General features: G+C 72.3%; 206 protein-coding genes and 12 pseudogenes (2 of these 218 only partly in view). 108 read left to right on the top strand and 110 right to left on the bottom strand.

What is annotated here, in order from left to right; translation table 11 throughout:
- From RFN52_RS36460 to RFN52_RS36450, 3 genes are all read right to left on the bottom strand, one after another.
- On the bottom strand, nt 1-167 hold the beginning of the coding sequence (locus RFN52_RS36460) for a potassium channel family protein (RefSeq protein WP_311241142.1). 583 nt of this gene lie to the left of the window's left edge; 167 of the gene's 750 nt are visible here — the first part of the coding sequence; its start codon is at nt 165-167; its stop codon lies off the left edge, out of view.
- 113 nt (nt 168-280) lie between these two features.
- Entirely contained in the window at nt 281-2,680 is a 2,400-nt protein-coding gene (locus RFN52_RS36455; RefSeq protein WP_184853135.1) for a glycoside hydrolase family 65 protein, read from the bottom strand.
- A 58-nt stretch (nt 2,681-2,738) separates the two neighbouring features.
- On the bottom strand, nt 2,739-3,614 hold the full coding sequence (locus tag RFN52_RS36450) for a universal stress protein (protein ID WP_184853133.1): 876 nt from the start codon (nt 3,612-3,614) through the stop codon (nt 2,739-2,741).
- A gap of 264 nt (nt 3,615-3,878) precedes the next feature.
- On the opposite strand from RFN52_RS36450, the gene RFN52_RS36445 reads away from it, so the two are divergent.
- Both RFN52_RS36445 and RFN52_RS36440 read left to right on the top strand, forming a co-directional pair.
- Nucleotides 3,879-4,334 (top strand): Crp/Fnr family transcriptional regulator, encoded by a 456-nt coding sequence (locus RFN52_RS36445; RefSeq protein ID WP_374050229.1) that lies wholly within the window; start codon nt 3,879-3,881, stop codon nt 4,332-4,334.
- A 24-nt stretch (nt 4,335-4,358) separates the two neighbouring features.
- Complete coding sequence (locus RFN52_RS36440; protein ID WP_184853131.1) at nt 4,359-5,036, top strand: CBS domain-containing protein; 678 nt, start codon at nt 4,359-4,361, stop codon at nt 5,034-5,036.
- 52 nt (nt 5,037-5,088) lie between these two features.
- Here RFN52_RS36440 and RFN52_RS36435 read toward each other — a convergent pair whose 3' ends face one another.
- On the bottom strand, nt 5,089-6,081 hold the full coding sequence (locus tag RFN52_RS36435) for an Acg family FMN-binding oxidoreductase (protein WP_311241141.1): 993 nt from the start codon (nt 6,079-6,081) through the stop codon (nt 5,089-5,091).
- Nucleotides 6,082-6,138: 57 nt separating this feature from the next.
- Nucleotides 6,139-7,065 (bottom strand): pyridoxamine 5'-phosphate oxidase family protein, encoded by a 927-nt coding sequence (locus tag RFN52_RS36430; protein ID WP_184853129.1) that lies wholly within the window; start codon nt 7,063-7,065, stop codon nt 6,139-6,141.
- A gap of 135 nt (nt 7,066-7,200) precedes the next feature.
- On the opposite strand from RFN52_RS36430, the pseudogene RFN52_RS36425 reads away from it, so the two are divergent.
- Nucleotides 7,201-7,512, top strand: a pseudogene (locus tag RFN52_RS36425) (CBS domain-containing protein); the annotation flags it as partial.
- Nucleotides 7,513-7,631: 119 nt separating this feature from the next.
- Here RFN52_RS36425 and RFN52_RS36420 read toward each other — a convergent pair.
- From RFN52_RS36420 to RFN52_RS36405, 4 genes are all read right to left on the bottom strand, one after another.
- The gene (locus RFN52_RS36420; RefSeq protein WP_184853127.1) at nt 7,632-7,919 is read right to left on the bottom strand and encodes a DUF1876 domain-containing protein; all 288 of its coding nucleotides are present in this window, start codon (nt 7,917-7,919) and stop codon (nt 7,632-7,634) included.
- Between the two features lie 34 nt (nt 7,920-7,953).
- Nucleotides 7,954-9,306 (bottom strand): nicotinate phosphoribosyltransferase, encoded by a 1,353-nt coding sequence (locus RFN52_RS36415; protein ID WP_184853125.1) that lies wholly within the window; start codon nt 9,304-9,306, stop codon nt 7,954-7,956.
- A gap of 37 nt (nt 9,307-9,343) precedes the next feature.
- Nucleotides 9,344-9,949 carry an Rv1733c family protein gene (locus RFN52_RS36410; RefSeq protein ID WP_184853123.1) on the bottom strand — a complete coding sequence of 202 codons (606 nt, stop codon included), beginning with the start codon at nt 9,947-9,949 and terminating at the stop codon, nt 9,344-9,346.
- A 160-nt stretch (nt 9,950-10,109) separates the two neighbouring features.
- A complete protein-coding gene (locus RFN52_RS36405; protein ID WP_184853121.1) occupies nt 10,110-10,931 on the bottom strand; it encodes a universal stress protein in 822 nt (273 codons plus the stop codon).
- 212 nt (nt 10,932-11,143) lie between these two features.
- On the opposite strand from RFN52_RS36405, the gene RFN52_RS36400 reads away from it, so the two are divergent.
- Together RFN52_RS36400 and RFN52_RS36395 are read left to right on the top strand one after the other, a co-directional pair.
- Nucleotides 11,144-12,007, top strand: a complete 864-nt coding sequence (locus RFN52_RS36400; protein WP_184853119.1) for a universal stress protein — start codon at nt 11,144-11,146, stop codon at nt 12,005-12,007.
- 103 nt (nt 12,008-12,110) lie between these two features.
- The gene (locus RFN52_RS36395) at nt 12,111-13,586 is read left to right on the top strand and encodes a bifunctional aminoglycoside phosphotransferase/ATP-binding protein (protein ID WP_184854170.1); all 1,476 of its coding nucleotides are present in this window, start codon (nt 12,111-12,113) and stop codon (nt 13,584-13,586) included.
- 390 nt (nt 13,587-13,976) lie between these two features.
- Here the strand turns inward: RFN52_RS36395 and RFN52_RS36390 are convergent, their stop codons facing one another.
- Nucleotides 13,977-14,840, bottom strand: coding sequence for a universal stress protein (locus tag RFN52_RS36390; RefSeq protein ID WP_184853117.1), 864 nt, complete (start codon nt 14,838-14,840; stop codon nt 13,977-13,979).
- Between the two features lie 755 nt (nt 14,841-15,595).
- On the opposite strand from RFN52_RS36390, the pseudogene RFN52_RS36385 reads away from it, so the two are divergent.
- Nucleotides 15,596-15,760, top strand: a pseudogene (locus RFN52_RS36385) (universal stress protein); the annotation flags it as partial.
- Nucleotides 15,761-15,810: 50 nt separating this feature from the next.
- On the opposite strand, the gene RFN52_RS36380 reads toward RFN52_RS36385, so the two are convergent.
- Both RFN52_RS36380 and RFN52_RS36375 read right to left on the bottom strand, forming a co-directional pair.
- A complete protein-coding gene (locus tag RFN52_RS36380) occupies nt 15,811-15,954 on the bottom strand; it encodes a universal stress protein (RefSeq protein WP_374050196.1) in 144 nt (47 codons plus the stop codon).
- A gap of 128 nt (nt 15,955-16,082) precedes the next feature.
- The gene (locus RFN52_RS36375; protein ID WP_184853114.1) at nt 16,083-16,964 is read right to left on the bottom strand and encodes a universal stress protein; all 882 of its coding nucleotides are present in this window, start codon (nt 16,962-16,964) and stop codon (nt 16,083-16,085) included.
- A 265-nt stretch (nt 16,965-17,229) separates the two neighbouring features.
- On the opposite strand from RFN52_RS36375, the pseudogene RFN52_RS40310 reads away from it, so the two are divergent.
- Nucleotides 17,230-17,364, top strand: a pseudogene (locus tag RFN52_RS40310) (cation:proton antiporter regulatory subunit); the annotation flags it as partial.
- Here the strand turns inward: RFN52_RS40310 and RFN52_RS36370 are convergent.
- Nucleotides 17,308-17,532, bottom strand: coding sequence for a hypothetical protein (locus RFN52_RS36370; RefSeq protein WP_311241139.1), 225 nt, complete (start codon nt 17,530-17,532; stop codon nt 17,308-17,310). The pseudogene RFN52_RS40310 and the gene RFN52_RS36370 overlap by 57 nt on opposite strands.
- A gap of 31 nt (nt 17,533-17,563) precedes the next feature.
- On the opposite strand from RFN52_RS36370, the gene RFN52_RS36365 reads away from it, so the two are divergent.
- Nucleotides 17,564-17,761 (top strand): hypothetical protein, encoded by a 198-nt coding sequence (locus RFN52_RS36365; protein WP_229855983.1) that lies wholly within the window; start codon nt 17,564-17,566, stop codon nt 17,759-17,761.
- Here RFN52_RS36365 and RFN52_RS36360 read toward each other — a convergent pair.
- The 5 genes from RFN52_RS36360 to RFN52_RS36340 all read right to left on the bottom strand — a co-directional run bounded on the left by RFN52_RS36360 (nt 17,755) and on the right by RFN52_RS36340 (nt 24,160).
- Nucleotides 17,755-18,642 (bottom strand): universal stress protein, encoded by an 888-nt coding sequence (locus tag RFN52_RS36360; RefSeq protein ID WP_184854169.1) that lies wholly within the window; start codon nt 18,640-18,642, stop codon nt 17,755-17,757. The genes RFN52_RS36365 and RFN52_RS36360 overlap by 7 nt on opposite strands.
- Nucleotides 18,643-18,875: 233 nt before the next feature.
- On the bottom strand, nt 18,876-19,868 hold the full coding sequence (locus RFN52_RS36355; RefSeq protein ID WP_184853112.1) for an Acg family FMN-binding oxidoreductase: 993 nt from the start codon (nt 19,866-19,868) through the stop codon (nt 18,876-18,878).
- A gap of 112 nt (nt 19,869-19,980) precedes the next feature.
- The gene (pflA, locus tag RFN52_RS36350) at nt 19,981-20,745 is read right to left on the bottom strand and encodes a pyruvate formate-lyase-activating protein (protein ID WP_184853110.1); all 765 of its coding nucleotides are present in this window, start codon (nt 20,743-20,745) and stop codon (nt 19,981-19,983) included.
- Nucleotides 20,742-23,000 (bottom strand): formate C-acetyltransferase, encoded by a 2,259-nt coding sequence (gene pflB, locus RFN52_RS36345; RefSeq protein ID WP_184853108.1) that lies wholly within the window; start codon nt 22,998-23,000, stop codon nt 20,742-20,744. The genes pflA and pflB overlap by 4 nt, the downstream gene beginning before the upstream one ends.
- Before the next feature lie 227 nt (nt 23,001-23,227).
- The gene (locus tag RFN52_RS36340; protein WP_184853107.1) at nt 23,228-24,160 is read right to left on the bottom strand and encodes a universal stress protein; all 933 of its coding nucleotides are present in this window, start codon (nt 24,158-24,160) and stop codon (nt 23,228-23,230) included.
- Nucleotides 24,161-24,414: 254 nt separating this feature from the next.
- On the opposite strand from RFN52_RS36340, the gene ppdK reads away from it, so the two are divergent.
- The 4 genes from ppdK to adhE all read left to right on the top strand — a co-directional run bounded on the left by ppdK (nt 24,415) and on the right by adhE (nt 31,242).
- Nucleotides 24,415-27,111: a pyruvate, phosphate dikinase gene (gene ppdK / locus RFN52_RS36335; RefSeq protein ID WP_184853105.1), complete on the top strand. Its 2,697-nt coding sequence runs from the start codon at nt 24,415-24,417 to the stop codon at nt 27,109-27,111.
- A 144-nt stretch (nt 27,112-27,255) separates the two neighbouring features.
- A complete protein-coding gene (locus RFN52_RS36330) occupies nt 27,256-27,639 on the top strand; it encodes a hypothetical protein (protein WP_184853103.1) in 384 nt (127 codons plus the stop codon).
- A gap of 78 nt (nt 27,640-27,717) precedes the next feature.
- Complete coding sequence (locus RFN52_RS36325; protein WP_184853102.1) at nt 27,718-28,350, top strand: CBS domain-containing protein; 633 nt, start codon at nt 27,718-27,720, stop codon at nt 28,348-28,350.
- Nucleotides 28,351-28,587: 237 nt separating this feature from the next.
- Complete coding sequence (adhE, locus tag RFN52_RS36320; protein ID WP_184853100.1) at nt 28,588-31,242, top strand: bifunctional acetaldehyde-CoA/alcohol dehydrogenase; 2,655 nt, start codon at nt 28,588-28,590, stop codon at nt 31,240-31,242.
- 280 nt (nt 31,243-31,522) lie between these two features.
- On the opposite strand, the gene RFN52_RS36315 is transcribed toward adhE, so the two are convergent.
- Complete coding sequence (locus RFN52_RS36315; protein ID WP_311241138.1) at nt 31,523-32,419, bottom strand: universal stress protein; 897 nt, start codon at nt 32,417-32,419, stop codon at nt 31,523-31,525.
- Nucleotides 32,420-32,653: 234 nt separating this feature from the next.
- On the opposite strand from RFN52_RS36315, the gene RFN52_RS36310 reads away from it, so the two are divergent.
- Nucleotides 32,654-33,022: an STAS domain-containing protein gene (locus tag RFN52_RS36310; RefSeq protein WP_311241137.1), complete on the top strand. Its 369-nt coding sequence runs from the start codon at nt 32,654-32,656 to the stop codon at nt 33,020-33,022.
- Nucleotides 33,023-33,073: 51 nt separating this feature from the next.
- Here RFN52_RS36310 and RFN52_RS36305 read toward each other — a convergent pair whose 3' ends face one another.
- The 3 genes from RFN52_RS36305 to RFN52_RS36295 form a co-directional block, all read right to left on the bottom strand.
- On the bottom strand, nt 33,074-33,970 hold the full coding sequence (locus tag RFN52_RS36305) for a universal stress protein (RefSeq protein ID WP_184853096.1): 897 nt from the start codon (nt 33,968-33,970) through the stop codon (nt 33,074-33,076).
- Nucleotides 33,971-34,046: 76 nt separating this feature from the next.
- Nucleotides 34,047-34,541 carry a flavodoxin domain-containing protein gene (locus RFN52_RS36300; RefSeq protein WP_184853094.1) on the bottom strand — a complete coding sequence of 165 codons (495 nt, stop codon included), beginning with the start codon at nt 34,539-34,541 and terminating at the stop codon, nt 34,047-34,049.
- A gap of 182 nt (nt 34,542-34,723) precedes the next feature.
- Entirely contained in the window at nt 34,724-37,417 is a 2,694-nt protein-coding gene (locus RFN52_RS36295; RefSeq protein ID WP_184853093.1) for a bifunctional acetate--CoA ligase family protein/GNAT family N-acetyltransferase, read from the bottom strand.
- A gap of 276 nt (nt 37,418-37,693) precedes the next feature.
- On the opposite strand from RFN52_RS36295, the pseudogene RFN52_RS40195 reads away from it, so the two are divergent.
- A pseudogene (locus tag RFN52_RS40195) lies at nt 37,694-37,851 on the top strand (polyphosphate kinase 2); the annotation flags it as partial.
- Nucleotides 37,852-37,890: 39 nt separating this feature from the next.
- Here the strand turns inward: RFN52_RS40195 and RFN52_RS36285 are convergent.
- From RFN52_RS36285 to RFN52_RS36240, 10 genes and pseudogenes are all read right to left on the bottom strand, one after another.
- Nucleotides 37,891-38,760 carry a universal stress protein gene (locus tag RFN52_RS36285; protein WP_184854167.1) on the bottom strand — a complete coding sequence of 290 codons (870 nt, stop codon included), beginning with the start codon at nt 38,758-38,760 and terminating at the stop codon, nt 37,891-37,893.
- Nucleotides 38,761-38,765: 5 nt separating this feature from the next.
- A complete protein-coding gene (adhP, locus tag RFN52_RS36280; RefSeq protein WP_184853091.1) occupies nt 38,766-39,788 on the bottom strand; it encodes an alcohol dehydrogenase AdhP in 1,023 nt (340 codons plus the stop codon).
- A 21-nt stretch (nt 39,789-39,809) separates the two neighbouring features.
- Nucleotides 39,810-40,715: a universal stress protein gene (locus RFN52_RS36275; RefSeq protein ID WP_184853089.1), complete on the bottom strand. Its 906-nt coding sequence runs from the start codon at nt 40,713-40,715 to the stop codon at nt 39,810-39,812.
- Between the two features lie 155 nt (nt 40,716-40,870).
- Nucleotides 40,871-41,500 carry a DoxX family membrane protein gene (locus RFN52_RS36270; protein WP_184854166.1) on the bottom strand — a complete coding sequence of 210 codons (630 nt, stop codon included), beginning with the start codon at nt 41,498-41,500 and terminating at the stop codon, nt 40,871-40,873.
- Nucleotides 41,501-41,872: 372 nt separating this feature from the next.
- Nucleotides 41,873-42,511, bottom strand: a pseudogene (locus RFN52_RS40270) (pyridoxamine 5'-phosphate oxidase family protein); the annotation flags it as partial.
- 189 nt (nt 42,512-42,700) lie between these two features.
- A complete protein-coding gene (locus RFN52_RS36260) occupies nt 42,701-44,443 on the bottom strand; it encodes a sensor histidine kinase (protein WP_184853088.1) in 1,743 nt (580 codons plus the stop codon).
- 119 nt (nt 44,444-44,562) lie between these two features.
- Complete coding sequence (gap, locus tag RFN52_RS36255) at nt 44,563-45,591, bottom strand: type I glyceraldehyde-3-phosphate dehydrogenase (RefSeq protein WP_184853086.1); 1,029 nt, start codon at nt 45,589-45,591, stop codon at nt 44,563-44,565.
- A 184-nt stretch (nt 45,592-45,775) separates the two neighbouring features.
- Entirely contained in the window at nt 45,776-46,468 is a 693-nt protein-coding gene (locus tag RFN52_RS36250; protein WP_184853084.1) for a response regulator, read from the bottom strand.
- Between the two features lie 201 nt (nt 46,469-46,669).
- Nucleotides 46,670-47,110 (bottom strand): pyridoxamine 5'-phosphate oxidase family protein, encoded by a 441-nt coding sequence (locus RFN52_RS36245; protein ID WP_184853083.1) that lies wholly within the window; start codon nt 47,108-47,110, stop codon nt 46,670-46,672.
- Nucleotides 47,111-47,349: 239 nt separating this feature from the next.
- Nucleotides 47,350-47,550 (bottom strand): respiratory nitrate reductase subunit gamma, encoded by a 201-nt coding sequence (locus RFN52_RS36240; protein ID WP_184853081.1) that lies wholly within the window; start codon nt 47,548-47,550, stop codon nt 47,350-47,352.
- A 176-nt stretch (nt 47,551-47,726) separates the two neighbouring features.
- On the opposite strand from RFN52_RS36240, the gene RFN52_RS36235 reads away from it, so the two are divergent.
- Nucleotides 47,727-48,143: a pyridoxamine 5'-phosphate oxidase family protein gene (locus tag RFN52_RS36235; RefSeq protein WP_184853079.1), complete on the top strand. Its 417-nt coding sequence runs from the start codon at nt 47,727-47,729 to the stop codon at nt 48,141-48,143.
- Between the two features lie 224 nt (nt 48,144-48,367).
- Here the strand turns inward: RFN52_RS36235 and RFN52_RS36230 are convergent, their stop codons facing one another.
- Entirely contained in the window at nt 48,368-49,291 is a 924-nt protein-coding gene (locus RFN52_RS36230; RefSeq protein WP_184853077.1) for a carbamate kinase, read from the bottom strand.
- Nucleotides 49,292-49,692: 401 nt separating this feature from the next.
- Here RFN52_RS36230 and RFN52_RS36225 point away from each other — a divergent pair, with 401 nt between their 5' ends.
- The 3 genes and pseudogenes from RFN52_RS36225 to RFN52_RS36215 form a co-directional block, all read left to right on the top strand.
- Entirely contained in the window at nt 49,693-50,157 is a 465-nt protein-coding gene (locus RFN52_RS36225) for a cyclic nucleotide-binding domain-containing protein (protein ID WP_184853075.1), read from the top strand.
- A 43-nt stretch (nt 50,158-50,200) separates the two neighbouring features.
- On the top strand, nt 50,201-50,875 hold the full coding sequence (locus RFN52_RS36220) for a CBS domain-containing protein (protein WP_184854165.1): 675 nt from the start codon (nt 50,201-50,203) through the stop codon (nt 50,873-50,875).
- A 44-nt stretch (nt 50,876-50,919) separates the two neighbouring features.
- Nucleotides 50,920-51,273: pseudogene (locus RFN52_RS36215) on the top strand (polyphosphate kinase 2 family protein); the annotation flags it as partial.
- On the opposite strand, the pseudogene RFN52_RS36210 reads toward RFN52_RS36215, so the two are convergent.
- Nucleotides 51,273-52,087: pseudogene (locus tag RFN52_RS36210) on the bottom strand (universal stress protein); the annotation flags it as partial. The pseudogenes RFN52_RS36215 and RFN52_RS36210 sit on opposite strands and share 1 nt — an antisense overlap.
- 54 nt (nt 52,088-52,141) lie before the next feature.
- Complete coding sequence (locus RFN52_RS36205; protein ID WP_184853074.1) at nt 52,142-52,999, bottom strand: universal stress protein; 858 nt, start codon at nt 52,997-52,999, stop codon at nt 52,142-52,144.
- Between the two features lie 184 nt (nt 53,000-53,183).
- On the opposite strand from RFN52_RS36205, the gene RFN52_RS36200 reads away from it, so the two are divergent.
- The 3 genes from RFN52_RS36200 (at nt 53,184) to RFN52_RS36190 (ending at nt 58,127) form a co-directional block, all read left to right on the top strand.
- A complete protein-coding gene (locus tag RFN52_RS36200) occupies nt 53,184-54,917 on the top strand; it encodes a SulP family inorganic anion transporter (protein ID WP_184853072.1) in 1,734 nt (577 codons plus the stop codon).
- A gap of 301 nt (nt 54,918-55,218) precedes the next feature.
- On the top strand, nt 55,219-56,433 hold the full coding sequence (locus RFN52_RS36195; RefSeq protein ID WP_184853070.1) for a globin domain-containing protein: 1,215 nt from the start codon (nt 55,219-55,221) through the stop codon (nt 56,431-56,433).
- Nucleotides 56,434-56,555: 122 nt separating this feature from the next.
- The gene (locus RFN52_RS36190) at nt 56,556-58,127 is read left to right on the top strand and encodes an oleate hydratase (protein ID WP_184853069.1); all 1,572 of its coding nucleotides are present in this window, start codon (nt 56,556-56,558) and stop codon (nt 58,125-58,127) included.
- Here RFN52_RS36190 and RFN52_RS36185 read toward each other — a convergent pair.
- Nucleotides 58,064-58,504, bottom strand: a complete 441-nt coding sequence (locus RFN52_RS36185) for a hypothetical protein (protein ID WP_184853067.1) — start codon at nt 58,502-58,504, stop codon at nt 58,064-58,066. The genes RFN52_RS36190 and RFN52_RS36185 overlap by 64 nt on opposite strands.
- Before the next feature lie 231 nt (nt 58,505-58,735).
- Nucleotides 58,736-59,701, bottom strand: a complete 966-nt coding sequence (locus RFN52_RS36180; RefSeq protein ID WP_184853065.1) for a pirin family protein — start codon at nt 59,699-59,701, stop codon at nt 58,736-58,738.
- A 113-nt stretch (nt 59,702-59,814) separates the two neighbouring features.
- Between RFN52_RS36180 and RFN52_RS36175 the strand changes: the two genes are divergently transcribed.
- The 3 genes from RFN52_RS36175 (at nt 59,815) to RFN52_RS36165 (ending at nt 61,175) form a co-directional block, all read left to right on the top strand.
- On the top strand, nt 59,815-60,297 hold the full coding sequence (locus tag RFN52_RS36175) for a MarR family winged helix-turn-helix transcriptional regulator (protein ID WP_184853063.1): 483 nt from the start codon (nt 59,815-59,817) through the stop codon (nt 60,295-60,297).
- Nucleotides 60,294-60,740, top strand: a complete 447-nt coding sequence (locus RFN52_RS36170) for a winged helix DNA-binding protein (protein ID WP_184853061.1) — start codon at nt 60,294-60,296, stop codon at nt 60,738-60,740. Before RFN52_RS36175 ends, RFN52_RS36170 begins: the two co-directional genes overlap by 4 nt.
- 75 nt (nt 60,741-60,815) lie before the next feature.
- A complete protein-coding gene (locus RFN52_RS36165) occupies nt 60,816-61,175 on the top strand; it encodes a tetratricopeptide repeat protein (RefSeq protein ID WP_184853059.1) in 360 nt (119 codons plus the stop codon).
- Between the two features lie 65 nt (nt 61,176-61,240).
- Here RFN52_RS36165 and RFN52_RS36160 read toward each other — a convergent pair whose 3' ends face one another.
- The gene (locus tag RFN52_RS36160) at nt 61,241-62,644 is read right to left on the bottom strand and encodes a PepSY-associated TM helix domain-containing protein (RefSeq protein ID WP_184853057.1); all 1,404 of its coding nucleotides are present in this window, start codon (nt 62,642-62,644) and stop codon (nt 61,241-61,243) included.
- A 153-nt stretch (nt 62,645-62,797) separates the two neighbouring features.
- Here RFN52_RS36160 and RFN52_RS36155 point away from each other — a divergent pair, with 153 nt between their 5' ends.
- Together RFN52_RS36155 and RFN52_RS36150 are read left to right on the top strand one after the other, a co-directional pair.
- Nucleotides 62,798-63,442 carry a peptide deformylase gene (locus RFN52_RS36155; protein ID WP_184853055.1) on the top strand — a complete coding sequence of 215 codons (645 nt, stop codon included), beginning with the start codon at nt 62,798-62,800 and terminating at the stop codon, nt 63,440-63,442.
- A gap of 47 nt (nt 63,443-63,489) precedes the next feature.
- A pseudogene (locus RFN52_RS36150) lies at nt 63,490-64,017 on the top strand (ATP-binding cassette domain-containing protein); the annotation flags it as partial.
- Nucleotides 64,018-64,062: 45 nt separating this feature from the next.
- Here RFN52_RS36150 and RFN52_RS36145 read toward each other — a convergent pair.
- Nucleotides 64,063-65,493 (bottom strand): dihydrolipoyl dehydrogenase family protein, encoded by a 1,431-nt coding sequence (locus RFN52_RS36145; RefSeq protein WP_184853053.1) that lies wholly within the window; start codon nt 65,491-65,493, stop codon nt 64,063-64,065.
- Nucleotides 65,494-65,612: 119 nt separating this feature from the next.
- Here RFN52_RS36145 and trxA point away from each other — a divergent pair, with 119 nt between their 5' ends.
- Nucleotides 65,613-65,999, top strand: a complete 387-nt coding sequence (trxA, locus tag RFN52_RS36140) for a thioredoxin (protein ID WP_062930599.1) — start codon at nt 65,613-65,615, stop codon at nt 65,997-65,999.
- Between the two features lie 36 nt (nt 66,000-66,035).
- Here the strand turns inward: trxA and RFN52_RS36135 are convergent, their stop codons facing one another.
- The 3 genes from RFN52_RS36135 to RFN52_RS36125 form a co-directional block, all read right to left on the bottom strand.
- Nucleotides 66,036-67,472, bottom strand: a complete 1,437-nt coding sequence (locus tag RFN52_RS36135; protein WP_184854164.1) for a benzaldehyde dehydrogenase — start codon at nt 67,470-67,472, stop codon at nt 66,036-66,038.
- 226 nt (nt 67,473-67,698) lie between these two features.
- Nucleotides 67,699-68,748 carry a LacI family DNA-binding transcriptional regulator gene (locus tag RFN52_RS36130; protein WP_374050193.1) on the bottom strand — a complete coding sequence of 350 codons (1,050 nt, stop codon included), beginning with the start codon at nt 68,746-68,748 and terminating at the stop codon, nt 67,699-67,701.
- 82 nt (nt 68,749-68,830) lie between these two features.
- On the bottom strand, nt 68,831-69,499 hold the full coding sequence (locus tag RFN52_RS36125; RefSeq protein ID WP_184853049.1) for a TetR/AcrR family transcriptional regulator: 669 nt from the start codon (nt 69,497-69,499) through the stop codon (nt 68,831-68,833).
- A 128-nt stretch (nt 69,500-69,627) separates the two neighbouring features.
- Between RFN52_RS36125 and RFN52_RS36120 the strand changes: the two genes are divergently transcribed.
- Complete coding sequence (locus tag RFN52_RS36120) at nt 69,628-70,191, top strand: NAD(P)H-dependent oxidoreductase (protein ID WP_184853047.1); 564 nt, start codon at nt 69,628-69,630, stop codon at nt 70,189-70,191.
- 126 nt (nt 70,192-70,317) lie between these two features.
- Here the strand turns inward: RFN52_RS36120 and RFN52_RS36115 are convergent, their stop codons facing one another.
- The gene (locus RFN52_RS36115) at nt 70,318-71,223 is read right to left on the bottom strand and encodes a LysR family transcriptional regulator (protein ID WP_184853045.1); all 906 of its coding nucleotides are present in this window, start codon (nt 71,221-71,223) and stop codon (nt 70,318-70,320) included.
- 115 nt (nt 71,224-71,338) lie between these two features.
- Here RFN52_RS36115 and RFN52_RS36110 point away from each other — a divergent pair, with 115 nt between their 5' ends.
- Nucleotides 71,339-71,554: a hypothetical protein gene (locus RFN52_RS36110; RefSeq protein WP_184853043.1), complete on the top strand. Its 216-nt coding sequence runs from the start codon at nt 71,339-71,341 to the stop codon at nt 71,552-71,554.
- A gap of 56 nt (nt 71,555-71,610) precedes the next feature.
- Here the strand turns inward: RFN52_RS36110 and RFN52_RS36105 are convergent, their stop codons facing one another.
- The 3 genes from RFN52_RS36105 to RFN52_RS36095 form a co-directional block, all read right to left on the bottom strand.
- The gene (locus tag RFN52_RS36105) at nt 71,611-72,543 is read right to left on the bottom strand and encodes a hypothetical protein (protein WP_184853041.1); all 933 of its coding nucleotides are present in this window, start codon (nt 72,541-72,543) and stop codon (nt 71,611-71,613) included.
- Nucleotides 72,540-74,204 carry a serine/threonine-protein kinase gene (locus RFN52_RS36100; RefSeq protein WP_184853038.1) on the bottom strand — a complete coding sequence of 555 codons (1,665 nt, stop codon included), beginning with the start codon at nt 74,202-74,204 and terminating at the stop codon, nt 72,540-72,542. Before RFN52_RS36100 ends, RFN52_RS36105 begins: the two co-directional genes overlap by 4 nt.
- Before the next feature lie 227 nt (nt 74,205-74,431).
- Nucleotides 74,432-76,924, bottom strand: coding sequence for a SpoIIE family protein phosphatase (locus tag RFN52_RS36095; protein ID WP_184853035.1), 2,493 nt, complete (start codon nt 76,922-76,924; stop codon nt 74,432-74,434).
- A gap of 378 nt (nt 76,925-77,302) precedes the next feature.
- On the opposite strand from RFN52_RS36095, the gene RFN52_RS36090 reads away from it, so the two are divergent.
- The 4 genes and pseudogenes from RFN52_RS36090 to RFN52_RS36080 all read left to right on the top strand — a co-directional run bounded on the left by RFN52_RS36090 (nt 77,303) and on the right by RFN52_RS36080 (nt 81,192).
- Nucleotides 77,303-78,274: an alpha/beta hydrolase gene (locus RFN52_RS36090; protein ID WP_184853032.1), complete on the top strand. Its 972-nt coding sequence runs from the start codon at nt 77,303-77,305 to the stop codon at nt 78,272-78,274.
- A gap of 79 nt (nt 78,275-78,353) precedes the next feature.
- Nucleotides 78,354-79,034, top strand: a pseudogene (locus RFN52_RS40180) (PucR family transcriptional regulator); the annotation flags it as partial.
- Nucleotides 79,035-79,205: 171 nt separating this feature from the next.
- Nucleotides 79,206-79,892, top strand: coding sequence for a PucR family transcriptional regulator (locus RFN52_RS40175; protein ID WP_374050228.1), 687 nt, complete (start codon nt 79,206-79,208; stop codon nt 79,890-79,892).
- A 109-nt stretch (nt 79,893-80,001) separates the two neighbouring features.
- Complete coding sequence (locus RFN52_RS36080) at nt 80,002-81,192, top strand: CaiB/BaiF CoA transferase family protein (RefSeq protein WP_184853026.1); 1,191 nt, start codon at nt 80,002-80,004, stop codon at nt 81,190-81,192.
- 19 nt (nt 81,193-81,211) lie between these two features.
- Here the strand turns inward: RFN52_RS36080 and RFN52_RS36075 are convergent, their stop codons facing one another.
- From RFN52_RS36075 to RFN52_RS36065, 3 genes are all read right to left on the bottom strand, one after another.
- The gene (locus RFN52_RS36075; protein ID WP_184853023.1) at nt 81,212-82,195 is read right to left on the bottom strand and encodes a TerC family protein; all 984 of its coding nucleotides are present in this window, start codon (nt 82,193-82,195) and stop codon (nt 81,212-81,214) included.
- 85 nt (nt 82,196-82,280) lie between these two features.
- On the bottom strand, nt 82,281-82,925 hold the full coding sequence (locus RFN52_RS36070) for a phosphoribosyltransferase (RefSeq protein ID WP_184853020.1): 645 nt from the start codon (nt 82,923-82,925) through the stop codon (nt 82,281-82,283).
- A gap of 93 nt (nt 82,926-83,018) precedes the next feature.
- Nucleotides 83,019-83,678: a dienelactone hydrolase family protein gene (locus tag RFN52_RS36065; RefSeq protein ID WP_184853019.1), complete on the bottom strand. Its 660-nt coding sequence runs from the start codon at nt 83,676-83,678 to the stop codon at nt 83,019-83,021.
- 118 nt (nt 83,679-83,796) lie between these two features.
- Here RFN52_RS36065 and RFN52_RS36060 point away from each other — a divergent pair, with 118 nt between their 5' ends.
- The 4 genes from RFN52_RS36060 to RFN52_RS36045 are packed head-to-tail and all read left to right on the top strand — an operon-like array spanning nt 83,797 to nt 87,042.
- On the top strand, nt 83,797-84,813 hold the full coding sequence (locus RFN52_RS36060; protein WP_311241135.1) for a GlxA family transcriptional regulator: 1,017 nt from the start codon (nt 83,797-83,799) through the stop codon (nt 84,811-84,813).
- A complete protein-coding gene (locus RFN52_RS36055; protein ID WP_184853016.1) occupies nt 84,810-85,412 on the top strand; it encodes a DJ-1/PfpI family protein in 603 nt (200 codons plus the stop codon). The genes RFN52_RS36060 and RFN52_RS36055 overlap by 4 nt, the downstream gene beginning before the upstream one ends.
- 56 nt (nt 85,413-85,468) lie before the next feature.
- The gene (locus RFN52_RS36050) at nt 85,469-85,924 is read left to right on the top strand and encodes an archease (RefSeq protein WP_184853013.1); all 456 of its coding nucleotides are present in this window, start codon (nt 85,469-85,471) and stop codon (nt 85,922-85,924) included.
- Between the two features lie 14 nt (nt 85,925-85,938).
- Nucleotides 85,939-87,042, top strand: a complete 1,104-nt coding sequence (locus tag RFN52_RS36045) for a CapA family protein (RefSeq protein ID WP_184853010.1) — start codon at nt 85,939-85,941, stop codon at nt 87,040-87,042.
- A gap of 19 nt (nt 87,043-87,061) precedes the next feature.
- Here RFN52_RS36045 and RFN52_RS36040 read toward each other — a convergent pair whose 3' ends face one another.
- On the bottom strand, nt 87,062-88,081 hold the full coding sequence (locus RFN52_RS36040; RefSeq protein WP_184853007.1) for a sigma-70 family RNA polymerase sigma factor: 1,020 nt from the start codon (nt 88,079-88,081) through the stop codon (nt 87,062-87,064).
- 104 nt (nt 88,082-88,185) lie between these two features.
- Between RFN52_RS36040 and RFN52_RS36035 the strand changes: the two genes are divergently transcribed.
- Together RFN52_RS36035 and RFN52_RS36030 are read left to right on the top strand one after the other, a co-directional pair.
- A complete protein-coding gene (locus RFN52_RS36035; RefSeq protein ID WP_184853004.1) occupies nt 88,186-88,638 on the top strand; it encodes a YbhB/YbcL family Raf kinase inhibitor-like protein in 453 nt (150 codons plus the stop codon).
- A 138-nt stretch (nt 88,639-88,776) separates the two neighbouring features.
- Nucleotides 88,777-90,036: an MFS transporter gene (locus RFN52_RS36030; protein ID WP_184853002.1), complete on the top strand. Its 1,260-nt coding sequence runs from the start codon at nt 88,777-88,779 to the stop codon at nt 90,034-90,036.
- A 16-nt stretch (nt 90,037-90,052) separates the two neighbouring features.
- On the opposite strand, the gene RFN52_RS36025 is transcribed toward RFN52_RS36030, so the two are convergent.
- Entirely contained in the window at nt 90,053-90,481 is a 429-nt protein-coding gene (locus RFN52_RS36025) for a VOC family protein (protein ID WP_184852999.1), read from the bottom strand.
- Nucleotides 90,482-90,803: 322 nt separating this feature from the next.
- On the opposite strand from RFN52_RS36025, the gene RFN52_RS36020 reads away from it, so the two are divergent.
- Nucleotides 90,804-91,988, top strand: coding sequence for a hypothetical protein (locus RFN52_RS36020; protein WP_184852996.1), 1,185 nt, complete (start codon nt 90,804-90,806; stop codon nt 91,986-91,988).
- 63 nt (nt 91,989-92,051) lie between these two features.
- Here RFN52_RS36020 and RFN52_RS36015 read toward each other — a convergent pair whose 3' ends face one another.
- The 3 genes from RFN52_RS36015 to RFN52_RS36005 all read right to left on the bottom strand — a co-directional run bounded on the left by RFN52_RS36015 (nt 92,052) and on the right by RFN52_RS36005 (nt 95,525).
- On the bottom strand, nt 92,052-93,608 hold the full coding sequence (locus tag RFN52_RS36015; RefSeq protein WP_184852991.1) for a serine/threonine-protein kinase: 1,557 nt from the start codon (nt 93,606-93,608) through the stop codon (nt 92,052-92,054).
- A complete protein-coding gene (locus RFN52_RS36010) occupies nt 93,605-94,402 on the bottom strand; it encodes a serine/threonine protein kinase (RefSeq protein WP_184852989.1) in 798 nt (265 codons plus the stop codon). Before RFN52_RS36010 ends, RFN52_RS36015 begins: the two co-directional genes overlap by 4 nt.
- Before the next feature lie 205 nt (nt 94,403-94,607).
- Nucleotides 94,608-95,525, bottom strand: coding sequence for an SCO2400 family protein (locus tag RFN52_RS36005; RefSeq protein WP_184852986.1), 918 nt, complete (start codon nt 95,523-95,525; stop codon nt 94,608-94,610).
- A gap of 347 nt (nt 95,526-95,872) precedes the next feature.
- On the opposite strand from RFN52_RS36005, the gene RFN52_RS36000 reads away from it, so the two are divergent.
- Nucleotides 95,873-96,322 (top strand): spore-associated protein, encoded by a 450-nt coding sequence (locus RFN52_RS36000; RefSeq protein WP_184852983.1) that lies wholly within the window; start codon nt 95,873-95,875, stop codon nt 96,320-96,322.
- Nucleotides 96,323-96,498: 176 nt separating this feature from the next.
- Nucleotides 96,499-98,259, top strand: coding sequence for a hydroxysqualene dehydroxylase (locus RFN52_RS35995; RefSeq protein WP_184852980.1), 1,761 nt, complete (start codon nt 96,499-96,501; stop codon nt 98,257-98,259).
- 16 nt (nt 98,260-98,275) lie between these two features.
- Here RFN52_RS35995 and RFN52_RS35990 read toward each other — a convergent pair whose 3' ends face one another.
- Nucleotides 98,276-99,664 (bottom strand): glycoside hydrolase family 43 protein, encoded by a 1,389-nt coding sequence (locus RFN52_RS35990; RefSeq protein WP_184852977.1) that lies wholly within the window; start codon nt 99,662-99,664, stop codon nt 98,276-98,278.
- A 299-nt stretch (nt 99,665-99,963) separates the two neighbouring features.
- Between RFN52_RS35990 and RFN52_RS35985 the strand changes: the two genes are divergently transcribed.
- From RFN52_RS35985 to RFN52_RS35970, 4 genes are all read left to right on the top strand, one after another.
- Entirely contained in the window at nt 99,964-101,391 is a 1,428-nt protein-coding gene (locus tag RFN52_RS35985; RefSeq protein WP_184852974.1) for an amidase, read from the top strand.
- A 19-nt stretch (nt 101,392-101,410) separates the two neighbouring features.
- Entirely contained in the window at nt 101,411-101,629 is a 219-nt protein-coding gene (locus RFN52_RS35980; protein ID WP_229855994.1) for an NfeD C-terminal domain-containing protein, read from the top strand.
- Nucleotides 101,630-101,763: 134 nt separating this feature from the next.
- A complete protein-coding gene (locus tag RFN52_RS35975; protein WP_184854163.1) occupies nt 101,764-103,233 on the top strand; it encodes an SPFH domain-containing protein in 1,470 nt (489 codons plus the stop codon).
- A 43-nt stretch (nt 103,234-103,276) separates the two neighbouring features.
- Complete coding sequence (locus RFN52_RS35970; protein ID WP_184852971.1) at nt 103,277-103,723, top strand: type II toxin-antitoxin system PemK/MazF family toxin; 447 nt, start codon at nt 103,277-103,279, stop codon at nt 103,721-103,723.
- Here RFN52_RS35970 and RFN52_RS35965 read toward each other — a convergent pair.
- Complete coding sequence (locus RFN52_RS35965) at nt 103,708-103,884, bottom strand: hypothetical protein (protein ID WP_184852968.1); 177 nt, start codon at nt 103,882-103,884, stop codon at nt 103,708-103,710. The genes RFN52_RS35970 and RFN52_RS35965 overlap by 16 nt on opposite strands.
- 178 nt (nt 103,885-104,062) lie before the next feature.
- Nucleotides 104,063-104,908: a TIGR02452 family protein gene (locus tag RFN52_RS35960; protein WP_184852965.1), complete on the bottom strand. Its 846-nt coding sequence runs from the start codon at nt 104,906-104,908 to the stop codon at nt 104,063-104,065.
- A 291-nt stretch (nt 104,909-105,199) separates the two neighbouring features.
- Here RFN52_RS35960 and egtA point away from each other — a divergent pair, with 291 nt between their 5' ends.
- From egtA to RFN52_RS35935, 5 genes are all read left to right on the top strand, one after another.
- A complete protein-coding gene (gene egtA / locus RFN52_RS35955) occupies nt 105,200-106,501 on the top strand; it encodes an ergothioneine biosynthesis glutamate--cysteine ligase EgtA (RefSeq protein ID WP_184852961.1) in 1,302 nt (433 codons plus the stop codon).
- Nucleotides 106,498-107,835, top strand: coding sequence for an ergothioneine biosynthesis protein EgtB (egtB, locus tag RFN52_RS35950; protein ID WP_184852958.1), 1,338 nt, complete (start codon nt 106,498-106,500; stop codon nt 107,833-107,835). Before egtA ends, egtB begins: the two co-directional genes overlap by 4 nt.
- Nucleotides 107,835-108,629 (top strand): ergothioneine biosynthesis protein EgtC, encoded by a 795-nt coding sequence (gene egtC, locus RFN52_RS35945; protein ID WP_184852955.1) that lies wholly within the window; start codon nt 107,835-107,837, stop codon nt 108,627-108,629. The genes egtB and egtC overlap by 1 nt, the downstream gene beginning before the upstream one ends.
- Complete coding sequence (gene egtD, locus RFN52_RS35940; protein ID WP_184852952.1) at nt 108,626-109,588, top strand: L-histidine N(alpha)-methyltransferase; 963 nt, start codon at nt 108,626-108,628, stop codon at nt 109,586-109,588. Before egtC ends, egtD begins: the two co-directional genes overlap by 4 nt.
- A 128-nt stretch (nt 109,589-109,716) precedes the next feature.
- On the top strand, nt 109,717-109,932 hold the full coding sequence (locus tag RFN52_RS35935; RefSeq protein WP_033307910.1) for a dodecin: 216 nt from the start codon (nt 109,717-109,719) through the stop codon (nt 109,930-109,932).
- A 3-nt stretch (nt 109,933-109,935) separates the two neighbouring features.
- Here RFN52_RS35935 and RFN52_RS35930 read toward each other — a convergent pair whose 3' ends face one another.
- Nucleotides 109,936-110,466: a phosphatase domain-containing protein gene (locus RFN52_RS35930; RefSeq protein WP_184852949.1), complete on the bottom strand. Its 531-nt coding sequence runs from the start codon at nt 110,464-110,466 to the stop codon at nt 109,936-109,938.
- 316 nt (nt 110,467-110,782) lie between these two features.
- Between RFN52_RS35930 and RFN52_RS35925 the strand changes: the two genes are divergently transcribed.
- The 3 genes from RFN52_RS35925 (at nt 110,783) to rpmF (ending at nt 113,093) form a co-directional block, all read left to right on the top strand.
- Nucleotides 110,783-111,229 carry a DUF485 domain-containing protein gene (locus RFN52_RS35925; protein ID WP_184852946.1) on the top strand — a complete coding sequence of 149 codons (447 nt, stop codon included), beginning with the start codon at nt 110,783-110,785 and terminating at the stop codon, nt 111,227-111,229.
- Nucleotides 111,223-112,818, top strand: a complete 1,596-nt coding sequence (locus RFN52_RS35920) for a sodium/solute symporter (protein ID WP_184852942.1) — start codon at nt 111,223-111,225, stop codon at nt 112,816-112,818. The genes RFN52_RS35925 and RFN52_RS35920 overlap by 7 nt, the downstream gene beginning before the upstream one ends.
- Before the next feature lie 104 nt (nt 112,819-112,922).
- A complete protein-coding gene (gene rpmF / locus RFN52_RS35915; RefSeq protein ID WP_107454198.1) occupies nt 112,923-113,093 on the top strand; it encodes a 50S ribosomal protein L32 in 171 nt (56 codons plus the stop codon).
- Here rpmF and RFN52_RS35910 read toward each other — a convergent pair.
- Complete coding sequence (locus RFN52_RS35910) at nt 113,076-113,819, bottom strand: nucleotidyltransferase domain-containing protein (protein ID WP_268254220.1); 744 nt, start codon at nt 113,817-113,819, stop codon at nt 113,076-113,078. The two genes, rpmF and RFN52_RS35910, sit on opposite strands and share 18 nt — an antisense overlap.
- Before the next feature lie 97 nt (nt 113,820-113,916).
- Between RFN52_RS35910 and RFN52_RS35905 the strand changes: the two genes are divergently transcribed.
- Nucleotides 113,917-114,903, top strand: coding sequence for an LLM class flavin-dependent oxidoreductase (locus RFN52_RS35905; protein ID WP_184852936.1), 987 nt, complete (start codon nt 113,917-113,919; stop codon nt 114,901-114,903).
- Nucleotides 114,904-114,914: 11 nt separating this feature from the next.
- A complete protein-coding gene (locus tag RFN52_RS35900) occupies nt 114,915-117,260 on the top strand; it encodes an ATP-binding cassette domain-containing protein (protein ID WP_184852933.1) in 2,346 nt (781 codons plus the stop codon).
- A gap of 756 nt (nt 117,261-118,016) precedes the next feature.
- On the opposite strand, the gene RFN52_RS35895 is transcribed toward RFN52_RS35900, so the two are convergent.
- Together RFN52_RS35895 and RFN52_RS35890 are read right to left on the bottom strand one after the other, a co-directional pair.
- Complete coding sequence (locus RFN52_RS35895) at nt 118,017-118,832, bottom strand: lysophospholipid acyltransferase family protein (RefSeq protein ID WP_184852930.1); 816 nt, start codon at nt 118,830-118,832, stop codon at nt 118,017-118,019.
- Entirely contained in the window at nt 118,832-119,599 is a 768-nt protein-coding gene (locus RFN52_RS35890) for a GNAT family N-acetyltransferase (protein ID WP_184852927.1), read from the bottom strand. The genes RFN52_RS35895 and RFN52_RS35890 overlap by 1 nt, the downstream gene beginning before the upstream one ends.
- A gap of 220 nt (nt 119,600-119,819) precedes the next feature.
- Between RFN52_RS35890 and RFN52_RS35885 the strand changes: the two genes are divergently transcribed.
- The 8 genes from RFN52_RS35885 to RFN52_RS35850 are packed head-to-tail and all read left to right on the top strand — an operon-like array spanning nt 119,820 to nt 123,386.
- The gene (locus RFN52_RS35885; protein WP_184852923.1) at nt 119,820-120,143 is read left to right on the top strand and encodes a gas vesicle protein GvpO; all 324 of its coding nucleotides are present in this window, start codon (nt 119,820-119,822) and stop codon (nt 120,141-120,143) included.
- Nucleotides 120,144-120,180: 37 nt separating this feature from the next.
- On the top strand, nt 120,181-120,639 hold the full coding sequence (locus tag RFN52_RS35880; RefSeq protein ID WP_184852920.1) for a gas vesicle structural protein GvpA: 459 nt from the start codon (nt 120,181-120,183) through the stop codon (nt 120,637-120,639).
- Complete coding sequence (locus tag RFN52_RS35875; protein WP_184852918.1) at nt 120,636-121,403, top strand: GvpL/GvpF family gas vesicle protein; 768 nt, start codon at nt 120,636-120,638, stop codon at nt 121,401-121,403. The genes RFN52_RS35880 and RFN52_RS35875 overlap by 4 nt, the downstream gene beginning before the upstream one ends.
- 4 nt (nt 121,404-121,407) lie before the next feature.
- Complete coding sequence (locus RFN52_RS35870) at nt 121,408-121,671, top strand: gas vesicle protein GvpG (RefSeq protein ID WP_184852915.1); 264 nt, start codon at nt 121,408-121,410, stop codon at nt 121,669-121,671.
- The gene (locus RFN52_RS35865) at nt 121,668-122,012 is read left to right on the top strand and encodes a gas vesicle protein (RefSeq protein ID WP_184852912.1); all 345 of its coding nucleotides are present in this window, start codon (nt 121,668-121,670) and stop codon (nt 122,010-122,012) included. Before RFN52_RS35870 ends, RFN52_RS35865 begins: the two co-directional genes overlap by 4 nt.
- The gene (locus RFN52_RS35860; RefSeq protein WP_184852909.1) at nt 122,009-122,851 is read left to right on the top strand and encodes a GvpL/GvpF family gas vesicle protein; all 843 of its coding nucleotides are present in this window, start codon (nt 122,009-122,011) and stop codon (nt 122,849-122,851) included. Before RFN52_RS35865 ends, RFN52_RS35860 begins: the two co-directional genes overlap by 4 nt.
- On the top strand, nt 122,848-123,096 hold the full coding sequence (locus RFN52_RS35855) for a gas vesicle protein (protein ID WP_184852906.1): 249 nt from the start codon (nt 122,848-122,850) through the stop codon (nt 123,094-123,096). Before RFN52_RS35860 ends, RFN52_RS35855 begins: the two co-directional genes overlap by 4 nt.
- Complete coding sequence (locus tag RFN52_RS35850; protein ID WP_107454186.1) at nt 123,093-123,386, top strand: gas vesicle protein K; 294 nt, start codon at nt 123,093-123,095, stop codon at nt 123,384-123,386. Before RFN52_RS35855 ends, RFN52_RS35850 begins: the two co-directional genes overlap by 4 nt.
- Nucleotides 123,387-123,540: 154 nt before the next feature.
- Here RFN52_RS35850 and RFN52_RS35845 read toward each other — a convergent pair whose 3' ends face one another.
- Genes RFN52_RS35845 through RFN52_RS35835 form a run of 3 tightly spaced genes read right to left on the bottom strand, consistent with a single transcriptional unit; the run spans nt 123,541 to nt 126,940 of the window.
- Nucleotides 123,541-124,287 carry a succinate dehydrogenase/fumarate reductase iron-sulfur subunit gene (locus RFN52_RS35845; protein WP_184852903.1) on the bottom strand — a complete coding sequence of 249 codons (747 nt, stop codon included), beginning with the start codon at nt 124,285-124,287 and terminating at the stop codon, nt 123,541-123,543.
- Nucleotides 124,284-126,233, bottom strand: coding sequence for a fumarate reductase/succinate dehydrogenase flavoprotein subunit (locus RFN52_RS35840; protein ID WP_184852900.1), 1,950 nt, complete (start codon nt 126,231-126,233; stop codon nt 124,284-124,286). Before RFN52_RS35840 ends, RFN52_RS35845 begins: the two co-directional genes overlap by 4 nt.
- 2 nt (nt 126,234-126,235) lie before the next feature.
- Nucleotides 126,236-126,940 carry a succinate dehydrogenase gene (locus tag RFN52_RS35835; protein WP_184852897.1) on the bottom strand — a complete coding sequence of 235 codons (705 nt, stop codon included), beginning with the start codon at nt 126,938-126,940 and terminating at the stop codon, nt 126,236-126,238.
- 82 nt (nt 126,941-127,022) lie between these two features.
- On the opposite strand from RFN52_RS35835, the gene RFN52_RS35830 reads away from it, so the two are divergent.
- On the top strand, nt 127,023-127,907 hold the full coding sequence (locus RFN52_RS35830; protein WP_184852894.1) for a LysR family transcriptional regulator: 885 nt from the start codon (nt 127,023-127,025) through the stop codon (nt 127,905-127,907).
- An 85-nt stretch (nt 127,908-127,992) separates the two neighbouring features.
- Here the strand turns inward: RFN52_RS35830 and RFN52_RS35825 are convergent, their stop codons facing one another.
- Nucleotides 127,993-128,598, bottom strand: a complete 606-nt coding sequence (locus RFN52_RS35825) for a peroxiredoxin-like family protein (protein WP_373308415.1) — start codon at nt 128,596-128,598, stop codon at nt 127,993-127,995.
- 97 nt (nt 128,599-128,695) lie between these two features.
- Here RFN52_RS35825 and RFN52_RS35820 point away from each other — a divergent pair, with 97 nt between their 5' ends.
- A complete protein-coding gene (locus RFN52_RS35820) occupies nt 128,696-129,310 on the top strand; it encodes a TetR/AcrR family transcriptional regulator (RefSeq protein WP_184852891.1) in 615 nt (204 codons plus the stop codon).
- 27 nt (nt 129,311-129,337) lie between these two features.
- On the opposite strand, the gene RFN52_RS35815 is transcribed toward RFN52_RS35820, so the two are convergent.
- From RFN52_RS35815 to RFN52_RS35800, 4 genes are all read right to left on the bottom strand, one after another.
- Nucleotides 129,338-131,482, bottom strand: coding sequence for a putative bifunctional diguanylate cyclase/phosphodiesterase (locus tag RFN52_RS35815; protein WP_184852887.1), 2,145 nt, complete (start codon nt 131,480-131,482; stop codon nt 129,338-129,340).
- Complete coding sequence (locus RFN52_RS35810) at nt 131,479-132,291, bottom strand: SAM-dependent methyltransferase (RefSeq protein ID WP_184852884.1); 813 nt, start codon at nt 132,289-132,291, stop codon at nt 131,479-131,481. The genes RFN52_RS35815 and RFN52_RS35810 overlap by 4 nt, the downstream gene beginning before the upstream one ends.
- Nucleotides 132,292-132,624: 333 nt before the next feature.
- Nucleotides 132,625-133,611, bottom strand: a complete 987-nt coding sequence (locus RFN52_RS35805) for an SCO0930 family lipoprotein (RefSeq protein ID WP_184852881.1) — start codon at nt 133,609-133,611, stop codon at nt 132,625-132,627.
- Between the two features lie 292 nt (nt 133,612-133,903).
- Nucleotides 133,904-134,359: a hypothetical protein gene (locus tag RFN52_RS35800; RefSeq protein WP_184852878.1), complete on the bottom strand. Its 456-nt coding sequence runs from the start codon at nt 134,357-134,359 to the stop codon at nt 133,904-133,906.
- Between the two features lie 28 nt (nt 134,360-134,387).
- Between RFN52_RS35800 and RFN52_RS35795 the strand changes: the two genes are divergently transcribed.
- The 3 genes from RFN52_RS35795 (at nt 134,388) to RFN52_RS35785 (ending at nt 136,073) form a co-directional block, all read left to right on the top strand.
- Complete coding sequence (locus tag RFN52_RS35795; RefSeq protein ID WP_033308025.1) at nt 134,388-134,519, top strand: hypothetical protein; 132 nt, start codon at nt 134,388-134,390, stop codon at nt 134,517-134,519.
- 54 nt (nt 134,520-134,573) lie between these two features.
- On the top strand, nt 134,574-135,308 hold the full coding sequence (locus tag RFN52_RS35790) for a bestrophin-like domain (RefSeq protein WP_184854161.1): 735 nt from the start codon (nt 134,574-134,576) through the stop codon (nt 135,306-135,308).
- A 225-nt stretch (nt 135,309-135,533) separates the two neighbouring features.
- Nucleotides 135,534-136,073 (top strand): hypothetical protein, encoded by a 540-nt coding sequence (locus RFN52_RS35785; protein WP_184852875.1) that lies wholly within the window; start codon nt 135,534-135,536, stop codon nt 136,071-136,073.
- A 109-nt stretch (nt 136,074-136,182) separates the two neighbouring features.
- On the opposite strand, the gene RFN52_RS35780 is transcribed toward RFN52_RS35785, so the two are convergent.
- Nucleotides 136,183-136,701: a hypothetical protein gene (locus tag RFN52_RS35780; protein ID WP_184852872.1), complete on the bottom strand. Its 519-nt coding sequence runs from the start codon at nt 136,699-136,701 to the stop codon at nt 136,183-136,185.
- Nucleotides 136,702-137,052: 351 nt separating this feature from the next.
- On the opposite strand from RFN52_RS35780, the gene RFN52_RS35775 reads away from it, so the two are divergent.
- Nucleotides 137,053-137,721, top strand: a complete 669-nt coding sequence (locus RFN52_RS35775) for a class F sortase (protein ID WP_184852869.1) — start codon at nt 137,053-137,055, stop codon at nt 137,719-137,721.
- Nucleotides 137,722-137,759: 38 nt separating this feature from the next.
- On the opposite strand, the gene RFN52_RS35770 is transcribed toward RFN52_RS35775, so the two are convergent.
- Complete coding sequence (locus RFN52_RS35770) at nt 137,760-138,605, bottom strand: polysaccharide deacetylase family protein (RefSeq protein ID WP_184852866.1); 846 nt, start codon at nt 138,603-138,605, stop codon at nt 137,760-137,762.
- Between the two features lie 89 nt (nt 138,606-138,694).
- Nucleotides 138,695-141,937, bottom strand: coding sequence for a bifunctional lysylphosphatidylglycerol synthetase/lysine--tRNA ligase LysX (gene lysX / locus RFN52_RS35765; protein ID WP_311241253.1), 3,243 nt, complete (start codon nt 141,935-141,937; stop codon nt 138,695-138,697).
- 196 nt (nt 141,938-142,133) lie between these two features.
- On the opposite strand from lysX, the gene RFN52_RS35760 reads away from it, so the two are divergent.
- Nucleotides 142,134-142,595, top strand: coding sequence for a universal stress protein (locus tag RFN52_RS35760; RefSeq protein ID WP_184852860.1), 462 nt, complete (start codon nt 142,134-142,136; stop codon nt 142,593-142,595).
- A 123-nt stretch (nt 142,596-142,718) separates the two neighbouring features.
- Here the strand turns inward: RFN52_RS35760 and RFN52_RS35755 are convergent, their stop codons facing one another.
- Entirely contained in the window at nt 142,719-143,873 is a 1,155-nt protein-coding gene (locus RFN52_RS35755; protein ID WP_184852857.1) for a CapA family protein, read from the bottom strand.
- A gap of 221 nt (nt 143,874-144,094) precedes the next feature.
- On the opposite strand from RFN52_RS35755, the gene RFN52_RS35750 reads away from it, so the two are divergent.
- The 3 genes from RFN52_RS35750 to RFN52_RS35740 all read left to right on the top strand — a co-directional run bounded on the left by RFN52_RS35750 (nt 144,095) and on the right by RFN52_RS35740 (nt 146,114).
- The gene (locus RFN52_RS35750; RefSeq protein WP_033307886.1) at nt 144,095-144,640 is read left to right on the top strand and encodes a sigma-70 family RNA polymerase sigma factor; all 546 of its coding nucleotides are present in this window, start codon (nt 144,095-144,097) and stop codon (nt 144,638-144,640) included.
- A 153-nt stretch (nt 144,641-144,793) separates the two neighbouring features.
- On the top strand, nt 144,794-145,306 hold the full coding sequence (locus RFN52_RS35745) for a hypothetical protein (RefSeq protein ID WP_184852854.1): 513 nt from the start codon (nt 144,794-144,796) through the stop codon (nt 145,304-145,306).
- Between the two features lie 151 nt (nt 145,307-145,457).
- Nucleotides 145,458-146,114, top strand: a complete 657-nt coding sequence (locus tag RFN52_RS35740) for a zf-HC2 domain-containing protein (protein ID WP_184852851.1) — start codon at nt 145,458-145,460, stop codon at nt 146,112-146,114.
- Nucleotides 146,115-146,306: 192 nt separating this feature from the next.
- Here the strand turns inward: RFN52_RS35740 and RFN52_RS35735 are convergent, their stop codons facing one another.
- The 3 genes from RFN52_RS35735 to RFN52_RS35725 form a co-directional block, all read right to left on the bottom strand.
- Nucleotides 146,307-147,170: an Fpg/Nei family DNA glycosylase gene (locus RFN52_RS35735; protein WP_184852848.1), complete on the bottom strand. Its 864-nt coding sequence runs from the start codon at nt 147,168-147,170 to the stop codon at nt 146,307-146,309.
- Nucleotides 147,171-147,192: 22 nt separating this feature from the next.
- Nucleotides 147,193-149,280 (bottom strand): SpoIIE family protein phosphatase, encoded by a 2,088-nt coding sequence (locus RFN52_RS35730; RefSeq protein WP_184852846.1) that lies wholly within the window; start codon nt 149,278-149,280, stop codon nt 147,193-147,195.
- A gap of 81 nt (nt 149,281-149,361) precedes the next feature.
- The gene (locus RFN52_RS35725; RefSeq protein WP_184852843.1) at nt 149,362-150,513 is read right to left on the bottom strand and encodes a DUF6777 domain-containing protein; all 1,152 of its coding nucleotides are present in this window, start codon (nt 150,511-150,513) and stop codon (nt 149,362-149,364) included.
- Between the two features lie 138 nt (nt 150,514-150,651).
- On the opposite strand from RFN52_RS35725, the gene RFN52_RS35720 reads away from it, so the two are divergent.
- On the top strand, nt 150,652-152,073 hold the full coding sequence (locus tag RFN52_RS35720) for a lipase maturation factor family protein (protein WP_184852840.1): 1,422 nt from the start codon (nt 150,652-150,654) through the stop codon (nt 152,071-152,073).
- Between the two features lie 82 nt (nt 152,074-152,155).
- On the opposite strand, the gene RFN52_RS35715 is transcribed toward RFN52_RS35720, so the two are convergent.
- Genes RFN52_RS35715 through RFN52_RS35680 form a run of 8 tightly spaced genes read right to left on the bottom strand, consistent with a single transcriptional unit; the run spans nt 152,156 to nt 160,001 of the window.
- Nucleotides 152,156-152,989, bottom strand: a complete 834-nt coding sequence (locus RFN52_RS35715) for an amidohydrolase family protein (protein ID WP_184852837.1) — start codon at nt 152,987-152,989, stop codon at nt 152,156-152,158.
- Nucleotides 152,986-153,303, bottom strand: a complete 318-nt coding sequence (locus RFN52_RS35710; RefSeq protein ID WP_184852834.1) for an L-rhamnose mutarotase — start codon at nt 153,301-153,303, stop codon at nt 152,986-152,988. The genes RFN52_RS35715 and RFN52_RS35710 overlap by 4 nt, the downstream gene beginning before the upstream one ends.
- Nucleotides 153,300-154,295: an aldo/keto reductase gene (locus RFN52_RS35705; RefSeq protein ID WP_184852831.1), complete on the bottom strand. Its 996-nt coding sequence runs from the start codon at nt 154,293-154,295 to the stop codon at nt 153,300-153,302. Before RFN52_RS35705 ends, RFN52_RS35710 begins: the two co-directional genes overlap by 4 nt.
- Entirely contained in the window at nt 154,292-155,047 is a 756-nt protein-coding gene (locus tag RFN52_RS35700) for an SDR family NAD(P)-dependent oxidoreductase (protein ID WP_184852828.1), read from the bottom strand. Before RFN52_RS35700 ends, RFN52_RS35705 begins: the two co-directional genes overlap by 4 nt.
- The gene (locus tag RFN52_RS35695) at nt 155,044-156,384 is read right to left on the bottom strand and encodes an L-fuconate dehydratase (RefSeq protein ID WP_184852825.1); all 1,341 of its coding nucleotides are present in this window, start codon (nt 156,382-156,384) and stop codon (nt 155,044-155,046) included. The genes RFN52_RS35700 and RFN52_RS35695 overlap by 4 nt, the downstream gene beginning before the upstream one ends.
- 38 nt (nt 156,385-156,422) lie before the next feature.
- Nucleotides 156,423-157,448: an ABC transporter permease gene (locus RFN52_RS35690; RefSeq protein WP_184852822.1), complete on the bottom strand. Its 1,026-nt coding sequence runs from the start codon at nt 157,446-157,448 to the stop codon at nt 156,423-156,425.
- Entirely contained in the window at nt 157,441-158,931 is a 1,491-nt protein-coding gene (locus RFN52_RS35685) for a sugar ABC transporter ATP-binding protein (RefSeq protein WP_184852819.1), read from the bottom strand. Before RFN52_RS35685 ends, RFN52_RS35690 begins: the two co-directional genes overlap by 8 nt.
- Nucleotides 158,928-160,001: a sugar ABC transporter substrate-binding protein gene (locus tag RFN52_RS35680; RefSeq protein ID WP_184852816.1), complete on the bottom strand. Its 1,074-nt coding sequence runs from the start codon at nt 159,999-160,001 to the stop codon at nt 158,928-158,930. The genes RFN52_RS35685 and RFN52_RS35680 overlap by 4 nt, the downstream gene beginning before the upstream one ends.
- Before the next feature lie 167 nt (nt 160,002-160,168).
- Here RFN52_RS35680 and RFN52_RS35675 point away from each other — a divergent pair, with 167 nt between their 5' ends.
- Nucleotides 160,169-160,873 carry a FadR/GntR family transcriptional regulator gene (locus tag RFN52_RS35675; RefSeq protein ID WP_184852813.1) on the top strand — a complete coding sequence of 235 codons (705 nt, stop codon included), beginning with the start codon at nt 160,169-160,171 and terminating at the stop codon, nt 160,871-160,873.
- A gap of 28 nt (nt 160,874-160,901) precedes the next feature.
- Here the strand turns inward: RFN52_RS35675 and RFN52_RS35670 are convergent, their stop codons facing one another.
- Complete coding sequence (locus tag RFN52_RS35670; RefSeq protein ID WP_184852810.1) at nt 160,902-161,375, bottom strand: carboxymuconolactone decarboxylase family protein; 474 nt, start codon at nt 161,373-161,375, stop codon at nt 160,902-160,904.
- 227 nt (nt 161,376-161,602) lie between these two features.
- Here RFN52_RS35670 and RFN52_RS35665 point away from each other — a divergent pair, with 227 nt between their 5' ends.
- From RFN52_RS35665 to RFN52_RS35655, 3 genes are all read left to right on the top strand, one after another.
- A complete protein-coding gene (locus tag RFN52_RS35665; protein ID WP_184852807.1) occupies nt 161,603-162,661 on the top strand; it encodes an alpha/beta hydrolase family protein in 1,059 nt (352 codons plus the stop codon).
- Nucleotides 162,662-162,802: 141 nt separating this feature from the next.
- On the top strand, nt 162,803-164,143 hold the full coding sequence (locus tag RFN52_RS35660) for an amidase (RefSeq protein WP_184852805.1): 1,341 nt from the start codon (nt 162,803-162,805) through the stop codon (nt 164,141-164,143).
- Nucleotides 164,144-164,352: 209 nt separating this feature from the next.
- Nucleotides 164,353-164,766, top strand: coding sequence for a VOC family protein (locus RFN52_RS35655; protein ID WP_184852802.1), 414 nt, complete (start codon nt 164,353-164,355; stop codon nt 164,764-164,766).
- Nucleotides 164,767-164,785: 19 nt separating this feature from the next.
- Here RFN52_RS35655 and RFN52_RS35650 read toward each other — a convergent pair whose 3' ends face one another.
- The 7 genes from RFN52_RS35650 to RFN52_RS35620 form a co-directional block, all read right to left on the bottom strand.
- The gene (locus tag RFN52_RS35650; protein ID WP_184852799.1) at nt 164,786-165,268 is read right to left on the bottom strand and encodes a GNAT family N-acetyltransferase; all 483 of its coding nucleotides are present in this window, start codon (nt 165,266-165,268) and stop codon (nt 164,786-164,788) included.
- 54 nt (nt 165,269-165,322) lie between these two features.
- Nucleotides 165,323-165,496, bottom strand: a complete 174-nt coding sequence (locus RFN52_RS35645) for a hypothetical protein (RefSeq protein ID WP_184852796.1) — start codon at nt 165,494-165,496, stop codon at nt 165,323-165,325.
- A 399-nt stretch (nt 165,497-165,895) separates the two neighbouring features.
- Nucleotides 165,896-167,398, bottom strand: coding sequence for an SDR family NAD(P)-dependent oxidoreductase (locus RFN52_RS35640; RefSeq protein ID WP_184852793.1), 1,503 nt, complete (start codon nt 167,396-167,398; stop codon nt 165,896-165,898).
- Nucleotides 167,399-167,502: 104 nt separating this feature from the next.
- The gene (locus tag RFN52_RS35635) at nt 167,503-168,846 is read right to left on the bottom strand and encodes a wax ester/triacylglycerol synthase family O-acyltransferase (protein ID WP_184852790.1); all 1,344 of its coding nucleotides are present in this window, start codon (nt 168,844-168,846) and stop codon (nt 167,503-167,505) included.
- A 563-nt stretch (nt 168,847-169,409) separates the two neighbouring features.
- Nucleotides 169,410-170,630, bottom strand: coding sequence for a glucose-1-phosphate adenylyltransferase (glgC, locus tag RFN52_RS35630; protein ID WP_184852787.1), 1,221 nt, complete (start codon nt 170,628-170,630; stop codon nt 169,410-169,412).
- A gap of 51 nt (nt 170,631-170,681) precedes the next feature.
- Nucleotides 170,682-171,833 carry a glycogen synthase gene (gene glgA / locus RFN52_RS35625; RefSeq protein WP_184852786.1) on the bottom strand — a complete coding sequence of 384 codons (1,152 nt, stop codon included), beginning with the start codon at nt 171,831-171,833 and terminating at the stop codon, nt 170,682-170,684.
- Between the two features lie 39 nt (nt 171,834-171,872).
- The gene (locus tag RFN52_RS35620) at nt 171,873-172,610 is read right to left on the bottom strand and encodes a (2Fe-2S)-binding protein (protein WP_184854160.1); all 738 of its coding nucleotides are present in this window, start codon (nt 172,608-172,610) and stop codon (nt 171,873-171,875) included.
- 228 nt (nt 172,611-172,838) lie between these two features.
- Here RFN52_RS35620 and RFN52_RS40265 point away from each other — a divergent pair.
- Nucleotides 172,839-173,709: pseudogene (locus tag RFN52_RS40265) on the top strand (DMT family transporter); the annotation flags it as partial.
- Between the two features lie 711 nt (nt 173,710-174,420).
- Here the strand turns inward: RFN52_RS40265 and RFN52_RS40165 are convergent.
- Both RFN52_RS40165 and RFN52_RS40160 read right to left on the bottom strand, forming a co-directional pair.
- Nucleotides 174,421-175,191, bottom strand: a pseudogene (locus RFN52_RS40165) (M23 family metallopeptidase); the annotation flags it as partial.
- Nucleotides 175,192-175,368: 177 nt separating this feature from the next.
- Nucleotides 175,369-175,530, bottom strand: a pseudogene (locus RFN52_RS40160) (transglycosylase family protein); the annotation flags it as partial.
- Nucleotides 175,531-176,009: 479 nt separating this feature from the next.
- On the opposite strand from RFN52_RS40160, the gene gnd reads away from it, so the two are divergent.
- Nucleotides 176,010-177,449, top strand: coding sequence for an NADP-dependent phosphogluconate dehydrogenase (gene gnd, locus RFN52_RS35605; RefSeq protein WP_184852777.1), 1,440 nt, complete (start codon nt 176,010-176,012; stop codon nt 177,447-177,449).
- A gap of 572 nt (nt 177,450-178,021) precedes the next feature.
- On the opposite strand, the gene RFN52_RS35600 is transcribed toward gnd, so the two are convergent.
- The 3 genes from RFN52_RS35600 to RFN52_RS35590 form a co-directional block, all read right to left on the bottom strand.
- Nucleotides 178,022-178,366: a GNAT family N-acetyltransferase gene (locus tag RFN52_RS35600; RefSeq protein WP_184852774.1), complete on the bottom strand. Its 345-nt coding sequence runs from the start codon at nt 178,364-178,366 to the stop codon at nt 178,022-178,024.
- Between the two features lie 33 nt (nt 178,367-178,399).
- Nucleotides 178,400-178,819: an aspartate 1-decarboxylase gene (gene panD, locus RFN52_RS35595; protein ID WP_184852771.1), complete on the bottom strand. Its 420-nt coding sequence runs from the start codon at nt 178,817-178,819 to the stop codon at nt 178,400-178,402.
- Nucleotides 178,820-179,092: 273 nt separating this feature from the next.
- A complete protein-coding gene (locus tag RFN52_RS35590) occupies nt 179,093-180,310 on the bottom strand; it encodes an acyl-CoA dehydrogenase family protein (RefSeq protein ID WP_184852769.1) in 1,218 nt (405 codons plus the stop codon).
- Nucleotides 180,311-180,446: 136 nt separating this feature from the next.
- On the opposite strand from RFN52_RS35590, the gene RFN52_RS35585 reads away from it, so the two are divergent.
- From RFN52_RS35585 to RFN52_RS35555, 7 genes are all read left to right on the top strand, one after another.
- A complete protein-coding gene (locus RFN52_RS35585) occupies nt 180,447-181,283 on the top strand; it encodes an enoyl-CoA hydratase/isomerase family protein (RefSeq protein ID WP_184852766.1) in 837 nt (278 codons plus the stop codon).
- A 94-nt stretch (nt 181,284-181,377) separates the two neighbouring features.
- Nucleotides 181,378-182,010 carry a hypothetical protein gene (locus tag RFN52_RS35580; protein WP_311241134.1) on the top strand — a complete coding sequence of 211 codons (633 nt, stop codon included), beginning with the start codon at nt 181,378-181,380 and terminating at the stop codon, nt 182,008-182,010.
- Entirely contained in the window at nt 182,007-184,616 is a 2,610-nt protein-coding gene (locus RFN52_RS35575) for a putative PEP-binding protein (protein WP_184852764.1), read from the top strand. The genes RFN52_RS35580 and RFN52_RS35575 overlap by 4 nt, the downstream gene beginning before the upstream one ends.
- Nucleotides 184,613-185,731, top strand: a complete 1,119-nt coding sequence (locus RFN52_RS35570; RefSeq protein ID WP_184852761.1) for an acyl-CoA dehydrogenase family protein — start codon at nt 184,613-184,615, stop codon at nt 185,729-185,731. The genes RFN52_RS35575 and RFN52_RS35570 overlap by 4 nt, the downstream gene beginning before the upstream one ends.
- 18 nt (nt 185,732-185,749) lie before the next feature.
- On the top strand, nt 185,750-186,205 hold the full coding sequence (locus RFN52_RS35565) for a Zn-ribbon domain-containing OB-fold protein (RefSeq protein WP_184852758.1): 456 nt from the start codon (nt 185,750-185,752) through the stop codon (nt 186,203-186,205).
- Nucleotides 186,202-187,356, top strand: coding sequence for a thiolase family protein (locus tag RFN52_RS35560; protein ID WP_184852755.1), 1,155 nt, complete (start codon nt 186,202-186,204; stop codon nt 187,354-187,356). The genes RFN52_RS35565 and RFN52_RS35560 overlap by 4 nt, the downstream gene beginning before the upstream one ends.
- A gap of 17 nt (nt 187,357-187,373) precedes the next feature.
- Complete coding sequence (locus RFN52_RS35555; RefSeq protein ID WP_184852752.1) at nt 187,374-188,078, top strand: SDR family NAD(P)-dependent oxidoreductase; 705 nt, start codon at nt 187,374-187,376, stop codon at nt 188,076-188,078.
- Between the two features lie 6 nt (nt 188,079-188,084).
- Here the strand turns inward: RFN52_RS35555 and RFN52_RS35550 are convergent, their stop codons facing one another.
- Nucleotides 188,085-188,786 (bottom strand): TetR/AcrR family transcriptional regulator, encoded by a 702-nt coding sequence (locus tag RFN52_RS35550; RefSeq protein WP_184852749.1) that lies wholly within the window; start codon nt 188,784-188,786, stop codon nt 188,085-188,087.
- Between the two features lie 140 nt (nt 188,787-188,926).
- On the opposite strand from RFN52_RS35550, the gene RFN52_RS35545 reads away from it, so the two are divergent.
- Nucleotides 188,927-189,532 (top strand): TetR/AcrR family transcriptional regulator, encoded by a 606-nt coding sequence (locus RFN52_RS35545; protein ID WP_184852747.1) that lies wholly within the window; start codon nt 188,927-188,929, stop codon nt 189,530-189,532.
- 8 nt (nt 189,533-189,540) lie between these two features.
- Here RFN52_RS35545 and RFN52_RS35540 read toward each other — a convergent pair whose 3' ends face one another.
- From RFN52_RS35540 to RFN52_RS35525, 4 genes are all read right to left on the bottom strand, one after another.
- Nucleotides 189,541-190,977 (bottom strand): dihydrolipoamide acetyltransferase family protein, encoded by a 1,437-nt coding sequence (locus tag RFN52_RS35540; RefSeq protein WP_184852744.1) that lies wholly within the window; start codon nt 190,975-190,977, stop codon nt 189,541-189,543.
- Between the two features lie 5 nt (nt 190,978-190,982).
- Nucleotides 190,983-192,008 (bottom strand): alpha-ketoacid dehydrogenase subunit beta, encoded by a 1,026-nt coding sequence (locus RFN52_RS35535; RefSeq protein ID WP_184852741.1) that lies wholly within the window; start codon nt 192,006-192,008, stop codon nt 190,983-190,985.
- Nucleotides 192,009-192,013: 5 nt separating this feature from the next.
- On the bottom strand, nt 192,014-193,018 hold the full coding sequence (locus RFN52_RS35530; RefSeq protein WP_229856002.1) for a thiamine pyrophosphate-dependent dehydrogenase E1 component subunit alpha: 1,005 nt from the start codon (nt 193,016-193,018) through the stop codon (nt 192,014-192,016).
- Nucleotides 193,019-193,114: 96 nt separating this feature from the next.
- Complete coding sequence (locus RFN52_RS35525; protein ID WP_229856004.1) at nt 193,115-193,570, bottom strand: VOC family protein; 456 nt, start codon at nt 193,568-193,570, stop codon at nt 193,115-193,117.
- A 305-nt stretch (nt 193,571-193,875) separates the two neighbouring features.
- Between RFN52_RS35525 and RFN52_RS35520 the strand changes: the two genes are divergently transcribed.
- The 4 genes from RFN52_RS35520 to RFN52_RS35505 all read left to right on the top strand — a co-directional run bounded on the left by RFN52_RS35520 (nt 193,876) and on the right by RFN52_RS35505 (nt 198,014).
- Nucleotides 193,876-195,039: an aromatic ring-hydroxylating oxygenase subunit alpha gene (locus tag RFN52_RS35520; RefSeq protein ID WP_229856133.1), complete on the top strand. Its 1,164-nt coding sequence runs from the start codon at nt 193,876-193,878 to the stop codon at nt 195,037-195,039.
- Nucleotides 195,040-195,068: 29 nt separating this feature from the next.
- The gene (locus RFN52_RS35515) at nt 195,069-195,860 is read left to right on the top strand and encodes an SDR family NAD(P)-dependent oxidoreductase (RefSeq protein ID WP_184852736.1); all 792 of its coding nucleotides are present in this window, start codon (nt 195,069-195,071) and stop codon (nt 195,858-195,860) included.
- 31 nt (nt 195,861-195,891) lie between these two features.
- Nucleotides 195,892-197,628, top strand: a complete 1,737-nt coding sequence (locus RFN52_RS35510) for a PEP-utilizing enzyme (protein ID WP_184852734.1) — start codon at nt 195,892-195,894, stop codon at nt 197,626-197,628.
- Nucleotides 197,629-197,699: 71 nt separating this feature from the next.
- Nucleotides 197,700-198,014, top strand: a complete 315-nt coding sequence (locus tag RFN52_RS35505) for a putative quinol monooxygenase (RefSeq protein ID WP_184852731.1) — start codon at nt 197,700-197,702, stop codon at nt 198,012-198,014.
- A 37-nt stretch (nt 198,015-198,051) separates the two neighbouring features.
- Here RFN52_RS35505 and RFN52_RS35500 read toward each other — a convergent pair whose 3' ends face one another.
- From RFN52_RS35500 to RFN52_RS35485, 4 genes are read right to left on the bottom strand one after another with little or no spacing between them, the layout of a single operon-like run.
- Nucleotides 198,052-199,083 carry an NADP-dependent oxidoreductase gene (locus RFN52_RS35500; protein ID WP_184852729.1) on the bottom strand — a complete coding sequence of 344 codons (1,032 nt, stop codon included), beginning with the start codon at nt 199,081-199,083 and terminating at the stop codon, nt 198,052-198,054.
- Between the two features lie 4 nt (nt 199,084-199,087).
- The gene (locus RFN52_RS35495; RefSeq protein WP_184852727.1) at nt 199,088-199,303 is read right to left on the bottom strand and encodes a transposase; all 216 of its coding nucleotides are present in this window, start codon (nt 199,301-199,303) and stop codon (nt 199,088-199,090) included.
- 7 nt (nt 199,304-199,310) lie between these two features.
- Nucleotides 199,311-199,637: a 2Fe-2S iron-sulfur cluster-binding protein gene (locus RFN52_RS35490; protein ID WP_229856006.1), complete on the bottom strand. Its 327-nt coding sequence runs from the start codon at nt 199,635-199,637 to the stop codon at nt 199,311-199,313.
- On the bottom strand, nt 199,622-201,028 hold the full coding sequence (locus RFN52_RS35485) for an aromatic ring-hydroxylating oxygenase subunit alpha (RefSeq protein ID WP_311241133.1): 1,407 nt from the start codon (nt 201,026-201,028) through the stop codon (nt 199,622-199,624). The genes RFN52_RS35490 and RFN52_RS35485 overlap by 16 nt, the downstream gene beginning before the upstream one ends.
- 237 nt (nt 201,029-201,265) lie before the next feature.
- Between RFN52_RS35485 and RFN52_RS35480 the strand changes: the two genes are divergently transcribed.
- Genes RFN52_RS35480 through RFN52_RS35465 form a run of 4 tightly spaced genes read left to right on the top strand, consistent with a single transcriptional unit; the run spans nt 201,266 to nt 206,102 of the window.
- Complete coding sequence (locus RFN52_RS35480; protein WP_184852724.1) at nt 201,266-202,408, top strand: sugar ABC transporter substrate-binding protein; 1,143 nt, start codon at nt 201,266-201,268, stop codon at nt 202,406-202,408.
- Nucleotides 202,393-203,916 carry a sugar ABC transporter ATP-binding protein gene (locus RFN52_RS35475; protein WP_184852722.1) on the top strand — a complete coding sequence of 508 codons (1,524 nt, stop codon included), beginning with the start codon at nt 202,393-202,395 and terminating at the stop codon, nt 203,914-203,916. The genes RFN52_RS35480 and RFN52_RS35475 overlap by 16 nt, the downstream gene beginning before the upstream one ends.
- 27 nt (nt 203,917-203,943) lie before the next feature.
- Nucleotides 203,944-205,041, top strand: coding sequence for an ABC transporter permease (locus RFN52_RS35470; RefSeq protein ID WP_184852720.1), 1,098 nt, complete (start codon nt 203,944-203,946; stop codon nt 205,039-205,041).
- Nucleotides 205,041-206,102 carry an NAD(P)-dependent alcohol dehydrogenase gene (locus RFN52_RS35465; RefSeq protein ID WP_184854155.1) on the top strand — a complete coding sequence of 354 codons (1,062 nt, stop codon included), beginning with the start codon at nt 205,041-205,043 and terminating at the stop codon, nt 206,100-206,102. The genes RFN52_RS35470 and RFN52_RS35465 overlap by 1 nt, the downstream gene beginning before the upstream one ends.
- Here the strand turns inward: RFN52_RS35465 and RFN52_RS35460 are convergent.
- The 4 genes from RFN52_RS35460 to RFN52_RS35445 all read right to left on the bottom strand — a co-directional run bounded on the left by RFN52_RS35460 (nt 206,090) and on the right by RFN52_RS35445 (nt 209,817).
- Nucleotides 206,090-206,794: a DUF4328 domain-containing protein gene (locus tag RFN52_RS35460; RefSeq protein ID WP_229856009.1), complete on the bottom strand. Its 705-nt coding sequence runs from the start codon at nt 206,792-206,794 to the stop codon at nt 206,090-206,092. The genes RFN52_RS35465 and RFN52_RS35460 overlap by 13 nt on opposite strands.
- Nucleotides 206,795-206,964: 170 nt before the next feature.
- The gene (locus RFN52_RS35455; RefSeq protein WP_184852718.1) at nt 206,965-207,747 is read right to left on the bottom strand and encodes a ThuA domain-containing protein; all 783 of its coding nucleotides are present in this window, start codon (nt 207,745-207,747) and stop codon (nt 206,965-206,967) included.
- A gap of 3 nt (nt 207,748-207,750) precedes the next feature.
- Nucleotides 207,751-208,515: an SDR family NAD(P)-dependent oxidoreductase gene (locus RFN52_RS35450; protein WP_184852716.1), complete on the bottom strand. Its 765-nt coding sequence runs from the start codon at nt 208,513-208,515 to the stop codon at nt 207,751-207,753.
- Between the two features lie 60 nt (nt 208,516-208,575).
- Nucleotides 208,576-209,817, bottom strand: a complete 1,242-nt coding sequence (locus RFN52_RS35445) for an acyl-CoA dehydrogenase family protein (RefSeq protein WP_184852714.1) — start codon at nt 209,815-209,817, stop codon at nt 208,576-208,578.
- Nucleotides 209,818-210,013: 196 nt separating this feature from the next.
- Between RFN52_RS35445 and RFN52_RS35440 the strand changes: the two genes are divergently transcribed.
- From RFN52_RS35440 to RFN52_RS35390, 11 genes are all read left to right on the top strand, one after another.
- Nucleotides 210,014-211,552: an AMP-binding protein gene (locus tag RFN52_RS35440; RefSeq protein WP_184852712.1), complete on the top strand. Its 1,539-nt coding sequence runs from the start codon at nt 210,014-210,016 to the stop codon at nt 211,550-211,552.
- Nucleotides 211,553-211,579: 27 nt separating this feature from the next.
- Nucleotides 211,580-212,185: a histidine phosphatase family protein gene (locus tag RFN52_RS35435; RefSeq protein ID WP_184852710.1), complete on the top strand. Its 606-nt coding sequence runs from the start codon at nt 211,580-211,582 to the stop codon at nt 212,183-212,185.
- Nucleotides 212,186-212,213: 28 nt separating this feature from the next.
- Entirely contained in the window at nt 212,214-213,404 is a 1,191-nt protein-coding gene (locus RFN52_RS35430; protein ID WP_184852708.1) for an acetyl-CoA C-acyltransferase, read from the top strand.
- Nucleotides 213,405-213,422: 18 nt separating this feature from the next.
- Complete coding sequence (locus RFN52_RS35425; RefSeq protein ID WP_184852706.1) at nt 213,423-214,400, top strand: PDR/VanB family oxidoreductase; 978 nt, start codon at nt 213,423-213,425, stop codon at nt 214,398-214,400.
- 84 nt (nt 214,401-214,484) lie between these two features.
- A complete protein-coding gene (gene icmF / locus RFN52_RS35420) occupies nt 214,485-217,712 on the top strand; it encodes a fused isobutyryl-CoA mutase/GTPase IcmF (protein ID WP_184852704.1) in 3,228 nt (1,075 codons plus the stop codon).
- A gap of 60 nt (nt 217,713-217,772) precedes the next feature.
- Complete coding sequence (locus RFN52_RS35415) at nt 217,773-218,633, top strand: 3-hydroxybutyryl-CoA dehydrogenase (RefSeq protein ID WP_184852702.1); 861 nt, start codon at nt 217,773-217,775, stop codon at nt 218,631-218,633.
- 432 nt (nt 218,634-219,065) lie between these two features.
- Complete coding sequence (locus RFN52_RS35410; RefSeq protein WP_184852701.1) at nt 219,066-220,328, top strand: ATP-grasp domain-containing protein; 1,263 nt, start codon at nt 219,066-219,068, stop codon at nt 220,326-220,328.
- A gap of 16 nt (nt 220,329-220,344) precedes the next feature.
- Nucleotides 220,345-221,577 (top strand): lysine N(6)-hydroxylase/L-ornithine N(5)-oxygenase family protein, encoded by a 1,233-nt coding sequence (locus RFN52_RS35405; protein ID WP_184852698.1) that lies wholly within the window; start codon nt 220,345-220,347, stop codon nt 221,575-221,577.
- Nucleotides 221,574-221,951, top strand: a complete 378-nt coding sequence (locus RFN52_RS35400) for a cupin domain-containing protein (protein WP_184852695.1) — start codon at nt 221,574-221,576, stop codon at nt 221,949-221,951. The genes RFN52_RS35405 and RFN52_RS35400 overlap by 4 nt, the downstream gene beginning before the upstream one ends.
- Nucleotides 221,944-223,050, top strand: coding sequence for an NAD(P)/FAD-dependent oxidoreductase (locus RFN52_RS35395; protein WP_184852692.1), 1,107 nt, complete (start codon nt 221,944-221,946; stop codon nt 223,048-223,050). Before RFN52_RS35400 ends, RFN52_RS35395 begins: the two co-directional genes overlap by 8 nt.
- On the top strand, nt 223,047-224,459 hold the 5' portion of the coding sequence (locus RFN52_RS35390; RefSeq protein WP_184852689.1) for a class I tRNA ligase family protein. Its footprint extends 219 nt past the window's final position; only the first 1,413 of its 1,632 coding nucleotides appear in the window; it begins with the start codon at nt 223,047-223,049; the stop codon falls past the right edge of the window. Before RFN52_RS35395 ends, RFN52_RS35390 begins: the two co-directional genes overlap by 4 nt.

Below are 224,459 nucleotides of genomic sequence, written 5' to 3'. Positions count from 1 at the left end.
CCGACCACCCGCCTGCGCGCACGAAAGCGCCGGGCCAGTCGCCACAGCGCCGTCATGACGAGGCGGCTCAGGCCACCGTGCCGGGTGGGGTGCCAGAGGGTGTGGAACAGGTCCCGCAGAGTGATCACGACGAGTCCGGCACCGGCCAGCGAGACCAGCCACTTCATCCACGTCTCCCACGGCCCTCGTCGCCTGAAGCGGAACCCGCTTTCTCGGAGCCTATGGCCTGTGTGGTGGATCATGCGGCAGCCGCGGGACCCGGCACGCCCATGTGCGCTGATCAACTCGCCGGCAGGTCGAGCGTGCAGGTCTCCCCGGGCGCGACGGTCACTGCCCGGTCGGCCAGCACCACGCGGATCGGCGATTCCTCCGAGTCGGGCACACCGATCTCCAGCTGCCCTCTCCGGCGCCGTACGGCGACACCCCAGTGACCGCGGTAGCGCAGCGAGAATCCGTACTCGGACAGTGCCGGCAGGGGGACCGGGTCCAGCCACAGGGCGTCCTCGCGCGTCTCGAGTCCGGTCAGACCGCGCTGGACCAGGTCGAGGGTCCCGGCCATGGCCCCGAGATGGATGCCCTCGCCGGTCGTGCCGCCCTGGATATCGGCGATGTCCGCCTCCAGGGCCTCCTGGACGTACTTCCATGCCTCGGCTCGTCGTGCGCGGGCGAGAACCAGGCCGTGGACGAGCCCGCTGAGCGTGGAGCCGTGGCTGGTGCGCTGGAGGTAGTAGTCGACGGTCCGGCGCCAGACGTCGTCGTCCAGTTCGTACCCGAGGCGCCGGAACAGATCCCGCAGCTCGGCGGGCGAGAAGAGATAGCCGAGCATGAGGACGTCGGCCTGCTTGGACGCCTTGTAGCGGGTGACCGTGTCGCCCTCGGCCTCCAGGATCCGGTCCAGGCGCCGGATGCTGTCGTAGCGCGCCCGGTAGGCGTCCCAGTCCAGCTCGGCGAGGTCGCCGTAGCCCTCGAACTGGCTGATGACGCCTTGGTGGAACGGCACCCTCAACCGCCGGGACACCTCCTCCCACTTCGGGAGTTCGTCGCCGGCCAGCCGAACGCGTTCGAACAGTTCCTCGCGGCGCCAGGCGGGAAGGCGCCGCAGGAGGTCCAGGGCACGGGTGAGGACCCAGGCGGCGGTGACATTGGTGTACGTGTTGTCGTCCAGCCCCGGCGTGGTGGCCCCCGGGTAGCCGTCGTGGTATTCGTCGGGGCCGACGACGCCGCGGATGCGGAAGCGGCCTGTGCCGTCGTCGAAGTCGGCGAGGTCCGCCCAGAAGCGGGCGATCTGCAGCAGCATCTCCGCGCCCTTGGTGTGCAGGTACTCCGTGTCGCCGGTGGCCTCGCAGTACTGCCACACGTTGTAGGCGACTGCCGAGCCCACGTGGTGCTGAAGCCGGGAGTGGTCGGGCAGCCAGCGCCCCGAGTGCGGGTTGAGATGCCACACCTGAGTCTCCTCGCGGCCGTCGCTGCCGCTCTGCCACGGGTACATCGCCCCGGCCCGGCCGATGGCGGCGGCCGTCCGGCACGCTCGTGGGAGGCGTCGGTAGCGGTAGTTCAGCAGCGCCCGGGACACCTCCGGGAAGTGCAGGTTGAGATACGGCAGTACGAACAGTTCGTCCCAGAACACGTGGCCCCGGTACGCCTCACCGTGCAGGCCCCGGGCCGGCACTCCCACGTCCAGGTCCGCGGTGTGCGGCGAGAGCGTCTGCAGGACGTGGAAGAGGTGCAGGCGCAGGACGCGGCCGGCCCGGCCGGGCACCTGGATGTCCGCGCGCCGCCACAACCGCTCCCACGCGGCGACGTGGGAGTCCAGCAGCTCCGAGATGCCCCCCGCCGTGGACACTCGGTCGAGTGCGGCCTCGAGCGGGTCGCTGATCGCCGTGTCGCGGGAGGTGAACAGCGCCACTGTCTTCTCCACGTCGACGGGTCGGCCCGGAGCGATCGGGACCACCAAGCGGTGGACGGCACGGCGCCGGGCGGGACGCAGCTCCGAAGAGGCCGCGGACCGGCCGGCGACGACCGTCCGGGCCGCCATGGCTACACCGATGCCCGAGGCGCTGGTGCGGCAGCTCAGCCAGACCGTGTCGGGCTCCTGTGCCCCCGTCCGCACACGGGTCAGATGGCTCCCGTTGAGGGCGCGGTAGCGGTGCACATTGCCGTTGATCACGTCACCGTCGAGGCAGGACTGGATCTCGATCTCCCCCGACCAGTCCTCGGGCGTGAAGACCGTCCGCAGGGCCGCCAGGTGAGGGTCCCTCATGTGCACCAGGCGGGTCTGCCGGACGCCGAGCACGCCCACATCGTCGTCCCGGAAACGAAGCGTGCGGGTGAGCGTGGCCCGGCGCAGGTCCAGGACGTGCCGGTAGTCCAGTAGCGCGCTCGTGTCAGGAGAGAACCACGGGCACCACGCTCCCCCGGCGCGGCGCACACGGAACCGCAGAAGCAGCCAGTTCGGAAGATTGACCAGGTCCTCGTTCACCGCGTGCCGCCCCGCCACGGTCGACTCCAGGCGGTTGTAGCACCCGGCGACGTAGGTCCCCGGGTAGTGCACCAGGCCCGCCCGGCACTCGGGCGCCGCGCCACGCGTGGCGAAGTAGCCGTTGCCCAGCGTGCAGAGTGATTCACGCAACCGCTCGGCCGTAGGGTCGTAGCCCTCGTACTCCCATGTCCAGTCCGACAACCCGCGCCCTCCCCTCCTCGCTCGACGAGATGTGCAGGAGCGTGAGACGCCCGCCGGATCAGGCCCGCTGCGGGACGACGGCCACCGGGCACTCGGCGTGATGCAACAGGGCGTGGGCGACCCTGCCGAGTTGCAGACCGAAGTGACCGTGCCGCCTCAACGCGCCCACGACCACCAGGTCGGCCTCGGCCGAGGCATCCAGGAGGGCTTTGTGTGCGGGGCCTTCGACCGCTTGGCGATGCACATCGACCTGCGGATGATCCCGTACGGCGTCGCGCAGTGCGTCGGTGAGGAGCGCGGAGGCCCGTTCCTCGTGGGCACCGGCGGCGTCGTCCGCGACCAGGGGGTGGTCCACGTGCTCATGGGCGGGGCGGCGCCAGGCCCGTACCGCGTGCAGGGCGCTGCCGCGCGCCTCGGCCTCGCGGAAGGCGAACCGCACAGCGGCCGATCCCTCGGTCGAATCGCCGACGCCGACCATCACCTTGCCGAAGGTGCCCTGCTGGTTGCGCTCCCCGCCGCGGACCACGAAGACGGGGCACACCGCACGGGCGGCCACCGCGAGGCTGACCGACCCCAGCAGCAACCCGGCGACCTCGCCGCGCCCGCGCGAGCCCACGACCAGGGCGAAGGATTCATGAGCCGCGTGCAGGAGTGTGGACACGGCGTCGTCGGGCAGCACGTCGCTCGACACCTTCACCTGTGGGTTGCGCAGTTGGGCGCGTTCCGCGCAGGACGCCGCGATGTGCTCGGCCAGAACCTCTTCGGCCGGACGGTCGGTGCTGAAGGAGGGGCGGCGTGCCTCGTACCGCTCCCACAAAGAGGCGTGGACAAGCCGCAGAGACAGCCCGAGACGCGCCGCCTCGTCCACCGCCCAGTCCACGGCCTGCAGGCTGGAGTCCGATCCGTCGACACCCACGACCAGTGGGAGTTCCATGGTCACCATCACCTTCCTGCCCCGGGCGCTGCGGGAAGTTCCTGTCAATACCGTCGCACCGCCCTGGGCCCGTCGCGACACGTGGACCGACCCTTGGCAGGGGCAACCACGCCCAGGTTGCACTGCCCCGATTTGCGACGATCGTGGAGTCAGGTGGCCGAGAGAAGGAACGGGTGCCGCTCCTGCCATCTCTGCCACGGCCGTCTCGTCGGCCGGACAGGGCCCCACTCCGCGCCGAGGTCACGGTGAAGGGAGACGATCGTGGTGGTGAGGAGCGGCGCTTTCGGCGCCCTGACCAAGAAGCATCAGGAGCAGCTCATGTCGCTGGCTCGTGAAGTGTCGTTCGCGATCGACGAGCGCATCTTCAACGAGGGCGCCAAAGCCGACCGCTTCTGGATCATCCACACGGGCACCGTCGCTCTCGACGTCCATGTTCCCGGCCGCCGGGCAGCTGTCATCGAGACCCTCGGTGCCGGGGAACTACTGGGCTGGTCCTGGCTGGTCCCTCCCCATCACTGGCATTTGGGGGCCCAGGCCACCAGCCCGGTGCGCGCCTACGAGTTCGACGCGGCCGCGGTCAGTGAGCTGTGCGGGAAGGACCCGGAACTGAGGCAGGAACTGTTGGCCTATGTCGCCGCAGTGATCGCGGGGCGGCTCAGGTCCGCGCGGGTTCGGCTGCTCGACCTGTACGCGCCCTACGGCGCGGGCGAGGTGCCCTGACGAGGCGAGACGAGGTGGTTCGCGGTGCCCGAGACCCCGCACATCGTGAGCGATGTGATGACCCAGACGGTCGTGGCCGTGGGACGCGACGCGCCTTTCAAGGAGATCGTCCGGACCATGGAGCAGTGGAAGGTGAGTGCCATGCCGGTCCTGGAGGGTGAAGGGCGCGTCATCGGCGTGGTGTCCGAGGCCGACCTGCTGCCCAAGGAGGAGTTCCGCGACAGCGACCCGAACCTCTTCGAGCAGCGCCTGCGCCTGTCCGACGTCGCCAAGGCCGGGGGCGTGACGGCGGAGGACCTCATGAGCACCCCCGCTGTCACGGTCCACCCCGACGCCACCTTGGCCCAGGCCGCCAGGATCATGGCCGTCCGGCACGTCAAGCGGCTGCCCGTGGTCGACGAAGTGGGCATGCTCCAGGGCATCGTCAGCCGTGCCGATCTGCTGAAGGTCTTCCTCCGGTCGGACGAGGACATCGAGGAGGAGGTCCGCCGCACCGTGGTGTCCTACCTCTTCCCGGCCTTCAGCCACGCCATCCACGTGAACGTGCACGAGGGAATCGTCACCCTCCGCGGACACATCCGCGACACCTCGCTCATCTCGGTCGCCGTGCGCCTCGTGCGCGCCGTGGAGGGCGTCGTGGACGTCGAGCCGCAGCTCACCGGCCAGTCAGCCGGTCCGGACGGGCCCGAGGACGGTCAGTGACCCGTGTACCGGCCGCCGCCCGGCACCGACCGGCTGCGGTCCCTCGGGCAGGTCAGGGCCGGATGTCGAGGACCTCCGCCACTGGCCGGCGCGGCGTGCGGGGGCCTTTGGGGCCGTATCCCAGGCGCAGCAGCATCTGCGTGTAGCCCGTCCCGGTGACCGGATCACGCAGCGGCCAGCGCAGGTCCGTCCATTCGAGGGGCTGGGTGGCGAAGGAGCTGGACAGGCCCTCCAGGGTGGCCAGCAGCAGGACGCGTTCCATGGCCTGGCCGGCGCGCAGCCAGTCCTCCGGACGGTCGTGGCTCGTGCTGACCAGGGCTACCTGAGGGCTCTCTTCGAAGTCTGCGGCGTCCCGTCCCGCCACCTGCCGCGTGCCCGCGAAGTCCCGCATGGGAGCTTTGCCCCCGCGCTTGCGCGGCCCGAAGGCGTATTCCGGGACTCCGTCGTCGGTCATGTTCGCCGATGGAGCGTCGATACGGGTCCATTCGGCCAGGTCCTGGTCGCTGCCGCGGTCGGTGAGGTTGCGCGCCTCGGCTTCCCGGACCATCTCCAGCACCTCGTGCAGATGCCATGAGGTGGGGAACGTCAGCTCGGCTCCCTCACGCCGGGCGGCCTCGCTGAGCGCCTCCCGCACGGCATCGGGAATCTCCGTATCGTCGAACGGGAAGCGGCTGCTGTGCCGTTCGTGGATCGCCGGATACAGCGCGCCGAGGCCGTTCTCCCCGATTCCGGGTGCGGTCAGCCGCACGCTCGCGAGGAGCGCCGGATCGGACGGGTCGTGCAGCAGCCGGGTCTCCGGATGCCAGCCCTCGTGGGCCACGGCGACCCGCAGGTTCAGCAGGGCGGCGCCGCAGCCGATGTGAAGGCCGCGGGTACGGGGGTCGGAGCGGGGCATGGCACGCTCGAAGTCGGCGCGCATCTCGAACGTGCGGCTGCGCCGGACGTAGCGGAAGCGCCAGGGCTGTGCGTTGTGCATCGACGGGGCGGCGGCAGCGTCGTGGACCAGGTCCGTCAGGCGCTCGTCGGACGGTTCTTGTCCGCTCACCGGAGTCTCCTCTCGCGGATCAGCGGCAGGCCAGGAGGGGGCCGGTCCTGCGGTGGCTCACTCGTCGGCAGGAGTGATGCGCCGGCCCGAGAGGCTCGCGGGCCGGATCGACACCCACATCTCGCGTTCACCGCCTGCCCAGGGCGTGGTGTGCGCGCGTCGGGTGAGCCCGTGCACGGCGTCGGGCTCCGTGACGACGTGCGCCGGGCCGACTGCCAGCACACTCCAGCCTTGACTCATGGCCTCGTCCACATGGTCCACTTCGAAGGCGACTTCCTTCCCCACGGCCGCTGCCGGCACCGAGCCGGGCGCCGTCCGGAAAACGATCGCGTCGTCTACGACCTCGTAGTTGACCGGGACCACCGCCGGGCGACCGTCGGACGCCGGGAGCGCGATGCGCCCCACACCGTGCGTGGACAGCAGAGTGCGGCACTCCTGCGGGCTGAGATCCCTCAGCCGCGGGTGCAGGAGCGCCTGGCCTTGGCCGGGAGGCAGATCGATGCCACCCCCGCGCAGGGCAGCGACGGTGGTGCCCAGCGCGTCGGCCAGCCTGACGAGAGTGCCCAGACTCGGGTCGGCGGGCTGTTCCTCCAGGTACGCCAGGTAGTCGGGCGACATGCGGGCGCGGCCGGCCGTTTCTCCCCGGCTGAGCCCACTCCTGTGGCGTTCCGCGGCCACGCGCCGACCGATGTCGCCAGGGTTGGGAGTCCCGGTCGGCGGGGCTGCCGCGGAGACGGGCCCCGGGTCGACCGTGTCCGGCTGGGAAGCCCCCTGGGGAGTCCCGGGCTGCTGTCCGTGCTCGATGTGGCGGAGGTGCGCGTCGGGGCCGGGGAACACGAGCGTCACTTCATTCGTGTCCGACCAGCGCACGTCGTAGGGAGGTGTTCCGTCGTCGTGGTGGAGTCCGACGATCTCGCCGTCGCGCCTGGTGGCGCCGGTCGCCGGGCTTTCGATGACGAGTTGGTCGCCGAGGTGAGCTCGCATGATCGCCGCCCTCTCCTCAGAATGGGTGTTGTAACCAACGTGCCACGCGCGACAGGCCACCGCATGGGCCGACCGGTCCCCATCCGCAGTTGTGGGCCGAGATGACCGACTGTCACGTACCGGATGGGAGCCGACATGCGTCACCGAACGGTCGGGGAACTCATGACCCGGGACGTCGTCCGGGCGCGGCGTGACACGCCGTTCAAGGAGATCGCCAGGCTGCTGGCGGAGAACGACGTCACCGCCGTACCCGTCGTGGACGATCTGGACCGTCCCGCGGGTGTGGTGTCGGAGGCCGATCTGCTGCGCAAGAGCGCCGACCGGACCGACCCCTCCGGTCGAAGCCCGGTTCCACACCTCGAGGCATGGGAGCGGGCCAAGGCGGAGGGGGCCCGCGCCGAGGACCTGATGTCGGCTCCCGCGGTGTGCGCACGTCCGGAGTGGAACGGGTACTTGCCGGGCCCCGGACGTGTCCCGGTGACTGGCCCCGCAGCCGGCTCAGTGCGGTAGTCGACTGCCAGATGCGGCGGGTGCGCCGCGTGCCTTGGCTTGCTTGCCGGCGTCGGTCACAAGCGCCAGGCGACGGACGGACGGGTGCTCGGCCGGGACGCCCCCACGCCCTCGATGTCGCGCTCGGCGATGTCCAGCAGTTGCTGGGCGAGTTCTCGCATGGCCCGGCCCGCCGCCAGTTCGTCGCCGATCTCCGGCACGTTCGGGTCCGCCGGATGACGGTGCGCGGTTCCATGGCCGGTGAGCTCCGTGGTGCCGGTGTCCAGCACCACATGTGCCTTCGTCGCTCCCTCGTCATCCTCGAAAAGGCGGAGACGAACCTTCCATTCCACCGTATGTGACATCACTTTCCTCCTCACTGCGATCCGGATGCGGCCGTCATGGACTCGCAGGCCGTGCGTAGGGAGCCGACGTCTGTTCGTCGATGTGGCGCCGGACGCGGCGGGCGAGTGCGCTCAGGTGTTCGGAGGCCGTGGCGCGGGGCGCGACCGGGTTCCGTATCCGGCGGGCGGCCGGTGGCAGACCGGCCAGGTCGGCGGCGAGTCTCTCCCGGCAGGCGTCGAGCGTGGTCCTGCCGCCGGTGCGCTGCCCACCACGCATCACCGTCTCCAGCAGCGGGCTGCCGTCGCCGGGCGACTGCTCGTCGGCGAGACGGATCACGTCGGCGTATGCCGTGCGGCGGAACACCTGCTTGGGGCCGGGTGCGGTCGCTTTCGCCGACGACAGCTTCATCACCGGGCGCCCGTCGTACTCCACCATCTTGTACGCGGAGTCCAGGTACGGGGCGTCGGCCGAGACCCCGACCCGGGTCCCGACGGCGTAGGTGTCGATCGGCGCGCCGGAGCGGACCAGGTCGTCCACGGCGTACTCGTCGAGACCCCCGCTGGCGATGACCCGTACCTCGGGCAGGCCGACGCTGTCGAGGATGGAGCGTGCCCGGGCCGCCAGGGCACCGAGGTCGCCGCTGTCCAGCCGTACGGCCGAGCCGGGACCGCGGTCCAGGTCCCGCAGGACGCGCGCCGCGACGCGGACGCCCTCCTCGGTGTCGTAGGTGTCCACCAGCAACGTCACGGGGCCGGGGTGGCAGCGTGCGAACGCGCGGAACGCTTCTTCCTCCGTGGCGAACGCCTCAATGTAGGAGTGGGCCATCGTGCCGACGGCGGGGATGCCGAGAGCCGTGGCCGCGGCCACGTTGCTGGTGCCGGCGAAGCCGGCCATCGCACCGAGCCGGGCGGCCTGGAACCCGGCCTGCGGGCCGTGGGCGCGCCGCAGGGAGAAGTCCACGACCGGATGCCCGGCCGCCGCGAGCACACAACGCGCTGCCTTCGAGGCGATGGCCGTCTGGTGGCTGAGCTGGTTGAGCACGTACGTTTCGACCAATTGCGCCTGTGGAAGCGGCGCGGTCACCTCCAGCAGCGGCTCGCCCGCGAGCACGATCCGGCCCTCCGGCACGGCCCGCACGTCACCCGTGAACTCCAGGCCGAGCAGGGGCTGCAGATCCCGCGGCGGCCGGTGCAGCGCGGAAGCGAAGGCGTCGATGTCCTCGGGGCCCACTCGGAGACCGGACAGGTAGTCCAGGGCCGACTCCAGCCCCGCGGCGACCAGAAAGCCCCGTTCAGGAGGAAGGTCGCGGACGAAGAGGCTGAAGGTGGCCGGGCCGGTCATCCCCTCCCGCAGGTAGGACATGGCCATCGTCACCTCGTACAAATCGGTGGTCATCGCTTCGGACATCGACGTCGCCTCCTCGTGCACGTCCGGTCTCCGCCCGTCACCGGCGGAAGCGCTCGGACCACAGGGGCTCCACCAGGTCCCACTCGGTGTCCCAGTGCGCGTACCTTCTCCGGTCCAGCACGCGGCGCGTGCCTGCACGCGCCGCGAAGAAGCCGCCGACCACTCCGACCGCGGCCATGCCGCCCACGAACCAGCCGTTGGTCCTCGCAGTGAGCGTCGTCATCGGCGGGCTGGTGATGGTTCCCTGCCGGTCCAGCCACACCGGCACGGTGGCCCCCTCGGGCGTTCCCGACTTCACGAGGGTCGTTCCCGTCCGGACCTTGCCGTTGTCGTCGGTCCAGCGGACCTGCGCCTGTTGCTTCCCGTCCGTGGTGACGCCCTTGACGTTCGACGTCAGCCGGGCGGTGACCTCCTGCCGTTCCGCCGACTGGGCTTGCACGGTGCGCATCGACGACTCGTACGCCGTCAGCCCCGCGCTGAGCGCTGCCACCGGCAGTCCGAGGACCAGGATGAGCATCAGGAAGCGGCGGATCCAGGTTTCGATCCTGTCGGACGGACGGATCAAGGGGTTCGTCCCCTTCGGCGACGGTTCCCCTCGCGACGGAGATGGACCGGACGCATACGGCGAATCCTGTGCACTCATCAGTCGGCCTCCAGCAAGTCGCTGGTCCCGTTTCCCCACCGCTTGGTCCCACCGTCGGACAGCAGCGGACTTCGGTCACAGGGCCGAAGGTCCCTGTCGGGCCGGCTTCCGGCCTCGATGCGGCCGACCCATGGACGTGGTCCGTCCCTGCCGATCGCGGTCATATCCGGGGAACGACCGCGATCGGGCACGGCGCGTGATGCAGGAGCGCGTGGTTGGTCAGGCCCAGTTGCAGCCCCAGGTGCCCTTGTCGTCTGCGGGCGCCGACGACCAGCAGATCCGCCTCCGACGCGGCTTCCAGCAGTGCCTGGCGTGCCGGTCCCTCGATCACCCGTCGGCTCACCTGAGCGTCGTGGTATTGCTCCTCCGGGGTGCGCAGGGCGTCGTCGAGCACCTGCGCCGGCGACCGGCGGTGGGCTTCCAGGGCGTACCACGAAGGGGCCTGAGCTGGGGTGAGGGCACCCAACGGTGTGCTCCAGGCATGCACGGCGACCAGCCGGCAGCGCCGCACCTGGGCCTCGCGGAGGGCGAACTGCACGGCCGTACCGCTGCCCTCGCCCTCCTCGACACCTACGACCACACTTTCGAAGCGGTCATTCCGGTGCTCCGCCGCGCCGCGGACCACGACGACCGGGCAGTCCGAGCGTGCCGCTACGGCGAGGCTGACCGACCCCAGGAGCATCCCGGCGAGGTCTCCGAGCCCTCGGGAGCCGAGCACCAGCGCGAAGGCGTTGCGTCCCTTGTCGACCAGGGCGGAGGCCGCGTCGTCGTGCAGTACCTCGCTCGACAGCCGCACCGTGGGCGCTCCCTTGACGGCACGTTCCGAGGCGTGACCGATGACGTCGGACACCTCGTGATCCCGCGGCGCCGCGTGCAGGAGGTGGAGTGGCACTCCGTGCCGGACCGCCTCGTCGGCGGCCCAGTCCACCGCCTCCAGGCTCGCCTCGGACCCGTCGACGCCGACCACCAGGGGAATCGTCATCGCCCCTGCCTCCTCTCCGGCCGGCCCGCCTCCGGTCCCCTCCCTTGCGGGTGCACATGCGCCGCGGAAGGGATTGCGGTACTCCTCGAATGAGGAACGCGCCACGCTCGGCATGTCGGCCACATCCGAACAGTCCGGCAACATTCGAACAGTCCGGCGATCAGACTCGTCAGCCGCCATTTCCAGCTTGCTATGAGACGGAGGCCGCTGCCATGCAACCAGTCCTCACCGTGGGCCTCGACGGTTCACCCGAGAGCCTTGCGGCCGCCCGCTGGGCGGCCGACGAGGCCGAGAAGCGCAAGCTCACCCTGCGCCTGCTGCACGCGTGGCCGCAGCTGGCGCCGGAACCGGCCCGCGTCCCCTCCGAAGTCGATCAGAACTACTGGGCAAAGCGTCTCGTCCACACCGCACAGGCGGAGCTTCAGGCGCGCCATCCAGGCCTGTCCGTCATCGGGAGCCTGGTCGCCGAAGACGCCGAGAACGCTCTGGTGCAAGCGGCCTCGGAGTCCGAGGCGCTCGTGCTCGGTTCACGAGGGCTGGAGTCTGTCGCCAGTTACTTCCTTGGCGACGTCAGCATGCCGGTCGTGGCACGGGCCCAGCGACCGGTGGTGCTGGTCCGCGCCGGCACCGGGGAGGAGGGACCGGTCCCGGCACCCGGGAGCCGCGTGGTCGTGGCACTGAAGTTGCGCGATTCATCGGACAGTCTGCTGGACTTCGCCTTCCACACGGCTGCGGCCAGGGGCGTGCCTCTTCTGGCCGTCCACGGCCGAAGCGTGCCACTCCATGCCCGCGTGCCCTGGGGTGTGGACCACGACGTCACCGAGGAGATGAAGCGGGACGCCCAGAAGCACCTGAGCATGGCGCTCCGACCCTGGCGTGAAAAGTATCCGCAGGTGGACGTGGCCGACAGCATCCGTTTGGCAAGCCCGTCCAAGGCCGTCGTACAGGCTGCCGAAGGTGCCGTGCTGCTGGTCGTCGGCCGACGCGAACACCGTCTGGCGCCGCACCTGGGTCCCGTCGCCCAGGCCGCCATCCACCATGGGCGCTGCCCCGTCGCCGTCGTCCCTCATGACTGAGCCTGGCCGCAGCGAGACATCGGTTCGGTCGGTGTCGCCGGACGACCCGTCAGTGCCCCGCTCCGGTGCCCGGCACCCTGGCGAGCCGCTGGCGCGCGCGGAGGTGTGCGAGACGCACACCTCCGTCGTGTTCTTCGTCGGCGGCCACGCCTACAAGCTCAAGAAGCCGGTGGATCTGGGATTTCTCGACTACACCGCGCTGGCGTCCCGCCGAGCCGCGTGCGAACGCGAAGTCACTCTCAACCGCCGCTTCGCCCCCGACGTCTACCTGGGTCTGGGCGAGATCCGCAGCCCCGACGCGGAAGCTCCCGAACCGCTCGTGGTGATGCGCCGCATGCCCGCGGATCGCCGCCTCTCCCGACTTGTACGCGAAGGGGCCGCCGTCGACGACATCCTGCGGGGCCTCGCCCGGCAGGTCGCGACGTGGCACGCGGAGGCCCCCCGCGGCCTGGACGTGGACGAACAGGGCACGCGGGATGCGCTGTCGTCCCGTTGGGAGGCCAGTTTCGAGCAGGTCCGCGCGCTGGCCGCCGGCGGCTTCATGCCCGAAGGCGTTGCGGAGGTGGAGCGGCTTGTGCGCCGCTATCTTGCCGGGCGCGAGCGTTTGTTCGCCTCACGTATCGAGCAGGGGCGGGTGGTGGACGGTCACGGCGATCTGCTCGCCGAGGACGTCTTCAGCCTCGACGACGGTCCTCGCGTCCTGGACTGCCTGGAGTTCGACGACCACCTGCGCTACGTCGACGGTCTCGACGACGCCGCCTTCCTCGCCATGGACCTGGAACAGCTCGGCGCCCCGGAGGCCGCCGCGTACTTCCTCGCCCAGTACAGCGAGTACTCCGGCGACCCCGCACCCCCTTCCCTGTGGCACCACTACGTCGCCTACCGCGCGTTCGTCCGCGCCAAGGTCTCCCTGATCCAGGCACGCCAGGGCGCGCCGGACGCGGAGACGGCGTCACGACGGCTGGTCTCGACGACGCTGCGCCACCTGCGCACCTCCGCCGTGGGTCTGACGCTCGTCGGCGGGCTGCCGGGCAGCGGGAAATCCACACTCGCCGGAGCTCTGGCCGACCGGCTGGGGGTCACGCTGCTCAGCAGCGACCGCCTCCGCAAAGAGCTGGCGGGCATCCCCGCCGAGCAGCCTGCGGCCGCCGGCTACGGCGAGGGCCTGTACACCCCCGAGTGGACGGCCAGGACCTACGCCACCCTGCTCGACCGCGCTTCCGCCCTGCTGTCCTCCGGCGAGTCCGTCGTGCTGGACGCCACCTGGTCCCATGCGGGACAGCGCGAAGCGGCACTCCACACAGCCGAACGCACCAGCGCCGACCTGGTGGCCCTCCACTGCCACGTGCCGGGCGCCGTGACAACCGCCCGCCTGACCGCGCGCGCCTCCGGAATCTCCGACGCCGGCCTCGACATCGCCACCGCCATGGCGGCCAGGGAACCGCCATGGCCGGAGGCGGTCGCGGTCGATACCAGCGGCCCGCTGGACTCCGCGGTCGCCCGGGCGCTGACAGCCGTGCGCCCGTGGGGCTCCGGCCAGGCCCCGGTCTTCCGCCGCCCCTACATGGAGCCGGACTGACTGGGCGGGTGGACCCGCGCATATCCGGGACCGGCCACCGGCCGCCGGGCGCCACCAGATTCCGCGGGATGTTGCGCCGCCGACCCGGCCAGACTGACGGGCCGGTTCTCGCTGACCGGCGCAGCGGCAGCTCCATCCATGCGGTCATGAACACCGGCCGAACGACGAGACGACGGAGCCCGCCGTGCCGGCGGTCCAACGGGCTGATGATTCCGGGGCACATCGCCAACATCGGAGTGCACGGCAGGACTCCGTACGCGATGATCTCCACAGGGGCCTCCCTGTTCTGTGGGCCAGGTGCCCTTGCGGACCCGGTAGTCGTCGGACCAGCCGGGCCTGGGCGTAAGGACTCTGTCAGCACAACCCGGTGTGCCGTATGCCCAACAGCCCTCAAACACGCTCGGGCACCACAGCGACCGGACATGCGGCGTGGTGCAGCACCGTGTGGGCGACCCTGCCGAGTTGCAGTCCAAAGTGCCCCGGGTGGCGCCGTGCCCCCACGACCAGCAGCTCCGCACCCTGGGAGGCATCCAGGAGCACCTTCCGCGCGGAGCCTTCGGCCACGCGCTTGAGCAGTTCCACGTTCTCTGGGGCGTAGTGCAGCGCGGCTTCCAGCGTTTGCACCGCCCCCTCCTCATGCGCGTGCACCGGCCTTTCCCCGAGCAGCGAATGGTCGATGGCCTCGCTCGCCGGACGCCGCCAGACGCGTATGGCCTCCACAAGGGCGCCGCGTCGCTCTGCCTCCTCCAGAGCGAAGCGGACAGCGTTCGCGGTTGCCGCCTCCGCTCCGATACCCAGAACGATGCGACGGGGCGTCCCGCCCCCACCGTCGTGGCCGCCACGGACCACGATCACGGGGCAGTCGGCCCGTCCCGCTACGGTGAGGCTGACGGAACCGAGTAGCAGCTCGGCAACATCACCGCGACCGCGGGACCCCAGGACCAGCACGGATGCTTTACGTGCCTCACGCACCAGAACGGGCGTCGGCCCGTCCGGTATCACCTGGGTGGACACTTTCAGATCAGGTACCCGCTTCCGGGCACGTTCGTGTGCGGCCGCTACGAAGACACCATTGAGGATCTGCTCCGACCTGTCTCCTCCAGTGGCGAAGACGGCGCGTTCGTACCGCTCCCACAGCGAGGCGTACACCACCCGCAGCGGCAGCCCGCGCAGCGCCGCCTCATCGGCCGCCCAGTCCACCGCTCTCAGGCTCGACTCAGAGCCGTCCACGCCCACGATCACGGGAAGATCCATCGCTCTCACCGCCCTGCGCAAAGGCTGAAGAAAGGCTCGCCGAACGTCCGGGTCACCGCCCCCTTCATCATCCCCAACTCCTCACAGGTGTGTCAGTCGTGCGGAGCGGCAGCGCCGGGCGCGGCGGCATGACGGAGCACCGTATACATGACCTGGCCGAGGTGAAGGCCTACCGGACTGCTCGGCGCTGCGGCCACCTCGACGAGAAGGCACGGGCCACGGCTGGCGACTCTTGCCGCGGGCAGCAGGCGGATGAGCGTCTACGGGCGCAGTTCCAGCTCCACGCCCTGTACTGGCTCGGCCGCCCCGACGCGCGGCACTCGCGCTGCGCACCTGCACAGCCACCAAGTGCCGGCTTCACATGCTGTCCCTTGTCGGCCGTGGTCGCGGCCAGCTCGGTACAGCGGCGCCGTCCGGCTTTGCATGCGCGGCGGCGTGCGCTACGGCGAGCTCGGCGTTCTCCTACGGGCCGACCAGCCGACCCGGGACGCCGTGGAATGTCTCCAGCGGCGCCGGGCGGAAGGGGGTCTCCCCCGCGCGAACGGAGTTGACGGCCTGGGGAAGAACGGCGGATCGTGCGATCCCTCAGTCGCGTGAACGCGGCCCTGCCCACGCCCGCCGTCGTGACGGAACTCGTCTCCGACACCGGTGACCACGATCAGGGACGGCAGCCACGCTCCCGCTCCCCTGCTTCGGGCCGTGACCATAATGGCACTGCCCCTGGTCATGGGCGTCGCCGCTTGGTCCGCTCCCTCCGCCCGGCGCTGATCGAGGCCAGCCGCGAGTCACAGCTGGTCGTGGCCGGTGCCCGAGGTCGCGGCGGCTTCACGGGACTGCTGCTCGGCTCGGTCAGCCAGGCACTGCTGCACCACGCGCACTGCCCCGTCGCCGTAGTACGTGGCGGACAGCGGGAAAGCTGATGTGCCATGACCCTTGAGTGACGCCTGCGCGGCTGTCGACGCCGCAATACTCATGCGTGCTGCGGCACGACCGCAACAGGGCACTGGGCGTGGTGCAGGAGTGTGTGGGCCACCCGGCCGAGCTGGAGCCCGAAGTGGTCCTGCCGTCGCCACGCTCCGACGATCACGAGGTCGGCCGCGGCTGGGCGGGCCACCAGCACCTTACGGGCGGGCCCTCCACCGTCGTGCGGCGCACCCGCACGGGCGTGCGTCATCGGCTCTGGCGGCTTCCGACTCGGCGGGGCGTCAGGCGCGGCGGTGGTGTGGGCCTGCTGAGGCAGGGTCACTCCGCGCTGCGGACAACAGCGACCGGGCAATGGGCGTGGTGGAGCAGGGCCTGGCTGACGGAGCCGAGGAGCAGTCCCGTGAAGCCGCCGCGACCTCGGGCGCCTGTCACGACCAGTTGGGCGTCGTGGCTGGCGTCGATCAAGGCCGGACGGACCCGGGAGCGCACCAGGCGCCGCTCCACCGCGACCTGCGGATATACCTCCAGCCAGCGGGCCACCGCATCGTCCAGCAGGTGCTGCTCGGCTTCGCGCAGCCGCTCGGCATCCGCCACCACGGCCGTCAGCGGATCCCCGGGGCCCTCGTACGCCCGTTCGCTCCAGGTGTTCCACACGTGCAGCGCCGCCAGCGGTGCCTCGCGCAGTGCGGCCTCGGCGAACGCGAAACCGACCGCCTCCTCCCCCGCTTTGGAGCCGTCCACCGCCAGCAGCACGGGACCGGCGGGGTCCGGGCGCCCGCGCACCACCATGAGCGGGCAGTGGCCGTGGGCGGCCAGATGCACCGCGGTGGAGCCCAGCAGCAGCCCGGTGAAGCTGCTCAGCCCCCGGCTGCCGACCACCGCCAGTGCGGCGGTGCGCGACTCGATCTCCAGCACCGCGAGCGCCTCACCGGCCACGACGGACCGGGTCACCTCGATGCCCGGCGCGACGGCGTGCGCCCGTTGCTCGGCCCGGGCCAGTGCGCCCTCCACCATCGGCTCCAGACTGTGTCCGGCCGGGTTCCACGGTGGGGCACCCGACGGCAGGTGCGCGGAGGGGTGGCCGAAGGCGTGCACGACACGCAGCGGCGCCCCGCGCAGCCGCGCCTCACGGGCGGCGACATCGACCGCGTCAAGACTGGAGGCAGAGCCGTCCACCCCTACGATCACCGGATCAGTCACTGGTCTCTCCCGTCCATGACGCCGCCGACGTGCGGCCGTTCGGCTCCAGCCTCGGCGCAGTCCTCCACCCGGAACAGGGGCCATCGGGCCGTCTGAGGGGCCACTCGGCCCTGCCGACGCCGTCCCGAAGGTCGGGACACTGGCCGCCGGACCGTATGCACTGGACCGGGCACCGGCGGCGCGCCGTTGCTCGAGTGCCCGGTAACGCCTGCCGAATATCTCTCGACGGCGGGCGGCGACTACGGCCGCACCGGTATTCGGATTCATGGCTGAGCCCGGAGTGGGGCTTCGGTACGAGTTCGTCAACCACGAGGGCGACAGGGTCGGAGTCGTCGCCCAGCGCTCAGGGGACTTCGAGCCGGTGGTGTATCCCGGCGACGATCCCGACGAAGCCCGGTCGGTGCTCCGGCTCACCAGGGAGGAGGCCGACAGCGTCGCCGAGATCCTCGGCGCCCCGCGCAGCGCGGAGCGCTTCGCCGACCTGACCCGCGAGGTTCCGGGCCTGGGCGCCGAGCAGATCGAGGTGCGCCCCGGCAGCCCGTTCGCCGGCCGGGCGCTGGGGGGACACCCGGGCACGGACCCGTACGGGAGCTTCGATCGTGGCCGTGGTCCGCGGCGAGGACGTGATCGCCTCCCCCGGGCCGGACCAGACCCTGCGAGCCGGGGACGTCCTGGTGATGCTCCTGGCCGTCTGCGGACCCATCCTCACCCGTTTCGCCCCCACCCGCACCACAGCCCCGCTGCCCGCCACGGTCGCGGGGCCCGCTTCCGGACCCCACGACCGGCGCCCTCAGTGACGCTCCGTCGTGCCCCGTACCACCGCGACCGGGCAGTGCGCGTGGTGCAGGAGGGCCTGGCTGACCGACCCCAGGAGCAGCCCGGCGAAGCCGCCGCGTCCCCGTGCGCCGACCACCAGCAGCTGCGCGGACCGGCTCGCCTCGATCAGCGCCTCCCTCGTCCCGCCGTGCACCACCCGGTGTTCCACCACCACACCGGGGTGGCGCTCCTGACGGCCGGCGAGCGCCTCGGCGAGCAGCCGCTCCTCCTCCTCGGCCAGCGCTCCCGGGGGGTTCGCGTATGGCTCGGACGGATCCTGCGGGGCGGGCATCGGCGCATTCCACGTGGTCCAGGTGTGCAGCGCCACCAACGGCGCGTTCCGCAGGGCGGCCTCGGCGAAGGCGAAATCCACCGCCTTCTGCCCCGCGGCCGAGCCGTCGACGCCCAGCACGATCGGACCGTCGGCGTGCGGCTGCTCGCGCACGACGAGTACCGGACACCGGCCGTGCGCCGCCAGATGCACCGCCGTAGAGCCCACCAGCAGCCCGACGAACCCGCCCATGCCCCGTGACCCGACCACCACCAGCTCCGCGGCACGCGACTGCGCCTCGAGAACCGTCAACGGCTCACCGGTCACCACCACATGACCGACCTGGATGTCCGGCGCCACCGCCCGCGCCCGCTCGACCGCTTCGGTCACCAGGCCATCGGCCATGTTCCGCAGCCCGCCCTCCGGCGGCCCCATCGGCGACGGCCCCAACGGTACGTGCATCGCGGGCCAGACAAACGCGTGCACCACTCTCAGCCCCGCCCCGCGTGACCGCGCCTCCCTTGCGGCGACCTCCACTGCGGCAAGACTCGACGCCGAACCGTCCACGCCCACGACAACAAGACCACTCACCATGCCTCCTCATACAGATGGCGTTGAATGCCACCTCCAGGTTCACCCGGCCCACGCTCGGCTGGCTTTGGGCCGAGTGGCCGCCATGGGGGCCAACCGGCACTGGCCGGAACCTGGCGTGCGGGACTGTGACCCGTCCGGCCCCGAGGGCAGGGCCACATGGCCCTGGTGCACATGAGCGGGGTACACGCGGCAACGGCTGTCGAGCGCCCGTCGTGCGCCCCTGCACCTGGCTACGTGAATTCGAGGACATCCCGCACAGGCCGGCGCGGGGTGGCCGGGCCCCGCGGCCCGTAGCCGAGCCGGAGCACCATCTGCACCTGACCGATGCCCGATGCCGGGTCACGGGCCAGCAGGCGCAGCTCGCGGTCTTCCAGGGCGTGGGAGGTCAGGGAGGTGGCCAGGTCGGCCCGGGTGGCCTCAAGGAGGACGCGTTCGAGGGCCTGGCCCGCGCGCAGCCAGTCGGCGGGTCCCTCGCCGCGGGTGCTCAGCAGGGCCAGGTGCGGGGTGTACTCGAAGGCGGTGGTGCCGCGGTCGGCCACCGGCCGGCGTCCGGAGAAGTCCCGCACTGGAGCTTTGCCGTCGCGCCTGCGCGGGCCGAAGGCGTACTCGGGGACGCCGTCGACGGCGGTGTCCGCCTCTGCTCCGAGCCGGGTCCAGCGGACCAGGTCTCGGTCGGCGTCCGGGTCCATGATGTCGCGGCTCTCGGCGTCGCGGACCAGGTCGAGCACGGTCTCGGCATGCCAGGGGCCGGGGAAGGCCAGCGTCGCCCCCTCCCGCGCCGCCGCTTTCTGCAAGGTGGTCCGCACGTCCTCGGGGACGTCCTTCTCGGCGAAGGGATGGCGGCTGGTGTGCCGCTGCCGGATCGCCGGGTGCAGCCGCGCCAGCTCCTCGTCCCGCACGCCCCCGACCGGGCCGGGCAGACGTACGGCGGCGAGCAGCAGCGGGTCGTCCGGCTCGGGCAGCAGCGTCGTCTCCGGAGCGAGATCCGCGTGCGCCGCGGCGACGCGCAGGTTGAGCAGAGCTGCCCCGCACCCGATGTGCAGCGCCCGGTTGTCGGGATCGGACCGGGGCATGGCCCGCTCGGGATCGGCCCGCAGTTGCAGGACGCGCTCGCCGCTCAGGTGGCGAAAGCGCCACGGCTGCGCGTTGTGCATGGACGGCGCCGCCGTAGCCTCGGCCACCAGCGTGGCCACCGTCTTCTCGTCGAGTGGTCGCTCAGCCATGGCATCCTCCTCGCCGCCCCGGTCAGAGGCGGTCACAACACGGGTACCCCAGCGAGCCGATCGCCGGGGGGATCAGGGCCACAAGTGCAGACGGACGCCGGCATGAGTGTCATCAGTAAGCCGCCAGACCGTGCTCGCGGAACCGACCCCGCACCCGGTCCACCAGTGCGGCGTCCGGAACCGGGTTGTCCCGCAGGGGGAAGGGGATGCCCAGTGCCTCGTACTTGCCCGCGCCGAGCTTGTGGAACGGCAGGACGTCGACCCGTTCGACGTTGCCGAGGCCCGACAGGAAGCGGGCGAGTCCCTCTACGGCGCGTGGGTCGTCGGTCCAGCCGGGTACCAGGACGTACCGGATCCACGTCGGCACCCCGAGCCGGTCCAGGCGGGTGGCGAAGTTCAGAGTGGGTCCGAGGTCGCCGCCGGTCAGCTTCCGGTAGGTGCCGACATCGAAGGACTTGATGTCCAGCAGCACGAGGTCGGTGTCGGTCAGGAGTTCGTCGGTGGCTCGGGCGCCGAGGAAGCCGGAGGTGTCCAGGGCGGTGTGCAGTCCGGCCTCCTTGCAGCGACGCAGCACCGCCGCCGTGAAGGCGGGCTGGAGCAGCGGCTCGCCGCCGGTGATCGTCACGCCGCCTCCGGCCGTGGTGACGAAGGGGCGGAACTTCTCGATCTCGGCCATCACCTCGTCGACCGTGGCCTCCCGGCCGTCCCGCATGTGCCAGGTGTCGGGGTTGGCGCAGTACAGGCAGCGCAACGGACAACCGTTGACGAACAGGACGAACCGGGTCCCGGGACCGTCCACGCCGGTGGACAGGTCCCAGGAGTGGATCCGGCCGGTCGTCCGGCCGAGTCCCGTCGTACGGTCGGTCGCGGTGTTCACAGCGCTCCGTGGAAGGTACGGCTGATCACGTCGAGCTGCTGCTCGCGGGTCAGGCGGACGAAGTTGACGGCGTATCCGGAGACCCGGATGGTCAGCTCGGGGTACTTCTCCGGGTGTTCCATGGCGTCCTCCAGGACGGCCCGGTCCAGGACGTTGACGTTCATGTGGAAGCCGCCGGAGGCCATGTAGGCGTCGAGGATGCCGACCAGATGCGCGGCGCGCTCACCCGGGTGGTGGCCCAGCCCCTCGGGGGTGATCGTCGTGGTCAGCGAGATGCCGTCGCGGGCCTGCTCGTACGGGAGCTTGGCCACCGACAGCGCGGAGGCGGCCACCCCGTGCCGGTCACGGCCGTTCATCGGGTTGGCGCCGGGCGCGAAGGGCTGTCCGGCGCGGCGGCCGTCGGGAGTGTTGCCGGTGTGCTTGCCGTAGACGACGTTGGAGGTGATGGTCAGCACCGACTGGGTGTGCTCGGCGTCCCGGTAGGTGGGGTGCTTGCGCACCTTCGCCATGAACGACTCCACGAGGGCGACGGCGAGGGAGTCCGCTCGGTCGTCGTTGTTGCCGTACGCCGGGAACTCGCCCTCGGTCCGGAAGTCCACCGCCAGACCGTTCGCGTCGCGGAACACCTTCACCCTGGCGTGCTTCACGGCCGACAGGCTGTCGGCCGCGACGGAGAGGCCGGCGATGCCGCACGCCATGAAGCGGTGCACGGGGTGGTCGTGCAGGGCCATCTCGATGCGCTCGTAGGCGTACTTGTCGTGCATGTAGTGGATGACGTTGAGCGCGTTGACGTACGTCTCCGCCAGCCAGCCCAGCGTCCGGTCGTAGGCCGCCGACAGTTCGTCGTAGTCGAGGTACTCGCCGGTCAGCGGGGGCGTGGCGGGGGCGATCTGTTCGCCGGTCATCTCGTCCCGGCCGCCGTTGACGGCGTACAGGAGGGCCTTGGCCAGGTTGACCCTGGCTCCGAAGAACTGCATCTGCCTGCCGACCGCCATGGCGGAGACACAGCAGGCGATCGCGGTGTCGTCGCCGGTGCGCGGCCGCATCAGTTCGTCGGACTCGTACTGAACGGCGCTGGTGTCGATGGACACCTGCGCGCAGAACTCCTTGAAGCCGTCCGGCAGCCTCGGCGACCACAGCACGGTCAGGTTCGGCTCCGGTGCCGGGCCGAGGTTGTAGAGGGTCTGCAGGAAGCGGAAGGAGGTGCGGGTGACCAGAGGGCGGCCGTCGGTGCCGATGCCACCGATGGACTCCGTCACCCAGGTCGGGTCACCGGAGAACAGGGCGTCGTACTCGGGGGTGCGCAGGAACCGTACGATCCGCAGCTTGATCACGAAGTCGTCGACCAGCTCCTGGGCGCGCGTCTCGTCGGTGGTGCCCTCGTCGAGGTCTCGCTGGAGGTAGACGTCCAGGAACGTGGAGGTGCGGCCCAGCGACATCGCGGCGCCGTTCTGTTCCTTCACGGCGGCCAGATAGCCGAGGTAGAGCCACTGGACGGCCTCGTGCGCGGTGGTGGCCGGGCGGGTGACGTCGCAGCCGTAGGAAGCGGCCATCTCCGTCAGCTCGCCCAGTGCGCGGATCTGCTCGGCCAGTTCCTCACGGTCCCGGATGACGTCCGGGCTGGAGGGCCGCGCGTCCAGCAGGGCGCGTTCGGCCCGCTTGGCCGCGATGAGCCGGTCGGTGCCGTAGAGGGCCACGCGCCGGTAGTCGCCGATGATCCGGCCGCGGCCGTAGGCGTCCGGCAGGCCGGTGATGATCCCGGCCTTGCGGGCGGCGCGCATCTCGGGGGTGTAGGCGTCGAACACGCCGTCGTTATGGGTCTTACGGTAGGTGCCGAAGACCCTGGAGACGAAGGGGTCGGCCTCGTAGCCGTAGGCCCGCAGTCCGTTCTCCACCATGCGCAGGCCGCCGTTCGGCATGATGGCGCGCTTGAGCGGAGCGTCGGTCTGGAGGCCCACGATCAATTCGCGGTCCCGGTCGATCCAGCCGGGAGCGTGCGAGGTGATCGTGGAGGGGGTGGCGGTGTCGACGTCGTGGATGCCGCGGCGCCGCTCTTCGGGGAAGAGCGCGCTGACCTTCTCCCAGACGGCGCGCGTGCGGTCTGTTGGTCCGGCCAGGAAGGCCGCGTCGCCTTCGTAGGGCGTGTAGTTCGCCTGGATGAAGTCACGCACGTCGATGCGCTCACGCCACCTGGTCCCGGCGTACTGGCGCCAGGCGTCGGCGGTCCGGGGGCCGGCTGTCGCGGTCGCGGTCATCACAGGTCCTCTCCCTGGGCGGGCTTTCTCACTGCTCTTCTCGTTGTCGATGCTCGTCGTCCGCAGGGGCAGGGGGCAGTGCCGGACAGGGCACCGCACGGGTCCCGTCCGGCCCGGGCGGCCGGGACGTTCGGCCCACCCATACGCACTGCTGCGTCGATCAGGGCACGGAGCAGCAGAGCCGATGAGGCCCTGGGGCCGGGCGAGCCGGTCGACCGCGGGTGAGTTCAGACGTGCGGGACCACGACGACGGGGCAGGCGGCGTGGTGCAGGACGGCGTGGGCCACCGGACCGGTGTGGGCACCGAGCCGGCCCCCGCTCGTGCGGCGCCCCACCACGAGCAATCCGGCGTCGCGCGCGGCGTGCACCAGGACGGTGGCGGCCCGGCCCGCGGTCACCGTCTCGGTCACGGGGACGGTCGGATACTTCTCGCACCAGGGGCGCAGCGCCGCCACCACCGCGTGCTCCCCGGCCGCGAGCGCTTCCGGCCCGGCCACGGGGACCGACGGGACGGCCGGCGGTGTGACCAACGACGGATCGGAGGCGGATTGCGGCGGCGTCCGGAACGCGTGGACGACACGCAGGGCGGTGCCGCGCCGCCGGGCGGCGTCGAAGGCGAACTCGATCAGTTCGTCACACGGGTGCTGGACGTCCAGACCCAGGACGACCGCGCGATACGGCGTCTCGGGGATCTCCTCCGGTGCGACACCGTCCGCGGCAGGGAGGTGGTCGTCGGCTGCGCTCAGCCCCGCCCTCACCAGCACCACGGGCCGCGTCGACCGGGCCACCACGCGCTGGGACACGGATCCCATGACGAACCCGCTCACCCTGCCCATACCGGGTGATCCGAGGACCAGCAGCTCGGCCTCCGCGGCGGCGGCGACCAGGGCGGCGACCGGCGCGTCGCACACGAGGCGGTCGACGATCCGCAGCCCGGGGTGGGCCGCGCGGACGCTGTCGACGGCATCCCGGAGTGTCTGTTCGGCCCAGTCGTGCTCGGTACGGTCCATGGGCACGTACGGTGCGGGATGGGGGTGGCGGCGCCAGGCGTGTACGACAGCCAGCCCGGTGCCCCGGCGCGAGGCCTCGTGAGCCGCCCAGTGCGCGGCCGCCAGGCTCGCGGGTGATCCGTCGACTCCCACTACGACGTTGCAGAACATCGCGCGTCCCTCCCGGAGCCCGGACCCTCCGGTTCTCCTGACGGCTCCGAGCCTCCTCGCGCCGGAAGCGAACGCCCAGGGCCGCACAGCCCAGTACGCGGGCCCCTTCGGCCCCATCGAATGGCGGGCCCGCTTCCGGCGGCCCGGGCCGGGCCCATCGGCCCCCGGCCCGGGCCTGACGGCACCTCCCGCCGGCACGCTCGCCGTTCGACGCTGGAACTCGACAGGTCCCCACAGCTGAGGAGCACAGCGTCATGGCCCGTTACGTGTACGACTTCGCACAGGGCGGCCGTGACATGGCCGGCCTGCTCGGCGGCAAGGGTTCCAACCTGGCCGAGATGACCCGGCTCGGACTGCCCGTCCCTCCCGGGTTCGTCATCACCACCGAGGCCTGCCGGGCCTTCCTCGCCACCGGCGGCGAGCCCGAGGGCATGTGGCAGGAGGTCTCCGAGCACCTGACGACCGTCGAGACGGCCGCGGGCCGGCTGCTGGGGCAGCCGGCCGATCCGCTGCTGCTCTCCGTCCGCTCCGGGGCGCGTTTCTCCATGCCCGGCATGATGGAGACGATCCTCGACATCGGCCTGAACGACGACTCCGTGCTGGGCCTGGCCAAGGTCTCGGGAAGTGAACGCTTCGCCTGGGACTCCTACCGCCGGCTGATCCAGATGTTCGGCAGTACGGTCATGGGCGTCGACCCAGCCCTGTTCGAGCGCGCCATCGCCCTGCTCAAGGACCTGCGCGGCGCCCCGGACGACGTGCACCTGGACACCGCCGACCTCGCCCAGCTGGTCGAGACGTACAAGAACATCATCCACCTGGAGACCGGCGAGCACTTCCCGCAGTCCCCCGCCGAGCAGCTGCGCCGGGCGGTCCTGGCCGTCTTCCAGTCCTGGAACGGCGAGCGGGCGCGCCTGTACCGGCGGCGCGAGCACATCCCCGACGACCTTGGCACCGCCGTCACCGTGCAGTGCATGGTCTTCGGCAACCTCGGCCCCGACTCGGGAAGCGGCGTCGCGTTCACCCGCGACCCGGCCACCGGACGCCCCGGCCTGTACGGCGACTACCTGCCCAACGCGCAGGGCGAGGACGTCGTCGCCGGCATCCGCAACACCGTGCCCCTGGCCGAGCTGGGACGCCTGGACCCGCACTCGTACGCCCGGCTGTGCGAGCACATGCGGACCCTGGAGCGGCACTACCGGGACCTGTGCGACATCGAGTTCACGATCGAGCGCGGCAGGTTGTGGATGCTGCAGACCCGGGTCGGCAAACGGACCGCCGAGGCCGCCTTCGCCATCGCCGCCGAACTCGCCGACGAGGGACTCATCACCCCGGATGAGAGCCTGGCCCGGGTGAGCGGCGAGGGACTGGCCCGGCTGATGTTCCCGCGCTTCGACACCTCCGCGGTCGGTGACCCGCTCGCCCACGGCCTCCCGGCCTCACCCGGTGCCGCGGTCGGCGCGGCGGTCTTCGACTCCGCCGTAGCGGTACGGCGTGCCGCGGCCGGCGAGAACGTGGTCCTCGTCCGCCAGGAGACGACGCCCGACGACCTGCCCGGCATGATCGCCGCCCAGGCGGTGCTCACCAGCCGGGGCGGCAAGACCAGCCACGCTGCCGTGGTGGCGCGCGGCATGGGCAAGGTCTGCGTGTGCGGTGCCGAGGAACTCTCCGTCGACATCGAGGCCCGGCGCTTCACCGCCCCCGACGGCACCGTCGTCGAGGAAGGCACGGTGATCTCCGTGGACGGTTCCGCCGGCGCCGTGTACCCGGGGCCGGTGCCGCTGGTGGACTCGGCGGTCATGCGGTTCCTGGAATCGGGTGCCGGCGAAGAGGGATCGGCCAGCGCCGTCGACGCGGTGGCCCGCGCGCTGGCCCGGGCCGACACCGTGCGGCGGCTGGAGGTGCGGGCCAACGCCGACACCCCCGAGGACGCCGCCCGCGCGCGCCGGTTCGGTGCGCAGGGCATCGGGCTGTGCCGCACCGAGCACATGTTCCTCGGCGAGCGACGCAAGCTGGTCGAGGAGATGATCCTGGCCGGCACGGACGGCGCGCGCGACCGGGCCCTGGCGGCACTCCTGCCGCTCCAGCGGGAGGACTTCAGCGGCATCCTGGAAGCGATGGACGGCCTGCCGGTCACCATCCGCCTGCTGGACCCGCCGCTGCACGAGTTCCTGCCCGACCGCACGGAGCTCGCGGTGCGGATCGCCGCCGCCGAGGCGCGCGGCGACCTGCCGGCCGCGCACGACGTCGAACTGCTGAGCGCGGTGAACCGGATGCACGAGGAGAACCCCATGCTCGGACTGCGGGGCGTGCGCCTCGGCCTGGTCGTTCCCGGTCTGGTCGCCATGCAGGTAAGGGCCATCGGAGAGGCCGTCGCGGAACGCACACGGGCCGGCTGCAGCCCCCGGGCGGAGATCATGGTTCCGCTCGTCGGGGACGTCCGCGAACTGCGGATCGTCCGCGAGGAGGTGGAGCGGGTACTGGACGAGGTGTCCGCAGCGTCCGGCGTCCCCGTCAGCTGCCCCGTCGGGACCATGATCGAGCTGCCCCGGGCGGCGCTGACGGCGGACCGGATCGCCGCGGAGGCCGAGTTCTTCTCCTTCGGCACCAACGACCTGACCCAGACGACCTGGGGCTTCTCCCGCGACGACGTCGAGGCGGAGTTCTTCTCCGCCTACCTCGACAAGGGCGTCTTCCCCGTCTCCCCGTTCGAGACGCTCGACCGGGACGGGGTGGGCCGACTGGTCCGGATGGCCGTCGCCGAGGGCCGCGCCACCCGGCCGGACCTGAAGATCGGCGTGTGCGGCGAGCACGGCGGCGACCCCGACTCGGTGCACTTCTTCCACGCCGCCGGACTGGACTACGTCTCCTGCTCGCCGTTCCGAGTCCCGGTCGCCCGCCTGGAGGCCGGACGGGCCGCGCTGGAGGAGACCGACGTGAGCGACAGCCGGTGACGACCGGGACCCGGCGACAGCCAGTGGCCGGGACCCACGGCCCGTCTCCCGAGGCCGGCCGGCCCTGGGACCGGGGCGGCGCACGCAGCAGTCTTGAGGCGCGCCAGAAACGATCACTACGAACGATCACAAGGAGTGGAGCACATGACTGCCAAGGACATCGGCCACGAGGGCGGCACCGCCTCCGTACGCGTGCGGGCCGAGGGTGACGTGGACGAGGCGTCGCTCGCCTACCTCCGGGAGAAGGTCGGCGCCGTGCTGGACCGTCCCGGGCTTCCGCCCGTCAGCGGCGAGGTACGTGTCACCAGGGAGGCGGCCCACCACGTCGACCTTCCCTGGTCCGCCGGCGCCGAGATTCACGTCGGCGGCGACCTCGTCGTCGTGCACGCCCGTGAGGCGAGCGCCCGGGAACTCGCCGACCGGCTCCAGGACCGGTTGCGCAGCCGCACGGAACGCGCCGCGCACCGCCGGGATGCGGCCCGCAGGACCTCCACGCCACCGCCGTGGCGCGGTGGTCAGCAGCGCTAGGAACGCCGGGCGGCGTGGTGCGGAGGGGGTCGGCCGATTCCCTCCCGTCCGCGCTGAGCTGGTGAAGGAGGAACCACCGTGACATCCCACACCGTCGGTGAAGTGATGACCAGCGACGTCGTCCAGGCCTGCCGGACGACGCCGTTCAAGGAGGTCGTCCGACTGCTGGACCACCACCGGATCAGCGGGCTGCCCGTGGTCGACGACGACGACAAGGTGCTCGGCGTGGTCTCCGGGACCGACCTGGTACGCGACCAGGCGAACCGGGCGGGCCGGGACCCGGCCCGTGCCGTCACGGCGCAGGACCTGATGTCGGTACCGGCGATCACCGTGCACCCTGAGCAGTCCGTCCCGGACGCGGCACGGCTGATGGAGCGCCGTGGCGTCGAGCGGCTGCCCGTGGTGGACGAGGAGGACCGCCTCATCGGCATCGCCACCCGCCGCGACCTGCTCCGGGTCTTCCTGCGCACGGACGATGACATCCGCCGCCAGGTGACCGAGGAGGTCCTCGTCGGCGGCCTGGGGCTGCCACCCGACGCGGTCCGCGTCTCCGTCCGGGACGGCGTCGTCAAGCTCGACGGCCGCGTGGAACTGCGCAGTCAGGTCCCGGAGGCCGTCCACTCGGTGTGGCGGCTCGAAGGCGTCGTAGGAGTGGTGAACGGATTGACGTTCCTCGACGACGACTGTTCCGTGCCCAGTGTGCCCAGGTGACCGGGCCCCGGTGACGGATGGGTCGCGCGCCGGCGCCGAAGCCCGGCTGATGACGGGCCATCCGGCCCTGGCGGCCCGGGCCTGACGGTCTCGGACGGGGACCTTCGGCGCCTGGGACGGCGCCACGAAGCGCTGGACAGTGGAAACCGTGAGCGGTGCCCTTCACTCGCGGCGCGGCTCCCGCCCATCCGCCGCCGTACATCCACGGCGGCCCCTCGCAACGGAGGCGCACCCCCCATGACCCGACACGACGGCGGACCCACGGACCCGGCCACCACAGCCGCGCCGTCCGACACCACCATCGCCGTGGACCGTCTCGTGACGGCCGCGCTCAAGGCACTCGACGACTACGAGGCCCTCACCCAGGAGCAGGTCGACCACATCGTCAAGAAGGCGTCGGTCGCCGCCCTCGACCAGCACACCGCGCTGGCGCTGCTGGCGGTGGAGGAGACCGGGCGCGGCGTCTTCGAGGACAAGGCGGCCAAGAACATGTTCGCCTGCGAGCACGTCACGCACAGCATGGGCCCGATGAAGACCGTCGGGGTCATCGCCCGCGACGACATCGAGGACATGGTCGAGATCGCGGAACCCGTGGGCGTGGTGTGCGCGGTCACTCCCGTCACCAACCCGACCTCCACCACGATCTTCAAGGCGCTGATGGCACTGAAGACCCGCAACCCGGTCGTCTTCGCCTTCCACCCCTCCGCCCAGCGCTGCAGCGCCGAAGCGGCCCGGATCATACGCGCCGCCGCCGTCGCCGCCGGAGCACCCGAGCACTGCATCCAGTGGATCGAAACCCCGTCCGTCGAGGCGACCGGCACGCTCATGCGCCACCCGGGCGTCTCGCTGATCCTGGCCACCGGCGGCAACGCCATGGTCAAGGCCGCCTACTCGGCCGGCAAGCCCGCCCTGGGCGTTGGCGCGGGCAACGTCCCGGCGTACGTGCACAGGAGCGCCAAGCTGCGCCGCGCCGTCAACGACCTGGTGCTCTCCAAGTCGTTCGACAACGGCATGATCTGCGCCTCCGAGCAGGCCGTCATCCTGGACAGTGAGATCTACGACGCGGCCCTGACCGAGTTCCGCACGCTGCACGCCCACATGGCCACCACCGAGGAGAAGGCGAAGCTCGAAGCGTTCCTCTTCCCCACCGGCAGGGCGGAGGGCGGCGGTTGCGAGCCGAAGGTCAACTCGGCGGCCGTGGGGCAGAGTCCGTCGTGGATCGCCGAGCAGGCCGGGTTCACCGTTCCCGCCGGCACCTCGATCATCCTGGTCGAGGCCGAACGGGTGGGCGCGCACGAGCCGCTGACCCGCGAGAAGCTCTGCCCGGTCCTGGCCGTGCTGCGTGCCGAGGACGAGCGGCAGGGCTTCGACCTGGCCGCCGACATGGTGGCCTTCCACGGCCAGGGCCACAGCGCCGTCATCCACACCGAGGACCCCGCCCTCGCCGAGGCGTACGGCAGGCGGATGAAGACCGTACGGGTCATCGTCAACGCCCCGTCCTCGCAGGGAGCCATCGGCGGTATCTACAACGGACTGCTGCCGTCGCTCACGCTGGGCTGCGGATCCTGGGGCAGCACCTCCGTCTCCAACAACGTCTCCGCGGCCCAGCTGCTGAACGTCAAGCGAGTCGGCACACGCCGCAACAACCTCCAGTGGTTCAAGGTCCCGCCGAAGATCTACTTCGAGCCCCAGGCCATCCGCTACCTGACGTCGATGCCGGACGTGCACCGCGTCACCGTGGTCACCGACGCGACGATGACCCGGCTGGGCTTCGTCGACCGTGTCACGCGGGTGCTCCAGCGTCGCCGTGAGCCGGTGACCGTGCAGGTCATCGACAACGTCGAACCGGAGCCGAGCATCGACTCGGTGCGGCGCGGCGCCGCCCTCATGCGGGACTTCCGCCCCGACACGATCATCGCGCTCGGCGGCGGCTCACCCATGGACGCGGCCAAGGTCATGTGGCTGCTGTACGAACAGCAAGCCGCCGGCCGGGAAATGGACTTCGCGGACATGCGGCAGAAGTTCTCCGACATCCGCAAGCGAGCTTTCCGCTTCCCGACCCTGGGCGCGCTCGCCCGTCTGGTGTGCATCCCCACGACCTCCGGCACGGGCGCCGAGGTGACCCCGTTCGCGGTCATCTCCGACCCCGCCACCGGCAAGAAGTACCCGCTGGCCGATTACGCGCTCACCCCCAGCGTGGCGATCATCGACCCGCTGCTCACCACCGACCTGCCTCCGGCCCTGGCGGCCGACAGCGGCTTCGACGCGCTCACCCACGCCATCGAGGCATATGTCTCCGTGTACGCCAACGACTTCACCGACGGCCTCGCCCTGCACGCGATCCGGCTGATCTTCGAGCACATCGAAGCGGCCGTGAACGACCGCGAGGGCTCGGCTCAGGCCCGGGAGAAGATGCACAACGCCGGCACCATCGCGGGCATGGCCTTCGGCAACGCCTTCCTCGGCATCGTCCACGCCATGTCCCACACCCTCGGCGCCACCTTCCACGTCGCGCACGGCCGCACCAACGCCGTCCTGCTGCCGCACGTCATCCGCTACAACGGCACCGTCCCGACCAAGCTCACCGGCTGGCCCAAGTACGAGGACTACCGGGCCCCGGAACGCTTCCAGGACATCGCCCGCACCCTCGGCCTGCCCGCCGCGACCCCGCAGGAGGGCGTGGAGTCGCTTGCCGCGGCCGTGGAACGCCTGCGCGACGCCGTCGGCATCGAGCCGTCGTTCCGCCAACTCGGAGTCGACGAGCAGGCCTTCCTCGGCGCCCTGCCGCACCAGGCCCTCAACGCCTACGAGGACCAGTGCGCGCCCGCCAACCCGCGGATGCCCATGCTCGACGACATGCAGGAGCTCATGCGCGCGGCCTACTACGGCTGAACGCAACGGCGACGGGCAAGCACAAGCCGGCGGGGCCGGGGCCACAGTGGCCCCGGCCCCGCCGGATTCAGGGCATGGACAGGCGGAAAGGACCATCCGCTTCTCGCGGGTCCTGATTGCGCGGTGCGCGGTCACCGACCCCGCTTCTCCGCGCCTCTCTTTCAGGTCCTTTCCGCTGATTCCATGAAAGCAAGGGACGGACGACGTTACGAGGGCCGAGTGGGACCTGCGCGAGGTCCACCCGGCCCCTTTCACGCAGCGGGCGTGTCAGCCAGTGGCGTCAGTCGTGCGGAATCACCGCGACCGGCGGCACGGCGCGGTGAAGCACCACCCGGGTGACGGGTCCGGTCTGCGGACCGATCGGGGCGTGCCGGGACGCCCGCCCGACAACGAGCAGTTCGGCGTCACGGGACGCGTCGACCAGGTGGGATGCCGCCTGGCCGACCACGGTCTGCTCGGTCAGGGACACGTCCGGGAACTTGTCCTGCCACGGACGCAGCAGATCGGCCGGCGGCTGACGTGGAGTCATGGTCCTCCCCTCGGCAGGGTCGTCCACGCCCGGAAGGCCCGCCGCGGAGGTGTTCTCGCCCACCGGATCCCAGCTGTGGACGACCCGGAGGCCGGCACCGCGGCGTGCAGCGGCCTCGAAGGCGAACAGGAGGACGGAGTCGTCGGGCTGGTCCAAGTCCACGCCGACCACCACGTCACGGGCCGAAGCACCGTGGTCAGCACCCGCCGCGTCCAGGGTGGTGTCGGCACGTACCAGCACGACCGGCCGCTCGGCCCGGGCCACCACGGACCGGCCGACGGAACCGAGCAGGAATCCGGCGGCCCGGCCCAGGCCGCGCGAACCGAGTACCAGCATCCCGGCGTCCGCCGCGGCGGTCAGGAGAGCAGTCGCGGGATCCCCGGCGACCCGGTCGGCCGCGATCTGCAGCCCCGGGTGACGACGGATCAGCAACGCCTCCATGTCCGCCAGAAGGCGCGCGGACCCATACGGGTGCTGCGGCACGGCGGCCCCCGCCAGCGTCGCATACGGCTGGGGAGCCTGCTCCCAGGCGTGTACGAGACGCAGCGGAGCCCCGCGCATCAGCGCTTCGCGGGCGGCCCAGCCGGCCGCCATGACGCTCTCAGGACGGCCGTCGAAACCGACGAGGACGGGAGACATAGGGGACATGACAGTGGACCTCCTTGGGATGCCCTCACTCTGGTGATCCACGACCCGCGAGACGAGGGCCCAAGGTCCCGAAGACGGCGCCGACCGGCCGCCGTGCAGACGGCCGGCCCGCTCACCCGGTCCCTTGTGGGCCGGATGGCCCTGCTCCTTCACGCCCAAGGGGCCGCCCGGCCCTTCCGCCCGATGCGGCGTCTGGTCTTGGCTCTGCCCATGGCGCATACGCACACAGGCACCATGCCGAGCCACACGGAACGCACCGTCGGCGACACGACCGTCCTCGAGCTGCACGGCGAGATCGACATACGCACCGAACCCGCGCTGTCCGCGCGGCTCGACGCTCTGACCGCCGCTCCAGGCGCCGACCTGGTGGTGGACCTGCGTCCGATGTCCTTCATCGACTGCGCCGGACTGCGCGTGCTGTGCCGGGCACGCAACCGGGTCGAAGCCAGGCAGGGCCGACTGCGGCTGGTCACTGACAGTGCCGGCTTCCGGCGCATGCTGCGACACACGAACCTGACGGACGCCTTCGAGCTGCACGCGCGGCTGACAGACGCTCTGGGGTGCGCGGGTCCTGCGATGAGCGGCAGATCAGCCGGCTCGTGACGCGCGTGATCCGCGAGCACCTGCCCGGCGGGGCACGTGCCGAACGTGTCGTCAGTCGTGCGGCACCAGCGCAACAGGCCGGGCGACGTGATGGATCAGGGCATGGGCGACCGGGCCTGTGTGCGAGCCGACCGCGGCACGCCTCCGGCGGCGGCCCACCACCAGCAGGCCCGCTCCGCCCGCCGCACGGACGAGGACGTGGGCCGGGCGGCCCTCGTGCAGGTTCTCCTTGACGAGCACGGCGGGGAACTTCTGCCGCCACGGTTGCAGAAGTACCGCGAGCCGCTGTTCCGCCTCCTGCCGGATCCGGGCCCGTTCCCCGGCGTCCGCGCCGCCCAGACCGAGTGGTACGTGCCAGGCGTGCACGGCGCGCAGCGGCGCCCGTCGCAGTCCGGCGGCGTGGAACGCGAAGTCCAACACGTCGTCGCACGGTCCGCCGATGTCGACGGCGACCGCGACGTCACGGTATTCCGTGCGTGCCGACGGCTTCCCAGCGGTGTCCGGCAGGTGTTCGTCCTCCGCCTTCTCACCCGCCCGTACGAGGACGACCGGGCTCTCGGCGTGCGCCACGGTGGCCATGGCCACCGAACCGGCGACGAACCCGCCGACGCTGCTGAGCCCTTGGCTGCCGATGACCAGCAGTTCGGCGTTCTCCGCCTCGTCCAGCAACGCGGGGCCGGGCTGCCGGCGCACCTGTTCGGCGGCGACGTGCAGCTGCGGATATCGTTCGCTGATCTGGTCGACCGCGCCGCGCAGCACCAGGCGTGCGTGGTACTGCGGCGCGCGCAGCTCGGGCAGACTCGCCTCGGTGTCGTTCTCGGGCAGGCCTTCCCAGGCGTGCACGAGCCGGAGCGGCAGTCCTCGGCGCAGGGCTTCCCCGGCCGCCCAATGGGCTGCGGCGAGACTCTCCTGGGAGCCGTCCAGACCGGCCACGACTGGCCTCGACATGACCGTCACCTTCCTGTCTCACCCTTGTGTTCTTGTCACGTCCGGCTGATCGGCCCACCTGTACGGGCGGACTCGTTCAGAAGTGCGGTAAGACGGCCACGGGGCAGCCGACGTGGTGGATCACGGCGTGGGTGACGGGGCCGGTACGCGGGACGGTCGGTCGCTCGGCGGGCCGGTGACCGACGACCAGGAGTCCGGCTCCGGTCGCCGCTCTCAGAAGGGCGTTGGAGGCCTCCAGCTTGTCCATGGCGCGCCGTACGCCGGGCACGGGCGGGATGTCCCGCTCCGACGCCGAGGCATCGAGCGGCCCGCTGCTGAAGAACCACACCGGCCGACCGGCCAAGGACCTGCCGTGTCGCCGCACGAAGCGGCGGGCGTCCTTGTGCCAGCGCCCGGCGTACAGCCCGCCACCGACCACGACGGCGTCGTACGGCGACACACTCGTCGCGGACCGGGCTGGCAGCGCCTCGGCCGCGACCCCTTCCTTGCGCAGGACGGCGGCGACGGCTTCGGCGATCTCCGCGGTCGATCCGTTCGTTGTTCCGTAGGCGACCAGCACGTTGCTCGGCATGGTGGTTCGCCTCCTTACAGTCGTCGAGCCGGTGGGTGAGCTTGTCGACGACGTCGACCCCGCCGTCGATCTGCCGAGTCATGGCAAGGGCGATCCCGGTCTCGCTCTTGCCGGCCGGTCCTCCTCTTCGAGCACCGGCAGCCGCTCCGCATGTCGCCGGGCCACTTCATGCCGGTTCCTCCTCAGCGCAGTCGGCGCAGATAGGGGTCCTGGGGCCTGCGCGGCAGGAGACGTATCCGCGCGTCGAGCACGGTGACCTGGCCGGGTGTGGCGAGGACCGGGTTGAAGTCGGCCTCGGCGAGTTGCGGCAGGTCCTCCGCCATGCGGGACAGCCGCAGGAGAACCTGTTCCAGGCCTTCGAGGTCCACGGGTCCGTTGCCGCGCGCGCCGAACAGCAGGGGTGCGCAGCGCGGGGCGGTGATGAGGTCGTGCACGTCGTGGTCAGTGAGCGGGGCGAGGCGGGCGGCGTGATCGGCGAGCACCTCCGTGGCCGTCCCGCCGAGGCCGAACAGGACGAGCGGCCCGAAGACGTCGTCCTGGACGACTCCGGCGAACAACTCGGTGCCGCGTTCGGCGAGCGGCTGCACGACCACCCCGGTCATCAGCCCGGCGAACCGACTCTCCAAGTCCTGGTAGGCCGCACGGACCTGGTCCTCGCCCCGCAGGTCGAGGTGGACCGCGTGCTGCTCGCTCTTGTGCACCAGTCCGGGCCAGTGGGCCTTCATGACCACCCGGCCGTCGACACCGCCCAGCCGTTCGGCGGCGAGGACGGCGTCGCCCTCTGTGTCGGCCCATGCCCACGGCAGCTGGGGAATGTCGTAGCAGGCCAGCAGGTCTGCGCAGATGAGTGGGTCGAGCCAGCCACCGTCCGGATGCGCGGCGAGGTACGTCTCAGTGATCTGGCGGGCTCGGCCGGTGTCGACTCCGACGAGAGCCGGTACGGTGCCTGCCGGGCGGGCGAGCCAGGCAGCCCGGCGGGCGGCGTGGGCGAGGGCCCGTGCCGCCGCCTGGGGCTCGGCGTACGAGGGGATGGTGCCGCCGTCGGCGGCGGGCAGCAGGCTGACCGCCACGTCCTGCTCCAGGCGGACGAGGGCCACCGGCCGCGCCTGTCGTCCCGGTCCTGCGGTGAGGGCCCGGACCAGATCGTCACCCGTCGCCGCGGCGACCGCGGTGGGGACGAGGGCGAGCAGCACGGCGTCGATCCCCGGATACGCCATGAGCCGGTCGACGCACTCGCGCAGTTGGTCCTCCGATACGGCCGCGGTGGCGTCCACGGGATTGCCGACGGCCGCACCGGAAGGCAGCACGGCCAACAGGTCGACGACGAGTCCGGGAGTGAACTGCGGCAGGACGAGCCCCGCTTCGGCGCAGGCGTCGGCGGTCAGCACGCCCGCGCCGCCGGCGTTGGTGACGATGGCGACGCGGGTCCCGGCCGGGTGCGGCTGAGTGTGGAACAGGGCCGCGGTGGCGAGGAGTTCGCCGATCGAGTGGGTGGCGGTGATGCCGGCCTGGGTGAACAGGGCCTGCCGGGTCATGGTGCGGGTCGCGGCGGCCGCCGTGTGTGAGGCGGCCGCCCGTCGGCCCGCGTCGGTGCGGCCTGCGTCGACGGTGAGGACGGGCATGCGGCGGGTGACGCGCCGGGCGGTGCGGGAGAAGGCCCGCGGGTTGCCGAAGGACTCCAGGTGCAGCAGGACGAGGTCGGTGCGGCCGTCGCTCTCCCACCACTGGAGCATGTCGTTGCCGCTGACGTCGTACTTGTCGCCGAGGGAGGCGAACGTGGACACGCCGATGCCCAGGCGGGACAACCCGTCGAGCAGGGCGATGCCCACACCACCGGACTGCACGGCCACGCCCGCGCGGCCGGGTTTCGGGTGACCGGCGGCGAACGTCGCGTCCAGGCCCAGGTCCGGGTCGGTGTTGGAGATGCCGAGGCAGTTGGGGCCTACCAGGCGCATGCCGTGGGTGCGGCAGGCGGTCAGGAGCGCCTGCGCCTGGGTACCGTCGAGGTCTGCGGAAACGACCACGAGGGCCCGTACGCCCGCCTTGCCGCACTCCTCGGCGACGGTCGGGACCGCGGGAGCGGGCGCGGCGATCACCACGAGGTCGGGCGTCCTGGGCAGGGAGGTGATCGAGGGGTAGGAAGGCACGCCCAGGATGTTGGTGGCACTGGGGTTCACCGCGAACAGGCGCCCGGTGTAACCGCCGGCGTGCAGGTGGTGCAGCAGGGCGCGGCCGACCGAGCCGGGCTTGCGGCCGGCGCCGACGACGGCCACCGCCTTCGGCCGCAGCAGCGGTACGAGGCTGGCCACGTCGGCGGCCCGGCCTCGGGCCTCCACCGCCGTCAGATAGGCGTCGTCCTCGTCGAGGGCTATCGTGCAGCGCACCTCGGCGCCCTCGAAGCGTCGGGTCACATCCAGGCCGAGGTCGGTGAAGAGCCTGAGGACTTCGCGGTTCTCGCTCAGCGCGTCGGCGGTGAAGGTGGTGACGCCGTCCGACCGGGCCGCCGAGACCAGGTGTTCGACGAGCAGGGTGCCCACGCCCCGGTGGTGCAGCCCGTCGGCGACGGCGACGGAGATCTCGGCCGAGTCCCTGCCGCCGCCGGTGTCGTACTCGGCGAGGCCGATCACCTGGCCCTTCGTCTCGGCCAGCAGTGCCCGGTAGCCGGGCCGTGCCGACGCACAGGCTCGATCGGCGGCCGCGGTGGCGGAACGGCGGCTCGCCGCGAAGAACCTCAGGCGCAGGTTCTCCGGGGACATCTCCTCGTACAGCCCCTCCAGCTGATCGTGGTCGCCGGGCAGCACGGGACGGATGCACACGGTGGTCCCGTCCGTGAGCAGGGCGTGGACAGGGGGTCGGTTGAGCACGTCGTCCGTCATCGCGGATCTCCTCCAAGTCTCTCGACTCTTCGAGCATCCAGCGGTCCGCCGCGGGGACCCATGGGCTGTCCGGGACCGATCCGAGGGCCGGTCGGCCCCATCACCCCGTCACGCTCGTCGATTCGGTCGCCGCTCGCAGGGGCGCGCCTCCGGGTGCGCTGGTCTGTCGGCGGTCAGTACGGTGGCGCTCCGATGTTCCGCCTTGGGCGAGTACCCAGCGGTGGATGACCGGGTCACCGGTGAGGAGGCTGCAGGGCCTGCGAGAAGGCGGCGAAACTGCCACGCACGGCGTACGCGGCAGCACTCGTGCGTCTGCAGACGGAGCTGGTGAAACTGCGGGAGTGGGTGAAGGCGGAGAGCACGCGGCTGCTTGTCGTCGTGAGGGGTGGAGGCGGCGGGCAGTCGCCCTGCCGAAGCCGACCGAGCGCGAACGGCAGCGGGACCTCTCCGGCCACGCGGCGGGGCCTTTGACCTCACGCCCGCTCGGGTACGACCGCCACCGGACAGGCGGAGTGGTGCAGGACGGTGTGGGCGACGCGGCCGAGCTGGAGGCCGACGTGCCTTGGCTGTCGGCGCCGGGCGCCGACAACGAGGAGGTCTGCCTCGCGCGAGGCGGCGAGGAGCACCCTGCGAGCGGGGCCCTCGATCGTGCGCCGGTGCACCTCCATGTCCGCGGGAGTATCCTTCAGGGCCGCTTCCAGCACCTTGGCAGCCTGCTCCTCGTGCAGGCGCGTGGGCTCGCCCGCGAGCAGGGGGTGGTCGGTGGTCTCGTGCGCGGGACGGCGCCAGGCGCGGACGGCGTCCAGCGGCACCCCACGCCTCTTCGCCTCCTCGTAGGCGAAGTCGACAGCAGCCGTCGACGCGTCGCCGACTCCGAGGAGGATGCGGCCGCGCAGCCCAGTCCTGGCCTGGTTGTCGTGGTTGCCACGGATGACGATCACCGGGCAGGACGCGTGGGCTGCCACGGTCAGGCTGACGGAGCCGAGCAGCAGGTTGGCGATGCCGCCGCGGCCACGGTTGCCCAGGACCAGCGCGGAAGCGTTCCGTCCCTCGCGCACCAGCGCGTATTCGGGCTCCTCGGGGAGCACGTCGGTGGATATCCTCACGTCCGCGGCACGCCTGCGGGCGCGCCGCGCCGCGGTCCCGACGATGTCCTCGGCCATGCTCCGTCCGGACGGCTTGCCCAGGTCATGCGCGAGCGCGGCGCCTTCATACCGTTCCCACAGCGAGGCGTTCACCAACCGCAGAGGCACCCCGCGCAGGGCGGCCTCGTCGGCCGCCCAGTCCACGGCCCGCAGGCTCGGCTCGGATCCGTCGACGCCGGCGACGAGCGGAAGGTCCATGGTGCTCATGACAGTGCTCCCAGGTCGAAGACGATGCGGGCCTTGACCTGGCCGCGCAGCACCTCGTCGATGGAGTCGTTGACGGCGGCGAGCGGGCGGGTCTCGTAGACGACCTTCGTCCGGCCGGCAGCGTGGAGCTGGAAGACCTCGGCGAGGTCCTGCCGGGTGCCGACGATCGAGCCGATCACACTGGTGCCGTTCAGGACCGTGTCGAAGATCGGCACCTGGATCGTGCCGTGCGCGGGCAACGCCACCATCACCAGCTTGCCGCCCCGGCGCAGACCGGAGTTGACCGCCGTGAACGCGGCCTCGTTCACCGCGAGCGCGATCGCCGCGTGCGCACCGCCGTGGCGCTTCAGCACCGCTTCCACGTCGTCCTTGCGGGCGTCGATGACGAGATCGGCACCCAACTCGCGGGCGAGTCGCAGCTTGTCGTCGGTGACGTCGATCGCGGCGACGGTGGCCCCGGCGATCTTCGCGTACTGCACGGCCAGGTGTCCGAGGCCGCCGACGCCGGAGATCGCGACGAGCTGAGCGGGCCGGACGTCGGCGACCTTCAGCGCCTTGTACGTCGTCACGCCCGCGCAGGTCAGCGGGGCCGCGTCGAACGGGGTGACACCCTCAGGCACCAGCTGGGCGAAGTCGGCCCAGGCCAGCATCTTCTCGGCGTACCCCCCGTCGCAGCCGTATCCGGTGTTGACCTGCTGCTCGCACAGCGTCTCCCAGCCGGACAGGCAGTGCTCACACCGCCCGCAGGCCCGGCCCAGCCAGGGCACCGCGACCCGCTGCCCGACGGCCAGGTGGGTGACGCCCTCGCCGAGGGCCTCCACCAGACCCACGCCCTCGTGCCCGGGCACGAACGGCGGGTTCGGCTTGACCGGCCAGTCCCCGTGCGCGGCGTGGATATCGGTGTGGCACAGCCCGGACGCCTCGAGACGGATACGGATCTGGCCGGGGCCGGGCTCGGGGTCGGGGCGCTCCTCGATGACCAGCGGTTCACCGAAGGCCCGGACGACTGCTGCCTTCATGGTTGCTTCTCCTCAGGATGCTCAGTCGTGCGGGACGACGGCGACGGGCGCGGTGGCGTGGTGCAGGACGGCGTGCGTGACGGGGCCGATGTGGGCACCGAACGGGTTGCGGCGGACCCGGCGGCCGACGACGACGAGGGATGCCGTGCGGGAGGCGTCGATCAGGTGCAGGGCCGGGCTGCCGTAGCGGGACTCCTCCAGAACCTCGACGTCCGGGTACTTTTGCCGCCAGGGGCGCAGCACCTCCGCCAGGTCGGTGGCCTCGCTCCGGGCGAGCGTCTCGTGGAAGCCGGGGTCGGCGGACAGGCCGTAGGCGTAGTAGGGCGGCGGGTTCCAACCGTGGACGACCCGCAGGGACGTGGCGCGGCGCGCCGCCGCGTCCAAGGCGAACTCGATCAGTCCCTCATCGGGCCGGCCTGTGTCCATGCCGAGCACGACGGGCCGGTAAGGGGCCGCCGCCGACGGAATGCCGGTGGGGTCCATCTCGTGCTCGTCTGCGGCCTGCTCTCCCGCGCGCACCAGGACGACCGGCAGCTCGGCGTGCGCCAGGACCGCCTGGCCGACAGAGCCGACCAGGAACCCGCCTACCCCGCTCATGCCGCGTGACCCCAGGACCAGCAACGCGGACTCCTTCGCCGCCGAGCACAGCGCCTCGGCGGCGTGGCCGGAGCACTGCTCCGTGCTCACCTCGACGCCCGGGTGCCGCAACCGCAGACCCGCGGCCGCTTCGCGCGGGATCCGCTCGGTCCAGTGCTGGTGGGTCTCGGCACCGAGGAGCGGTGCCTGGGCCATGGGCTCCGGCACCGGCTGCCAGACATGGACGAGCTTGAGCGCCAGCCCGCGTAGCTTCGCTTCCCTGGCCGCCCACTCGGCGGCGGCCCGGCTCTCGGACGAGCCGTCGAGACCTACGGTGATCGTGCGGGACATGCTCTCAACCTCCAGAAGTGGAGCAAGGGATCCGATTCGAGGGTCGTGCGCGGGCGGCGGGCAGTGCAGGGGCCACTGGTCCCGGACCGGGACCCGACCGTCCCTCCCACTGCCCGGGCGGTGGGCCCGGTGGCGAGCCCACCGCATCCCCGCGTTCAGCGCAGCCAGCCGTTGTCGCGGACGAACGGGAGCCTGGCCCAGAGCCGGCCGGCCCCAAGGGTGTCGCCCGCGGAGACGGCAGCCAGGGCGATCAGGACGGCGGCGTAGACGAGGTGGTAGTCGGCGAAGGGGTTCGTCGACATGCTCGGCGAACCGTCCGAGAGGTGCTGGGCCGGTGGCCACTCCGCGACCCACATCAGCGCCATCATCACGGTCCCCGCCACCGCGGCCAGGCGCAGTCCGATCCCCGCGACCAGTGCCAGGCCGATGCCCAGCAGGCCGAGCATGAACAGCCAGTCCGCCCAGGCCGCGCCGGCCCACTCGTGGAACGTCGACTCCATCGGCCCGACGGACAGGGAGCCGAGGAACCCCTTCGTCGGCGATCCGCCGTCGATCCAGCCCTTGCCGGACGGGGTGGCGTAACCAAATCCGAACGTCTTGTCCAGGAAGGCCCACAGGAAGACGAAGCCCATGAGGAGGCGCACCGAACCGAAGACGTAGGCCCGCGCGGTGTGCGTGTCGTCGCGTGCCGACACGGCGGACCCGGGTGCGGTGGACGTCGGGTTCCTGCGGAACGACGGCAAGTGGAGACCCGCACTGCGGTGTGAGTGATCGTGCACGGCCATGACGGTGATCCCTTCGGGGATGGTCCGGTTGGTGCCTGACACCGTTCACTGTCCTGGGCGGCGCCGGTCCGCGCCGGAGGCCGAAGGTCCACGGCGGCGGGCTGAACGGCCCTGGGCCGGGGGGCCGTTCGGCGCGATATGACCAACCCGACGGGTCCCAAGGCGGCGGGCCGGCTGTCCGGCTCCGCCGCACTTGTGCCGCGAACCGGACAGCTGTGCCTGGTGCTGGGCGTGGCCCTGCGCGGCGGAGAGCCGCCACCGGGTTCAGGACACGCAGCTCTCAGCCGTGGGTGTGTCGCCCGCGGCCCGCCCCGTCGGGCCCGCCTGGCCGCTCTGCACGGCCCGCGAGGCGCTGAAGGCCGGGTGATCCGCTCACCGGTCCGCCGGCGTGATGCGACGCCTTGTCACGCGGACGGGCCGGATCATCACCCACAATGTGCGTCCTTCCCCCGGCCCGGATCGGTATGGGCCCGCGTGTCCAGTCGGCGCACCTCGTCGGGGTCTCTGACGGCCTCGGCCCGGCCGACCGCGAGAACGCTCCAGCCCTGGCTCATCGCATCGTCGATGTGGTCCACCTCGAAGGCGACCTCCGTGCCGACGGCCACGGCGGGAGCCGCGTCCGGCGAGGTGCGGAAGACAAGGGCGTCGTCGACCACCTCGTAGTAGACCGGGAGCATGGCCGGGCCATCAGGTGTGGTCACAGAAACGCGCCCACTCCGTGTGTGGGCAGCAAGGTGCGGTACTCCTCCTGGCTGAGTTCCCTCAGGCGGGGGTGCAGGAGGGCGTGTCCCTGCCCTGGTGGCAGATCCTGGTCACCGCCCCGCGGTTCGACGAGACGGGTGCCGAGGGCGTCGGCCAGTCGCGGCAGCGTCGCCGGACTGGGATCCGAAGGATGTTCCTCCAGGCAGGCGAGGTACTCCGGCGCCATGTGGGCGCGGCGAGCCGTTTCCTCCCGGCTGAGACCCTGTCGCCGACGGCGGCCGCCACGCGCCGCCCCACGTCCCCGGGTCTTGTCGCGGCGCTGCGGGGACGGCTCGCGTGCTCGGGTCCGTCGTCCCGCCTGACGCTGCAGCCTCCGTTTCCCTCGGTGGGTCCGCTCTTGGCTCGCCTTTCCAGGATCACGCCGGGCCGGGTCCCGCACCCCTGGGTGGCGTCCCGGCGTCCTTCCGCGCGGAGGCAGCACCTGGTGCCTCGCCATGATCACCCTTCCGAGGGGCCCTGTCCTTCCCTCACCGGGGCGTGCCACACCAGTCGCGTTCCGCCGCCGTCCCGGTCGGCGAGTTCCATGTCCCCGCCGAGCTTCCTGGCTCGCTCGGCCATGTTGGCGAGGCCGCTGCGGCGGCCCTCCTCGGGTACGCCCACACCGCTGTCGGTGACCGTGAGGCTTACCTCGTTGCCATCGGTCTCCAACACCACCTCGGCGCGGTCGGCGTGCGCGTGACGGGCGATATTGGTGAGGGACTCGGACAGCACGGCCACGATGTGGTCGGCGGTCTCCTTCGGGACATGGGTGTCGAGCAGTCCCTCCATGCGCACGCTGGGCGCGAAGCCCAGGACGGGAGCGGCCTCACCGACCACGCGTACCGCTCGGGCCCGCAGGCTGGGGGCCGCGTCGTCGTCGCGCGTGCGCAGGCCGAAGATCGTCGACCGAATGATCTTGATGGTTTCATCGAGGTCGTCAACAGCCCGCAGCACGCGCTCCGAGGCCTGCGCGTGCTCGATGAGGCGGCCGGCGCTCTGCAGGGTCATCCCGGTGGCGAACAGCCGCTGGATGGCCAGGTCGTGCAGGTCCCGGGCGATCCGGTCGCGATCTTCGAGAACAGCGATCTGTTCGGCGTCCTTACGGCGTTCGGCGAGTTCCATGGCGACCGCGGCCTGCGCGGCGAAGCCCTGCAGCGGCTCCATCTCCTTCTGGGTGAACTCATTCGCGCCCGCCTCACGCACCAGCAGCACGACCCCGCGTACGCCGTCCCCCGTCCCCACGGGCACGGCGACGGCCGGCCCCAGGCCGGAAAAACGCGGCGGCCCGGCCGAGATCCGGTCGTCCTGGGAGACGTCCGGGCTGGTCACCGGTACCACGTCGGCGAAGGCCCGCCCGATGAGGCTTCCCTCGACGGGCAGCACCAGCCCTCGGTGGGCCTCCGCCTGCCGGCCGATGGCCAGCTCCACGGTGAGCGTGTCGGTGTCTTTCATCGGCACCGCGACCACGGCGAGTGCGGCGCCGGTGATGTCGCGCGCTCGCTCGGCGATCAGCCGCAGTACCTCCGCCTGGTCGCCGCCGGACATCAGACTGTGGGTGATCTCCGCGTTCGCTTGCAGCCACCGTTCACGCAGCCGGGATTCCTCGTACAGACGGGCGTTGTCGATGGCGACGCCGGCGGCCACGGCGAGGGTGGACAGGACGGCCTCGTCCTCCTCGTCGAAATCGGTCCCGCCCCGCTTCTCGGTCAGGTACAGGTTGCCGAACACCTGGTCCCGGACCCGGATGGGAACGCCCAGGAACGTGTTCATCGGGGGATGGTGCGGCGGGAAACCATAGGAGGCCGGATGCTCGGAGAGCTTCGGCAGGCGCAGCGGCTCGGGGTGGCGGATGAGCTCGCCCAGGATGCCGTGACCCTCCGGGTAGTTCCCGATGCGAGCGATCTGGTCCTCACTGACGCCGACCGTGTGGAAGGCCGACAGCCGCTTGCCGTCCGGGCCGATCACGCCGAGTGCGCCGTACTGCGCGTCCACCAGTGCCGTCGCGGCCTCCACGATGCTGTACAGCGCCTGCTCCAGGTCCAGTTCCCGGCCGACCGACAGCACCGCTTCCAGCAGACTGTGCACCCGGTCCTGGGTTCCCCGGGCCGCGTCGATGCGGGCCTGCAACTCCTCCAGCAGCTCGTCCAGTCTGAGCTGGGGCAGCCGTACCTGGGCCTTCCGAGCCTCCTCGGAGCGTGACAACGTGATCCTCCAACCGTCCGCGCAGAGCCGACCGCCGTCCGCTCATCTGCCACGGTAGCGGTCGGCGCGCGAGGAGGACACGAGATCAGCCCTGCCAGGAGCGAGCACGCCCGCCCCGGTCAGGTGCGCGGCAACCTCGCGGCGACGTACTCCGTGAGGTCGAGCAGGCGGTTGGTGTACCCCCACTCGTTGTCGTACCAGCCGAAGACCTTCACCAGGTCGCCGTGGGCCTGGGTCAGCGGGGCGTCCAGGACGCACGAGGCGGGGTCTCCCACGACGTCGCGGGAGACGATCGGCGCGTCGGACACGCGCAGGATGCCCTTCAGCGGCCCGTCGGCGGCCTCCCGGAAGGCCACGTTGACCTCGTCGGCGGTCACCGGCCGGTCGAGCACCACGCTCAGGTCGGTCAGCGACCCGTCCTCGACGGGGACGCGTACGGCGATGCCGTCCAGGGTGCCGGACAGTTCCGGCAGGACGAGGCCGACCGCGCGGGCCGCACCGGTGCTGGTGGGGATGATGTTGACAGCGGCGCTGCGGCCCCGGCGCGGGTCCTTGTGCGGACCGTCGAGGACCACCTGGTCGTTGGTGTAGCCGTGGATGGTGGTCATCAGCCCCTTGACGAGGCCGAAGTGCTCGTCCAGCACCTTCACCATCGGGGCCACGCAGTTGGTCGTGCAGGAAGCGTTGGAAACCACGTGATGCAGGTCCGGGTCGTACGTTCCTTCATTGACGCCCATCACCACAGTGGCGTCGACGCCCTTCCCCGGAACCGACAGCAGCACCTTGCGCGCTCCCGCCTCCAGATGCAGGCCGGCCTGCTCGCGCGTGCGGAAGCGGCCGGTGGACTCGATGACGACGTCCACGCCGAAGTCGCCCCAGGCAAGGGCGCCGGGGTCGCGCTCCGCGGTGACGGCCACGCGGTGGCCGTCGACGGTCAGCGAACTGGCGTCGTGCTCGACGACGCGACCGAGGCGCCCATAGGTCGAGTCGTACGCCAGCAGATGGGCCAGCGCCTCCGGCGAGGTGAGATCGTTGACCGCCACCACCTCGATGGAAGTGCCGGCAGGATTCTCCGCGCGCTCCAGTGCGCAGCGCAGATAGCTGCGTCCGATGCGGCCGAAGCCGTTGATGCCCACGCGTACGGTCATGTCCCTCGTCCTCCCCGACGGGTTGGCGATACCCGGTGTCGTCCGGGCGCGATATCAGCCTTCCGCCGGCGGGTAGGGCGGTGCTTGGGCCCAAGGGGGGTGAACCGGGGGCCGTTCGGCCCTGCGCGGCGGCGGGCCGGGGCGGGAGGCGTCGGCAGCGCCTCGCCGCTCTCCCGGCTCCGCCTCAGCGTCCCTCGCCGCGCAGCCGGTCCTGCGCCTGAGTGGCGATGACCGCGGCCTGGATACGACGCTCCACGCCCAGCTTGGCCAGCAGGCGGGAGATGTGGTTCTTCACCGTCTTCTCCGCCAGATACAGCCGCTGGCCGATCTGCCGATTGGTCAGGCCCTCACCGATCAGGGCCAGGATCTCCCGCTCCCGCTCGGTCAGCCCCGGCAGGGCGTCCGGCTCTTCCTCCTGCTTCTGACCTCCCCGCAGCCTTGCCATCAGCTTGGTCGTGGCGCTCGGGTCCAGCAGCGACTGGCCGCCGGCCACGGTGCGCACCGCCGAGACCAGGTCCGAGCCCTGGATCTGCTTCAGGACGTACCCCGACGCACCTGCCATGATCGAGTCCAGCAGGGCCTCCTCGTCGTCGAACGAGGTCAGCATCAGACAGGCCAGCTGGGGCATGCTCGAGCGCAGTTCACGGCACACGGTCACGCCGTCGCCGTCGGGCAGGCGGACGTCGAGGACCGCGACATCGGGGCGCAGCGCGGGGACGCGCACCAGGGCCTGCTCGACCGTGGCGGCTTCGCCGACCACCGTGATGTCCGGCTCGTCGTTCAGCAAGTCGTGCACACCGCGCCGAACGACCTCGTGATCGTCCAGGAGGAAGACCCTGATGGGACCTCCGGTGCCGGCCTGCTCACTGTCCGCCATCGGTTACTCCTTGTGATGTCCTCTTCTGTTTCCACGGGAATCCTTCCCCGTCCGAGGGACTGGAGGCCAGGGCCAGTGGTCCCTGATTACCGGATTCCGCTCTCCGGATTCCCCACCTGGTGGATTTGCTACCACCGCCGGCGGCGTCGTGCAGGTTGTGCGGCGCGCTGGATCGCGGCGATGCAATCCGGAGAGAGTGGCTCAGGCATTGAGGTCCACCCCGTACAGGGTGCGTCCGCCGACGAGCTCGCGCCCGGTGACCAGTTCGGGCTCGATACGGACGAAGACTCCCTGCGGTGAGGGTGCCCAGGAGGCCGAAACGGTGCGGGCCAGGCGTTCGTGCTCGGCGGGGTCGGTCACCACGACGGCGGTGCCGGTGACGATGACGCTCCAGCCGGAGTGCCGGACCGCGTCGACGTCGTCGACCTCGAAGGCGACGACCGCGCCGTCGATCGCGCGGACGAGTTCCGAGGCCGCGGAAGCGCGCAGCACCACCGCGCCTTCGCCGTCCAGACCGAAGTTCACCGGCAAGACGGCGGGCAGGGCCTGGCGCGTGTAGACGATGCGGCCGACGGGCACCTTGGCCAGCCGCCGAAGGCACTCCTGCCGTCCGAGTTCGTGGAAACCGTCGTTGGTGTACATCAGCCGGCCCCGTCTCTCGCTTGGTACACGGTTCTGCGTCAGCCCATCCTGAGCCGGATGCGGACCGGGAATGAGGGGCCATCGGTCCCGGCCGTACCGGAGAACGACCCGTGTCACACCGCGATCGACGGGCCCGCACGTCCGGGAGCGGGTGCGCGTCCCGTCGGGGGCTTCACGCCGCCGGACAGGAACCGACAGATCCGCCCCCCTACCACGGACCGGATTCTGAGCCCGGCTGTTCATGACCCCACGCGGTCCCCACCACGGCGCGGGGAACGGGCGCCGAGTCGGGCGTCGCGACTGCGGTAGACGATGTAGGGGCGGGTGAGGCAGCCGAGCGGTGCGGTGAGCATGCGCACGAGCCGGGTGAACGGCCGGGCCGCGAACAGCAGGAGGGCGCTGATCGCGTGGAGTTGGAAGAGCACCGGGGCTTTGGTCATCACAGGGCCGGACCGGGCTGAAGGTAGAAGATGGAGCGGCACCACACTCCTCCGCGTACCGCCTTGTCTGCATGCGCACCCGCGGAACGACGGCTGCGATCGGCCTTCCTCGCGTCGTGTGGGGGTAGGGCCGGTCGGCCCTACCCCCACACGACGGCCGCGGGGACGATGGACTGATGTACCAGAACGACGCCTTTCGCGCACTCGACCGGCAGGAAAGCCTGCGCCTGCTCGCCAAGGTGCCGGTCGGCCGCGTGGTCTATACCAGGCAGGCATTGCCCGCGGTCCTCCCCGTCAACTTCTCCCTGGACACGGACAGCTCTGTCCTGCTGTGCACCTCGCCGGACTCGGACCTCGTAGGCGCCATCGACGGCGTCGTCGTCGCCTTCGAGGCGGACGAGTTCGACGCGGCAACCCGGTCCGGCTGGAGCGTGGTCGTCACCGGACGGGCCACCGTGGTGACCGACCCCGCGGAGCACGAGCGGCTGTCCCGGGACGGCCCCGCGTCCTGGATGCCCCTGGCAGGGGCCGCGTTCGTGCGGATCGAATCCCAGATGGTCACCGGCCGGGAGCTTCGCCCGCCGGGCCTGTGAGCAAGTGATCACGGCTTGAGCCAAAAGGGCCGGCGGCAGCCCGCCCCTGCGCAGGACCTCGGCGACGGCTCGGCGATCCGCGCCGTCGATCCGTTCGTTGTTCCATGGGCGACCAGCACGCTGCTGGGCATGACGGCTCGCCTCCTCGCCCCATGGGCAGGGCCGGGCAGGGCCATGGCACGGTGCCCTCCCCCACCATCGGCCCGACGCCTTTCGGCTGCATCTCAGCCCACGACCAGATCGGGGCGCACCAGCGTTCCCGATCTCCCGTAGAGGATCTCGTACGCCGCGTCCAGGGCACCGATCGCGGCCAGTCCCCCGGTGCGTTCGACGAACCGGGCGGCGGCCTCCGTCTTGGGGCCCATGGAGTCGGCGGGGAAACCTGCGCGGCGCAGGTCGTCGGGCGTGGCGTCGAGGACGGGCTGCGGGTCACGGGTGCCGTAGCCGGTGTAGACGCACGGGACGTCGGTGAGGATGAGCAGGAAGTCGGCCTTGAGTTCCTCGGCGAGCAGCGCGGCGGTGAGGTCCTTGTCGACGACCGCGTCCACTCCGTGCAGTGCGCCGGTGTCGCTGTCGGCGGTGACGGGTACGCCTCCGCCGCCGGCGCAGATGACGAGCGCTCCGCAGGTGAGCAGGTCGTGGATGGTCTCCGTCTCGACGATGCCCTCGGGCATGGGTGAGGCGACGACCTGGCGCCACCCGGTGGCGTCCTTGGCGATGTGCCATCCGTGCCTTCGCGCGAGGGTGCGGGCGACGTCCCGGGGGTACACCGGGCCGACGCGCTGTGCGGGTCGTGCGAAGGCCGGGTCGTCGGCCCGTACCAACGTGTGGGTGACGAGTGCGGCGACCTTGTGGCCGGCCAGCGTGTCGCGCAGGGCCCGGACCAGCAGTGAGCCGATCAGCCCCTGGGTCTGGGCACCCAGCAGGTCCAGCGGATAGGGGGTGGTCAGGACCGGGTCGGCCGCGCTCTCCATGGCGAGCAGGCCGATCTGCGGCTCGTTGCCATGGGTGATCACGATCTCGTGTTCGAGAGCGAGAGCGGCGACGGCGGTGGTCACCCGGTCGATGTTCGACTGCTGTACCGCGGCGTCGGGGCGGTCACCCCGGCGCAGCAGGGCGTTGCCGCCGAGGGCGATGACGATGCGCATGGCTTGAGTCCTCCAGAGGAGCCACGAGAAGGTGAAGGAGGCTGGTGCTTCGGGTTCGTGGCGGGCAGTGCGGGCCGGCGGCGCTGTGCCCGCAGGACGAGCGCGTCGCGCGCGGCGCTGAGCACGAAGCCGACCGCGGTGGACATCGCCAGGAGGACGGCGAACCGCCTCCAGAACTCCGGGGGCAGTGACGTATCCACCATGCCCATCCCCTTCCGTTTCCGTCGGGTTGGCTCTCGGATCCATGAAACCTCCGGGCCCGTCCGGGCACAGGGTGCCGAAGGGCCCGGACGAGGTACCGGGCGGCCCGGTCATGGGGCCGGGTGGCCCATGGCCCGGCACCGGGCACGGGGACACGCTGGGCATGGCAGGTTCTCGTACGCCCTGACTGGAGGCACTCCATGAACGCTCCCGCCACGGCCACCATGCTGCAGGGACTCCCCGCCGAGCACCGGCAGCGGCTGATGCGTTTCGCCCGGGAGGTGTCCTTCCCCCAGGGCACCCGCCTCTTCGAGGAAGGAGGCCGCGCCGACCGGTTCTGGATCATCCGCACCGGTTCGGTCGACCTCGACATGCGGGTCCCCGGCCGCCGCGCCGCCGTCATCGAGACCCTCCGGCCCAACGAACTCATCGGCTGGTCCTGGCTGTTCGCCCCGCACGCCTGGCACCTGGGCGCCGAGGCCACCAGCCCGGTACGCGCCTACGAGTTCGACGCCCCGACGATCCGCTCGATGTGCCAGGACGACCCCGCGCTCGGCGCGAGCGTCGCCCAGTGGGTGGGCGGTGTCCTCGCCCACCGCCTGCGCTCGGCCCGCACGCGGCTGCTCGACCTGTACGCCCCCTACGGCAGCGGCAGCCTCCTGTGACCGCGCCCACGACTCGGAGCACGACAGCTACCAGGGAGGGATGATGCACGGCAGCCCGCACATCGTCAGCGACGTGATGACCCACACCGTCGCCGCCATCGGCCGTAATGCCACCTTCAAGGAGATCGTGCGGATGATGCACGACTGGAAGGTCAGCGCCCTGCCCGTTCTGGAGGGTGAAGGCCGCGTCGTCGGGGTCGTGTCCGAGGCCGACCTGCTGCCCAAGGAGGAGTTCCGCGACAGCGACCCCGACCGGCGCACCCAGCTCCGGCGCCTGTCCGATCTCGCGAAGGCCGGAGCGGTGACCGCCGGGGAGCTGATGTCCTCTCCCGCCCTCACCGTCCAGGCCGACACGACGCTTGCCCAGGCCGCGCGGACCCTTGCGCGCGCCAGGGTCAAGCGGCTGCCGGTCGTCGACGAGCTGGGCATGCTGCAGGGCATCGTGAGCCGCGCCGACCTGCTGAAGGTGTTCCTGCGCGACGACGAGGACATCGCCGAGGAGGTCCGGCGGGAAGTGGTGTCGTACCTCTTCCCCGCGCCGGCATCGGCCGTACGCGTGGCGGTGCGGGAGGGAGTCGTGAAGCTCGGCGGCCGTATGCGGGACACCTCGCTGGTCCCGGTGGCTGCCCGCCTGATCCGTGCCGTCGAGGGGGTCGTGGACGTGGAGTTCGACCTCTCCGAGCACGCGCCCGCAGCGGCCAGGGGCACGCTGCAGTAGCGTGCTGTCCGGGTCCACCTGTATCGCCGGGTGCTGGAGGCGGCATGGCCGGCGAGAAGGCTGCGACGCTGCCGCGCAAGACCTACGAGAAGGAACTGCTGCGTCTGCAGACGGAGTTGGTGAAGCTGCAGGAGTGAGTGCGCGCGGAGGGCGCCCGCCTGGTCGTCGTCATCGAGGGACGGGACGCGGCCGGCAAGGGCGGCACCAGCAAACGGGTGGCCGAGCACCTCAACCCCCGCGTCCCCCGCATCGTGGCGCTGCCGAAGCCCACCGAGCGCGAGCGCACCCAGTGGTACTTCCAGCGGTACGCCGAGCATCTGCCCGCCGCCGGAGAGATCGTGCTGTTCGACCGCAGCTGGTACAACCGGGCGGGCGTGGAGCACGTCATGGGCTTCTGTTGGAGTCCGAAGGTCTGCTGCTGCCGCCGGGCCCCGACGACCAGCAGGTCGGCGGTGGCCGACGCCTCCAACAGAACCTTGCCTGGCGGCCCCTGCCCCTCGGCGGTGCGCCGGTGCACCTCCACGGACGGGTACTCTGCGGCCACCTCGTTCAGCGCGGCCTCCAGCGTCTCGGCGGCTCCCTGTTCGTGCTGGCGGGCCGGCTCGCCCGCGAGGAGGGGGTGGTCGGCGGTCTGGTGCGCGGGGCACCGCCAAGCCCGTACGGCCTCCAGTACGGCCCCACGTCGTTCCGCCTCCTCGAAGGCGAAGCGCACGGCCGCCGAACCGTGCGCCTCCTCGCCGACGCCGAGCAGGATGCGCCCGCGCGTCACCGGCTGTACCCGCTTGTCATGGCGGCCGCGCAGCACGATCACCGGGCAGGCGGCACAGGCGGCCACGGCCAGGCTGACGGAACCGAGCAGGAACTCGGCGATACCGCCGCGCCCCGGGACCCCAGGACGAGGGCGGAGGCGTGGGCCCCCTCCCGCACCAGTGCGTACTCCGGTTCCTCGGGCAGTACCTCGGTGGACACCTTCAGATCCGGTTTCCGGGTGCTCGCCCGCCGGGCGGCGCCGTCGACGATGCCGTCGGCGAGCACCGGCCCGGACGGCTCGCCGAGGTCCTCGGCCGGCGCGGCACCTTCGTACCGCTCCAACAGCGAGGCATGCACCAGCCGCAGCGGCACCCCGCGCAGGGCAGCCTCGTCCGCCGCCCAGTCGACGGCCCGCAGACTCGGCTCGGATCCGTCCACGCCCACGACCAGAAGGAGTTCCATGGTGCCGTGGTGCACCTCGTTCATGGTGGCTTCTCCTGAAGGGTCTCGGGTGCGTCAGTCGTGCGCGACGACGGCGACGGGCGCGGTGGCGTGGTGCAGCACGGCGTGCGTGACGGAGCCGATGTGGGCGCCGAGCGGGCTGCGGCGGGCCCGGCGGCCGACGACGACCAGGGACGCGTCGCGGGAGGCGCCGACCAGGTGGACGGCGGGACTGCCGGGACGGGACTCCTCGATGACCTCGACGGCCGGGTACTTCTCCTTCCAGTGGTGCAGCACCTCGGTCAGCGTGGCAGCGTCCTGCTTGCCCAGCGCGGCGTCGAGTTCGGGGTCGGCGGGCAGACCGTAGGCGAAGTACGGCGGCGGGTTCCAGACGTGGACGACCCGCAGCGGTGTGACGCGGCGGGCGGCCGCCTCGAAGGCGAAGGAGAGCAGCGTGTCGTCGGGGTGGTCGGTGTCGAGCCCGAGGACGACAGGCCCGCCGGTGGCCTTCTCGCCGGCACGGACCAGAACCACAGGCTGCTCGGTGTGCGCCAGGACGGCCTGGCCCACGGAGCCGACGAGGAATCCTCCGATGCCGCTCAGCCCTCGGGAGCCGAGGACAAGCAGCTCGGCGTCCTTCGCGGCCTCAGTCAGCACCTCGGCGGGCCGGCCGGAGACCTGTTCCAGCGACACGTCCAGTCCGGAGTGACGCACCTTGAGGTCCTCGACCACCTCGCGCGGCACACGCTCGCTCCACCGCTGCTGAGTCTCGCCGCCGAGGAACTGCGCCAGGGCGATGGGCGCGGGAACCGGCTCCCACACGTGGACGAGTCTGAGCGGCAGGAAGCGCCGCTTCGCCTCGCGGGCCGCCCACTCTGCCGCGGCACGGCTCTCAGCCGAGCCATCGAGACCTACGACGACACTGCGGATCATGTTCTGCCTCCTCGTCGGGGATTCGACTCCAGCGTGGTGGCGCGGGGACAGGTGGTGCAGGGGCCGCAGGTCCCGAGCCGGGGCCAGTAGGCCCTGGGGGCGGCGGCACGGAGTGGGCCGACAGGCCTCTTCGCGCGGTCCGTTGGCCACTGGATCCTTAAGGCCACTCGTCAGAAGGAGGATCATGTCCCGCAGTTCGGGAGACCGGGCTCCGCGACGGCAGGGGTGGCGCCGTCCGATGCCCGGGCTCGGCACCCTCCTCGGCTACCGGCGCTCGTGGCTGAGGGGCGACGTCGTGGCCGGGGTGACGGTGGCCGCGTACCTCGTGCCCCAGGTAATGGCCTACGCGGGCGTGGCCGGGCTGCCGCCGGTCGCCGGACTGTGGGCGATCCTGCCCGCGCTTGTCCTGTACGCCCTGCTCGGGTCCTCCCGCCTGCTCTCGGTCGGCCCGGAGTCGACGACCGCGCTGATGACGGCGACGGTGGTCGGTCCGCTCGCCGCCGGAGATCCGGCCCAGTACGCGACGCTGGCGGCCACGCTCGCGATCGCGGTGGGACTTCTGTGCGTGCTGGCCTGGGCGATGCGGCTCGGCTTCCTCGCGGATCTGCTGTCCCGGCCGGTGCTCATCGGGTACCTGACCGGCGTGGCGCTGATCATGATGGTGGATCAACTGCCCAAGCTGACCGGCGTCGACACGGCGGGTTCCACGTTCTTCCCGCAGCTGTGGTCCTTCGTCCGGAGCCTGGCGGACGCCCATCCCGCCACGGTCGTCTTCGCCTCCGTCGCGCTGGCGTTCCTCTTCGCCGTCGCCCGGTACGTCCGCGCCGTCCCCGGCCCCCTGCTGGTAGTGGTACTGGGTACCGCGGCCGTGGCAGCACTCGGGCTCGACGACCGGCACGGCATCAAGGTGATCGGTGACGTCCCGGCCGGACTGCCCGGGCTCGCCGTGCCGGACCTGACCGAGCTGCCGCACTTGGTAGTGCCCGCGCTGGGCGTCCTCCTCGTCGGCTACACCGACTTCATCCTCACCGCGCGCGCCTTCGCCGACCGGGACCAGAGCACGGACACGGACACGGACACGCTGGACACCAACCAGGAGTTCCTGGCCATGGGTGCCGTCAACGTCGGGGCGGGCATGGTGCACGGCTTCCCGGTCAGCAGCAGCGCCAGCCGCACCGCGCTCGCCTCCTCGGCAGGCGCCCGCAGCCAGGCGTACTCGCTCGTCGCCGCCGCGGCCGTCCTGGCGGTACTGCTCTTCCTCAGTCCGCTGCTGTCCCGCACCCCGAAGGCCGTACTGGGTGCCCTTGTGGTCTACGCGGCCGTCCGCATGATCGACCTGGCGGGCTTCCGGAGACTGGCGTCCTTCCGCCGTCGGGAACTGCTGCTGGCACTCGGCTGCCTCACCGGGGTCCTCGCCCTGGACATCCTGTACGGGGTACTGGTCGCCATAGGCCTGTCCGTGGCCGAGCTGCTCGCCAGGGTCGCCCGGCCGCACGACGCCGTCCTGGGACTGGTCCCCGGAGTCGCCGGCATGCACGACATCGACGACTACCCCAAGGCCCGCAGCATCCCCGGCCTGCTGGTCTACCGCTACGACTCCCCGCTGTTCTTCGCCAACGCGGAGGACTTCCGCCGCCGGGCCCTGGCCGCGGTCAACGAACAGACCGGCCCGGTCCGATGGTTCGTCCTCAACACCGAGGCCAACGTCGAGGTGGACATCACCGCCCTGGACGCCGTCGACGCACTCCGCCGCGAACTCACCGACCGCGGCATCGTCTTCGCCCTCGCCCGCGTCAAGCAGGACCTGCTGGACGACCTGACGGCGTACGGCCTCGCGGACACCGTCGGCCCCGAGCGGATCTTCCCCACCCTGCCGACGGCCGTAGCCGCGTACCGGGAGTGTCGCCGCGACCAGTAGGCCGCCCAGCGTTCCTTGTGCAGCCACCCACTGCTTGCGGAGTGCCCGCGAACGCCGTCGTCGTAGGACGCAGCTGACCGCGCCCGACTCGGCAGCGGACAGGGCCGACAGGAGGTCGTCCCCAGTCCATCCGGCCCGGTCCCGGCGGGACTCGTGGGGCAACCGTGCCTGAATCGATGGGGCCATTCGGCCCCTCTTCGCCCAGTACCGCCGAATGCGGTCCGGTGCCTGCTACACAGAAGACGGTCGCCCCTTCGTTACGGCGCCCATCCCACCTCACCCCGCTTGCCTGGGAGTCTTCATGCTGTCCGCAGAATCCGCCGCCGTGGTACGCGCCACCCTGCCCGCCGTGGCCGGAGCCCTCGACGAGATCACCACCCGCTTCTACGGCGCCATGTTCCGCGACCGGCCGGAGCTCCTCGACGGGATGTTCAACCGTGGCAACCAGGCAAGCGGTGCCCAGCGCCGCGCCCTGGCCGGTTCGATCGCCGCCTTCGCGACCAGGTTGCTGGAGCAACCGGACGTCCGGCCCGACGCCCTGCTGAGCCGTATCGCGCACAAGCACGCCGCGGTGGGGGTCACCGAGGACCAGTACACGATCGTGCACAAGTACCTGTTCGGCGCGATAGCCGAGGTACTCGGCGACGCGGTCACCCCCGAGGTGGCGGCCGCGTGGGACGAGGTGTACTGGCTGATGGCCGGCGCCCTGATCGCCCAGGAGGCCCGCCTCTACCAGGAGGCGGGCGTCGAGCCCGGGCACATCTGGCGGCAGTGGACGGTCGTCGAGCGCCGCAGCGAAACCGACGACGTGGTGTCCTTCCTGCTCCGCCCCTCCGACGGGCAGCCGGCACCGCAGGCGCGGGCGGGTCAGTACGTGAGCGTACGGGTGCTGATGGCCGACGGGGTGCACCAACTGCGCCAGTACAGCCTGTCGTCCGACCCGGGCGGGGACCTGCGGCGCATCACCGTCAAGCGGGTCGCAGGCACGTCCGGCGCGCCGGACGGCGAGGTCTCCAACCTGCTGCACGACCAGGTACGCGAGGGGGACGAACTGACGCTGTCGGCTCCCTTGGGGGATGTCTTCCTCGACGACCCGGCCGACGCCACCAGCCCGGTCGTCCTGGTCTCAGCGGGCATCGGCGGCACCCCCATGACCAGCATCCTGGCGCATCTCGCCGCCCTGGGCTCGACCCGGCCGGTGCTGGTGCTGCACGCCGACCGCTCCCCCGCCGGCCATGCCCTGCGCACCGAGACGGGGGAGCTGGTCGGGCAACTTCCGGGTGCCTGCGCGGTCTTCTGGTACGAACAGCCCGGCCCGGAGGAACCGGACACGCGCGAGGGGCTGATGAACCTCGACGGCATCGAACTGCCCGACGGCGGCACGGTGTTCCTGTGCGGGCCGCTGCCTTTCATGCGGGAGGTGCGCGGCCAGTTGCTGGCCGCGGGCGTCCCGGCGCGCAGCATCCGCTACGAGGTCTTCGGCCCCGACCTGTGGCTGCCCGGCCCGGCGGCCTGAACGACTGATGGGGCCGTCCGGACCAGGCGAGTGACCAACAGCCCACCGACGGCGCACGCAGGCACGGGAAACGCTGACACCGTGCGGTTCCCGAACAACGGGCCAGAACGAGGAGTTGTGTGATGGCGAAGGCATACCTGGTGGGCAGCGGCATGGCGGCACTCGCCGCGGCCACGTTCCTGATCCGCGACGGCGGATTCGACGGAGCGGACATCCACCTCTTCGAGGAGCAGCGGAACATCGGCGGCAGCCTGAACGCGGGCGGCACGGCCGACGCCGGCTACACCATGCGCGGCGGGCGGATGTTCGAGGCCGAGTACCGCTGCACGTACGACCTGTTGTCCGGCATCCCCTCGCTCGACGACCCCTCGGTATCCGTGACGCAGGAGATCCTCGCCGGGCACGAGGACTTCGCCTGGGACGACGTCGCACGGCTCGTGGACGGCGACGGAAAGATCGTCGACGTAAGCTCGATGGGTTTCTCCGAGCGCGACCGCCTGGACCTGGTCCGCTGCCTGGTGACACCCGAGGGACACCTGGACGGCAAGCGGATCACCGACTGCTTCACCGAGCACTTCTTCACCACGAACTTCTGGTTCCTGTGGTGCACCACGTTCGCCTTCCAGCCCTGGCACAGCGCCATCGAGTTCCGCCGCTACCTCAGGCGGTTCATCCACCTCGCCTCCGAGTTCTCCACCCTGTCCGGCATCCACCACACCCGCTACAACCAGTACGACTCCATCGTGCGCCCCCTGACCACCTGGCTCCACGAACGAGGCGTCACCGTCCACCCCCACTGCCACGTCACCGACCTCGGCTTCGCGCCGGGGCACCGGTCGACGACAGTCAAGCGCATCTACTTGACCCGGGACGGCCGTGACGAACAGATCGACGTGGCGCCCGGGGACCTGGTCCTGGTGACCAACGGCTCCATGACCGACTCGACCAGCCTCGGCTCCCACTTCGCCGCTCCGCCGCCCCCTCCCCGGAGCTCGGACGCCTGGCTGCTCTGGCACCGGCTGGCCAGGGGCCGCGACGACTTCGGCAATCCCGACGCCTTCGACAAGCACGTCAAGGAGTCCCGCTGGGAGTCGTTCACCGTCACCACCAAGGACCCCGCCTTCCTGGACGCGCTCGCGGAGTTCAGCGGCCGGGAGACCGGCCGGGGCGGGCTGATGACGTTCACCGACTCCAACTGGCTACTCACCATCGCCGCGGGCCTCCAGCCCGTGTACCGCGACCAGCCCGAGGACGTCTCCGTCTGGTGGGGCTACGGCCTGCGCCCCGGCCGCGCCGGCAACCACACGCCCAAGCCGATGACCATGTGCTCCGGCCGGGAGATCCTCGAAGAGGTCCTGCACCACCTGCCCTTCGACGATGGGGTGGCGGCACGTGTGCTGGAGAACTCCACCGTCGTGCCGTGCCTGATGCCGTACATCACCAGCCAGTTCCTGGCCCGCCGCCGCGACGACCGTCCTATGGCCGTACCCGAGGGCTCGGTCAACCTCGCCTTCATCGGCCAGTTCGCCGAGGTGCCCGACGACGTGGTCTTCACCGTCGAGTACTCCGTACGCACCGCCTGGACAGCCGTGGCCCAGCTCCTCGGCCTCGACAGAAAACCGCCCGCGGTCTACAAGGGCCACCACGATGCCCACGTACTGGCCGCCGCTCTGGAAACCATGCACCGCCGGTGACCGGGAGCGCGACCAGGGAGCCGTGGCCCCCGCGCGGATGCTTCGGCCCGCTCCAGGTACTCGTCCCGCGCCTCCGGGCGGCGGTCGGCGGCTTCGAGCAGCGCGCCGGTGAGGTTGTAGTGGATACGCCCGAGCAGGGCCGGATGGGCGTCGGGCGGGAGGGCGTCCAGGGCTTGGCCGTAGGCCTGTTCGGCCTGGGACATGTGCGACTCGTCGGACGCGGCCAGACGACTGTGCGCGAGTCCCTTGTTGGCCAGGGTGAACGCGTAGTCGACCGCGTCGCGTTCACGCGACCGGTGGCGCAGCGCCGCCTCGCACTCGGCGAGCGCGCGTCGGGCGCTGTCCAGCGGGTCCGTGAACCGGTCCAGCAGTGCCACCGCCAGATTGGTCCGCCCAGCAGGCCATCGCGGCCCAGACCTCGAACGGGGCGAGCACGAGGAAGATCCAGAAAGCCAGCCACTGGCGGGCGTGGGAACCGCCAGCCAGTACGTGCAGCAGTCCCAGAACGGCCACGTACGCCGTGACTACCTCGGTCGGGATGGACGCTTTCGGCGGATATCGGCGATCGCCTGCCGCGTGCCTTCTACCACTACCAGCGTTTCCGCAGGTCAGCGCACCCTCCCCCGCGGCTTCAACGCCACCGGCGGCAATTCCGGAGCGGGCAGCGGGGCACCGTCGTAGCCCTTCACCTCCCCGAACCGGGAGCCTTCCATCCAGTCCCGCCGCGCCTGCTCGATCTCCTCCTGCGACCGTCCGATCCAGTTCCAGAACATGATCAGTTCCTCCTCGAACGGCTCGCCGCCCAGGAGCATCAGATTCGCGTCCGACTCCGCCCGCAGGGGCAGTTCGCCGCGGCCGCAGCCGAGGTAGAGCATGGAGCCGGGGAGGACGGGAACGCCGTCGACATGGGCCTCGCCGGACATGGACAGGACGGCGTACTCGAAGTCCGGCTCCAGGGGGAGGCGTACGTCCGCGCCCCGGGTCAGGGCGAGGTCGGCGCCGACGATCGGGGTGTACGCCGTGCCGGGTGAGGTCGCGCCGTCGAGGTCGCCGAGGATCAGCGTGGCCGTGAGGCCGGGTGCGGTGACGACCGGCAGACCGGCGTGGTGCTCGAAGCGCGGCTCGGTGTGGCGGTGGCTGTCGGGGAGCGCGACCCAGAGCTGCGCGCCGTGCAGGAAGCGGGCGTGCGAGCGCGGGCTCTCCTCCGAGTGACTGATGGCGCGGCCGGAGGTCATCAGGCCGAGTTCGCGCGGGCGGATCGTCTGGAGGCTGCCGGTGGAGTCGCGGTGCAGCACCTCTCCCTCGTGCAGCCAGCTCACGGTCTGCAGACCCATGTGGGGGTGGGGCGGCACCTGCATACCGGGCTCGTCGGCGATGTCGTCGGGACCGTAGTGGTCGACGAAGCACCAGGCGCCGATCATCCGGCGGCCGAGGTTGGGCAGCAGCCGGCGGACCTCGCTGGACTCACCCAGCTTCACCCGGCGGGGGCTGAGGAGTTCACGCACCGGCTCCGCCACCACGAAGCCACGGCCACCGCACAGGGAGGGGGCCGCCTCGCGCTCAAGATTGCTCATGGCGCACAACCTAGTCCGGCGCGAGGGCGTGCGTCAGCGTCACGATCGGGCCGCGCCGCAGGCGTTCCGAAAAATAGCAGCCATGTACATAGTAGCCATGTACTGTATTCGCTATGAGCAACGGTACCGAAGGCGCGACGCCCGGCTTCCTGGTGTGGCGGCTGTCGATGAAATGGCGGGTCGCGGTCGACCGTGCGGTGGCCCCGCTGGGCCTCACCCACGCGCAGTACTCACTGGTCGCCTCGCTGTACGGCATGCAGCGCTCCGGCGAGCGGCCCAGCCAGCGCCGCCTCGCCGACCACACCGGACTGGAGCCGCTCTACGTGTCGAAACTGGCCCGGGCCCTGGAGAGCGCCGGGCTCCTGGAGCGCACCCGGGACCCGCGCGACCCGCGCGCGGTGCAGCTCGCCCTCACCGAGCAGGGCCGCGAGGTCACCCGGCGGGCGATCGAGGTCGTCCACGGACTCCTCCAGCAGCTCCTCGGCCCGCTCGGCGGCCTCGACAGCGCGCGCACACGGGAGTTCGCGCGCGAGCTGACGGCCCTGCTCGACGCACCTCTTGAACCCTTCAGCGAGAACGAGACGGAGCAGTCATGACCACCACCACGCCCCTCGTCGATCCCCGTGTCATCGCCTTGGCCCACTACGCCGGCCGCGCCCTCCTCCAGCACGTGCTGGACCGGCACGGCATGACCTTCGAGCAGTCCGTCACGCTCCGCCTCGCCGCGATCGCCGACGGCCCGGTCGGGCGCGAGCAGCTCGTCGACGGTGTCACCGAAGCGCTGAAGACCGACGCCGGGCAGGTGCACGGCGTGCTCGACGAGCTGATCGCCGCCCGGCTGCTGGCCCCGGCCGGAGAGGCGGAGGTACGGATCACGGATGCCGGGCGCGAGCTGTACGCCACGACCTCCGGCGAGACGGCACCCGTCACCGCGCGGATCTACGACGGCATACCGGCGGAGGATCTGGCCGTCACGGGCCGCGTACTCACGCTGATCACCGGGCGGGCCGGCACCGAACTGGCCGCCCTGACCCGCTGAGGCCTCTCCCCCTGACACCCGTCGGCGGAATACCGGACGGGCGGGCTCGGTTGTCGGCCTCGAAGGAGGCCCCGAGTGAACACCACGCAGGACACCACGTACTACGCCCACGGAACCCCGGCCGAGCGCTGGGAGCGCGCGCAGCTGTTCTTCGACGCCAAGGACTACGCCGCCGCCGCGCGCGTCCTGGTCGGGCTGGTCGAGGAGGTGCCCGAGCAGACCGGGCCCCGGCTGCTCCTGGCGCGCTCCTACTACCACTCCGCCCAACTGCACCGCGCCGAGGGCGAGTTGCGGACGATCATCGAGCGGGACCCCGTGGAGCACTACGCCCGGCTGATGCTCGGCCGCACCCTCCAGCGGCAGAACCGGAACGAGGAGGCGGAGTCGCACCTGCGGATCGCCTCGGCGCTCGCGGGTGACTTCGAGGAGCGCTGACCCGGGCCGTACCCGAAGGTGCCCGGCTCCGTGAGGAGCCGGGCATCCGTGCGCCGGGGGTGCCGCTACCCGGCCGGCGTTCCGTACGACCGCCGCCCCCGCCGGTGGGCGATCTCCCCCAGCAGGATGTCGACGGCGAGGAACGCGGCCAGCGGGATGCCGAACAGGGGAAGGAAGTACCCGAGGACGGCGATGCCCGCGAGCAGCGGTACCAGGATCTGCGGCGGGACATGCTGCCAGGCGCCGCGCGGGATCGGCCGGCCGAAGGCGCTGCCGCGGCCGCGCTGCCACCACATGCGGTAGCCCCAGACGATCAGCAGGATCAGGGACAGCGCGAGCAGCATCAGGGCGATCTGGTTGGCCAGGCCGAAGAGGACGCCGGTGTGCAGGTCGATGCCCCAGCGGGTGAGCTTCGCGAGCACCGGGTGGTCCTCGAAGCGCAGCACGTCGGCGACCTCGCCGCCGGCCGGGTCGATCGCGACGGCGTCCTGCTTCGTGGGCCAGCTGCGCTGCACCTGCTTGACGACGTACGCCGAGTTCGCGTCGGCGGGCGGCACGATCTCCACCGGGTCGCCCAGCCCTTCGGCCCGCGCCGCCGCCAGGACCTTGTCCAGGCCCACGCCGTGCGCGGCGTCGCCCGCCTGCCCGGCGGCGGAGTCGTGGCCGCCGTGCTCGCCGCCGGCCGCGGCCGACACCGACGGGGTGGCCTGGCCCAGTGAGGTCCGCAGCTCGTCGATGTGGGCCCCTGCGTACGCCGACCAGGTCAGACCGGTCGCCGAGAGGAAGAAGAACCCGGCCGCCGCCCACACGCCGACACTGCCGTGCAGTCCGAGGGTGCGCCGCCGCCCCTTGGTGCCCCGCACCTTGCGCAGGGCGCGGCGCCGGGAGAACCACAGCACCAGTCCGGCCGCCGAGATGATCCCCAGCCAGCTGGCCGCCAGCTCGCTGTACAGCCGCCCCGTCTCCCCCAGGTGCAGGTCCCGGTGGAACTCGTCGATCCAGGTGCGCAACGGCAGGGCGCCGGTCGAGCCGTACTGTTCGAGGGAGCCGCGCACCTTCGCGGTGTACGGGTCGACGAAAACGGCGAGCGTGTGGCCCTCGCCCACGCCCGGGACGCCGGACAGCATCACCCTGGTCGTCGCGTCGGCCTCCGGCGAGGGGCGTACGGCCGAGATCGTGCCCTCGGGGTGGGCCTTGCGGGCGGCGGCCACCTGTTCGCTGATCGGCAGTTTCCGCTCCCCGGCGGGGACGGTCATCTCGTGGTCGTACACGAGCTTCTCGGCCTGGAAGGAACCGGCGTACAGCAGGCCGGTGACGGCGGCGACGAGAAGGAACGGCGCCACCAGCACCCCGGCATAGAAGTGCAGGCGGAGGATCAGCGGGCGCAGCGGTGCCCAGTTGCTCTTCGACTGGGCCGGGGCGGCTGGTTGGGGGGCCTCGTCCGTGGTGGTCGAGGGAGCGGTGGTCATCGGCGGGCTTCTCCGGGTGGTGTCTTCTGGGCCGTTGCGTGTCGGCGGTGGCCGTCGCGGTGCAGTAGTCGGGGCGGCGGGGCGTTCAGTTCCCGGAGACCCCATGTGACGTGCATCACGCGGGGGTGGGGGGTGCCGTGCCATCCTGAGGCGATGGGAACTCCGGACGATCGCGCACCCCTGGCCGAACGGGTCGGGCAACTCCTCGACGAGGGGCTGCCGTTGACCATCGTCGCGGCCGGTGACCCGGTGCTGCGGCGCGGTGCCGAGCCGTTCGACGGCCAGCTGGAGCCCGCCCTGCTGGCCCGGTTCGTCGAGGCCCTGCGGATCACCATGCGTGCGGCGCCCGGAGTCGGTCTGGCGGCGCCGCAGGTGGGTGTGGAGCTCCGGATCGCCGTGATCGAGGATCCGGCGCCGGTGCCGGAGGAGGTGCGCCGCGTGCGCGGGCGGGTACCGCAGCCGTTCCGCGTCCTGGTCAATCCCTCCTACGAGCCCGTCGGTGCCAGGCGGGCCGCGTTCTTCGAGGGCTGCCTGAGCGTGCCCGGCTGGCAGGCGGTGGTGGCACGGCCCGCCGAGGTGCGGCTGACCGGGCAGGACGAGCACGGGCGGGCTCTGGACGAGGTGTTCTCCGGCTGGCCGGCCCGGATCGTGCAGCACGAGACGGACCACCTCGACGGCGTCCTGTACCTGGACCGCGCCGAGTCGCGTTCGCTGTCGTCCAACCAGGCGATGGCGGAGCGCTGGGCCCAGCCCACGCCGGAGGAGGCGGCGCGGGCACTGGGCTTCGAACTGCCGTAGCGAGCAGATCCGTCCGGCCGACATCCGGAGGCGTCCGTCGCGGTGCCTCGCCCTGCGGCCGGATCCCGCTCGGCGCGGTGAGCCTCACCAGGTCTTACGGCGGCCACGGCCGGCACGTCCTGCGGGGTGTCGACCTGGCCGTCGACCGGGGCAGCCGGGTGGTCGTGCTCGGTCCCAGCGGCGCCGGGAAGACCACTCTGCTGCGCCTCCTCGCCGGGCAGGACTCGCCCGACGGCGGCCGGGTGGTCCACGGGCACGGTCCGCGCCTGGGTTACTTCGCGCAGGAACACGACACCCTGGACCCGGAGTCGACGGTCCGCGAGCACCTGGCCGGTGCCGCCCCGCACCTCACCGACGGTGAGGTCTTGTTCACCGGCGGCGACACCGGCAAGCGCGTCGACGTCCTGTCCGGCGTGGGCACCTACCCGGGCACGACCGTCATGGTCACGCACGACGCGGGCGCCGTCGACGCGCTGCGCCCGGACCGGGTGCTGCTCCTGCCGGAGGCGGAGCAGGACCTGTGGGACGACTGGGACGACGCCCATCGTGCGCTGGTGGTGCCCGCGCACGCGTAGCGGATCCGTCGCCCCTGCCTCACCCCGGGCCCGGCGGACCGCGGGTCACGCGTCCCGGTACGCCTCCAGCAGCCGCAGCCACACCTCGCTGATCGTCGGGTACGACGGGACGGCGTGCCACAGGCGGCTGACCGGGACCTGGCCGGCGACCGCGATGGTCGCGGAGTGGATGAGTTCGCCGACGCCGGGACCCACGAAGGTGACGCCGCGCAGGATCTCGTCCTCGATGTCGACGACCATGCGGGCGCGGCCCTGGTAGCCGTCGGCGTACAGGCCGGCCCCGGAGACGGTGGACAGGTCCACGTCGACGGCCCTCACGCGGTGCCCCGCCTCTTTCGCCTCGGCCAGGGACAGGCCCACGGCCGCCGCCTCGGGGTCGGTGAAGACCACCTGCGGGACGGCCGTGTGGTCGGCGGTCGCGGCGTGGGCGCCCCAGGGCTCCGCCAGGAGGGTCTCCCCGGTGGCCCGCGCGGCGATGGCGGCGCCCGCGATGCGGGCCTGGTACTTGCCCTGGTGGGTGAGGAGGGCGCGGTGGTTCACGTCGCCGACCGCGTACAGCCAGTCGTGGCCGGTCACGCGGAGGCTGTCGTCGACCGGGAGCCAGGAGCCGGGGTCGAGGCCGATGGACTCCAGGCCGATGTCGTCGGTGCGCGGGGCGCGGCCGGTGGCGAAGAGGATCTCGTCGGCCTCGATGCGCTCGCCCGTGCCGGTGACGGCCACGACCGTCTCGTTCTCCCGGGTCACCGACTTCACCGAGGTGCCCGTACGGACGTCGGCTCCGGCCTCCTTGAGCGCATCGGCGATCAGTTCCCCGGCGAAGGGCTCCATCCTGGGGAGCAGGCCCTTGCCGCGGACCAGCAGGGTGACCTGCGAGCCGAGGGCCTGCCAGACGGTGGCCATCTCGGTCGCGACCACGCCGCCGCCGATCACGATCAGCCGGCCGGGCACGGTCCGGGAGCTGGTGGCCTCCCGGCTGGTCCACGGCTTGACGGCGTCGAGCCCGGGCAGGCCGGGCAGGGCGGCGCGGCTGCCGGTGCAGACGGCGACGGCGTGCCGGGCGGTCAGGACGCGCTCGCCGCCGTCGGGGCCGGTGACCGTCACCGTGCGCGGCCCCGTGAGACGGCCGTGGCCGCGGTGGAGGTCTGCGCCGATGGAGTCGAGCCAGCCGACCTGGCCGTCGTCCTTCCAGTTCGAGGTGTAGTAGTCCCGGTGGGCGAGGACCGCCGACGCGTCGAGGGGGCCCTGCACGGACTGGCGCAGGCCCGGCACGCGGCGGGCGTCCGCGCGGGCGATGACCGGCCGCAGCAGGGCCTTGCTGGGCATGCACGCCCAGTAGGAGCACTCGCCGCCGACGAGTTCGCTCTCCACGACCGCGGTGGTCAGTCCGGCGGCGCGGGTGCGGTCGGCGACGTTCTCCCCCACGGGCCCGGCCCCGAGCACCACGACGTCGTACGCGTTGGTTTCCGTTTCCGTCATGGGGTCAGTCTGGTGGGTGGTGTGCGCCCTGGCCACATGGGTAGGGGCGCGGAATACGTGTCCGGTCGGCCGTGTTGTGCCGACGGCTTGACCCCACACCAGGAAGAGGGATTTACGCCATGAGCAGCACCGTGGAGCTCACCAAGGAGAACTTCGACCAGACGGTCACGGACAACGAGTTCGTCCTGATCGACTTCTGGGCCGACTGGTGCGGGCCGTGCAAGCAGTTCGCCCCGGTGTACGAGAAGGCAGCCGGGGAGAACCCGGACCTGGTGTTCGGCAAGGTGGACACCGAGGCGCAGCCCGAGTTGGCCGCGGCCTTCGGTATCCAGTCCATCCCCACGCTGATGATCGTCCGTGACCAGGTGGCCGTGTTCGCCCAGCCCGGCGCCCTGCCCGAGGCCGCCCTGACGGACGTCATCGGGCAGGCCCGCAACCTCGACATGGACGAGGTGCGCAAGTCGATCGCCGAGCAGCAGGCCCAGGAAGGCCAGCAGGCGGGCTAGCGCACGGCGCGGCCCTGGATGGGCCGGCGGGCGCCCCTAGAAGGGGTACGGAGCCACGTCTCCGCGTACCGTCGTCCAGCGCAGTTCGGTGAAGGCCTCCAGGTTGGCCTCACCACCGAAGCGGGCGCCGGTGCCGGAGGCGGCGACTCCGCCGAAGGGCGCCACGGCCTCGTCGTTCACGGTCTGGTCGTTGATGTGGACGATGCCGGTCGGGATGCGCTCGGCGAGGTCCAGGCCGCGGGCCGGGTCCCTGGTGACGATGCCCAGGGACAGGCCGTACGGGCTCTGCGCGGCCAGGGCCGCCGCCTCGTCGGCGGTGGTGAAGGAGCGGACGGGCGCGACGGGGCCGAAGACCTCCTCCGTGTATGCGGGGGTGCGGTCGTCGACGTGGGCGAGGACCGTCGGCCGGTAGAAGAGCCTGTCGTGGGTGCCGCCGGCGACGACCTTGGCGCCCGCGCTCCTGCTGGCCTCGACCAGGCCGCTGATCTTGCCGAGCTGGCCCGAGTCGATGATCGGGCCCAGGTGGACCCGGTCCCGGTAGGGGTCGCCGACGGCGAGCGAGTCCGCCTTGGCGGCCAGCCGCTGCACGTACTCGTCGTAGAGGGACGCGTGCACCAGGTGGCGGCCGGTGGTCATGCAGATCTGGCCCTGGTGGAAGAACGAGCCCCAGGCGGCCGTGGAGATCACCGCGTCGAGGTCGGCGTCCTCCAGCACGATCATGGCGGAGTTTCCGCCCAGTTCCAGGTGGGCCCGCTTGAGGTGGCGTCCGGCGGCCTCGCCCACGGCCCGTCCGGCGGCGGTGGAGCCGGTGAAGGAGATGACCGGCACGCGTGGATCGGCGACCAGGGCCTGTCCGGCGTCCGGGCCGCCGGGGAGCACATGCAGGAGTTCCTCCGGCAGGCCGGCGGCCGCGAAGACCGCGGCGAGGGCCAGCCCTCCGCAGACGGCCGTGCGCGGGTCCGGCTTCAGCAGGACCGCGTTGCCCAGCGCCAGGGCCGGTGCGACGGAGCGGATGGACAGGATCAGGGGGGCGTTGAACGGCGCGATCACGCCCACCACACCGGCCGGGACGCGTCGGGTGTACGACAGGCGCGGCGCCTCGCTGGGCAGGACCTGGCCGGCCGGGCGGGAGGCGAGGGCGGCGGCCTCGTAGCACTCCTGGGCGGCCACGTGCAGTTCGAAGTCGGCCTTGCCGGGGACGGAACCAGATTCGCGGACGAGCCATTCCCGCAGTTCGTCGGCGTGCGCGGTGAACAGGTCACCCGCCTTGCGGAGCACGGCGGCACGGGCGAAGTGCGGGGTGCGTGCCCACTCCCGCTGGGCGTCGGCGGCCTTCCCGGCGGCGGCCCCGACGTCCTGCGGGGTGGCGAGGGTGAGGGGGCCGAGGGCCTGGCCGGTGGCGGGCTCGGTGACGGTGTACCCGGGCCCTGTGAGGCGGCGGGGCTGCCAGGTCCTGGTGTCGAGCAACGGCATGTCGGCTCTCCGATCGATCGTCACCGGCTGACGGGGTGGTCTGGACTCCCGTACGTGCGCGGCCGGTTCGGCGGTCACATGGCGGGACGCGCCGAGCGGGCGCAGCGGTGTGCCGCGGTCGCCCGGGAATGCGCCCCCGTTTTTGTTGAGCATGCAACATCCTAGCCGTGCCATGGCGCGAAAGGCGGGCCCCCGGTCACGCGTCGGCCCGGCGGATGCCGTGGCGTCAGCTCGATTCGCGGTGCAGCACCGTCGCCCCCAGCACCTTGTGCGTCTCGGGTTCGGTGGCGGGCCTGCGGACCGCACGGTCGACCAGTTCGGCGAGTTCACGGCCGCAGGGCAGCTCCAGACGGACCGTGCTCAGCCGGGGCCGCAGCAGCCGCCCGAGCATCAGGTCGTCGGCGCCGACCACGGCCGTCTCCTCGGGGATGCGGATGCCCTCGTCCAGCAGGGCCCGCATGAGCAGCATCGCGTACTCGTCGTTGTAGGTGAACACGGAGTCCAGGCCCAGGGTGCGCCAGCGGGCGGCGAGGCGCGCCGCGGCCTGTTCGTCGTAGGCGAGGGGCAGTTCGGTCACCGTGGCGTCCGTGCCGCGCACGGACTGGCGCACGCCGTCGAGGCGGGGCGCGGAGAACGCCTCCAGGCCGGGCTCCTGCGGGACGACGACGCCGATCCGCCGCCGGCCTCGGTCGTAGAGGTGGGCGCCCGCGCTGTGGCCGACGACGTCGTGGTCCATGAGCAGGGCGTGCGCGCCCTCGATGGTCTCGGGGCCGAGGGTGACCACGGCTCGCGCCCCCGAGCGCTTGAGCACCGCGACCCCGCGCGGACCGAGGCCGGAGCCCGGCACGAGCACGGCCACGGGCCGCAACTCGGCCCAGACGCGGGCCGCTTCGTCGCCGTGCGGGCCGCCGGTGCCGTGCTGCACGACCGTGTAGTCCAGGGCGGCGAGCGCGTTCTGGAGGTCGGTGAGGAACCGGCTGTAGAGCGGGCCGACGGGGAAGGTCGGCGCGGGGATCAGGACCATGCGGCTGTGCCCGGCGCGCAGACTGCGGGCCGCCGCGTGCGGTACGTAGCCGAGCTCCTTCGCCGCCTCGTGCACACGGCGGCGGGTGGGTTCGCTGATCCGTACGGCACTGGTGTTGTTGAGGACGTAGGAGACGGTCGCGCGCGAGACGCCGGCCAGGCGGGCCACATCGGCGCTCGTGGGCACGGAGCGCGACGGTGCGGGGGACGGGGGCGCGGGCGTTTTCGGTATCTGCACCATGACGTACGGCATCTTGGCAGAAGCCTCAATGCGCGCTTCCGGCGGGGGAGTTGTGAGGAAGCCGTGAGCGGTCACGGGGATCCGCGAGCGGACCTCAGCCGGTCGGGGCCGTACCTGTCACCCGGTCGACCAGGTCGGTCCACGCGTCCTCCAGGCGGGCCATGGGCAGACCGCACTGCTGGGTCAGGTGGTGTATCAGGGCCGGGTCGAGCTGACCCATCAGCGCGTGGGAGAGCAACTCGCAGTCGGCGTCCGGGACCGCCTGCCGCAGCAGCATGACGACGTGGTGACGCAGCACGCTGCGGGCCGGGTTGGTGAAGCGGCGGGAGGCGCACGGCTCGGCGGCCAGCTGGAGTTCCAGGTCCTCGGTCGACCGACGCAGCATCGCACAGCCGAACGCCCGCAGCCGCTCCACGGGCGGCGCTCCGGGCCCGAGCGGCGGCGGGCCGCCGAGGAAGGAGGCCTGGAACTTCTTCTCCGAATGATCGAGCAACGCCGTCAGGAGGCCGGTACGGTCGCCGAACCTGCGGAAGACCGTGCCCTTGCCGACACGGGCCTCGGCGGCCACCGCCTCCATCGTGACGGCCTCCGCGCCGCGCTCGGCCACCAGCCGTCCGGCGGCCTCCAGCAGCCGGGCGCGGTTGCGTGCGGCGTCGGCCCGCAGGCACGGCTCATCGCCCTCCAGGGCGGCCCCCAGCTGCACCAGCTCGGGGTGGGCGACGGGCTCCTGGGGCGCCGGAAGGGGGTGCGGGACGGCGGACATGAAGCCAGCGTAAAGCATCGGGAACAAAACTGGACCGTGGTCCGGTTAGGATGCTACAAAGTTAAACGGACCCCGGTCCGGATCTTCAGCAGTCTTTCCGAGCAGTGCCTCAGATGTGGGAGTACAGCATGTCCGTTCGTATCCTCGCCCTCGTCGGCAGCCTCCGCGCCGGTTCGCACAACCGCCAGCTCGCCGAGGCGGCCGTCAAGCTCGCCCCCGAAGGCGCCGAGGTGAACCTCTACGAGGGTCTTGCCGAGATCCCCTTCTACAACGAGGACATCGACGTGGAGGGCAGCGTCCCGGCCGCCGCCGCGCGGCTGCGTGAGGCCGCGAACGCCGCGGACGGCCTGATCCTCTTCACCCCCGAGTACAACGGCACCATCCCGGCCGTCCTGAAGAACGCCATCGACTGGCTGTCCCGCCCGTACGGCGCCGGTGCCCTCAGCGGCAAGCCGGTCGCCGTGGTCGGCACCGCGTTCGGCCAGTACGGCGGTGTCTGGGCCCACGACGAGACCCGCAAGTCCGTGGGCGTGGCCGGCGGCAAGGTCCTGGAGGACGTCAAGCTGTCCATCCCCGGCTCGGTCACCCGCTTCGCCGAGACCCACCCGTCGGACGACGCCGAGGTCGCCCAGCAGCTGACCGAGGTCATCGCCCGGCTGCACGGCGACGTCTCGGAGGCCGCCGCGGCCTGACCGTCCTCACCCGGTGCCCACGGAGGGGCCGTGGCCGGCAACGGCCCCGGCCCCTCCGCCATGCCCGAGGCGGGCCGCCGCGCAGGCGCCCGGCCGTTCAGGCGACCGTCATGGGCGCCACGGCGTTCAGGCGACCGTCATGGGCGCCGAGGCCCGTAGTTCCTCCAGTGCCGCCGCCACCGCCGGCCGGGCGTGTCCGCCGCCCCGGGTACAGGTCAGGAGCTTGCGGTGGGGATTGCCGGTGCACCGCACCCGGGCGATCGGCAGGTGCGGGGTCAGATGGGCCAGGCGCGGGATGAGGGCGACACCGAGCCGGTGGGCCACGAGGTGGGCGCTGACGTTCCAGTCGAGGGCGTGGTGGACGACTTCGGGGGTGAACCCGGCCGCGCCGCAGGCGGAGAGGACGTGCGGCCGGCAGGGGCTGTCCTCCACGGGCGCGATCCACGCCTCCCGCGCGGCCTCGGCGAGATCGACCCTGGCCCGCCCCGCCAGCCGGTGCCCCTCGGGTACGACCAGGTCGAACGGGTCGTCGAGCAGCGGCTGCTGGTCGAACCGCGCGTCGCTCAGCGGCGGGTTGTGCGGGGTCGCCTCGACGACGGCCAGGTCGGTGCCGCCCTCGAAGAGCAGGTCGAAACTCTCCGGAACGCCCGCCTCGGTGATCCGGACGGACAGCCGCGGATGCCGCTCCCCCAGCCGGGCCGCCATCGGCGCCAGCAGCACCGAGACGGCCACCGGGAAGCCGGTCACGCGCAGCACCCCGGAGGGCGCCCCGTGGTCGGCCCGCAGATCCAGCTCCGCCTGGTCCCAGCGGGCCTGGATGGCGTCGGCGTGCGCGAGCAGACTCTCGGCGGCCGGGGTGAGCCGCACCCCGCGCCCCTGTGGCTCCAGCAGGTCGACGCCCAGGTCCCGGGCGAGCTGCCGGACCTGCTGGGAGGCGGCGGACGGGGTGAAGTGCAGGGCGCGGGCGGCCGCGGTGACCGTGCCGTAGTGGGCTACCGCCCTCAGGACGTGGAGCCTGCGCAGGTCAATCATGAAGACCAGGCTTCACAGTGGCGTCCGCAAAGTCAACCTGGACGTGTACGGACCTGTGGCCGCACGCTGGCTGTGTCGCGACGGTCAGCCAGCCACGACGTACGAGGAGTCAGCCATGCCCAGCACCGACGCCACCGCCTGCCCGCACTGCGGCTGGCCGGACCGGGGCGAGCCGTTCCGGGTCCTGTCCCGGCACACCACCGCGACGGGTCACACGGAGTGGACGCGCTGCGGATGCGGCTCGCTGCAGGTCCGGGTCGCCGACGGCTGCGGCACGCGCGTCGTCTCGCGCAGCGGGCCGGCGGCCCGGTCGGGTGCGGCGAGCCGTTGAGCGCGGCACCGGGACTTCCCGAAGCCGCCCCGCGCCGCGACACCGGTCACGACCGGTCAGGGGCAGTCGTAGGCGAAGCCGGTGGTGGCCGTGCGCCCCGTCCCGGAGAGGATGCGCAGTTCGGCCCGTGCCGTGCGGTGCCCCGGGCCCTCGAAGGTCCAGCGCAGGTGGAGGCGGGCCTGCCGCTGGCCCCGGACCAGCTCTTCCTTCAGCACGCCCGAGGCGGTTCCGTCGCTCCGGATCCAGCGGTAGGACAGCGTGCCCGGGCGGCCGTTCGTGGTGACGAGGCCGACGAGGTCCGCGGTGCCGCCACACCCCAGGGCCGCCGGCCGGGCCGTGACCGTCACCGTGTTCACCCTCAAGGGCGGGCCGAGGCGCTGCCAGGCGAGGAACGCGAGGACGCAGACCAGGACCAGCGCGGGCAGGGCGTGCCGACGCAGCCGTCGGCCCCGGGGCGCCGGAGGCGGCGGTACGGCCGGGAGCGTCAGATGGGTGCGCTGCCGAGCCGCGGCGGTCACGCCCGGGCCGAATCGCAGCACGCTTCCCTCGACCCGGTCGGGGGGCACCGGCCGCGCCGGTCCCTGCTCCGCGGCCGGCGGCCCGACGGGGGTCTCGTCCGGTCCGGGTCGCTGGATCCAGTGGCTCGCGAGCACGGTGGCGCTGTATTCCGCGTCGTCCGGGCCGGGGCGGTCACTCGGGGCGGAGCGGGCCGCGCGGCCGTCGCCGGGGCCGTCGGCGGGGCTGTCGGCGGGGCTGTCGGCGGGGCCATCAGCAGGGTTGAGGACCCGGGTCCGCTCACCGGCGGGGCCGAGGACTCGTGTTTGCTCACCGGCGGGGCCGAGGACTCGTGTTTGCTCACCGGCGGGGCCGAGGACTCGTGTTTGCTCACCGGGGGGACCGAGGACCCGAGTCCCCTCACCGGCGGTGTCCAGCACCTCGGTCCGTTCGTCGGCCGGCGCAGGTGTGCGGCCGTCGTCGTGTGCGGTCATCGGAGGTCGCACCGCCTGGTCAGGAGTTCCTGCGAGGCGCCGCCGTCGGCGGCGGCGGGGGTCGTGGTGGCCTGCACCGTCCAGTAGCAGCCGAGGGTCTGGAAGGTGTGGTCGACGGAGAGCGTGTACTGGGTGGCCCCGCTGCGTTCGAAGGTCTGGGACGCGCCGTCCGGGGTGCCCGGCTGCCCCGCCGTGTTCCCCGTGAACCAGGAGACGGTGATGGAGACCGGGCCGGTGCCGTCCGTGGTGACGCCGAGGGTCGCCGTGGCGGTCGTGGGGCCCGTCTGCCGGAAGGCCGATACGGCGACGTCCTTGACGGCGGGACCGGCGGGACCGTCGGGCGGGGTCGCGGTGGTGGCCGTAGGCGTCGCCGGGGTGGCCGTCGCGCCGGGCGCGGCCGTCTCCTCGCCGCCGGGCGGGGTGGCCGGGGCCGGGGGCGTACCGGTTCCGGGGGCCGCGGGGTCCGAGACGGACGGGGTGGGGGACGGCGACGCGCCGTCCGACGCGCTGGGGGCGGCGGACGGGGACGGGGAGGACGTCGCGGAGGGGGAGGCGGAGGCGTTCGGCTCCGCGGCCGACCCGGCGCCGGTGGTGGCCAGGGCCTGCGCCGTCCGCTGCGCCGCGGTACCCGGGTCGTACGGCAGTCCGTACGTCAGGAGGGCTCCGAGGAGGACGGCGGCGGCGGACACGATCAGCCCGGGGCGGCCGGGCAGCCACGGGTGCGCCCGGCCGGGGTCCGGCGTCCGGCTCAGCACCGTCCGGGCGGTGTCCGTGGTGCTCCGGGGGGCGGTGCGGGCCGAGGGCAGGAGCAGCGGCAGCAGGGCCACCAGCGCGGCGAGCCTGCCCCGGCCCCGTTCCTCCCAGTCGGGGCCGTAGGCGGTGCCGGCGACCGCCTCCAGTTCGGTGACGAACGCCTCGGCCTGTACGGGCCGTTCCGCCGGGTCCTTGGCCAGACCGCGCCGCACGAGTTCCCGCACCGCCTCCGGTGCCTCTTCGGCGGGGACGGGCGCGTCGATGTGCCGCAGCGCGAGCTCCGCGAGGTTGTCGCCCGCGTACGGCTTGTGGCCCGTCAGGCACTCGAAGAAGGTGGCCGTGGCCGCGTACACGTCGGCGGCCGGGGAGGCGGGAGCGCCGGTCCACTGCTCGGGGGCCATGTAGGACGGGGTGCCCGCCACCCCCGCGCTGGTGCCCGCGTCGACCGCGATGCCGAAGTCGACCAGCTTGGAGGACCCGTCCGGCGCGACCAGGACGTTCTCCGGCTTGTAGTCGCGGTGCACGACGCCGACGCGGTGTGCGTCGGCCAGACCGAGCAGCGATCCCTTGAGGACGACGAGCGCGGCCTCGGGAGCGAGCGGGCCCTCCCTCCTGAGCAGCGTGCGCAGCGGGACGCCGTCGACCAGCTCCATCACGATGGCGGCGCCGTCCGGGCTCTCGACGTACTCGTACAAACCGGCGACATGGGGGCTCCCCAGCCCGCCGAGCAGCCGCGCCTCCGCCCGGAAGTCGTGCACGAAACCCGGCCGGGTGCGCAGAGACTCGCTGAGGTACTTCACGGCCACCGGCACGCCGGTCTCCTCGTGCACGGCGAGGACCACCCGCCCGCTCGCCCCTGCCCCGAGCTCCAGCGACTCGGTGTATCCGGGCACCGCCCATGTGTTCATTTCCAGTCCCCCCCAGGCGACCGCTCCCCAGCGGCCTGTCACGCTCGAACCCCCATCTTTCGGCCACCGCGGTCGCGTGGCCAGAAGTACGCGCGAGGCGTACCCGGACCGTGACAGAGTCCGCGCCCCGGGCGGTCGGCCGAGGCGATGCGCGGCAGACGCCGCTCCTGGAACGCGGGCGGCCACCCGCCCGCACGGCCCGCGGCCTTCATGAACGTGGTCCCGGCTCAGGGCCGGGGCCCGCTCCTTTCCGGGCCGGGCACACCGAGCAGAAGCAGCGTCACGTCGTCGTCAGAGGCGTCCACGTCCACGATCAGGGTCCTGATCAGGCGGTCCGCCGCCTGGTCGAGGATGCCGGGGTCGTCGACGGGAACGCCCTTCAACGCGTCCTCGACGGTGTGGGTCAGGACGTCGACCTGGGCCTCGATGTCGGTGCCGGGTCTTTCGACCAGCCCGTCGGTGTAGAGCACGAGAGCGCTGCCCGGCGGCAGCGGCATGGTCGCTTCCTGGAACGGCACCGCGTGTCCCGCGTCGTTGACGCCCAGCGGCACGCCGACCGGTGCCCCCAGCCGGCAGGCGGGCCCGTCGGGCGGCAGGGCGATGACGGGCAGGTGCCCGGCCGAGCACAGGGTGACCTCGTGCCTGCCCTGGTCCAGGACCAGGTAGACGCTGGTGACCAGTTGGTCCGCCAGATCGCCGACGAACGCGTCGAGGGCGCTCATCAGCCCGCTGGGTGTGGCGCCCGTGCGGGCCAGGGCGTGGGAGGCGGCGCGCAGCTGCCCCATGACGGCCGCGGCCTCCAGGCCCCGGCCCATCACATCGCCGATCAGGACGCCCGTACGGTGCTCGTCGAGCGGGATGACGTCGAACCAGTCGCCGCCGACTCCGGGGTCCTGGACGGACGCCAGGTACCGGTAGGCGCATGGCAGGTGCGCCAGGCGGGGCGGCTCCCCCATGAGGCTGTGCTGCAGGGTGTAGGCGATGTGCCGCTGCTGCTCGTAGCGCTCGGCTCGCTCGGCTTCCAGGCGTCTGCGCTCGGTGATGTCCCGGACGGTCAGGACCACGAGCTGCTCGGCCTGCAGGCTGCTGACGCTCACCTCGACGGGGAACTCGGAGCCGTCACCGCGCAGCCCGTACAGGTCCCGGTCAAGGACCGTCGGCTTCGGATCACGCAGGCGCAGGTAGGCACTGAGGAGAGCGTGATGCCGCCTGCGCCGGGCAGTCGGCACCAGCCCGACGACTTCGGTGCCGACGAGATCGGCCGGCGCTCGTCCGAACAGGCGTTTCACCTGCTGGTTCGCCATGACGACAGTGCCGTCGCCGTCCGTGATCAGGGTGGCGTCGGGAGCGGACTCCAGCAGCGCCAGGAACCGCCGGTGCGACCGCCGGACCTCGCGTTCGGCCGCTACGCGGTCGGTGATGTCGATGTACACGCCGCACAGCGCGTAGGGCGCGCCGGAGGCGTCGTTGAGCAGGAACCGGGTGGACAGGAACTCCCGCCTGCCTCCCGGCAGGGCGAAGGTCTTCTGCCGCTGCACGGGCCGGCCCTCCGTCAGCACGGCGAGGTCGGAGGCCCGCCCCTGACGTGAGAGGTCGGGCGGCAGGACGTCCTGGTCCCGGCGGCCCAGGACCTGCTCCCGGGACAGTTGCAGGGTCTGCTCGAACGTCGTGTTGACCGCCAGGAAGCGGCCCTCCAGGTCCTTGATGAACACCATCGCGGGCGTGTGCTCCATGAAGGCCTGCAGCAGATCGTTCTGACGCACCCGCCACTCGAGACGGGCGTGAGCCACCTCGACCCGACGGCCCACGGCCAGCGTCGTGAAGATCACTGCCGTGAACACGACCACGTGACCGAAGACGAGCAGGCCGGTCCCCAGCCGCTCCCCGAACAGCCCGGAGTCCTCGGCTGCCAGCACGGCCCAGCCCAGCAGCGGCGGCACGATCACGACGGTGACGAACAGCCATCGTCCCAGCGCGCCGGTCGTCCCCGCGTTCAGCAGCAGTGCCGCGGGACCCTCGCCCGGACGGGCCAGGAAGAGCGCCGTGCCCACCAGCACCAGAGCCACCGCGGTGTGCAGGGCCATGCCCGTGTAGGGCCCGAACTGCTCCAGTTCGGGCACCCCGTAGGCAGCCCCGTACAGCCGCAGCATGCCGAGCGCGCCGACGGCCAGGCCCAGGATCTGACTCACCCAGGCGGGGATCCGGGACGCTCCGGCGCACAGGGAGCCCGCCCCCGCTGCCATCAGCGCCGCGGCCGTGTTCGGCGCCATCCGCCCGGGCGACCCCGACCCCGTTCCCTGGTGGACGGTGTCGTCCGTGAAGAGCAACTCGTCGATCCCCAGGCCTGCCCCGATCGCATCCTCCGCGAGGGTGAACGCGCCGAGCAGGGCGACCAGGACCGCCGCCGCACGGGATACGGCGAGCGCGACGGGGCGGATCCGGCCGCGGGAGATCACGTACAGGGAAAAGCCGAGCGCGACGACGGCCACGGCGGTGTTGGCCTTCATGGCCACCGAGACGCCGGGCAGCACATCCTTCAGCGCATCGACCCCGAAGACCCAGCCGACCAGGCTCACCATGCCCAGCAGGCCGGCTGCCAGGGCCGCGGCCCCGGCCACCCGGCGGGCGGTGGCGAGAACGCGCGGGCGCACCGGCAGCCCGTCGGCCTGCTCCGGGCTGCGCACGCCGGGCGGCCCCGGCATCTGCTGGTCCCTCGTCACCGCATACTCATCCCTGCCGGATGAACACCAACCCGCATCAATCAGCCTAAGTAAGAGAAAAGGGTATAGCCGCCCTGGGTATCGGGCCCCGCGAGGCGCCGCCGCCGGCGGGCGGCGGCAGGCGGGGACAGGCGGCGGGCGAGGACAGGCGGCGGGCGGGGACAGGCGGCGGCTCCCGCCGTGCGGGGACCTCGGGCCGCTACGCTGACCGCCGAGCCGGCCGCAGGCGTGCCCCCTCACCGCGGTGCACCCCGCCCGTCCCCGTGGCGCCACCCGCCGAACGGCGGGCAGGTTCCGCCGCACGGCGGCGCCCGCGACCGGAGTCAGCGGGCCGACCATGGCTGCCCGAGCCGCCGCGACCTCGCGTGAGGAGACGCCATGACGCACCTACCGCCCCCGTTCGACCCTGAACTCGCCGCCGCCCTTGAGCTGATCAACGGCATGATCAGCCCGGGGCTGACCCTCGACGAGATCGCCGAGGTGCGCCAGGGCCCGGGCATTCAGATGCTGGCCGACCTGGACCTGACCATGGGCGGGACGTTCGAGGTGGAGGACCGGCAGGTGCCCGGGCCGCAGGGCGAGCCGGACATCTCGCTGCTGATCTGCCGCCCGGCCGCCGAGCCCGCCGGGCCGCGTCCCGTGATCTACCACGTGCACGGCGGTGGCATGGTCATCGGCACCAACCGGGTCGGGGTGGACGTCCCGCTGGCGTGGGCGCAGGCGCTGGACGCCGTCGTGGTGTCCGTGGAGTACCGGCTGGCGCCGGAGCACCCGCATCCCGCGCCGGTGGAGGACGTGTACGCCGGGCTGCTGTGGACCGCGGACCACGCCGCGGAGATCGGCGCCGACCCCGAGCGGATCGTCATCGCGGGCGCGAGCGCCGGCGGCGGGCTGTGCGCGGCCCTGGCCCTGCTCACCCGGGACCGCAAGGGGCCGCAGCCGATCGGGCAGGTGCTGATGTGCCCGATGCTCGACGACCGCAACGACACGCCTTCCACGTACCAGATGGCGGGCCTCGGGGTGTGGGACCGCACCGCGAACGAGACCGGCTGGACCGCGCTGCTGGGCTCGCGCCGCGGCGGGCCGGACGTACCGGCGTACGCGGCTCCGGCCCGCGCCGAGGATCTGACGGGGCTGCCCCCGGCCTTCCTCGACGTCGGCTCGGCGGAGACCTTCCGGGACGAGGTCGTCGCCTACGCGTCACGGATCTGGCAGGCCGGCGGGGTGGCCGAACTGCATGTGTGGCCGGGCGGCTTCCACGGTTTCGACGGGTTCGCGCCTCAGGCCGCGGTGTCGCAGGCGGCCCGCGGGGCGCAGATGGCCTGGCTGCGGAGGTTGCTGGGGGTGTGAGTGCCGGGGGCGGCGGGCCCCGGTGCGGCCGTCTGACGCCGACGGCCGCAAGAGCGGCCGCATACCGCACTATGGGCCTATGAAAGAGCTGGCCGGGCGGCTGACCGCCCTCGATCCGGATGCCGGTGCGGCGGTCCGGGTCATCGCCTACTTCGACCGCATGGCCGAGTCCAGGGCCGGGGTGGAGGCACTCGTGCGCGGTGCCGCGGTCCTGGCCGGCTGCCCGGCCCGGTTGGTGGACCCGGAGCGGCGCGTGCACGTCCGGGTGGAGGCCGACGGCACTCGGCGTGACACCGACGCCCCGCCGGACCCGGCCTGGCCGGCGGCGGTCTTGAGCCCGGGCGGCGCGGGGGTGCTGTGGCTGGAGCGGGGAGCGGACGGAGCCGAGTCCGGCGGCCTCGCGCCGACGGGGCAGGACGCGCACCAGGGCCCGGCCGCGCCCGTCACCTCCAGCGTCGTCGACGCCGTGATCCTCGAACGGGCCGCCGGTACGGTCCGGCTGGTTCTCGACCGCACCCGTGGGCGGGCCCCGGCAGACGACCCGGCCCTGGTCGAGACCCTCCTCGACGCCACGGCCCCCGAGCAGGCCCGCCTGCACGCCGCCCGCCGCCTCGGACTGGACCCCATGGCCCCGGCCCGGGCCCTCGCCCCGCTGAACGGCCGGCCACGGGTGATACCCGCCGACGCGGACACCACCCCACGCACGGGCCGAACGGCCCCGGAAGCCCCGGCCCGGCCACACACCGGCCCGACGAACCCGACAGCCCCACCACACCCCGCCACCGCGCACGGCACGACGACCACCGACACGACCAGCACCGCCGCCACCGCCACCAAGACCACCTCACCCACAGGCCGAACAGCCACAGAGACCCCCGCCCAGACCCACACCGCCCCAACGAACCCGGCCACCGCCCCACACCCCGCCACCGTGCGCAGCCCGGCGAGCACCGGCGCTCCGCCCCGGCCCGACCGCGCGGGCGGCGCGACGCCCTCGCGGCCCGACGGTCCCGCCCGCTCCGCCGACCCATCAGCGTCGGGACTCCGCGCCGGCGCGGGGACGCTCACCCCCGCAGCCCGCCCGACGGCCGCGCAGGCCGCTCCCGGTCCCGGGTCGGGACCGACCGCAGACCCGGCCGCCGCCGTCACCGGCCTGCGGCCCGCTCCCCCGGACCCGCGTCTCCCCGCCGGGCGTCTCGGCGTCGGACCCGCCGTTCCCGTGCTGGAGTTGCCCCGGTCCTGGGCCGAGGCCCGGACCGCGCTGCGGTTCACCGCCGAGGGCACGCCGCAGGATCCCGGGCCCCAGGTCGTGCACGCCGACGAGCTGGGCGGGATCGCCCTCCTCGCCGGTCTCGTCGCGCCGGGCTCCGAGCCGCCACCCGACGTCCGCGCCCTGGAGGCCGCCGCGGCGAACACCCCCTGGTTGCCGGCCACCTTGCACGCGGTCGCGTCGTCGGGGAGCCTGCGGGCGGCCGCCGCCGGGATCAACGTCCACCACTCCACACTCCAGGACCGGCTGACCCACGCCGAGCACCTGCTCGGCTGGCCGCTGCGCACCCCGCAGGGCCGGCTCCGGCTGCAACTGGCCCTGACGATGCGCCGGCTGGCCCGGCCGTGAACGCCGTACGCCCGACGTGATCCGGATCGCGCCTGCGGCCCGCCCGGCCACGCGTTCCCTGCGGCAGACTGTCCGAGCGCCCTCTCTACACGATCCGGGAGCTTGAGGCATGAGCGTGCAGCGGTATCCCCTGGCCGGGGTCACGGTCGTCAGTCTGGAGCAGGCCGTGGCGGCGCCCTACGCCACCCGTCAGCTCGCCGACCTCGGCGCCCGTGTGATCAAGGTGGAGCGGCCGGGCGGCGGCGACTTCGCCCGCCGCTACGACACCACGGTGCACGGCCACTCCAGCTACTTCGTCTGGCTCAACCGCTCCAAGGAGTCCCTCACCCTCGACCTGAAGGACCCCCGCGGCCACGAGATCCTGCACGACCTCCTCGACGGCGCCGACGTCTTCGTGCAGAACCTCGCCCCGGGCGCCGCCGCCCGCCTCGGACTGGACGCCGCCACCGTCACCGGCCGGCGCCCGAACCTGATCCCGTGCACGATCTCCGGCTACGGCACGACCGGCCCCTGGTCCGACCGCAAGGCCTACGACCTGCTCGTGCAGTGCCAGACCGGGCTGGTGTCGCTGACCGGGACCCCCGAGGGCACCGCCCGGACCGGGATCTCCGTCGCCGACATCGCCGCAGGGATGTACGCCTACAGCGGCGTCCTCACGGCCCTGTACACCCGCGCCACCACCGGCGAGGCGCACCCCGTGGAGGTGTCCCTGTTCGAGGCACTGGCGGAGTGGATGGGCCAGCCCGCGTACTACACCCGGCACGGCGGCACCCAGCCCCCGCGGCTCGGCACACAGCACGCCACCATCGCGCCGTACGGGACGTACACCGCCGCCGACGGACAGGAGGTGCTGTTCTCCATCCAGAACGAGCGGGAATGGGTGGCCCTGTGCGCCGAGTTCCTCGGCCGTCCGGAACTGGTGGACGATCCGCGGTTCGCCACCGGCTCCGACCGCGTCGCCCACCGCGAGGAGCTGAACGCCGTCGTCGCCGAGCGGTTCGCCCGCTCCGGCTCGGACGAGATCCTGAAGGACCTGGAGCGGATCGGCATCGCCTGCGCCGGGGTCAACGACGTCGCCGCCTTCCTGGACCACCCCGTGCTGGCCGCCCGTGGCCGCTGGAGCGAGGTCGAGGTGCCGGGCGCCACCGTGGAGGCGCTGCTCCCGCCCGCCGACCTCGCGGGCCTGCCCGCGCGCATGGACCCCGTGCCGGCCGTGGGTGAGCACACCGACGCGATCCTGACCGAACTGGGCCGCACCGCCGAGGAGGTGGCGGCCCTCCGCGCGGACGGCGTCGTCTGAGAGCCGGCCTAGGGCCGCCCTAGCTGGATTCAGCGGTCGGCCGCCGGTCCGCCTCCTCGGCCGCCTGCTTGCGCGAGGCGCGCAGGCTCGTGAACGTCGTCACCGCCAGGACCAGCACGATGAAGCTGAGCGAGAACGGGATGCCGATCTCGGGGACGGGGACACCCGACTCGTGCAGCGCGTGCAGCACCAGCTTCACGCCGATGAAGCCCAGGATGATCGACAGACCGTAGGAGAGGTGGACCAGCTTCTTCAGCAGGCCGCCGATGAGGAAGTACAGCTGGCGCAGGCCCATGAGGGCGAAGGCGTTCGCGGTGAACACGATGTACGGGTCCTGCGTCAGGCCGTAGATGGCGGGGATGGAGTCGAGGGCGAACAGCACGTCGGTGGAGCCGATCGCGAGCATCACGACCAGCATCGGCGTCATGATCCGCTTGCCGTTCTCGGTGATGAACAGCTTCGTGCCGTGGTAGCGGTCGGCCACGCCGAAGCGCTCCTCCGCCATCTTCAGCAGCTTGTTCTCCTGGTACTCCTCCTCGTGGTCCTGCGTGCGGGCGTCCTGGACCAGCTTCCAGGCCGTCCAGATCAGGAACGCCCCGAAGAGGTAGAAGACCCAGGAGAAGGTGGAGATGATCGCCGCGCCCGCCGCGATGAACACCGCCCGCAGCACCAGGGCCATCAGGACGCCGACCATCAGCACCCGCTGCTGGTACTGCGTGGGCACCGCGAACTTGCCCATGATCAGGACGAAGACGAAGAGGTTGTCGACGCTGAGCGACTTCTCGGTGATGTACCCGGCGAAGAACTCGCCCGTGGGCCCGCTCCCACCGAAGTACCACAGCCCCACGCCGAACAGCACGGCCAGGACGACCCACACCACCGTCCACGTCCCGGCTTCCCTGATCGACACGTCGTGCGGCTTGCGGCCGACGAAGAAGTCGACGGCGACGAGCACGCACAGGGCTGCCACGGTCAGCAGCCACACGGACAGCGAGACGTTCACTTGTTGCTCCTGATGCAGGTGTGGGGGAGGGACATCGTTGTCCGCTGTGGCTGATTTCCGCCATACCTGTCAGGTGAACATTCGGTCAAAGCTGCACGCGCAGCGCCTCCAGGACGTCCTGGTCCGTCAGTTGCCCGAAGTCCTCGTACCAGAGGCCCACGGCCATGAACGCGGCCGGCCGGTGCAGGCAGATCACCTCGTCCGCCTCGGCGCGCATCAGGTCGGCTCCCTCCGGGGAACAGACGGGCGCGGCCAGGAGCACCCGTGCGGGTGCCTGCCGGCGCACGAAGCGCAGTGCGGCGCGTGCCGTGGAGCCGGTCGCCAGGCCGTCGTCGACGACGATCACGGTCCGTCCGCGCAGGTCCGGGGCCGGACGGCCCTGCCGGTACAGCCGTTCGCGGCGCCGCAGTTCGGCGCGCTCCCGCTCGATGACGCCGGCGAGGGCGGCCTCCCCTATGCCGAGGTGGCGCAGGGCGTCCTCGTCGAGGAGCGGCACCTCGTCCCCGGCCATCGCGCCGACGCCGAGTTCCTCCTGGTGGGGAGCCCCGATCTTGCGTACGACGAGCACGTCGAGCGGGGCGCCGAGCGCGGCGGCGACCTCGCGCGCCACGGCGACGCCGCCGCGGGGCAGGGCGAGGACGAGGGGATCGGGCAGGTCCCCCTCGCGTTGCCGGGTCCGCAGGGTCGCGGCCAGTTCCTCACCGGCCTGCCGGCGATCACGGAACAGCATGACGGTCACCTCTGCTTCCCGCACGAAAGAGGGCCCTCGGCCGGTCCGGCTCCCGCGTACCCCCGCGTCCGCCGGACGATGCACGCCGGCCGGTCACCGGCCTTCGGTGATCTGTACCTGCTGATCGCACCACTGCCGGGCCGCCTCGGTGACCTCGTCGAGGGCGCCCGGTTCCTCGAACAGGTGGGTGGCGCCGGGCACCACGTGGAGGGTGGGCGGCGTGGGCAGCCGCCGTGCCGCCTCCTCGTTGAGCCGCAGCACGTGCGTGTCCCGGCCGCCCACGATCAGCAGCACGGGGGCCCGTACGGCGTTCAGGGCGTCACCCGCCAGGTCGGGCCGTCCGCCCCGTGAGACGACCGCCCGTACCCGGTCGGGCCGTCGCGCGGCGGCGACGAGGGCCGCACCCGCGCCGGTGCTGGCGCCGAACAGGACGACGGGCAGGCCCGAGGTGCCGGGTTCCCGCGCCAGCCAGTCGAGAGCGGCCACCAGCCGGTGGCCCAGCAGGGGGATGTCGAAGCGGAGTTCGGCAGTACGGGCGTCGAGCCGTTCCTCGTCCTCGGTGAGCAGGTCGATCAGCAGGGTGCCGAGCCCGGCGGTGCGCAGGCCGGCGGCGACCTCGCGGTTGCGGGGGCTGTGCCGGGAGCTGCCGCTGCCGTGCGCGAACAGCACGACCGCGCGGGCGTCCGGCGGCACGGTCAGATCGCCGGTGAGGACTGCGCGGCCCGCGGGCAGGGTGACCGTCCGGGAGATCATCGTCAGCCTCCTCTCCCCCGGTTCCCGGGGTACCCACGCCGCGGTGGACGTCCCATGGCGTGATCTGTGGGATGCGTGTCGTTGACGCCGTAGGGCGGGCCGGTGGAGCGTGAGGGGCGTGACCGATCGCCGTACCGTCTTCGTCGTCTTCGACGGTTTCCAGCCGCTCGACCTCACCGGACCGCACGAGGTGTTCCACAGTGCGGGCGGGTACACCTGCGACGTCGTGGCGCGGCGGGCGGGGCCGGTCCGGTCGGTGAGCGGGCTGCTCGTGCACGCCGGGCACGGCGTCGCGGACCTCGACCCGGCCGGGGCGGACACCCTGGTGGTGGTCGGCGGCCAGGGTGTCGACCGGGCGCGCGAGGACGCGGACCTGGTCGCGTGGGTGGCCGCCGCGGCGGCCGGTGCCCGGCGGGTGGCGTCGGTGTGCAGCGGGGTGTTCCTGCTGGCCGCCGCGGGGGTGCTGGACGGGCGGCGGGTCACCACGCACTGGGCCCGCGAGGAGCAGCTGGCCCGGGAGCATCCCGGGGTACGGGTGGACTGCGACCCGATCTTCGTCCGGGACGGGCGGGTGTGGACGTCGGCCGGGGTGACGGCCGGGATGGATCTGGCGCTCGCCCTGGTGGAGGATGACCTGGGCCGGGACATCGCGCACGAGGTGGCCCGCCGGCTGGTGCTGTTCCTGCGCCGGCCGGGCGGTCAGTCGCAGTTCAGTGTGGCGCTGTGGTCGCGGCAGCCGTCGACGGACCCGGTGCGGGCCGCGGTCACCGCGATCCACGCCGATCCGGGGGCCCGGCACGACATCGCGGGCCTCGCCGCGCGCGCCGGGCTGAGCCCGCGTCATCTGCAGCGCCGCTTCACCGCCGAGATGGGCGCGCCGCCTGCGGCGTACGTCGAGCGGGTGCGCGTCGAGGCGGCGCAGCGCGCGCTCACGGGCGGGGACGAGCCGGTGGAGGCCATCGCCCGCCGCTGTGGCTTCGCCACGGCCGAGACCCTGCGCCGCACCTTCCACCGCCGGCTCGGCGTGGCGCCGTCGGACTACCGCGCCCGGTTCCGCTCCACCGCGGGGCCCCATGAACCACCGGGCCCTTTCGGCCCCTTGCCGGATTACACAGAGGAAGGACGAACCGCATGACGACCTACGGCCTGCTGGTCTTCGAGGACGCCGAGGAGCTCGACTTCGTGGGGCCCTGGGAGGTCTTCACCGTCTCGGCCCGGCTCCGGGAAGCCGGCGACACGGCGGTGCTGGTCTGCGAGAACCCCGGGCCGGTGCGCTGCAACAAGGGCCTGCGTGTCCTGCCCGACCACACCTTCGACGACCATCCGCCGCTGGACGTGCTGCATGTGCCGGGCGGGCTGGGCGCGCGCGAGGGCCAGCTGCACAACCCGGTGGTGACCGACTGGATCGGGAAGACGGCACAGCGGGCGGCGTGGGTCCACGGCGTGTGCACCGGCACCTTCCTGCTGCATGCCGCCGGGCCCGCCCGGGGCCGCCGGGTGGCCACGCACTGGAGCCAGGAGGACACGCTGGAGGCGCGGGGGGACGTGACGGTGGTCCGGGACGTCCGCTACGTCGTGGACGGGAACCTGGTCACCAGCCAGGGCGTCTCGGCGGGGATCGACAGTGCGTTGTGGCTGGTCGGGCGGTTGCACGGCCGGGAGCACGCGCGGGCCGTACGGCGCTACATCCAGTACGACCCGGCGCCGCCCTACCTCGCGGACGAGCCCGTCTGATCCGCAACACGCGGGCGGGGCCGCATGGGAGGGCGAGCCTCGGGCAGGCGATGTTCATGGGCGGTGACACGAGCGACGGCGGGCAAGGGCGGCAGCCGGGTGAGTGCGGGCACCGGGCGGTGCCTCATCCGGGCGACATCCGGATCGAGGCGTGGGCGGCGTGCAGAGAGCACTGTCTGGCGGAGGCGGTCCTGGCGATGGTGGAGTGCTTCGCGGACGTCACCGGGGTGCGGCCCACGGCCGTGGACCGGGTGCGGCTGCCCGCGGCCAGCGACGACGACCTGCTCGCCGCGCTGCTGGACGAGGTCATCTTCCGGCTGGAGGCGTACGGTCAGGTGCCCGTGGACGTGGAGGCGGACGAGGCCGACGGCGGGCTGGACGTACGCCTGGCCGTCGCTGGCATCGCGGACGTGGAGATCACCGGGGCGGTTCCGGTGGCGGTGGCGTGGGACCGGCTGCGGATGAGGCCGGACCCGTACGGGTGGTCGTGTGCGGTGACGGTGGACGCCTGACCTACCGTGGAGGGATGGGCGGCGGCGTCGTGACGCTGTTCCTGTGCGGTGACGTGATGCTCGGGCGCGGCGTCGACCAGATCCTCCCGCATCCCGGCGATCCGGCACTGCGGGAGGCGTACGCCGAGGACGCCCGGGCCTACGTCCGGCTGGCGGAGTCGGCACACGGCCCGGTGCCGGCGCCCGTGGCCCCGTCGTGGCCGTGGGGCGAGGCGCTGCGGGTGCTGGACGAGGCCGCCCCGGACGCCCGGATCGTGAACCTGGAGACGGCGGTGACGGGCGGCGGCATGTTCGCGCCCGGCAAGGAGATCCACTACCGGATGCACCCGTCGAACATGCCGGCGCTGACCGTGGCCCGGCCCGACGTGACGGTCCTCGCCAACAACCACGTCCTGGACTTCGGCCGCCCGGGCCTGCTGGAGACCCTGGACGTGCTGGCCCGGGCGGGGCTTCGGACGGCGGGCGCGGGACGGAACGCCGGCGAGGCGTACGCACCCGCGGTGGTCCCGCTCCCGGGCGGCCGGCGGCTGCGGGTGTTCGCCCTCGGGGCGGACTCCAGCGGCGTCCCGGCCGGCTGGGCGGCGACCGCGGACCGGCCGGGTGTGGCGTACCTGCCCGGCTTCTCGGGGGCCGCCGCCGAGGCCGCGGTCCGGCGCCTCGGCGGGGCCGGTGGCCTCACCGTCGTCTCCGTGCACTGGGGATCGAACTGGGGGTACCGCGTCCCCCGGGAGCAGATCCGTTTCGCACACGCGCTGGTGGACGCCGGCGCCGACGTCGTCCACGGGCACTCCTCGCACCATCCCCGGCCGCTGGAGGTGTACCGGGGCCGGCTGATCCTCTACGGCTGCGGCGACTTCGTCGACGACTACGAGGGCATCTGCGGATACGAGGAGTACCGCGACGACCTGCGGCTCGCCTTCCTCGTGTCGGTCGACCCGGACAGCGGGCGGCTGGCCGGGCTGCGCATGGTGCCGTTCCGGGCGCGGCGGCTGCGGCTGGAGCCCGCGTCCGGGGAGGACCGTGCCTGGCTGCGCGCCACGCTGGACCGGATCAGCGGTGGGGTGGGGGTGAAGCAGGCGGCCGACGGTTCGCTGGTCCTCGCCGCGCCGGCCGCGTGACGCGGGAGCGCGTGGGACGTCAGCCCGCCCACGCCACCAGCCGTTCGCGGCTTTCCGGCTCCCGCAGCCGGGCGAGTGACTCCTTTTCCAGCTGACGCACCCGCTCGCGGGTCAGACCGACGCGCCGGGCGACCTCGCTGAGCGAGCGGGTGTGCCCGTCGTGCAGCCCGTAGCGCAGGCTGAGGATCATGGCCTCGCGGGGCGCGAGCGTGCCGACGGCCTCGCGGAGTTCCTCGGCGAGCGCCCGGAACTCGGCGACCTCCGGGGCCTGGAGCACCTCGGTGTCGGCGATGAGGTCGCCGACGACGGTCTCGCCCGACTCGTCCACCGGCGTGTCCAGGCTGACGGCGTCCCGCCCGACGTGGCGCAGCCATTCGATCCTGTCCTCGGCGAGGCCGCTCTCCCGGGCCACCTCCCCGACGCTCGGCTCACGCCCCAGGTCGAGGCGCAGCCGCCGCTCGATCTTGGCGATCTTCTGGAGCTGCTCCACGACGTGCATCGGAAGCCGGACGGAACGGGCGTGCGCCGCGAGGCCCCGCTCGATCGCCTGGCGGATCCACCAGGTCGCGTAGGTGGAGAACTTGAACCCCTTGGTGTGGTCGAACTTCTCCACGGCCCGGATCAGCCCCAGGTTGCCCTCCTGGATGACGTCCAGCAGGGGCAGGCCGCGGTGGGCGTGCCGCTTCGCCATCGACACCACCAGCCGGAGGTTGGCCCGGACCATGTGGTCCTTGGCCGCCTGTCCGTCCCGGACGGCCGCCTCCAGGTCCCGGCGTCCCCGCGCTGTGAGGTCGTGTTCCCCGGCGTCGGCCGCGTCCAGCAGCTCCAGCGCCCGCAGGCCGGTCTCCATCCGCCGGGCGAGCCGCACCTCGTCCTCCGCGGTGAGCAGCGGGGTCGCCGAGATCTGTGCGAGGTACTGGCCGAGGAGGTCCGGCTCCTCGTCGGGCTCGGGGATGCGGCTGCGCAGCCGGGCGGTGCGGGCCGGGGCGCGCCGGTCCTCGCGGACACCCGCCGCGGGCTGTTCTGTCAGGGGAGACATCGTCGGGTTCCTCCCTCCCCCGCCTCGTTCCGGCTTGCCCCGGGTACCCGGGGGAATCGGTCCGAACCGTGTGCCCCGGGGCCCCCGGGGGTACCCCGGGCCACATGACCGGCATCGAACTGAGCAGCAACGCGTTCAACGACCACTCCTTCATCGCGCGCCGGCACGCGTACGAGGGACCGAACGTCTCTCCGCCGCTGACCTGGAGCGGCGTGCCGGACGACGCGGCCGAACTGGTCCTGCTGTGCGAGGATCCCGACGCCCCCTCGGGCACCTTCGCGCACTGGGTCGTGGTCGGCATCGACCCGCACAGTGACGGCGTCGAGGCCGGGCACAGTCCACCGGGCGGCACGGAACTCGTCAACGGCTACGGGCAGCACGGCTGGGGCGGCCCCCATCCGCCGCCGGGTGATGACGCCCACCACTACTTCTTCCGGCTCTACGCGCTGTCCGAACCGTGCGTCCTGCCCGACGCGCCGCGCGCGGACCAGGTGCACGAGGAGGTCGAGAAGCACCGCCTCGCGGACGGGAAGCTGGTGGGGCTGTACCAGCGCTGAGCCTCCACCCCGAGCCAACCCACAACGGTTGGTTGTGGCACGGGTGCCGTCCGGTTGTTTGCCCGGCCCGCCCGCTTCTCGCTTGGATGACTCCCGGACAACGCCGGGTTGTCCGGGGGAGCGGGGAGTGCGCCGGGTATGGCGGGCAGACGGTCGCTGGGGCGGCGGTTCGGGTGGCTGTGGGGCGCGTACGCGGTCAGCACGGCCGGCACATGGCTCGCGTTCGACGCGTTCGCCCTGATCGCGGTCCTGGCCCTGGACGCCGGGCCGACGCAGGTGTCGCTGCTGGCGGCGGTGGGACCGGCGGTCGGCGCCGCGGTGTCGGTGCCCCTCGGGCCGTGGGTGGAGGTCCGCCGCAAACGGCCGGTGATGATGGCGACGGACCTGGTCCGGTGCGCGGTGCTGCTGAGCATCCCCGTGGCGTTCGCGCTCGGCCGGCTGAGCTTCGGCCAGTTGCTGCTGGTGTCGGTGGCCGTGGCGGCGGCCGACATCACCTTCAACGCGGCGGCCGGGGCGTTCCTGAAGGATCTCCTGCCGCGGCAGGACCTGCTTGTGGCGAACGGACGGTTCGAGGCGACGGCCTGGACCGCCAGCATGGTCGGTCCGCCGCTGGGCGGGGCCGCGATCGGCCTGTTCGGCCCGGTGACGACGGTGGTGGCCGACGCGGTGAGCTATCTGCTGTCGGCCGCCGGCATCCGGGCGATCGGCGACGCCGAGCAGCACCCGGCACGGCCGGAACCCGCGGTGACCCGGGCCCGCGACCTGCTGGAGGGCTGGCGCCACATCCTGGCCGATCCGGCACTGCGCCCGCTGTTCCTCAACACCCTCCTGGTCAACTCCCTGATCATGGCGGCGTCTCCGCCACTGCTGATCCTGATGGTCGACGACCTGCGCTTCGCTCCCTGGCAGTACGCCCTCGCCTTCGCGGTGCCCTGCACCGGCGGCCTGCTCGGCTCCCGCCTGGCCCCGCGCCTCGTCGCCCGCCACGGCCGGCACCGGGTCCTGGTCACTGCGGGAGCGCTGCGGGCCTGCTGGCCGGTCGGCCTGGCCTTCACCGGCCCCGGCGCGGCCGGCCTGGTCCTGGTCATGCTGGTCGAGTTCGGACTGATCACCTGCTGCGCGGTCTACAACCCGGTGCTCGCCACACAGCGCCTCGACCGCACCCCCGCGGGCCGGGTCGCGCGCACCCTGTCCGCCTGGTCGGCCACCGGCAAGGCCACCACCGCGACGATGACCGCCCTGTGGGGCGTACTGGCCGCAAGGACCGGCCCCCGCACGGCCATCGCGCTGGCCGGTGCCCTGCTCCTCGTCACGCCGCTGCTGCTCCCCCGCCGGGACGACACCACGGAGGCCGGCGACGAACCGGCCTCCGTGGCGGTGCGGTCGGACGGCGGCTGACCGGACCGGGGCCGGGTCAGACCGCCCCGGGCACGTCCTCCGTGACCCCGTTCAGCTCGGAGTCCGGGTCGGTGCCGTACGGGCGGGTGAGGATCTCCAGGCCGTGGCCCGCCGGGTCGAGGAAGTAGACCCCCCGGCCGCCGTCGTTGCGGTTGATGCGGCGTGGGTGGTTGCCGTGCGGGTCGGCCTGGATCGGGACGCGGGCCTCGACGAGACGGGCCAGGGCCTCGTCGAACTCGTCCTCGGAGACGAGGAACGCGTAGTGCTGCAGGGGGATGTCGGCGTCGATGGTGAGGAAGTCCAGCGTGACGCCGTTGGCGGTCGTCACGGGCAGGAACACCCCGGCCGGTGCGCCGACCTCAAGTCCCAGGAGGTCTGCGAGGAAGTGAGCGGACTTCTCCCGGTCTCGGGACAGGACGATGGTGTGGTTGAACTCGACTGACACGGTTGAATGCCTCCACGGGCATCTCCGCGGCGCCTCCATGCCTCACCCGGACGGTGACCGGCACGCGATGCCGCCCGGTGGATCGTAGACAGGCACCGGGGCGGCCGTCGAGCGGTTTCCGGCCGTGCCTCGCGAGCACCGCGCAGAACGCCCCGGACGGCAACGGCGATCCGGCCCGAGACCTGTCAGGGTCGAAGCCGCAGGTCGCCCGCTCCGCCGCAGCCCTGACATCCGTCAGGAGCGCCCGCCCCGCCCAGGCTCCTATCGTGGCGCCGCGGGCCAAGGTCCCGTCGGACAACCGGGCGATCCAGGAAGGGCACCCATGCGCATGCTCCTGCGCGGCGCCGCCGCGCTCGCGGCCGTCGTCACGGTCGCGTCACTCACGAGCGGTGCTGCCGCACACCCCCGGGCGGAAGGGGCGGCCGGGACCACCAAGAGCTCCGCAGCGGCCCAGATCCCGCCCGGTGTCACCGCGGGCGTCGCCGTCTTCGACCGCCAGACCGGCACGTTCACCGAACAGGTCAACGACAGTGCGCAGTTCCGGTCCGCGTCGGTCGTCAAGCTCCTGCTGGCACTGGACTTCCTGTGGGGCCGCGGGCCCGACTACGTCATCCCCGCGGCCGACCGCGCCCGGCTGGAGCCGATGCTGCGCGGCAGCGACGACGACGCCGCGAACCACTACTGGTCGACGTACGGCGGCTCGGCGATCATCAAGCGGATGCTCGACCGGCCGGAGGTCGGTCTGCGCGACACGGTGGCACCGCCCGCCGAGTACGCGGGATTCTGGGGCTACACGGCCATGTCCGCCCGGGACACGGTGGCCGTCTACCGGTACATCCTGGAGAAGGCACCCGCGCCCGTCCGCACCTTCATCATGGACAACCTGCGCCGCTCCACCCGCTGTTCCGCCACCGACCACTTCGACCAGCACTTCGGCATCGCCGGCTCGTTCGACCGGCCCTGGGCGGTGAAGCAGGGCTGGTCCGGGAAGTTCGCCAAGGGCACGTGCGGCTCCCAGGCAACACCCGCGGCGACGCCCGCGGAGCCGGCCGCCGCTCCCCGTGCCGCCGCCGTCGACCTCACCCGCCCCGCGCTGCACACCACCGGCACGGTGGGCGCGAACGACCGCACGATCGTGGCCGTACTGAGCCTGCACGCGACCGGCACGACGTACGGCAAGGCGTACACCGACATCGGCCGGCTGACCCGCTCGCTGAACGTGCCGGGCGGGGTACGGCCCGCCGGGACCTGGTTCGGCACCTGGGGGGAGCTCGTGAACGTCCGCAGGGGGCCGGCCACGGGCGACGAGCGGATCACCCGGCTCCCGGCCGGTGTCGAGGTGCTGGTCGGCTGCCAGACCCGGGGCGAGGTGGTCAGTGTGCCGCCCTACACCAACGACTGGTGGGCCTATCTGCCCCAGTACGGGGGCTACATCTCCAACATCTACATCAGCTCGCCGGTCAACCGGCTGCCGAACGTCCCGGAGTGCGGCTCGCCGCGGCCGTGACGGGAACGGGGGACGAGCGGTGGGCGGGGCTGCGGCTCCGCCCACCGCTCGCGTTCGTGCCGCTCAGCCCTCGTACTCGGCGAGGTAGCGCATCACCTTGTCCACGTGCGGCCGCACCCGCTCCGGCACGCCCCGTTCCTCGATGACCGTGCGGTCACTGGTGCGGTAGCCGGCCGCGACGAGTGCGGGGAGGTCCTTCTTCGGCAGCCCTGCCTGCTTGAAGCGCTGGTCGAGCCAGCACACGTACAGGCTCATGGTGGAGATCGCGTCCGGCGGTGACATGTGGTCCTTGTCGCCGTCGCCGTCCCCGTCGACGGCCCAGGCCCGGAACACCGACGGCGTCCACATGGCGATGCCGTACTCCTCGCTCTCCGGGCGGGAGGCCGTGGCGTCGAAGTTGCTCTCCGCCTTGATGAGCGCGGCGAGGAGGGCGGGCGTGATCTCCTCGTCGGAGCAGCGGTGGGCCGCACGGGCGATGACGGGGCGCAATGCCTCGGGTACGTCGGAGTTCTCGGGGATCTCACCGGCAAGCGGGCCGGGCGTACCGGTGACCGTGGGCGTGCCGCCGTCGCGTTCGTCGTCCTGGGTGAGGCCGCCTTCGCCTCCGCCGAGCAGGGCCGCCCCGGCGACCGCGGCGGCGGTCAGCACGACGAGCCCGGCCGCGAGGGCGGGCATCCGTCTTCGGCGGCGGTGCGGAGAGGCGGTGGCGGCCTCGACCCGGGCGGCGACGCTGCCGGCCGTGTGCGGGAGCCGGGCGGCGTGGTCCGGGGCCAGGCAGTCGGCGATCAGCCGGCGCATGTCCTCGTCGAGGCCGGCGTCGAGCCGCAGGGGCGCGGTGCCGCGTGCGTAGCTCTGGGCGGCGAGCGAGCGGGCCCGGGCCGTCGCGCCGGGGAAGGGGTGGAGCCCGCCGGTGAGGACCTGGTGGGCGAGGACGCCGAAGGCCCAGATGTCGGCGGTGGGCCGGACGACGGCGCCCTGGGTGCCGGTGCGCTGGGACCACCACTCGGGCGGCAGGTGGTCGAGGGTGCCGAGCGGCGGCAAGTGGGCGTGGGTGCCGTCGAGTTCGGCGGCGAGACCGAAGTCCGCCAGCCACACCTCGCCGCCGGGGCCCAGGAGCACGTTGGCGGGTTTGAGGTCGCCGTGCACCCAGCCGGCGTCGTGCATGTGGGCCAGTCCGGCGGCGACTCCGCGCAGGACGCGGTCGGCGTCCGCGATCGGCCCGCCCGTTCCGGCGGCGTCCAGCACGTCCTTCAGGCTGGCCTCGGCCCGGTCCATGACCAGCGCGATCGCGCCGTCCAGGGCGGGCAGTTCCGGTGCCTCGACGGTGCACACGGCGTGGGTGCGGACGAGGTGGGGGTGGTCGGCCTCCGCGCTGAACCGGACCTCGCGCGCCACGAGTTCACCGAGCGCCGCGCGCTGCCCGGGCCCCAGGGCGCCGGTCGGGAGCACCTTCACCGCGACGGGCGTGCCGTCGGCGGCCGTCCGGGCCTCGTACACGGTTCCCCAGCCGCCGGAGCCGATGACCGCGCCCACTTCCCAGCCCTCGATGCGAAAGCCCTCTGGGAGCCCGGGCGGGCGGGGCGCTTCCAGCTCGTCGTCCCGTTCCTCGGGCGTCGTCATGCGCGGGCCTCCTGCTGGTCGGTGAGGCGGCCCGCGCCGCGGGGCGGCAGCAGGGCGAGGTGCTCCTCGCCGACCAGACCGAAGCGCAGGGCGACGGAGGCGAGCCGGGTGCGCTTGGCGCCGGTGCGGCCGCCGTCGCCCGCGGTCGTGGCTTCCTCACCGAGGTCCAGGCGCAGTTTCGCGAAGGCCAGGTAGTCGATGTGGTAGTTGACCGCGGAGCGGGTCAGCTCCCGGCAGGACTCCAGGGGCCGCAGCCGCTCCACGATCTGGCCGACGCCGGGCAGTGCCGAGTCGGAGGGGTCGCGCAGACGGGGTTCGCACAGGGCCACCAGGACGAGGAAGTACTTCGACGTCGGGTCCAGGGCGAAGGGGTGGACGGTCTGTTCGCCGCCGCCGGGCACCGACTGCTCGCCGAGATAGGCGTGTTGGGGTGCGAACACCTTGAACGTGGCGGTGCCGGACAGGGCGGGCAGCACCACGCGGGAGAACTCGAAGGGCACGGGCGCCCCGAGCCGCCCGGGTGCGACGGTGAGGTACTCGCCGGCCCCCTCGAGGTTCTCCACCACGTACGACACGCTGCGGCTGAAGTTGGACAGCCGCCAGTAGTCGCCCGCGGCTTCCAGTTGCCCGGCCCGGCGGGAGATTCCGGGGTCGGTGAGCACGATGCTCACTCCCGCCCCGCCGCGTCCGAAGTCCGCGATGTCCCCCGGTCCCAGGTGGATCAGTTCGGGACTGCCCGTCTCCTCCGCACCCCACTGGGTGGTACCGGGCAACTGCACGATGATCGTTTCCACGCGGACTCCCCCGCTGATGTCGCCCCCGATTTGGTCGCGAGGATTGTACGGTCGGCTTCCGCTTGCCGCGGAGCAGGCGGGGCCGCCTCTGGGGGCGGTTTCCCGGCGTTGCGCGACGAGCTGGGAGACGGTCGTACGGAGCCTCGCGGTTCCGGTCCGGCGGGGCGGCTGCGCGCGGGCGCCGGTTGGCGGCGACCGCGTGCGCTCAGCCGAGGCAGATGACGAGCAGGCAGAGTTCCTTGGGCTTGGTGTCGGAGGGGGACGTCTCGGGTGGAGTGGTCGCCGCGGGCGGGGGCGTCGACGGGGACGTCGGCTGCTGCGCGTCCGAGCCCGACCCGGCGGCCGGCGGCGTCGTCGGCTCGGTGGCGTCGGACGCGGCGTCGTCGGTGGCCGTTTCGACGGTGTCGGTGACGGTCTTGCGCCGGGGCGGGGTCGTCAGCGGCAGCTCGCGGGGCGAGGCGGCCGCGTCCGTCCGCGTGCCGGCGGGCGTGGTGCGCGGGTCGGCGGCCCGGGACTGCTGGTGGCGCGAGGCTCGATCGGCGTGCGACGGAGTGGTGGGGGCGGCCTCGGAGCGCGGGGTGCCGGCCTGCCTCGACGTCGGTTCGGCATACGTGGGCGCCTCCCCCACGGAGCCGCCCATGGTCGTGTCCTGCGGCGTCGTGGCCGCCTGCACGCCGGGCTTGGCGTTCCCGTTCAGCGCGGCGACGGTCAGACCGCCTCCGACGAGCGCGACCGCCGTCGCGACCACGGCCCGGCGCTGGTTCTTCTTCCAGCGGGCCAGCTGGCGACGCCGGGCCGCCCGCCCCTGCGGCCGGGCCTCGAAGCCCTCGGCCGTGTCCGTGTCCGCGTCCGCGTCCGCGTCCGGGGAGTCGTACTCGTCGGACGAGCCGAGGCCTTCGTGCGTACGCGCGCGGGGCTCGTCCCACACGGTGCCGTCGTGCCACGGGCCGGCTGCGGCCGGGTACTCCCAGGCGGCCGGTCCGCCCGGGGCCGTGGCGGGCGCGGGGGCCGGGCCGGTCCGGCCGTCGACGGCACGGGGGTCGATGTCCGGGGCGTAGGCGCCGCACCCGGGGCAGACCAGGGCGCCGTTGAGGTGCCGACGGCACGACGAGCAGTAGTCCATGTGTGGCTTTCCCGATCTGGCTGTTCCGGCGGCTCGCCGGCCGCGGCCTGGTCACGTTCGCACGTGGGATCGAGCCGTAACGCTAACGAGACTTTGGAAGGGCGGTGTGCAGTCCGTGTGACACCCCTGCACAGATCCTCTGGATCTAGCGTGTGCCACAAGTGACTCGCGAGTAAAAGGAACGGCGGGTGGGAACGCTCGGGCACTCGCGATCACGGCACACGCCCTCCGCCCGCGCCCATCCCCAACTCCCCTGATTTTCCTGCGAACTGGCGCACAACCCTTTGCATGCTGCGCGGGTCACACCATGCAGGAGCAACCACCTCGAAGAGTTGCAAGGGGGAAATATGCGATTCACCCGTTCCGTCCTGGCCGCGTCCGCCGTGGCGGCACTGTCCGTGGGAACCATGACCGCCCTGGCGTCGCCGGCCTCGGCCGCGCCCAACACCACACCGCAGAAGGTCTGCGGGAGCGGCTACAAGACGGTCAACTCGGCGACCGTCGGCTCGCTGGGGACCGTCTACCTGACCTACAACGCCTCCAACGGCCGGAACTGCGTCGCGACCATCCGCAACAACCCGGGCGGGGCCGTGAACATGTCCGCCTGGATCTACGTCCCGGACACCGAGGAGAGCCACTACGACGAGGGCCTGTTCACGTCGTACGCCGGACCGGTGTACGCGTACGGCAAGGGCCACTGCGTCGACTGGGGCGGCAGCATCGCCAACACGTACGTGCAGGTGTACGGCTCCAACTGCGGTTCCCTGAAGGAGCACCGGGTCACCTTCACCCGCTGACCCCCCTCCAGCCGGGCCATCGCATCCCCTGCCGCGCTCCGCGGGGGCCGTGATGGCCCGGTCCCCTTGACGCCGCCGGGTGCGGCGGCATCAAGCCAAGGTCGCGTCTCGCCTTCCGGGTTGACCGCCTCACCCCTATCCTCGTGCGCCGGTGTTACCGATGGTAAGGGGTAGCGATGAGCGGCACCACGCGCAGAAGATTCCTGGGCACCGCCGCGGCCACCGGCGGGCTCGCCCTCACGACGGCCCAGCGGGCCTCGGCCGAGAACGGCGCGGCGGCACAGACCGTGGCCGTACTGGGCGGGGGTGTCGCCGGGCTCACGGCCGCCCACGAACTCGCCGAGCGGGGCTTCCGGGTCACGGTCTACGAGCGCAAGGCGCTGGGCGGCAAGGCCCGCAGCATGGACGTACCGGGCAGCGGCACGGGCGGCCGCCGCCCCCTGCCGGGGGAGCACGGCTTCCGCTTCATCCCCGGCATTTACCACAACCTGCCCGACACCATGCGGCGCATCCCGTTCCCGGGCAACCCCGGCGGCGTCCACGACAACCTCGTCGCCCCCAAGGAGATGCTGTTCGCCCGGTCCGGCGGCCGTGAGGACATCCGGGTCCCGCTCCCCTGGCCCGGCAACACCCCGGCCGAACTCACCCCCGACGAGATCCGCCGCGCCTTCACCTCGGTCCTGGACACGGCCTTCAACCTCCCCCTCCACGAGGCCCTCTATTTCGCCAACCGCTTTCTGGTCTTCCTCACCAGCTGCGACGAGCGCCGCGACGACGTGTGGGAGCGGATGCCGTGGTGGGATTTCGTACGGGCCGGACGGATGTCCTACGACTACCAGCGGATCCTCGCCGTCGGCATCACCCGCAACATCGTGGCCACCAAGGCGGAGGAGGCCAGCACCCGTACGGTCGCCACCCTGCTGGAGGCCTTCGCCTTCAATCTTCTCGGGCGGGGCGCGGACGGACCACTGGACCGGATCCTCAACGCGCCCACCAACGAGGCCTGGATCGACCCCTGGGTGACGTACCTGACGTCACTCGGGGTGGATTTCCGCGTCGGCTGGACCGTGCGGGACCTGACCCTGGGCGGGGGTGTGATCGCCGGGGCCGTCGTGGAGGACCCCCAGGGCGCCCGCCGGACGGTCACCGCCGACCACTACATCTCGGCGATGCCGGTCGAGCACGCCCGCCGCACCTGGAACTCCGCCGTACGCGCCGCGGACCCCCAACTCGCCGGGTGTGACCGGCTGGAGACGGACTGGATGACCGGCATCCAGTTCTATCTGACCGAACGCACGCCGATCCTGCACGGCCACCTCGACCTCATCGACTCCCCGTGGTCGCTGACCGCGATCGCGCAGGCCCAGCACTGGCCGGGCCACGACTTCCCGGCCGACTTCGGCGACGGAACGGTCGCGGACTGCCTGTCCGTGGACGTCTCCGAGTGGGACCGCCCGGGCATCCTGTACGGCAAGACGGCCAAGCAGTGCACCCGTACCGAGGTCGCCCGCGAGGTGTGGGCGCAGTTGAAGGCGGCGCTCAACGACAGCGGCCGTACGGTCCTGAAGGACTCCGTGCTGCACTCCTGGTTCCTCGATCCGGCCGTGGACGGACTGGGCACTCCGCACCCGGTCAACGAGGAGCAACTGCTGATCCACCCGGTGGGGACCTTCCACCACCGCCCGCGGTCGGCCACGAGGATCCCCAACTTCTTCCTGGCCGGCGACTACGTGGCGGTGCCCATCGATCTCGCCACCATGGAGGGCGCCAACTCCTCGGCCCGGCAAGCCGTCAACGCCCTGCTGGAACAGACCGGCTCGACCGCCGAGCGGTGCACCGTGACCCCCTTGTACCGGGCCCCCGAGCTGGAGGCACTCAAGCGGCACGACCGCACCCGGTACCGCCTCCGCCTGCCGAACGTCTTCGACGTCGGCTGAGAGCCCATGGAATCGCTCAGGCCCAGGCGGTCACCGGCACGAACGAACTGTCCTGCCGGAACAGGTCCGTTCCGTCGGAGCGCTCCACGCGGAGCTGGTAGGCGTAGTGCCGCAGGTAGCGCCCCGGGTAGTTGTACGACTCGAAGCGGACGGAACCCGATGCCGTACCGGCCCTGAGGATGAACGTGGCGTCCTTGGCGAAGGTGCTCGTGCCGTCGTTCGGGTCGAAGCGGGCGCGGAAGTCCCAGTGGCGCAGGTAGTTCCCGGCGGCGTCGCGGAAGGAGCAGCCGCTGCCGTCGGCGAGGCCGGCAACGACCGTGAAGGTGGCGGCCTGCTTCTCGGCGGTGGTGCCGGCGGCGCTGACCACGGGCAGGTTGAGCAGTGAGGACTGCTGCTGCCAGTAGCGGGTGGAGTAGTTGGCCGAGCGGAAGGAGCGCGTGACGTTCCGGGCCAGGGTCGGGCCGCCCGTGACCGTCTCCTTGACGACCGTGAAGTGCCGTGCCGTGCCGGAGATCGCGGGCAGCGCGGCCGGGGCCGACCAGGTGGCGAAGGTGTCGTAGCTGTCGCTGTAGTAGTAGGAGCCGTCGCCGTAGCCGTCGAAGAAGATGCGCCAGCCGCCGTTGTCGAGTCGGACCAGAGCGGGACCTTCGCGGTAGCTGCCCCAGCCCGCCCAGTCGCCGGTCCGGCGGATCGTGTACGGGCCGGTGAGGTTCGAGGCGGTGGCGTACTCGATGTACTTCGTCGTCTCGTTCTTGGGGAAGGCGTGGTACGTCGATCCGGTCTTCACGATGAACGTGTCGATGTGGTTGGCGCCGATGCCGGACAGGGCGACGGGTGAACCCCACGCCGTCAGGGACAAGTTCGCGGCCCTCAGCAGGTACGGCGTGAAGATCCACTCGTCGTTCGCGGTGGAGCAGGACACGATGATGCTCACGCTGCCGTCGCTGTCGACGAACCACTCGGGTGCCCAGGCGCGGGAGAGGCCCGCGACCGGGACGGTGTAGTCGTACAGGAACGTCCAGTTGACGCGGTCGGAGCTGCGGGCGAATCCGATGGTCGTGCTGGGGTCCTGCCAGGTGTGGGTGGTGTAGGTGACGTAGTAGAAGCCGTCGGTGTGTCTGATGACGGAGGCGTCGCGGATCCGGTTCGCGGGCGGGGTGTACGCGGAGGAGCGCAGCAGCCGGAAGTCGGTGGCGTCGTCCGACTGGTAGACGTTGACCGTGCCGTCGTCGCTGTTGAGGAACGGCACGATGGTGTAGCGGGTGGCCGAGCCGTTCGGGGGCGCGGCGGCCAGGGCGGTGCCGAGGAGGCCGGGTGTCTCGCCGAGCAGGACCGCCGAGGCGGGCAGGGCGGCCAGGGCGCGCAGCAGCGTGCGGCGGGACGGGGCGGCGGGGTGTGAGGTCACGGAGGGCTCTCCCTGGGACACCTGGAACTGGACACGTGGAACTGGAACACCCGGATCGGGAACACCCGGACCCAGAACGCCTAGGTTCGATATACCGAACAAGGTTCGGAACATCGATCGACGACGAGGGCTCAGAACGTAAGGGCGACGGGACGGGCCGTCAATGGTTTGAACAGGGGCCGATGCGCCCAGTGAGGAAGCTGTGGCCGGCGGGTGAACTTACACTCCTGTCGTCGGCATTCCACCACCGGCCACCGGACGTTACCGTTCGGTAGACAGCCGATTCCGGAGGTGTCCGTATGGCGCTCGACCGTTCCGAAGGCCTGGCGGAGACCGCCCGTGCACTGGCCGCCGGTGAGGTGACGTCGCGGGCGCTGGTCGAGCGGACGCTGGCGCGGATCGAGGCGTCCCAGGGGACTCTCAACGCCTTCCGGATCGTCCGGGCCGAAGCCGCGCTCGCCGAGGCCGACGCCGCGGACCGGCAGCTGGCGTCCCCGGGCGCACGGAAGCCGCTGCTCGGCGTCCCCGTCGCGGTGAAGGACGACATGGACGTGGCCGGTGAGCCGACCGCGTTCGGCTGCTGCGGGGAGTTCCCGCCGGTCGCGGAGGACGGCGAGGCGGTACGGCGGCTGCGCGCGGCCGGTGCCGTGATCATCGGCAAGACCAACACCTGCGAGTTCGGGCAGTGGCCCTTCACCGAGGGGCCCGCCTTCGGCGCCACTCGCAATCCGTGGAGCACGGAGCACACGCCCGGAGGTTCCTCGGGCGGGTCGGCCGCCGCGGTCGCCGCCGGCCTGGTGCCCGCCGCGCTCGGCTCGGACGGCGCCGGATCGGTGCGGATCCCGGCCGCGTGGACCCATCTGGTCGGCATCAAGCCGCAGCGCGGCCGGGTCTCGACGTGGCCGCGCGGGGAGTCCTTCCAGGGCATCACCGTCAACGGCACCCTGGCCCGTACGGTCGCCGACGCGGCCCTGCTGCTGGACGCGGCGAGCGGCAACCACGCCCAGGACCCGCACCAGCCCCCGCACCTCGACGTGTCCGGGGCCGTCGGCCGCGATCCGGGCCGGCTGCGCATCGCGCTCTCCCTCAAGCCGCCGTTCACGGCCGTGCCCGCCCGGCTCCTGCCCGAGGTGCGGACCCGCGTGGTCGAACTGGCCGAACGGCTCGCCGCACTGGGGCACTTCGTCGAGGAGGCGGATCCGCCGTACGGGCAGATCGGGCTGACCTTCGTGCCGCGCGCCACGGCCGGGATCGCCGAGCGCGTGGGCGAGGCGCCCTTCCCGGCGCTGCTCGACCGGCGCACCCGGGACGCCGCCCGGCTGGGCCGGCTGCTCGGCGGTGCCCCGCTGCGGGCGGCCCGGCGTGCGGAGACCGCGCTGCACCGGCGTATCGGCTCCTTCTTCACCTCCTACGACGTCGTCCTCGCGCCGACGACCGCCGCTCCCCCGCCGCCCATCGGCGCCCTGCTCGAACTCAGCGGGTTCGCCACCGACCGGGCGATGATCGCGGCCTGCCCGTACGCCTGGCCGTGGAACGTGCTGGGCTGGCCCGGGGTCAACGTGCCCGCCGGGTTCACGCCGGACGGACTGCCGGTCGGCGCGCAGTTGCTGGGCCCGGCGAACAGCGAGCCGCTGCTCGTGCAGGTGGCCGCGCAGTTGGAGGCGGAGCTGCGCTGGGCCGAGAAGTGGCCGTCGCCGCCGCTCACGGCACGTTCCGCCGCCGCCTGAGCGACCGTAGGCTGTCCTCATGGCGGACGCGTCGATGGTCGGGCTCATGGGGCGGGTGACCGGAACGATCGGGCCCGGGCTGGTCGGCGAGGTGATCGTCCGCGTGCGCGGCGGCGCCGAGCACTTCCTCGCCCACCCGGCTTCCGCGGCGGACCGCATCGAGACGGGCACGGTCGTGATGGTGGTCGAGTACCTGCCCCCGAGGACCGTCTACGTCACGGCGGCGTACGACAGTTGAGCCCGTTGCGACGCAGGTGAGAGCCGTACGCGTCAAGCTTCGGCCAAGGATGCGCAGGTGTCTGTACCGGGGCTCCGCCGAGGAGCACACTCCCCTTCGTTCGGTGCCGAGAGGGCACCATGCAGAGGGGGCGAATGCCGATGGTCGTCGGCGTCGTTGCGGGGGTGGCGGTTGCCGCCGTCCTCGTTCTGATCGGTCTGTTCAAACTCATGTGGCGGGTCGCCGAACCCAACGAGGCACTGATCATCTCGGGGTCCAAGCACCGCACGGAGGGCCTTGAGGAGGGCATGGGGTTCCGCATCGTCACCGGGCGCGGCACGCTCGTGATGCCCGGGGTGCAGGCCGTGCGCAAGCTCTCGCTCGATCTCAACGAGACCGAGCTCCACGTGGACTGCGTGACGCACCAGGGCATCCCCCTGAAGGTGCGGGGCGTGGTCATCTTCAAGGTGGGCGACGACTTCGTGTCCATCGCCAACGCGGCCCGCCGGTTCCTCGACCAGCAGAAGCTGATGTCGGAGCGGGTGCACAACGTCTTCGCCGGTCATCTGCGGTCCATCGTGGGCGGGTTGACGGTCGAGGACATGATCCGGGACCGGGACAAGCTCACCGGGCAGACGCGGGCCGCGTGCGGCACCGAGATGGAGAAGCTGGGCCTGATCGTGGACTCGCTGCAGATCCACGAGATCGAGGACCCTACGGGGTACATCCAGAACCTCGCCATGCCGCACGCGGCGGCCGTGCAGCGCGACGCGCGCATCGCCCAGGCGGAGGCCAACCGGCTGGCCACCGAGGCCGAGCAGCAGTCGTTCGCCCGGATGGCGGAGGCGACCCGGGACAGTGAGATCCTCCAGGCCGGCTACCAGGCGGAGCGCGACAAGGCGGCCGCCAAGGCCCGGCAGGCGGGGCCGCTGGCCGAGGCCGGTGCCCGGCAGGAGGTCGTCGTCCAGGAGACGCGGGTCGCGGAGCTGGAAGCGCACCGGCGCGAGCAGCAACTCCAGGCGGACGTCCGCAAACCCGCCGACGCGGCGGCCTACGAGACGCGCACCCTGGCCGAGGCCGACCGCGACGCGCGGATCTCGTCGGCGCAGGCACAGGCGAAGGAGACGGAGCTGGCGGCGGCGGCCGAGGCGACCCGGGTCAAAGCGGCCGCGGGCGCCGAGGCCGAGGCGACCACGGCACGGGGCGAGGCGGCCGCGCAGGCGACCCGGGCCACCGGTGAGGCAGAGGCGGCAGCGGCGCGGGCCAGGGGTCTGGCGGAGGCCGAGGCGGCCAAGGCGAAGGGCCTCGCGGATGCGGAGGCCATCAAGGCCCGCGCCGCCGCCCTGGCCGAGAACCAGGAGGCCGTCGTCGCCCAGCAACTCGCCGAGAACTGGCCGGAGATCGTGAAGGCCGGCGCGTCCGCCTTCGGCAACGTCGACAACATGGTGCTGCTCAACGGCGCCGACGGCATGGCCGACATGTTCGCCAAGGCACTGACCATGGGCGGCACGGGACTGGGCCTCGCCCGTCAGCTGCTCGCGTCGATGGACCGCAACGGGCAGGCGCCGCAGGACGCCTCCGCCCTCAACGGTCAGGTCCAGAAGGTGCCGATGGACGACAAGTGACCCGGACGGCGTGCTCACGGGGGCGGCCTCTAAGGTGCCCCCTGTGAGCACGTTTGCCGACGAGAACGTCCCCGGCCGTCACGGCCCCTCCGCCACCGTCCAGGCCGACCCGCGCGAGGTGGGCCGGGTGCGGACGGAGTACTCCCCCGCGCACGACGGCGACCCCGACCCCGGGGAGATCGTCTGGACGTGGGTCCCCTTCGAGGAGAACGACGGCCGCGGCAAGGACCGCCCGGTGCTGGTGGTCGCCCGCGAGCCGGGCGGCACCTTCCTGGCCGTGCAGTTGTCCAGCAAGCGGCACGACCGCGACGCCGAGTGGGTGCCGATCGGCAGCGGACCGTGGGACCGGACCGGCCGGGACTCGTGGGTCGACGTGGACCGGGTGCTGCGCCTGCACGAGGCCGGCATGCGCCGGGAGGCCTGCGCCCTGGACCGCATGCGCTTCAACCTGGTCAGACGCCGGCTGCAGGAACGCTACGGCTGGAGCTGAACGGCATGTCCGCCTGAGCAGCGGGGGCACCGGTAGGCACGTTTCTCGCCGCGACGGGGGTCGATGTCGTCGATGCGGCCGAGGGCGAGGAGGGCGGCGATGCGGTCGCGGTAGCGGAGCTTTCCGGTGGGACACGTGCCGTTCGGCCGGGGTCGTTTCATTCCGCCACCTTCCCTGGATCGGCAGGTGCCCGTCTGAGCGCCTCCTGCCGTCGTGAACGACCGGGAGGCCGCGCCTGCTGCTGGACGACGAGTTCGTCGGCTCGGTGGTGTGCACCTGGACGCCCGGGAGATCATCGTGACCGGTGCGGAAGGCAGGCGACGGGCGCCTGGTTCACGGTCAGACGCCGCCTGCGGGAACGCTACGGCTGGAGCTGAAGGTCCTCTCGAAGGCACCGAGCACCGCACGGTCCCGCGTCCGGTCCAGGATTCCGAACGTGACGTGCTCGAAGGTCCCGGCGAACCGGCCGCCCGGCCCCAGCAGGGCCCGGAACGCCCCGGCCACCTGCGCGGGGTCGTTGCGGAAGACCCCGCAGCCCCAGGCGCCGAGGACGAGCCGGCGGTAGCCGTGGGCGGCGGCCGTCTCCAGGACGCGCTCGGCCCGCACCGCGAGGGCCCGCGGCAGTTCGCAGGCCCGTTCGGGCGCCGTGCGCAGCACCACGCCCGCGTTGGGCGCGGGCGAGGTCAGGAAGCCGGCGGTCCAGGGCTCGGCCAGCAGGGCGCCCCGGTCGTCGCGGAAGACGGGCACGGCCGGTGAGTGGATGACACGGTCCGTGTAGAAGGGGTCGCGGTGGGCCCGGTGGTGGTCGTAGAAGGCGCGGGCCTCCAGGAGGCACGTGTACAGCGCGGAGGCCCGGCACAGGGCCTCCTCCTGGGCCTGGGCGCCGTTCAGGTAGCCGCCGCCCGGATTCCTGGCCGAGGCGAAGTTCAGCACGGCCACGGGCCCGCCGAGCCTGCGGGCGGCGGCCAGGCTGCTCTCGCCCGTGACCTCCAGCAGCGTCTCCCGCGTCCCGGTCACCCGATCGGCGGACACCGGCACCGGTGCCGGCCCGTACAGGCGCGTGCCCTCACGCGCCGCGCGCAGTTCCGCCGCGATCGAGACCTTGCGCCCGTCCGGCGCCCGGTAGCACCCGGCCGCGGCGATCTGCTCGGTCTGCTGCGCGATACCGCGCAGGCGCGCGCTCACGGCGCCACCCCCGTACGCGCCGTGACCGCGTGCCGCGCGGCCCTTCTTGTCGTGCTCACGCAGGCATGGTGCGTGATGCCGGATCGTCGGGGCAACAGAGTTTTCGCCATCGGAGAACGCCCGGGAAAGTCCTTGTAAACACGGAGGGGGGCCGGATAACCGCCCGGGAACGCCCCGGTTCGCCCCCTTGTGCCGAGCGACAGGAGCGTCTTGGGTGGGACGAGTGATCCCGGCCCGGGCCGCCGAAGAGCCCGGACCGGTGGCATGGTGGAATCTCAGGAGGATCCCGACATGTCCGATTCGGTAAGTGGCTGTACCCGGCCACGCACGTCAATGTCCGAAGCCGAGGTCGAGGCTCTGGTCCGCGGCATCTGCTTCAAGACCGGCCCTCCACGCCGCCTCGGTGTCGAGGTGGAATGGCTCGTCCACGAGTTGCGCGCACCGCAGCTCCCCGTCACACCCGAACGCCTGGAAGCGGCCTACGCCGCGCTGCGGACCGTGCCCCTGAGGTCGGCGCTCACCGTGGAACCCGGCGGCCAGCTGGAGCTGAGCTCGCCCCCCGCCGCCTCGCTGACGGAAGTCATCGGTACCGTCTCCGCCGACCTCGACGCCGTCCGGGCGGTTCTGCGCGACGACGGCCTCGCCCTCGTCGGCCTCGGCCAGGATCCCTGGCACGAACCCCGCAGGTTCCTGCGTCAACCGCGCTACGACGCCATGGAGGCGTGCCTGGACCGCACGGGCCCCGCCGGCCGCGCCATGATGTGCACCTCCGCCTCCGTGCAGGTGTGCCTGGACGCCGGTCACGAGGAGCCCGGGCCGCTCGGCCTGGTGCGGCGCTGGTGGCTGGCCCACCAGCTGGGCGCGGTCCTGGTGGCCGCGTTCGCCAACTCGCCGCTCGCCGGGCACCGTCCGACCGGCTGGCTGTCCACCCGGCAGCTGATGTGGACCCGGATCGGCGCCGGACGGGCGGGCGGACCGCGGCTGGACACCGACCCGCGCGGCGCCTGGGCCCGGCACGTGCTGGACTCCCCCGTGATGTGCGTACGCCGGGACCGCGGGCCCTGGGACGTCCCCGAGGGGCTGACCTTCCGGGACTGGATCCGCACGGGCGCTCCCCGGCCGCCCACCCGGGAGGATCTCGACTACCACGTCACCACGCTGTTCCCGCCGGTCAGGCCGCGCGGCCACCTCGAACTGCGCATGATCGACGCGCAGCCCGGGGACGACGGCTGGATCGTGCCGCTCGCCGTGACGGCGGCGCTGTTCGACGACCCGGAGGCCGCCGAGACCGCCTACCGGGCCGTGAAACCGCTGGCGGAGCGGACGCTGGGACTGCCCGCGCCGCACAACCCGCTGTGGCTCGACGCGGCTCGCAACGGACTGGCCGACGCGGAACTGCGCGAGGTGGCCGTCACGTGCTTCACGACCGCGCTGGACGCCCTGCCCCGGCTCGGCGCCGCACCCGAGGTCATCGAGGCCGTCACGGCCCATCTCGACCGCTATGTCGTCCTGGGCCGCTGCCCCGCCGACGACCTGCTCGACCGACAGCGCGGCACGGACGGTCGCGCCCACGGGAAGGACTTCCGCCCATGACCGACACCGAGCCCGCCGTCGACGCCCGGGCCGTCGACCCCGAGGTGCTCCGCGAGCGGGCGGTCGCCTCACTGATCGTGGCCCGTGACCGCACCACGCTGCTGACGAGCTGCGTGGAGGACCCCGATCTGACCGCGCAGCACTCGCCGCTGATGTCGCCGCTGGTGTGGGACCTCGCGCACATCGGCAACCAGGAGGAGCAGTGGCTGCTGCGGGCCGTCGCCGGGCACGAGGCGATACGCCCGGAGATAGACGGCCTCTACGACGCCTTCGAGCACCCGCGTGCCGAGCGGCCGAAGCTGCCCCTGCTGTCGCCCGCCGAGGCCCGCACCTACGCGGCCGACGTGCGCGGAAGGGCACTGGACGTGCTGGAGCGGCACGCGTTCCGCGGGACGCGGCTGACGGAGGCCGGGTTCGCCTTCGGGATGATCGCCCAGCACGAGCAGCAGCACGACGAGACCATGCTGATCACCCATCAGCTGCGTACGGGCCCCCAGGCCCTGACCGCCCCGGACCCGGAGCCGGTGCCGCTGTTCACCGGACCGGCCGAAGTCCTCGTCCCCGGCGGGCCGTTCACCATGGGCACCTCCGGTGAGCCGTGGGCGCTGGACAACGAACGCCCCGCGCACCGGCGGGAGGTGGCGCCCTTCCACATCGACACCACCCCGGTGACGAACGGCGCCTACCGGGCGTTCATCGAGGACGGCGGCTACGACGACCCGCGCTGGTGGGCACCCGAGGGCTGGGCGCACATCCGCAGGCACGGCATCGACGCCCCGCTGTTCTGGCGGCGCGACGGTAAGCAGTTCCTCAGGCGCCGGTTCGGCGTGACCGAGGTCGTCCCGCCGGACGAGCCGGTGCTGCACGTGTGCTGGTACGAGGCCGACGCCTACGCCCGCTGGGCGGGACGCCGGCTGCCCACGGAGGCCGAGTGGGAGAAGGCGGCCCGGCACGACCCGGCCGGCGACCGCTCGATGCGCTACCCGTGGGGCGACGAGGACCCGGGGCCCGAGCACGCCAACCTCGGCCAGCGGCACCTGCGTCCGGCGCCCGCCGGGAGCTACCCGGCCGGCGAGTCGCCGCTCGGCGTACGGCAGTTGATCGGCGACGTGTGGGAGTGGACGGCGAGCGATTTCCTGCCCTATCCGGGGTTCAGGGCGTTCCCGTACAAGGAGTACTCGGAGGTCTTCTTCGGGTCCGACCACAAGGTGCTGCGCGGCGGTTCGTTCGCGGTGGACGCGGTGGCCTGCCGGGGCACCTTCCGCAACTGGGACTATCCGATCCGGCGGCAGATCTTCGCCGGCTTCCGCACGGCCCGGTCGGAGGACGTCTGATGTGCCGTCATGTGGCGTACGTGGGGCCCGGGGAACCGCTGGGCCGGCTCCTCGTGGAGCCCCCTCACGGGCTGTACCGGCAGTCGTGGGCGCCCCGGCACCAGCAGTACGGGACGGTCAACGCCGACGGTTTCGGTGTCGGCTGGTACGCGGAAGGCGACCCGGTGCCGGCCCGCTACCGCCGCGCCGGGCCCGTCTGGGCGGACCTGTCGTTCGCCGACCTCGCCCGGGTCGTGAAGTCCACCGCGCTGCTCGCCGCTGTGCGGGACGCGACCCTGTCGGGCGCCGACGCGGAGGCCGCGGCGGCCCCGTTCGCGGCGGGGACCTGGCTGTTCAGCCACAACGGGGCGGTGCGGGGCTGGCCCGGTTCGCTGGCGACGGTGTCCCGGACGCTGCCGCACGAGGACCTGCTGTCGCTGGAGGCCCGCAACGACTCGGCGCTCGTGTGGGCGCTGGTGCTGGCGCGGCTGCGCAGCGGCGACGAGGAGGGCCAGGCGCTGGCCGACACGGTTCTGGAGGTCGCCGCCGCGGCCCCCGGATCCCGGCTCAACCTCCTCCTCACCAACGGCGACACCATCACCGCCACCGCCTGGGGCGACACCCTCTGGTACCTCACCCGGCCCGGCGGCGGCACCGTCGTGGCCTCCGAGCCCTACGACGACGATCCGCACTGGCGGGAGGTCCCCGACCGCACTCTGCTCGCGGCGAGCCGCACCGACGTGCTGCTCACACCGCTGAAGGAGCCGGCCGACGCCTCCGTGCCCTCCCCCTCGCCGAAGGAGCCCCGTACGTGAGCCCGTTCCACCTCACCCGCACCCTGCCCGAGGACACCACGGGTGCCGCGCTGCGCGCCGACGTCCACCGGGGTCTCACCGGCCGCCCCAAGACCCTGCCGCCGAAGTGGTTCTACGACGCGCACGGCAGCGACCTGTTCGAGAAGATCACGGAACTGCCCGAGTACTACCCCACCCGCGCGGAGCGGGAGATCCTCCTCGCGCGCTCCGGCGACATCGCCGCGGCGACGGGGGCGCGCACCCTGGTCGAGCTCGGCTCCGGCTCCTCGGAGAAGACCCGGCACCTGATCGACGCCCTCCAGGATCTGCACACCTACGTCCCGGTCGACGTCAGCGGGAGCGCCCTCAGCCAGGCCGGGCAGGCGCTCGCCGCCGAGCGGCCCGGCCTGGACGTGCACGCGCTGATCGCCGACTTCACCGCGGAACTGACCCTGCCGGACACGCCGGGGCCCCGGCTGGTGGCGTTCCTGGGTGGCACGATCGGCAATCTGCTGCCCGCCGAACGCGCCGCGTTCCTGGCGTCCGTGCGCGCCCTGCTCGCCCCGGGCGACGCCCTGCTGCTGGGGACGGACCTGGTCAAGGACGAGGAGGTGCTGGTCCGGGCGTACGACGACGCGGCCGGGGTGACGGCCGCGTTCAACAAGAACGTCCTGACCGTGATCAACCGCGAGCTGGGCGCCGACTTCGAGCCTGACGCGTTCGACCATGTGGCGCTGTGGAACACGGAGCACGAATGGATCGAGATGCGGCTTCGCGCCCGTACGGCGCAGACGGTGAAGGTGCCGGCGCTCGATCTCGCCGTCGACTTCGCCGCGGGTGAGGAGATGCGCACCGAGGTGTCGGCGAAGTTCCGGCAGGAGGGCGTGCGCGCCGAACTGTCCGCGGCGGGGCTGGAGCTGGCCCACTGGTGGACGGACGGCCCGGGCCGGTTCGCGCTGTCGCTGAGCGTGGCGCGCTGACATCGGGGAACCCGGGGGCGGCGGCGACGGCGGGAGACGACGTCTCGCGCTTCGCCGCCGCTTGGGGCACGGTGGAATGACGCGTGACACTCCCGTCACAGGAACGTCATGGGAAGAGGAGCAGCGGCATGTCGAACCACACCTACCGGGTCACGGAGATCGTCGGCACCTCACCGGACGGCGTCGACCAGGCCATCCGCAACGGCATCGACCGGGCCTCGCAGACGCTGCGCAACCTGGACTGGTTCGAGGTGACGCAGGTGCGCGGCCAGCTGGAGGACGGGCAGATCGCGCACTGGCAGGTGGGGCTGAAGGTGGGCTTCCGCCTCGACGAGTCGGAGTAGTGCTCAGGTCCGCCCTTCGCGCTCCTGCGCCGCCTTCATCTCGGCGGACCGGGTCACCCAGTCGGCCCGTACGACGGTGAATCCCGCGCGCCGGGCGTCCGCGCAGACCAGTTCGTCGTCGTCCACGAGGACGCGGATCTCGCGGGTGCGGGCGAGCCGACGCAGGATCTCCAGCTTGGTGAACCGGGCGGGACGCCGGTCGGCGTCCCGCCGCATGTGCACGCGCCCTTCGGGCAGCCCCTGGGCGGCGAGCCAGTCCAGCGTGTCGCGCCGGCAGCGCTCGGGCCGCCCGGTGAGGTAGACGATCTCGCACTCCCGCGCGCTCTCCAGGACCAGCGCGATGCCCTCCGGGACCGGCGGGTCCTGGGGCGCGGCCGAGAAGAAGCCGTCCCAGTCCTTCGGCCGGCGTTCCAGGAACCTCTGCCGGTGCGTGGTGTCGGCGAGGGTGTTGTCCAGGTCGAACACGGCCAGCGGGGCCTTGCTGCGGTCGTCGCTCACGCCGCTCAGCGTAAGGGGTCGCCGCCCCCTGCGCATTTGAGACAGCGTACGTGAACAAGCCATGTACGTGAGTCGATTCACCCTCACAGTTGATGGCTCAAGGACAGCACTGACATACTCCGCTCTCAGCCTCGCCATCACCCGCGGCCGAGGCTGGTCGGGGATCTCCACACAGAACCCCGAGGCCGTCCGCGTGAATCCGAGCAGTCCGTTTTCCGGATTCACGAACCCCCCACAGAGCCCGCACCCCCACCGCGCGTCCGGCACCCCTCCCCCCTGCCCGAAAACCGGACGCGTCCACTGATCCGACGGGGTCGAGTGCGGGGCACGATGCAGCGAAGAAGGTGCGCCTGTGCCCGACTATTCACCGCGGCGGGATGACACTCCCACATTCCCGCTTCCGCACATCGAACATACTCCGCCGTCTCGTATATCCGACCATCCTGAATTTCACTCTCTGCGTCGCGCGCAGCGCCGGTTCGGCATCCGCGCGACGGTCCTGTCCGTCGGTGGATTCCTGCTGTATGTACTGCTGTCGAGTTTTGTGCCCGCGGTGATGAACGAGCCGCTGTTCGGCCGCCTGACGGTCGGACTCACCCTCGGTCTTGGGCAGTTCGTCATCATGGGCGTGACCGCGTGGTGCTATGTCCGGCACATGCGCACCCGGGTCGATCCGCTCGCCCGCGGCCTGAAATCCCGGCTGCACGAGACGGAGAGCCGCCGCGCCCGTACGACGGCGCCACGGCAGGGGGCCGGGCAGCCGCTCCGGCACGGAGCGAGGGGGTTCCGCACGTGGTGAGCGCCGCCGCCATCGACGACAGCAGCCTGCAGCTGACGTTCGTCCTGTTCCTGACCGTCGTCGTGATCACCCTGTTCACGGCGCTGCTGACGGCTCCTCAACGCGACGAGATCAGCGAGTTCTACCTCGGCAACCGCGCCATGTCGCCGCTGCGCAACGGCCTCGCCATGTGCGGCGACTACCTCTCCGCCGCCACGCTGCTGGGCAGCACCGGGCTGGTCGCGCTGACCGGGTACGACGGGCTGATGTACCTCGGCGGGACCACCGTCGCCTGGATGATGGTGCTGCTGCTGATCGCCGAACCCCTGCACCGCACGGGCAGGTTCACGCTCGGCGACACGGTGGCGCTGCGCCTGCCGCGGCAGCAGCGGCCGGTGCGGGTCGCGCTGGCGGTCTGCATCCTGGCCATCGCCACGCTGTACCTGGTGGCCCAACTCGTGGGCAGTGTGGCCCTGCTGACCCAGTTCACCGGCGTGCCGAGCGGCAGCACCCGCACTCTGTGCGTGGTGGTGATCGGCGCCTTCGTGATCCTTTACGCCTCCCTCGGCGGCATGCCCGGCGCTACGGTCATCCAGATCATCAAGGCCGTGATGCTGGTGGTGGGCGTGCTGTTCACCGCGGGCTGGGTGCTGCACCACTTCGACTGGAACCCCAACGCGCTGCTGGAGAGGGCGTCCGAACGCAGCGGTTCGGGCCTGAGCTTCCTCGAACCGGGGCTGCGCTACGGCGGCACCGTCAGCAACAAGCTGGACTTCCTCAGCCTCGAACTGGCCATCGTGCTCGGCCTCGCCGCCCTGCCGCACGTGCTGATGCGGCTGCTCACCCCGCGCAACAGCGGCGTGCTGCGCTCCTCCGTGCTGTGGGCCGTCGGCCTGGTCGGCGCGGTCTGTTTCGGGGCCGGCATCATGGGGCTCGGCGCCACCGCGCTGCTCGGCCGGGAGACCATCGAGAGCACGGACCGCACCGGCAACGCCTCCGTCCTGCTGCTCGCCCACGAGCTGGGCGGCAGTGTCCTGACCGCGCTGCTGACCTGTCTGGCGTACCTGACGCTGCTGGCCGTGGCGGTCGGCCTCACCCTGGCCGCGGCTTCCTCCCTGGCGCACGACCTGTACAGCGAGGTGATCCGCAAGGGCCGGGCGACCGAGACGGAGGAGCTGACCGTCGCCCGGCTGTCCGGGGCGGTCATCGGGGTTCTCGGTATTCTGCTGGCCCTCGTCGCCTGGGGGGCGAACACCGCGACGCTCGCCTTCCTGGCCTTCGCCATCGCCGCGTCCGCGATCCTCCCGACGATCATCTACACCCTCTTCTGGCGGCGCTTCAGCGCGAAGGGCGCCCTGCTCAGCCTCTACGGCGGCCTGCTCTGCTCCGTCCTGCTGGCCGTCTTCTCCCCGGTCGTCTCCTCGGCTCCGGGCTCGTTCTACCCCGAGGCCGACTTCGCCTGGTTCCCGCTCCAGAACCCCGGCATCGTCTCCATCCCGGTGGGCTTCCTCCTGGGCTGGCTGGGCACGGTGCTGGACAAGGGGCCGGCCGAAGAGGCCTCCGCACACGAGGAGTTCGAGGTGCGGATGCTCGTGGGCGCGGACGACTGACCCGCATCCCGGGACGGCGGCGGCCGGGCGCCGGGGACGCACATTGTTAATGGGATCCATTTTCATGTAGCGTCCTCGGTGCCCGCCCCACCGAGGAGGAGTCCATGGCTGTCCCGAAGCGGAAGATGTCCCGCAGCAACACCCGTCACCGCCGCGCCCAGTGGAAGGCCGTCACGCCGACCCTGGTCCCCGTCACCGTCGACGGCGTGCGTCACCTCGTCCCGCAGAACCTGGTCAGGGCCTATGAGCGCGGGCTGCTACGCCCCGACGGCTGAGTGCGCCGCCTCGGCGAGGAAGTGCGCGCGGACCCGGCGCAGCCAGCCTTCGACCAGTGCCTCGTCGGGTTCGTCCGGCAGCACCGTGGGCCCTGCACCGAAGGCCTCCTCGTAGTGCCTGAGCAGGGGCAGGGCCTCCGACGGGTCGGCTGCGACGCGCTCGCCGAAGGCGTGGTACGCGTCCGGGTCTTCGACGCGGATCGTCAGCCGCCCGGTGGTGTACAGCTCCAGGCCCTGCGCGCACAGCCGTTTCAGATGCCGGGCGTGCTTCGCGGTGCGCCCCCGGGTGTCGGCGGAGAACGAGCCGTCGCCGCGTGTCTCCAGCCGCCGGAACTGCTGGGTGGCGTAGCCGAGATAGGCGTCCCTGACCCGCTTGGCACTCAGGAACGCCGTACGGATGCCGATGAGCTCGTCGCCGAGCGGGCTGCGCACCTCGTACAAGTCGTCGGGGAGCCACACCAGCTCCATCGCGGTCGGGTTGCCGCCGAGGGCCAGCCGGCACCACTTGGCGGCCTCGTGCAGGGTGCGGTCCGGCGCCGTGCTGACGTGCGACTCCTTCGGCCGGCGCAGACCGTGCAGTTCCTCGGTGGGCGCGGCGAAGAGGCCGAGGCGGTCGATGTCCGAACCCGGGCGGGCGAGACCGTAGGCGGTCGATCCGACGATGCCGGAGAGCAGGATGTTGGGGACGGTCACGGTCGGCCGCCTTTCGCTTCTGGATACCGGCACATTGTGCTGACGTGCCGGGACGCGGTCACCCGGTTTTCCGGCGGTGATCGCCGGGGGCGATGGAATACCGGCGGCCCCGCCCGGCGTAGAACCTGGTATGGATCCCGTGCGCCTGTCCGTCCTCGACCGCTCCCGCACCCGCGAGGGACACACCCACCCCGAGGCGCTGCGCGACACCGTGCGGCTGGCGCAGGAGCTGGAGCGGCTCGGCTACCACCGGGTCTGGGTCTCGGAGCACCACGGCGTGCCCGGGGTGGCCGGTTCCGCGCCGACCGTGCTGGCCGCCGCCGTCGCGGGCGCCACCCGGACGATCCGGGTCGGTACCGGCGGGGTGATGCTGCCCAACCACCGGCCGCTGGTCGTGGCCGAGCAGTTCGGGGTGCTGGAGTCGCTGTTCCCCGGGCGGATCGACATGGGCCTCGGCCGGTCCGTCGGGTTCACGGACGGGGTGCGCCGGGCCCTGGGCCGCGACAAGGGCGACGCCGAGGACTTCGAGTCCCAGCTCGCGGAGCTGCTCGGCTGGTTCCGGGGCACCTCCCCCACCGGGGTGCACGCCCGCCCCGCCGAGGGCCTGACCGTGCCGCCGTTCGTCCTGGCCATGGGCGAGGGCGCCGGCATCGCCGCCCGCGCGGGTCTTCCCATGGTCATCGGCGACCTCAGGAACCGGGAGAAGATGCGGCGCGGCATCGACCACTACCGCGACCGTTTCCGTCCCTCCGTCTGGGCCCCGGAGCCCTACGTCGTCGTCTCGGGCACGATCGCCGTGGCCGGCACCCCCGAAGAGGCCCGGCGGCTGCTGATCCCCGAGGCTTGGTCGATGGCCCGCTCCCGCACCCGCGGCGCCTTCCCGCCGCTGCCGCCCGCCGAGCGCGTGGAGGCCCTCACGATGACCGGCAAGGAGCGGGATTTCTACGAGTCGGGCCTGACCGGTCACATCGCCGGGACCGAGGAGCAGGTGGCGCACGAGCTGGAGACGGTGGTGAAGGAGACGGGCGCCCAGGAGGTGCTGGTCACGACCAGCACGTACGACCGTGAGGCCCTGCTGGACTCCTACCGGCGGCTGGCCGCGATCACCTCCGGTTAGAGTCGTCTCCCATGCACGACCGCGACCCCCATGACCCGTTCGTCCGTGTCCGCGGAGCCCGCGAGCACAACCTCCAGGGCATCGACGTCGACATCCCCCGGGACGTGCTGGCCGTGTTCACCGGCGTGTCCGGCTCGGGGAAGTCGTCGCTGGCGTTCGGCACGATCTACGCGGAGGCGCAGCGGCGCTACTTCGAGTCGGTCGCGCCGTACGCGCGCCGGCTGATCCACCAGGTCGGCGCGCCGAAGGTCGGGGAGATCACCGGTCTGCCGCCGGCCGTGTCGCTCCAGCAGCGCCGCGCCGCCCCCACCTCTCGGTCCTCCGTCGGCACGGTCACCAACCTCTCCAACTCCCTGCGGATGCTGTTCTCCCGGGCCGGCACCTACCCGCCGGGCGCCGAGCGGCTCGACTCCGACGCCTTCTCGCCCAACACGGCGGTGGGGGCCTGCCCGGAGTGCCACGGGCTGGGGCGGGTGCACCGGACGAGCGAGGAGCTGCTGGTTCCCGACTCCTCGCTGTCGATCCGCGACGGGGCGATCGCCGCGTGGCCGGGCGCCTGGCAGGGCAAGAACCTCCGGGACATCCTCGACGCGCTCGGCCACGACGTGGACCGGCCGTGGCGGGAGCTGCCCGCCGGCGAGCGGGAGTGGATCCTGTTCACGGACGAGCAGCCGGTGGTCACCGTGCATCCGGTGCGGGACGCCGACCGCATCCAACGGCCCTACCAGGGCACATACATGAGCGCCCACCGGTACGTGATGAAGACGTTCTCGGACTCCAAGAGCCAGGCCCTGCGGGCAAAGGCCGAGCGGTTCCTCACCAGTGCGCCCTGCCCGGCGTGCGGCGGCAGCCGGCTGCGCCCCGAGGCCCTGGCGGTGACGTTCGGCGGCCGGACCATCGCCGAGCTGGCGGCACTGCCGCTGGCGGAACTGGCCGCCGGTCTCGACGGGACCTCGGAGGCCGCCCGGGTCCTCACCGACGACCTGCGGTCCCGGATCGCGCCGGTCGTCGAGCTGGGCCTCGGCTACCTCAGCCTCGACCGGCCCGCCCCCACCCTCTCCCCGGGCGAGCTGCAACGCCTGCGCCTGGCCACCCAGCTGCGCTCCGGGCTGTTCGGGGTCGTCTACGTCCTCGACGAGCCGTCGGCGGGCCTCCACCCGGCGGACACCGAGGCGCTGCTCACGGTGCTGGAGCGGCTGAAGGCGTCGGGGAACTCGGTGTTCGTGGTGGAGCACCACCTCGACGTCATGCGGGGCGCCGACTGGCTGGTCGACGTGGGGCCGGCAGCGGGCGAACACGGCGGGCGCGTGCTGCACAGCGGCCCCGTGGCCGAGCTGGCGGGTGTCGAGGAATCGGCGACGGCCCGCTACCTCTTCGGCCGCTCCCCCGCCCCGGCCCGGGACGTGCGCGAGGCCACCGGGTGGCTGAAGACCGGCCCGGTCACCCGGCACAACCTGCGCGGGGTGACAGCGGAGTTCCCGCTCGGCGTGTTCACCGCGGTGACCGGGGTGTCCGGCTCCGGCAAGTCCACGCTCATCGGCGAGATCACGCAGGACTCGGCGGGCGTGGGCCGGCTGGTCTCGGTCGACCAGAAGCCGATCGGCCGCACGCCGCGCTCGAACCTCGCGACGTACACGGGCCTCTTCGACGTCGTACGCAAGGTGTTCGCGGCCACCGATGGGGCCCGCGAACGCGGTTTCGGCGTCGGGCGGTTCTCCTTCAACGTGGCCGGCGGGCGCTGCGAGACCTGCCAGGGCGAGGGGTTCGTCAGCGTGGAGCTGCTGTTCCTGCCCAGCACGTACGCGCCCTGCCCGGACTGCGGCGGGGCCCGCTACAACCCGGAGACGCTGGAGGTGACGTACCGGGGGCGGACCATCGCGCAGGTGCTGGATCTGACGGTGGAGAGCGCCGCGGAGTTCTTCGCGGACACCCCGGCCGTGGCCCGCAGTCTGGCCTCCCTGCTCGACGTCGGCCTGGGCTACCTCCGCCTGGGCCAGCCCGCGACCGAGCTCTCCGGCGGCGAGGCCCAGCGCATCAAGCTGGCGAGCGAGATGCAGCGCGGCCGGCGGGGCCACACGCTCTACCTCCTCGACGAACCCACGACCGGCCTCCACCCGGCCGATGTGGACGTCCTGATGCGCCAGTTGCACGGTCTCGTCGACGCCGGGCACACCGTGGTCGTCGTCGAGCACGACATGTCCGTCGTCGCACGCGCGGACTGGGTGATCGACCTCGGCCCCGGCGGCGGCGACGCGGGCGGCCACATCGTGGCGGCGGGCCCACCGCGAGACGTAGCCCGCTCACCGGAGAGCCGGACGGCCCCCTACCTGGCACGCACACGGTCCGGGAGCCGCTGAGGCCCGTCCGGTGCGGGCCGGCGCGGCGCCTCGTGGGCACCACGCCGACACGCGCACGCGCGCTGCGGGCATCCGGGCCCGGTGGACGCAGCGCGCCGGGGCGCGTCCCTGGCCCGGTGGACGCAGCGCGCCGGGGCGCGTCCCGGGCCCGGTGGCCCGCGTCGTCCGGGACGGGCCGCATTCCATGCGGGGCGCCATCCGGCTGGGACGGGCCTACGCCGCCGGCACCGAGTGCGTCGGTACGCAGTACACCGGCTCACGCCGAGCCACGCAGACGGGCCGCCGCTGCCGACATCCCGCCCGGCGACCGACTGCCACCGGCCGCATCCCGTCCGGCTGCCAGGCCACCTCTCGGGGGCCGGCAGCCCTCGCCGGCCCGGACACACCGCGCAACCGGATCGAACCCACCCGCGGGGCGGGACGCACCGCGTCCGATGCCGGGTCACCACCCGGCCGGGGCGGGACGCACCGCCTTCGCTGCCGGGTCACCGCCCGGCCCGGGCGCGCCCGCACCAACAACACCGTGCGCGTCGGTACGCAAGTACGCCCACACGCGCCCACAGCCGCCGCTGCCGACGTCCCGCCCCGACGACCGGCTGCCGCCGGCCGGGGGGTATCCCGTCCGGCTGCCGGGCCACCTCTCGGGGGCCCGGCAAGCCCGCGCCGGCCCGGACGCACCGCGCAACCGGACCGAACCCACCGGCGGGGCGGGACGCGCCGCCTTCGCTGCCGGATCACCACCCGGCCCGGACGCGCCTACGCCACCAGCACCGTGTGCGTCCAGGCCGGTGCCGTCGTGTCCGGCGGCTGGGCCGCGCGGGCGAGGGTGCGGCGGTCGGGGCCGGCGGACGGCGGGACGGGGTTGCGTACCTCGACCTCCGCGATCAGGCCGCGGGCCGTCGCCACCCGCCACAGGGAGGCGAGCAGCGTGTCGTCGCCGACGTACGCGGGGGCCGTGGTGGCCCTGCCGCCGCTGAGCCGGTAGCCGATCCGCACCGGCTGGACGGGCACCCCGGCGTCCAGGGCCGCCTGGAAGACGGCCCTCCGGAAGGTGCCCTGGGCCCGGCCGCACCAGGTGCTGCCCTCGGGGAAGGCCGCGACCGCGGCGCCCTCGCGCAGGGCACCGGCGATCCGGGCGACCGTGTCGGGCAGGGCCCGCAGCCGGTCCCGGTCGATGAACAGGGTTCCGCCGCGGGCGGCCAGCGCACCGGCGACGGGCCAGTGCCGTACCTCGGTCTTGGCCAGCATCCGGGCGGGTCGGACGGCGGCGAGCAGCGGGATGTCCAGCCAGGAGATGTGGTTGGCGACCAGCAGCAGTCCGCCGGTGGGGGCTGCGGCGCCGGTGATGCGGACCCGGACGCCCGCGGCCCGCACGATCCACCGGCACCACCGCCGGACCAGTGACGCCGGTATCCTCCCGCCGAGGGGCGTCAGGGCGATCCCCGCGAGCAGGAGCAGGAGGACCGCGGTGAGCCGCAGCACGGCCCGCGGCACGGTCCGTGCCCGCACGGCCGCCGGCGCCTCGACGCAGGCCTGCGGCGTGCACGGCGCGGTGGGCAGCCAGGCGCTCATCAGGCCGGTACGAGGGAGAGGAAGTGGCGCAGGTACCGGGCGTTGACGCGGCTCATCGGCAGCAGCACGTACAGATCGGCCACGCCGAAGTCCGGGTCGTGGGCCGGTTCGCCGCACACCCAGGCACCCAGGCGGAGGTAGCCCCGCAGCAAGGCGGGCAGTTCGACGCGGGCGGCGGGCGCGGGACCCGGCGTCCACGGCAGCAGCGGCCGCACCCGGAACTCCTCCGGCGAGAGGTGCTTGTCGCGCACCCGGTCCCAGGTGGCGGACGCCAGGGTGCCGCCGTCGGCGAGCGGGACGGAGCAGCAGCCGGCGAGCCACTCGTGGCCGCGGTCGACCATGTAGCGGGCGATGCCGGCCCAGATGAGGCTGATGACGGCCCCGTCGCGGTGGTCGGGGTGCACACAGGAGCGGCCGACCTCGACGAGCTGCGGCCGGATCCCGTCGAGGGCGGCCAGGTCGAACTCGCCCTCGGAGTACAGCCGCCCCGCGACCGCGGCACGCTCCGGCGGCAGCAGCCGGTAGGTGCCGACGACCTGGCCGGTCGTCTCCTCCCGGACGAGCAGGTGGTCGCAGTACGCGTCGAACGCGTCGGCGTCGAGGCCCGGCTGCGGGCCGGCCAGCAGGGCTCCCATCTCCCCGGCGAAGACGTCGTGCCGCAGCCGCTGGGCGGCACGCACGTCCTCCTCGTTCCGGGCGAGGGCGACGGTGTAGCGGGTGGGGGCCGCGGGCTGCGCGGGGCGGTCGACGGTCAGTACGCCGGTCATGGCTCTCTCCTGGTCACGGGCCGGTTCGGCGAGGCGGGGGCGGGGCGCTGAGCGGTGTCGTTCGGTCCTGCGCCTCAGTTCTTCCGATGCCGACTGACCTGCGCGTGTCATGTGCAGAGAGAACGGGTGTGAGGTTGTTGAACGGCTCGCGCCCGCGGGCGCGGCCCGGATGGCCTAGCTGCACACGCGCCCACCGGCTCCTGCGGCGAGAGTGGGCTGCATGACCGAACCCGCAGCCGGCGAGCGACGCAGGGGCGCTGCCCCGTCCACCAAGCGCCGGCGCACCGTAGGCGGTGCCGGGGAGGCGGCCCGGCGCGCCGCCGAGGCACTGACGGAACTGATCCGCCACCGGCTCGAAGGGGTGTCCGCGGTGTGCCCCGGCGAGGACGACGGCTGGATCGTCGACGTCGACGTGCTCGAACTGGCACGCATCCCCGACACCACCAGTCTGCTCGCGACGTACCGGGTGGAACTGGACGCGGCGGGCGACCTGGTGCAGTACCGCCGGGTCGCGCGCTTCCGGCGTGGCGCCCAGGACCAGTGACCGGACCGTCGCAACCACTGACCGGAAGGACCGCCGCATGACCGTCTACAGCGACGAGATCGTCTGTGCGCCCCGCGCCGGCACCCTCTACGACGTGCTGGAGCTGATTCTCGACCGCGGCATGGTGATCGACGTCTTCGTGCGCGTCTCGCTGGTCGGGATCGAGATCCTCAAGGTCGACGCGCGCATCGTGGTCGCCAGCGTCGACACCTATCTGCGTTTCGCGGAGGCGTGCAACCGGCTGGACCTGGAGCACGACTCGCGCTCCAAGACCGTGCCCGAGCTGTTCGGCGGACCGGTCGCCAGGACCGTCGGCAAGGCGGGCGCCAAACGCGCCGGACGCTCCCTGACCGACAAGGTGCGCGACGTGCTCACGCCGGACGACGACGCGGGCGACGACGAGGCCCCCACCGAGCCCGCCGCGCGGCCGGCACGCAAGCGCCGCGGTGACGACGACCGCCCGCGGCCCCGGCGCCGCAAGGCCGAGGAGGAATGACCGTGACGGCCACCGCCGCCCTCACCACCGCCGGCACACTCGGCACCCTGTACGTCTACGGCATCGCCCCGGCGGGCGTCCGGCCCCCGCGCACGCCCGGCGTGGCCGGTGCGACGGTGCGGCTCCTGACCGAGGGCGGGCTGTGCGCGGCGGTCTCGGACGCGCCCGCGTCCGTTCGGGCCCGGCGACGCGACCTGATGGCCCATCAGGCGGTGCTCGGCGAACTCGCCGGGCAGGGCCCGGTGCTGCCCATGCGGTTCGCCGTCCTCACTCCCGACGCGGAGGCGCTGTGCGATCAACTGCGTGCCGGAGGCGCCCACTTGGCGGCCCAGCTCGACGGGGTGCGGGGCTGCGTCGAGATGAACGTGAAGGGCTCCGTCGTGCCCGGGTACTTCGCCGACCTCGTGCACCGGGACGACACCCTGCGCGAGCTCGCCCGCCGCACCCGGCGCCACCCGGGCTACGAGGCGAACGTGCGGCTGGGCGAGGCGCTCGCCAAAGGCGTGGCGCGCGAGGCCCGGGGCGCGGCGCGGGAGGTGCTGGCCCGGCTGGCCCCGCTCGCCGTGCGCACGGCGCCGGGGCCGGTCGACGACGAGCAGGTGCTCAGCACGTCGTTCCTGGTGCGTCACGCCGACGAACAGCGCTTCCGGCAGGCCGTGGCCACGCAGGCACGCGACTTCGGGGACAGGCTGGCGCTCAGTGTGACCGGGCCGCTGCCGTGCTACAGCTTCGTGGACGCGCCGTCCACCCCGGCCGGCCGGTGACCCGGTGGGACTCGTGAGCGGGCTCCTGCTGCTGCCGCTGGCCCCGGTGCGCGGCACGCTCTGGGTCGCCGACCACCTGCTGCGGGAGGCCGAACGCCAGAGCGGCGACCCGCGGGCGGTGCAGGCACGGCTGGCGGAGCTCAACAGGGCCCTGGAAGAGGGCGCCATCGACGAGGCGGCCTTCGAGGAAGAGGAGGAGCGGTTGCTCGCACGCCTCGACAGTCCTGTGCGCTACACCGGTGGCCGGCCCGTCGGAGGTGCCTTGTGACCGACCTCGGCACGTGGCCCGCGGCTCCGGGGGCGCAGCCGGCCGGGCCGCCGTCCGGAAGCCTCGCGGACCTGCTCGAACGCGTCCTGGACAAGGGCATCGTCATCGCGGGCGACATCAAGATCGACCTGCTCGACATCGAACTGCTCACCATCCGGCTGCGCCTGTTCATCGCCTCGGTCGAGACGGCCAAGAAGGCGGGCATCGACTGGTGGGAGACGGACCCGGCGCTGTCCTCACGCGCCGCTCGTGACGCACTGACCGAGGAGAACGCGCGGCTGCGCGCCCGCCTCGACGCCCTGGAGGAAGCCGGCCCCGACACCACGGAGGAGGCCCGATGAGCACGGCCCGGGTCGGCGCCGGGGAAGCAGTCGTGCCGCGCCCCGCCGTCACCTGCGTGTTCGCCGTGACGGAAACGCCGCCGCCGGACGAGGTCGTCACGGTGACGCCCGGCCATGACGGCGGTGGTCCGCTGCGGGTCCTGGCGGCGGGTCCGCTGCATCTGCTCGTGCAGGACGTTCCCGCGGCGGACTTCGGCGAGGAGGCGCTCGCACAGCGGCTCAACCGGCCCGCGGAGCTGGAGCGCTGCGCCCGCGCCCACCACCGGGCCGTGGAGACGGCCGCGAGCACGGGCCCCGTCGTGCCCCTGCCGATGGCGACGCTGTATCGGGACGACCGCAACGCCGTACGGGCCCTGGCCGCCCGGGAGGCGTCCCTGCGCACCCTGCTGGACCGGCTGCGCGACCGTACCGAGTGGGCGGTGAAGGTGCACGGGCCGGGCACCGCGCAGGCGGGCACTGCCGCCGCGGACGGGCCGGCCGACGGGCGGTCCTATCTGCGCCGGGCGAGCGCCCGGCGGCGCACCGAGCGCGAGGCGCGCGAACGGGCCCTGGAGCAGGCCCACGCCGTCGAACGGGAGCTGCGGCGCCATGCCGTCGCCGCGACGCGGCACCGGCCGCAGAGCGAGCAGCTGACCGGCACGAGCGTCCCCCAACTGCTCAACGCGGCCTATCTGGTGGACGACGGGCAGCGCGCCGAGTTTGCCCGGGCCGTCGGTGAACTGGCGCGCGAAGCAAGTCGTTCGGCCGTGGAGGTGACCGTGTCGGGCCCGTGGATCCCGTACTCCTTCGCCCGGCCGGACGAGGTGGAGAGCGCCGCGCCCCGGGAGGTCCACGCATGACCGTGCCGGTCGCCGGCGGCGCCGGCCGCGCGGGGGTGCCATGGGACGGCCCGGAGCCGTACGCGCCGGTGGGCGTGCCGCTCGTCGATCTGCTCGACCGGGTGCTGGCGACCGGTGTCGTGGTCAGCGGCGACCTGGTGCTGGCCATCGCCGACGTACCGCTGGTGCGGATCTCGCTGCACGCCCTGCTGGCGTCGGTCGGCGAGCGGGTGCCCGCGCCCTGGCCGGACAGCGGGCCGCTGTGACCGCGCCGCGCACCCACGCGCTGGACCTCGACCCCGAGCGGGTCACGAACGATCTGGCGGCTCTGGTACTGACCGTGGTGGAGCTCCTGCGGCAGCTCATGGAGCGTCAGGCGGTGCGCCGGTTCGACGAGGGGACGCTCAGCGCCGAGCAGGAGGACCGGCTCGGCACCGCGCTGATGCTGCTGGACGAGCGCATGGACGAGTTGTGCGAGCAGCACGGGCTGCGGCGCAGCGACCTCAACCTGGACCTCGGCCCGCTGGGCCCTCTCCTGGCCGATCCCGGCCCGTGACGGACAGACGCGAGACGGGGCCGGAGAGCACCACTCCCGGCCCCGCCCGTCCGCACCTACCGGCGAACGTTCACTGCAACCCCCTGGGGGGCGGGGAACAGCGTGATCAACCACGACGCACCCGCAGCCGCCGAAGCACCGAGCCCCTACGGCACTACCGCTTGGCCTTCCGCGCGGCCCGCAGCCACTCCTTGTTCATGCTCGTGATGGACATCAACGGGATGCCCTTCGGGCAGGCGGTGGCGCACTCGCCCGCGAGCGTGCACCCCCCGAACCCCTCCTCGTCCATCTGCTCCACCATGTCCAGCACCCGCGTCTCACGCTCGGGCGCCCCCTGCGGCAGCACGTTGAGATGGTTGATCTTCGCCGAGGTGAACAGCATGGCCGCCCCGTTCGGGCAGGCCGCCACGCACGCCCCGCACCCGATGCACTCGGCGTGCTCGAAGGCGAAGTCGGCATCCGGCTTCGGCACCGGCGTGGCGTGCGCCTCGGGAGCCGCTCCCGTCGGCGCGGTGATGTACCCGCCGGCCTGGATGATCCGGTCGAAGGCCGACCGGTCCACGACGAGATCCTTGATCACCGGGAACGCCGACGCCCGCCACGGCTCGACGTCGATCGTGTCGCCGTCCTGGAACGACCGCATGTGCAGCTGGCAGGTCGTCGTCCGCTCGGGACCGTGCGCGTCGCCGTTGATGACGAGCGAGCACGCGCCGCAGATGCCCTCGCGGCAGTCGTGGTCGAAGGCGACCGGGTCGTCGCCCTTGACGATGAGTTCCTCGTTGAGCGTGTCGAGCATCTCCAGGAACGACATGTCGGGCGAGATCCCGTCCACCTCGTACGTGGACATGGTGCCGTCGGCGTCGGCGTTCTGCTGCCGCCAGACGCGCAGGGTGAGCTTCATGCGTAGCTCCGCTGGGTGGGGTGGACGTACTCGAAGACCAGGTCTTCCTTGTGCAGCACCGGAGCTTCGCCCGTGCCGGTGAACTCCCAGGCGGCGGCGTACGCGAACTGCTCGTCCTCGCGGGCGGCCTCGCCGTCGGGCGTCTGGGACTCCTCGCGGAAGTGACCGCCGCAGGACTCCTCGCGGTGCAGCGCGTCGAGGCACATCAGCTCGGCGAGCTCCAGGTAGTCGACGATGCGATTGGCCTTCTCCAGCGACTGGTTGAACTCCTCGCCGGTGCCGGGCACCTTGATGCGCCGCCAGAACTCCTCGCGGATCTGCGGGATGCGCTCCAGCGCCTTGCGCAGCCCCGCGTCGGTGCGGGCCATGCCGCAGAACTCCCACATGAGTTCGCCGACCTCGCGGTGGAAGGAGTCGGGGGTGCGGTCGCCGTCGACGGACAGCAGCAGGTTGAGGCGGTCCTGCGTGCCGGCCAGCACCTCCTGGACGTCGGGGTGTTCGTCGGTCACCGTGTCGTGGTGGGGGTTGCGGGCCAGGTAGTCGTTGATGGTCGAGGGGAGGACGAAGTAGCCGTCCGCGAGTCCCTGCATCAGCGCGGAGGCGCCGAGGCGGTTGGCGCCGTGGTCGGAGAAGTTGGCCTCACCGACCGCGAACAGCCCGGGGACGGTGGTCTGGAGGTCGTAGTCGACCCACAGGCCGCCCATCGTGTAGTGCACGGCCGGGTAGATCCGCATCGGCACCTGGTACGGATCCTCGTCGGTGATCCGCTGGTACATGTCGAAGAGGTTGCCGTACTTGGCCTCGACGGCCCCCCGGCCCATGCGTTCGACGGCGTCGGCGAAGTCGAGGTAGACGCCCTGGCCGCCGGGGCCCACTCCCCTGCCCTCGTCGCACACGTTCTTCGCGGCGCGCGAGGCGATGTCCCGCGGGACGAGATTGCCGAAGGAGGGGTAGATGCGCTCCAGGTAGTAGTCGCGCTCGTCCTCGGGGATGTCGTTCGGGGGCCGCTGGTCGCCCTTGGCCTTCGGCACCCAGATGCGGCCGTCGTTGCGCAGCGACTCGCTCATCAGCGTCAGCTTGGACTGGTGGTCGCCGGTGCGCGGGATGCAGGTGGGGTGGATCTGGGTGAAGCAGGGGTTGGCGAACAGGGCGCCGCGCCGGTGGGCCCGCCAGATGGCGGTGGCGTTGGAGTTCATGGCGTTCGTCGACAGGTAGAAGACGTTGCCGTAGCCGCCGGAGGCGAGGACGACGGCGTCCGCGAAGTACGTGTCGATCTTCCCCGTGACCAGGTCCCGGGCGACGATCCCGCGCGCCCTCCCGTCGACGACGATCAGGTCGAGCATCTCGGTGCGCGGGTGCATCTCGATGTTCCCGGCCGCGATCTGCCGGCTGAGGGCCTGGTAGGCGCCGAGGAGGAGTTGCTGGCCCGTCTGGCCGCGGGCGTAGAACGTGCGCGAGACCTGCACGCCGCCGAACGACCGGGTGTCGAGCAGGCCGCCGTACTCGCGGGCGAAGGGCACGCCCTGGGCCACGCACTGGTCGATGATCTCGACGGAGATCTGCGCGAGCCGGTGGACGTTGGACTCGCGGGCCCGGAAGTCGCCGCCCTTGACCGTGTCGTAGAACAGGCGGTGGACGGAGTCGCCGTCGTTGCGGTAGTTCTTCGCGGCGTTGATGCCGCCCTGCGCGGCGATGGAGTGGGCGCGGCGGGGCGAGTCCTGGTAGCAGAACTGGACGACGTGGTAGCCCTGTTCGGCGAGGGTGGCCCCGGCGGAGCCGCCGGCGAGGCCGGTGCCGACGACGATCACGGTGTGCTTGCGCCGATTGGCGGGGTTGACCAGCCTGGCCTCGAAGCGGCGCTTGTCCCAGCGCTCGTTGATCGGCCCGGCGGGGGCCTTGGTGTCGGCGACCGGGTCCCCGGTCGTGTAGTCGGCGTAGGAAGTCATGTTCAGCTCACCACTCCGGTCATGACGCCCACGGGTACGGCGATGAAGCCGGCCGTGAGCAGCAGCGCGAGGACGTTGGCCACGGTCTTGAGGACGCGGTCGCGGGTGCGGCTGCCCACGCCGAGGGTCTGGGCCGCGCTCCAGAAGCCGTGCCGGACGTGCAGGCCGAGGGCGAGCATCGCGACGATGTAGACGACGTTGCCGTACCAGGTGGAGAAGGTGTCCACGACGTTCTGGTACGGGTGGCCGGGCTGGAAGCCGGGGTGCACGGTGCCGGTCGTCAGGTCGAGGATGTGCCAGACGATGAACAGGCCGAGGATGATGCCGCCCCACCGCATGGTGCGGGTGGCGTAGGAGGCCCGTGCCTTCTTGTGCACGTACTTGCTCGGCCGTGCCCTGATGTCGCGCCGGCTGAGCTGGTAGGCAGAGGTGGCGTGCGCGACGACGGCGACGACCAGCACGATCCGGACGAGCCAGAGCGTCCACTCGTAGTGCATGAACGGCTCGCCGACCGTGCGCAGCCAGTGCGCGTAGTGGTTGAACTCGCCCGCCCCGAAGAAGATCTTCAGGTTTCCGATCATGTGGACGACCAGGTACAGCAGCATGATCAGACCACTGACCGCCATCACGGTCTTCTTGCCGACGGTGGAGTCCCACACGGTGCGTGCGAGGGACGGCCGTCGGTCCGTCCGCGTTGCCAGAGCCATGCGCAGCACGCTACGGACGTGCAGCCGATCGGTCCAAGACATGGTCCGGCTTGAATCCATAGGCCGGGGCTATCGTAGGAGTATGCAGTTCCAGCAGCTCCAGTACTTCGTGGCCGTCGCCGAGACCCGGCACTTCACCCGGGCCGCCGATCTGGTCCATGTCGCGCAGCCGTCGCTGTCGCAGCAGATCAAGGCGCTGGAGCGGGAGTTGGGAGCGGACCTGTTCCTGCGCGCCCGCGGCAACATCACGCTCACGGACGCCGGGGAGGCGCTCCTTCCGCTGGCCCGGCGCATCCTGGCCGACGCGGACACGGCGCGGCACGAGGTGCAGGAGCTGGTGCAGCTGCGCAGCGGCCGGGTGCGGCTGGGGGCGACGCCGAGTGTGTGCACTGGTCTGCTGCCGGATGTGCTGCGGGCCTTTCACGACCGCTATCCGGGGGTCCGCCTGATGATCGAGGAGGGCGGCTCGCACGACCTGGTGCGGGAGCTGGCACGGGGCGCGTTGGATCTGGCCCTCGTCGTGCTGCCGCTGCCGACGCCCGCGCCGGCGCTGACCACGGTCGAGCTGCTGCGGGAGGACCTGGTCGTGGTCTCGTCCCCGGACGCGCCGAGGCCCGGCCAGGGGCGGCGTACGGTGCGGGTGTCCGACCTGGAGGGTGAGCGGCTGGTGATGTTCCGGCACGGGTACGACCTGCGGGAGCTGACCGTGGCCGCCTGCCGCGCCGAGGGCTTCGAGCCCGACTTCGCCGTGGAGGGCGGGGAGATGGACGCGGTGCTGGGTTTCGTACGGGCCGGGCTGGGGGTGGCCGTGGTGCCGCGGATGGTGGCGGCGAGGTCCGGGCGCGGGCTGCGGGTGACTCCGCTGGCCCGGCCCGGACTGCATCGCGTGATCGCGCTGGCGCATCGCAGTGATGTGGCGCCGCCCCGGGCCGCCCGGGAGTTGCAGCGGATGCTGCTGGAGCGGTGAGGCGGCCCGTCCCTGTGCAGGCCCCGGCACCTGCCGCCCGACGCGCGTGGTTCCGCTCCGCGGCGCCGTGCCGCAGGCGCCGCGGCTACCCCGCCGGGAGACGGCCGGCGGCAGGCCGGTGGGAGGACGCCAGGAACAGGAGTTCGTCGACCGGCCACTGATCGTAGACGTGCTCACCGTACTTGGCCGCGAGGATCCGGCCGTCGGTGCCGATCAGGAAGTCGGCGGGCAGGCCGAGCCTGCCGCCGGGCTGGTGGGTCGCGGGGAGCCGCTCGCGGCCGCGGAGGACCTCCCATCCGCCGCGCAGCACCGCCCCGACGACCGGCCCCCATGCGCGCGGACTGAGCAGCGCCCGGGGAGCCGACTCGACGCCGAACTCGGCGTACAGCCGCTTACCGGGATCGGCGACGACCGCGAAGGGCAGGTCGGCGGTGTGCCGGAGCAGTTCCTCGGCGGACGAGTGGAAGACCACGACCTCACGGACCCCTGCGGCCTCGATCTCCGCGTGCCTGCGGACCACCGACCGCAGGTGCAGATGGCACACGGGACACCCGGCGAACCGCCGGAACTGGAGGTGGACCAAGCGGTCGGGGTCGGGGACGCCGACCGGGCCGCCCGAGACGGTGTCGAACCGGCGGCCGGTGACGGTGGAGCCGGGCCGTAACGGCCGGGCGGGCCTGCGCATCAGCATGGGCGCTCCTTCGTAGGTGTACGGCGTACTCCTACGAAGGATAGGCGTATGCCGTACACCTAACAAGGTAGGCGTATGGCGTACGCTCATGGGCGTCATGCCACGTCCCCGCTCACTCAGCCACGCCCAGCTGGCCTCGGCCGCCCTCGCCGTGATCGACCGCGACGGGCTCGCAGGGCTGTCCATGCGCTCGGTCGCGAAGGAACTCGGCATGAGCACCATGTCGCTCTACCGGTACGTCGACGACCGCGAGGAGCTGGAAAGGCTGGTCGTCGACCTCGTGCTCGAAACCGTGGACACCGAAGCGCCCGGCCCCGGAGGCCACTGGCACGACCGCGTCGAGGTCCTGGTGCGGCGGCTGCGCGACGCCGTGGCGGCCCATCCGGAGATCGTGCCCCTGACCGTCGCCCACCGGCACCGGTCGCTCGCCGGGCTGCGCTGGTCGGAGTCCGTGCTCGGCGTGCTCGCGGAGGCCGGATTCGACGGCGCCCAGCGGGTGGTCGCGCTGCGGGGCCTGCTCGGCTATGTCATCGGCGCGATCCAGCTGGAGCACCTCGGGCCCCTGTCGGGCGAGGGCACGGTCGCCATCACCGAGCTGCCCCCCGACGCCTTCCCCTACATGACCGAGACCGCCCGAGACGCCCGGAAGGTCAGTGCCGACAGGGAGTTTCTGGGCGGTCTCGCGCTGCTGCTGCGCGGGCTGGGCTCCTGACCCGGCCGCACACAGCGGCCAGGGGCGTCAGCCCGTCGCGTCCACCAGGGCCAGTTCGTGGAGCCTCTCCGGGGGGCCAGGGCGGGCGTAGTACCACCCCTGGGCCGTGTCGCAGCCGAGTATGCGGAGTTGTTCGGCCTGGGCACCCGTCTCCACGCCTTCCACCGTCACCGTCAGGTCCAGGCTGTGGGCCAGGGAGACGATGCCCTCGACGATCTTGAGGTCGACGGGGTCGGCCGGGAACTGCTGCATGCTCTGGGTGAAGGACCGGTCCAGCTTCAGGATGCTGACCGGCAGCCGGCGCAGGTTGGCGAGGTTGGAGTAGCCCGTCCCGAAGTCGTCCAGGGCGATGTCGACGCCCATCTCCGCCAGCCGCCGCAGCGGCTTCAGCAGATCGTCGTCCGCGCCGATCAGCGCCGACTCCGTGACCTCCAGGCACAGCGCGTCGGGCTCGACGCCCGTGCGCTCCAGGATGTCGACCGTGTCCTGGACCAGACCGGGATGCGTCAACTGGCACGGCGACAGGTTGACGTTGATCCGCAGCGGCCCCATCGCGTCGGCGCCGCCGTGCAGTTCCCGCCACTCCCGGGCCTGGCGCACCGACTGCTCCAGCACCCACCGGCCCAGCGGCACGATCAGGCCCGTGTGCTCCGCGAGCGGGATGAAACGGTCCGGCCCGAGCACACCGTGCTGCGGATGCAGCCAGCGCACCAGGGCCTCGGCGCCCCGGACGCTGCCGTCGCCGAGATGGACCAGCGGCTGGTACTCGATGAAGAACTCGCCGCGCTCCAGCGCCGTCGGCAGCGCCGTGGTCAGGCCGTGCCGGGTGATGGCCCGGGCGTCCGCCTCCGGGTCGGCGAGTTCGAAGCGGTTGCCGCCCGCCGACTTGGCCCGGTACATGGTGATGTCCGCGCTGCGCAGCACCTCCGCCGGGCTGCGTTCCCCTGCCGGGCCCTCGACGATGCCGATGCTGCCGCGCACGGTCAGTTCCCGGCCGTCGACGCTGATCGGCGCGAGCAGCGCGTTCATGATGCGCCCGGCGAGTTCGTCGACGTCGCCCTGGGTTTCGGGGCCGGTGGTCAGAGCCACGAACTCGTCGCCGCCCAGCCGGGCGACCATCTCGCCGGGCGCCGTGGCGCAGGACTGCAGCCGGTCGGCGACCTCCACCAGCAGCCGGTCGCCGGCGGCGTGGCCGAGGCTGTCGTTGATCGTCTTGAAACCGTCGAGGTCCAGGTAGCACAGGCCGAACCGCCGGCCTTCCCCGGCGCCCAGTGCCTTCTCCAAGCGCTCGAAGAAGAACGTGCGGTTCGGCAGGCCCGTCAGCGCGTCGTGCGTGGCCTCGTAGCGCAGCCGCAGGTTGAGCAGCCGCCGCTCGGTGGTGTCCTCCATGAGGGCGAGCTGGTACTGGGGTTCGCCGTCGGCGTCCCGCAGCAGGGAGACCGTCAGATTGGTCCACAGGACGGTTCCGTCGGGCCGGTAGAACGCCTTCTCCAGGTGGTAGTGCTCCCGGTCGCCCCGCACGAGTTCGTCGTAGAGCCGCCAGGTCTGCGGAGCGTCGTCGGGGTGGGTCCACTCGCGGACGTTGCGGCTGCGCAGCGTCTGGTCGGAGACCCCGAACATGCGCAGCAGCGCGCCGTTGACCTGCAATATGTTGCCGTCGAGGTCGGCCATGCCGATGCCTATGGCCGCGCCCTCGAAGACGGCGCGGAAACGCGCCTCGCTGGCGTGCAGGGCCTGGGCCACCACGCCCTGCGCCTGGAGGGCGGCCTGTGCGATGGCCTCCTGCTCGGCCAGGGTCCGCTCACGCAGCGCCCGGGCGAAGCCGGCGGCCATCGCGTGCTGGAGCCGCGCGCACCGGGCCCGCAGGTCCTCCTGGTCGCCGCCGCCGCCGCAGTACAGGACCAGGTACGCGTCGACGCAGTCCAGGGTGCGGCTGAGCGCCTCCGGGTCGGTGCAGTGCGCGTCCACGAGGGCGGCGCCGACGGCCCTGCCCGCGTCGGAGTCGAAGGCCCGGGCCAGCAGCGCCTCGCTCAGCCGCCGGGCCAGGGGCAGCAGATGTTCCTCGAACTCGGTGCGGGTCGACGACGTCGAGGTCACCGGGAAGACGGCCCGGCTCCAGATCGTCGCGAATCTGCGCAGTCTGTCCTCCGGCCCGTCCGGTTCCGCGGTCACGCCGTACGCCCCACGCCCGCGAACCCGGAGAACGCGTACGGATCCTCGTCCTCCGGTGCGGTGTCGGGGCGCCAGCGCGGCATCGCCACCAGTCCGGGTTCCACCATGTCGTACCCCTCGAAGAACCGCGCGATCTCCTCGCGCGAACGCATGATCAGCGGGTTGCGGATGTCCTCGTACACGTCCACCGCACCCCCGGCCCGCTCCGGCGGCAGCGGGATCCCCTCGTAGGAGGCGTGGGTGAGCACGAGCAGGCTGCCGGGCGCGAGCGCCTCGCGCAGTTCCGCCACGGCCCCGTACGGGTCGTCCTCGTCTTCCACGAAGTGCAGTATGGCAACGAGGAGCAGCGCCACTGGCTGATTCAGGTCGATCAGCCGCTCCACCTCGGGACTGCGCAGGATCTCCTGGGGCTTGCGCAGGTCCGCGGCGACGACGCCCGCGTCGTCGTTGGCCTCCAGGACCGCCTGGCTGTGCGCCACGGCCACCGGGTCGCGGTCGACGTACACCACACGCGCCCCGGGGTGGGCGGCCTGCGCCACCTCGTGCACGTTGCCGAAGGTGGGGATGCCGGAGCCGATGTCCAGGAACTGGGTGACGCCCCGGCCGACCGCGTAGCGCACCGCTCGGCGCATGAACGCACGGTTCGCCTGCATGATCTTGGGGAGCCCCGGCATGAACTCCATGGCCCTGCGGGCCGCTTCGCGGTCGACCTCGAAGTTGTGCGATCCGCCCAGGTAGTAGTCGTACATCCGGGAGACGCTGGGCACCGATATGTCGATGCTCCGTGGGGCCCAGGCGGGACGCTCCATCTATCTCTCCAAGGCGTAGGCGATCCGGTGTTCGAGCAGAGGCTACTGATCGCCCGCCAATGGAGCGACCCGAAACGGAAATTGACCATCCGTTCCCGGTCACTGCCTGCGGCACGTGCCGAATTGATACCCCTCCGCATGACCTTCGAACATATGACGAACAGTGTTCGAGGCATTCCGCAGAGTTCCGGCCCGAAAGGGTAAAGGTGTTGGTAATTCGATGAGTTCAGGTGAAGAACGGCAAAACGGTCCGCCTCTCCGTGGGGCACGGAGAGGCGGACCGGGTCTGCGCTTCGGTTGGACGAGCTGATCAACCCTGGGGAGGTTTCTCCACTACTCCGACGCGCCGACCAGCTTTCCGTCGGGCCGGACGGCGAACCAGGTGCCGCCTACGCCCTGGCCGTTGGTGTCGCCCGGGGCCTTGTCGTTGGCGAAGGTGTAGATGGGCGAGCAGTTGATCGTCTGCTGCTTGCCCTTGCCGTCGGTCCGGTCGAAGATCATGTAGCCCTTCTTCTGGATGCCCTTGGTGTCGGCGAAGTCGACGGGCTCCACGAGCGGCCACTTCTCCAGGCACTCACCGGTGCAGTTGGAGACCGGCTTGGGCCAGGCCTCGTCCTTCTTGAACCGGTAGACGGTCATGCCGTTCTTGTCGACGACGATCTCGCCGAGCTTGGCGTCGTTGCGCGTGGACAGCCCGGCCTGGACCGCTTCGCCGCCGCCCTCGGCACCGCCCTCCGCACCGCCCTGCGCCTTCTTGCCGTCGGGAGCGAGCGCGTACCACTTGCCGCCCACACCCTGGCCCTTGACGTCACCGGCGTTGACGTCCTTGGCGTAGCGGTAGGCGGGCCAGCCGCCGACCGTGAGCTGCTTGGTGCCGTCGGCCCGGGTGACCGAGCCGAGCAGCGCCTTGTCAATGCCCTCGCCGGCCTCGGCGTCGTCCGCGGGCACCGGCGGCCAGGTCTTGGCGCAGTCGCCGTCGCAGTTCGACTTGGGCGGCTGCTCGGTGTCCTGGTCGAACCGGTACAGGGTGAGACCGAGACTGTCGGTGACCACCTTGCCGACCTTCTCGGCGGTGGAGACGGACAGCTTGCCGGCGGGGTTGGACGGGCTGGAGGCGCTGGGCGCGGCCGGCTGACCGGTCGCGGCGCCGCCCGCAGTGCCCGCGGTGCCCGAGCCGATGCTTCCGTAGTCCCCGGGCGCGGCCGTGGCGCCCACGTTCTGGCTGGCCGCCGGTGGGCTGTCCTGACCGCACGCCGTCGTCAGCGCCAGGACCGCCGCGGCGCTCGCCACGAGTGAGGCGCTCCGCCAGGAGGTCTTCATCGTCAACTCCCCATAATCGCAAGGGTGTTGCAGCGCCCTGCTGCGCCGCCGCACGGTCATGAGTACGCACGGGAGCAGCGATTGTGTTCAACCGTCGGCCAAATTTCTTTCCGGAACCCCCGACGAGCCCCGCCCGGAGCCGCACACACGTACACGTCGAGCCCCCTGCGGGCGGCCGCTGATCAAACCGGCGACACCCGAAGATCCCTCTTTCGGGGCAATCCCCTTGCACCCCGGCACGTCCTGGCGGCACAGGGCTCATGATCTTCGTCGTGCATGCACCCCTCTCGACTCAACCCGCCCTTGCGGCACGGGCCTTGGCGGCGGCGACGCTGACCTGGGCGCTCGTCGGCGCACCGGCCGGGGTCGCGGTGGCCGACGCCTGCGCGTACGCCTCGACGGGGCCGGACGGCACCGAGGCGGTGGCGTACGCCGGAAGCAAGAAGACCTGGCCGACCAAGCCGCCGTGCCCGGCACCCACGCCGAGCCCCTCCCCCACGCCGTCTCCGCCCCCGCCTCCGCCGCCGAAGCCGCCCCCGCCGAAGCCCACCCCGACGCCCGAGCCGACACCGACACCGAAGCCTCCGCCCCCGAAGCCGGCCCCCACGGCCAGACCCGCGCCACCGCCGCCGGAGCCGCCGCCCGCGCGACGACCGGCGCCGGCCGCGCCCCGGCCGGTCCCGGAGCCCGTGATGCCGGCGCCCGCTCCCCCGGCACCGGCTCCCCCGGCACCGGCTCCGCCGGCCACCCCCGCGCCACGTCCGTCAGCGAAGCCCGTGCACTACCCGCGCTATCGCGCCGCGCCGCCCCGGCCGCGGCCGGCGAACGGCACGCTGTCGCCGCTCACCTTCGTCCTGCTCGTCACGGTGCCCGCGGTGGTGGCCGTCGCCGCGCTGCGCGCGCGCTGATCCCTGAAGCCCTGGAGGTACCCCTTGCCGGAATGGCTTGTTCTCACCCTCGCGATGCTGGCCGCCTGTGCCGTGGTGGTCATCATCACCTTCGTACGCCACCGCGCGGCGCCCGAGGACGAGGACCCCAGTGAGACTCCGGACGTCATCGAGTACATGACGATGTGGATCGGCGTGGTCTACGCCATCGTCCTGGGCCTGGCGATCGCCGGAGTCTGGGAAGGGCGCAGCGCCGCACAGGACCACGTCCAGGCCGAGGCGGCCGCGCTGCACGAGATCTCGGAGCGGGTACGGGTCTATCCGGCGGAGGAACGCGACCGCATCCGGGACGACATCCGGACGTATGTGAGCCATGTCGTGACCACCGAGTGGGACACCATGGCCGACGAGGGCGAGGTCACCGAGCGCGGCGCCCGGCTCTTCGAGCGGATCCGCCAGGACGTCACCGACTACGAGCCGGCGACGGACTTCGAGGCCCAGGCCTACCAGCCGTTGATGGACCAGGTGACCGCGGCGAGCCAGGCGCGGATCGCCCGGGCGGAGTCGACCGGGGAGACCATGCCGGGTGTGGTGTGGTTCGGGCTGATCGCCGGGGCCGTCGTCACCATCGGGATGATCTTCGCGCTGCAGATCCGCAGAACGACACGCGAGCTGGTCCTGGCAGGGCTGTTCTCGGCGCTGATCGCCTTCCTGCTGTTCCTCATCTGGGACTTCGACTCGCCCTACGGCAGGGGCGTGACCGCCTCGGCCGACCCGTTCCTGAACCTCTTCCCGGGCGTCGGGGACTGACGGCGCCCCGCACCACGGATTCCGGCCGGGGGGCGCGCGACACACCGTCGCCGTCCCCCGGCCGCGTGGCCGGTGTTCCCCCGGACGGCCCACACCCGTGCCCCATTCGCACTACTGCGATCGCGCCGCCTCGCGCGTCTTCTTAACGTTTCGGGCATCGAGGTGCATTTGTGACGTGAGCGGAACAGGTCCGCGATTGCTCCTCGGGGACCCGGAGGATCCACCATGCGCGCGATATGCCTCGCTTCGGCCGTAGTGCTGGGCGCCGGCGCCCTCACCTCCTGCGTGGCCGCCGCCGACGCGTCGATCCAGACCGACTTCGGTTTCAGCGTCGAGCCCTCCACCGTCAGGGCCGGGGGCGACGTCACGCTGAGAGTGGTGCGCAACGCGGCGTGCCAGGGTGAGGCGGCGGTCAACTCACCCGTCTTCGACCTGGTCACCATCCCGCCGCGGGAGTCCTGGGCGACGGCCACCGTCGACTGGGACGCCAAGCCCGGTGCCGTGTACGACGTGGAGTTCGAGTGTGACAAGTCGAGCGGTACCGCACGTCTGACGATCGCGGGCGGTCATCCGACCCACCACCCCACGCACCACCCCACCCATCACCCCACGCACCACCCCCACAAGGGGGCGCACGCCGGGGAGGGCGGCACCATCGCCGGCTTCGACCTCAAGGAGATCGGCCTCGGCGCCGCGCTCATCGCCGGTTCGCTCGGCGTCGCCTACCACTTCGCGCGCCGCCGCACCGACGAGGACGCCGGCTGACACCTCCCGCACCGCAGGTCTTCGCCCCGGCTCTCCCAGGTGGGAGAGCCGGGGCGAAGTCCGTTCACGTGCGAGGTGAGGACGCGTGGAGGGAGCCTGCGGCGAGGCGTCAGATGTTCCGCTCGGCCCGGCGGCGCATCCAGAACACACCGCCGCCGACCACGGCCGCGGCCACGAGGCCGCCGCCGATGGCCACGTCGGTCGGCGTCGCTCCGGTGGTGCTGCTGCCGCCGATACCGCCCCGGACACCGCCGATGACGGTGAAGGCCTGGGGCTTGGTCAGCGACCCGCCGTCGCAGGTGACCGTGATGTCGTACGGCCCCGGGCGGGCATCGCTGTTGACGGTGGCGGTGCCCCGCGCGGTCCCGCTGCCGGCGCCGCCCCGGCCGCCCTCGTTGCCCTTGCCGCCGCCGACCGGAGAGAGCCGCGTCGGCGAGAACGCGGTGGACGTGGCCGTACCGCCGTTGCGGCAGCCGTCGGCCGTGATGGTCAGCTGGCCCCCGCGGGCGATCACGCTGGGCAGGACGACGATGTTGCTGGGCCTGTCCCACGCGACGGCCGCGGGGGCGGAGAGGCCGAGGGCGGCGACCGCTGCGCCGGCGACCGCCAGGGCACGAGTGTTACGCATGTGAACCTCCGCGGAAGGCGCCCCGGGACCCGTCCCCGGTCAATCGGCGAGAAAGCGCCTCCCAGAAAGACAGTCAGTTGCCGGGCCCCGGGCCGCATTTCGGGAATGGTCCGTCCTGGTGAGAGAGGGCGGTGCGGGAAAACCGCGCAATCCAACATCACCGCAGGTCACGGGCCGTCAGAAATTTCCTCGCCGCGGCAACTCGGATGGCGCACCACATGTCGCCGCACCGCCCCACACCTCCCCCGGCCACCCGTTCGCCGCCGCCCCGTCGCCGGTTTCCCGCACGCCACTTAGCGTGTCGCTATGCGCGATGGGCACGGGGACGGCCGCGTCGAGAGGGGATGGCGAATGTCTGCGTCCGAGCTGGCCGAGGCGGAAGAGGAGGCGCGGCGGAAGAAGCGTGCCCCGTGGGGCGTGATAGCGCTGGTTCTGCTGACCGGCCTCGCGCTCATCCGGAACGGTTCGGGGGAGTTCGACGAGGGCCCGCCGCAGCCGGCGACGGCCGCCGCGGCGGACAGCCGGGTACCGGGCGGCACCTTCGCCGGGACCGTCCGGCCCTTGCCCTACGCCCTCCCAGACCGGGTCCGGATCCCGGCGATCCAGGTCGACGCGCCGATCATCCCCGTCGGGCTGGACGCGGACGGCTGGGTCGGCGCACCGCCGCCGGAGGACCCCAACCTGGCCGGCTGGTTCACCGGTGCCGTCACCCCCGGCGAGAAGGGCACCGCGGTCGTGGTCGGCCATGTCGACAACCAGCAGGGCCCTGCCGTGTTCTACGGACTCGGGGCCCTGAAGCAGGGACATCGCATCGAGGTCGCCCGGCAGGACGGAAAGACCGCCGTGTTCGAGATCTACGGCGTCGAGGTGTTCGAGAAGAACAATTTCCCCGGCGACCGTGTCTACGCGTCCAAGGGCGCGGCGGAACTGCGGGTCATCACCTGCGGCGGCGGTTTCTCCGAGCAGGAGGGATATGCGGCGAACGTCGTCGCCTTCGCCCGCCTGGCCGAGGTGCGCTGAGCGTTCCCGGCCGGGCGGGCGAAAGCCCCGCGGTGTCCTCAGGCGTAATGCCGCCGGGGCACCGTGACGTGGTAGCCGGAGTCCAGCAGTTCGGGAAGGTAGCGCCGCAGGGCCCGCACACTCTGCGAGCGGTCGCCCCCGGCGTCGTGCGCGAGCACCACGACGCCGGGGGCGGCGCCGCGTTCGACCCGGTTCGCGATGGACCGGGCCCCGGGAGTGGTCCAGTCGAGGGTGTCGACCGTCCAGGCGAGCGGTTCCATGCCCAGTTCGGCGCCGATCTGGAACGCGGCGCGGTTCCAGGCTCCGTAGGGCGCGCGGAACCACTCGGGGCGCTCCCCGTAGGCGTCCTCGATGACGTCGGAGGTGCGTTCCATCTCGGAGCGGATCTGCCTGCGGGTGAGGCGGGTGAGCAACGGGTGGGACCAGGTGTGGTTCCCCACGACGTGGCCCTCGTCCGCCATCCGGGCCAGCATCCTCCTGCCGCCGGCGACCATCTCCCCGCACACGAAGAACATCGCGCGCACGTCGTACTCGGCCAGGGTGTCCAGGATGTCCGGGGTGTAGCGGGGATCGGGGCCGTCGTCGAAGGTCAGGACCATGGTGCGGCCCCGGCCGGACACGCGCAGCAGCGGTTCGCGGCGCACCAGGGTCCGGCGCGGCGCGGCGCGCGGCGGGCCGTAGCCGGTCAGGGGCTGCAGCCGGTACGCGGAGGAGTTGACGAGGCGGCGGGGCTGGGGGCCCGCGGCCGGGGCGGAGGTGACGGTTCCGTCCCCGGTGACAGCCGTGACCACTCCGGCCGTCGCGGCCGCTCCCACGGCGCCGGCCCCCGCGATCAACGCCCGGCGCCGGGTGAGCAGCCGGGAGAGCAACTGATCCTTCTTCATGACTCATCAGTCGCCCGGCGGAAGGCCGACGCACGCGAGCAACACCGGTGTGGCGGCACACTTTCACCCGTTCGGCCCACGCAGACGGATCAGCGGCGGCGCACCAGGGGGAAGGGCAGGGTCTCCCTGATGGTCAGTCCGGTGAGGAACATGACGAGCCGGTCGACGCCGATTCCGAGGCCGCCGGTGGGCGGCATGGCGTATTCGAGGGCGTCGAGGAAGTCCTCGTCGAGTTCCATCGCCTCCGGATCGCCCCCGGCGGCCAGCAGGGACTGGGCGGTGAGGCGGCGGCGCTGCTCGACGGGGTCGGTGAGCTCCGAGTAGGCGGTGCCGAGTTCGGTGCCGAAGGCGACGAGGTCCCAGCGTTCGGCGAGGCGCGGGTCGGTGCGGTGCTGCCGGGTGAGCGGGGAGACGTCGGTGGGGAAGTCCTTGTAGAAGGTGGGCAGCTGGGTCTTCTCCTCTACGAGCCGCTCGTACATCTCCAGGACGACGTCGCCGTGGCCGTCGTCGGCGGTGTACGGCACGCCGGCGCGGTCGCAGAGGCGGAGCAGCTCGGGCAGTTCGGTGCCGGGGTGGATCTCCTCGCCGAGGGCCTCGCTGACGGCGCCGTAGACGGTCTTGACGGGCCACTGCCCGGAGATGTCGTGCTCCTCGCCGTCCTTGTGGGCGACGGGCTTGCCGAAGGCGGCGGTTGCGGCGCCCTGGATCAGCTCGCGGACGAGGTCGAGCATCACGTCGTAGTCGGCGTACGCCTGGTAGGCCTCCAGGATGGTGAACTCGGGGTTGTGCTTGTAGTCCGTGCCCTCGTTGCGGAAGGTGCGGCCCATCTCGAAGACCTTCTCCATTCCGCCCACGCACAACCGCTTGAGGTACAGCTCGGGGGCGATGCGCAGGTAGAGGTCGAGGTCGTAGGCGTTGATGTGGGTGGTGAAGGGCCGGGCGTTGGCGCCGCCGTGGATCTGCTGGAGCACCGGCGTCTCGACCTCCAGGTAGCCGCGTGCCAGCAGGCCCTGACGCACGGCCTGGACGGCGGTGGAGCGGGCGCGGACCACGTCGCGGGCGGCGGGGCTGGCGGCCAGGTCGAGGTAGCGCATGCGGACCTTGGCCTCCGGGTCGGCCAGGCCCCGTCGTTTGTCCGGCAGCGGGCGCAGGCACTTGCCGGTGAGCTGCCAGGAGGTGACGAACACGGTCGGCTCGCCCTTGTCGCTGACGCCCGCCTCGCCGGTGGCGGTGATGTGGTCGCCGATGTCGGTGTCGGCGGTGAAGCGGTCCAGGGCGGGGCCGGAGCGGTCGCGGGTGAGGGCGAGTTGGTGGTCGCCGGACCAGTCGCGCAGGACGGCGAAGACGATGCCGCCGAAGTCGCGGACCAGCATGATCCGGCCGGCGACGGTGACCTGCTCGCCCGGCCGGACCTCTGCGAGGGTGTGTGTGCGGGCCGGGAGGCCCACCGGGTAGGGGTCGATGCCGTCGGCGCGCAGCCGGTCGAGCTTGTGATGCCGGACGCGGACCTGGTCGGACAGGCGGGAGAGAGGGTCGGCGGGCTCGGTCCCGTCCCCTCCGGCGAGGCCGAGCGCCGCCAACGACGGCAGCCCCTCCGTGGTGGCGGGCCGCTGTCCGCCCTTCGGGTGCCCCTTTCCCTTTCCCCACAACTTGCGCATCGACGGTACGGAGACGAAGCCCTCGGCGATGCCGGAGGCGAGACCGACCCGGGCGAGGGAGGCGGCCTCCGCGTAGCAGAGGAAGCGGGGGTACCACTCGGGGTGGTACTTGGCGTTGGAGCGGTACAGGGCCTCCAGTTGCCACCACTTGGAGAAGAACAGCAGCAGGCGGCGCCAGAGGCGGATCACCGGTCCCGCGCCGATGCGGGCGCCCTCCTCGAACACGGAGCGGAACACGGCGAAGTTCAGCGAGACCTTGCGCACGCCGAGTTTCGGGGCGACGGCGCACAGTTCGGCGACCATGAACTCCATGACGCCGTTGGGGGCGGTGCGGTCACGGCGCATCAGGTCCAGGGAGACGCCGTCCATGCCCCAGGGCACGAAGGACTGGATGGCGAGGAGCCGGCCGTCCTGGTCGAGGGCCTCGGCGAGGAGGCAGTCGCCGTCGGCCGGGTCGCCGAGGCGGTCCAGGGCCATGGAGAAACCGCGTTCGGTCTCGGTGTCTCGCCAGGCGTCGGCGCGTTCGACGAGCCGGCGCATCTCCTCCTCGGAGAGGGTGGAGTGGCGGCGGACCCGGCACGTGACGCCGGTGCGGCGGATCCTGTTGACGGCCTGGCGGGTGACGCGCATGTCGCGGCCGTCGAGGTCGAAGTCGAGGACGTGCAGGATCGCCTCGTCGCCGAGCTGGAGCGCGCCGAGCCCGGCGCGGACGAAGGCCCGGGCGCCCTCCTCGGAGGCGCCCATCACGGCCGGGACCCAGGCGTAGCGGCGGGCCACGTCCTGCCAGGCGGCGATCGCGTGCGGCCAGGCCTCCCGGTCGCCCACCGGGTCGCCGCTGGCCAGGCACACCCCGGCCTCGACGCGGTAGGTGACGGCGGCCTTGCCGCTGGGTGAGAAGACGGCGGCCTTGTCGCGGCGGGTGGCGAAGTAGCCGAGGGAGTCCTGGTCGCCGTAGCGGCCGAGGAGGGCGCGGATGCGGGCCTCCTCGTCGTCGTGCAGGGCGGCTTCCAGGCGCTGGGAGCGGAACAGGGTGGCGGCGGCGTTCAGCAGCGCGAGCGCGCCGAACAGGCCGAGCAGGAAGAACAGGGCGTGCGGCGGGCGGCCGTCGAAGGACCCGGCGGGCACCAGGCCGCCGCACACCCGGTTCGCGGCCCAGGCCAGGCGCTCGCCGCTCGGCAGACTGCCCGGGAACGCCTCGACCAGCGCCCAGCCGACCAGGATCGCCGCGACCAGGCCCGCCACCAGGACGGCCAGGGCCCGGCGGACGGCGGCGCGGCGGGATGCGGCGTAGAACTCCTTGCGGGCGTAGATCAGCAGGATCAGGGCGAGGCCGCACACCACGAGGGAGGGGACGGACTCGGCGAACTCGCCGACGGCCATGCCGAGGATGTCGGTCAGGACCAGCAGGCCGAGGTAGACGACGACCAGCCACCAGGCGATCTTCTTGCGGGCGCCGGTCGCGGCGGCGAGCAGGAACAGGAAGACGGCGTAGGCGAGGTTGGCGCTGACCGGGACGAGCAGCAGGTCCAGGAAGCGGACGAGGGGGCGCAGGCCCGTGCGCAGCGGGGGGATCAGCGCCAGCAGGGCGCAGAGCAGACCGAGGGCGCCGAAGAAGACCGCGAAGCCCTCGGGTACGCGGCTCAGGAAGCCGTGCGCCCGGTGGGGCGGCCGCATGGCGCCTGAGGTGTCCTCGGCCGTCCCGGTGTCCGCGATGACGCTCATGCTTTCGACTCTAGGAACACCCGCGCCTCCTCGCCCGTCGAGCGCTCCCGCACCTCGCGGCTCAGGAGGCCCGGGCCTCCCGTCCGGCATCCGCGGGCGCGGACTCCGCGTCCCGGGCGGGCCAGGGGGGTTCCGGTAGCCTCGCGGCGTGACGGAACAGCACGCCCATCGGTTCGAGCGGGGCACGGACGGGCCCAAGGTGATCGTGGTCGGGGTGGACGGCTCCGACTCCTCCCTGCGGGCCGCGGCCTACGCCGCCGGCCTGGCCCGCCGGCAGCACGCGCTGCTCGCCGTGGTGTACGTGCAGCCGGTGCTGGCGGCGGGCGCGGCGCTGGGGGCGCCGGTGGCGGAGACGACGGACGAGATCGCCGAGGACCTGGTGGCTCAGATCCGGGAGTCGGCCGAGCGGCTCAAGGGGATATTCGAGGTCCGCTGGGAGTTCCACACGTTCCGCGGCGATCCGTACAACGGCCTGGTGTCGGCGGCCGACGAACTGAAGGCGGACGCGGTGGTGGTGGGTGCCTCGGAGCAGGCGGGCCACCGCATCGTCGGCTCGGTGGCGGTACGCCTGGTGAAGGCGGGGCGGTGGCCGGTGACGGTGGTGCCGTAGCGGGGTGACGCCCGGGCGGTGCGGCAGGTGATCGCCCGGGGCCGTGCCGGGCCGCTGGTGCGCGGCCGGGCCGTCGTGAGCCACCGTCAGGTGTCCGCGGGGCTGTGGCGGCCGGGGGCGGGGCTACTCCCCCATCACCAGTCCGTCCCCGGCGGCGCCGCGGCTGAGTACGACGTCGCGGATGCGGTCGCGGACGGCCCGGACGTCGGCGCCCTGGGCGATCGCCCGGTTGAGGTTCACGACGCGGCCCGCGTCGACGTCGAACAGCTGTGGGACGAACTCCGCCTTCGTCACCTTCCAGCGCTCGCCCGGCCGCGCGGGCGGGGCGAAGGTGAAGCGGCCGAGGGTGGACTGGTTGCCCCGCGGGTCCTTGGCGCCCTCGTAGTTGGTCATCTCGCCGGCGATCTGGTCCCCCATGCCGTAGATCACCCAGGTGCCGTTGATCTTCTCGTAGGCCTGCGGGACGTGTGCGTGGGTGCCGAGGATCAGGTCGATGTCGGGGCGGTCCCCGGTGCGTGCTGCGGTGAGGGTCCGGGCCAGGGTCAGCTGCCGGTCGTCGGGGGCGTCCTGCCACTCGGTGCCCCAGTGCAGGGAGACCGCGACGACGTCGGCGCCCGCCCGGCGCGCGGCCCGGGCGTCCTCGATGATCCTGGCCTCGTCGATGAGGTTGACGGCCCACGGCTGCCCGTCGGGGAGGGGGAAGCCGTTGGTGTCGTAGGTGTAGGCGAGGTGGGCGACCGTGGCCGTGCCGGCCCGCAGGACCGTCGCCGTGCGTGCCTCCTGTTCGGTGCGGGCCGATCCGGCGTGCCGGACCCCTGCGCGGTCGAGGGCGTCGAGGGTGCGGCGGATGCCGTCGGCGCCGTCGTCCAGGGTGTGGTTGGAGGCGGTGGAGCAGCCGTCGTAGCCGGTGACGGCGAGGGCCCGGGCCACCTCGGGCGGGGACTTGAAGGTCGGGTAGCCGGTGTAGACGCCGTCCGCGCCGTAGACGGTCTCCATGTGGCACAGGGACAGGTCGGCGCGGGAGACGACGGAGCGGATCCCGGCGAGCATCGGGCGGAAGTCGTAGCCGGTGCCGCCGGCGTCGAAGCGGGCCCGGTCGATGATCGTGCTGTGCGGGAGGACGTCACCGGAGGCGACGAGTGTGAAGCCGCGGGGCCCGGCGGCGGCCGGTGCCGGGCGTCCGCGGTCGGGCTTGTCGTGGCCGCGGGCCTGGCAGGCGGCGCCTGCGGCGAGGACGACGGTCAGGGCCAGGGCGATCTGTCGACTGCGCGCGAGCATGCATTCACCCCACTGTGGGCGTTGTGGTCGTATTTACGCACAATCAGGAAAGGAGGCTCTCGGCGCCTCACGCGGCTCCGACACGCTCATCAGCCCGTCCGGCACCCACATGGCCGGGCCCTCGACCGTTCGTCGAACCGTTCGTCGACGCGATCGACCGTCCGCCGCACAGCCGGGTACGTGCCCTGTGCCGGGGCCACGCCCTGCGGTGGCATACGGCCATGACGGCCGGATCCACTCTCACGAACGGAACGACCGCCGAGCACGAGCTCGCCGCACTGCAGCGGGAGCACGGCCGGCCCCTCTTCGCGCTGCTGCTGCGGCTCTGCGACGGCGACCGGCAGCGCGCCGAGGACCTGGTGCAGGAGACGCTGGTGCGTGCCTGGCAGCACCCCGAGGCCCTGCGCGCCGACGACTTCGACTCCGTGCGGCCCTGGCTGATGACCGTCGCGCGGCGGCTCGCCATCGATGCCCGGCGGGCCCGCCAGGCCCGTCCGCCCGAGGTCGGGGACGCGGTGCTGGAGAACGCGCGGGTCATCTCCGATCACGCCGAGCGCGCCGCCGCGATGCTCGACGTCCGCCAGGCTGTGAAGACTCTCACTCCACAGCACCGTGAAGTCCTGGTGCTCGTGTACTTCCAGGGGGCGAGTGTGGCGGAAGCAGCGGCGACCCTCGGGATCCCGCCCGGTACCGTGAAGTCCCGCGCGTACTACGCGCTGCGAGCCCTGCGCAGGGTGCTCCCGGGTTACGCCGCCGACCTGCGGTGAAACCAATGGATGGGTCAAGCCTCCGTAAAGCGCCTTGCCGATGACCCCGGTTGAGTAATCGGCTGTTCTCATCCGTGTTCCGGAGGGGGCCGTCAGCGTCCCCGGGGGCCCGGTGTCGGGCAACGCGCACGTACCGGAGGAAGGCAGGACGGGATGCTGGACAGAGAGCAGGGGAGCACGGACGGCGCCGGCGGCGAACTGACCGTACCCATGGCGTGGTTGTACGCCGAGTACATCGCCGACGAGCTGCTGCGGACGGGCGATCTGATGCCGCCGACGTCCTTCGAGTTCCGCGCCGGGCGGGACGCCCTGGCGCTGACCATCTTCCTGTCCGACACCGACGGGGAGCTGTCCGGCATCCGGGTCGTCACCCAGCTGGAGACGTGGCTGTCGCTGACCGCGTACGACCAGCCGTGGCAGGAGTGGGTGCGCGAGCGGCTGGCCGAGCTCGCCGCGGGCGCCGCGCGGTCGGGCGGCCCCGCACCGGACCTGGACCTCGCGGAGGAGGCCTGGCGCTGGCTGCAGGAGACGGAGCTGCTGGCGCCCGATCTGAACGCGGTTCCGGGCGGTGCTCCGGTGGTCGGGGAGGACGACGGGCCGAAGGTCTGGACGCCCGCCTGGCAGCTCGGACTGCCCCTGGGACACCTCGCCATCCATCTTTTTTGAGATTCTGCGGCCCCGGACCAATCCGGGAGCCTGAGGGCTCCGAATCTATTGGTTGCGATTGTGTCACCGGCTTGAGTGATTCCGCCGCCTGGTCCGTACCGGTGGGAGCAAGGAGTAACCCCACCCGCACCCAACGGCACGAGGATTCGGCATGAGGTCCCTGGAGAGGCATCGCGACGTCGCGGCCTACGCGCTCGGCGTGCTGGACGAGGCGGAGGCCTTCCGCTTCGAGGACCACCTCATGGAGTGCCCTCGGTGCGCTGCAGAGGTGACGGAATTCGGCCCCACCGCACGGCAGTTGATGCTGTACCGGCGCTCCACGCCCCGGTTCGTGCACCCGATGGCGCAGCCCGGGCCGCGCATGCTGGACGCGCTGCTCGCCGAGGTGGCGACCCGGCGCCGGGCCGGACGCAGACGCCTGCTGTTCGCCCTGGCCGCCTCGGTGGTCTTCGCGGCGTCCGTACCGGGCATCGCCATGATGGCCCAGGGCAGCAGCGGCGAGGAGGCCCGCACGGTCGCGGCGACCGACGCGCGGACGGGGGTATGGGCGCAGGTCACGACGGCGGACGAGGCCTCGGGCAGCCAGGTCGAGCTGAAGGTGAAGGACGCCGCGGGGCCGCGCGCCTGCCACCTGGTCATCGTCGGACGCGACGGCACCGAGGAGACCGCGACCAGCTGGCACGGGCCCGGCCATGACGCCGACCCCGACACGATGATGGCCAGCTCCTCCATGCATCCGGGGCAGATCGCCCGCTACGAGATCCGCTCGGCCTCCGGCGAGGTCCTGTGGAGACTCCAGCCGAGCTGACCATCCCTCCGCCCGGTCACCGGGCGCTCCCCACGCCCCGCTGTGAGGCTGCCGGACGACGCGCCCGGGAGATCACCGGGTGCCCGCGGTCCCGGCGGAGGGCGGACGAGGTGACGACGGCAGAGACCGGCGACGGCGCGACGATCCATGTGTCCGAGTGGACACCGCCTCCGCGCGGGGTGCGGCCCCGTCTCACTTGAGCAGGCGGGACATCCTGCGGTCGGCGAGCGGCTTGCCGCCCGTCTGGCAGGTCGGGCAGTACTGGAGCGAGGAGTCGGCGAAGGACACCTCGCGGACGGTGTCGCCGCACACCGGGCAGGGCTCGCCGGTACGGCCGTGGACCCGCAGTCCGCTCTTCTTCTCGGCCTTCAGCCGCCCGGCCGCCACGCCCCGGGACCGTTCGACCGCCTCGGTGAGCGTGTCGCGCAGGGCCGCGTACAGCCGACCGGTCTCCTCCTCGCTCAGGGACGCCGCCAGCTTGAACGGCGACATCCTCGCCGCGTGCAGGATCTCGTCGCTGTAGGCGTTGCCCACGCCCGCGATCAGGCTCTGGTCGCGCAACGCGCCCTTGAGCTGACGCCGTTCCCCGGCCAGGAGTTCCGCCAGGCGCCGTTCGTCGAAGTCGTCCGCGAGCGGGTCGGGACCGAGCCGGGCCACGCCCGGGACCTCCTGCGGGTCGCCCACGACGTACACCGCGAGCCGCTTCTGGGTGCCGGCCTCGGTCAGGTCGAACCCGGCGCCGGTCTCCAGGGCCACGCGGAGCGCGAGGGGGCCCTTGCCGGGGCGGGGCGGGCCGTCGGGGAGGCGGTCCTTCCAGTGCAGCCAGCCCGCGCGGGCCAGGTGCGTCACCAGGTGCGGGCCGTCCGCGGTCCGCACGTCGAGGAACTTGCCGTACCGGCGTACGGCGGCGACCTCGTGGCCCTCCAGCGCGGACAGGGGCGGGTCGTACGTCTTCAGGACGCTGATCGCCACGGGCAGCGCCCGGACGATCTCGTGGCCGACGAGGTGCTCGGTCAGGAAGTCCTTGAGCGCCTCGACCTCGGGGAGTTCCGGCATGGGTCCAGAGTGCCACGCCGGGTCAGCCGGAGTCGGGCACCACGAACTCGCACCACACGGCCTTGCCGCCGCCCCGGGCCTCCACGCCCCACACGTCGGTGAGCAGCTCGACCAGGAGCAGGCCCCGTCCGGAGACGCCCGAGTCGCCCGCCTCCCGGCGGCGTGGCAGGGCGCTGGAGGAGTCCTCGACCTCGACGCGCAGCCGGCGCTCCGAGCCGGTGAAGGCCCGCAGGGTGACGACCGCGGAGCCCTCGGTGTGCATCAGGGCGTTGGTGATCAGCTCGTCGGCGACGAGTTCGATCTCGTCGGCGCGCTCCTCCGCTCCCCACCCGGTGACCGCGGTGCGGATCATGTGCCGGGCCTCGGCGAGGGCCCCGGGGTCGCCGGGGGCCACGTGCCGCTGGAGCCGGCGGCCGGACTGCGGGCCGTCCGGACCGCGGCGGCGCAGCAGGAGCAGCGCCACGTCGTCGTCGCCGCCGCGCTCGGCGGCCACGTCGATGAGCCGGTCGGCGAGGTCCCGTACGTCCTCGGGGCCGGTGTCGACGAGCGCGGTGAGGGTGCGCATGCCGTCGTCGAGGTCGGCGCCGGGCTGCTCCACCAGGCCGTCGGTGCACAGCAGCAGGGTGTCGCCGGGGTCGAGCTCTATGGTGCCCACGGGGTAGTCGAGGCGGCCGAACTCCGCGGACAGGCCGAGCGGCAGTCCGCCGGGGACGGTGACGCGGCGGCAGGAGCCGTCGGTGTGCCGCACCAGCGGGTCGATGTGCCCGGCCCGGACCATCTGGAGCACGCCGGTGGTCAGGTCGGCCTCGGCGTAGAGGCAGGTCGCGGAGCGGTCGGTGTCGAGTTCGTGCAGGAAGACGGAGGCCCGGGCCATGACGGTGGCCGGGGGATGCCCCTCGGCGGCGTAGGCGCGCAGCACGATGCGCAACTGGCCCATGACGGCGGCCGCGTGCGTGTCGTGGCCCTGGACGTCGCCGATGACGGCGCCGACCCGGCCGCCGGGCAGCGGGATCAGGTCGTACCAGTCGCCGCCGATGTCCCGCCCGACGGAGCCGCCGATGGTGGCGGCGCGGTAGCGCACGGCGACGTCGGCGCCGGGCACGCTGGGGATGGTCCGGGGCAGCATGGCCTGCTGGAGGCCCTGCGCGAGGTCCATCTCCTGCTCGTAGAACATGGCCCGCTGCAGGCTCTGCGCGATGCTGCTGCCGAGGGCGACGAGGATGTTGCGTTCCTCGGACGTGAAGCCGTACCGGTCGCTGTAGAGCAGCCCCACCACGCCGATCGGCCTCGCCTGGACGATGAGCGGCAGATAGGCGGCCGAGGTGATGTCGAGGTCGGTGATGTGGGGCCACAGGATCGGGTAGCGCTCGGCGAACTCCTGCGGGGACTCGATGAAGCACGGGCCGAGGGTCCGGACGGCCTCGCTCATCGGGTAGGGCTCGTCGATCCGGGTGACGCGGGTGCCGGGCACGAAGCTGTCCGCCGGGCCCTCGGCGACCAAGCGGATGCGGCCGGCCTCCACCAGGCCCATGACGAGGCTGGTGGCGCCCAGGTGGGTGAGGCCGTGGGTGTCCTTGAGGACGTCGATGACGTCCTGGACGGTGCGGGCGTGGGCGAGGGCGGCCGTGGTGAGTTCGACGACGCTGGTCTGCCAGCGTCGGGCCTCGTCCTGGGCGGCCTGGTCGCGGCGGGCGGCGCTCTCGCCGAGTTCCTGGGTGGCGTCCCGGATGATGCCGATGATGCGGCGGGGGCGCCCTGTGTCGTCGCGCCGGATGTAGCCCTGGGTGTGGGTCCAGCGCAGGCTGCCGTCGCGGCGGCGGATGCGGAAGTAGGCGCCGTAGTTCTCGCTGCCGTCCTTCAGTGCCTGGGAGACCGCGGTGTCCAGGCGCCGGGACTCGTCGGGCGGGACGCGCTTGGCGAGGGTTTCGGGGTGGTCGTCGTATTCGTCGGGGCGCACGTCGAAGACTTCGTGGGCCTGGGCGTCCATCTGCATCAGGCCGGTGTCCAGATCCCAGTCGAAGCTGCCCATCCGGTTGAGCACGAGGATCGGGTCCGGGTGGGCGGGCCAGTCGTCCGGGAGGGACAGGGCGCTCGCTCCCCGATCAGCCATGGGCCCACCTTGCCAGGATTCGTCCGATTCTTCGACCGGATGGATGTGCAGAGTCTACGAGCCGCTCCGCCGGAGCGGCCCTCAGTCGGTGAAGACGTTTGTGGAGCTGTCGGGGATGCGTTCGGCGGCCCCGCCGTCGGGAACGAGCCCGGCGCCGTCGGGCGGATCGGGGGTGTCCGGGACGGTGTCGGGTCCGACCTCGTCCGGGCCGCCGGGATCCTCCGGGTCGGCCGGCCGGGCGGGAGGCGGGGCGGTCTCCGCGGCTGACGGTACGGGCGCACCGAGGTCCGTCTCTGCGCTGCCGGTGTCCACGGGAGTGTCCGTGAGGCTCGCGTCTGCCGGGGCGTCCCAGGGGGATGCGCTGTGCGTGCCGGGGCCCGGGTCCGGGGCCGGGGTCCGGGACGGCTGCGGAGGGTGGGTCGTCCAGGCGGGCGGGGGCAGAGCCCGGTCGTGGCGTACGTCGTGGCCGGTGCGACGCTCGATCCAGGCCCGGGAAGCGGTGTCGATGATCGTGAAGCCGGTGACGGCCCGCGGGGCGGGGGTCACGACGATCACCTCGCCGGGGCGGTAGCCGGGCCAGGGCGTGCCCGTGGTGACCGGCGTGCCGCGCGGCGCCACCGGAGGGCGGAGCGGGTTGCCGCAGGCGCAGCGCAGGCGCGGCAGGCCGCGGTCGTCGACCAGGACGGCGGTGCCGGCCTGGAGGACGGACTGGTGGCGGGTGATCCGTCCGGCCCGGAAGCCGTGGCCCGTGACGCGGGTGTCGGCGCGCAGGACGACCGGCGTCAGGGCGCGCACGTGGTCGGGGACGGAGGCCGGGGAGATACCCGCGGCCTCGGCGAAGGCACGGCCCCGGGCGGGGTCGCGGGTCAGATGGCCGATCTGCCGGCCGATGTCACAGCTGCCGGTCCGCTCGGTGCCGCCGTACAGGCCGGGCGTCGCGCCGGAGAGGGAGCGCGGCCCGTCCGAGGCGGTGGAGGCCCGGTCGGTGCCGGCCGGCGTTCGCGGGGCGGGGGACGGGGTAGCCGCCGTGAGGGCCGTTGAATCCGTGAAGGGGGCGGGTCCCGGATCGGCTGCAGGCTGGAGGAGGAGTTCACCCCCGGTGCCGGTGCCGGTGCCCGCGTCGTCGCCGCGGCCGGGGGTGCCGCCGCGACCGGTGGTGCCGTCGCAGCCCGAGAGGAGGAGCGCCGCCGACAGCACGCAGGCCAGGACGGAGGTCCCGGTGGGTGTCCGCACCTCGCCCTCCCGCTCGCCTCGGCCCGCTGCCAGCCGTTCGTCACTATTGTTTGCTTCGCTCACTCGGGTCACGCAACCGGAGGGGTGGTGCACGGAGCGTGACGACGTGCGCCGCACGAAGAGGAGGAGCGCACGGCCGTGGAGTGGTTCACCGCATCCGACTACTGGCTGACCCGGCTGGTCTTCCAGCGGGCGCTGGCCGCCGTGTATCTGGTGGCGTTCCTGACGGCGGCCCTCCAGTTCCGGCCGCTCATCGGGCAGCGCGGCATGCTGCCCGTGCCGCGGTTCGTGGAGCGGGTGCCGTTCAGGCGGGCACCGAGCCTGTTCCAGTGGCACTACTCGGACCGCTTCTTCGCGCTCTGCGCCTGGGCGGGCTGCGGGGTGGCGGCGGCGCTGCTGGCCGGGCTGGACTCGCTGCTCCCGCTGTGGGGCGGGATGCTGCTGTGGCTGGTGCCGTGGGTGCTGTACCTGTCGATCGTCAACGTCGGGCAGACCTGGTACTCGTTCGGCTGGGAGTCACTGCTGCTGGAGGTCGGCTTCCTCGCCGTGTTCCTCGGCAACGACGAGGTGGCGCCGCCGGTCGTGGTGCTGTTCCTGCTGCGGTGGATCCTGTTCCGGGTGGAGTTCGGCGCGGGGCTGATCAAGATGCGCGGCGACGCGTGCTGGCGCGAGCTCACCTGCCTGGACCACCATCACGAGACCCAGCCCATGCCGGGTCCGCTGAGCTGGTTCTTCCACCATCTTCCCCGGCCCCTGCACCGCGTCGAGGTGGCCGCGAACCACGTCACCCAGCTCGTCGTGCCGTTCCTGCTGTTCACCCCGCAGCCCGTCGCGACGGCCGCCGCGTCGCTGATGATCCTCACGCAGCTGTGGCTGGTGCTGTCGGGCAACTTCTCCTGGCTGAACTGGATCACGATCGTGCTGGCGCTGTCGGCGGTGCGCTTCCCGGCCGATCCGCCGGAGGTGCGCGAAGCGCCCCTGTGGTTCGTGGTGGTGGTGCTCGCGGTGGCCACGCTGCTGGTGGGCCTCGGCTACCGGCCGGTGCGCAACATGCTGTCCCGTCGCCAGGTCATGAACCGCTCCTTCGACCCGCTCCATCTGGTCAACACCTACGGGGCGTTCGGCAGCGTGAGCCGGGTGCGGTACGAGGTGGTGGTGGAGGGCACCAGGGACGACGTGCCGCGTGCGGACTCGGGCTGGCTGGAGTACGAGTTCAAGGGCAAGCCGGGCGATCCCCGGCGCTGGCCCCGCCAGTTCGCGCCCTATCACCTGCGGCTCGACTGGCTGATGTGGTTCGCGGCCCTCTCCCCCGCCTACGCCGACCCCTGGTTCGGAACGCTGGTGGAGCGGCTCCTGGAGAACGACCGGGCCACCCTGAAGCTGCTGCGCCGCTCGCCCTTCCCGAAGGACGAGCCCCCGCGGTACGTGCGCGCCCGCCTGTTCCGGTACCGCTACACGTCGTGGCGCGAGCTGCGGGAGACGGGCGCGTGCTGGGAGCGGACGTACGTGAGGGACTTCCTGCCGCCGACGCGGCTGGCAGGGCCGGTTCACAGACCGTAGACGCGGGTGGCGGGGCCGGTTCACAGACCGTAGAGGCGGGTGGCGGGGCCGGTTCACAGACCGTAGACGCGGGTGGCGGGGCTCACAGACCGTAGACGCGGGTGGCGGTGGCCTCGAAGATCTGCGGGTGATCGTGCGGGTCGGTCAGCCGGCGTGTGGCGTCGAGGATGCCTCCATAGGCAGCTCCCAGCGTGGACACCGGCCAGTCCGAGCCGTACATCAGCCTGCCGGGCCCGAAGGCCTCCAGGGCCACGTCGGCGTAGGGGCGCAGGTCCTCGACGGTCCAGGAGGCGAGGTCCGCCTCGGTGACCAGGCCGGACAGCTTGGCGGCCGTGTTCGGCAGGGCGGCGAGGGCGCGCAGGCCGGACGCCCAGGGTTCGAATGCGCCGGAGGCGATGGGCGGTTTGCCCAGGTGGTCGAGGACGAAGGTGAGACCGGGCAGGTCCGCGGCGGCCCGGACGCAGGCCGGGAGCTGGTGGGGCAGGACGACGAGGTCGTAGACCAGTCCGGCGTCGGCGACGGCGGCCAGTCCGCGCCGGACGTCCGGGCGCAGCAGCCACGCGGGGTCGGACTCGCCCTGGACCTGGTGGCGGATGCCCTTGAGGTACCGCCCGCCGGGGAGTTCGCGCAGCCGGGCGAGTTCGTCGGCGACGTCGGGGCGGGTGAGGTCGGTCCAGCCGACGACACCCGCGATCAGCTCGTGTTCGCCGGCCAGGCCGAGGAATTCGGGGGTCTCCTCGGGCACGGTGACCGTCTGGACGAGGATCGTGCCGCCCACCCCGGCGGCCGCTGCCTCAGGTTCGAGGTCCCTCATAGTGAAGTCACGTCGGAGCGGGGCAAGTTCGGGGCCGGTGATCCAGTCCTGGTCCCGGACGGACAGGTCCCACACGTGGTGGTGGGCGTCGACGACGGTCATGACGGCAGCTCCCAGACGACGGGCAGGCCCGCGTCGGCGCCTTCGCCGGAGTAGTCGTGCGCGACGTCCAGCAGTTCGGCCATGCGGGCCTGCCAGGCGACGTTGACCGGCAGCTTCTCCAGTTCGGCGAGGAGCCGGGCGTAGTCCTCGCACTCCAGGACGTGGAAGAGGTTCGTGCCGCTGCGCCAGATCGTCCACGAGGTGGCACCCGCGGCGCGGATGGCGTCGGTGAGTTCCTCCGGCACCTCCCGGTGGGCCGCCTCGTACTCCGCGACACGGTCGGCGCGGACCTTGGTGTGCAGGGCGACCCTCATGACGGCTCCTTCGGCGCCTCGGCGGGGACGGGTGCCTCGGTCGGCAGCAGGCCTTCGGCACGCAGGTCCTGCCAGAACCCGGCCGGTACCCGGGCGGCGAACTGATGGGCGCAGTCGCGCACTTCGTGGGCCGAGCGGGCGCCGACGAGGACGCTGGCGACGGCCGGGTGGGCGGCGCAGAAGGCCAGGGCGGCGGCGCGCAGCGTGGTGCCGTGCCGGTCGGCGACGGACTTCAGGCGCAGGGCCCTGTCGACCAGCTCGGAGGGCGCGGCGGTGTAGTTGTACGTGGCGCCGGGTCTGGGGTTCGCCAGCAGGCCGGAGTTGAAGGCGCCGCCGATGACGACGGAGATGCCGCGTTCGTGAGCCGCGGGCAGCAGGGTGGTGAGGGCGCTTTGGTCGAGCAGGGTGTAACGGCCGGCGCAGAGGACCGCGTCGACGTCGGTGTCGCGGACGAAGCGGGTGAGCATCTCGGCCTGGTTCATGCCGGTGCCGATCGCGCCGACCACGCCCTCGGAGCGGAGCTTTTCCAGCGCCGGATAGCCTTCGCGGAAGGCCTGTTCGGCGTGCTCGTCGGGGTCGTGGAGGTAGACGACGTCCACCCGGTCGAGACCGAGCCGTTCCAGGCTGGACTCCAGGGTGCGGCGGATGCCGTCGGCGCTGAAGTCCCACACGCGGCGGTGGGTCGCGGGCACGGCGAAACCTCCTGCCAGGTCGTCGCCGCCGCCGTCCGAGGGCTCCAAGCGGCGCCCGACCTTGGTGGAGAGGGTGTACCGGTCGCGGGGGTGGTCGCGCAGGGCGGCGCCCAGGCGGCGTTCGGAGAGACCGAGGCCGTAGTGCGGTGCGGTGTCGAAGTAGCGGATGCCCCGCTGCCAGGCGGCGTCCACGGCCTCGTGCGCCTGGGCCTCGCCGACCTCGGTGTACAGGTTGCCGATGGCGGCGGCGCCGAAGGAAAGGGCGCTGACCTCGACGCCGCTGCCGCCGAGCCGGTTCACCGGGCCACCGGGCGCAGCCGCAGGCCCTGCATGCCGCCGTCGACGGCGAGGGCGGTGCCGGTGGTGGCGCCGGACAGGGGGCTCGCCAGGTAGGCGATGGCGCCGGCGACCTCGGCCGCCGAGACCAGTCGGCCGGTGGGCTGGCGGGCCTCCAGGGCGGCCCGTTCGGCGGCCGGGTCGGGCGCGGCGTCGAGGAGGCGTCCGACCCACGGGGTGTCGACCGTGCCCGGGTTGACGCAGTTGACGCGGATGCCCTCGCGGACGTGGTCGGCCGCCATGGCGAGGGTCAGGGAGTACACCGCGCCCTTGGTGGCGCTGTACAGGGCGCGCTGCGGCAGGCCGGCGGTGGCGGCGATGGAGCAGGTGTTGACGATCGCGGCGTGTGCGGAGGCCCTCAGGTGGGGCAGGCAGACGCGGGTGGTGCGCACCATGCCGAGCACGTTGACGTCGTAGACGCGGTGCCACTCGTCGTCGGGGTTGTCCTCGACGGTGCCCTGGGCGCCGATGCCCGCGTTGTTGACCAGCACGTCGAGCCCGCCGAGGTCCGCGACGGCGGCGGCGACGGCCTCGCGCACGGAAGCGTCGTCGGTGACGTCCGCGCGGTGGGCGAGCAGCGGCTTGCCGACCGGCGACGGGTCCAGGTCGAGGACGGCGACCTGGGCGCCGCGCTCGGCGAGGAGCTCGGCGGTGGCCCGGCCGATGCCGGAGGCGCCGCCCGTCACCAGGGCCCTCAAGCCCTCGAAGTCGCTCATTCGGCCTGCTCCCTCTTGTCGTCGAGGTCGGCGGCCCAGAACGCGCCGCCCGGGTAGGTGTACCGCGCCAGCGACTCGGGCCGCATGGCCGCCGAGAAGCCGGGCGCGGTGGGTGCCGTGTACCGACCCTCGCGGATCACCACCGGGTCGAGGAAGTGGTCGTGCAGATGGTCGACGTACTCGATGACGCGGTCCTCGGTGGTGCCGGAGAGAGCCACGTAGTCGAACATCGACAGGTGCTGGACGAGTTCGCACAGGCCGACGCCGCCCGCGTGCGGGCAGACCGGCACGCCGGACTTGGCCGCGAGCAGCAGGACCGCGAGGTTCTCGGGGACGCCGCCGACGCGGGCCGCGTCGATCTGGACGACGTCGAGCGCGCCGGCCTGGAGGAGTTGCTTGAAGACGATGCGGTTCTGCACGTGTTCGCCGGTGGCGACCTTCACGGGGGCGACGGCCCGGCGGATCGCCGCGTGGCCGAGGATGTCGTCGGGGCTGGTGGGCTCCTCGATCCAGTACGGGTCGAACTCGGCGAGCGCCTTGGTCCAGCGGATCGCCTCGTCGACGTCCCAGCGCTGGTTGGCGTCTACGGCCATGCGTACGTCGGGTCCGATGACCGAACGCGCCACGCGGCAGCGGCGGATGTCGTCGTCGAGGTCGGCGCCGACCTTGAGCTTGATCTGCCGGAAGCCGCCGGCGACGGCCTCGGCCGCGAGCCGGGTCAGCTTCTCGTCGTCGTAGCCGAGCCAGCCGGGCGAGGTGGTGTAGGCGGGGTAGCCGGACTCCAGCAGGCGGGCCGTGCGTTCCCCGGCGCCCTCGCGGCCCCGGCGCAGGAGGGTCAGGGCCTCCTCGGGGGTGAGGGCGTCGGTGAGGTAGCGGAAGTCGACCTGGCGGACGATCCATTCGGGTTCGGCCTCGGCGAGCAGTCGCCACAGCGGCAGGCCGGCGCGCTTGGCGGCCAGGTCCCACACGGCGTTGACGACGGCTCCGATCGCCATGTGCATCACGCCCTTCTCGGGTCCGAGCCAGCGCAGCTGGCTGTCGCCGATCAGGTCGCGGTTCAGGGTGGAGGGATCGGCGCACAGCTCGTCGAGGTCCCGGCCGACCAGGTGTCCGCGCAGTGCCTCGATCGCGGCGACTTGCACCTCGTTGCCCCGCCCGATGGTGAAGGCGAATCCGTGCCCCTCGTGCCCGTCGGGCGCGTCCGTGCGCAGGACGACGTAGGCCGCCGAGTAGTCGGGGTCCGGGTTCATCGCGTCGGAGCCGTCGAGTTCGCGTGAGGTGGGGAAGCGGATGTCGTGGGTGTCGACCGCGGTGATGCGGGCGGGCGTCGGGGACACGGAGTGCCTTTCGGGTCGGGGTGCGGAAGGCGGGCGGGTCAGTCCTGGGCGCGGCCGGTGGTGACCCGGGCGATCATGAGGGCGACCAGGATGATCCCGCCGTAGATGGCCTGGATCCAGAACGACGGCACCTGCGCGAGGGTGAGCAGGTTCTGTACGACACCCAGAAGGAGTACGCCGGTGAGAGCGCCGAACATAGTGCCCTTGCCGCCGTCGAGGGCGATGCCGCCGATCACCGCGGCCGCGAACACCGTGAAGATCATGTTCTGGCCCTGGTTGGCGCTGATCGCGCCGACGTAGCCGGTCTGCATGATGCCGCCGACCGCGGCGAGGACGCCCGCGACGACGAACACGCCGAGCATGACGCGCTCCACGCGGATGCCCGCCGCCCGGGCCGCGTCCGCGTTGCCGCCGATGGCGTACAGGGCGCGCCCGACCCGGTGGTACTTCAGGACGAGCCCGGCGACCGCGAAGGCGATCGCGGCGAGCCACACCGACAGCGGGACGGTGAGGAAGGTGGTGGTGGCCAGCGCGTAGAAGCTGTCGGGCATGCCGAACAGCGTCTTGCCCTTGGTCGCGCCGACCAGCAGGCCGCGCAGCACGATCAGCATCGCGAGCGTCACGATGAACGCGTTGAGCTTGAACTTCACGACCAGGACGCCGTTGAAGGCGCCGACGGCCGCGCCCGCGACCAGGACCGCGAGCAGGGCCAGGGCGGCGGGGAACTCGGTGCCCCAGCCGGACTGGGCGGCGGGCAGCACGAGCAGCGCCCCGACGGCGGGCGCGATGCCGACCACCGACTCCAGGGACAGGTCGAACTTGCCGGTGATGAGGACGAGCGACTCGGCGAGCACGACCATCGCGAGGGCGGCGGAAGCGCCGAGGATCGAGATCAGGTTGCGCTCGGTGAGGAACGAGTCGTTGACGATCGTGCCGAGCACCATGAGCAGCAGCAGGGCCGGTACGAGGGCCAGTTCGCGGGCCCTGCGCAAGAGCACGGTCCGCGCCTGTCCGGTGCCGGTCACGAGCACCGGCTTCACCGGCGGGGCCTTGGTGTCAGCCATGGTCCACTCCTTCGATGGAGGCGATGAGCTCGTGGTCGCGCCAGCCCGCCCGGTGTTCGGCGACGACACGGCCGTGGAAGAGGACGAGGACCCGGTCGCAGCGCCTGAGGTCGTCGAGTTCGTCGGAGACGACGAGGACGGCGGTGCCGTCCTCGCGGGCGCTGTCGACGCGGGCGAGCAGGGACTCCTTGGACTTCACGTCGACGCCCGCGGTCGGGTTGACGAGGACCAGGAGCCGTGGGTCGGAGGCGAGGGCCCGGGCCATGACGACCTTCTGCGCGTTGCCGCCCGACAGGTCCGAGACGGGCTGCTCGGGGCCCTCGGCGTGGATGTCGAGCCGTTCGATCAGCCTGGTTGCGACACCGCGCCTGCGGTCGGTGCCGACGAAGCCGAAGCGGCCGAGCCGGTCCAGGACGCTGAGGGTGGCGTTGTCGCCGATGGACATGCCGAAGACCAGGCCCTGTTCGTGCCGGTCGCGGGGCACGAAGCCGACCCCCGCTTCGAGGGCTCCCCGGACGTCGCCGAACGGGAGGGGCGCTCCGTCCAGCCGGGCCGTCCCACCGGTGGGTGTGTGGAGCCCCGTGAACGTCTCGGCCAGCTCGATCTTTCCGCTGGCGCTCGACCCGGCGAGTCCGACGACCTCCCCGCGACGGACGGTGAGGTCGATGTTCTCGTAGGCCGCCGAACGCAGGCCGCGGACGTCGAGAAGCACGGGGCCCGCCGCCTCGACGGCCCGCTGCCGCTCGGCCGCCTCGGCGATCGTCTCCCCCGCCATGGCCTCCACCAGCGCCTGGCGCGGGAGGTCGGCGACCGGCGCGGTGGTGATCCAGCGGGCGTCGCGCAAAACCGTGACGGTCTGGCAGACCTCGTACACCTCCTGGAGGTGGTGGGAGATGAACAGGAAGGTGACGCCCGAGTCCTGGAGGGCCCGCATGCGGGTGAACAGGCGCTCGATCTCCCGGTTGTCGAGCTGGGCGGTGGGTTCGTCCAGGACGATGAAGCGGGCGCCGAAGGACAGCGCCCGGGCGATCTCCACCATCTGCCGGTCCTCGACCTTGAGGCCGGCCGTGCGGGCCTCTGGGTCGACGCGCACGTCCCAGGTGTCGAGGAGGGCGGCCGCTTCGGACTTCAGGCGGCGCCAGCTGATGAAACCCCTCCTCAGGGGCTGCCGGTTGATGAACAGGTTCTCGGCGACGGTCAGTTCGGGGACGACCGTCGGATGCTGGTAGACGCAGGCGACCTTGCGGCGCCAGGCGTCCCGGTCGGTGAGCGGGGGCGCGGGCTCGCCGTCGAAGTGGACGGTGCCCTCGTCGGGCGCCTGGAGGCCGGTGAGGATGCGGACGAGGGTCGACTTGCCCGCGCCGTTGCGGCCGACCAGAGCGTGGGACTCGCCGGGCAGGACGGTGAGCCTGCCGTCGGCGAGGGCGGTGGTGGGGCCGTAGCGCTTGACGACGCCCCGTGCCTCGACAAGTGGGCTGCTCATTCGACCGTGTTGCCCCACAGCCCGGGGTCGTCGACGTTGTCCTTGGTGACCAGCGGGGCGGGCAGCTGGTCCTCCAGGATGCCGCTGGGCAGCTTGACGATGGTCGAGTCGTGGTCCGTCGGGCCCGGCTTGAACTGCTTCCCCTGCATCGCCGCCTTGATGTAGTACATGCCGTACTTGGCATAGGCGTCGGCGGGCTGGGAGACGGTCGCGTCGATCTCGCCCTTGCGGATCGCGTCGAACTCCTGCGGGATGCCGTCGTTGGAGACGATGGCGATGTGGCCCTGCTGCCCGGCCTTCTTCAGCATGCCCTTGGACTTGAGGGTCTGGAGCGTCGGGGCGAGGTAGACGCCGCCCGCCTGCAGGTAGATGCCCTTGATGTCGGGGTTGGCGTTGAGGAGGGTGTCGAGCTTGGAGGCCGCCGTGTCGGACTCCCACTTGGCGGGGATCTCCAGGACCTTCAGCTTCGGGAAGTTCTTCTTCACGCAGGCGCGGAACGCCTCGGAGCGGTCGCGTCCGTTGACCGAGGCGAGGTCGCCCATGATCTGCACGACCTTGCCGGAGGTGATGTGCTCGCCGAGGTACCGGCAGGCCTTCTCGCCGTACGCCACGTTGTTCGCCCGGACCACCATGGCGACCTTGCCCTTGTCGGGCGCCACGTCCACGGCGACGACCGGCACGCCCTTGCGTTCGGCCTGGTCGAGACCGGCCTCGATGGCGGCGCTGTCCAGCGGGGCGACGACCAGGCCCTTGACGCCCTGGTTGAGCTGGTTGTTGATGTCGGTGATCTGTTGCGAGGGGTCGCTGTTGGAGTTGACGGTCTTCATCGCGTCCACGCCCTCGGACTTCGCCATCTTCGGCACGTAGTCGTTGTACGACTGCCAGAACGGCGAGGTCAGCAGGGGCAGCACCACCCCGACCTTGCCGGTGCCGTCACCGCCTCCGGCCCCTGAGGCTCCGGTGTCCTTGGTGCTGCCGCACGCGGCGAGCACCAAGGACGCTCCGGCGGCCAGGGCCACCGCGCCGAGCATCCGGGACGTGTTCCGCTTCCGCACTGTGCTTCCGGGCATCTCAGGGGGCTCCCATCGACCGGTCTTCCAGCAGATGCCCGCATACTTATCAGACCAATCCCGCGCCATAACACCCCTTGGTGACGACTTTCCCCGCCCCGGACCCATAGTGGTCCGACCACTCCGCTGGTTAGACTGCGCCGGAGCGCTGTGATCGGAGGAGTGGCGTGGACGACGAGTCAGCCCCGCAGAAGGGCACCGTGACGCAGCGCGCCATCGAGCGGATCAAGGCGATGATCGGCGAGGGCCGGCTGGAGCCGGGTCAGCGGCTGCCCACCGAACGCGATCTGGCGGTCCAGCTCGGCATCTCCCGCAGCTCGATGAGGGAGGCGATCCGAGCGCTCACAGTGATGGGTGTGCTGGAAGCCCGGCACGGCTCGGGCATCTACGTCACCCGGCTGGAGGCCGGCGATCTGCTGGAGACCTTCGGTGTCGTGGCGGACCTGTCGCGCGGCCCGCAACTGGTCGAGCTGCTGGAGATCCGGAGGGTCCTGGAGTCGACGGCGACGGCGCTGGCCGCCGCGCGGATCACCGCGGACCAGCTGGCCGAGGTGGAGAAGCACCTGACGGCGATGAACGCCACGGACGATCCGGAGGAGATCCTCGCCCACGACCTGGCCTTCCACCGGGAGATCGCGGCGGCCGCGGGCAACGAGACCATGGCCGCGATCCTGGAGGGCCTGTCGTCCCGGACGTTCCGCGCCCGCGTCTGGCGCGGCTACCAGGAGGAGGGCGCCTTCGCCCGCACCCGCCGCGAGCACGCGGCGATCCACCGCGCCCTGGCGGCCCGTGACCCGGAGGCGGCCCGCGCGGCGGCGGCCGCGCACGTGGGTGAGGTGGAGGAGTGGCTGCGGGCGCAGCTCGGGCCCTAGGCGACGCCCAGGGCCCGGTGCGCTTCGGTTACTTGAACTGCCCGGGCTGGTAGTCGCCGGCCGGCTGCTCCAGCATGACGTTCAGCCGGTTGGCGGTGTTCATGAAGGCGATGAGGGTGACCAGCGCCGTGAGCTGCTCCTCGTCGTAGTGCTTGGCGGCCCGCTCCCACACCTCGTCCGGGACCCCGCCGGCGCCGTCCGCGATCCGGGTCCCCTGCTCGGCCAGCTCCAGCGCGGCGCGCTCGGCGTCGGTGAAGACCGTCGCCTCCCGCCACGCCGCGACCAGGTGGAGCCGTACGGCGCTCTCGCCCGCGGCGGTGGCCTCCTTGGTGTGCATGTCGATGCAGACCGCGCATCCGTTGATCTGGCTCACCCGCAGCGAGACCAGTTCCCGGGTGGCGGCCGGCAGCGGTGACTCCACGACCAGCCGCCCCAGGGAGGAGAACTGCTTGATGAGCTTGCTCGCGCTGGGGATGGCGAAGACGTCCAGTCGTGCGCTCATGGTGAGCTCCTCTGCCGTTGTCGGTGCGTACACCCCTATGAGGCGGCGGCTCATCACGATGTGACATGGACGAATGTGACCTGCGTCTCGCGCGGCCTCCCGCACCAGGCCGGACCTGCCCTCCCTGCCCGTGCCGGGACTGATCGAGCGGGGCGGCACGGGGGCGGCGCAGGGCCGGCTCGGGCGGTACCTACCCTCCCGCACGCGTCGGGGTCACACTGGACCGTATGCGGCTCCGGGGCACCGCCTGCGCGGCCGCCGGACTGCTGCTGGCCGTCGCGACGGGCTGCACCGGCGGTACGGAGGACGGCGCGCCCTCGGCCTCCCCGGCGCCGGCCGTCCCCGCGGCCTCCCCGGCGTCGGCCCGGACCGCCGGTGAGAGCCCCCGCGCCACGGCCACGCCCACGCCCGGCCCTGTCGACCCCGTCTCCCTCCCGGCGTTGATGCAGCGCGAGCACACCGGCTCGGGGCTGCGTCTCGGCGACGTGCTCGACCGGAACTCCGCCTACACCCGCTACGCCGTGACCTACGAGGCGAACGGCCTGACCATCTCCGGGATCATGAACATCCCCGAGGGCAAGGGCCCCTTCCCGGCGCTGGTGCTGGCGCACGGATACATCGACCCGGACGTCTACTTCAGCGGCCAGGGCATGCCGCGCGAGCAGGACCGACTGGCCCGCGCCGGCCATGTCGTCCTGCACACCGACTACCGCAACCACGCCCGCTCCGACGAGGACCCGGACAACGACGTGAATCTGCGGCTCGGTTACACGGAGGACGTCATCGGCGCCGCCCTGGCCCTGCGGAACTCCGGCCGCCCCGAGATCGACGGCGACCGGATCGGCCTGTTCGGCCGGTCGATGGGCGGCGGGGTCGTGTACAACACCCTGGTCGTGGCGCCCGGTCTGTTCGACGCGGCGGTCGTCTACGCGCCGGTGAGCGCCCGGCCGCAGGAGAACATCGACCACTTCCAGCGGCCCGACGGCGACCCCCTCGTCGCCGAGACCGAGGAGAAGCACGGCACACCCGAGGAGGACCCGGCGTTCTGGCGCGGCGTCTCACCCCTGACCTACGCCGACCGCGTCGGCGAACCCCTGCTGATCCAGCACGGCACCGCGGACGACACCTGCCCGATCGCCTGGTCGCGGGAGGTCGCAGCCGTGTTCGGGGAGGCCGGCAAGGACGTCGAACTCCGCACGGTGCCCGGCGAGGGCCACACGTTCGGGCAGCGGTGGGCGGCCGAGATGGACGTCACCGAGGCCTTCTTCGCGCGCCATCTGCGCTGAGCGGCCACATCAGGCCCAGGGTCCACGGCACTGATCCGGTATCGAACCGGCCGGCGGCCTCGACGCGCGCTCCTGCCCGGGTGCAGAGTTCTCCCTACGTACTCGTCAGTAAGTCCCCGTATTCCCCTTCGAGGAGCCGCTGTGACCACCTGGGCCGGCCGCACCGCCGCCGAGATATCCGCCGCCGTCCGCGAGAAGCGGGTCACGCCCCGCGAGGTGGTCGCCGAGCACCTCGCCCGGATCGAGCGGCTCGACGGCCGTGTGGGCGCCTTCCGCGTGGTGCGTGCCGAGGCGGCCCTGGCCGAGGCCGACGAGGTGGCGGCCCGCGGCGACTTCGCCGAACTGCCGCTGGCCGGGGTGCCCGTGGCCGTCAAGGACAACCTCGCGGTACGCGGCGAGTCCACCCGCATCGGCTCGGCGGCGACACCGGAGACCCCGGCCGCACAGGACCATGTGACGGTGGCCCGGCTGCGGGCGGCGGGCGCGGTGGTCGTGGGGCTGACGCACGTGCCCGAGCTGTGCGTCTTCGGCACGACGGACGGCGTGCTGGGCATCGCCCGCAACCCCTGGGACCCGGCGCGTTCCGCGGGCGGTTCGTCGGGGGGCAGCGCGGCCGCCGTCGCCGCCGGGATGGTGCCGGTCGCCCTCGGCAACGACGGCATGGGTTCCCTGCGCATACCGGCCGCCAACTGCGGCCTGCTCACCATCAAGCCGGGCCGGGGGGTGGTACCGACGGGCTCGGGCAGCAACTGGTTCGGCATGGCCGAGCACGGACCCCTCGCGACGACCGTCGAGGACGTCCGCCTGATGCTCTCGGTCCTCTCCGGTACCGCGCCCGCACCCCGTTCCGAGCCCGGCACGCTCCGGGTCGCGGTGTCGCTGCGCAGCCCGCTGGCCGGCGTCACCGTCAGCCGCCCGTACGCGGCGGCCGCCCGGGACGCGGCCGGGCTGTTGATGCGGTCGGGGTACCAGGTCCGGCGCGCCGACCCGCCCTACCCGGTGTCCCTCGCCACGACCTCGCTGATCCACTGGACGGCGGGCACGGCCGCGGACGCCCAGCCCCTCGACCCCCGTCTGCTGACACGGCGCACCCGCGTCCACGCGCGAATCGGCCGCCCCTTCATCGCCGCCGTGCGCTCCGGGGCGAGCCGTCAGAAGCTCCGGGAACGGCTGGAGCCGTTCTTCACCGAGTACGACGTGCTGCTCACCCCGGCGCTGGCACGCCGCTCCCCCAAGGCCGGGCCCTGGCACGAGCGGGGCTGGCTGAGCAACCTGGTGGCCAACACGAACTACTCGCCCCTGACGCCCCCGTGGAACCTGACCGGCTGGCCGGCCATGGCGGTCCCCTGCGGAACTCTCCCCTCCGGTGCCCCCTGCGCCGTACAGCTGGTGGGACGGCCCGGCTCGGAGTCCCAACTCCTCGACCTGGCGGGCCGGCTGGAGGAACGTAATCCGTGGCAGCGCACGGCGCCGATGGACTAAGGTCGGCCGGGTGACTGCCGGGTCGGCCGTAGGCCATGCACGAGTGAGGCGCCCGGCCTCGGCGTGAGCGCGGCGGGGGTGACCCCGCCCGGATCCGTCCGAGAGCCGGAGAGGGCACGAGCCCCGCCTCTCGTCTCCGTGTCCTCATCCCCTGGCGCCTCAGCGGCGCTTCACCACGGATTTCACACGACTCGGAGACGAACCCACTCATGTCCCCCGCTCAGCCTGCCCTGCCCGCCACCGTCGCCCGCCTCGACCACACCGCCGTCTACGCCTCGGACCGCCGGTTGTCCGCCGAGTTCCTGGCGGCCGTCCTCGGTCTGGAGGTCGGCGCCCCCTTCGGCCCGTTCCTGCCCGTGGACCTGGGCAACGGCGTGACCCTCGACTACTACGAGAAGCGCGACGAGCCCATCCAGCCGCAGCACTACGCGTTCCTCGTGCCCGAGGAGCAGTTCGACGCCATGATCGCCCGGCTGGAGACGATCGGCGTCACCTACTACGCCGATCCGAGCCACACAGCCCCGGGCCGGGTCAACGACCTCTTCGGGGGTCGCGGCGCCTACTTCGACGACCCGGACGGCCACAACATGGAGATCATGACCCGTCCGTACGCCCGGCCCTGACGGCCGGCCCTCCGGTGTCCTACAGCGCCCGGTACATGATGTGCAGCCCCACCGGGCCGTGCCGGGGGTGGTCGAAGGCGTCGGGGACCGTGCCCAGGACCGCGAAGCCGAGGGACGTCCACAGCTTCACGGCCGGGTTGGTCTCGACGACGGCGTTGAACACCATGCCCCGGTAGCCGGCGGCCCGGGCCTCGGTCAGGAGGTGGCCGGCCAGGGCGCGTCCGTAGCCCCGGCCGCCCCGGTCCGGGTCGACCATGAAGCCGGCGTTGGCGATGCGGGCGGCCGGGCCACCGTAGTTGGGGGCGAGGTAGGCGGAGGCGACGACTGCACCGCTGTCGTCCTCGACGACGTAGACGCGCTTCGCCGGGTTCATCCACAGGACCCGGGCCTCCTCCTCGGAGGTACCCGGGTCCCATGCGTAGGTCTCGCCCGCGGCGACGATGCGGTGCCAGAACGGCCAGATGCGAGGCCAGTCGTCAGCCGTTGCTTCCCTGATCAGCATGGGTGCGAGTCTGGCACGCCCATGCTCTCGGCGATTGCGGTGGGGGCTGCCCGCTCAGTCGACGCTGGGCAGGATGTGGGGCTCCGCGAGGTCGTCCTCGTAGCCCGCGAGGCGGATCGGGGCCGAACGGGCCCACACGTCGAGGCTGCCGAGCTCGTCGACCCGTCGGCCGGCGCGCTCGCCGCGTTCCTTGGGGCGCTGATCGCGATTCGTCTTCTCCGGTGTCACCGCGCACTCCTTATGTGTCGGTCACCCTCGGGACGTACGCGCCGGTCCTGCTGCGCCTGACGCCCGCTCGGGCCTCTATGTCAAATGCAGTTCGGACGCGGTGGCGCCGGTCGACTCACGGGAGAGCAGGCCGTGGTGAACCGGCTGGTCCCATGACGGACCGTGGGTGTGGGTAGGACCCCGTGCTGCTGTCCGTCCGCATCAGACTAACCAAATGAGCGGGGCACCGCTCGATGGGGCTGAAAACAACCGGTAACGATCGCGCGTCAGGCGGCGTTCAACTCCTGTTTACGTACCGTTTTGTACGCTGACGGCCGTTTTGCAGATCACCCGAACGGCGTACGCCGACGACGGCGCTTTCCAGACGGTCCTTGACATCCCGTCACGGGACAGGGGCGACTACCACTTCCCGGGCGCGTAGTCCTTCATGAAGACGCCGTAGAGGTCCTCTCCCGCCTCACCGCGCACGATGGGGTCGTAGACCCGGGCCGCTCCGTCGACGAGGTCCAGCGGCGCGTGGAACCCGGCCTCGGCGAGCCGCAGCTTGTCGTAGTGCGGCCGCTCGTCCGTGATCCAGCCCGTGTCGACCGAGGTCATCAGAATGCCGTCGGTCTGGAACATCTCCTGGGCGCTGGTGCGCGTGACCATGTTCATCGCGGCCTTGGCGGCGTTGGTGTTCGGATGCCCGGCGCCCTTGTACCCGCGTCCGAAGACCCCTTCCATCGCGGACACGTTCACGACGTACGCGCGCCCGCTCTCCGCCTTCTTCGCCGCCTCGGCCATGGCCGGCCGCAGCTTGCTGATCAGGATGAACGGCGCGGTGTAGTTGCACAGCTGGGTCTCCAGCAGCTCGACGGGCGAGATCTGCTCGATCGTCTGCACCCAGGTGTTGGAGTCGACCACGTCGGGCACCAGCCCGCCCGCGTCGATCGCCGTGCCGTCCAGGTGCCGTTCGACGCTGGCGTTGCCCGCGACCAGGGCGAGGTCGGCGACCTGCTGGGCGTCGAGCCCGCTCGTGCCGAGGGGCAGCGCGGCGATGCCGTCGACCGCACCGGAGTTGAAGGCGCCGATGACGTGGTGGGCGGGCAGCTCGCCGGCGGGCAGCGGGGCGCTCTCGCCCTCGACCAGGGCGGCGTAGGCGGAGGGCAGGCGACGCACGGTCTGCGTCGCGTTGTTGACGAGGATGTCGAGCGGGCCCGCCTCGGCGACCTGGTCGGCGAGGGCCACGGCCTGGGCCGGGTCGCGCAGGTCGATGCCGACGACCTCCAGGCGGTGCATCCAGTCCGCGGAGTCGTCCATCGCCTTGAAGCGGCGGATGGCGTCCTTGGGGAAACGGGTGGTGATCGTGGTGTGCGCGCCGTCGCGCAGCAGCCTCAGCGCGATGTACATGCCGATCTTGGCCCGGCCGCCGGTGAGCAGCGCGCGCTTGCCGGTCAGGTCGGCCCGGACGTCGCGCTTCTCGCGGTTCACGCGGGCGCAGTCCGGACAGAGCTGGTGGTAGAAGTAGTCGACTTCCACGTACCGGGCCTTGCAGGTGTAGCAGGAGCGCGGGCGCTGGAGTATCCCCGCGATCCTGCCCTCCTCGGTGTTCGACGACGGCAGCAGGCCCTCGGTCTCGTCGTCGATGCGCTGGGCGGAGCCGGTCGCCGTGGCCTCCGTGACCGCCTTGTCGTGGGCGGTCTTGGCGGCCCGGCGCTCCTGGCGGCGGCGCTGCTTGACCGTGCGGTAGATGCCCGCGGTCGCCCGGCGCACGGCGATGGCGTCCGGGTGGTCGACGTCCAGCTTGTCGAGTTCCTCCAGCACGCCGAGGCAGACGGCCAGGCGCTCCGGGTCGATGCCGGGTCCGTACGAGTGCCCGCTCGCCTCGTCCATGGCCTGCGGGCCGTCCTCTGTCACCGTCATCGCCGCTGTCGTTCCCTGCTCTGCCGTCGCGGCGCGCCGGTCGCGCCCGCTTTCGAAGGGCGAATTCTACGGAGCGTCGGGCCGCACCGCCAAAGTCGCCTTGATCACGACCGGCAGGCCTTGATCAGTGCCGCCACCTCCTTGGAGACGGCCGTGGCGAACAGGTCCAGGTCCGGGACCGCCTCGGCGTCGGCGACGAGGCCGTAGTGGACGCTCCCCCGGTACGTCGAGACCGCGACGGCCAGGGAGTGGCCGGGGGCCAGCGGGGCGAAGGGGAAGACGGCGGTGAGCGGGTGGCCGCCGAGCTTCAGGCCCAGGCTGGGCAGGGGCACGCTGGTCACCAGGAGGTCGAACCAGATCCGGGCCGCCTGGCCGACCAGGGGGCCGCCCAGCCGGTGGGCGAGGGCGGGTACGTGGTCGGCGAGCAGGGCGACGGCGCCCGCGCCCCGGTTGGGGCCGGCGTCCTTGTTGCGGTCCATGGCGTCCCGGACCGAGGCGAGGCGGGCCAGCGGGTCGGGGTCGTCCACCGGAAGCCGTATCAGGTACCCGGAGAGCCGGTTGCCCTGCGGGTACGCGGTCCGGGGGCGGCGCTTGGAGACGGGGATCAGGGCGCGGGGCGCGACGCCCTCGCTGCCGTCGCCGCGCTCGTCGAGCCAGCGGCGCAGGGCGCCCGCGACGACGGCGATGAGGACGTCGTTGACGGTGCCGCCGACGGTCTTGCGGATGCGGTGCACGTCGTCGAGGTCGAGCACCACTCCGGCGGTGCGGCGGGTGCCGCTCGGCTCGCAGGTGAGCGCGGGGGTGGACCGCACGTCGAGGGAGGAGCGGGCGACGGAGGCGCCGATGTCGAGGGCGCGGCTCACGTCCGACAGGGCACCGCGCATCAGCCCGGGGAGATCGCGCACGTCCGGCAGAACGCCGCGCGGGGTCTCGGCCGGGCGGGGCCGGGGGGCTGGCATGTCCATCGGGTCCATGACGCCCGCGGCGAGGGTCAGCGCCCGCAGCCCGTCGGCGAGGGCGTGGTGGAACTTGAACAGCACGGCGAAGCAGACGCCGTCCTCGCCCGGCAGCACATGGGCTTCCCAGGGCGGGCGGTCGCGCTCCAGGGGGCGCCCCATGAGCCGGCCCGCGACCGCCTGGAAGTCGGCGGTCGGGGCGTGCAGCCGCACATGGTTCAGGGGGTCGAAGTCCGGGTCCGCCTCGCGGGCCGCGCCGCCGAAGGCGAACGGCCGGCGCAGCGCGGCCGGCAGCGGCTGCCACACGTCACGGATGCGCATCCGCAGTCCGGGGACTCCGGCGGCCCGGGCCGCCAGCAGGTCCGCGGCGTGGGCACCCGCGGCGGGCGAGTGGGCCGAGAAGATCCCGAGCGCACCGAGGTGCATCGGGTGTTCCGCGGACTCGAGGTTCCAGAACGCCAGGTCGAGAGGAGCGAGCAGGTCAGCAGTCAAGGGCTTGCCTCGCGTCGACGACGGGTGGGTCAGCAGTCAACCGCCCCCGCCCGATTACGGTCAAGTACGATCAGGCTACGTACAGTTAACATCCGATTAAGTCCCGCCCCGGTGACAGGGGCGGGACTCATGGTGCATGTGCGGTCAGTCCAGCACAGGTCGCGCCGCCGGGCACCCGGTGGGAGTCACCCGGGAGGCGTCACGGATGAGCGCCTCGTGCGCGGTCCTCAGCCGGGCCGTGTCGGGTTTCAGCACCGCGCGGTCATAAGTCGTCGCCTTGAGGGTGTGGACGTCGAAGACGCCCGGGGCGAAGTGGGTGCAGTACTCGCCCTTGAGGCCGTGGGTCTCGGCGGGGTCGTCCGCGAGGGCGGGGACCGCGCTCAGGCCCGCGAGAGCGAGGAGCGCGGCGAGCAGGGACGCGAGGCGGGTTCTGAGGCGTCACGGACGCACGGAATCTCTCACGCCAACGTTGTCATGTGTACGCCAAGGAAGACGAAGGCATGACGACTCAGATCCCGGACTTCGCCCATAGGCAGGACAAAGCCCCCGGGGCCGCCGCGGGCTCAGGTGACCAACTGCCCCTTCCCCAAGGCGATCACGCCGCCCTTGGACACCGTGTACAGCTCCGCGTCCCGCTCGGGGTTGACGCCGATGGTCGCGCCCGGCGGCACCTCGACGTTCTTGTCGAGGACGGCGCCGCGCACCACCGCGCCCCGGCCGATGTGCACGTTGTCGTGCAGCACCGACCCCTGCACCACGGCGCCCGGGTCGACCAGCACGCCCGGCGACAGCACCGACCGCGTGACCTGCCCGCGCACCAGGCAGCCCGCGCTGATGATGGACTCGCTCGCGATGCCGCCCGCGTTGAACCGGGCCGGCGAGAGCTGGTACGAGTGCGTGTAGATCGGCCAGCTGCGGTTGTACAGGTTGAAGGCGGGGCGCTCGGCGATGAGGTCCATGTGGGCCTCGTAGTAGGCGTCCAGCGTCCCGACGTCCCGCCAGTAGCCCTGGTCGCGGGTGGTCTCGCCGGGCACGTGGTTGGCGCTGAAGTCGTAGAGCGAAGCCTCGCCCCGGTCGGTGAGCTGGGGCAGGATCGAGCCGCCCATGTCGTGCACGGAGGACTCGTCCTCCGCATCCCGCTTGAGCGCCTCGATGAGGGCCTTGGTGGTGAAGATGTAGTTGCCCATCGAGGCGAAGACGCACTCGGGGTCGTCCGCCAGTCCGGGCGGGGCCGAGGGCTTCTCCAGGAAGCGCTCCACCGTCTGCCCGTCCGAGCCCGGCGTGATCACCCCGAAGGACGAGGACTCGGTGCGCGGCACCCGGATCCCGGCGACCGTCACGCCCGCGCCGCTCTCGATGTGCTGGTCGAGCATCTGGCGCGGGTCCATGCGGTAGACGTGGTCGGCGCCGAAGACGGCGACGTACTCGGGCTGCTCGTCGTAGACGAGGTTCAGCGACTGCAGGATCGCGTCGGCGCTGCCCAGGTACCAGCGCGGGCCGAGGCGCTGCTGGGCGGGCACGGGCGTGACGTAGTTGCCCAGCAGGTTGGACATCCGCCAGGTGGTCGTGATGTGCCGGTCCAGCGAATGCGACTTGTACTGCGTCAGGACGCAGATGCGCAGCACGCCGGCGTTGACGAGGTTGGACAGGACGAAGTCGACCAGGCGGTACGTGCCGCCGAAGGTCACCGCCGGTTTGGCACGGTCCGCGGTCAGGGGCATCAGCCGTTTGCCCTCGCCGCCCGCCAGCACGATCCCCAGGACCGAAGGACCACCACCACGCATGGCCGCTCCCCTCACGCCGATTTCCCGATGCCTGCCCCTGAGCAGTACCCGCTAAGCCTGTTTGACGATCTCCTCGTAGAGCCGGACCGTGCGGCGGGCCACCGCGTCCCAGCCGAACTCGCCGACCGCGCGCTCCCGCCCGGCCTCGCCCATCCGCCGGGCGGCCGCCGGGTCGCCCAGGACGGTGCCCATGGCCCGGGCGAGCCCCGCCTCGAAACCGTCGCCGGGCAGGACGAGCAGCCCTGTCGTGCCGTCGTCGACCACCTCGGGAATGCCGCCGACCGCCGAGGCCACCACGGGGGTGCCGCAGGCCATGGCCTCCAGGTTCACGATGCCGAGCGGCTCGTACACCGACGGGCAGACGAAGAGGGCGGCGTGCGTGAGGAGCTGGATCACCTCCGGGCGGGGCAGCATCTTCGGGATCCAGAACACCCCGTCGCGGACCGCGCTCAGCTCCCCGAACAGCTCGCGGAACTCCTGGTCGATCTCCGGCGTGTCCGGTGCGCCCGCGCACAGCACGACCTGTGCGGCCGGGTCGATGTCCCGCACCGCGCGCAGCAGGTGGGGCACGCCCTTCTGGCGGGTGATCCGGCCGACGAACAGCACGTACGGGCGGGAGCGGTCCAGGCCGATCCGGTCCAGGGCGTCCGTGCCGGGGTCGGGCCGGTACAGGCTCGTGTCGATGCCGTTGTGCACGACGTGGACCCGCTCCGGGTCCAGCGCCGGGTAGCAGCCGAGGATGTCCTCGCGCATGGCTCCGGACACGGCGACCACCGCGTCGGCGGCCTCGATCGCGGTGCGTTCGGCCCAGCTGGACAGTTCGTAGCCGCCGCCTAGCTGCTCGGCCTTCCAGGGGCGCAGGGGCTCCAGGGAGTGCGCGGTCATCACGTGCGGGATGCCGTACAGGAGCTTGGCGAGGTGGCCGCCGAGGTTGGCGTACCAGGTGTGGGAGTGGACGAGCTCGCGGCCTTCGAGGGCGGCGGCCATCGCGAGGTCGACGGAGAAGGTGCGCAGCGCGTCGTTGGCGCCGTCGAGCGCGGACCAGGGCCGGTGGCGCAGCACGCCGTCGGCGCGGCCCTCCCCCCAGCAGTGCACGTCCAGCTCGACGAGCCCTCTGAGCTCGCGGGCGAGGAACTCCACATGGACGCCCGCACCGCCGTACACATCCGGCGGGTACTCCCGGGTCAGCAGTCCGACGCGCACCCGCAACTCCCTGCTCTCAACGGCCGTTCCCTTTCATGGTCACCCAGAAGGGGCGCGTGGGGAAGAGCGGGGCGGTCGCGGGAAGCAGCAGTCGCCGCAGACGCCCCCGCCGGGCACCCGGTAGTACAGGCAGCAGCTGCGGCGCCGGAACGCGGTACCGGTGAGGGTCCCGGCGCCGGTGAGCAGGGGGTGCGCGAGGAGTTCGGCGGTCAGGGACCGGGCCCGGGCGGCGACGTCCGTACGGCCGTGCCGCCCGGCCCAGCGGTCCAGTTCCCGGCCGGCGCCGGCCAGGGCGGAGGCGGCGTTGCCGCGCAGCAGGCCCGGCGCGAGGCCGTGGTGGGCGCGCAGGGCCGCCGCCAGCGGGACGAGGTGGCCGTGCAGGACGACGTCCGCGAGGGACTGCGCGTCCCCCGGCAGCTGCCGTACGTCCGTCAGCCACAGGTCGTCGGGGGCGCTGCCGTCGGCGTCCCAGTGCAGCAGCCGGGCATCCAGGTCGGGGACGGAGCCGTAGAGCGCGGCGCAGCCGAGGGCGATCGACCAGAACCGGGCCGCGAGTCCCTGGTGGGTCACGGACGCGGCGACGCGCAACTCCGGAGCGCGCAGGGCGGTCGCGACCTTCCGCACGCGAAGAATAAGGGGATTTACCGACACATTAGGTGACGTGTCGGCGTAGGCCTGTGCGAGAGTGGGAAGAGACCCGGCCGATGCTCGTTCCGTGCGCAGCACGAAGAAGCCGGCGAGCGGGCGGAGCGCGGCGAGGTCGGGGTCGAGGTCCACGAAGAGCAGTAGTACCAAGGCCCCTAAGGGACGTGACCCGGTGGCCCCCGACCGGACTCGCCCACCCTGGGGATGAGGGGGTTCCTCGCGTACTCCACCGGCAGTAGGACCCAATGAGTGCTCAGGGACGACGACGGGAAGAGCTGGACACGGCAGGGTGTTGGTCATGAAAGCCCACCTTTCGCCGCGCCGGGCCGAGCGCCCACGCCTGACGCAGAGGATCAGCCGATGAGCGCCCTCGCGTTGTCCGTCCTGCTGTCCCTCGTTTCCGCGTTCGCCTACGCGGGCGGGGCGATCGTGCAGGAGCGGGTGGCGGAGTCCTCGCCGGGCGAGCAGTACGCGCCGCTGCGGCGGCCGGGCTGGTGGGCGGCGGTCGGGCTGAACGGCCTCGGCGGACTGCTGCACGTGGTGGCGCTGGCCTACGGGCCGCTGAGCCTGGTCCAGCCGCTCGGTGCGCTGACCATCGTGGTGGCCCTGCCGATGGCGGCACTGTTCGTCGGCCGCAAGGCCGGTGCCACGGCCTGGCGGGGCGCGATCATGGCGACGGTGGGGCTCGCCGGTCTGCTGTCCCTGGTCGCCGCGTCCGACGCGCGGTCGCTGAACACGCCGGAGCGGGTGGCCGTCGCCGTCGTCACCGCGGGTGTGGTCGTGACGCTGATGATCGCCGCCCGGGCCGTGCACCGGCACCCGGCGGTCCGCAGCATGCTGCTGGCGACCGCCTCCGGCATCGCGTTCGGCATGTCCTCCGTGTTCACCAAGACCGTCGCGGTCGACTGGACCGGCGGTGTGTCGGCGGCCGACGTGCCGTCCCTCGCCGTGATCGGTGCCCTGGCCACGGCCGGCATGCTGCTGTCGCAGGCTGCCTACCGGGGCGCCGGCCTCGCGGCCCCGCTGGCCACGCTGACGGTCGTGAACCCGGTGGTGGCGGCTGCGGTCGGCATCACGATGTTCGGAGAAACCTTCCGCTACGGCACGACGGGTACGGTGCTCGCCCTGGGCTGCGGTGTGATCGCGGCGGGCGGCCTGATCCTGCTCACGACGGAGCGGCTCACGCACGAGCACCCGGACGCGGTTCCGGCCCGGCCCGCGGAGGCGCCGAGCGGAACGGGCGCGCGGGCCCTGTCGGCCGAAGGGCCGCGCCGGGTGCCGGAGCAGGCGGGCCGCGGGCCGGAGCGGGCGGGCCGGGGTGGCCTGCCCGAGCAGGTGGGAGAACCGGCGAGCCTGGACGGCATCCCCGAGGGGGTCCCTGCCGGGGCTCAGGCCGGGCTGCGCGGGGAGGACGTGCTCGTGCGGAAGTCCGTGGCGACGGCGGCGGTACTCGTTCCAGGGCCGGGCGCACCGACCGCGGTGATCGTGCCGCGGGCGGACGAGAGGGCGGGCGTGCGCGTACCGGAGCCGGTGGCAGCGGCGGCGCCGGTGTCCGGGTCGGGCGCACCGGCCGCGATGCTTGTGCCTGGAGCGGACGCGCCGGGCGCTGTGCTCGTGCCCGGCCCGCAGGCGGCAGCCGCAGTCCCCGTGCCGGGTGCACCGGCCGCCGCGCTCGCGCCTCGGCCGGAGGAAACGGTGGATGTGCTCGCGTCGGAGCCGGTGGCAGCGGCGGCGGGCGCCGTGGCCGTACCGGACACACCGGCCGCCGTGCTCGTGCCGGGGCCCGGAACAGCAGCGGGGGCCGGCGGGGCGGATGCCTCGTACGAGGGCGGGGAGTCGTCGGTGGTGGCGGCCTCCGACGACGATCGCCCGTTCTCCTACGTGCCTTTCTACGGCATCCCGTACGTCCCGCTGCCCGTGATCGACCGGCACCGCATGCGTGTCAGATCCTGACGCCGCCGGCCCGGAGGTACGCCACCGGGTCCACGTCCGAACCGAAGCCGGGCCCCGTCCGCACCTCGAAGTGCAGATGCGGGCCCGAGCTGTTGCCGGTGGAGCCGGAGCGGCCGATGCGCTGGCCAGCGCTCACCGGCTGCCCGTCCCGCACGGAGATCGCGGAGAGGTGGGCGTACTGGCTGTAGCGGCCGTCGGCGTGCCGGACCACGACCTGGTAGCCGTACGAGCCGCCCCATCCCGCGCTGACGACGCTGCCCGACGCGACCGACTTGACCGTTGTGCCGGTGGGCACGGGGAAGTCGATGCCGGTGTGGTAGCCCTTCGACCAGGCGGATCCCGCCTTGCGGTAGGGCGTTCCGAGGGAGGCGTTGACGGGGGCGACGAAACCCTGCCGGGTGGCCGTGGACCGGTCGGCGCGCTCCCTGCTCTCGTCCTTGGCCCGCTCCGTGGACCGCTCCTTCGGCCGCTCCTTGGCGCGGTCCTGGGCCGGCTTCTTCGTCGCGGGCTTGGCCGCGGGCGCGGGCCTGTGCTCGGGCCGCGTCTTCGTGGCGCCCTCGCCGCGCAGCGCCAGGCGCTGGCCGGGCACGATCAGATCGGGGTCGGACCCTATGGCCGAGCGGTTGGCGGCGTACAGGCCCCGCCAGCCGCCCCTGACGTCCTGGTCGTCCGCGATGCGGGAGAGGGTGTCGCCGCGGACCACGGTGTACATCTCGGCGTTGCCCGCCCGGGACTGCGGCGTGGACTGCGGCCGTACGTCCTCGATGGAGGTCTTCTTCTTCGCGTCCTTCTGCTTCGCGTCCTTCTGCTTCGTGCGCTCGGTGGCCGGCCGGATGTCGGGCTCGCCGCCGCCCCGGGTCAGTCCGGCCCGTACGGAACAGACCGGCCAGGCGCCCGGCCCCTGCCCGTCGAGGACCTTCTCCGCGACGGCGATCTGCTGGTCCTTGCTCGCGAGGTCCGCGCGGGCCGCGTAGGCCCGGCCGCCGTAGGCCTCCCAGGTGGACTGGGTGAACTGAAGTCCGCCGTAGAAGCCGTTGCCGGAGTTGATGCTCCAGTTGTTGGTGGACTCGCAGGCGGCGACCTTGTTCCAGGTGTCCATGTCCGCCGCCTCGGCGGCGCCGGTGCCCATGAACGGCAGTGCCATGCCCGCGCCGCCCGCCGTGACGGTGAGCGAAGCGCGGTTGATCCTGTTCGGCTGATACCGGCGGTGCCGACCGCGTACGGCCATCGAAAGCCCCCCTAGACATGCGTCAGGAGGGGCAAAAGTAAGCGCTGCGAACCGGCCAGAACAAGACGGCTTTTCGCCGCCCGGGAGTCCAAATGGCCGGTATGAGGCCCCTGTTGCGCGACGCACGCCACGGTGGTGCACCGTGGGCGGCACACCGTGCGCCGGTGCGGCGCGCGCGGGGCGCACCCGTCGGCTGAGTGCGACGGGGCTCTCGTCCGTATCAGCCTGCGCCACGCCGTGCGACCCGGGCGTGCGGTCGAAGTAGCGGCACGTCAGGATGGTCGACGGGGGATGCCCGTGGGCACCTCCCACCGGCAGCACCGATACCGAGGTCTTTAGGAGCGAACCGAATGAGCAGTACAGCGCAGATCGGCGTCACGGGTCTCGCGGTCATGGGCCGCAACCTCGCCCGCAACTTCGCCCGCAACGGCTACACGGTCGCGGTGCACAACCGGACGCCCGCGCGCATGCACGCCCTGGTGGAGGAGTTCGGCGGCGAGGGGGAGTTCGTCGCGTGCGAGAGCGCGAAGGACTTCGTCGCGGCGCTGGAGCGTCCGCGACGGCTGGTCGTGATGGTGAAGGCCGGTGAGCCCACGGACGCGGTGATCCAGGAGTTCGCGCCGCTGCTGGAGCCCGGCGACATGATCATCGACGGTGGCAACGCGCACTTCGCCGACACCCGGCGCCGTGAGCGGGACCTGCGTGAGCAGGGCATCCACTTCGTCGGCATGGGTGTCTCCGGCGGTGAGGAGGGCGCGCTGAACGGCCCGAGCATCATGCCGGGCGGCCCGCGGGAGTCCTACGACTCGCTGGGCCCGATGCTGGAGAAGATCTCGGCGAAGGCGGCCGACGGCTCGCCGTGCGTCTCCCATGTCGGTCCGGACGGCGCCGGGCACTTCGTGAAGATGGTGCACAACGGCATCGAGTACGCGGACATGCAGCTCATCGGCGAGGCGTACCAGCTGCTGCGGGACGTCGCCGGCTACTCCCCCGCCGAGATCGCGGAGATCTTCCGCACCTGGAACCGGGGCCGTCTCGACTCGTACCTGATCGAGATCACGGCCGAGGTGCTGTCGCACGTCGACGCGGAGACGGGCAAGCCGTTCGTGGACGTGGTGGTGGACCAGGCCGAGCAGAAGGGCACCGGCCGCTGGACCGTGCAGATCGCGCTGGACCTGGGTGTGCCCGTGTCCGGTATCGCCGAGGCGGTGTTCGCGCGGTCGCTGTCGGGCCACGCGGCCCTGCGGGAGGCCTCGCGCGGGCTGGCCGGCCCGAAGGCGAAGCCGCTGAGCGAGGCGGAGGCCCGGGCGTTCGCGGACCGGGTGGAGCAGGCGCTGTACGCGTCGAAGATCGTGTCGTACACGCAGGGCTTCCACGAGATCGACGCCGCCCGCGGCGAGTACGGCTGGGACATCGACCTCGGTGCGGTGTCCGCGCTGTGGCGGGGCGGCTGCATCATCCGCGCGGCGTTCCTGGACCGGATCCGCGCCGCGTACGACGCCCGTCCCGACCTGCCGAGCCTGCTGTCGGACGCGACGTTCGCGCAGGAGATCGCGGACGCCCAGGACGACTGGCGTGAGGTGCTGGTCGCCGCGACCCGCCAGGGTGTGCCGACGCCCGGTTTCGCGGCGGCCCTCGCCTACTACGACGCTCTGCGCGCGGAGCGGCTGCCGGCGGCGCTGACGCAGGGGCAGCGGGACTACTTCGGTGCGCACACCTACCGCAGGGTGGACCGGGACGGGTCGTTCCACACGCTGTGGGGCGGGGACCGGTCGGAGACCTCCGCGTAGGCGCTGCCGCTGACGGACGTATGCGGGGCGGTGGACGGCAGGAATCGCCGTCCACCGCCCCGTTCGTGTCGTGTGCCCGGTTAGGACAGGTCCGGTCAGGACAGTGGAGGTCCGGGCTCGGGGTTCGGCACGGGATCCGGCCCCGGGGGGATCGGGGACGGGTCGGGACCCGGCACGGGGCCGGGGCCCGGAGGCGCCGGCGGGGTCGGGCCCGGCGGCGGGGTGGGCGTCGGCGGAGGCGGGGTCGGCTCCGGGCCCGGCGGGGGCTGCGGGTTCGGCACCGGGTCGGGGTGCGGTTCCGGGCGCTGGGGATCCGGGCCCGGTGTCGGCGCCGGCGGCACGGGGTCGGGGATCGGGTTCGTCATCAGGTCCTCCAGCCAGTAGGACGGCTCCGGCTCTGGACTACCCCCGCCTACCCGGCACCCGCCTCCGCAGTCACTCCCCCGGGGACGGAGAGGGGACCAGGTGGGGTAGCGGGGGCCGGGACGACGGGAACGGCTCTCGAAGCGGCCAGGATCCCAAAGGCGACCGGGCTCTCAGAAGCCGCTGGGACCCCACAAGCCGCTGGGATCTCAAAAGCGGCCGGGATGCGCCCTCAGCCAGTCCTTCGCCGCCGCGTGGAGGGCCTCGTCGGCCGGCTGGGCCTCGTCCGGGTGGCGTTCGGCCCACTTGGTGACGTACGGGCAGAGCGAGGCGACGGCGCTGTGCTCGCGGCCGGCGAGGGCGTAGAGCTCGCGCGCGAGCGAACCGGCGATGCCCTTGCCCTCGTGGGCAGGCTCGACGACCGTGTGGACGGGCACGAGCGCGCGCTCGGGGCTTTCGAGCACGAAGTACTCGATGCGGCCGACGACTTCACCGCCGGACACAGCCTCCAGCCGGCCCGCCGCCCGGTCGTCGCGGATCTCCGGGTCGCTCATGGACACGCTCCTCCTCTGCTGCGGATGCGTCCGTCAGGCCCCGGCGGCTTGCGGACTGCGCTGCTGGTCCGAGCCGGGCACCGGCTCGGACGGGTCGGCGCCGAGGGCCACGATCCGGTTGTCGCGGTCCACGTGCACGACCCGGGGGGCGAGTGCCCGCGCCTCGGCGTCCGTCACCTGGGCATAGCTGATGATGATCACGAGGTCGCCGGGGTGGACGAGATGGGCGGCGGCCCCGTTGATCCCGATCACGCCGGACCCGCGCTCGCCCTCGATGACGTACGTCTCCAGCCGGGCCCCGTTGGTGATGTCCACGATGTGCACGAGCTCGCCGGGCAGCAGATCGGCGGCGTCGAGCAGGTCGGCGTCGATGGTCACGGATCCCACGTAGTGCAGGTCGGCCTGGGTGACGGTGGCTCGGTGGATCTTGGACTTGAACATGGTACGAAGCACGGAAATACTCCCGATCTGTCTGCTCCCTGCCTGCTTTTTGCAGGTCAAGGGCGGTCTCCGGAGCGTACAACGATTCGCATGTGCGGTCAGCTGTCCCCGGGTGTTTCAGGACTCACACTGACCGACTGCTGACTTTCCCGACGCGTCATCGGGCGGGCCGGGCGGCTGCGGGTGGGCCGCGGTCGCGAGGGCACGGCCTGCCGCCCCGGCGACGGCAGTGCCCGCCGGGCTCGGCCGCTGCCGCAGGTCGTGGACAGAAGGGTCCCGGAACGATCAGCCATCGGCGGGGCCCGGGCGCGGCCGTCGATAGGGCCGCACCGCGCGGCGCGCTATGGCGAAACGGTGCGTTTCCGACGGGCCGTCGTAGATCCGGAACGGACGTACTTCCCTGAAGAGCCGGGCCAGCGGGGCGTCGTCGGCCGAGATGCCGAGCGCTCCGCAGATCTGCACCGCCCGGTCGACCACCCGGTTCACCGCTTCCGCCACGAAGGTCTTGGACACCGAGGTGAGCTGAGAGGCGGCGGCGGAGCCGGTGTCCAGCTCCCAGGCGGTACGCAGGATCAGTGCGCGGCTCGCTTCGATGTCGATCTCGGAGTCGGCCAGCATCTGCTGGACCATGCCGAGGTCTCCCAACGGCGAGCCGAACGCCATCCGGCTGCCCGCCCGCTCCAGGGCGAGGTCCTGAGCGCGGCGGGCGGCTCCCAGCCAGCGCATGCAGTGGGTCGTCCGGGCGGGACCGAGCCGGACCTGGGCACCTTCGAAGCCGCGGTCCACCGCCCCGAGCACCTGCTCCTCCCCCACCACGCACCCGTCGAAGACGATCTCGCTGTGCCCGGCGAAGAGCGACTCGTCCAGGGTCTCGATGGTCCTGACGATGCTCATGCCGGGCGTGCCGGCGTCGACCAGGAACATCGTGGCGCCGCCCGGGTCGCCGGGGCCGCCGGAGGTCCGGGCCATGACGATGGCGAAGCCGGCTCCCTGGGCGCCGGTGATGAACCACTTGCGTCCGTCGATGCGCCAGCCACCGGGAACCCGGGTCGCGGTGGTGCGCAGGGAGCGGGGATCGGCGCCCGCCCCGGGAGCCGGTTCGGTCATGGCGAAGCAGGACCGTGATGTGCCCGCGGCGAGCGGACGCAGATACGTCTGTTTCTGCTCTTCGGTGGCCACCTTCTCCAGCAGGTGCATGTTGCCCTCGTCCGGGGCAGCGCAGTTCAGCGCCAGCGGTCCGAGCAGGGAGTAGCCCGCCGCTTCGAACACCACCGCCTGCCCTCGCAGGTCGAGCCCGTGTCCGCCCCAGCGCGTCGGCACCTGCGGAGCGAAGACCCCCGCGTCACGGGCGGCCTTCTGCAGGGTCTCCCGCAGGGCCTCGGGGGCGTCGTGCACGGACCCGCCGCACTCGCGCTCGGCCGGAATGACCACCTCGCGCACGAACGCGGCTGTGTCCGAGGCAAGTTGAGTGACAGTCGGATCGACATCGAACTGGATGGGCACGGGACCTCCCGCCGACGGGCGGACGGGCATCGGCTCCCGTCGCGTCCTAGAAACTGTATAGCGTCTTCAGTATCTTGCCTGGAAGCGCCCGGGACGGGAAGCACCCGGCGACGGGAAGACCACAGGAGAATCGCCCATGAGCCTTGCCGTGAGCACCGAGCCGGTCCGGATCGTCCGCCACCCCGACCGGGTCGTGGAGCTGATGCTCGACGATCCGGGACGGGGCAATGCCCTGGACCTGAGGACGGCGGAGGCCCTGCGGGACACTGCGCGCGAGGTGGCCGCGGACCCGGGCGGCGCCGTGCTGCTGCGGGCGGCGGGCCGCAGCTTCTGCGTGGGCGGTGACCTGCGCGCCTTCACCAATCGCGGCGCCGGGACCGGTGCCTATGTCCATGCCGTGGCGAGCGCCGCGCATGCCGCGGTACAGGCCCTGTACGAGCTGCCGGTGCCGGTGGTGACCGCCGTGCGCGGCGCGGCCGCGGGTGGCGGGGTCGGGCTGGCACTGGTGGGCGACATCGTCCTGGTGGCCCGGTCCGCGCGGTTCCGGCTGGCGTACACGGCGATCGGGCTGACGCCTGACTGCGGGGCGTCGTGGTTCCTGCCCCGCCTGGTGGGCCCCCGCAGGGCGGCGGACCTGATCCTCACCAACCGGGTACTGACCGGCGACGACGCCGAACGATGGGGCCTGGTCTCCCGCTCCGTGGAGGACGAGGAACTGGACGACACGGCGCACCGGACCGCGGCCGGCCTGGCCGCCGGCGCCGGTGACGCACTACGCGCCGCGAAGGGCCTGCTGCGCGCCGGGACCGGCGAGGAACTGGGCCGCCACCTCGCCGAAGAGGCGCGGCTGATCGCCGCCCTGGCGGACGGCGGGGAGGCACGGGACCGCATGGCGTCGTTCCTCGCCGCGCGGGGTCGCCCGAAGTCGGGCGACGGCCGGGCCGAGGCCGGCGAATCCGAAAGTGTTTCTTGAGTCCCTCTTCACTAACGGGCTCGTCGGGGCGTAACCTCCGGGCAACACAGATCCGAGGAACCGGTCACCACAGAGCCGGGGAAAAGGTGTGGCGATGCAATCTGCTGCCGTGGGCCTTCCGGACGCTCCCGACGAGCCTCTCGCCGAAGCCGTCGTCGACCTCGTTCTGCGTGGCATGTGGCGCGGCCGGCCGGAGTCCGAGCACCGTCCACTGCTCGACGCCGGACTGGCGATGGTGAAGGGGCCGGTGGTGCTGCCGACCGAGCGGGCCAAGGCCGCCGCGGCGCGGATCCTGCGGGTTCCCGCCGGCTCCGAGCAGGAGGAGCGGATCACCGCTGCCTACGAGGCGTTCCTGCCGGTCAACCGGAAGATCCGCGACGTGTGCACGGCATGGCAGTGCCGCCCCGACGGCACCGCGAACGACCACTCCGACGACGCCTACGACGCCGCGGTGCGCGAGTCGCTGGAAGACGTGCACGACGCCATCCAGCCCGTGCTGCGCAGGCTGGAGCGGGTGCTCCCCGGCAGCGACCGGTACCTCCCGGCCCTGGAGGAAGCCCTCGACCGTTTCGACGACGGCGCGACGGCGTGGCTGGCCTCGCCGCTGTGCGATTCGTACCACACCGTGTGGATGCGGCTGCACCAGGAGCTGCTGCTCGTGCTGGGGATCAGCCGGGCCGAGGACGAGGCCCGGGAAGAGGAACTGGTCACGAGGAGCCGTGGGTGAGCGTCGCCGACCGCGAGGCGGGCCCGCTCGCACAGTCCGGCGCTCCTCTCGCGCTCTCCGAGGCCCCCGGCCTGGTCCTGGTGCCCTACGGGCAGGGGCGGATCCGGGGCCTCGACGCCGACGAGCTGGGTGCGCACGGCGCGGCGATGGACCGGCTGGTGGCCCTGGGGCTGCCGGTCGTGCCGGGGCTCACCGTGCCCGCGGGCGCCTCCGCGTCGCTGGGCGAACCCGACACCGCCCAAGCCGCCGTCGACCTGGTCGAACAGCTCGCGGGGCGGCGGATCGGGGACGCGGGACGGCCGCTGCTGCTGCGTCTGTCGGCGAGCGCGCCGACCGAGATCGCGGGACTGCCGCCCGACCTGGCCTGTCTCGGCGTGACCTCGGCCAACGCCGACGACCTGTGCGCCGTCATCGGGCGCGGGGAGGCCCTGCACGAGGTGTGGGCCGCCACCGTACGGCTGATCGCCGAGTACGCCCTCGACGTGTCCGGTGCGGTGCTCGACGACGCGCTGCTGGACACGCCCGAGCCGCGGGCGCGGGTGGAAGCACTGCTGTCCCTGGTGGCGCGGCACGGTTCCCGGCCCTTCCCCGACGACCCCGCGCAACAGCTCGCGCTGGCCGCCCGCGCCCTCCTCGCCCGGTGGGACTCGCCGCGCGCGCGAAGGTCCCGCCGAGCCCAGCGGCTCCCCGCCGATCTGGCCCTCGCCCTGCACGTGCAGGCGCTGCGCATCGGCCCGGCGGACCACTCGGGCTACGGCACGGCGGTCAGCCGCGATCCGGAGACCGGGCGGCTCTCCCCCCAGGGCTCCTTCTTCCGGGGAGTGCGCCGCAGCGCGCCGCCGCCGCACACCGGTGAACCGCTGGACCGGCTCGCGGGCGGGACCGCGCTGCTGGAGCACTCCCTGCTCACCTTGGAGCGTCATCTGCGGGCGCCGGTGTCGGTCGACTTCGAGGTGCGCGACGACGAGATCTCCCTGCTCGCCGCCTCGGCGCAACTCCGCCCGCCGCTGAGGGCGGCGGTGTGTCTGGCCGCGGACCTGGCCCGGGACGGGGCGCTCGGCCGCGAGGAGGCCGTACGGCGGATCACCCCCGCGCACGTACAGGAACTGCTGCACCCCCAGCTGCGGCTGACCGGCGGGGAGGACCTCCTGGTGACGGGGCTGCCCGCGTCCCCGGGGGCGGCGACCGGAGCGGTCGTGCTGTCCAGTGAACGTGCCCTCGAACTGGCCGCGGACGGTACGCAGGTCGTGCTCGTGGCTGCCGAGACGACACCGGCTGACGTCCCCGGGATGCTGGCCTCCGCCGCCGTGCTGACCGGCAGCGGCGGCATCGCCTCGCACGCCGCCGTGGTGGCGCGGGGTGCGGGCAAGCCCGCGGTGTGCGGTGCCGAGGGGCTGCGTGTGGACCTGGCCGCCGGGACGGTCCGCTTCGGGGATCGGGTGGTGCGCGAGGGCGACCCGGTCTCGCTGGACGGCCGTACCGGCGCCGTCTACGGGGGGACGCTGAGCGTCAGTGTCGCCGGACCGCCGCCCGAACTGTCCACCCTGCTTCAGTGGGCGGACGGCATGCGCCGGCTGGGCGTGCGGGTCAACGCCGACACCGCCGCCGAGGTCGGCACCGCCCTCGCCCTGGGCGCGGAGGGTGTCGGGCTGTGCCGCACGGAACACCAGTTCCTCGGCGAGCGGCTGCCGCTGATCCGCCGGGTGCTCCTGGCCGCCGACCCGGCCGCCCGGGACGAAGCCCTCCTGGAGCTGGAGCGCGCCCAGCACGAGGACTTCCGCGCGCTGCTGGCCGCGGTCGGGAACCGCCCGGTGACCGTGCGCCTGCTGGACGCACCGCTGCACGAGTTCCTGCCCACCCCCGGACAGGCCCTGGACGCGGCCGAGGAGCAGCGGGCCGCCGCGCTGCGCGAGGCGAACCCGATGCTCGGGCTGCGCGGGGTGCGGCTGGCGCTGCTGCACGAGCGGCTCTACCCGGCGCAGGCCGAGGCGCTCTTCACAGCCTGGGCCGATGTCGCCGCCACCGGCGTGCGGCCGGAGCTGGAGGTGATGATCCCGCTCGTCAGCATGCCGGAGGAACTCGCCGCCGCGGCCGCGTACGTGCGCGGTGCCGCCGACGCGGTCGCCGCCCGCACCGGAGTGGAGGTCCCGTACCGGCTCGGCACGATGATCGAGACCCCGCGGGCCGCGCTGCTGGCCGGCGAACTCGCCGAGCACGCCGAGTTCTTCTCCTTCGGCACCAATGACCTCACTCAGCTCACCTACGGGTTCTCGCGGGACGACGTCGAGCGCCAGGTGCTCGCCTCGTACCGGGAGCGCGGGTTCCTGACCGCCAGCCCGTTCGCCCGGCTCGACCCGCACGGGGTGGGTGCGCTCGTCGCCCTGGCGGCCGAACGGGCACGGAGCGTACGGCCCGGCATCAAGCTCGGCGTGTGCGGTGAGCACGGCGGGGACCCGGAGTCGATCGCCTTCTGCGACGGCCTCGGCCTCGACTACGTCTCCTGTTCCGCGCACCGCGTGCCGGTGGCCCGCATGGCGGCCGCGCACAGCGCCCCGCGGGAGCGGCGCGACGAGGAGCGGCACGACGAGAGCGGGAGCGCACGATGACAAGCACCGTGACCGAGGGCACGGCCCTGTCGGACACCGAGCTGGACGACCTGCGCGAGACCGTGCGGTCGGTGTGCGCCGACGCCGGCGGCACCGCCGCGGTACGCCGGATGCCCGAGGAAGCCCCCGGCATCGACGCCGAGTTGTGGGACACCCTCGGCCGGCAGGTCGGCCTCGCGGGCCTCGGCCTGCCCGAGTCGGCGGGTGGCATCGGCGGCCTCGCCGAGATCGCCGCCGTCTGCGAGGAGCTGGGCAGGACGCTGGCACCGGTACCGCTGCTGTCCTCGACCGTGCTGGCCGGGCAGGTGCTGGCCGGCTGCGGTACGGCCGACAAGGCGCTGGCCCAGCTCGCCGAGGGCACCGTGCATGCCCTGGCCGTGGCCGCGCCCGACGGGGTGTGGCGGCCCGACGCCGTGCCGGTGGCCGTCTCCTGGCAGGGCGGCGTACCGCTGCTGGACGGCACCGCGCCGTTCGTCCTCGACGGCGCCGACGCCGATGCGCTGGTGGTGGCCGCGGCCGGGCCCCAGGGCGTGGACCTCTTCCTGGCCGGCCCGCGCGAGCCCGGGGTCACGGTGCGCCGGGTGCCCACGCTCGACCTCGGCCGGGGCCAGGCGGTGGTCACCTTCTCCGGGGCCCGGGCCAGGGCGCTGACCGCAGGCGACGAGGGAGCGGACGTCGTCTCCCGCGCCCTGGACGTGGCCCTGATCGCCCTGGCCGCCGAGCAACTCGGCGGAGCGCAGGCCGCGTTGGACATGACGGTGGCCCATGTGCGCGACCGTACCCAGTTCGGCAGGGCGGTCGGTGGCTTCCAGGCGGTCAAGCACGCCTGTGCCGACATGCTGCTCCAGGTCGAGGCCGCGCGGTCGGCCGTCGTGCGCGCGGTCCGGGCGGACGGCTCGCCTCAGGCGCTGGCCGAGGCGGCGGCGGTGGCGCAGGCGTGGTGCGGCGAGGCGTTCGTCTCCGTCGCCGCCGAGTGCGTGCAGTTCCACGGCGGGATGGGCTTCACCTGGGAGCACGACGCGCACCTGTATTTCCGGCGCGCCCAGTCGGACGCGGTCCTGCTGGGCGGCGCCGCACACCATCGGGAACGGCTGGCCGTGCTGCTGGGCTGGTGACGTGGAAGGCGGGACGGCATGACCACCAGACTCATCGACGAGTCTCTGTTCGACGGGGAGTTCGGCCGGGGGGACGGCGGGGGGCTCGACGCCGGGGATCCACCGCGTCTCGTGGGCGCCCGCTGCTCCGCGTGCGGCACCGTCGTCTTCCCCCGGCAGGACTCGTGCCCCCGGTGTCCGGACGGAGCGCTGTCCGCGCGGGTGCTGCCGGTGAGCGGGCGGGTCTGGTCGTGGACGCTCCAGGCGTTCCCGCCGAAGCCTCCGTACCGGGCGCCGTCCGGCGGCCACCGGGCCTACCACGTGGGCTATGTGGACCTCGGTGAGGTCCTGGTCGAAGCGCGGCTGGCGGTGCCCCGCGCGGAGATCCGGATCGGTCTGCCGGTCCGGCTCACCACCGTGGCCGCGTACCAGGACGAGGACGGGACCGAGGTGCTGACCTTCGCGTTCGCACCGGACCGGGACGGAGGACGATGAGGCGGACCGACGACGTCTATGTCGTGGGCTGCGGGATGCATCCCTTCGGCCGCGACGAGAGCGTCACCGGAATGGACATGGCCGAGCGTGCGATGCGCGAGGCGCTGGCCGACGCCGGTGTCGCCTGGGAGGACATCGGCTACGCGGCCGGCGGCTCCGACGTGTCCGGCAAGCCCGACACCCTGGTGGGCCGGCTGGGCCTGACCGGAGTGCCGTTCGTCAACGTGCAGAACGGCTGCGCGACCGGTGCCTCCACCGTGCTCACGGTGGCCAACGCGCTGCGCGCGGGCGAGGCATCCCTGGGACTGGCCGTGGGGTTCGACAAGCACGAGCGGGGCGCGTTCCACGTCTCCGCGGCCCGCTACGGTCTGGGCGACTGGTACGCCGAGACCGGCATGATGCTCACGACCCAGTTCTTCGCCCTCAAGACCCAGCGGTACCTGTACGAACACGGCATCTCGGAGCGGGCGTTGGCGATGGTGGCGGCGCGGGCCTTCCGCAACGGCTCGCACCACCCCCTGGCGTGGCGGCGCAAGTCGCTGACGGAGCAGGAGATCCTGGACTCCGCCGAGGTCAGTCCCCCGCTCACCCAGTACATGTTCTGTTCGCCCGGACAGGGCGCGGCCGCGCTGGTACTGGCGCTCGGCGACCGCGCGTTCGACTTGTGCGAACAACCGGTCAGGCTCGCGTCGCTGGCCTTCCGGACCCGGCGGTTCGGTTCGTTCGAGGTGTTCTCGCCCTGGCTGCCGCCGGGCCCGCACCGCAGCCCCAGCGTGGACGCCGCCGAGGCGGTCTTCCGCACGGCGGGGCTGCGTCCCGCGGACGTACAGGTGGCCCAGTTGCAGGACACCGACAGCGGATCGGAGCTGATCCACCTGGCGGAGACCGGGCTGTGCGGCCATGGCGAGCAGGAGGCGCTGCTGGCCGCCGGGGACACCGATCCCGAGGGCCGGATACCGGTCAACACCGACGGCGGCTGTCTGGCCGGCGGGGAGCCCGTCGGCGCCTCGGGGTTGCGGCAGTTCCACGAAGTCGTACGGCAGTTGCAGGGCCGGGCGCTGGGTGTGCAGGTGCCCGGCGCTCCCCGGGTGGGCTTCACCCATGTGTACGGGGCGCCCGGGATCAGCGCCTGCTCGGTCCTCACGGTGTGAAGGGGGCGGACACCGCCATGCAGCACGACAGCAGAACAGCACTCGTCACGGGCGGGGCACGGGGCATCGGTCTGGAGATCGGCCGGCAGCTCGCGGACCTGGGGCTGCGGGTGCTGGTCGCGGCGCGGAAATCGGAGGCCGCCGAGGAGGCGTGCTGTGTCATCGGCCCCGCGGCGGTGCCGCTGGCCCTGGACGTGACCTCCGCGTGGAGCGTCACCGAAGCGGTCCGGGAAGCACGGGAGCTGACCGGCGGGATCGACGTGCTGGTGAACAACGCGGGAGTGTCCCTCGACCGCGAACTGCGGCCCCCGTACGTCGACGAGGACATCCTGCGCGCCACACTGGACACCAACCTCACCGGCGCCTGGCGGGTGGCGCAGGCCGTCGTCCCGGGCATGGTGGAAGCCGGCTACGGACGGGTCGTGAACGTCACCAGCTCGTACGGCTCACTGGCGCTGATGGACTCCGGCCGGCATCCCGCCTACCGCGTCTCCAAGACGGCGCTCAACGCCCTGACCCGCATGCTCGCGGCCGAGCTGTCCGGCACGGGCGTCCTGGTCAACGCCGCCGACCCCGGCTGGACCCGCAGCGGCATGGGCGGCCCCTCCGCCCCGCGCGGTCCGCGGGAGGGGGCGGACACCCCGGTCTGGCTGGCGACCCTGCCCGAGGGCGACGAGACGACGGGAGGGCTGTTCGCCGACCGCAGACCACTGGCCTGGTGAACCGCCTCAGGTCCGGGACGTGACCGGCTTGGCCGACTTCGCCGCTTTCGCCGCTTTCGCTGGTTTCGCTGGCTTCTGCTCGGTGGCGACGATGCGCAGCGCCAGCCCCCTGACCGCCTCCAGTACGGAACGGGAGGGCAGCTGGGACAGCGGTCCCCCCTCCGCCCGCAGCGCGGTGACGAGCATGGTCGTACTGATCAGGGTGCGGACCGCGAGGGCCTGTGACGCGTGCCGTACCTTTGCCGCCCGGGGGCTGCGGGTGGTGCCCTCGGGCAGATAGTCGTAGCCACGCTGGATGTGCCGCTGCTCGAACTCGTCCCGCAGCACCTTGACACTGCCGTTGGCGGAGGCGACCTGGACCTGGTAGAGCCGAGCCTCGTCCGGGTTCTGCTCCACCCAGTCCCACACGGCGTCGATGACGCGGATCAGCCCCTCCGCATCACCCGGCTCGGATTCGGGACGGGCCGCCTCCACGACCGCGTTCAGCTGGTCGAAGACGCGACGCATGGCGAGTTCGAGCAGCTCCTCCTTGCCGTCGAAGTGGTAGTAGACGGCCGTGGGCACCACCTGGGCCTCGTCCGCGATGTCCTGGATGCTGGTCTCCGCGAACCCGTTGCGGCCGAACACCCGCACGGCGGCGGTGATGATGTGCTGCCGCCGCGAGGGCCGGTGGGCGGGCTGCTTGCCGTTCTTCGTGCTGGCCATCATGCTCCCTGCCGACTGCCGTGACTCCGCGTCCGCGGGCCCTGTGTACTGACCATGGTATCCAGTAACTCCAACCGTCCGACAGAGTAATTCCTGCTGCGCGTGGGCATACGGGACACTCGGCACCCGGCATACTTGACATCATGACGACCTCCGGAACCCGCGCCGCTCACCGTCCGTCGCGCAAGCAGTGGGTGATCGAAGCAGCCACCGAGCTGTTCGCCACCCAGCCGCCGGACGAGGTGACGGTGGCCGACATCGCCGCTCGCGCGGAGATGACCTCGGCAGCGGTGTACTACCACTTCTCCTCCAAGGACCAGGTCCTGGCGGAGGGGATGCGGGCGTTCGCCACCGCGCTGCGCGAGCAGTTGCAGGCGCTCACCGAGGCCCACGAGCCCGGCTCGGACATCGGTGCGGCGGTCACGGCGCTCCTGTCCTGGCTGGGCGAACACCGCTCCGCCGCCACCATGTTCTTCGTGTCGTCGGCCGGCATGAGCCAGGAAGCGGAGGCGCTGCGGCAGGAGAGCCGCAGCGAGCTGCTGGACGAGCTGGTGCGGCTGATCCGCAAGGCCCGTGCGTCCGTCTCCGACGCCGAGGCGGCGGTGATCGGCCTGGGCCTGCTGGCCCTGCTGGAGACCGCGGCGATCTCACAGGTCCGGGGCGACGACGTGTACCGGTCGCTGGGCCACCGCTCGTTCGTCCGCGAGGTCGGCGCTCTCGCGGAGCGGATCGCCGACCCGGCCGCATAGGGCGCCGATCACACCAGCAGCCGAAGGGGCCTGCGCAGCAAGTCACCGACCGTGCGCAGGTATTCGGCGGCGGGTGCCCCGTCGACGGCACGGTGGTCGAAGGTGAGGCTCAGGGTCAGTACCCGCGTCCGCAGTGGCCGGTCGTCCACCCACTCGACGCCGTCCCTGAGCCTGCCCACCCCGAGGATCGCGACGTTGCCGGGGTTGATCACCGGAGTGAAGAAGTCGACGCCGTATCCGCCGAGCGAGGTGACGGTGAAGGTCGCCCCCTCCAGCTGTGCCGGGGAGATCCGCCCCTCGCGCGCGGCCTGGGCCAGGACCCTGGACCGGCGGGCCATCTCGGACAGCGGCAGCTCCACGGCATCCTCGATCACGGGCACCATGAGGCCGCCCGGAACGGCCACGGCGAAGCCCAGGTGGATGCCGTCGAGCAGATGGATGCCGTCCTCCCGCACCGTCGCGTTGAGCAGCGGGTGCTCGCGCAGGGCCAGGGCCGCGGCCTTCAGCAGGAAGTCGTTGAGGCCGGGCACCGGCAGATCGCTGTCGACCCACTCCTCCTTGAGCCGGTCCCGCAGGGACACCACGGAGTCCATCCGCACCTCGTAGCCGTGCGTCAGCTGTGCCATCTCCTGGAGGCTGGCGTGCATCCGGCGGGCGATGGCGCCGCGCATCCCGGTGAGCGGGAGGACGTCGCCGGGCCGAGGGGTCGCGTCATGGCGCGAAGGGGTCGCGTCCCTGCGCGAAGGGGTCGCGTCCCTGCGCGGAGGTGTCGCGTCCCGGTGGGGAGGGGCCGGGGTGACGGCGTCGAGGTCGGAGCGGCGGATCCGGCCGCCCGGCCCGGTGCCGGTCACTGCGGAGAGGTCGAGGCCCCGTTCCTTCGCCAGCTTGCGGACCAGCGGCGAGAAGGAGCTGCCGCCCGGCGGGACCGGCGTGCGGTCGCCGGGGAGGGCCGCGAGGAACTCCTCCACGTCCTCGGAGACGATCCTGCCGCCCGGTCCCGTGCCGCGTACGGCGGTGAGATCGACGTCGGCGGCGGTGGCGACCCGTCGGGCGTTCGGCGAGGACAGGAGCCGGCCGGCGGTGCCGTTGACGGAGGGCACCGGGGACGCAACGCCGGCGTCGGTGCCGGTGAGCGCGGGCGGAGAGACACCCGCGCCGGCCCCGGACCCGGCGGGCATCGGCGTACCCGCCGGGCCCGGTGGCTGCTCGCCCTCGGCCAGCAGCCAGCCGATGAGGGCCCCGGTGGGGACGGTCGCCCCCGCGGGGACCACCGGGTGGAACAGTCCCCCGGCCTCCGCCTCGACGTCCACGTCGACCTTGTCGGTCGCCAGCCTCAGCAGCGCGTCGCCCTCCGCGACCGCCGCGCCGACCGGCACGAGCCATTCGTCGATCGTGCCTTCCTGCATGGTCAGACCGATCTTCGGCAGCAGAACCTCGACCGCCATGTCGGTCACGACCTTTCGAGGAGGCGCCGGCAGCCCTGGGCGATGCGGGCGCGATCGGGCACGTACGCCTTCTCCAGGACCGGGGAGAAGGGAACCGGGGAGAAGGGAGCGCCGATGCGCAGGACCGGTGCGTCCAGGTAGTCGAAGACGGAGTCCTGGATCTGGGCGGCTATCTCCGCGCCGAGCCCGCCGAAGGTGACGGCCTCGTGCACCACGAGCACCCGGTTGGTGCGGCGGACGGAGGCGAACATCGTCTCGGTGTCCAGCGGCTGCACGGTGCGGGGGTCGATCACCTCGATCTCCACGCCCTCGGCCGCGAGTTCGCCGGCCGCCGCGAGAGCCTCCCCCACCATGCGGCCCAGGGCGATCACCGTGACGTCGCAGCCGTGCCGTGCCGTGTGCGCCTGGCCCAGCGGGATGCCGTAGATCTCCTCGGGCACCTCGCCGGCGCTGCCGAGCAGGACCTTGTTGAGCATGATGACGACCGGGTTGTCGTCCCGGATGGCCGAGACGGTCAGGCCCTTGGCGGTGTACGCGTCGCTGGGCATGACCACCTTGAGGCCGGGCACGTGGGCCAGCCAGGCCTCAAGGCTCTGGCTGTGCTGAGCCGCGGCGCCGAGGCCCGCGCCGGAGGCGGTGGTGATGGTGAGCGGCACGGACAGCGCGCCGCCGAACATGTACTTCATCTTCGCCGCCTGGTTGACGATCTGGTCGAGGCAGACGCCCATGAAGTCCATGAACATCAGGTCGACGACGGGACGCAGGCCCCGGGCGGCGGCTCCCACGCCCAGGCCGACCAGGGCGGCTTCGGAGATCGGGGTGTCGATCATGCGGCGCGGGCCGAACTCGTCGAGCAGGTGGTCGAACATGCGGAACACGCCGCCGTATCCGGCCACGTCCTCGCCGGCGACGAAGACGTTCTCGTCCTCGCGCATGGCCTGGGCGAGTCCCTCGTTGAAGGCCTTGACGTAGGACAGTTTGCGGGCGGCGGCGACCGGGGTGACGGCCGACGCCTCGGTGGCGGTGGTCATGGCGGTCATCCCGAGTAGACGTTGAGCAGCAGGTCGGCGGGGTCGGGCAGCGGGCTCGCCTCGGCGTACGCGATGGCGTCGGCGATCTCGTCGCGCGTGCGCTGCCAAACGTCGTCCAGCTCCGCACGGGTCGCCGTGCCGTCGGCGACGGCCCGGGCCTCCAGCAGGTCGATGGGGTCACGCGCCTTCCACTCGGCGACCTCCTCGTCCGAGCGGTAGGGGTGACGCAGGCCCTTGACGCCCTGGTGGTCGAAGTAGCGGTAGGTCTTGGCCTCGATCATCATCGGGCCCGCGCCGGACCGGGCCCGTTCGACGGCCTCGGTGGCGGCCCGGTGGACGGCGACCGCGTCCATGCCGTCGACGACCACGCTGGGCATGCCGTAGGCGGCGGCCCGGTCGGCGACGTCGGTGAGCAGCATGTGCCCGGACTGCGGGGTGAACTCCGCGTAGCCGTTGTTCTCGCAGACGAAGACCACGGGCAGGCCGAGGATCGCGGCCATGTTGGCGCCCTCGTGCCAGGCGCCGATATTGGTGGCGCCGTCGCCGAAGAAGGTCACGGCGACGTTGTCCTCGCCCTTGTACCGGGCGGCGAAGGCGGCGCCCACGGCGATCGGGACGCCCGCTCCGACGATGCCGTTGGCGCCGAGCATGCCGCGGGTGAGGTCGTTGATGTGCATGCTGCCGCCGCGGCCGAGGCAGGCGCCGGTGACCCGGCCGTACAGCTCGGCGTACATCTCGCGCAATCCGACGCCCTTGGCCACGGCGTGCCCGTGGCCGCGGTGGGTGGAGGTGATCTGGTCGTCGTCGCGCAGGGCCGCCATGACGCCGGCGGCGACGGCTTCCTGGCCGACATAGAGGTGCAGGAAGCCGGGCAGTTTGCCGGCCTCCATGAGCTTTCCCGCCTCGGTCTCGAACAGCCGGATGCGCACCATGCGCTCGTGCAGGTCCTTGATGACCTGTGTGCTGACCTGCGTGGATTCCTTCGACGCCGTTGACGCTCGTTGAGCCATCGTCCGCCCCTTCGCCCGAGGGAGGTTGCCAAGCAATCGGACTTACTTGTACCGGTCTACAGTAACCAGCATGGGGCACCTTACTGAACAGTCTCTCTAATTACTACGCCCCTGATCCGGATCGCCGCCCCGCGCGTCCACCAACTCCACGGAGTTGCCCTCCGGATCCGCCCAGAAGCTGATCCGCCGACCGCGCGCCCGGACCACGACCGGGTCCGAGAGAGGCCGGGCACCTGCGGCCCGCAGCGCCTCCACGACCGGACCCATGTCGTCGAAGTGGAAGGTGAGATACGACAGGCCCGGACGCCCGGCCGGCGAGGCGGCCGCCCGCTCCGGCACCGGCGCCGACCGGGGAAGGATCAACTTGACGCACCCCCCGGAGGGCACCCGCAGCCAGGCGACCACAAGCTCGCCGCCGAGTCCGGCCGGGCCGCCGACGGACTCCGGTACACCCGAGCGGCGCTCGGCGCGGCAGCCGAGCACGTCGCAGTAGAAGCGCTCCATCAGCTCCAGGTCCCGCACCACCACGCCCACCTCGAACGGCAGGGTCATGACCATCACACCCACTCCCACGGGACACCGAACAGCCACTTCGCCACTTTCTATTGACAGACCACACTAAGTCCTGTTGTCGTTTCGGTCACAGCCCAGCTGTCGCGTTCCGAAGCCGGTCACCGGCTCGCGGCTGGGAGGATTGTGAGGACATCGTGGTCCAGACCAGTTCGCCGGAGATTCGGGAACCAGGCGCCGAGCGCAGGGTGCCGGCCTCGGCCCCCTCGGCCCCCTCGGCCCCCTCGGCCCCCGAATACTCGTCGTGGATCAGCCAGGACCGGTCCACCGACGCCGCGTCCGTGACGATGCGTCGGGAAGCCGCCGAACTCGTCGAGCGTGTGATGGCGCACTACCGCGACCACACGACGCACGAGGCGGACGGCCAGTGGACGGAACCCGTGGCCAGCTACCTCGACGCCGACCGCTGGCGGCGCGAGATGGACGCCGTCCACCGCAGCGTCCCGTTGCCGCTCGCCATGTCCTGCGAGCTTCCCGGGCCGAACACCTACAAGGCGATCGACGTGCTCGGCGTCCCCGTGCTGATCACCCGTGACCGGCAGGGCACCGTGCACGCGATGATCAACGCCTGCCGGCACCGGGGGGCCAAGCTCCTCGAACCCGGCTGCGGGGTGTCGAGGCGGCTCACCTGCCCGTACCACTCCTGGTCCTACGACCTGGCCGGGGAGCTGCGGGGCGTGTACGCCGAGAAGACCTTCGGGGAGGTTCCGCGCGAAGGCCGCAGCCTGGTCAGACTCCCGGCCGGGGAGCGCGCGGGGATCGTCTTCGTCTCGCTGGACCCGGCGGCCGAGCCCGACCTGGACGACTGGCTGGGCGAACTGCAGCCCCTGCTGGAGGGCCTCCGGCTCGCGGAGTGCCACCACTACGCCACGAGCGAGCTGACCAGTCCCAACTGGAAGGTCACCCTCGACGGATATCTGGAGACCTACCACTTCGCCTCACTGCACCCGAAGACGGTGTTCGAGACGAACCTCTCGAACATGATGGCGCATGACACCTGGGGCCCCCACCAGCGCATCGCACCGGCCCTGCGGCCCATCGCGCAGGCGGTCGAGCTGCCGCCGGACCAGCGCGACCCCGGGGACTGTGTCGGGCCGATCTACTGGCTCTTCCCGGGCCTGGCGATCGCCGGCGGCTGGCGCCAGAAGATCGCCGTCTCCCTGGTGCTCCCCCGCACGGCGACCGACTCGGTGACCCAGCAGATCATCCTGCTGCGGGAACCGGCGGTGACCGAGGAGGAGCGCCAGGCCGCCGACCGGTTCGGCGAGTGGTTCCACGAGGTGGTCCGCGACGAGGACTACGCGACCACCTACGGAGTCCAGCAGGGCCTTGAGGCCCTGAACGGGACCGACTTCGTCTTCGGACGCAACGAGCCCGGGCTCCAGCACTTCCACCGCACCATCCACGAACACCTGGACAACAGCGCCGGACGCGCCAGAGCCGCCAGGTGACGGACCAACAACACTCGCGGGAGACCAGCATGGTGGCTACGGGCAGCCTCGACGGACGTGTCGCGGTGATCACGGGCAGCACGCGCAGCATCGGCCGCGCCATCGCCGAAGCATTCCTGGCCGACGGCGCCACGGTCGTGATCAGCGGCCGTTCCGAGCTCAAGGGCAAGCAGGCACTGGAGGAGATGAACGCCGGGGACCGGGCCGTCTTCCAGGCCTGCGACGCCAACAGCCAGGAGGACATCGAGGCCTTGGCGGACTTCGCCGCCGAACGCTTCGGCCGGCTCGACATCTGGGTCAACAACGTCGGCGGCACCTCGGGCTTCGCCCCGATCCACGAGCTCAGCGACGACGCCTGGCACGACGCGCTCAAGCTCAACCTCAACGCCTACTTCTACGGCACCCGCCGCGCCCTGCCGAAGATGCTGGCGGGCGGCTGGGGCCGGATCATCAACATCTCCTCGGTGGAGGGCAAGCAGGCAAACAAGCCCGCGATCAGCCACTACATCACCAACAAGCACGCCATCCACGGGCTCACCAAGGCGACCGCCTTCGAGTACGGCACGCAGGGCGTCACCTGCAACGCCATCTGTCCCGGCGCCGTCGACACCGACCTGATGCGGGCGGCGGGCCCGGCCGCCGCCGAGGCCGAGGGGGTCAGTTACGAGGACTGGCTGAGCCGCTTCGCCGAGCATGCCGCCACCAAGAAGATCACCACGGTGGAGCAGGTCGCGGCGGTCGCCTCACTGCTCGCGAGCGAGGCGGGGGCGGGTATCACCGGCACGCTGATCAGCGTCGACGGCGGAACAGCGCAGTGGTAGGCGCGGGTACGGACAGCGGGAGACCTCGGTCATGAAGAGCTGGATCACGGACTGGCAGCGCAGTGAGCGGCTGCCGCACTACACCCGGGCCAACGCGGGCGAGACCCTGCCGGAACCCGCCAGCCCACTGGGCTGGACCCTGGTCTGGGGGCGGGGCCTGCAAGGCTGGCGTCGCGGCTTCGTCGGGTTCGGCATCTACCGCGAGGAAGAGGTGGCCGGCCCCCGGCCGCCGTTCGTCGGCATGTTCGGCGGCCACTTCTATCTGAACCTGTCCCACATGCGGCTGTTCGGCATCCGTATGGGCCAGACGGCGGACCAGATCGACGCGGCCTTCGTCGGTCAGCGCTCCGACACGCCGGTGTACCTGGCGCACCCGGACGACCAGGACGAGGAGCTGACCGCCAAGGCGGGCGCGACGCTCCAGCGCATGCTCGGCCAGGCCGGCTTCCCGGAGGCCGACGCCGACCGGGAACGGCTGCGCGCGCTGCGCCGCTCGCGACCCGACCTGACGAGGCTGTCCGACGCCGAACTGGTGGCGCACGCCCGGTCGTTGCTGGACGAGGTGGAGACGACGTTCCAGCGGCACGTCGAATCGTCGCTGCCCGCGTCCGTCGGACCGGCGATCCTCGGCCCGCTGTGCGCGAGCGTGGACCGCCCCGGCGCCATGCTCGACCTCATCGGCGGTCTCGGCGACGTCGACTCCGCCTCCCCCTCGACCGGGTTGTGGACACTGTCCCGCCAGGTGGCGGCCTCGGCCGAACTGAGCATGCTCTTCGACCAGGGTCCGGCCGCGGTGGAGCGGGCGCTCGACGGGGCGAGCGGGGACGTGAAGGCGTTTCGTGACTCCTTCCAGGAGTTCCTCGCGGAGTCCGGCGACCGCGGTCCCAACGAGTGGGACATCCACGCGCTGTCGTGGGAGGCGTCGCCCGTCCAGGCGCTGGCCCTGGTCGACCGGATCCGGCACAGCTCCGACGACGACTCCCCGGCCGCCCGCCGGAAACGGCTGACCGAGGGGCGCGAGCGGACGGCACGGGAGATCCGGGCCGTGCTGCCCGAGGAGGCGCAGCCGATGTTCGACGCCGGGATGCACGCCTCCCAGGTGTGGATCGCGGCCCGCGAGCGCACCAAGGCGAACTGCGTCACCGTCGTCAACGAGATCCGCATGGCCGTACGGGAGCTCGGTCGCCGCGGCGTCGCGGCGGGGCTCTTCGCCCGGCCCGAGGACGTGATGATGCTGCTGGACACCGAACTCGACGACTATGTCGCCGCCCCGGAGTCCTTCGGTCCGGTGATCGCGCGGCGGCTGGAGGAGTACGCGGGTCTGCACGAGCTGGAGCCGCCGTTCTTCGTCGCCGACGACGCGCAAACCGAGATCGACACCTGGCCGCGCCGCGCCGAGGAGCGGACCGATGCGGCCGTCGAGGGCGATGTGCTCGGTGGGGTGGGCGGCAGCCACGGCAGGTACACCGGCAGGGTGCGGGTGGTCACCGACCCGGCTTCGTGCGAGGCGCTGGAGCCCGGCGAAGTGCTGGTCGCACCGATCACGGACGCGGCCTGGACCCCGCTGTTCCTGGTCGCCGGCGCTGCCGTCGTGGACGTGGGCGCGCTCAACAGCCACGCCGTGGTGGTCTGCCGCGAGCTGGGCATCCCGGCCGTGATCTCCGTCGAGGGCGGGACACGAAGGCTGCGGGACGGCATGGTGATCACGGTCGACGGTGAGCAGGGCATGGTCACCGTCGACAGTGTTCCCGCCCCGCTCGCCATCTGAGAACACCGCGGGCCCGTCGCTTTCCCTGCACGGAGCGACGGGCCCGCGGGCACGACCTCGAAAGGACCACCATGGCTGAGGAAATCATCGTCTCCGGTTGGATGGACTACCGACCCGGCGACCGCGACACCATGCTGACGGCCCTCGTCGAGCTGGGCCGGCGTACCCGCGAGGAGGAACGCGGCTGTCTGGACTACGCGATGACCGCAGATCCCACCGACGAGCGGCGTATCCGGGTGTACGAGCACTGGACCTCGCGGCAGGCCCTCGACGAGCACTTCGCCACCGCGCACATCAAGGACTTCCGGACGGCCGTCGCTGGGCTGACCCGGGTCGGGGTCTCCCTGACGGCCCACACCGTCGCCGCGTCACGACCCATGCGCTGAAACGGCGCCCGTGCCGGGGCGCCGTTCGCAAGCAGTTTCAGTGGGACTCGTCCAGCCGCACCAGCATCTTGCCGACGTTGGCGCCGCCCAGCAGGGACAGCAGCGCTCCCGCGGCGTTCTCCAGGCCGTCGACGACCGTCTCGCGCGCGGTGATCCGGCCCTCGGCGAGCCAGCCCGCGACCCGCTGCTCGAACTCCGGCCGCAGGTGCTCGTGGTCGCGGACGATGAAGCCGGACAACGTCAGCCGCTTGAGGACCGCCTGCATCAACTGGTTGATGTCCACGGTCCGTCCTCCGCCGCCGAACTGCGACATCATGCCGCACAGGGCGACCCGGCCACCGGTCCGCAGCGCGTGCAGAGCCGCGGCGAGCTGCTCACCGCCGACGTTGTCGAAGTACACGTCGATGCCGTCGGGTGCCAGTCGCGCCAGCGCGTCGCGCACCGGCTCGGCACGGTAGTCAGCGGCCGCATCGTAGCCGAACTCCTTCACCAGCAGGGCGCACTTGTCCGGCCCTCCGGCGGTCCCGATGACGCGGTCCGCGCCCAGCAGACGGGCGAACTGGCCGGCGGCGGTGCCGACGGCGCCGGCCGCGGCCGACACGAAAACGGTGTCGCCCGCACGCAGCTGCGCGATACGGGTCAGGCCCACGTACGCGGTGAACCCGGTCTGGCCGAGCAGGCCCAGCCAGGTGGGCAGCGGGGCGAGCCGGGGGTCGATGTGACCGGCGCCGTCGACGGCCGCCGCGTCGAGCACCGCCCGCTCCCGCCAGCCGAGCTGATGGCGTACGTACGTGCCCGGCTGGACCGAGGGGCAGCGGCTCTCCTCCACGACACCGAGGGCGCGGCCGTCGAGCGGTGATCCGGGGGTGAAGTTGTGCGTGTAGTGCTTCTCGGTGGTCGACAGCCGCCCGCGCATGGACGGGTCGACGCTCATGTAGAGGTTGCGGACGAGCAGTTGCCCCTCGCCCAGGGGCGGCAGCGGGCGCTCCTCGACGGCGAAGTCACCGAGGAGCGGTTCTCCGTCGGGCCGGCGCACCAGGCAGACCGCCCGGGTGGTACGAGGCGTCACGGGATCACCCCTCCGGCTGCCGGGTGCTGCGCCGCTGGGCCAGGCGGCCGACCCAGCCGGCCATCTGGAGGTCGGCGTGGCGCAGTTCGCCCGACTGCCACCGGGCCTGGAAGTCGAAGACGCCCTGCACCCCTGTCCTGGGATCGGTCACCTCGACCAGTCCTTCCTCGGTGAGCCGGTACACATGGCCGGTCAGCGGGTGGATCACTTGCTTGGACATGGGGGCCTCACTCCTGCACTGGGCGGCGTACGCCGCGCTTGGTCACGGTCACCGGGCCCTCGACCCGGAGCCGGCAGGCGAGCCGGGTCAGGCCGTCCACCGGTCTGCGCAGGGCCTCGATGCCCTCGCGTTCCAGCGGGCCCACGGGTGAACAGTTCTCGGCGCCCTCCTCGACCTGGACGAAGCAGGTACGGCAGGTGCCCTTGCCGCCGCAGACGGTGGGCCAGCGGTACCCGAGCCGCCCGGCGGCGGTGAAGACGTCCTCACCGTCGAGGACTTCGAGCTCGACGCCGGCGGGTCTGACCGACACCCGGTGGGTCACCTGCTCATCCACTGGTCGAGCGTCTGGTTGAAGTGGCGGATACGGCTCTCCTGGTAGTTCGCCAGGGTGATGCCCGGCTTGCGCATCGCCTTCAGGCCCTGCTGGACGTAGGGCAGGTTCTCGCAGTCCTGGTCGAAGACGGGTCCGAGCACGCCGAGTTCGGGGATGTCGGCGAAGAGCATGTCCTCCGGCACCCAGCGGATCTTCGCCGGGGGCGGCGTCTCGCCGGACTGCTTCGGGGACGACATGAAGATGATCTCGGCGGTGCAGGAGTCGGGGTCGAGACCGTTGGGCCGGAACCGGTAGATGATGTTCGACTTGGCGCCGCCCCAGGGGTTGAAGTTGGGGAACAGCAAGTAGTTGATGGCGTCCAGCAGTTCGGTGTCGGGGGTCTGTGAGAAGTCCTGGTGCGAGGTGGCCGCCAGTTGCTCGCGCATCCGCGCGGCGAGGACCTGACGGGCGGTGCCGCCGGGCGGGATCGCCGGCAGTTCGTCACCCTCCTGCATCACCAGGTCGCGGCCCTGGGCGGCGGAATAGAACGAACGCGAGTCGTAGAAGGTCTCCAGGACGTCCTCCTCCGTCACGGAGGCCGCCACATGCGGGCTGGGCGCGCCCTGGATGTTGATCATCCGGTTCCAGTTCGGCTGGTCCGCCATGACGTCGTACTGGGAGTTGGCGTCGGCGAGCCACGTCAGCATCTGCGGATGTGTGGCGATCACATGGAAGGACTCGATGAACGCGTCCTGTGCGACCTTCCAGTTGCAGGGCAGCACCTTGCCGATGTGCAGCGACTTGTAGCGGTTCTCCAGCGGCCAGATGTAGTAGTCGTCGAAGGTGCCGCGGTAGCTGTCGAAGGACTCGGCGTACGGGTCCATGTTGATGAAGACGAAGCCGCGCCAGGTGGCCACCTGGGCCTCGGGCAGGGCGAACTTCTCCGGGGTGACGTGCGGGAAGTCCCAGGCACAGGGCGGGGTCCGCATCGTGCCGTCGAGGTTCCAGGCGAAGCCGTGGAACGAGCAGCGGAACTCGCTGACGTTGCCGCCGCCGGTGCGCAGTTTGCGTCCGCGGTGCAGACAGACGTTGACGTAGGCGCGGATCTCGTCGGGAGCCGTGCGGACGACGATGAGGGAGTCGTCGCCGATCTCGTAGACCTCGTGGTCGCCGACCTCGGGGATCTCGCTCTCCAGACAGGCGAACTGCCAGACGCGCCGCCAGACCTGCCGCATCTCGCGTTCGGCCCACTCACGGGAGGTGAAACGGGCCGTGTCGATGTCCTCGCTGCCGAGGTAGTCGTTCCGCTCGTACCTCAGGGCGGGGGGAACGGGGCGGCTGTCCTGGTCGAGGTAGTCCTGGACGCTGGGCCCGGGGCACCGCGCCGTGGCCGGCTCCGACGTTTCGTCCATCATCTCTCCTCCGGCAGAAACTTTAGATTGAGTGTAGTTAGCGCTGACAGCCGGGAGCAATACTGGCGCCGGTGAACGATCTCCACACCTCCCGAGATCACCGCACTTTCGCACCGTTACTCCGGAATTTCTTGCGGTAGCCCTCTCCCCAAGCCCGCTGGGCCATGTCACACTCCGACCCACTTGAGGCTGTAGTGCCTCATAAGTTTCTCCGTCACACCACGGGAGTGCTCAACGATGAGTTCCAGACCCCGTCGCGCGGTCCGCCGCGCGCTGACCGCGATCCTCCCCGTCGCCGCCCTGCTCGCCCTCGCGGCATGCGGCAGCGGGGCCACTCCGGCGGCCGACTCGACGCAGGCGGGGGCGCCCGGCTCCCCCGGCCTGACGGCGGCCCGCGCAGCCCTGGCGAAGTACTCCGAACGCCCGGCCACGATCTCCGTGACCGAGCCCGTGGGCAAGGCGATCCCCCAGGGCAAGAAGATCGACTTCATCCTCTGCGGCGTCCAGTCCTGCAAGGACCTCGCCGGCTTCTTCACCGAGGCCGCGGAGGAACTCGGCTGGCAGGTCAAGCAGATCGCCACCCAGGGCACCCCGGAGTCCGTCCAGGCCGCCTACGAGCAGGCCGTACGCGACAAGCCGGACGCCGTCGTCGCCTCCGGTTTCCCCCGTGCCGTCTACGCGAAGCAGCTGGCGCAGCTGAAGGCGGCCGGCATCCCCGTCATCCAGTCGAATGCCGACGACGTGACGGGCGAGGGCGTCTCCCTCCTGAAGAACGGGCCGAAGGACGTCGGCGTCCAGGGCGAGATGCTGGCCTCATGGGTGGTGTCGAACAGCGGAGCCAAGGCGGACACCGTCTATTTCGATCTTCCGGCCTACACGATCCTCAAGCCCGTCAAGGACTCCTTCGCGGCCAAGTACAAGGAGTGGTGCGACGGTTGCGCGCTCGACAACGTCGACGTGCCGATCACCGCGGTGGGCAAGGACATGCCGGACCGCGTCGTGTCCTACCTCCGGTCGCACCCGAAGGTGACCCATGTCGTCTTCTCCCTGGGCCTGCTCAACGTGGGTGTGCCGGCCGCGCTGAAGACCGCCGGCATCACCGGCAAGCGCATTGTCGTCAACGTCGGTGACGCGCAGAACTACCAGTACATCGAGGGCGGTCTCACCGACGGCGCGATGGCGCTGAACTCGCACGAGACGGCCTGGCTCCAGGCCGACGCACTCGCCCGGCACTTCACCGGCGGGACCATGGCCGTGGACCAGAAGGCGGCGCTGCCCAACATGCTCGTCACCAAGGACAACCTGCCCTCGGCCGACGGCGACTTCCCGATCGTCGAGGACTACGAGAAGCAGTTCAAGGCACTGTGGGGACTGAGTTGACCGGGCCGGTGCTACGGGTGGCCGCCCTGTCGAAGAGATTCGGCGGCACCCAGGCGCTGAAGGACGTCGACCTGGAGGTCATGCCCGGCGAGATCCACGCCCTGATCGGGCCCAACGGCTCCGGCAAGTCGACCCTCATCAAGATCCTCGCCGGCTACCACCACGCGGAGCCCGGTGCCGTCGCCGAACTCGACGGCGAGCCCTTCGGCCTCGGCCAGGTCACGGCATCCCGCCACGAACGGCTCCGCTTCGTCCACCAGGAGCTGGGGCTGGTGGGCGAGTTGAGCGCCATCGACAACCTCGCGCTCAGCCATGGTTTCGCCCGCACGGCCTTCGGCAACATCCGCTGGCCGGAGATGGAACGGCGGACGAGCGCCCTCGTCGAACGGTTCGGCCTCGGCATCGACGTGCGCAGGCCGCTGGCAACGGCGACCCCGGTCCAGCGCACGGTGGTGGCCATCGCCGCCGCACTGCAGGGCTGGGAGGGCCGCCGCGGGGTCCTGGTGCTCGACGAGCCCACCGCCGTGCTTCCGCCCGGCGAGGTGGCCCGCCTCTTCGACATCGTGCGGGAGGTCCGCGACGCCGGCGCCGGCGTGCTGTACGTCTCGCACCGGATGGACGAGATCTTCGCTCTGGCCGACCGGGTCACCGTGATCCGTGGCGGACGCCGGATCACCACCCGCCCGGTCGCCGAGCTCACTCCGCGCGCGCTGGCGGAGCTGATGGCGGGCGAGGAGATGGAGACCGCCCACCGTCCGGCGCCCCCTTCCGGTTCTGCCGACCCCGTGCTGGAGGTCCGCGACCTGTGGGCCGGGCCACTGCGGGGAGTCGACTTCGACCTGGTCAGAGGCGAGCGCCTGGGCATCACCGGTCTGGTCGGCTCCGGCCACGAGGTCGTGGCGTACGCGGTGTGCGGGGCCCATGCCGGGCGGGTGAGCGGCAGGCTCCGGCTGCCGGAACGCTCCGAGCGGTGGACCGAGGCGCGTGAGGCACACGGCCTGGGCCTTCCCCTGGTCCCGGCGGACCGGGCGGGCGAGGGGGTGATCGGCGACTTCTCGGTCGGCGAGAACCTCACGCTGCCGCTCCTGGACCGCCTGCGCTCCCGCTCCGGGCGGCTGCGCCGGCGCCGCGAGTCCGCCCTGGCGCAGGACTGGATACAGAGGGTCGGGGTGCGTACGGCCGGACGCGGGGCCCGGATCACCACGCTGAGCGGCGGCAACCAGCAGAAGGTCGTCATGGCCCGCTGTCTGGCCGGGCGGCCGCCGGTGCTGGCGCTGTGCGAACCGACGGCGGGCGTGGACATCGCCACCCGTCTGCAGCTGTACGACCTGATAGAGCGTCAGGCCGAGGAGGGCATGGGCGTCCTGGTGTCCTCCTCCGACACGCAGGACCTGCTCGCGCTGTGCACCCGCGTCCTGGTGGTGCGGGACGGCCGGATCGCACGGGAGATCAGCGGCCGGGACATCACCGAGCCCGCGCTCGTGCACGCCATGGAAGGAACCGAGTGACATGAGCCCTGGAAGGAACCCAGTGACATGACGTCCACCCCGACCCGGGCGGCGGAGGTCCCGCCGTCCGTACCGGAGAGGTCCCCGGTGTCCGCCCCGGGGAGACCGGGCCGACGGGCGGCGGCCGCCCTGTCGTTCCGGAACATCGGCGCCGTGTATGTGTGGCTGGTCATCGTCGTGCTCTTCACCGTCTGGGCGCCGGACACGTTCCCGACCGTCATCACGGTCAAGCAGGTGCTGAACGGCAACGCCGTGGCAGGCCTGGTAGCCCTCAGTGTCGTACCACCGCTGGCCGCACGCGTCTTCGACCTCTCCATCGCCTTCACCATGTCGCTCACCAGCGTGCTGACGGCGCACTTCATGGTCTCCTCCGGGCTCGGGCCGGGCACGGCCATCGCCCTGGCGATGACCGCCGCGTTGCTGGTCGGGGTCGTCAACGGCATCGTGGTGGTGGTCCTGCGTGTCGACTCGTTCATCGCCACCCTGGCCACCGGTGCGCTGATCCAGTCCCTGATCACCATGGTCACCGACGACAGCTCGATCACCGGTGTGCGGCTGCTCGCCGAGCCGTTCGCGAGCATCGCCCAGCTGGACGCCGGCGGCATCACCCTGCCGGTGCTGTATCTGCTCCTCGCCGCCCTCGCCATCTGGTTCCTGCTGGAACACACCGCCACCGGACGCCGGTTGTACGCGACCGGGTTCAACGCCGACGCGGCCCGGCTGCAAGGGGTGCGCACCGACCGGCTGCGCTTTCTGACCCTGGTGGCCTCCGCGCTGCTCTCCGGTTTCGCCGGCGTCGTCTTCACGGCCTCGGTCGGCTCCGGATCGCCGACCGCGGGCACTCCGTACCTGCTGTCGGCCTACGCCGCCGCCTTCGTCGGGGCGACCCAGTTGCGCGCGGGCCGCTTCAACGCCTTTGGCACGGTCCTCGCGGTCCTGCTGCTCGGCACCGGCATCACCGGACTCGGGCTCGCCACCAGCGCGCAGTGGGCCGCGAGCCTGTTCACCGGCTCGGTCCTCATCGTGGCGCTGGTCCTCACGGGGGGCCGGATCGCCCTGCCCGCCGTTCTGCGCCGCCGGGCGGGGACCCGTCCGGAGACAACCACCCGCAAGGAGGTCCGATGATGAAGGCCGTTCAGTACCGACGGGTCGGGCACGCCCCCGAGGTCGTGGAGGTCCCGGTGCCGGAACCCGGCCCGGGCCAGGTGCTGCTGAAGGTGACGGCGGCGGGGCTCTGCCACTCCGATCTGGCGGTGATGGGCTGGCCCGAGGAGCAGTTCCCCTACGCGCTGCCGATGACACTCGGTCACGAGGGCGTCGGCACGGTGGCGGCACTGGGCGCCGGCGTCACCTCCGTGACGGAGGGCGAGGCGGTGGCGGTGTACGGCCCGTGGGGCTGCGGGCGCTGCCACCAGTGCGCCGAGGGCAAGGAGAACTGCTGCCCGCGCGCCGCCGGGCTCGGCATCCTGCCGCCGGGGCTCGGCTCACCCGGTGCCCTGGCGGAGTACATGCTGGTGGACTCGCCCCGCCACCTGGTGCCGCTGAACGGACTCGACCCCGTTCAGGCGGCACCCCTCACGGACGCCGGGCTGACCCCGTACCACGCGATCCGCAGGTCCCTGCCGAAGCTGCTGCCCGGCAGCACGGCGGTGGTGATCGGCGTCGGCGGTCTGGGGCATCTCGCCGTACAGCTGCTGCGCGCGCTGACCCCGGCCCGGGTGGTCGCCCTCGACGTGAGCAAGGAGAAGCTGGAGCTGGCACGCGAAGTCGGCGCGCACGAGACGCTCCTCTCCGACGGCGAGGCGGCCGCACAAATCCGCGCGCTCACCGGCGGTACCGGAGCGGAGGTCGTCCTGGATTTCGTCGGGGCCGAGGCGACCCTGGCCGTGGCCGCCGCCTCGGTGGCGGTGGCGGGCGATGTCACTGTCGTCGGCCTCGGCGGGGGCACGCTGGCCGTCGGCTTCGGGGGCGGGCTGCCGTTCGAGGTGTCGGCCTCCTTCCCCTACTGGGGCAGCCGGAGGGAGCTCATGGAGGTCCTTGAGCTCGCACGCCAGGGTCTGGTGTCGTCCCACGTCGAAATCTTCACGCTGGAACAGGCGCCCGAGGCGTACGAGCGCCTGCACGCCGGGGAGATCGACGGCCGCGCGGTGGTGCTGCCGCACACCTCGTCGCCTCACTCGCTGTAAGGGCTGCTCGCGGTCGCCTTCAGCCAGTGCATGGACGTCAGGCGGACGGCGAAGTACACCGCGGCCACGGCAGCGGCGATGTGCAGGGCGTCCGCTGCCATGTACTGCATCACCGCGGCTCGAATCTCCGTGAGGGTCTCGGCGCTCTTGTATCGCGACGCGGCGTACCAGTCGAACAGCGTGCTGGACACGAGCAGTCCCCACCACAGGTTCACGGGCCAGATCGATGCCCGGTACGGCTCTCCCTCGGCAGGCAGGGGTGTCGCGGCACCCCACATGTCGACGGCGATGCGGTACGGCAGCCAGAAGTTCGCCAGTGGGATGAGCCAGCCGCCGATCGCCCAGCCCGGACCCTTATGGAACCGATCGGGTGCCAGGAGCCCGGTGTTGCGTCGCGTCCAGAAGAACCAGGCGACGAAGAGGACCGCGCAGGGAAGGTACACGATGCCTTGAGCGTTGCCGGCTGTCTGGTACAGCGAGTAGGCGGCGTCCAGCCCTTGCCGGGGAGCGGCGGCAAATCCATGGTCCTCGTCGATGAGCAGGTAGATCCGGGCTCCGGCGAAGACGGCGAAGAGATCGCTGAGGGCGACGATCGCGAGCGCCGCCGACGCCGCGGCCAGCAGTCCGCGCGCCGAGCGTGGTGTTCCGCTCGGCAGCATGCGACGCGGACGGAGTTCATTGGATGCAGACATGACGGTGCCCCCCACGGGCGGAGAAGGAAAAGGCCCGCGAAGAGCGCGCGCGGAGGAACGGTACGCCTGACGGGAGGTCCCGTCCATGACAATCCGCAGGTCGGACGGACGGGCTGGACCCTGGGTAGCCCCCGGGCGCCCCCCCCAGCGCCCACGCCACAGCCCGTGCCTCACCGAGCCGGGCTTCGCGCGCCCACCGTCCGCTCCACACAGCGCCCGAGCACCGTCAGGAACTCCGGTGTCTCCCAGGGCCCCACGTCCACGCGTCCGGTGTCGTCCACGCCGAGGTCCTGCATGTCGTACCGGCCCCGGCAGTGGCCGAGGGTGAAGTAGCAGACTTCGCCGAGGCCGTGCCGCTTGAGGTACAGCACCGGCCGGGGCGCACGGTTGAGGGCCGCCGTGTAGCCCTCGGCGAAACCGCGGCACGGCCCCGTGTACTCGGCGTGCAGCAGTACCTCCAGCTCCCCGTGCAGCTCGCACACGTACAGCTCGTCGGTGACCGTGAACGGCCCGATCCCGGCGACCAGCGGATGGTCGGGCCGGGTCACCCGCACTTCGTACGGCTCGATCGGCGGGTGAGCCAGGAACTGGCTGCCGAGCACCTCCGCCAGTTCCCCGAGGAGCCGTGGAGTCGTGAACACCCGCGGCCCGCCACCGGTCGACGGCTCGATCACCGCGTTGGTGCCGTGCAGGGCGAGCCAGCGCCCGCCCCGCTCGACGAACCGTGCCAGCGCGGCCCGTTGCGCCGGGCGGGGCCGGACGTCGCAGGTGTAGGTGACCAGCAGGTCGGCCCTGTCGAGCGCGGCCACGCAGTCGTAGTCCTGGTACACCGTGGTGCGCACCCGGGGATGCTCGCCGAGCAGCTCCAGCAGCCGCAGTCGCGCGAGGTCGAAGTCGTGCCAGCGGCCGCCGCAGACCAGTACGGCGTCCAGGCGGCCGGCCGGGCCACCCACGGCTCAGTACTGGACGCGGGTGAGCAGCCCGCCGTCCACCACGAGGTTGACCCCGACACAGAAGGAGCCGGTCCGTCCGAGCAGGAACGCCACCGCGGCGGCCACGTCCTCGGCGGTGCCGTAGCGGCCGATGGGCAGCTTGGCGAGTACCTCCTCGTACACCTCGGGGCGGCTGGCGCGGATGGTCTCCCAGGCGCCGCCGGGGAAGTCGATCGGGCCGGGTGAGACGGTGTTGACGCGGATGCCCTTCGGCGCGAGGGCATGGGCGAGGGCCGAGGCGTGCTGGACGACGGCCGCCTTGAGCGCGGAGTAGGAGTTCGCTCCGGCCGGGCGTGCGGTGTCGGAGGCGTTGGTGGTGCCGATGGCCACGACGGCGGCCCGGTCGGAGGCCTCCAGGTGCGGCAGGGCCGCCTCGACGAGTCCCGCGAACGGGATCAGGTCGCCGCGCAGGCTGGCCTCCCAGGACTCGGGGCCCTTCACGTTGCCCGCCGACACGTTGGACACCAGCAGGTCCAGGCCGTCGAGTTCACCGGCCGCCCGCTCCACGAAGCGCGCGAGGGCGGCCGGGTCGGTGACGTCGACCGGCTCCGCGAACACCGTGGCCCCCTCGCCGCGCAGTTCGGCGGCCGCCTTGGCCAGTCCTTCCTCGCCCCGGGCGCACAGGGCCAGTGCGCAGCCCTCGGCCGCGAGGGTTCCGGCGATCGCGCGGCCGATGCCCCGGCTCGCGCCGGTCACCAGCGCCTTCGCGCCTGTCAGTCCCAGATCCATCGATGTCACTCCTTTGTGATTGCCGAAACGGTCCCGGTAGCCCGGTTGCCGAGAAGTCCTTCAGTTGCCGGGGAGCTGCGAGAACGGCGCCCGGTCCGCCCGCGGCTCCGGTGGCAGCTTCAGCACCCGTTCGCCGATCAGGTTGCGCTGGATCTGGTCGGTGCCTCCGGCCAGCCGGTAGCCGGGGGCACCGAGCAGGTGCTGTGTCCAGGCGAAGGTGCCCGGTTCCCCGGTGTCGGCGCTGATACGCGCCCCCATCAGCTCGGCGGCGACCTGACCCGTGCGGGTGAGCAGGTCGGATGCCATGAGCTTGGTCAACGACGCCTCGGGGCCCGGCCGGCCGCCGGACGCGCTCGTCCTGGCGACGCGGTCCACGGTGGCCGCGCGCAGGGCGGCGCGCACGTACAGGTCGGCGAGGCGCTGGCGGACCAGCGGGTCCGAGGTGCGGTCGAGGGAGCGGGCGAGCGCGAGCACGTCCGCGAAGGTGCCGCCCTTGCGGCGGTTGCCGCTGCCGGAGGCGGTCCGTTCGAAGGCGAGGGTGGTGGTGGCGACCTCCCAGCCCTGGCCCCGCCGCCCGATCCGGAGCCGGTCCGGGACGCGTACGCCGCTGAGGAAGACCTCGTTGAAGGAGGCGCCGCCGCTCATCTGCCGGATGGGGCGCACCTCCACGCCCGGGGCGTCCATCGGGACCAGGAAGGCGGTGATGCCGGCCTGTTTGACGACGTCCGGGTCGGTGCGGGCGAGCAGCAGACCGTAGTCGGCGAACTGGGCTCCCGAGGTCCACACCTTCTGGCCGTCGATCACCCACTCGCCCCCGTCGGCCTGCCGGGCGCGGGTGCGCAGGGCGGCGAGGTCGGACCCGGCACCCGGCTCGCTGAAGAGCTGGCAGGCCAGCAGATCGGTGCGCAGGAACGCGCGTGCGTGGTCCCGGAGTTGCTCAGCCGTTCCGAACAGGGAGACGGCCATCGCGACCAGGCGCACGGTGACGCTGATCAGCTCGGTGGAGGGCGGCACTTCGAAGGCGGACTCCTCCTCGGCGAAGACGGCCACGTGGGCGGCGGTCAGGCCCGCGCCGCCCTTGTCCGCGGGGAGGGTCAGCGCCTGGTAGCCGGCGTCGAAGCGGGCCCGCTGATAGGCGCGGCAGCGCTCCAGCAACAGGCGTTCCTCGTCCTCGGGGAGGTTGTGGAACACGGCGAGATCCGCGTCTTCTCCGGCGGACTCCGGCGCCCGCGCCGGTTCGAGCGCGCCGGCCAGCCACTGCCGTACCTGCGCGCGCCATGCGTCCGGATCGGGCTGGGGCATGACTCCTCCTCGGACACTTACCAGACGAAAGATTCAGTAACGGTCGGCGGCGAAGTGCGCTCGCAAGACGCCTTGAGCATGCTGGAATGCCTCCGCTCGGGATCAGAGTGTTCCGCACTTTCTTGATAAACGCTACAGTCACCGCATCACCTCTCCCCTCGATTCGGGAGAGGCCCGATGAGCCGCCGGAGGAGCCATGTCGCTGCTGCCACTCGACCGTCGCGCCCAGGAGACACCCGACGAACCCGCCCTGGCGGACGACCTGGACGTGCTGTCCTGGTCCGGACTCGTCGACCAGGTCGCACGGGCGGGGGTCCGGCTGCTGGAGTTGGCGCCCGGCCCCGACGACCGGATCGCCGTCCTGGGCGACAACGCGATCCCGACACTGGTGGCCCATCTGGCCGGACTGCGGACCGGCGTCGGGACCGTGGCCACGTCCCGGAATCTCACGTCGGGGGAACTCGTCGACCAGATCATCGACGCGGGCGTGACCGCGATCGTCACCGGCCCCGCCGGGGCGGGTGCGGCCCTGGACGCGGCCCGGGAACTGGGCCTGCCGCTGGTGACACACGGAACGCCGGCCGTCGGGCACGCCTTCGACTGGGACCTGTGGCTGGCGGCCGCACCGGCCGGACGCACCGTCCCTGCGGACCGGCCCGCCCGGCCCCCGCTCGTCTACACCTCGGGCACCACCGGACGGGCGCGGGGCACCGAGGTGCGCTGGGTGAGCGGCCCGGTCGCCGACAGCGCCGCCTATCTCGCCGCGATGTCCGCCCGGCCCGGCTTCCCGCCGGGGCCGCACCTGGTGTGCGGTCCACTCCAGCACAACGCGCCGCTGACCTCGCTGCGGCACCTGGCGGCCGGTCAGCCGGTGGTCGTCCTCGGCAGGTACGACGGGGAGACGTTCCTCAGCCGGGTACAGAGGTGGCGGGTCTCCTCGACGGTGATGGTGCCCACCCACTTCCAGCGGCTGCTCGCCCTCCCGGAGGAGGTCCGCGCCCGTTACGACGTCTCCAGCCTGCGGCAGGTGTCCCACACCGGCTCCGCGTGTCCGCCGGACGTGAAGCGGGTCATGATCGAGTGGTTCGGTCCGGTGCTGACCGAGTCGTACGGCGCCAGCGAGGCGGGGACGGTGGCCCGCATCAGCAGCAGCGAGTGGCTGGCGCACCCGGGCTCGGTCGGGCGTGTCCGGGCCCCGTTCGAGGTCCTGGTCACCGATGACGACGGCCGGCCGCTGCCGCCCGGCGAACGCGGACTGCTGGCCTTCCGGGCACCCGACGACCAGGGCGTCCGCTACCACGCGGACCCGGACAAGACCAGGTCCGCCTACCTCTCCCCCGGCGTCTTCACGCTCGGCGACATCGGCTACGTCGACGCGGACGGCTACATCTTCATCACCGACCGGGCCGCGGACGTGGTGGTCTCCGGCGGTGTGAACCTGTACCCGGCCGAGAGCGAGGCGGTCCTGCGGCGGCATCCGGCGGTCGCCGAGGTCGCGGTCGTCGGCGTGCCCGACCCGGACTTCGGCGAGTCACTGCGGGCGCTTGTCGTGGTCGCCGGGGACGAGCCGCCTGCCGATGAGCTGGACCGGTTCTGCCGCGAGCACCTCGCCGCCCACAAGTGCCCGAAGTCGTACGAGTTCGTCCCCGAACTGCTGCGCAACGCGATGGGCAAGCTCGACAAACGCGCGATGCGCCGCCCGTACTGGCACTCCGAACGGACCATCGCCGGCTGAGCCGGGCTCACCCAGTTAGGACCACCCATGACCGAACTCCTCCTCATCCGGCACGGCCTCCCCCTGGCGGGCGTGTTCGACCCCAGGCTGTCGCCGGAGGGCACCGCCCAGGCCGAGCGCCTCGCCGCCTGGCTCGTGCACGAGGACGTCGACGCCCTGTACTCCAGCCCGTACCGGCGTGCCCGCGAGACCGTGGCACCCCTGGAACGCCTCACTGGCATGACCGCCACCGTCCTCGACGACCTGCGCGAGTGGGACACCGACGTGTCCCAGCCCTACATGCCGCCGGAGCAGATCGGCGCGGACGATCCCCGGGCGGCGGCGCTCGCCGAGGGGCGCTACGAGGACTTCGTGCCCGAACTGGACCGGGACGCCTTCCGCGCCCGTGCCCGGCGGGCCATGGACACCATCCTCGACGCCCATCCCGGCGGGCGGGTCGCGGTCGTGTGCCACGGCGGCATCACCAACACCTATCTGGCGACGGTGCTCGGCCTGCCCACGATGTTCTGGTTCCACCCCGACTACACGTCCGTCAGCCGGGTGCGGCGCATGCCCGGGGGCCGGATCGTCCTGCACTCGGTGAACGAGACGGCCCACATGGTCGCCCAACGTGCCGTCGACGCGGTCGCCTGACCCGCCCCACACCCCAGGAGGTCCCGGCATGCCCGGATCCGTCATCGTCGCCGGAGCAAGGACGCCCATCGGCAGGCTGGCGGGTGCCCTGAGCACCGTGTCCGCGGTCGACCTCGGCGCCCACGCCATCGGCGCGGCACTGGCCGCCGTCCGCTTGGACCCGGCGGCCGTGGAAGCCGTCGTCATGGGTCATGTCGTGCAGGCCGGGGCCGGCCCGAACCCGGCACGGCAGGCCGCGATCGGCGCCGGCATTCCGTTCTCCGTCCCCGCGAGCACCGTCAACAAGCTCTGCCTGTCCGGTCTGCACGCCATCGCCCTGGCCGACCTCATGATCACCTCCGGCCGCCATGAGGTGGTCGTCGCCGGTGGCATGGAGTCCATGTCGGACGCCCCGTACCTGCTGCGCGGCGCTCGCACCGGCTGGAAGTACGGCTCGGCCGCGGCCGAGGACGCCCTCGACCGTGACGCCCTGGTCTGCGCCTTCGACGGCGTCTCCATGGGCGCGGCCACCGAGCGCTACCAGCGGCCGTACGGCCTGACCCGCGAGGAGCAGGACGAGTACAGCGCACTGTCCCATCAACGGGCCGCCCACGCCCAGGAGTCGGGCGCACTGTCCGAGGAGATCGCCCCCGTCACCGTGGCGGGACGCCGGGGCGAGATGGTGGTGGACACCGACGAGGGCGTACGGCCGGGAAGCACCGCCGAGAGCCTGGGGCGCCTGAGGACGGCCTTCTCCGACGCCGGCACCATCACCGCGGGCAACTCCTCACAGCTCTCCGACGGCGCCGCGGCCGTCGTCGTGATGAGCGCGGAGCGCGCCCGGTTCGAGGGCCTGACACCACTCGCCGAGATCGGTGCCTACGGCACGGTCGCCGGCCCCGACCCCTCACTGCTCGTCCAGCCGGCCGGCGCGGTCCGCGACGCCCTGTCCCGGGACGGCCGCCTGAAGGCCGCCGACCTGGACCTGTTCGAGATCAACGAGGCGTTCGCCGGAGTGGCCCTGGCCTCCGTACGGGAGCTGGACATCCCTCTCGACAAGGTGAACGTCAACGGCGGAGCGATCGCGCTCGGGCACCCGGTCGGCATGACCGGAGCCCGGCTGGTGCTGACTCTCGCGGCCGAACTGCGGCGGCGGGGAGGCGGCAGCGGAGCGGCGGCCCTGTGCGGGGGCGGCGGCCAGGGCGACGCGCTGTTGCTGCATGTGCCGACCCAGGACTGAACCCGGAGCCGAACCATCATGAACGTCCAACTGACCTCGGTCGACACGACCCTTGTCGTGGCGGCCCGTACCGCCGCCGCCGACGGCGTCGTCTCCCTCACCCTGCGGCGCCCCGACGGCGGGATGCTCCCCGCCTGGACGCCGGGCGCCCACATCGACGTACTCCTGGCCGGAGCCGACGGCGAGAACGGCGATCTGATCCGGCAGTACTCCCTGTGCGGAGACCCGGCCGAACGCGACTCCTGGCAGATCGCCGTGCTGCGCGAGCCGCGGGGCCGCGGCGGCTCCGCGTACGTCCACGACCACCTGCGCGAAGGCGCCGCCGCGCGGGTCCGCGGACCGCGGAACAACTTCCCGCTGCGGCCCGCCGCACGCCACCTGTTCGTCGCCGGCGGTGTCGGTATCACGCCCATCCTCCCGATGGTGGAGGCCGCCGAGGCCGCAGGGGCCGACTGGCGTCTGCTGTACGGCGGGCGCACCCGTACGTCCATGGCGTTCCTGGACCGCCTCGCCCCGCACGGGGACCGGGTACTCGTCCGTCCGCAGGACGAGTACGGCCTGCTGGACCTCGCGGCCCACCTCGGCGTACCCGAAGAAGGCACCCTGGTGCACGCCTGCGGCCCCGAACCCCTGCTTCAGGCGGTGCAGGAACAGTGCGCGGGCTGGCCCCCCGGCACGCTGGGCGTCGAACGGTTCGCCCCGGTGCGGACGGCCGAGACCGGCCCGGCCGAGGCCTTCGAGGTGGAGCTCGCACGATCCGGGCTCACCCTCACCGTGCCGGCGGACCGCTCGATCCTCGAAACCGTGGAGCAGGCCGGTGTCGCGGTCGACTTCTCCTGCCGGGAAGGCACGTGCGGCACCTGCGAGACCGACGTACTCGACGGCAAGCCCGACCACCGCGACTCGCTGCTGACCGAGGACGAGCGGGCCGCCGGCGACACCATGCTCATCTGCGTCTCGCGCTCGTGCGGGACTCGCCTCGTTCTCGATCTGTGACGGTGATCACCTCCAGTAATTTACTAGGACGTCCTAGTATCTCTTCCGCCGACAGTACCCCCGCCCCGTCCGGGAAGGCCCCCCATGAGCGATCTGCACCGGCCCGTGCATCCCGTCCGCCTGGTCACGGCTTCGGCTCTGTTCGACGGGCATGACGCGTCGATCAACATCATGCGGCGCATCTTCCAGTCCCAGGGCGCCGAGGTGATCCACCTCGGGCACAACCGATCGGTGCGGGAGGTCGTGGACGCCGCACTGGAAGAGGACGCCCACGGTGTCGCGGTCTCGTCGTACCAGGGCGGGCACGTGGAGTACTTCGAGTACCTGGTCGAGTCGCTGCGCGCGGCGGGAGCCGACCACATCCGTGTGGTGGGCGGCGGAGGCGGCGTCATCGTGCCCGAGGAGATCGCCCGGCTGCGCGGCAGCGGGGTGACCATCTTCTCGCCCGAGGACGGGCAGCGGATGGGCCTGGCCGGGATGGTCAACTCCGTTGTCCAGGACTGCGACTTCGATCTCTGGGACGGCAAGCCGGCCGACGCGGCCGCCGTGCTGGCCGGCGACCGGTTCGCGATCGCCCGCGCCATCACCGGCGCGGAACTGGGCAAGCTGCCCGGGGAGTTTCTGGAGCAACTGCGGGCAGCCGCCGCGGCACGGGTCATGCCGGTGCTCGGCATCACCGGCACGGGCGGCTCGGGCAAGTCGTCGCTGACGGACGAGCTGGTGCGCCGCTTCCGCCTCGACCAGCAGGACAAGCTGCGGATCGCCGTGATCGCGGTCGACCCGACCCGCCGCCGCGGCGGCGGGGCACTGCTCGGTGACCGGATCCGGATGAACTCCCTGGACGGGAACCGGGTCTTCTTCCGCAGCCTGGCCACCCGCGGCAGTCGCGAGCTGCCCGAGCACCTGACCGACGTCATCGACGTGGTCAAGGCCGCCGGGTTCGACCTGGTGATCGTGGAAACTCCGGGCATCGGCCAGGGCGACGCGGCGATCGTGCCGTTCGTCGACACCTCGCTGTATGTGATGACACCGGAGTTCGGTGCCGCCTCGCAGCTGGAGAAGATCGACATGCTCGACTTCGCCGACGTCGCGGCGATCAACAAGTTCGAGCGGCGCGGCGCGCAGGACGCCTTGCGCGACGTGGGCCGTCAACTGGTCCGTAACCGCGAGGAGTTCGGCAAGCGGCCCGAGGACATGCCGGTGTACGGCACGTCGGCGGCGACGTTCAACGACGACGGTGTCACCGCGCTCTACCAGCACCTGAAGACGGGCCTGGCCGAGAAGGGCCTGCCGCTGTCCGAGGGCGCGCTGGCACCGGTCGCGGTACGCCACTCCTCCGGCATCCGGCAGGTGGTCCCCGCAGCCCGGGTGCGCTATCTCGCCGAGATCACCGACACGGTCCGCACGTACCACGCCGAGACCACGCGACTGGCCGAGGCGGCCAGGCGCGTGCAGCACCTGGAGGCGGTCAGGGACGAGCTCGTCGAGGCCGGCTCCGACGCGGCGAACGTGCAGTCGCTCCTCGACGACGCCCGCAAGCAGCTCCCGCACCAGATCACGGAGCAGATCGGGAACTGGCCCGCCGTCATCGCCTCCTACGCCGGGGACGAGCAGGTGGTGAAGGTCCGGGACAGGGAGATCCGCACCAAGCTGACCCGGGAGTCCCTGTCCGGCAACAAGGTCCCGCGCGTCGCCCTGCCCCGCTTCACCGACCACGCAGAGCTGGTGCGGTTCTGGCGCGGGGAGAACCTGCCCGGCTACTTCCCCTTCACAGCCGGGGTGTTCCCCTTCAAGCGCGACGGCGAGGACCCGGCGCGGATGTTCGCCGGCGAGGGCGATCCGTTCCGCACGAACCGGCGCTTCAAGCTGCTCTCCGAGGGCCAGCCGGCCACCCGCCTGTCCACCGCCTTCGACTCGGTCACGCTCTACGGCCGCGACCCGGACGAACGCCCCGACATCTACGGCAAAGTCGGCACGTCCGGGGTGTCGGTGGCGACGCTCGCGGACATGAAGGCCCTCTACGACGGCTTCGACCTGACCGCACCCACGACCTCGGTCTCCATGACCATCAACGGACCCGCGCCGACGATCCTGGCGTTCTTCCTGAACACCGCGACAGACCAGCAGACGGACCGGTTCCGAGCCGCAGAGGGCCGTGACCCGTCGCCCGAGGAGGCGGCCGAGCTGCGGGCCCACGCGCTCGCGAACGTGCGCGGCACGGTGCAGGCCGACATCCTCAAGGAGGACCAGGGCCAGAACACCTGCCTGTTCTCGACCGAGTTCTCCCTGCGGATGATGGCCGACATCCAGGAGTGGTTCATCGCCCACAAGGTCCGCAACTTCTACTCCGTGTCCATCTCCGGCTACCACATCGCCGAAGCCGGCGCGAACCCCATCAGTCAGCTCGCCTTCACCCTCGCCAACGGCTTCACCTACGTCGAGGCCTACCTCGCCCGGGGCATGCACATCGACGACTTCGCCCCGAACCTGTCGTTCTTCTTCTCCAACGGCATGGACCCCGAGTACTCCGTCCTCGGCCGGGTCGCCCGCCGTGTCTGGGCCGTCGCGATGAGGGAGAAGTACGGGGCGGGCGAGCGCAGTCAGAAGCTGAAGTACCACGTCCAGACCTCCGGACGCTCCCTGCACGCCCAGGAGATGGACTTCAACGACATCCGCACCACCCTCCAGGCCCTCACGGCCATCTACGACAACGCCAACTCGCTGCACACCAACGCCTACGACGAGGCCGTCACCACCCCGTCCGAGGAGTCGGTACGGCGGGCGCTGGCCATTCAGCTCGTCATCAACCGCGAGTGGGGCCTGGCGATGAACGAGAACCCCCTGCAGGGGTCGTTCGTCATCGACGAACTCACGGACCTGGTGGAGGAGGCCGTACTCCAGGAGTTCGAGCGGATCAGCGAGCGCGGTGGCGTACTGGGCGCGATGGAGACCGGTTACCAGCGGGGCCGCATCCAGGACGAGTCGATGCTGTACGAGCAGCGCAAGCACGACGGCACCCTGCCCATCATCGGCGTCAACACCTTCCTCCGCCCCGGGGGCGACAGCCGGCCTCCGGAGCTGGAACTCGCCCGGGCCACCGAGGAGGAGAAGCAGTCCCAGCTGGAGCGCGTGCGGGACTTCCACACCGGCCACCGCGACCAGGCCCACGACGCCCTGGCCGCTCTCAAGAACGCGGCGACGAACGGCGACAACGTCTTCGCCGTCCTCATGGAAGCCACCCGGGTCTGCTCGCTCCAGCAGATCACCGAGGCCTTCTTCGAGGTGGGCGGCCAGTACCGCCGCAACGTCTGACCCAGCCCCGTAGCCCCGGCCGAAAGCCGGCCCGCAGCCACTCAGCAGATAGGACCTCAGATGGACCCCGTCACCCGTCTCGGAGTTGTCGGTTGCGGCCTCATGGGCTCCGGCATCGCCGAAGTCGCGGCCCGCAGCGGCATCGACGTCCGAGTCGCCGAGGCCACGCCGGACGCGCTGGAGGCAGGCCGCCGCCGGCTCACCGCCTCACTCGACCGAGGCCTGCGGCGTGGCAAGCTCAGCGAGGAGCACCGGGACCAGGCCCTCGCCAGGCTCTCCTTCACTCACGACCTCAGCGACTTGGCCGACCGCCAGTTCGTCGTCGAGGCGGTCGCAGAGAACCGCGACATCAAGACGGAGGTCCTGCGCACCCTGGACAAGGCGGTCGAGGACCCCGCGGCGGTCCTGGCCACCAACACCTCCTCCATCCCCATCGTCGATCTCGCCGTCGTCACCGAGCGGCCCGCGCAGGTCATCGGCATGCACTTCTTCAACCCTGTGCCCGTGCAGCAGTTGGTCGAGCTCATACCCACTCTTCTCACCAGCGCGGACACCGTGCAGCGCACCCGCGAGCTGGCCGAGCAGTTGGGCAAACAGGCCATCCAGGCCCCCGACCGCTCCGGCTTCGTCGTCAACGCCCTCCTGGTGCCCTACCTTCTCAGCGCGGTACGGATGGTGGAGTCGGGCTCCGCGCAGCCGGAGGACATCGACCGGGGCATGGAACTCGGATGCGCCCACCCCATGGGGCCGCTGCGGCTGCTCGACCTCATCGGCCTCGACACCGCACAGGCGGTGGCCGAGTCCATGTACGAGGAGTTCAAGGAGCCGCTGTACGCGCCCCCCGCCCTCCTGCGCCGTATGGTCGCCGCAGGCCACCTCGGCCGTAAGAGCGGCCGAGGTTTCCACACGTACGCCACCTGAACAAGGGCTTTCGGCCCACCATGAGGACCTGCTCCGCTCCGTACAGGTCCTGACGCGGCTGCGCAAGGGCGACGCCACGGCGCTGGAAGCCATGACGCGATCCCGCGCCTGAACCGGGAGGCGGCGGAGTCGGCGCCGGCCACCCTCACTGCGGCGACCGGCGGCGACAGCATGCCCCGTCCGCCCGGGCCCGAGCCGGCCGAGGGGGACGTCTCGCCGCTGAGGGCCTTCACGAAGGCGTTCGGTCGCTTCCGGGAGTCGAACAGACGCTGACGGGGCCCCCGTTCCGGAAAATATGCGGCGCAAGTCCGTTCTCGCAGATAATCTTGCGGTGATGCATTGACCGGGAGCAAGGCACCCGGATAGAAAGATCACGACCTGGATCGCGATCGCGAGTCCGGTCCATACAGCTCTGCCTCGGGGGATTTCGCTTTGCCGCACACAGATGCACTTCGTCCTGCCCGCGTCCTGGTGGTCGAACCCGCCTCCTCCGGAGGTGCCACCCTGATCGGCGTCGCGGCCGAGATGGGACTGCGGGTCGTCGTCGCCACCGCCGACTCCGGCGACCGCCGGCTCTCCGACGCGGTGCGCGCGGCGGCCGACTCGGTCCTGACGGTGGAGACCAACGATCAGGCCGCCCTCGAAGCGGCCGTGCTCGAACTGCACCGGGCCGAGCCGTTCGAGGCGGTGCTGCCGGGCTCCGACATCTATGTGACGGCGACCGCGCGCGTCGCCGCGGCACTGGACCTGCCCGGCCTGCCCGTGGCAACCGTCGACCGGGTCCGGGACAAGAGCGTCATGCGAGCCGCCGTGGCGGAGGCCGGGCTGCGCACCCCGCGCTTCGCCCAGGCGACCACCGACGCCGAACTGCGCGCCGCGGCCGAACGGGTGGGCTTCCCCTGCGTGTTGAAGCCGGTCGCCTGCTCCGGCAGCATCCACGTCAGCCGCGCCGACGACCTCGACCAGCTCACCGCCGCGTTCCAGCGGCTCGTGACCGACCCGGAGCCCGACATGGGCAAACTGCACGAGCACCGGGTGCTCGTCGAAGAGTACGTGCAGGGCCCCGAGTTCAGCGCCGACGGCTATGTCCTGGAGAGCGGCGAGGTCACCGTCGTCGCCCTCAGCCGCACGCTGCTCGGCCCCGAGCCCGACTTCGTGGAGCTGGGCCACCTCACCCCGGCGCTCGTCGACGACGCCACCCTGAAGAACGTCGAGGCGTACGTCGGGGACGTCGTCCGCGCCGTCGGCATCACCAGCGGCCCCTTCCACTGCGAACTGCGCCTGAGCGCCGACGGTCCGGTGCTCATCGAGATCGGCGCCCGGCTGCCGGGCGACCGGATCGTGGAGCTGTTGCGGCTCGTGACCGGCGTCAGCCTGCCCAGGGTGGCCGTCGCCACCGCGCTCGGCGTCGGCCTGGAGGCGGCCGGTGCCTTCGCGCGGCCGCAGGCCGGGAGCGCCGGTATCCGCTTCTTCTCCGCCGCGGGCCGCTCCTCGTACCGGGAGCTCACCGGGTGGCCGGAGCTGGAGGCCCTGCCGGACGTCACCGAGACCGCCGTGTACTTCGCGCCGGGCGAGACCATCCCGGGCGTCGAGGACTGCCGCTCGCGCCTCGGCCACGCCCTGTTCACCGCCGACTCTCCGCAGGGCGCCCTGGACCGCTGGCAGGCGCTCGGCGACCTCGTCGTCCCGGCCTGATCCGGCGGTTCCCATCATGAACGCACCCATACTCGACTACGCGGCCGTCGGCGTCGGCCCCGCGAACATGAGCCTCGCCGCGCTCGCGCATCCGGTCGAAGGGCTGCGCGGTGCCCACCTGGAACGCCGTGAGAGTTTCTCCTGGCACCCCGGACTGCTGCTGCCCGAGGCCACTCTCCAGGTCTCGCTGCTGAAGGACCTGGTGACGCTGGTCGATCCGACCAGTCCCTTCTCGTTCCTGTCGTTCCTGGCGAGTGAGGGCCGGCTCTACCGGTTCCTGGCCGCGGACTTCCCGGCCGTCCTGCGCGCCGAGTTCAACCAGTACCTCCAGTGGGTCGCCGGGCGGCTGCCGAGCCTGACCTTCGGGGCGGACGTGCACAGCGTGGACTTCCACGACGGGGCCTTCCATCTCCGCACCGTCGAACAGGAAGTGACGGCACGTCATCTCGTGCTCGGTACCGGGCTCACCCCGTCCGTCCCCGAGCCGTTCCGTCCCTTACTCGGCCCCACCGTCTTCCATTCCGGGGAGTTCTTACTGCGGGCCCCGGAGGTGACCGGGCGGCGGGTCGTCGTGGTCGGCGGTGGCCAGAGCGGCGCGGAGATCGTGCGCCACCTGGCGGCCGGTGCGGCCCCCGAGAGCATCACCTGGGTCAGCCGGCGCTCGTCGTTCCTGCCGATGGACGACTCGCCGTTCGCCAACGACCTCTACACGCCCGACTACGTACGCCGCTTCCACGCACTGCCCTCCGGCCACAAGGCCCGGCTCCTGGAGCAGCAGAGGTACACCAGCGACGGCATCGACCTCCAAGTCCTCCAGGACATCTACCGGTTGAGCTACCGCGACGAGTTCATCGAGAACAACCCCGGCAGGCTGCGCTTCCTCGCGGACTGCGCGGTCACCGCGGTCGAAGGTGGCCCCGGCGAATGGAAGCTCGCCGTCGAGTCCTCGGGCCCGGACGACGCACCCGCCGTGCTCGCCGCCGACATCGTGATCCTGAGCACCGGATACGCCTACGCGCTGCCGGACTTCATGGCTCCGCTCGACGCCCGGCTGCGGCGGGACGGCGGGATGCTCGTCGTCGGCGACGACTTCTCGGTCGCATGGGACGGGCCCGCGGAGAACAGGATCTACCTCCAGAACGGCGCCCGGCACTCCTGGGGCGTCGCCGATCCCAATCTCAGCCTGCTCGCCTGGCGCAGCGCGGTCATCCTCAACAGCATGCTCGGTGAAACGAGGTATCCGGTATGACCGCTCGTCAGGTCCCGCAGTTCCAGGCCGAGGCGGTCGGCGTTCTGGTCCCCTTCGGGCCGACCGAGGTGGAACCGGACGGAGTGACCGTCGCGGAGGCGGACTTCGTCCGTTCGGTCTTCCCCCAGGTGCCGTTCAAGGCGGCCCGTTTCACCGTGCCGCCGGGCGGGACCAGCTCGCCCGACCAGCACGCGGTCCAGGAGATCTGGCTGGTCCACACCGGATCCGGCACCCTGGAGGTGGACGGCGAACGGTCGCTCGTCGAGCCCGGCTCCCTGGTGGGCTTCGCCTCGCAGGCCGTCCACGAGATCTTCGCCGACCAGGGCGAGGAACTGGTCATCTACTCCTTCTGGTGGTCGGCGACCGATGAGTGAGCGCACCACCGGGACCGGTGAGGCGCACCCCTACGACCTCGCCGTGGTCGGCGCGGGCGCGGTCGGCGCCCTCGCCGCGTACTACGCCGTGCGCCGGGACCCGGGCCGCCGCGTCGCCGTGATCACGCACGCCGGACGGGGAACGGGCGCGACGCGTTACTCGGCCGGGTTCGACACGCCCACGGGGCACAACCCGGCGCAGCGCGCTCTGGCCGCCCGCAGCACCGCGCTCTTCGACGAACTCGCCGCCGGACTCGGCGACGCCGGACGCGCGCCGGTCGACGTCCGCTGGCTGGTGGCGCGCGAGAACACGGCCGCGCTCGACGCGACCATGGCCGACGGCGGCCCCACCCGCCCGCTCACCGGGGAGCAGCGGGCCCTGCTCGACCGGACGTTCCCCGGGCTCGCGCACGACGACGATCAAGTCCTGCTGACCACCGCTCCCATGACGGCGGGTCAGCCCCGATGGCTCGCCGACCGGCTCCTCGACGAGGTCCTCGGGGGCCACCCGGACAACACCCTCTTCGAGGGCTTCCGGGTCACCGAAGTACGCCGTAGGGGCGGGCGCGTCGAACTGGTCGCCGCCGACGGCAGCCGGATCACCGCCGCCAAGGCGGTCCTCGCACCGGGCCCCTGGGTCCTCGACGGCCCGGTCGCGGCGGCGGCCCGCGAGTGCGGGGCCCGGGTCAAGAAGGTGGTGGCGTTCCACGTCATGACGCCTCCCCCGCCGGGCGCCCCGGCACTCGTCCTGGAGGACGCCGACGCCTTCCTGCTGCCCCACCGCCCCGGCGACCACTGGATCTTCAGCATCACCTCGCCCGACTGGGACCGCGGCCCCGACGAACCACTCTCCATCGACGCCCGCGACCGGGAACTCGCCCGCGCCCTGCTCGCCCGGCACGTACCGGGATTCCTGCCGCACCTGCTCGGCGGGCGCGTCTTCAGCGACTGCTTCACCCCCGGCCATCTGCCGGTCGTGGACACGGTCGGCGACGACGACGTGGTCATGGCCATCGGCGGCTCCGGCTCCGGCTACCGACTCGCCCCGGCCATGGCCGAGGACGCACTGAACCTGCTCGACGGGAGAGCACGAACATGAGCCTGCTGACCGGGGACACGCACACCCCCCGGCACTACCTCCTGGTGCCGCCCGAGGCCACGCCCAACGGCCCCCTGCACCTGGGCCACGTCGGCGGCCCCTTCTTGTGGTCGGACATGATCGCGCGGCATCTGCGGGTCCGCGGCGACCTGCCGCTGGTGATCACCGGCAGCGATGTGTACGAGTCGTACGTGGCGCTCAAGGCGCACGCCGAGGACTCCACGCCCGGCGAGGTCGCCGCCCGCTACGGGCAGCGCATCCAGGACGACTTGGCCGCCATGCGCATCGGTGTCGACGCGTTCATCGTCCCCGATCAGCAGCCCTGGCGCGAGCAGTTCGAGCAGGAGGTCGCCGCCTCGATCCAGCGGCTGACGGCCCGGGGCGCGGTGCTGACGCGCACCGAGCGCGTGCCCCACTGCGCGGCGTCGGACCGCTGGGTGGTGGGCGGCTGGCTCCAGGGCCGCTGCCCCGAGTGCGGTGCGGGAATCACCAGCTACTTCTGCGAGGAGTGCAGTGCGCACTTCCTGCCCGAGTCGGTCGTCGAGCCGCGCCCCCTGCTCGACGAGGGGCCGCTGACCTGGCGGGAGATCTCCAGCCTCTTCCTGCGGCTGCCGGACCGCGACCTCCTGGACGCCACGCTCGTGGACCTGGGCGTCGCCGACCGCTACCGGGCGACCGTGGCGCGCTTTCTGGAGCGCGACGGCCTGACCGTACGGCTGAGCGCCCCGCAGACATGGGGACTTCCGCTGCCCGCGGCCGAACCGGACGTGCCACGCGCCCTCTTCCCGTACGCCGGGATCTTCATGTTCGCCCGCCTCGCCGGCGCCGTCCACGGCCGGCTCTCCGGCACCGGCGTGAACGCCTTCGACCCGGACTCCGGGGTCACCACCATCACCACCCTGGGGGTCGACAACGTGATCCCCACCCTGGTCTCGATCGTCGGCACCAGCCTGCTGCACGGCGACATGAAGCCGTACGACCGGTGTCTGATCAACAACTTCTACCGCCTGGCCGGGCGGAAGTTCTCCACCAGCGCCCGGCACGCCATCTGGGCGGCGGACGTCGCCGCGTCGCCCGCCATCGGCGTGGACACCGTCCGGTACCACCTCGCCGGGGCCGATCTGGAGTCCGGGGCGGCGAGTTTCGAGACGGCGGACTTCCTCCGGACCGCGAACGGCACGCTCGCCGACGGCCTCGGCAAGCGGATCGACGCCGCCTGGAGCCGACTGCCCGAGGGGCCGCCGCAGGCGCCCGCCCCGGCCGTCACCGAGCTCCTGGAATCCCTGCTCGCCGAGCAGTCCGCGGCGCTCGACGCCGCCCGTGTCTCGACCCGGCGCGCGGTCGCGGCGCTCGACCGCTGGTGCGCCGACGACGCGGTCGCCCACGCGGCCGAGGACGGCGCCTACTGG

It is taken from the genome of Streptomyces collinus (genome assembly GCF_031348265.1).
In the GTDB taxonomy this organism is placed as follows: Bacteria; Actinomycetota; Actinomycetes; order Streptomycetales; family Streptomycetaceae; genus Streptomyces; species Streptomyces collinus.
The sequence above is the reverse complement of the archived record's forward strand: the minus strand, read 5'-3'. Positions and strand labels throughout refer to the sequence as shown.

Coding starts and splice junctions, on each gene's coding strand:
- RFN52_RS36450 (WP_184853133.1), bottom strand. CDS start 3,614: ATGGAACTCCCACTGGTCGTGGGTGTCGACGGATCGGACTCCAGCCTG.
- RFN52_RS36430 (WP_184853129.1), bottom strand. CDS start 7,065: ATGCGAGCTCACCTCGGCGACCAACTCGTCATCGAAAGCCCGGCGACC.
- RFN52_RS36420 (WP_184853127.1), bottom strand. CDS start 7,919: ATGTCACATACGGTGGAATGGAAGGTTCGTCTCCGCCTTTTCGAGGAT.
- RFN52_RS36415 (WP_184853125.1), bottom strand. CDS start 9,306: ATGTCCGAAGCGATGACCACCGATTTGTACGAGGTGACGATGGCCATG.
- RFN52_RS36410 (WP_184853123.1), bottom strand. CDS start 9,949: ATGAGTGCACAGGATTCGCCGTATGCGTCCGGTCCATCTCCGTCGCGA.
- RFN52_RS36405 (WP_184853121.1), bottom strand. CDS start 10,931: ATGACGATTCCCCTGGTGGTCGGCGTCGACGGGTCCGAGGCGAGCCTG.
- RFN52_RS36400 (WP_184853119.1), top strand. CDS start 11,144: ATGCAACCAGTCCTCACCGTGGGCCTCGACGGTTCACCCGAGAGCCTT.
- RFN52_RS36390 (WP_184853117.1), bottom strand. CDS start 14,840: ATGGATCTTCCCGTGATCGTGGGCGTGGACGGCTCTGAGTCGAGCCTG.
- RFN52_RS36355 (WP_184853112.1), bottom strand. CDS start 19,868: ATGGCTGAGCGACCACTCGACGAGAAGACGGTGGCCACGCTGGTGGCC.
- pflB (WP_184853108.1), bottom strand. CDS start 23,000: ATGACCGCGACCGCGACAGCCGGCCCCCGGACCGCCGACGCCTGGCGC.
- RFN52_RS36340 (WP_184853107.1), bottom strand. CDS start 24,160: ATGTTCTGCAACGTCGTAGTGGGAGTCGACGGATCACCCGCGAGCCTG.
- ppdK (WP_184853105.1), top strand. CDS start 24,415: ATGGCCCGTTACGTGTACGACTTCGCACAGGGCGGCCGTGACATGGCC.
- RFN52_RS36330 (WP_184853103.1), top strand. CDS start 27,256: ATGACTGCCAAGGACATCGGCCACGAGGGCGGCACCGCCTCCGTACGC.
- adhE (WP_184853100.1), top strand. CDS start 28,588: ATGACCCGACACGACGGCGGACCCACGGACCCGGCCACCACAGCCGCG.
- RFN52_RS36315 (WP_311241138.1), bottom strand. CDS start 32,419: ATGTCCCCTATGTCTCCCGTCCTCGTCGGTTTCGACGGCCGTCCTGAG.
- RFN52_RS36310 (WP_311241137.1), top strand. CDS start 32,654: ATGCCGAGCCACACGGAACGCACCGTCGGCGACACGACCGTCCTCGAG.
- RFN52_RS36305 (WP_184853096.1), bottom strand. CDS start 33,970: ATGTCGAGGCCAGTCGTGGCCGGTCTGGACGGCTCCCAGGAGAGTCTC.
- RFN52_RS36300 (WP_184853094.1), bottom strand. CDS start 34,541: ATGCCGAGCAACGTGCTGGTCGCCTACGGAACAACGAACGGATCGACC.
- RFN52_RS36295 (WP_184853093.1), bottom strand. CDS start 37,417: ATGACGGACGACGTGCTCAACCGACCCCCTGTCCACGCCCTGCTCACG.
- RFN52_RS36285 (WP_184854167.1), bottom strand. CDS start 38,760: ATGGACCTTCCGCTCGTCGCCGGCGTCGACGGATCCGAGCCGAGCCTG.
- adhP (WP_184853091.1), bottom strand. CDS start 39,788: ATGAAGGCAGCAGTCGTCCGGGCCTTCGGTGAACCGCTGGTCATCGAG.
- RFN52_RS36275 (WP_184853089.1), bottom strand. CDS start 40,715: ATGTCCCGCACGATCACCGTAGGTCTCGACGGCTCGTCCGAGAGCCGG.
- RFN52_RS36270 (WP_184854166.1), bottom strand. CDS start 41,500: ATGGCCGTGCACGATCACTCACACCGCAGTGCGGGTCTCCACTTGCCG.
- gap (WP_184853086.1), bottom strand. CDS start 45,591: ATGACCGTACGCGTGGGCATCAACGGCTTCGGCCGCATCGGACGCAGC.
- RFN52_RS36250 (WP_184853084.1), bottom strand. CDS start 46,468: ATGGCGGACAGTGAGCAGGCCGGCACCGGAGGTCCCATCAGGGTCTTC.
- RFN52_RS36245 (WP_184853083.1), bottom strand. CDS start 47,110: ATGTACACCAACGACGGTTTCCACGAACTCGGACGGCAGGAGTGCCTT.
- RFN52_RS36240 (WP_184853081.1), bottom strand. CDS start 47,550: ATGACCAAAGCCCCGGTGCTCTTCCAACTCCACGCGATCAGCGCCCTC.
- RFN52_RS36235 (WP_184853079.1), top strand. CDS start 47,727: ATGTACCAGAACGACGCCTTTCGCGCACTCGACCGGCAGGAAAGCCTG.
- RFN52_RS36230 (WP_184853077.1), bottom strand. CDS start 49,291: ATGCGCATCGTCATCGCCCTCGGCGGCAACGCCCTGCTGCGCCGGGGT.
- RFN52_RS36225 (WP_184853075.1), top strand. CDS start 49,693: ATGAACGCTCCCGCCACGGCCACCATGCTGCAGGGACTCCCCGCCGAG.
- RFN52_RS36220 (WP_184854165.1), top strand. CDS start 50,201: ATGCACGGCAGCCCGCACATCGTCAGCGACGTGATGACCCACACCGTC.
- RFN52_RS36205 (WP_184853074.1), bottom strand. CDS start 52,999: ATGATCCGCAGTGTCGTCGTAGGTCTCGATGGCTCGGCTGAGAGCCGT.
- RFN52_RS36200 (WP_184853072.1), top strand. CDS start 53,184: ATGTCCCGCAGTTCGGGAGACCGGGCTCCGCGACGGCAGGGGTGGCGC.
- RFN52_RS36195 (WP_184853070.1), top strand. CDS start 55,219: ATGCTGTCCGCAGAATCCGCCGCCGTGGTACGCGCCACCCTGCCCGCC.
- RFN52_RS36190 (WP_184853069.1), top strand. CDS start 56,556: ATGGCGAAGGCATACCTGGTGGGCAGCGGCATGGCGGCACTCGCCGCG.
- RFN52_RS36180 (WP_184853065.1), bottom strand. CDS start 59,701: ATGAGCAATCTTGAGCGCGAGGCGGCCCCCTCCCTGTGCGGTGGCCGT.
- RFN52_RS36175 (WP_184853063.1), top strand. CDS start 59,815: ATGAGCAACGGTACCGAAGGCGCGACGCCCGGCTTCCTGGTGTGGCGG.
- RFN52_RS36170 (WP_184853061.1), top strand. CDS start 60,294: ATGACCACCACCACGCCCCTCGTCGATCCCCGTGTCATCGCCTTGGCC.
- RFN52_RS36160 (WP_184853057.1), bottom strand. CDS start 62,644: ATGACCACCGCTCCCTCGACCACCACGGACGAGGCCCCCCAACCAGCC.
- RFN52_RS36155 (WP_184853055.1), top strand. CDS start 62,798: ATGGGAACTCCGGACGATCGCGCACCCCTGGCCGAACGGGTCGGGCAA.
- RFN52_RS36145 (WP_184853053.1), bottom strand. CDS start 65,493: ATGACGGAAACGGAAACCAACGCGTACGACGTCGTGGTGCTCGGGGCC.
- trxA (WP_062930599.1), top strand. CDS start 65,613: ATGAGCAGCACCGTGGAGCTCACCAAGGAGAACTTCGACCAGACGGTC.
- RFN52_RS36135 (WP_184854164.1), bottom strand. CDS start 67,472: ATGCCGTTGCTCGACACCAGGACCTGGCAGCCCCGCCGCCTCACAGGG.
- RFN52_RS36130 (WP_374050193.1), bottom strand. CDS start 68,748: ATGCCGTACGTCATGGTGCAGATACCGAAAACGCCCGCGCCCCCGTCC.
- RFN52_RS36125 (WP_184853049.1), bottom strand. CDS start 69,499: ATGTCCGCCGTCCCGCACCCCCTTCCGGCGCCCCAGGAGCCCGTCGCC.
- RFN52_RS36120 (WP_184853047.1), top strand. CDS start 69,628: ATGTCCGTTCGTATCCTCGCCCTCGTCGGCAGCCTCCGCGCCGGTTCG.
- RFN52_RS36115 (WP_184853045.1), bottom strand. CDS start 71,223: ATGATTGACCTGCGCAGGCTCCACGTCCTGAGGGCGGTAGCCCACTAC.
- RFN52_RS36110 (WP_184853043.1), top strand. CDS start 71,339: ATGCCCAGCACCGACGCCACCGCCTGCCCGCACTGCGGCTGGCCGGAC.
- RFN52_RS36105 (WP_184853041.1), bottom strand. CDS start 72,543: ATGACCGCACACGACGACGGCCGCACACCTGCGCCGGCCGACGAACGG.
- RFN52_RS36100 (WP_184853038.1), bottom strand. CDS start 74,204: ATGAACACATGGGCGGTGCCCGGATACACCGAGTCGCTGGAGCTCGGG.
- RFN52_RS36090 (WP_184853032.1), top strand. CDS start 77,303: ATGACGCACCTACCGCCCCCGTTCGACCCTGAACTCGCCGCCGCCCTT.
- RFN52_RS36080 (WP_184853026.1), top strand. CDS start 80,002: ATGAGCGTGCAGCGGTATCCCCTGGCCGGGGTCACGGTCGTCAGTCTG.
- RFN52_RS36070 (WP_184853020.1), bottom strand. CDS start 82,925: ATGCTGTTCCGTGATCGCCGGCAGGCCGGTGAGGAACTGGCCGCGACC.
- RFN52_RS36065 (WP_184853019.1), bottom strand. CDS start 83,678: ATGATCTCCCGGACGGTCACCCTGCCCGCGGGCCGCGCAGTCCTCACC.
- RFN52_RS36055 (WP_184853016.1), top strand. CDS start 84,810: ATGACGACCTACGGCCTGCTGGTCTTCGAGGACGCCGAGGAGCTCGAC.
- RFN52_RS36050 (WP_184853013.1), top strand. CDS start 85,469: ATGGGCGGTGACACGAGCGACGGCGGGCAAGGGCGGCAGCCGGGTGAG.
- RFN52_RS36045 (WP_184853010.1), top strand. CDS start 85,939: ATGGGCGGCGGCGTCGTGACGCTGTTCCTGTGCGGTGACGTGATGCTC.
- RFN52_RS36040 (WP_184853007.1), bottom strand. CDS start 88,081: ATGTCTCCCCTGACAGAACAGCCCGCGGCGGGTGTCCGCGAGGACCGG.
- RFN52_RS36035 (WP_184853004.1), top strand. CDS start 88,186: ATGACCGGCATCGAACTGAGCAGCAACGCGTTCAACGACCACTCCTTC.
- RFN52_RS36030 (WP_184853002.1), top strand. CDS start 88,777: ATGGCGGGCAGACGGTCGCTGGGGCGGCGGTTCGGGTGGCTGTGGGGC.
- RFN52_RS36020 (WP_184852996.1), top strand. CDS start 90,804: ATGCGCATGCTCCTGCGCGGCGCCGCCGCGCTCGCGGCCGTCGTCACG.
- RFN52_RS36015 (WP_184852991.1), bottom strand. CDS start 93,608: ATGACGACGCCCGAGGAACGGGACGACGAGCTGGAAGCGCCCCGCCCG.
- RFN52_RS36005 (WP_184852986.1), bottom strand. CDS start 95,525: ATGGACTACTGCTCGTCGTGCCGTCGGCACCTCAACGGCGCCCTGGTC.
- RFN52_RS36000 (WP_184852983.1), top strand. CDS start 95,873: ATGCGATTCACCCGTTCCGTCCTGGCCGCGTCCGCCGTGGCGGCACTG.
- RFN52_RS35995 (WP_184852980.1), top strand. CDS start 96,499: ATGAGCGGCACCACGCGCAGAAGATTCCTGGGCACCGCCGCGGCCACC.
- RFN52_RS35985 (WP_184852974.1), top strand. CDS start 99,964: ATGGCGCTCGACCGTTCCGAAGGCCTGGCGGAGACCGCCCGTGCACTG.
- RFN52_RS35980 (WP_229855994.1), top strand. CDS start 101,411: ATGGCGGACGCGTCGATGGTCGGGCTCATGGGGCGGGTGACCGGAACG.
- RFN52_RS35975 (WP_184854163.1), top strand. CDS start 101,764: ATGCCGATGGTCGTCGGCGTCGTTGCGGGGGTGGCGGTTGCCGCCGTC.
- RFN52_RS35965 (WP_184852968.1), bottom strand. CDS start 103,884: ATGAAACGACCCCGGCCGAACGGCACGTGTCCCACCGGAAAGCTCCGC.
- egtA (WP_184852961.1), top strand. CDS start 105,200: ATGTCCGATTCGGTAAGTGGCTGTACCCGGCCACGCACGTCAATGTCC.
- egtB (WP_184852958.1), top strand. CDS start 106,498: ATGACCGACACCGAGCCCGCCGTCGACGCCCGGGCCGTCGACCCCGAG.
- egtC (WP_184852955.1), top strand. CDS start 107,835: ATGTGCCGTCATGTGGCGTACGTGGGGCCCGGGGAACCGCTGGGCCGG.
- RFN52_RS35935 (WP_033307910.1), top strand. CDS start 109,717: ATGTCGAACCACACCTACCGGGTCACGGAGATCGTCGGCACCTCACCG.
- RFN52_RS35930 (WP_184852949.1), bottom strand. CDS start 110,466: ATGCGCAGGGGGCGGCGACCCCTTACGCTGAGCGGCGTGAGCGACGAC.
- rpmF (WP_107454198.1), top strand. CDS start 112,923: ATGGCTGTCCCGAAGCGGAAGATGTCCCGCAGCAACACCCGTCACCGC.
- RFN52_RS35905 (WP_184852936.1), top strand. CDS start 113,917: ATGGATCCCGTGCGCCTGTCCGTCCTCGACCGCTCCCGCACCCGCGAG.
- RFN52_RS35900 (WP_184852933.1), top strand. CDS start 114,915: ATGCACGACCGCGACCCCCATGACCCGTTCGTCCGTGTCCGCGGAGCC.
- RFN52_RS35895 (WP_184852930.1), bottom strand. CDS start 118,832: ATGAGCGCCTGGCTGCCCACCGCGCCGTGCACGCCGCAGGCCTGCGTC.
- RFN52_RS35890 (WP_184852927.1), bottom strand. CDS start 119,599: ATGACCGGCGTACTGACCGTCGACCGCCCCGCGCAGCCCGCGGCCCCC.
- RFN52_RS35885 (WP_184852923.1), top strand. CDS start 119,820: ATGACCGAACCCGCAGCCGGCGAGCGACGCAGGGGCGCTGCCCCGTCC.
- RFN52_RS35880 (WP_184852920.1), top strand. CDS start 120,181: ATGACCGTCTACAGCGACGAGATCGTCTGTGCGCCCCGCGCCGGCACC.
- RFN52_RS35875 (WP_184852918.1), top strand. CDS start 120,636: ATGACCGTGACGGCCACCGCCGCCCTCACCACCGCCGGCACACTCGGC.
- RFN52_RS35860 (WP_184852909.1), top strand. CDS start 122,009: ATGAGCACGGCCCGGGTCGGCGCCGGGGAAGCAGTCGTGCCGCGCCCC.
- RFN52_RS35855 (WP_184852906.1), top strand. CDS start 122,848: ATGACCGTGCCGGTCGCCGGCGGCGCCGGCCGCGCGGGGGTGCCATGG.
- RFN52_RS35845 (WP_184852903.1), bottom strand. CDS start 124,287: ATGAAGCTCACCCTGCGCGTCTGGCGGCAGCAGAACGCCGACGCCGAC.
- RFN52_RS35840 (WP_184852900.1), bottom strand. CDS start 126,233: ATGACTTCCTACGCCGACTACACGACCGGGGACCCGGTCGCCGACACC.
- RFN52_RS35835 (WP_184852897.1), bottom strand. CDS start 126,940: ATGGCTCTGGCAACGCGGACGGACCGACGGCCGTCCCTCGCACGCACC.
- RFN52_RS35830 (WP_184852894.1), top strand. CDS start 127,023: ATGCAGTTCCAGCAGCTCCAGTACTTCGTGGCCGTCGCCGAGACCCGG.
- RFN52_RS35825 (WP_373308415.1), bottom strand. CDS start 128,598: ATGCTGATGCGCAGGCCCGCCCGGCCGTTACGGCCCGGCTCCACCGTC.
- RFN52_RS35820 (WP_184852891.1), top strand. CDS start 128,696: ATGCCACGTCCCCGCTCACTCAGCCACGCCCAGCTGGCCTCGGCCGCC.
- RFN52_RS35810 (WP_184852884.1), bottom strand. CDS start 132,291: ATGGAGCGTCCCGCCTGGGCCCCACGGAGCATCGACATATCGGTGCCC.
- RFN52_RS35805 (WP_184852881.1), bottom strand. CDS start 133,611: ATGAAGACCTCCTGGCGGAGCGCCTCACTCGTGGCGAGCGCCGCGGCG.
- RFN52_RS35790 (WP_184854161.1), top strand. CDS start 134,574: ATGCTGGCCGCCTGTGCCGTGGTGGTCATCATCACCTTCGTACGCCAC.
- RFN52_RS35785 (WP_184852875.1), top strand. CDS start 135,534: ATGCGCGCGATATGCCTCGCTTCGGCCGTAGTGCTGGGCGCCGGCGCC.
- RFN52_RS35780 (WP_184852872.1), bottom strand. CDS start 136,701: ATGCGTAACACTCGTGCCCTGGCGGTCGCCGGCGCAGCGGTCGCCGCC.
- RFN52_RS35775 (WP_184852869.1), top strand. CDS start 137,053: ATGTCTGCGTCCGAGCTGGCCGAGGCGGAAGAGGAGGCGCGGCGGAAG.
- RFN52_RS35770 (WP_184852866.1), bottom strand. CDS start 138,605: ATGAAGAAGGATCAGTTGCTCTCCCGGCTGCTCACCCGGCGCCGGGCG.
- lysX (WP_311241253.1), bottom strand. CDS start 141,937: ATGCGGCCGCCCCACCGGGCGCACGGCTTCCTGAGCCGCGTACCCGAG.
- RFN52_RS35755 (WP_184852857.1), bottom strand. CDS start 143,873: ATGCTCGCGCGCAGTCGACAGATCGCCCTGGCCCTGACCGTCGTCCTC.
- RFN52_RS35750 (WP_033307886.1), top strand. CDS start 144,095: ATGACGGCCGGATCCACTCTCACGAACGGAACGACCGCCGAGCACGAG.
- RFN52_RS35745 (WP_184852854.1), top strand. CDS start 144,794: ATGCTGGACAGAGAGCAGGGGAGCACGGACGGCGCCGGCGGCGAACTG.
- RFN52_RS35740 (WP_184852851.1), top strand. CDS start 145,458: ATGAGGTCCCTGGAGAGGCATCGCGACGTCGCGGCCTACGCGCTCGGC.
- RFN52_RS35735 (WP_184852848.1), bottom strand. CDS start 147,170: ATGCCGGAACTCCCCGAGGTCGAGGCGCTCAAGGACTTCCTGACCGAG.
- RFN52_RS35730 (WP_184852846.1), bottom strand. CDS start 149,280: ATGGCTGATCGGGGAGCGAGCGCCCTGTCCCTCCCGGACGACTGGCCC.
- RFN52_RS35715 (WP_184852837.1), bottom strand. CDS start 152,989: ATGACCGTCGTCGACGCCCACCACCACGTGTGGGACCTGTCCGTCCGG.
- RFN52_RS35710 (WP_184852834.1), bottom strand. CDS start 153,303: ATGAGGGTCGCCCTGCACACCAAGGTCCGCGCCGACCGTGTCGCGGAG.
- RFN52_RS35700 (WP_184852828.1), bottom strand. CDS start 155,047: ATGAGCGACTTCGAGGGCTTGAGGGCCCTGGTGACGGGCGGCGCCTCC.
- RFN52_RS35690 (WP_184852822.1), bottom strand. CDS start 157,448: ATGGCTGACACCAAGGCCCCGCCGGTGAAGCCGGTGCTCGTGACCGGC.
- RFN52_RS35685 (WP_184852819.1), bottom strand. CDS start 158,931: ATGAGCAGCCCACTTGTCGAGGCACGGGGCGTCGTCAAGCGCTACGGC.
- RFN52_RS35680 (WP_184852816.1), bottom strand. CDS start 160,001: ATGCCCGGAAGCACAGTGCGGAAGCGGAACACGTCCCGGATGCTCGGC.
- RFN52_RS35670 (WP_184852810.1), bottom strand. CDS start 161,375: ATGAGCGCACGACTGGACGTCTTCGCCATCCCCAGCGCGAGCAAGCTC.
- RFN52_RS35665 (WP_184852807.1), top strand. CDS start 161,603: ATGCGGCTCCGGGGCACCGCCTGCGCGGCCGCCGGACTGCTGCTGGCC.
- RFN52_RS35655 (WP_184852802.1), top strand. CDS start 164,353: ATGTCCCCCGCTCAGCCTGCCCTGCCCGCCACCGTCGCCCGCCTCGAC.
- RFN52_RS35650 (WP_184852799.1), bottom strand. CDS start 165,268: ATGCTGATCAGGGAAGCAACGGCTGACGACTGGCCTCGCATCTGGCCG.
- RFN52_RS35640 (WP_184852793.1), bottom strand. CDS start 167,398: ATGACGGTGACAGAGGACGGCCCGCAGGCCATGGACGAGGCGAGCGGG.
- glgC (WP_184852787.1), bottom strand. CDS start 170,630: ATGCGTGGTGGTGGTCCTTCGGTCCTGGGGATCGTGCTGGCGGGCGGC.
- gnd (WP_184852777.1), top strand. CDS start 176,010: ATGAGCAGTACAGCGCAGATCGGCGTCACGGGTCTCGCGGTCATGGGC.
- RFN52_RS35600 (WP_184852774.1), bottom strand. CDS start 178,366: ATGAGCGACCCGGAGATCCGCGACGACCGGGCGGCGGGCCGGCTGGAG.
- RFN52_RS35585 (WP_184852766.1), top strand. CDS start 180,447: ATGAGCCTTGCCGTGAGCACCGAGCCGGTCCGGATCGTCCGCCACCCC.
- RFN52_RS35580 (WP_311241134.1), top strand. CDS start 181,378: ATGCAATCTGCTGCCGTGGGCCTTCCGGACGCTCCCGACGAGCCTCTC.
- RFN52_RS35570 (WP_184852761.1), top strand. CDS start 184,613: ATGACAAGCACCGTGACCGAGGGCACGGCCCTGTCGGACACCGAGCTG.
- RFN52_RS35565 (WP_184852758.1), top strand. CDS start 185,750: ATGACCACCAGACTCATCGACGAGTCTCTGTTCGACGGGGAGTTCGGC.
- RFN52_RS35560 (WP_184852755.1), top strand. CDS start 186,202: ATGAGGCGGACCGACGACGTCTATGTCGTGGGCTGCGGGATGCATCCC.
- RFN52_RS35555 (WP_184852752.1), top strand. CDS start 187,374: ATGCAGCACGACAGCAGAACAGCACTCGTCACGGGCGGGGCACGGGGC.
- RFN52_RS35550 (WP_184852749.1), bottom strand. CDS start 188,786: ATGATGGCCAGCACGAAGAACGGCAAGCAGCCCGCCCACCGGCCCTCG.
- RFN52_RS35545 (WP_184852747.1), top strand. CDS start 188,927: ATGACGACCTCCGGAACCCGCGCCGCTCACCGTCCGTCGCGCAAGCAG.
- RFN52_RS35540 (WP_184852744.1), bottom strand. CDS start 190,977: ATGGCGGTCGAGGTTCTGCTGCCGAAGATCGGTCTGACCATGCAGGAA.
- RFN52_RS35535 (WP_184852741.1), bottom strand. CDS start 192,008: ATGACCACCGCCACCGAGGCGTCGGCCGTCACCCCGGTCGCCGCCGCC.
- RFN52_RS35530 (WP_229856002.1), bottom strand. CDS start 193,018: ATGGCTCAACGAGCGTCAACGGCGTCGAAGGAATCCACGCAGGTCAGC.
- RFN52_RS35525 (WP_229856004.1), bottom strand. CDS start 193,570: ATGACCCTGCCGTTCGAGGTGGGCGTGGTGGTGCGGGACCTGGAGCTG.
- RFN52_RS35520 (WP_229856133.1), top strand. CDS start 193,876: ATGCGTCGGGAAGCCGCCGAACTCGTCGAGCGTGTGATGGCGCACTAC.
- RFN52_RS35515 (WP_184852736.1), top strand. CDS start 195,069: ATGGTGGCTACGGGCAGCCTCGACGGACGTGTCGCGGTGATCACGGGC.
- RFN52_RS35510 (WP_184852734.1), top strand. CDS start 195,892: ATGAAGAGCTGGATCACGGACTGGCAGCGCAGTGAGCGGCTGCCGCAC.
- RFN52_RS35505 (WP_184852731.1), top strand. CDS start 197,700: ATGGCTGAGGAAATCATCGTCTCCGGTTGGATGGACTACCGACCCGGC.
- RFN52_RS35495 (WP_184852727.1), bottom strand. CDS start 199,303: ATGTCCAAGCAAGTGATCCACCCGCTGACCGGCCATGTGTACCGGCTC.
- RFN52_RS35485 (WP_311241133.1), bottom strand. CDS start 201,028: ATGGACGAAACGTCGGAGCCGGCCACGGCGCGGTGCCCCGGGCCCAGC.
- RFN52_RS35480 (WP_184852724.1), top strand. CDS start 201,266: ATGAGTTCCAGACCCCGTCGCGCGGTCCGCCGCGCGCTGACCGCGATC.
- RFN52_RS35470 (WP_184852720.1), top strand. CDS start 203,944: ATGACGTCCACCCCGACCCGGGCGGCGGAGGTCCCGCCGTCCGTACCG.
- RFN52_RS35465 (WP_184854155.1), top strand. CDS start 205,041: ATGAAGGCCGTTCAGTACCGACGGGTCGGGCACGCCCCCGAGGTCGTG.
- RFN52_RS35460 (WP_229856009.1), bottom strand. CDS start 206,794: ATGTCTGCATCCAATGAACTCCGTCCGCGTCGCATGCTGCCGAGCGGA.
- RFN52_RS35450 (WP_184852716.1), bottom strand. CDS start 208,515: ATGGATCTGGGACTGACAGGCGCGAAGGCGCTGGTGACCGGCGCGAGC.
- RFN52_RS35445 (WP_184852714.1), bottom strand. CDS start 209,817: ATGCCCCAGCCCGATCCGGACGCATGGCGCGCGCAGGTACGGCAGTGG.
- RFN52_RS35440 (WP_184852712.1), top strand. CDS start 210,014: ATGTCGCTGCTGCCACTCGACCGTCGCGCCCAGGAGACACCCGACGAA.
- RFN52_RS35435 (WP_184852710.1), top strand. CDS start 211,580: ATGACCGAACTCCTCCTCATCCGGCACGGCCTCCCCCTGGCGGGCGTG.
- RFN52_RS35430 (WP_184852708.1), top strand. CDS start 212,214: ATGCCCGGATCCGTCATCGTCGCCGGAGCAAGGACGCCCATCGGCAGG.
- RFN52_RS35425 (WP_184852706.1), top strand. CDS start 213,423: ATGAACGTCCAACTGACCTCGGTCGACACGACCCTTGTCGTGGCGGCC.
- icmF (WP_184852704.1), top strand. CDS start 214,485: ATGAGCGATCTGCACCGGCCCGTGCATCCCGTCCGCCTGGTCACGGCT.
- RFN52_RS35415 (WP_184852702.1), top strand. CDS start 217,773: ATGGACCCCGTCACCCGTCTCGGAGTTGTCGGTTGCGGCCTCATGGGC.
- RFN52_RS35405 (WP_184852698.1), top strand. CDS start 220,345: ATGAACGCACCCATACTCGACTACGCGGCCGTCGGCGTCGGCCCCGCG.
- RFN52_RS35400 (WP_184852695.1), top strand. CDS start 221,574: ATGACCGCTCGTCAGGTCCCGCAGTTCCAGGCCGAGGCGGTCGGCGTT.
- RFN52_RS35395 (WP_184852692.1), top strand. CDS start 221,944: ATGAGTGAGCGCACCACCGGGACCGGTGAGGCGCACCCCTACGACCTC.